At 59.2% G+C, this 222,710-nt stretch carries 248 protein-coding genes, 2 tRNA genes, 2 pseudogenes and 1 riboswitch (1 of these 253 running past the window's edge); of the genes and pseudogenes, 102 read left to right on the top strand and 150 right to left on the bottom strand.

Annotated features, from left to right (window positions below):
- From LC094_RS12590 to LC094_RS12520, 15 genes are all read right to left on the bottom strand, one after another.
- Positions 1-54: the start of a DUF5333 family protein gene (locus LC094_RS12590; protein ID WP_226553146.1), read on the bottom strand. 342 nt of this gene lie to the left of the window's left edge; 54 of the gene's 396 nt are visible here — the first part of the coding sequence; the start codon lies at positions 52-54; its stop codon lies beyond the left edge, outside the window.
- Positions 51-473: a DUF5333 domain-containing protein gene (locus LC094_RS12585; RefSeq protein WP_226553145.1), complete on the bottom strand. Its 423-nt coding sequence runs from the start codon at positions 471-473 to the stop codon at positions 51-53. The genes LC094_RS12590 and LC094_RS12585 overlap by 4 nt, the downstream gene beginning before the upstream one ends.
- Before the next feature lie 4 nt (positions 474-477).
- Positions 478-978 (bottom strand): DUF3291 domain-containing protein, encoded by a 501-nt coding sequence (locus LC094_RS12580; RefSeq protein WP_226553144.1) that lies wholly within the window; start codon positions 976-978, stop codon positions 478-480.
- Between the two features lie 3 nt (positions 979-981).
- Entirely contained in the window at positions 982-1,203 is a 222-nt protein-coding gene (locus tag LC094_RS12575) for a hypothetical protein (protein ID WP_226553143.1), read from the bottom strand.
- Positions 1,204-1,207: 4 nt separating this feature from the next.
- Positions 1,208-2,506, bottom strand: coding sequence for an NADH-quinone oxidoreductase subunit NuoF (gene nuoF / locus LC094_RS12570; RefSeq protein ID WP_226553142.1), 1,299 nt, complete (start codon positions 2,504-2,506; stop codon positions 1,208-1,210).
- 13 nt (positions 2,507-2,519) lie between these two features.
- Positions 2,520-2,741: a DUF5337 domain-containing protein gene (locus LC094_RS12565; RefSeq protein ID WP_226553141.1), complete on the bottom strand. Its 222-nt coding sequence runs from the start codon at positions 2,739-2,741 to the stop codon at positions 2,520-2,522.
- Between the two features lie 11 nt (positions 2,742-2,752).
- Positions 2,753-3,454 (bottom strand): helix-hairpin-helix domain-containing protein, encoded by a 702-nt coding sequence (locus LC094_RS12560; protein ID WP_226553140.1) that lies wholly within the window; start codon positions 3,452-3,454, stop codon positions 2,753-2,755.
- Between the two features lie 72 nt (positions 3,455-3,526).
- A complete protein-coding gene (locus tag LC094_RS12555) occupies positions 3,527-4,666 on the bottom strand; it encodes an NADH-quinone oxidoreductase subunit E (RefSeq protein WP_226553139.1) in 1,140 nt (379 codons plus the stop codon).
- Positions 4,666-5,910 carry an NADH-quinone oxidoreductase subunit D gene (locus LC094_RS12550; protein ID WP_219785202.1) on the bottom strand — a complete coding sequence of 415 codons (1,245 nt, stop codon included), beginning with the start codon at positions 5,908-5,910 and terminating at the stop codon, positions 4,666-4,668. The genes LC094_RS12555 and LC094_RS12550 overlap by 1 nt, the downstream gene beginning before the upstream one ends.
- Positions 5,911-6,807, bottom strand: coding sequence for a sulfotransferase (locus LC094_RS12545; RefSeq protein WP_226553138.1), 897 nt, complete (start codon positions 6,805-6,807; stop codon positions 5,911-5,913).
- Position 6,808: 1 nt separating this feature from the next.
- A complete protein-coding gene (locus tag LC094_RS12540) occupies positions 6,809-7,408 on the bottom strand; it encodes an NADH-quinone oxidoreductase subunit C (protein WP_226553137.1) in 600 nt (199 codons plus the stop codon).
- 12 nt (positions 7,409-7,420) lie between these two features.
- The gene (locus LC094_RS12535; RefSeq protein WP_167602075.1) at positions 7,421-7,954 is read right to left on the bottom strand and encodes a NuoB/complex I 20 kDa subunit family protein; all 534 of its coding nucleotides are present in this window, start codon (positions 7,952-7,954) and stop codon (positions 7,421-7,423) included.
- Positions 7,945-8,310, bottom strand: coding sequence for an NADH-quinone oxidoreductase subunit A (locus LC094_RS12530; RefSeq protein WP_226553136.1), 366 nt, complete (start codon positions 8,308-8,310; stop codon positions 7,945-7,947). The genes LC094_RS12535 and LC094_RS12530 overlap by 10 nt, the downstream gene beginning before the upstream one ends.
- Before the next feature lie 270 nt (positions 8,311-8,580).
- Positions 8,581-9,774 (bottom strand): DegT/DnrJ/EryC1/StrS family aminotransferase, encoded by a 1,194-nt coding sequence (locus LC094_RS12525; RefSeq protein ID WP_226553135.1) that lies wholly within the window; start codon positions 9,772-9,774, stop codon positions 8,581-8,583.
- Entirely contained in the window at positions 9,771-10,436 is a 666-nt protein-coding gene (locus LC094_RS12520; protein WP_226553134.1) for an HAD-IA family hydrolase, read from the bottom strand. Before LC094_RS12520 ends, LC094_RS12525 begins: the two co-directional genes overlap by 4 nt.
- 172 nt (positions 10,437-10,608) lie before the next feature.
- Here LC094_RS12520 and glmU point away from each other — a divergent pair, with 172 nt between their 5' ends.
- Positions 10,609-11,961: a bifunctional UDP-N-acetylglucosamine diphosphorylase/glucosamine-1-phosphate N-acetyltransferase GlmU gene (gene glmU / locus LC094_RS12515; RefSeq protein WP_226553133.1), complete on the top strand. Its 1,353-nt coding sequence runs from the start codon at positions 10,609-10,611 to the stop codon at positions 11,959-11,961.
- 1 nt (position 11,962) lies between these two features.
- Positions 11,963-13,786, top strand: coding sequence for a glutamine--fructose-6-phosphate transaminase (isomerizing) (glmS, locus tag LC094_RS12510; RefSeq protein ID WP_226553132.1), 1,824 nt, complete (start codon positions 11,963-11,965; stop codon positions 13,784-13,786).
- A 67-nt stretch (positions 13,787-13,853) separates the two neighbouring features.
- Here glmS and LC094_RS21575 read toward each other — a convergent pair whose 3' ends face one another.
- Positions 13,854-14,651 (bottom strand): hypothetical protein, encoded by a 798-nt coding sequence (locus tag LC094_RS21575; RefSeq protein ID WP_264186478.1) that lies wholly within the window; start codon positions 14,649-14,651, stop codon positions 13,854-13,856.
- 63 nt (positions 14,652-14,714) lie between these two features.
- On the opposite strand from LC094_RS21575, the gene LC094_RS12500 reads away from it, so the two are divergent.
- The gene (locus LC094_RS12500) at positions 14,715-15,365 is read left to right on the top strand and encodes a DNA alkylation repair protein (protein WP_226553131.1); all 651 of its coding nucleotides are present in this window, start codon (positions 14,715-14,717) and stop codon (positions 15,363-15,365) included.
- Positions 15,366-15,406: 41 nt separating this feature from the next.
- A complete protein-coding gene (gene moaA / locus LC094_RS12495; protein WP_226553130.1) occupies positions 15,407-16,420 on the top strand; it encodes a GTP 3',8-cyclase MoaA in 1,014 nt (337 codons plus the stop codon).
- A gap of 185 nt (positions 16,421-16,605) precedes the next feature.
- Here the strand turns inward: moaA and LC094_RS12490 are convergent, their stop codons facing one another.
- Together LC094_RS12490 and LC094_RS12485 are read right to left on the bottom strand one after the other, a co-directional pair.
- Positions 16,606-17,769: a M20 aminoacylase family protein gene (locus LC094_RS12490; RefSeq protein ID WP_226553129.1), complete on the bottom strand. Its 1,164-nt coding sequence runs from the start codon at positions 17,767-17,769 to the stop codon at positions 16,606-16,608.
- A gap of 45 nt (positions 17,770-17,814) precedes the next feature.
- Positions 17,815-19,695, bottom strand: coding sequence for an ABC transporter ATP-binding protein (locus LC094_RS12485; RefSeq protein ID WP_226553128.1), 1,881 nt, complete (start codon positions 19,693-19,695; stop codon positions 17,815-17,817).
- Positions 19,696-20,153: 458 nt separating this feature from the next.
- On the opposite strand from LC094_RS12485, the gene LC094_RS12480 reads away from it, so the two are divergent.
- The 4 genes from LC094_RS12480 to LC094_RS12465 all read left to right on the top strand — a co-directional run bounded on the left by LC094_RS12480 (position 20,154) and on the right by LC094_RS12465 (position 25,153).
- Positions 20,154-21,869: a peptide ABC transporter substrate-binding protein gene (locus LC094_RS12480; protein WP_226553127.1), complete on the top strand. Its 1,716-nt coding sequence runs from the start codon at positions 20,154-20,156 to the stop codon at positions 21,867-21,869.
- A gap of 64 nt (positions 21,870-21,933) precedes the next feature.
- Positions 21,934-22,941, top strand: coding sequence for an ABC transporter permease (locus tag LC094_RS12475; protein ID WP_226553126.1), 1,008 nt, complete (start codon positions 21,934-21,936; stop codon positions 22,939-22,941).
- Between the two features lie 12 nt (positions 22,942-22,953).
- The gene (locus LC094_RS12470; protein ID WP_226553125.1) at positions 22,954-23,868 is read left to right on the top strand and encodes an ABC transporter permease; all 915 of its coding nucleotides are present in this window, start codon (positions 22,954-22,956) and stop codon (positions 23,866-23,868) included.
- A gap of 220 nt (positions 23,869-24,088) precedes the next feature.
- Positions 24,089-25,153 carry a YeeE/YedE family protein gene (locus LC094_RS12465; RefSeq protein WP_226553124.1) on the top strand — a complete coding sequence of 355 codons (1,065 nt, stop codon included), beginning with the start codon at positions 24,089-24,091 and terminating at the stop codon, positions 25,151-25,153.
- On the opposite strand, the gene LC094_RS12460 is transcribed toward LC094_RS12465, so the two are convergent.
- The 5 genes from LC094_RS12460 to LC094_RS12440 all read right to left on the bottom strand — a co-directional run bounded on the left by LC094_RS12460 (position 25,086) and on the right by LC094_RS12440 (position 31,415).
- Positions 25,086-26,372, bottom strand: coding sequence for a DUF3422 family protein (locus LC094_RS12460; RefSeq protein ID WP_226553123.1), 1,287 nt, complete (start codon positions 26,370-26,372; stop codon positions 25,086-25,088). The genes LC094_RS12465 and LC094_RS12460 overlap by 68 nt on opposite strands.
- 115 nt (positions 26,373-26,487) lie before the next feature.
- A complete protein-coding gene (locus LC094_RS12455; protein ID WP_226553122.1) occupies positions 26,488-27,681 on the bottom strand; it encodes an amidohydrolase in 1,194 nt (397 codons plus the stop codon).
- Between the two features lie 152 nt (positions 27,682-27,833).
- Positions 27,834-29,261 carry an NAD(P)(+) transhydrogenase (Re/Si-specific) subunit beta gene (locus tag LC094_RS12450; protein WP_226553121.1) on the bottom strand — a complete coding sequence of 476 codons (1,428 nt, stop codon included), beginning with the start codon at positions 29,259-29,261 and terminating at the stop codon, positions 27,834-27,836.
- A gap of 13 nt (positions 29,262-29,274) precedes the next feature.
- A complete protein-coding gene (locus LC094_RS12445; protein ID WP_226553120.1) occupies positions 29,275-30,846 on the bottom strand; it encodes a Re/Si-specific NAD(P)(+) transhydrogenase subunit alpha in 1,572 nt (523 codons plus the stop codon).
- 113 nt (positions 30,847-30,959) lie between these two features.
- Entirely contained in the window at positions 30,960-31,415 is a 456-nt protein-coding gene (locus LC094_RS12440) for a methyltransferase family protein (RefSeq protein WP_226553119.1), read from the bottom strand.
- 159 nt (positions 31,416-31,574) lie between these two features.
- On the opposite strand from LC094_RS12440, the gene LC094_RS12435 reads away from it, so the two are divergent.
- Positions 31,575-32,039: a GNAT family N-acetyltransferase gene (locus tag LC094_RS12435; RefSeq protein ID WP_226553118.1), complete on the top strand. Its 465-nt coding sequence runs from the start codon at positions 31,575-31,577 to the stop codon at positions 32,037-32,039.
- 34 nt (positions 32,040-32,073) lie between these two features.
- Here LC094_RS12435 and LC094_RS12430 read toward each other — a convergent pair whose 3' ends face one another.
- The 4 genes from LC094_RS12430 to LC094_RS12415 all read right to left on the bottom strand — a co-directional run bounded on the left by LC094_RS12430 (position 32,074) and on the right by LC094_RS12415 (position 36,537).
- Positions 32,074-32,853, bottom strand: a complete 780-nt coding sequence (locus LC094_RS12430) for an SDR family NAD(P)-dependent oxidoreductase (protein WP_226553117.1) — start codon at positions 32,851-32,853, stop codon at positions 32,074-32,076.
- A 174-nt stretch (positions 32,854-33,027) separates the two neighbouring features.
- Positions 33,028-33,804, bottom strand: coding sequence for a gamma-glutamyl-gamma-aminobutyrate hydrolase family protein (locus tag LC094_RS12425; RefSeq protein WP_226553116.1), 777 nt, complete (start codon positions 33,802-33,804; stop codon positions 33,028-33,030).
- Positions 33,805-33,954: 150 nt separating this feature from the next.
- Positions 33,955-34,380 carry a GlcG/HbpS family heme-binding protein gene (locus LC094_RS12420; RefSeq protein ID WP_226553115.1) on the bottom strand — a complete coding sequence of 142 codons (426 nt, stop codon included), beginning with the start codon at positions 34,378-34,380 and terminating at the stop codon, positions 33,955-33,957.
- Between the two features lie 3 nt (positions 34,381-34,383).
- Positions 34,384-36,537, bottom strand: coding sequence for a malate synthase G (locus tag LC094_RS12415; protein ID WP_226553114.1), 2,154 nt, complete (start codon positions 36,535-36,537; stop codon positions 34,384-34,386).
- A 189-nt stretch (positions 36,538-36,726) separates the two neighbouring features.
- Between LC094_RS12415 and pepN the strand changes: the two genes are divergently transcribed.
- The 3 genes from pepN (at position 36,727) to LC094_RS12400 (ending at position 40,584) form a co-directional block, all read left to right on the top strand.
- Positions 36,727-39,276: an aminopeptidase N gene (pepN, locus tag LC094_RS12410; protein ID WP_226553113.1), complete on the top strand. Its 2,550-nt coding sequence runs from the start codon at positions 36,727-36,729 to the stop codon at positions 39,274-39,276.
- Between the two features lie 223 nt (positions 39,277-39,499).
- Positions 39,500-39,970, top strand: a complete 471-nt coding sequence (locus tag LC094_RS12405; RefSeq protein WP_226553112.1) for a c-type cytochrome — start codon at positions 39,500-39,502, stop codon at positions 39,968-39,970.
- 17 nt (positions 39,971-39,987) lie between these two features.
- Positions 39,988-40,584 (top strand): cytochrome b/b6 domain-containing protein, encoded by a 597-nt coding sequence (locus tag LC094_RS12400; protein ID WP_226553111.1) that lies wholly within the window; start codon positions 39,988-39,990, stop codon positions 40,582-40,584.
- A gap of 49 nt (positions 40,585-40,633) precedes the next feature.
- Here LC094_RS12400 and LC094_RS12395 read toward each other — a convergent pair whose 3' ends face one another.
- From LC094_RS12395 to LC094_RS12380, 4 genes are all read right to left on the bottom strand, one after another.
- Positions 40,634-41,422: a dioxygenase family protein gene (locus LC094_RS12395; RefSeq protein ID WP_226553110.1), complete on the bottom strand. Its 789-nt coding sequence runs from the start codon at positions 41,420-41,422 to the stop codon at positions 40,634-40,636.
- 126 nt (positions 41,423-41,548) lie between these two features.
- Positions 41,549-42,004 (bottom strand): Lrp/AsnC family transcriptional regulator, encoded by a 456-nt coding sequence (locus LC094_RS12390; RefSeq protein ID WP_226553109.1) that lies wholly within the window; start codon positions 42,002-42,004, stop codon positions 41,549-41,551.
- Positions 42,005-42,013: 9 nt separating this feature from the next.
- Positions 42,014-42,949: a hypothetical protein gene (locus tag LC094_RS12385; RefSeq protein ID WP_226553108.1), complete on the bottom strand. Its 936-nt coding sequence runs from the start codon at positions 42,947-42,949 to the stop codon at positions 42,014-42,016.
- Positions 42,946-43,404: an Lrp/AsnC family transcriptional regulator gene (locus tag LC094_RS12380; protein WP_226553107.1), complete on the bottom strand. Its 459-nt coding sequence runs from the start codon at positions 43,402-43,404 to the stop codon at positions 42,946-42,948. The genes LC094_RS12385 and LC094_RS12380 overlap by 4 nt, the downstream gene beginning before the upstream one ends.
- A 162-nt stretch (positions 43,405-43,566) precedes the next feature.
- Between LC094_RS12380 and ilvC the strand changes: the two genes are divergently transcribed.
- The 6 genes from ilvC to LC094_RS12350 all read left to right on the top strand — a co-directional run bounded on the left by ilvC (position 43,567) and on the right by LC094_RS12350 (position 48,002).
- A complete protein-coding gene (gene ilvC / locus LC094_RS12375; protein ID WP_226553106.1) occupies positions 43,567-44,589 on the top strand; it encodes a ketol-acid reductoisomerase in 1,023 nt (340 codons plus the stop codon).
- A gap of 71 nt (positions 44,590-44,660) precedes the next feature.
- Positions 44,661-45,437: a Cthe_2314 family HEPN domain-containing protein gene (locus LC094_RS12370; protein ID WP_226553105.1), complete on the top strand. Its 777-nt coding sequence runs from the start codon at positions 44,661-44,663 to the stop codon at positions 45,435-45,437.
- Positions 45,434-46,354, top strand: coding sequence for a DMT family transporter (locus LC094_RS12365; RefSeq protein ID WP_226553104.1), 921 nt, complete (start codon positions 45,434-45,436; stop codon positions 46,352-46,354). The genes LC094_RS12370 and LC094_RS12365 overlap by 4 nt, the downstream gene beginning before the upstream one ends.
- Positions 46,355-46,444: 90 nt before the next feature.
- Entirely contained in the window at positions 46,445-46,978 is a 534-nt protein-coding gene (locus LC094_RS12360; RefSeq protein ID WP_226553103.1) for a hemerythrin domain-containing protein, read from the top strand.
- A gap of 71 nt (positions 46,979-47,049) precedes the next feature.
- Positions 47,050-47,463 carry a hypothetical protein gene (locus tag LC094_RS12355; protein WP_226553102.1) on the top strand — a complete coding sequence of 138 codons (414 nt, stop codon included), beginning with the start codon at positions 47,050-47,052 and terminating at the stop codon, positions 47,461-47,463.
- An 83-nt stretch (positions 47,464-47,546) separates the two neighbouring features.
- Positions 47,547-48,002 carry a hypothetical protein gene (locus LC094_RS12350; RefSeq protein WP_226553101.1) on the top strand — a complete coding sequence of 152 codons (456 nt, stop codon included), beginning with the start codon at positions 47,547-47,549 and terminating at the stop codon, positions 48,000-48,002.
- 80 nt (positions 48,003-48,082) lie between these two features.
- On the opposite strand, the gene glmM is transcribed toward LC094_RS12350, so the two are convergent.
- The 8 genes from glmM to LC094_RS12310 form a co-directional block, all read right to left on the bottom strand.
- Positions 48,083-49,429, bottom strand: coding sequence for a phosphoglucosamine mutase (gene glmM / locus LC094_RS12345; protein ID WP_226553100.1), 1,347 nt, complete (start codon positions 49,427-49,429; stop codon positions 48,083-48,085).
- A complete protein-coding gene (folP, locus tag LC094_RS12340) occupies positions 49,419-50,450 on the bottom strand; it encodes a dihydropteroate synthase (protein WP_226553099.1) in 1,032 nt (343 codons plus the stop codon). Before folP ends, glmM begins: the two co-directional genes overlap by 11 nt.
- 1 nt (position 50,451) lies before the next feature.
- Entirely contained in the window at positions 50,452-51,357 is a 906-nt protein-coding gene (locus tag LC094_RS12335; RefSeq protein WP_226553098.1) for a dihydroneopterin aldolase, read from the bottom strand.
- A 150-nt stretch (positions 51,358-51,507) separates the two neighbouring features.
- A complete protein-coding gene (locus LC094_RS12330; RefSeq protein ID WP_226553097.1) occupies positions 51,508-52,188 on the bottom strand; it encodes a cell wall hydrolase in 681 nt (226 codons plus the stop codon).
- A gap of 207 nt (positions 52,189-52,395) precedes the next feature.
- Complete coding sequence (locus LC094_RS12325) at positions 52,396-54,951, bottom strand: putative PEP-binding protein (protein ID WP_226553096.1); 2,556 nt, start codon at positions 54,949-54,951, stop codon at positions 52,396-52,398.
- 124 nt (positions 54,952-55,075) lie between these two features.
- Entirely contained in the window at positions 55,076-57,304 is a 2,229-nt protein-coding gene (gene glyS, locus LC094_RS12320; protein ID WP_226553095.1) for a glycine--tRNA ligase subunit beta, read from the bottom strand.
- 2 nt (positions 57,305-57,306) lie between these two features.
- On the bottom strand, positions 57,307-57,834 hold the full coding sequence (locus LC094_RS12315) for a DUF6446 family protein (protein WP_226553094.1): 528 nt from the start codon (positions 57,832-57,834) through the stop codon (positions 57,307-57,309).
- Positions 57,831-58,775 carry a glycine--tRNA ligase subunit alpha gene (locus LC094_RS12310; protein WP_226553093.1) on the bottom strand — a complete coding sequence of 315 codons (945 nt, stop codon included), beginning with the start codon at positions 58,773-58,775 and terminating at the stop codon, positions 57,831-57,833. The genes LC094_RS12315 and LC094_RS12310 overlap by 4 nt, the downstream gene beginning before the upstream one ends.
- A 325-nt stretch (positions 58,776-59,100) precedes the next feature.
- Between LC094_RS12310 and LC094_RS12305 the strand changes: the two genes are divergently transcribed.
- Positions 59,101-60,870 carry a serine protease gene (locus LC094_RS12305; RefSeq protein WP_226553092.1) on the top strand — a complete coding sequence of 590 codons (1,770 nt, stop codon included), beginning with the start codon at positions 59,101-59,103 and terminating at the stop codon, positions 60,868-60,870.
- A 60-nt stretch (positions 60,871-60,930) separates the two neighbouring features.
- Here the strand turns inward: LC094_RS12305 and LC094_RS12300 are convergent, their stop codons facing one another.
- The 4 genes from LC094_RS12300 to metZ all read right to left on the bottom strand — a co-directional run bounded on the left by LC094_RS12300 (position 60,931) and on the right by metZ (position 65,555).
- Complete coding sequence (locus LC094_RS12300; protein ID WP_226553091.1) at positions 60,931-61,653, bottom strand: DUF998 domain-containing protein; 723 nt, start codon at positions 61,651-61,653, stop codon at positions 60,931-60,933.
- Between the two features lie 3 nt (positions 61,654-61,656).
- A complete protein-coding gene (locus tag LC094_RS12295; protein ID WP_226553090.1) occupies positions 61,657-63,105 on the bottom strand; it encodes a TrkH family potassium uptake protein in 1,449 nt (482 codons plus the stop codon).
- Between the two features lie 69 nt (positions 63,106-63,174).
- Entirely contained in the window at positions 63,175-64,278 is a 1,104-nt protein-coding gene (gene folE2 / locus LC094_RS12290) for a GTP cyclohydrolase FolE2 (RefSeq protein WP_226553089.1), read from the bottom strand.
- 77 nt (positions 64,279-64,355) lie between these two features.
- On the bottom strand, positions 64,356-65,555 hold the full coding sequence (gene metZ / locus LC094_RS12285) for an O-succinylhomoserine sulfhydrylase (protein ID WP_226553088.1): 1,200 nt from the start codon (positions 65,553-65,555) through the stop codon (positions 64,356-64,358).
- Positions 65,556-65,620: 65 nt separating this feature from the next.
- A riboswitch (SAM riboswitch) is annotated at positions 65,621-65,699 on the bottom strand.
- A gap of 157 nt (positions 65,700-65,856) precedes the next feature.
- Here metZ and LC094_RS12280 point away from each other — a divergent pair.
- The 3 genes from LC094_RS12280 (at position 65,857) to LC094_RS12270 (ending at position 68,661) form a co-directional block, all read left to right on the top strand.
- Positions 65,857-66,780, top strand: coding sequence for an alpha/beta fold hydrolase (locus tag LC094_RS12280; RefSeq protein WP_226553087.1), 924 nt, complete (start codon positions 65,857-65,859; stop codon positions 66,778-66,780).
- Between the two features lie 52 nt (positions 66,781-66,832).
- Complete coding sequence (locus LC094_RS12275; protein WP_226553086.1) at positions 66,833-67,552, top strand: glutathione S-transferase family protein; 720 nt, start codon at positions 66,833-66,835, stop codon at positions 67,550-67,552.
- 68 nt (positions 67,553-67,620) lie between these two features.
- Positions 67,621-68,661 (top strand): alpha/beta hydrolase, encoded by a 1,041-nt coding sequence (locus LC094_RS12270; RefSeq protein WP_226553302.1) that lies wholly within the window; start codon positions 67,621-67,623, stop codon positions 68,659-68,661.
- Between the two features lie 4 nt (positions 68,662-68,665).
- Here the strand turns inward: LC094_RS12270 and LC094_RS12265 are convergent, their stop codons facing one another.
- The 5 genes from LC094_RS12265 to LC094_RS12245 all read right to left on the bottom strand — a co-directional run bounded on the left by LC094_RS12265 (position 68,666) and on the right by LC094_RS12245 (position 72,740).
- The gene (locus LC094_RS12265; protein WP_226553085.1) at positions 68,666-69,295 is read right to left on the bottom strand and encodes an inner membrane-spanning protein YciB; all 630 of its coding nucleotides are present in this window, start codon (positions 69,293-69,295) and stop codon (positions 68,666-68,668) included.
- A gap of 9 nt (positions 69,296-69,304) precedes the next feature.
- Complete coding sequence (locus LC094_RS12260; RefSeq protein WP_226553084.1) at positions 69,305-70,207, bottom strand: DMT family transporter; 903 nt, start codon at positions 70,205-70,207, stop codon at positions 69,305-69,307.
- A 69-nt stretch (positions 70,208-70,276) separates the two neighbouring features.
- A complete protein-coding gene (locus LC094_RS12255; RefSeq protein ID WP_226553083.1) occupies positions 70,277-70,705 on the bottom strand; it encodes a GNAT family N-acetyltransferase in 429 nt (142 codons plus the stop codon).
- Complete coding sequence (gene ftsY / locus LC094_RS12250; protein ID WP_226553082.1) at positions 70,705-72,063, bottom strand: signal recognition particle-docking protein FtsY; 1,359 nt, start codon at positions 72,061-72,063, stop codon at positions 70,705-70,707. Before ftsY ends, LC094_RS12255 begins: the two co-directional genes overlap by 1 nt.
- A gap of 41 nt (positions 72,064-72,104) precedes the next feature.
- Entirely contained in the window at positions 72,105-72,740 is a 636-nt protein-coding gene (locus tag LC094_RS12245; protein WP_226553081.1) for a lysoplasmalogenase, read from the bottom strand.
- A gap of 91 nt (positions 72,741-72,831) precedes the next feature.
- Between LC094_RS12245 and LC094_RS12240 the strand changes: the two genes are divergently transcribed.
- Entirely contained in the window at positions 72,832-73,920 is a 1,089-nt protein-coding gene (locus LC094_RS12240) for an alkane 1-monooxygenase (protein ID WP_226553080.1), read from the top strand.
- A gap of 75 nt (positions 73,921-73,995) precedes the next feature.
- The gene (locus LC094_RS12235) at positions 73,996-74,355 is read left to right on the top strand and encodes a hypothetical protein (protein ID WP_404815002.1); all 360 of its coding nucleotides are present in this window, start codon (positions 73,996-73,998) and stop codon (positions 74,353-74,355) included.
- Positions 74,356-74,556: 201 nt separating this feature from the next.
- Here the strand turns inward: LC094_RS12235 and xseA are convergent, their stop codons facing one another.
- Positions 74,557-76,152, bottom strand: a complete 1,596-nt coding sequence (gene xseA, locus LC094_RS12230) for an exodeoxyribonuclease VII large subunit (protein ID WP_226553079.1) — start codon at positions 76,150-76,152, stop codon at positions 74,557-74,559.
- 87 nt (positions 76,153-76,239) lie between these two features.
- On the opposite strand from xseA, the gene purD reads away from it, so the two are divergent.
- On the top strand, positions 76,240-77,505 hold the full coding sequence (purD, locus tag LC094_RS12225; protein ID WP_226553078.1) for a phosphoribosylamine--glycine ligase: 1,266 nt from the start codon (positions 76,240-76,242) through the stop codon (positions 77,503-77,505).
- A gap of 968 nt (positions 77,506-78,473) precedes the next feature.
- Here purD and LC094_RS12220 read toward each other — a convergent pair.
- Complete coding sequence (locus tag LC094_RS12220; RefSeq protein WP_226553077.1) at positions 78,474-79,199, bottom strand: FG-GAP repeat domain-containing protein; 726 nt, start codon at positions 79,197-79,199, stop codon at positions 78,474-78,476.
- Complete coding sequence (locus LC094_RS12215) at positions 79,199-79,522, bottom strand: 2Fe-2S iron-sulfur cluster-binding protein (protein ID WP_226553076.1); 324 nt, start codon at positions 79,520-79,522, stop codon at positions 79,199-79,201. The genes LC094_RS12220 and LC094_RS12215 overlap by 1 nt, the downstream gene beginning before the upstream one ends.
- A 313-nt stretch (positions 79,523-79,835) precedes the next feature.
- Here LC094_RS12215 and LC094_RS12210 point away from each other — a divergent pair, with 313 nt between their 5' ends.
- Both LC094_RS12210 and LC094_RS12205 read left to right on the top strand, forming a co-directional pair.
- Positions 79,836-80,363: a peptidoglycan-binding domain-containing protein gene (locus LC094_RS12210; protein ID WP_226553075.1), complete on the top strand. Its 528-nt coding sequence runs from the start codon at positions 79,836-79,838 to the stop codon at positions 80,361-80,363.
- A 14-nt stretch (positions 80,364-80,377) separates the two neighbouring features.
- Positions 80,378-80,971: an AAA family ATPase gene (locus LC094_RS12205; protein WP_226553074.1), complete on the top strand. Its 594-nt coding sequence runs from the start codon at positions 80,378-80,380 to the stop codon at positions 80,969-80,971.
- Between the two features lie 66 nt (positions 80,972-81,037).
- Here the strand turns inward: LC094_RS12205 and LC094_RS12200 are convergent, their stop codons facing one another.
- The 5 genes from LC094_RS12200 to rpiA form a co-directional block, all read right to left on the bottom strand.
- Complete coding sequence (locus tag LC094_RS12200; protein WP_226553300.1) at positions 81,038-82,462, bottom strand: Do family serine endopeptidase; 1,425 nt, start codon at positions 82,460-82,462, stop codon at positions 81,038-81,040.
- Between the two features lie 466 nt (positions 82,463-82,928).
- On the bottom strand, positions 82,929-83,804 hold the full coding sequence (gene hflC, locus LC094_RS12195) for a protease modulator HflC (protein ID WP_226553073.1): 876 nt from the start codon (positions 83,802-83,804) through the stop codon (positions 82,929-82,931).
- Complete coding sequence (gene hflK / locus LC094_RS12190) at positions 83,804-84,970, bottom strand: FtsH protease activity modulator HflK (RefSeq protein ID WP_226553072.1); 1,167 nt, start codon at positions 84,968-84,970, stop codon at positions 83,804-83,806. The genes hflC and hflK overlap by 1 nt, the downstream gene beginning before the upstream one ends.
- A 140-nt stretch (positions 84,971-85,110) precedes the next feature.
- Entirely contained in the window at positions 85,111-86,472 is a 1,362-nt protein-coding gene (gene gor / locus LC094_RS12185; RefSeq protein WP_226553071.1) for a glutathione-disulfide reductase, read from the bottom strand.
- A gap of 129 nt (positions 86,473-86,601) precedes the next feature.
- Positions 86,602-87,387 (bottom strand): ribose-5-phosphate isomerase RpiA, encoded by a 786-nt coding sequence (gene rpiA / locus LC094_RS12180; RefSeq protein WP_226553070.1) that lies wholly within the window; start codon positions 87,385-87,387, stop codon positions 86,602-86,604.
- A gap of 207 nt (positions 87,388-87,594) precedes the next feature.
- Here rpiA and LC094_RS12175 point away from each other — a divergent pair, with 207 nt between their 5' ends.
- Entirely contained in the window at positions 87,595-87,963 is a 369-nt protein-coding gene (locus LC094_RS12175) for a YbaN family protein (protein WP_226553069.1), read from the top strand.
- An 84-nt stretch (positions 87,964-88,047) separates the two neighbouring features.
- Positions 88,048-88,983 carry a DMT family transporter gene (locus LC094_RS12170; RefSeq protein WP_226553068.1) on the top strand — a complete coding sequence of 312 codons (936 nt, stop codon included), beginning with the start codon at positions 88,048-88,050 and terminating at the stop codon, positions 88,981-88,983.
- Here the strand turns inward: LC094_RS12170 and LC094_RS12165 are convergent.
- A complete protein-coding gene (locus tag LC094_RS12165; protein ID WP_226553067.1) occupies positions 88,980-89,669 on the bottom strand; it encodes a thiamine diphosphokinase in 690 nt (229 codons plus the stop codon). The two genes, LC094_RS12170 and LC094_RS12165, sit on opposite strands and share 4 nt — an antisense overlap.
- Before the next feature lie 132 nt (positions 89,670-89,801).
- On the opposite strand from LC094_RS12165, the gene LC094_RS12160 reads away from it, so the two are divergent.
- Positions 89,802-91,934 carry a hypothetical protein gene (locus tag LC094_RS12160; protein ID WP_226553066.1) on the top strand — a complete coding sequence of 711 codons (2,133 nt, stop codon included), beginning with the start codon at positions 89,802-89,804 and terminating at the stop codon, positions 91,932-91,934.
- Positions 91,935-91,995: 61 nt separating this feature from the next.
- Here the strand turns inward: LC094_RS12160 and LC094_RS12155 are convergent, their stop codons facing one another.
- Together LC094_RS12155 and LC094_RS12150 are read right to left on the bottom strand one after the other, a co-directional pair.
- Positions 91,996-92,235: a DUF2842 domain-containing protein gene (locus LC094_RS12155; protein WP_226553065.1), complete on the bottom strand. Its 240-nt coding sequence runs from the start codon at positions 92,233-92,235 to the stop codon at positions 91,996-91,998.
- 4 nt (positions 92,236-92,239) lie between these two features.
- The gene (locus tag LC094_RS12150; protein ID WP_226553064.1) at positions 92,240-93,535 is read right to left on the bottom strand and encodes an adenylosuccinate synthase; all 1,296 of its coding nucleotides are present in this window, start codon (positions 93,533-93,535) and stop codon (positions 92,240-92,242) included.
- Between the two features lie 163 nt (positions 93,536-93,698).
- Between LC094_RS12150 and LC094_RS12145 the strand changes: the two genes are divergently transcribed.
- The gene (locus tag LC094_RS12145; RefSeq protein ID WP_226553063.1) at positions 93,699-94,796 is read left to right on the top strand and encodes a bifunctional transcriptional activator/DNA repair enzyme AdaA; all 1,098 of its coding nucleotides are present in this window, start codon (positions 93,699-93,701) and stop codon (positions 94,794-94,796) included.
- Here the strand turns inward: LC094_RS12145 and LC094_RS12140 are convergent.
- On the bottom strand, positions 94,757-95,290 hold the full coding sequence (locus LC094_RS12140; RefSeq protein ID WP_226553062.1) for a GNAT family N-acetyltransferase: 534 nt from the start codon (positions 95,288-95,290) through the stop codon (positions 94,757-94,759). The genes LC094_RS12145 and LC094_RS12140 overlap by 40 nt on opposite strands.
- Positions 95,291-95,415: 125 nt before the next feature.
- On the opposite strand from LC094_RS12140, the gene secG reads away from it, so the two are divergent.
- Both secG and LC094_RS12130 read left to right on the top strand, forming a co-directional pair.
- Entirely contained in the window at positions 95,416-95,778 is a 363-nt protein-coding gene (secG, locus tag LC094_RS12135; protein WP_226553061.1) for a preprotein translocase subunit SecG, read from the top strand.
- Between the two features lie 250 nt (positions 95,779-96,028).
- Positions 96,029-97,672 carry a CTP synthase gene (locus LC094_RS12130; RefSeq protein WP_226553060.1) on the top strand — a complete coding sequence of 548 codons (1,644 nt, stop codon included), beginning with the start codon at positions 96,029-96,031 and terminating at the stop codon, positions 97,670-97,672.
- 57 nt (positions 97,673-97,729) lie between these two features.
- Here the strand turns inward: LC094_RS12130 and LC094_RS12125 are convergent, their stop codons facing one another.
- The 3 genes from LC094_RS12125 to LC094_RS12115 form a co-directional block, all read right to left on the bottom strand.
- Entirely contained in the window at positions 97,730-97,963 is a 234-nt protein-coding gene (locus tag LC094_RS12125; protein WP_226553059.1) for a hypothetical protein, read from the bottom strand.
- A 135-nt stretch (positions 97,964-98,098) separates the two neighbouring features.
- On the bottom strand, positions 98,099-98,737 hold the full coding sequence (locus LC094_RS12120; protein ID WP_226553058.1) for an FMN-binding negative transcriptional regulator: 639 nt from the start codon (positions 98,735-98,737) through the stop codon (positions 98,099-98,101).
- Positions 98,738-98,811: 74 nt separating this feature from the next.
- Entirely contained in the window at positions 98,812-99,255 is a 444-nt protein-coding gene (locus LC094_RS12115; protein ID WP_226553057.1) for an Lrp/AsnC family transcriptional regulator, read from the bottom strand.
- Positions 99,256-99,338: 83 nt separating this feature from the next.
- Between LC094_RS12115 and LC094_RS12110 the strand changes: the two genes are divergently transcribed.
- The 11 genes from LC094_RS12110 to LC094_RS12060 all read left to right on the top strand — a co-directional run bounded on the left by LC094_RS12110 (position 99,339) and on the right by LC094_RS12060 (position 109,886).
- Entirely contained in the window at positions 99,339-99,932 is a 594-nt protein-coding gene (locus LC094_RS12110; protein WP_226553056.1) for a LysE family translocator, read from the top strand.
- A gap of 84 nt (positions 99,933-100,016) precedes the next feature.
- A complete protein-coding gene (gene ppk2, locus LC094_RS12105; protein ID WP_226553055.1) occupies positions 100,017-100,928 on the top strand; it encodes a polyphosphate kinase 2 in 912 nt (303 codons plus the stop codon).
- A gap of 108 nt (positions 100,929-101,036) precedes the next feature.
- Positions 101,037-101,477, top strand: a complete 441-nt coding sequence (locus LC094_RS12100; protein ID WP_226553054.1) for a tellurite resistance TerB family protein — start codon at positions 101,037-101,039, stop codon at positions 101,475-101,477.
- Positions 101,478-101,688: 211 nt separating this feature from the next.
- On the top strand, positions 101,689-102,480 hold the full coding sequence (locus LC094_RS12095) for an ABC transporter ATP-binding protein (RefSeq protein WP_226553053.1): 792 nt from the start codon (positions 101,689-101,691) through the stop codon (positions 102,478-102,480).
- A 28-nt stretch (positions 102,481-102,508) separates the two neighbouring features.
- Positions 102,509-103,228, top strand: coding sequence for a transporter substrate-binding domain-containing protein (locus LC094_RS12090; protein ID WP_226553052.1), 720 nt, complete (start codon positions 102,509-102,511; stop codon positions 103,226-103,228).
- Between the two features lie 76 nt (positions 103,229-103,304).
- The gene (locus tag LC094_RS12085; RefSeq protein ID WP_219785365.1) at positions 103,305-104,195 is read left to right on the top strand and encodes an ABC transporter permease; all 891 of its coding nucleotides are present in this window, start codon (positions 103,305-103,307) and stop codon (positions 104,193-104,195) included.
- Positions 104,192-104,998, top strand: a complete 807-nt coding sequence (locus tag LC094_RS12080) for an ABC transporter permease (RefSeq protein WP_226553051.1) — start codon at positions 104,192-104,194, stop codon at positions 104,996-104,998. The genes LC094_RS12085 and LC094_RS12080 overlap by 4 nt, the downstream gene beginning before the upstream one ends.
- 9 nt (positions 104,999-105,007) lie before the next feature.
- Positions 105,008-106,354: a glutamine synthetase family protein gene (locus LC094_RS12075; protein WP_226553050.1), complete on the top strand. Its 1,347-nt coding sequence runs from the start codon at positions 105,008-105,010 to the stop codon at positions 106,352-106,354.
- A gap of 107 nt (positions 106,355-106,461) precedes the next feature.
- Positions 106,462-107,157 carry a type 1 glutamine amidotransferase gene (locus tag LC094_RS12070; protein WP_226553049.1) on the top strand — a complete coding sequence of 232 codons (696 nt, stop codon included), beginning with the start codon at positions 106,462-106,464 and terminating at the stop codon, positions 107,155-107,157.
- Entirely contained in the window at positions 107,157-108,509 is a 1,353-nt protein-coding gene (locus LC094_RS12065; protein WP_404814999.1) for a glutamine synthetase family protein, read from the top strand. The genes LC094_RS12070 and LC094_RS12065 overlap by 1 nt, the downstream gene beginning before the upstream one ends.
- 174 nt (positions 108,510-108,683) lie before the next feature.
- Positions 108,684-109,886, top strand: a complete 1,203-nt coding sequence (locus LC094_RS12060; RefSeq protein ID WP_226553048.1) for a DegT/DnrJ/EryC1/StrS family aminotransferase — start codon at positions 108,684-108,686, stop codon at positions 109,884-109,886.
- A gap of 51 nt (positions 109,887-109,937) precedes the next feature.
- Here LC094_RS12060 and LC094_RS12055 read toward each other — a convergent pair whose 3' ends face one another.
- The 4 genes from LC094_RS12055 to LC094_RS12040 form a co-directional block, all read right to left on the bottom strand.
- Positions 109,938-110,882, bottom strand: coding sequence for a LysR family transcriptional regulator (locus LC094_RS12055; RefSeq protein ID WP_226553047.1), 945 nt, complete (start codon positions 110,880-110,882; stop codon positions 109,938-109,940).
- 111 nt (positions 110,883-110,993) lie between these two features.
- On the bottom strand, positions 110,994-111,554 hold the full coding sequence (gene phaR, locus LC094_RS12050; RefSeq protein WP_226553046.1) for a polyhydroxyalkanoate synthesis repressor PhaR: 561 nt from the start codon (positions 111,552-111,554) through the stop codon (positions 110,994-110,996).
- A 220-nt stretch (positions 111,555-111,774) separates the two neighbouring features.
- The gene (locus LC094_RS12045; RefSeq protein ID WP_226553045.1) at positions 111,775-112,218 is read right to left on the bottom strand and encodes a phasin family protein; all 444 of its coding nucleotides are present in this window, start codon (positions 112,216-112,218) and stop codon (positions 111,775-111,777) included.
- A gap of 216 nt (positions 112,219-112,434) precedes the next feature.
- Complete coding sequence (locus tag LC094_RS12040) at positions 112,435-114,240, bottom strand: PHA/PHB synthase family protein (RefSeq protein WP_226553044.1); 1,806 nt, start codon at positions 114,238-114,240, stop codon at positions 112,435-112,437.
- 158 nt (positions 114,241-114,398) lie between these two features.
- On the opposite strand from LC094_RS12040, the gene phaZ reads away from it, so the two are divergent.
- Positions 114,399-115,673 (top strand): polyhydroxyalkanoate depolymerase, encoded by a 1,275-nt coding sequence (phaZ, locus tag LC094_RS12035; protein WP_226553043.1) that lies wholly within the window; start codon positions 114,399-114,401, stop codon positions 115,671-115,673.
- A 52-nt stretch (positions 115,674-115,725) separates the two neighbouring features.
- Here the strand turns inward: phaZ and LC094_RS12030 are convergent, their stop codons facing one another.
- The 3 genes from LC094_RS12030 to LC094_RS12020 all read right to left on the bottom strand — a co-directional run bounded on the left by LC094_RS12030 (position 115,726) and on the right by LC094_RS12020 (position 118,024).
- Positions 115,726-116,439: an alpha/beta fold hydrolase gene (locus LC094_RS12030; RefSeq protein WP_226553042.1), complete on the bottom strand. Its 714-nt coding sequence runs from the start codon at positions 116,437-116,439 to the stop codon at positions 115,726-115,728.
- An 83-nt stretch (positions 116,440-116,522) separates the two neighbouring features.
- Entirely contained in the window at positions 116,523-117,266 is a 744-nt protein-coding gene (locus tag LC094_RS12025; RefSeq protein WP_226553041.1) for an alpha/beta hydrolase, read from the bottom strand.
- A gap of 86 nt (positions 117,267-117,352) precedes the next feature.
- On the bottom strand, positions 117,353-118,024 hold the full coding sequence (locus tag LC094_RS12020) for a DNA-3-methyladenine glycosylase I (protein WP_226553040.1): 672 nt from the start codon (positions 118,022-118,024) through the stop codon (positions 117,353-117,355).
- A 189-nt stretch (positions 118,025-118,213) separates the two neighbouring features.
- Here LC094_RS12020 and thrS point away from each other — a divergent pair, with 189 nt between their 5' ends.
- From thrS to LC094_RS11995, 5 genes are all read left to right on the top strand, one after another.
- Complete coding sequence (gene thrS / locus LC094_RS12015; RefSeq protein WP_226553039.1) at positions 118,214-120,160, top strand: threonine--tRNA ligase; 1,947 nt, start codon at positions 118,214-118,216, stop codon at positions 120,158-120,160.
- Between the two features lie 351 nt (positions 120,161-120,511).
- Positions 120,512-120,829 (top strand): BufA1 family periplasmic bufferin-type metallophore, encoded by a 318-nt coding sequence (locus LC094_RS12010; RefSeq protein WP_226553038.1) that lies wholly within the window; start codon positions 120,512-120,514, stop codon positions 120,827-120,829.
- A gap of 69 nt (positions 120,830-120,898) precedes the next feature.
- Positions 120,899-121,771, top strand: a complete 873-nt coding sequence (gene bufB / locus LC094_RS12005) for an MNIO family bufferin maturase (RefSeq protein WP_226553037.1) — start codon at positions 120,899-120,901, stop codon at positions 121,769-121,771.
- On the top strand, positions 121,768-122,502 hold the full coding sequence (locus tag LC094_RS12000) for an HvfC/BufC N-terminal domain-containing protein (protein ID WP_226553036.1): 735 nt from the start codon (positions 121,768-121,770) through the stop codon (positions 122,500-122,502). Before bufB ends, LC094_RS12000 begins: the two co-directional genes overlap by 4 nt.
- Positions 122,495-123,031 carry a DoxX family membrane protein gene (locus LC094_RS11995; protein ID WP_226553035.1) on the top strand — a complete coding sequence of 179 codons (537 nt, stop codon included), beginning with the start codon at positions 122,495-122,497 and terminating at the stop codon, positions 123,029-123,031. The genes LC094_RS12000 and LC094_RS11995 overlap by 8 nt, the downstream gene beginning before the upstream one ends.
- Here the strand turns inward: LC094_RS11995 and LC094_RS11990 are convergent.
- Positions 123,028-123,396, bottom strand: coding sequence for a hypothetical protein (locus tag LC094_RS11990; protein WP_226553034.1), 369 nt, complete (start codon positions 123,394-123,396; stop codon positions 123,028-123,030). The two genes, LC094_RS11995 and LC094_RS11990, sit on opposite strands and share 4 nt — an antisense overlap.
- A gap of 50 nt (positions 123,397-123,446) precedes the next feature.
- The gene (locus LC094_RS11985; protein ID WP_226553033.1) at positions 123,447-123,758 is read right to left on the bottom strand and encodes an arsenate reductase family protein; all 312 of its coding nucleotides are present in this window, start codon (positions 123,756-123,758) and stop codon (positions 123,447-123,449) included.
- A gap of 229 nt (positions 123,759-123,987) precedes the next feature.
- On the opposite strand from LC094_RS11985, the gene LC094_RS11980 reads away from it, so the two are divergent.
- Both LC094_RS11980 and LC094_RS11975 read left to right on the top strand, forming a co-directional pair.
- Positions 123,988-124,194 (top strand): cold-shock protein, encoded by a 207-nt coding sequence (locus tag LC094_RS11980; protein ID WP_167601962.1) that lies wholly within the window; start codon positions 123,988-123,990, stop codon positions 124,192-124,194.
- Between the two features lie 70 nt (positions 124,195-124,264).
- Entirely contained in the window at positions 124,265-124,903 is a 639-nt protein-coding gene (locus LC094_RS11975; RefSeq protein ID WP_226553032.1) for a GDSL-type esterase/lipase family protein, read from the top strand.
- Between the two features lie 3 nt (positions 124,904-124,906).
- On the opposite strand, the gene LC094_RS11970 is transcribed toward LC094_RS11975, so the two are convergent.
- The 4 genes from LC094_RS11970 to LC094_RS11955 form a co-directional block, all read right to left on the bottom strand.
- Positions 124,907-125,233, bottom strand: coding sequence for a hypothetical protein (locus LC094_RS11970; protein ID WP_226553031.1), 327 nt, complete (start codon positions 125,231-125,233; stop codon positions 124,907-124,909).
- A gap of 64 nt (positions 125,234-125,297) precedes the next feature.
- Complete coding sequence (locus tag LC094_RS11965; protein WP_226553030.1) at positions 125,298-125,603, bottom strand: hypothetical protein; 306 nt, start codon at positions 125,601-125,603, stop codon at positions 125,298-125,300.
- A 125-nt stretch (positions 125,604-125,728) separates the two neighbouring features.
- Positions 125,729-126,202, bottom strand: a complete 474-nt coding sequence (locus tag LC094_RS11960; protein ID WP_226553029.1) for a dihydrofolate reductase — start codon at positions 126,200-126,202, stop codon at positions 125,729-125,731.
- A 12-nt stretch (positions 126,203-126,214) separates the two neighbouring features.
- Complete coding sequence (locus LC094_RS11955; protein WP_226553028.1) at positions 126,215-127,009, bottom strand: thymidylate synthase; 795 nt, start codon at positions 127,007-127,009, stop codon at positions 126,215-126,217.
- A 140-nt stretch (positions 127,010-127,149) separates the two neighbouring features.
- Between LC094_RS11955 and LC094_RS11950 the strand changes: the two genes are divergently transcribed.
- Complete coding sequence (locus tag LC094_RS11950; protein WP_226553027.1) at positions 127,150-127,572, top strand: VOC family protein; 423 nt, start codon at positions 127,150-127,152, stop codon at positions 127,570-127,572.
- A 69-nt stretch (positions 127,573-127,641) separates the two neighbouring features.
- On the opposite strand, the gene LC094_RS11945 is transcribed toward LC094_RS11950, so the two are convergent.
- Together LC094_RS11945 and LC094_RS11940 are read right to left on the bottom strand one after the other, a co-directional pair.
- The gene (locus tag LC094_RS11945; RefSeq protein ID WP_226553026.1) at positions 127,642-128,139 is read right to left on the bottom strand and encodes a MarR family winged helix-turn-helix transcriptional regulator; all 498 of its coding nucleotides are present in this window, start codon (positions 128,137-128,139) and stop codon (positions 127,642-127,644) included.
- Between the two features lie 157 nt (positions 128,140-128,296).
- Positions 128,297-128,575, bottom strand: a complete 279-nt coding sequence (locus LC094_RS11940) for a succinate dehydrogenase assembly factor 2 (RefSeq protein ID WP_226553025.1) — start codon at positions 128,573-128,575, stop codon at positions 128,297-128,299.
- 122 nt (positions 128,576-128,697) lie between these two features.
- Between LC094_RS11940 and LC094_RS11935 the strand changes: the two genes are divergently transcribed.
- The 3 genes from LC094_RS11935 to LC094_RS11925 are packed head-to-tail and all read left to right on the top strand — an operon-like array spanning position 128,698 to position 130,672.
- Entirely contained in the window at positions 128,698-129,900 is a 1,203-nt protein-coding gene (locus LC094_RS11935) for a pyridoxal phosphate-dependent aminotransferase (protein ID WP_226553024.1), read from the top strand.
- On the top strand, positions 129,897-130,271 hold the full coding sequence (locus LC094_RS11930; RefSeq protein ID WP_226553023.1) for a bleomycin resistance protein: 375 nt from the start codon (positions 129,897-129,899) through the stop codon (positions 130,269-130,271). The genes LC094_RS11935 and LC094_RS11930 overlap by 4 nt, the downstream gene beginning before the upstream one ends.
- Complete coding sequence (locus tag LC094_RS11925; RefSeq protein WP_226553022.1) at positions 130,268-130,672, top strand: hypothetical protein; 405 nt, start codon at positions 130,268-130,270, stop codon at positions 130,670-130,672. Before LC094_RS11930 ends, LC094_RS11925 begins: the two co-directional genes overlap by 4 nt.
- A 3-nt stretch (positions 130,673-130,675) precedes the next feature.
- Here LC094_RS11925 and LC094_RS11920 read toward each other — a convergent pair whose 3' ends face one another.
- The 4 genes from LC094_RS11920 to LC094_RS11905 all read right to left on the bottom strand — a co-directional run bounded on the left by LC094_RS11920 (position 130,676) and on the right by LC094_RS11905 (position 134,045).
- On the bottom strand, positions 130,676-132,034 hold the full coding sequence (locus tag LC094_RS11920) for an MATE family efflux transporter (protein ID WP_226553021.1): 1,359 nt from the start codon (positions 132,032-132,034) through the stop codon (positions 130,676-130,678).
- Between the two features lie 113 nt (positions 132,035-132,147).
- Positions 132,148-132,648: a lipocalin family protein gene (locus tag LC094_RS11915; RefSeq protein WP_226553020.1), complete on the bottom strand. Its 501-nt coding sequence runs from the start codon at positions 132,646-132,648 to the stop codon at positions 132,148-132,150.
- Positions 132,636-132,989 (bottom strand): hypothetical protein, encoded by a 354-nt coding sequence (locus LC094_RS11910; RefSeq protein WP_226553019.1) that lies wholly within the window; start codon positions 132,987-132,989, stop codon positions 132,636-132,638. The genes LC094_RS11915 and LC094_RS11910 overlap by 13 nt, the downstream gene beginning before the upstream one ends.
- A gap of 12 nt (positions 132,990-133,001) precedes the next feature.
- Positions 133,002-134,045 carry an aldo/keto reductase gene (locus LC094_RS11905; RefSeq protein ID WP_226553018.1) on the bottom strand — a complete coding sequence of 348 codons (1,044 nt, stop codon included), beginning with the start codon at positions 134,043-134,045 and terminating at the stop codon, positions 133,002-133,004.
- Between the two features lie 193 nt (positions 134,046-134,238).
- On the opposite strand from LC094_RS11905, the gene metG reads away from it, so the two are divergent.
- Positions 134,239-135,957 carry a methionine--tRNA ligase gene (gene metG / locus LC094_RS11900; protein WP_226553017.1) on the top strand — a complete coding sequence of 573 codons (1,719 nt, stop codon included), beginning with the start codon at positions 134,239-134,241 and terminating at the stop codon, positions 135,955-135,957.
- A 77-nt stretch (positions 135,958-136,034) separates the two neighbouring features.
- On the opposite strand, the gene LC094_RS11895 is transcribed toward metG, so the two are convergent.
- The 3 genes from LC094_RS11895 to LC094_RS11885 form a co-directional block, all read right to left on the bottom strand.
- Positions 136,035-136,859 carry a glycosyltransferase gene (locus LC094_RS11895; protein WP_226553016.1) on the bottom strand — a complete coding sequence of 275 codons (825 nt, stop codon included), beginning with the start codon at positions 136,857-136,859 and terminating at the stop codon, positions 136,035-136,037.
- A 33-nt stretch (positions 136,860-136,892) separates the two neighbouring features.
- Positions 136,893-136,980 (bottom strand) — tRNA-Leu (locus tag LC094_RS11890).
- A 119-nt stretch (positions 136,981-137,099) separates the two neighbouring features.
- Positions 137,100-137,909 carry a glycosyl hydrolase gene (locus tag LC094_RS11885; protein WP_226553015.1) on the bottom strand — a complete coding sequence of 270 codons (810 nt, stop codon included), beginning with the start codon at positions 137,907-137,909 and terminating at the stop codon, positions 137,100-137,102.
- A 255-nt stretch (positions 137,910-138,164) separates the two neighbouring features.
- On the opposite strand from LC094_RS11885, the gene LC094_RS11880 reads away from it, so the two are divergent.
- On the top strand, positions 138,165-138,908 hold the full coding sequence (locus tag LC094_RS11880) for a rhomboid family intramembrane serine protease (protein ID WP_226553014.1): 744 nt from the start codon (positions 138,165-138,167) through the stop codon (positions 138,906-138,908).
- A 29-nt stretch (positions 138,909-138,937) separates the two neighbouring features.
- Here the strand turns inward: LC094_RS11880 and LC094_RS11875 are convergent, their stop codons facing one another.
- Together LC094_RS11875 and LC094_RS11870 are read right to left on the bottom strand one after the other, a co-directional pair.
- Positions 138,938-139,075, bottom strand: a complete 138-nt coding sequence (locus tag LC094_RS11875) for a hypothetical protein (RefSeq protein ID WP_226553013.1) — start codon at positions 139,073-139,075, stop codon at positions 138,938-138,940.
- A gap of 150 nt (positions 139,076-139,225) precedes the next feature.
- Positions 139,226-140,014, bottom strand: a complete 789-nt coding sequence (locus tag LC094_RS11870; RefSeq protein WP_226553012.1) for an inositol monophosphatase family protein — start codon at positions 140,012-140,014, stop codon at positions 139,226-139,228.
- Positions 140,015-140,240: 226 nt separating this feature from the next.
- On the opposite strand from LC094_RS11870, the gene LC094_RS11865 reads away from it, so the two are divergent.
- Positions 140,241-140,594, top strand: coding sequence for a DUF1428 domain-containing protein (locus LC094_RS11865; protein WP_226553011.1), 354 nt, complete (start codon positions 140,241-140,243; stop codon positions 140,592-140,594).
- Here the strand turns inward: LC094_RS11865 and LC094_RS11860 are convergent, their stop codons facing one another.
- Positions 140,595-141,500 (bottom strand): LysR family transcriptional regulator, encoded by a 906-nt coding sequence (locus LC094_RS11860; RefSeq protein ID WP_226553010.1) that lies wholly within the window; start codon positions 141,498-141,500, stop codon positions 140,595-140,597.
- A 92-nt stretch (positions 141,501-141,592) separates the two neighbouring features.
- Here LC094_RS11860 and metF point away from each other — a divergent pair, with 92 nt between their 5' ends.
- Complete coding sequence (metF, locus tag LC094_RS11855; protein WP_226553009.1) at positions 141,593-142,426, top strand: methylenetetrahydrofolate reductase [NAD(P)H]; 834 nt, start codon at positions 141,593-141,595, stop codon at positions 142,424-142,426.
- On the opposite strand, the gene LC094_RS11850 is transcribed toward metF, so the two are convergent.
- Together LC094_RS11850 and LC094_RS11845 are read right to left on the bottom strand one after the other, a co-directional pair.
- A complete protein-coding gene (locus LC094_RS11850) occupies positions 142,423-143,484 on the bottom strand; it encodes a DUF2235 domain-containing protein (protein WP_226553008.1) in 1,062 nt (353 codons plus the stop codon). The two genes, metF and LC094_RS11850, sit on opposite strands and share 4 nt — an antisense overlap.
- Before the next feature lie 101 nt (positions 143,485-143,585).
- On the bottom strand, positions 143,586-144,728 hold the full coding sequence (locus LC094_RS11845; protein ID WP_226553007.1) for a type III PLP-dependent enzyme: 1,143 nt from the start codon (positions 144,726-144,728) through the stop codon (positions 143,586-143,588).
- A gap of 298 nt (positions 144,729-145,026) precedes the next feature.
- On the opposite strand from LC094_RS11845, the gene LC094_RS11840 reads away from it, so the two are divergent.
- Positions 145,027-145,458 (top strand): Lrp/AsnC family transcriptional regulator, encoded by a 432-nt coding sequence (locus LC094_RS11840; protein ID WP_226553006.1) that lies wholly within the window; start codon positions 145,027-145,029, stop codon positions 145,456-145,458.
- An 18-nt stretch (positions 145,459-145,476) separates the two neighbouring features.
- On the opposite strand, the gene LC094_RS11835 is transcribed toward LC094_RS11840, so the two are convergent.
- Positions 145,477-146,628 (bottom strand): serine hydrolase domain-containing protein, encoded by a 1,152-nt coding sequence (locus LC094_RS11835; protein WP_226553005.1) that lies wholly within the window; start codon positions 146,626-146,628, stop codon positions 145,477-145,479.
- Positions 146,629-146,817: 189 nt separating this feature from the next.
- Here LC094_RS11835 and LC094_RS11830 point away from each other — a divergent pair, with 189 nt between their 5' ends.
- On the top strand, positions 146,818-149,955 hold the full coding sequence (locus tag LC094_RS11830; RefSeq protein ID WP_226553004.1) for a valine--tRNA ligase: 3,138 nt from the start codon (positions 146,818-146,820) through the stop codon (positions 149,953-149,955).
- Between the two features lie 86 nt (positions 149,956-150,041).
- Here the strand turns inward: LC094_RS11830 and LC094_RS11825 are convergent, their stop codons facing one another.
- Entirely contained in the window at positions 150,042-150,824 is a 783-nt protein-coding gene (locus tag LC094_RS11825; RefSeq protein ID WP_226553003.1) for a crotonase/enoyl-CoA hydratase family protein, read from the bottom strand.
- A gap of 99 nt (positions 150,825-150,923) precedes the next feature.
- Between LC094_RS11825 and LC094_RS11820 the strand changes: the two genes are divergently transcribed.
- The gene (locus tag LC094_RS11820; protein WP_226553002.1) at positions 150,924-152,027 is read left to right on the top strand and encodes a pyridoxal phosphate-dependent aminotransferase; all 1,104 of its coding nucleotides are present in this window, start codon (positions 150,924-150,926) and stop codon (positions 152,025-152,027) included.
- A gap of 163 nt (positions 152,028-152,190) precedes the next feature.
- Here the strand turns inward: LC094_RS11820 and LC094_RS11815 are convergent, their stop codons facing one another.
- Positions 152,191-153,390 (bottom strand): pyridoxal-phosphate-dependent aminotransferase family protein, encoded by a 1,200-nt coding sequence (locus LC094_RS11815; RefSeq protein ID WP_226553001.1) that lies wholly within the window; start codon positions 153,388-153,390, stop codon positions 152,191-152,193.
- Positions 153,391-153,543: 153 nt separating this feature from the next.
- Here LC094_RS11815 and LC094_RS11810 point away from each other — a divergent pair, with 153 nt between their 5' ends.
- Together LC094_RS11810 and LC094_RS11805 are read left to right on the top strand one after the other, a co-directional pair.
- Positions 153,544-154,248 (top strand): phosphatase domain-containing protein, encoded by a 705-nt coding sequence (locus tag LC094_RS11810; RefSeq protein WP_226553000.1) that lies wholly within the window; start codon positions 153,544-153,546, stop codon positions 154,246-154,248.
- The gene (locus tag LC094_RS11805) at positions 154,245-156,221 is read left to right on the top strand and encodes an ABC transporter ATP-binding protein (RefSeq protein WP_404814998.1); all 1,977 of its coding nucleotides are present in this window, start codon (positions 154,245-154,247) and stop codon (positions 156,219-156,221) included. The genes LC094_RS11810 and LC094_RS11805 overlap by 4 nt, the downstream gene beginning before the upstream one ends.
- On the opposite strand, the pseudogene LC094_RS11800 reads toward LC094_RS11805, so the two are convergent.
- A pseudogene (locus LC094_RS11800) lies at positions 156,148-156,765 on the bottom strand (glycosyltransferase); the annotation flags it as partial. The gene LC094_RS11805 and the pseudogene LC094_RS11800 overlap by 74 nt on opposite strands.
- Before the next feature lie 79 nt (positions 156,766-156,844).
- On the opposite strand from LC094_RS11800, the gene ygfZ reads away from it, so the two are divergent.
- Positions 156,845-157,579: a CAF17-like 4Fe-4S cluster assembly/insertion protein YgfZ gene (gene ygfZ, locus LC094_RS11795; protein ID WP_226552998.1), complete on the top strand. Its 735-nt coding sequence runs from the start codon at positions 156,845-156,847 to the stop codon at positions 157,577-157,579.
- 114 nt (positions 157,580-157,693) lie between these two features.
- Positions 157,694-158,539: a BKACE family enzyme gene (locus LC094_RS11790; protein WP_226552997.1), complete on the top strand. Its 846-nt coding sequence runs from the start codon at positions 157,694-157,696 to the stop codon at positions 158,537-158,539.
- A gap of 102 nt (positions 158,540-158,641) precedes the next feature.
- Here the strand turns inward: LC094_RS11790 and efp are convergent, their stop codons facing one another.
- Positions 158,642-159,205, bottom strand: a complete 564-nt coding sequence (gene efp / locus LC094_RS11785) for an elongation factor P (RefSeq protein ID WP_226552996.1) — start codon at positions 159,203-159,205, stop codon at positions 158,642-158,644.
- 271 nt (positions 159,206-159,476) lie between these two features.
- Between efp and LC094_RS11780 the strand changes: the two genes are divergently transcribed.
- The 3 genes from LC094_RS11780 (at position 159,477) to LC094_RS11770 (ending at position 161,896) form a co-directional block, all read left to right on the top strand.
- The gene (locus LC094_RS11780; RefSeq protein ID WP_043868949.1) at positions 159,477-159,797 is read left to right on the top strand and encodes a DUF6280 family protein; all 321 of its coding nucleotides are present in this window, start codon (positions 159,477-159,479) and stop codon (positions 159,795-159,797) included.
- Positions 159,798-159,888: 91 nt separating this feature from the next.
- Positions 159,889-160,380, top strand: a complete 492-nt coding sequence (locus LC094_RS11775) for a cupin domain-containing protein (RefSeq protein WP_226552995.1) — start codon at positions 159,889-159,891, stop codon at positions 160,378-160,380.
- 55 nt (positions 160,381-160,435) lie between these two features.
- Positions 160,436-161,896, top strand: a complete 1,461-nt coding sequence (locus tag LC094_RS11770) for a cobyric acid synthase (RefSeq protein ID WP_226552994.1) — start codon at positions 160,436-160,438, stop codon at positions 161,894-161,896.
- A gap of 48 nt (positions 161,897-161,944) precedes the next feature.
- Here the strand turns inward: LC094_RS11770 and LC094_RS11765 are convergent, their stop codons facing one another.
- The 11 genes from LC094_RS11765 to LC094_RS11715 all read right to left on the bottom strand — a co-directional run bounded on the left by LC094_RS11765 (position 161,945) and on the right by LC094_RS11715 (position 170,945).
- Positions 161,945-163,123, bottom strand: coding sequence for a hypothetical protein (locus LC094_RS11765; protein WP_226552993.1), 1,179 nt, complete (start codon positions 163,121-163,123; stop codon positions 161,945-161,947).
- A 200-nt stretch (positions 163,124-163,323) separates the two neighbouring features.
- Positions 163,324-164,715 (bottom strand): TolC family outer membrane protein, encoded by a 1,392-nt coding sequence (locus LC094_RS11760; protein ID WP_226552992.1) that lies wholly within the window; start codon positions 164,713-164,715, stop codon positions 163,324-163,326.
- A gap of 64 nt (positions 164,716-164,779) precedes the next feature.
- A complete protein-coding gene (locus tag LC094_RS11755; protein ID WP_226552991.1) occupies positions 164,780-165,433 on the bottom strand; it encodes a protein-L-isoaspartate O-methyltransferase family protein in 654 nt (217 codons plus the stop codon).
- A gap of 641 nt (positions 165,434-166,074) precedes the next feature.
- Positions 166,075-166,299, bottom strand: coding sequence for a hypothetical protein (locus tag LC094_RS11750; protein ID WP_226552990.1), 225 nt, complete (start codon positions 166,297-166,299; stop codon positions 166,075-166,077).
- A 62-nt stretch (positions 166,300-166,361) separates the two neighbouring features.
- A complete protein-coding gene (locus tag LC094_RS11745) occupies positions 166,362-167,153 on the bottom strand; it encodes a lysozyme (RefSeq protein ID WP_226552989.1) in 792 nt (263 codons plus the stop codon).
- Between the two features lie 5 nt (positions 167,154-167,158).
- The gene (locus LC094_RS11740; RefSeq protein ID WP_226552988.1) at positions 167,159-167,833 is read right to left on the bottom strand and encodes a hypothetical protein; all 675 of its coding nucleotides are present in this window, start codon (positions 167,831-167,833) and stop codon (positions 167,159-167,161) included.
- Entirely contained in the window at positions 167,830-168,156 is a 327-nt protein-coding gene (locus LC094_RS11735; RefSeq protein WP_226552987.1) for a hypothetical protein, read from the bottom strand. The genes LC094_RS11740 and LC094_RS11735 overlap by 4 nt, the downstream gene beginning before the upstream one ends.
- Entirely contained in the window at positions 168,153-169,265 is a 1,113-nt protein-coding gene (locus LC094_RS11730; RefSeq protein ID WP_226552986.1) for a phage head spike fiber domain-containing protein, read from the bottom strand. Before LC094_RS11730 ends, LC094_RS11735 begins: the two co-directional genes overlap by 4 nt.
- A complete protein-coding gene (locus LC094_RS11725) occupies positions 169,265-169,717 on the bottom strand; it encodes a hypothetical protein (protein WP_226552985.1) in 453 nt (150 codons plus the stop codon). The genes LC094_RS11730 and LC094_RS11725 overlap by 1 nt, the downstream gene beginning before the upstream one ends.
- 1 nt (position 169,718) lies before the next feature.
- Positions 169,719-170,639, bottom strand: coding sequence for a pyocin knob domain-containing protein (locus tag LC094_RS11720; protein WP_226552984.1), 921 nt, complete (start codon positions 170,637-170,639; stop codon positions 169,719-169,721).
- Positions 170,640-170,651: 12 nt separating this feature from the next.
- The gene (locus LC094_RS11715) at positions 170,652-170,945 is read right to left on the bottom strand and encodes a hypothetical protein (protein ID WP_226552983.1); all 294 of its coding nucleotides are present in this window, start codon (positions 170,943-170,945) and stop codon (positions 170,652-170,654) included.
- Positions 170,946-171,068: 123 nt separating this feature from the next.
- Here LC094_RS11715 and LC094_RS11710 point away from each other — a divergent pair, with 123 nt between their 5' ends.
- The gene (locus LC094_RS11710) at positions 171,069-171,404 is read left to right on the top strand and encodes a hypothetical protein (RefSeq protein WP_226552982.1); all 336 of its coding nucleotides are present in this window, start codon (positions 171,069-171,071) and stop codon (positions 171,402-171,404) included.
- A gap of 224 nt (positions 171,405-171,628) precedes the next feature.
- On the opposite strand, the gene LC094_RS11705 is transcribed toward LC094_RS11710, so the two are convergent.
- The 29 genes from LC094_RS11705 to LC094_RS11565 all read right to left on the bottom strand — a co-directional run bounded on the left by LC094_RS11705 (position 171,629) and on the right by LC094_RS11565 (position 191,629).
- Entirely contained in the window at positions 171,629-173,701 is a 2,073-nt protein-coding gene (locus LC094_RS11705; RefSeq protein WP_226552981.1) for a hypothetical protein, read from the bottom strand.
- Complete coding sequence (locus tag LC094_RS11700) at positions 173,698-175,476, bottom strand: cell wall hydrolase (protein WP_226552980.1); 1,779 nt, start codon at positions 175,474-175,476, stop codon at positions 173,698-173,700. The genes LC094_RS11705 and LC094_RS11700 overlap by 4 nt, the downstream gene beginning before the upstream one ends.
- Positions 175,476-176,477: a tail fiber domain-containing protein gene (locus LC094_RS11695; protein WP_226552979.1), complete on the bottom strand. Its 1,002-nt coding sequence runs from the start codon at positions 176,475-176,477 to the stop codon at positions 175,476-175,478. Before LC094_RS11695 ends, LC094_RS11700 begins: the two co-directional genes overlap by 1 nt.
- A gap of 60 nt (positions 176,478-176,537) precedes the next feature.
- Positions 176,538-176,996: a GNAT family N-acetyltransferase gene (locus LC094_RS11690; protein ID WP_226552978.1), complete on the bottom strand. Its 459-nt coding sequence runs from the start codon at positions 176,994-176,996 to the stop codon at positions 176,538-176,540.
- Complete coding sequence (locus LC094_RS11685) at positions 176,993-178,510, bottom strand: hypothetical protein (protein WP_226552977.1); 1,518 nt, start codon at positions 178,508-178,510, stop codon at positions 176,993-176,995. Before LC094_RS11685 ends, LC094_RS11690 begins: the two co-directional genes overlap by 4 nt.
- The gene (locus LC094_RS11680; protein WP_226552976.1) at positions 178,510-179,232 is read right to left on the bottom strand and encodes a phage adaptor protein; all 723 of its coding nucleotides are present in this window, start codon (positions 179,230-179,232) and stop codon (positions 178,510-178,512) included. The genes LC094_RS11685 and LC094_RS11680 overlap by 1 nt, the downstream gene beginning before the upstream one ends.
- Positions 179,229-179,843: a hypothetical protein gene (locus tag LC094_RS11675; protein WP_226552975.1), complete on the bottom strand. Its 615-nt coding sequence runs from the start codon at positions 179,841-179,843 to the stop codon at positions 179,229-179,231. The genes LC094_RS11680 and LC094_RS11675 overlap by 4 nt, the downstream gene beginning before the upstream one ends.
- Positions 179,844-179,896: 53 nt before the next feature.
- Positions 179,897-180,364, bottom strand: a complete 468-nt coding sequence (locus LC094_RS11670; RefSeq protein WP_226552974.1) for a hypothetical protein — start codon at positions 180,362-180,364, stop codon at positions 179,897-179,899.
- A 12-nt stretch (positions 180,365-180,376) separates the two neighbouring features.
- The gene (locus tag LC094_RS11665; protein ID WP_226552973.1) at positions 180,377-181,345 is read right to left on the bottom strand and encodes a phage major capsid protein; all 969 of its coding nucleotides are present in this window, start codon (positions 181,343-181,345) and stop codon (positions 180,377-180,379) included.
- Positions 181,346-181,363: 18 nt separating this feature from the next.
- Entirely contained in the window at positions 181,364-182,401 is a 1,038-nt protein-coding gene (locus LC094_RS11660; protein WP_226552972.1) for a hypothetical protein, read from the bottom strand.
- A complete protein-coding gene (locus LC094_RS11655; RefSeq protein WP_226552971.1) occupies positions 182,394-182,723 on the bottom strand; it encodes a hypothetical protein in 330 nt (109 codons plus the stop codon). Before LC094_RS11655 ends, LC094_RS11660 begins: the two co-directional genes overlap by 8 nt.
- The gene (locus tag LC094_RS11650) at positions 182,723-184,564 is read right to left on the bottom strand and encodes a hypothetical protein (RefSeq protein ID WP_226552970.1); all 1,842 of its coding nucleotides are present in this window, start codon (positions 184,562-184,564) and stop codon (positions 182,723-182,725) included. The genes LC094_RS11655 and LC094_RS11650 overlap by 1 nt, the downstream gene beginning before the upstream one ends.
- Before the next feature lie 53 nt (positions 184,565-184,617).
- Positions 184,618-186,021: a hypothetical protein gene (locus LC094_RS11645; protein ID WP_226552969.1), complete on the bottom strand. Its 1,404-nt coding sequence runs from the start codon at positions 186,019-186,021 to the stop codon at positions 184,618-184,620.
- Positions 186,018-186,350, bottom strand: coding sequence for a hypothetical protein (locus tag LC094_RS11640; RefSeq protein WP_226552968.1), 333 nt, complete (start codon positions 186,348-186,350; stop codon positions 186,018-186,020). The genes LC094_RS11645 and LC094_RS11640 overlap by 4 nt, the downstream gene beginning before the upstream one ends.
- Positions 186,351-186,385: 35 nt before the next feature.
- Positions 186,386-186,646, bottom strand: coding sequence for a hypothetical protein (locus LC094_RS11635; protein ID WP_226552967.1), 261 nt, complete (start codon positions 186,644-186,646; stop codon positions 186,386-186,388).
- Between the two features lie 43 nt (positions 186,647-186,689).
- Positions 186,690-187,004 carry a hypothetical protein gene (locus LC094_RS11630; protein ID WP_226552966.1) on the bottom strand — a complete coding sequence of 105 codons (315 nt, stop codon included), beginning with the start codon at positions 187,002-187,004 and terminating at the stop codon, positions 186,690-186,692.
- Positions 187,001-187,330: a hypothetical protein gene (locus LC094_RS11625; RefSeq protein WP_226552965.1), complete on the bottom strand. Its 330-nt coding sequence runs from the start codon at positions 187,328-187,330 to the stop codon at positions 187,001-187,003. The genes LC094_RS11630 and LC094_RS11625 overlap by 4 nt, the downstream gene beginning before the upstream one ends.
- Positions 187,327-187,542 carry a hypothetical protein gene (locus tag LC094_RS11620; RefSeq protein WP_226552964.1) on the bottom strand — a complete coding sequence of 72 codons (216 nt, stop codon included), beginning with the start codon at positions 187,540-187,542 and terminating at the stop codon, positions 187,327-187,329. Before LC094_RS11620 ends, LC094_RS11625 begins: the two co-directional genes overlap by 4 nt.
- The gene (locus tag LC094_RS11615; protein WP_226552963.1) at positions 187,539-187,832 is read right to left on the bottom strand and encodes a helix-turn-helix domain-containing protein; all 294 of its coding nucleotides are present in this window, start codon (positions 187,830-187,832) and stop codon (positions 187,539-187,541) included. Before LC094_RS11615 ends, LC094_RS11620 begins: the two co-directional genes overlap by 4 nt.
- Entirely contained in the window at positions 187,829-188,185 is a 357-nt protein-coding gene (locus LC094_RS11610; protein WP_226552962.1) for a hypothetical protein, read from the bottom strand. Before LC094_RS11610 ends, LC094_RS11615 begins: the two co-directional genes overlap by 4 nt.
- Complete coding sequence (locus LC094_RS11605) at positions 188,182-188,628, bottom strand: hypothetical protein (RefSeq protein WP_226552961.1); 447 nt, start codon at positions 188,626-188,628, stop codon at positions 188,182-188,184. Before LC094_RS11605 ends, LC094_RS11610 begins: the two co-directional genes overlap by 4 nt.
- Before the next feature lies 1 nt (position 188,629).
- Positions 188,630-189,403 (bottom strand): DUF1376 domain-containing protein, encoded by a 774-nt coding sequence (locus LC094_RS11600; protein WP_226552960.1) that lies wholly within the window; start codon positions 189,401-189,403, stop codon positions 188,630-188,632.
- Positions 189,400-189,576, bottom strand: coding sequence for a hypothetical protein (locus LC094_RS11595; protein ID WP_226552959.1), 177 nt, complete (start codon positions 189,574-189,576; stop codon positions 189,400-189,402). The genes LC094_RS11600 and LC094_RS11595 overlap by 4 nt, the downstream gene beginning before the upstream one ends.
- 188 nt (positions 189,577-189,764) lie before the next feature.
- The gene (locus LC094_RS11590) at positions 189,765-190,415 is read right to left on the bottom strand and encodes a hypothetical protein (RefSeq protein ID WP_226552958.1); all 651 of its coding nucleotides are present in this window, start codon (positions 190,413-190,415) and stop codon (positions 189,765-189,767) included.
- On the bottom strand, positions 190,415-190,621 hold the full coding sequence (locus tag LC094_RS11585; protein ID WP_226552957.1) for a hypothetical protein: 207 nt from the start codon (positions 190,619-190,621) through the stop codon (positions 190,415-190,417). Before LC094_RS11585 ends, LC094_RS11590 begins: the two co-directional genes overlap by 1 nt.
- An 8-nt stretch (positions 190,622-190,629) precedes the next feature.
- Positions 190,630-191,130 (bottom strand): single-stranded DNA-binding protein, encoded by a 501-nt coding sequence (ssb, locus tag LC094_RS11580; RefSeq protein ID WP_226552956.1) that lies wholly within the window; start codon positions 191,128-191,130, stop codon positions 190,630-190,632.
- 3 nt (positions 191,131-191,133) lie between these two features.
- Positions 191,134-191,295: a hypothetical protein gene (locus LC094_RS11575; protein ID WP_226552955.1), complete on the bottom strand. Its 162-nt coding sequence runs from the start codon at positions 191,293-191,295 to the stop codon at positions 191,134-191,136.
- Positions 191,295-191,492, bottom strand: a complete 198-nt coding sequence (locus LC094_RS11570) for a hypothetical protein (protein WP_226552954.1) — start codon at positions 191,490-191,492, stop codon at positions 191,295-191,297. Before LC094_RS11570 ends, LC094_RS11575 begins: the two co-directional genes overlap by 1 nt.
- Positions 191,492-191,629 (bottom strand): hypothetical protein, encoded by a 138-nt coding sequence (locus LC094_RS11565; protein ID WP_226552953.1) that lies wholly within the window; start codon positions 191,627-191,629, stop codon positions 191,492-191,494. The genes LC094_RS11570 and LC094_RS11565 overlap by 1 nt, the downstream gene beginning before the upstream one ends.
- Positions 191,630-191,698: 69 nt before the next feature.
- Between LC094_RS11565 and LC094_RS21745 the strand changes: the two genes are divergently transcribed.
- The 28 genes from LC094_RS21745 (at position 191,699) to LC094_RS11425 (ending at position 204,365) form a co-directional block, all read left to right on the top strand.
- On the top strand, positions 191,699-192,442 hold the full coding sequence (locus LC094_RS21745) for a hypothetical protein (protein ID WP_226552952.1): 744 nt from the start codon (positions 191,699-191,701) through the stop codon (positions 192,440-192,442).
- 120 nt (positions 192,443-192,562) lie between these two features.
- A complete protein-coding gene (locus LC094_RS11555; RefSeq protein WP_226552951.1) occupies positions 192,563-192,808 on the top strand; it encodes a hypothetical protein in 246 nt (81 codons plus the stop codon).
- Complete coding sequence (locus LC094_RS11550; protein ID WP_226552950.1) at positions 192,805-193,140, top strand: hypothetical protein; 336 nt, start codon at positions 192,805-192,807, stop codon at positions 193,138-193,140. The genes LC094_RS11555 and LC094_RS11550 overlap by 4 nt, the downstream gene beginning before the upstream one ends.
- A gap of 220 nt (positions 193,141-193,360) precedes the next feature.
- Positions 193,361-193,651, top strand: coding sequence for a hypothetical protein (locus LC094_RS11545; RefSeq protein ID WP_226552949.1), 291 nt, complete (start codon positions 193,361-193,363; stop codon positions 193,649-193,651).
- 4 nt (positions 193,652-193,655) lie between these two features.
- Positions 193,656-193,973, top strand: coding sequence for a hypothetical protein (locus LC094_RS11540; protein WP_226552948.1), 318 nt, complete (start codon positions 193,656-193,658; stop codon positions 193,971-193,973).
- Positions 193,970-194,290 carry a hypothetical protein gene (locus LC094_RS11535; protein WP_226552947.1) on the top strand — a complete coding sequence of 107 codons (321 nt, stop codon included), beginning with the start codon at positions 193,970-193,972 and terminating at the stop codon, positions 194,288-194,290. The genes LC094_RS11540 and LC094_RS11535 overlap by 4 nt, the downstream gene beginning before the upstream one ends.
- Positions 194,287-194,472, top strand: coding sequence for a hypothetical protein (locus tag LC094_RS11530; RefSeq protein ID WP_226552946.1), 186 nt, complete (start codon positions 194,287-194,289; stop codon positions 194,470-194,472). The genes LC094_RS11535 and LC094_RS11530 overlap by 4 nt, the downstream gene beginning before the upstream one ends.
- Entirely contained in the window at positions 194,469-194,636 is a 168-nt protein-coding gene (locus LC094_RS11525; RefSeq protein WP_226552945.1) for a hypothetical protein, read from the top strand. Before LC094_RS11530 ends, LC094_RS11525 begins: the two co-directional genes overlap by 4 nt.
- Positions 194,633-195,454 (top strand): ERF family protein, encoded by an 822-nt coding sequence (locus tag LC094_RS11520; protein ID WP_226552944.1) that lies wholly within the window; start codon positions 194,633-194,635, stop codon positions 195,452-195,454. Before LC094_RS11525 ends, LC094_RS11520 begins: the two co-directional genes overlap by 4 nt.
- Before the next feature lie 10 nt (positions 195,455-195,464).
- On the top strand, positions 195,465-196,442 hold the full coding sequence (locus tag LC094_RS11515) for a hypothetical protein (protein WP_226552943.1): 978 nt from the start codon (positions 195,465-195,467) through the stop codon (positions 196,440-196,442).
- 11 nt (positions 196,443-196,453) lie between these two features.
- A complete protein-coding gene (locus LC094_RS11510) occupies positions 196,454-197,146 on the top strand; it encodes a hypothetical protein (protein WP_226552942.1) in 693 nt (230 codons plus the stop codon).
- Positions 197,146-197,337, top strand: a complete 192-nt coding sequence (locus LC094_RS11505; RefSeq protein WP_226552941.1) for a hypothetical protein — start codon at positions 197,146-197,148, stop codon at positions 197,335-197,337. Before LC094_RS11510 ends, LC094_RS11505 begins: the two co-directional genes overlap by 1 nt.
- Before the next feature lies 1 nt (position 197,338).
- The gene (locus LC094_RS11500) at positions 197,339-197,548 is read left to right on the top strand and encodes a hypothetical protein (protein ID WP_226552940.1); all 210 of its coding nucleotides are present in this window, start codon (positions 197,339-197,341) and stop codon (positions 197,546-197,548) included.
- 1 nt (position 197,549) lies between these two features.
- The gene (locus tag LC094_RS11495; RefSeq protein WP_226552939.1) at positions 197,550-197,933 is read left to right on the top strand and encodes a recombination protein NinB; all 384 of its coding nucleotides are present in this window, start codon (positions 197,550-197,552) and stop codon (positions 197,931-197,933) included.
- On the top strand, positions 197,930-198,346 hold the full coding sequence (locus tag LC094_RS11490) for a hypothetical protein (RefSeq protein ID WP_226552938.1): 417 nt from the start codon (positions 197,930-197,932) through the stop codon (positions 198,344-198,346). Before LC094_RS11495 ends, LC094_RS11490 begins: the two co-directional genes overlap by 4 nt.
- 91 nt (positions 198,347-198,437) lie before the next feature.
- Positions 198,438-198,755 (top strand): DUF2829 domain-containing protein, encoded by a 318-nt coding sequence (locus tag LC094_RS11485; protein ID WP_226552937.1) that lies wholly within the window; start codon positions 198,438-198,440, stop codon positions 198,753-198,755.
- Between the two features lie 65 nt (positions 198,756-198,820).
- Complete coding sequence (locus tag LC094_RS11480; protein ID WP_226552936.1) at positions 198,821-199,009, top strand: hypothetical protein; 189 nt, start codon at positions 198,821-198,823, stop codon at positions 199,007-199,009.
- A complete protein-coding gene (locus LC094_RS11475; RefSeq protein WP_226552935.1) occupies positions 199,006-199,242 on the top strand; it encodes a hypothetical protein in 237 nt (78 codons plus the stop codon). The genes LC094_RS11480 and LC094_RS11475 overlap by 4 nt, the downstream gene beginning before the upstream one ends.
- Positions 199,243-199,314: 72 nt before the next feature.
- Positions 199,315-200,148, top strand: coding sequence for a phosphoadenosine phosphosulfate reductase domain-containing protein (locus tag LC094_RS11470; RefSeq protein WP_226552934.1), 834 nt, complete (start codon positions 199,315-199,317; stop codon positions 200,146-200,148).
- A complete protein-coding gene (locus LC094_RS11465; RefSeq protein WP_226552933.1) occupies positions 200,145-200,492 on the top strand; it encodes a hypothetical protein in 348 nt (115 codons plus the stop codon). The genes LC094_RS11470 and LC094_RS11465 overlap by 4 nt, the downstream gene beginning before the upstream one ends.
- Positions 200,489-200,665 carry a hypothetical protein gene (locus tag LC094_RS11460; protein ID WP_226552932.1) on the top strand — a complete coding sequence of 59 codons (177 nt, stop codon included), beginning with the start codon at positions 200,489-200,491 and terminating at the stop codon, positions 200,663-200,665. Before LC094_RS11465 ends, LC094_RS11460 begins: the two co-directional genes overlap by 4 nt.
- Positions 200,655-201,140 carry a hypothetical protein gene (locus LC094_RS11455; protein ID WP_226552931.1) on the top strand — a complete coding sequence of 162 codons (486 nt, stop codon included), beginning with the start codon at positions 200,655-200,657 and terminating at the stop codon, positions 201,138-201,140. The genes LC094_RS11460 and LC094_RS11455 overlap by 11 nt, the downstream gene beginning before the upstream one ends.
- Complete coding sequence (locus LC094_RS11450; RefSeq protein ID WP_226552930.1) at positions 201,133-201,450, top strand: hypothetical protein; 318 nt, start codon at positions 201,133-201,135, stop codon at positions 201,448-201,450. The genes LC094_RS11455 and LC094_RS11450 overlap by 8 nt, the downstream gene beginning before the upstream one ends.
- Before the next feature lie 11 nt (positions 201,451-201,461).
- Positions 201,462-201,644 carry a hypothetical protein gene (locus tag LC094_RS11445; protein WP_226552929.1) on the top strand — a complete coding sequence of 61 codons (183 nt, stop codon included), beginning with the start codon at positions 201,462-201,464 and terminating at the stop codon, positions 201,642-201,644.
- A complete protein-coding gene (locus LC094_RS11440; RefSeq protein WP_226552928.1) occupies positions 201,641-202,678 on the top strand; it encodes a tyrosine-type recombinase/integrase in 1,038 nt (345 codons plus the stop codon). The genes LC094_RS11445 and LC094_RS11440 overlap by 4 nt, the downstream gene beginning before the upstream one ends.
- A gap of 8 nt (positions 202,679-202,686) precedes the next feature.
- Entirely contained in the window at positions 202,687-202,878 is a 192-nt protein-coding gene (locus LC094_RS11435; protein WP_096805617.1) for a hypothetical protein, read from the top strand.
- A gap of 100 nt (positions 202,879-202,978) precedes the next feature.
- Positions 202,979-203,052, top strand: a tRNA-Cys gene (locus LC094_RS11430).
- Positions 203,019-204,365: a hypothetical protein gene (locus LC094_RS11425; protein WP_226552927.1), complete on the top strand. Its 1,347-nt coding sequence runs from the start codon at positions 203,019-203,021 to the stop codon at positions 204,363-204,365. Before LC094_RS11430 ends, LC094_RS11425 begins: the two co-directional genes overlap by 34 nt.
- Positions 204,366-204,585: 220 nt before the next feature.
- On the opposite strand, the gene LC094_RS11420 is transcribed toward LC094_RS11425, so the two are convergent.
- Positions 204,586-205,419, bottom strand: a complete 834-nt coding sequence (locus tag LC094_RS11420; RefSeq protein WP_226552926.1) for an SIR2 family protein — start codon at positions 205,417-205,419, stop codon at positions 204,586-204,588.
- Positions 205,420-205,442: 23 nt separating this feature from the next.
- Positions 205,443-206,468, bottom strand: a complete 1,026-nt coding sequence (locus LC094_RS11415; RefSeq protein ID WP_226552925.1) for a ParA family protein — start codon at positions 206,466-206,468, stop codon at positions 205,443-205,445.
- 655 nt (positions 206,469-207,123) lie between these two features.
- On the opposite strand from LC094_RS11415, the gene LC094_RS11410 reads away from it, so the two are divergent.
- On the top strand, positions 207,124-208,113 hold the full coding sequence (locus LC094_RS11410; protein WP_226552924.1) for a DUF2971 domain-containing protein: 990 nt from the start codon (positions 207,124-207,126) through the stop codon (positions 208,111-208,113).
- A 378-nt stretch (positions 208,114-208,491) separates the two neighbouring features.
- On the opposite strand, the gene LC094_RS11405 is transcribed toward LC094_RS11410, so the two are convergent.
- Positions 208,492-209,124 (bottom strand): recombinase family protein, encoded by a 633-nt coding sequence (locus tag LC094_RS11405; protein ID WP_226552923.1) that lies wholly within the window; start codon positions 209,122-209,124, stop codon positions 208,492-208,494.
- Between the two features lie 384 nt (positions 209,125-209,508).
- Here LC094_RS11405 and LC094_RS11400 point away from each other — a divergent pair, with 384 nt between their 5' ends.
- On the top strand, positions 209,509-210,306 hold the full coding sequence (locus tag LC094_RS11400) for a hypothetical protein (protein WP_226552922.1): 798 nt from the start codon (positions 209,509-209,511) through the stop codon (positions 210,304-210,306).
- 264 nt (positions 210,307-210,570) lie between these two features.
- Here the strand turns inward: LC094_RS11400 and LC094_RS11395 are convergent, their stop codons facing one another.
- Genes LC094_RS11395 through LC094_RS11375 form a run of 5 tightly spaced genes read right to left on the bottom strand, consistent with a single transcriptional unit; the run spans position 210,571 to position 215,198 of the window.
- Positions 210,571-211,773, bottom strand: coding sequence for an FAD-dependent monooxygenase (locus LC094_RS11395; protein WP_226552921.1), 1,203 nt, complete (start codon positions 211,771-211,773; stop codon positions 210,571-210,573).
- 34 nt (positions 211,774-211,807) lie between these two features.
- Positions 211,808-212,611, bottom strand: coding sequence for an ABC transporter permease (locus LC094_RS11390; protein ID WP_226552920.1), 804 nt, complete (start codon positions 212,609-212,611; stop codon positions 211,808-211,810).
- Positions 212,604-213,401, bottom strand: a complete 798-nt coding sequence (locus LC094_RS11385; RefSeq protein WP_226552919.1) for an ABC transporter ATP-binding protein — start codon at positions 213,399-213,401, stop codon at positions 212,604-212,606. Before LC094_RS11385 ends, LC094_RS11390 begins: the two co-directional genes overlap by 8 nt.
- A 37-nt stretch (positions 213,402-213,438) precedes the next feature.
- Positions 213,439-214,182: an ABC transporter permease gene (locus LC094_RS11380; RefSeq protein WP_226552918.1), complete on the bottom strand. Its 744-nt coding sequence runs from the start codon at positions 214,180-214,182 to the stop codon at positions 213,439-213,441.
- A 14-nt stretch (positions 214,183-214,196) separates the two neighbouring features.
- Positions 214,197-215,198 (bottom strand): ABC transporter substrate-binding protein, encoded by a 1,002-nt coding sequence (locus LC094_RS11375; protein ID WP_226552917.1) that lies wholly within the window; start codon positions 215,196-215,198, stop codon positions 214,197-214,199.
- 232 nt (positions 215,199-215,430) lie between these two features.
- Between LC094_RS11375 and LC094_RS11370 the strand changes: the two genes are divergently transcribed.
- Entirely contained in the window at positions 215,431-216,072 is a 642-nt protein-coding gene (locus LC094_RS11370) for a TetR/AcrR family transcriptional regulator (protein ID WP_226552916.1), read from the top strand.
- Between the two features lie 6 nt (positions 216,073-216,078).
- Here LC094_RS11370 and LC094_RS11365 read toward each other — a convergent pair whose 3' ends face one another.
- The 7 genes and pseudogenes from LC094_RS11365 to LC094_RS11335 all read right to left on the bottom strand — a co-directional run.
- On the bottom strand, positions 216,079-216,687 hold the full coding sequence (locus tag LC094_RS11365; RefSeq protein WP_226552915.1) for a flavin reductase family protein: 609 nt from the start codon (positions 216,685-216,687) through the stop codon (positions 216,079-216,081).
- Positions 216,688-216,754: 67 nt separating this feature from the next.
- Entirely contained in the window at positions 216,755-217,375 is a 621-nt protein-coding gene (locus tag LC094_RS11360) for an isochorismatase family protein (RefSeq protein WP_226552914.1), read from the bottom strand.
- Positions 217,376-217,460: 85 nt separating this feature from the next.
- Positions 217,461-218,492, bottom strand: a complete 1,032-nt coding sequence (locus LC094_RS11355) for a M29 family metallopeptidase (RefSeq protein WP_226552913.1) — start codon at positions 218,490-218,492, stop codon at positions 217,461-217,463.
- Between the two features lie 47 nt (positions 218,493-218,539).
- Entirely contained in the window at positions 218,540-219,316 is a 777-nt protein-coding gene (locus tag LC094_RS11350; protein ID WP_226552912.1) for an alpha/beta fold hydrolase, read from the bottom strand.
- Between the two features lie 11 nt (positions 219,317-219,327).
- Positions 219,328-220,077, bottom strand: coding sequence for a maleate cis-trans isomerase family protein (locus tag LC094_RS11345; protein WP_449727669.1), 750 nt, complete (start codon positions 220,075-220,077; stop codon positions 219,328-219,330).
- Positions 220,078-220,187: 110 nt separating this feature from the next.
- A complete protein-coding gene (locus LC094_RS11340) occupies positions 220,188-220,853 on the bottom strand; it encodes a TetR/AcrR family transcriptional regulator (protein ID WP_226552911.1) in 666 nt (221 codons plus the stop codon).
- A 1,187-nt stretch (positions 220,854-222,040) separates the two neighbouring features.
- Positions 222,041-222,531: pseudogene (locus LC094_RS11335) on the bottom strand (IS3 family transposase); the annotation flags it as partial.
- Positions 222,532-222,710 lie beyond the last annotated feature (179 nt).

The raw sequence follows: 222,710 nt of genomic DNA, 5'->3' as shown, positions 1-222,710 counted from the left end.
TACCGGCGTGGCGATCAGGGCAATCAGCGCGGCATATGTCGTGGTGCGGATCATTTCGTGCTCCTCAGGAAAGAGCCGATGATCGACCCGCGGTTGATTTCCGCTTCGCCAAAGGCACAGAGACCTTCGGGCGTTTTCGGATCGAAACCGGCACGACGCACATAGGCCTCGCCCAGACGGCGAATGCGGGCTTCTTCCTTATCACTTTCGACATAGGCGCGGATCTGTTCATCCGTGTAGCCCAACGCGGAGGCCTTGTTTTTCAGGCCCCAGAGGAAGGAAACGCCTTTGAGCTTGCGCACGTCGATCGTCGGGCATTCGTCGGACACTTCGACGGCGAGCCCCGCCCAGAGCATGTTCTGGTCGATCTCTTTCACCTCGCGCAGGGGCGGCAGCTCCGCCGCAGCGGCAGCCCCGGCGATCAAGGCAAGAGCGAGGGCAATGGGGGGGGCGATATGTTTGGTCAATGTCATGGGACTACTCCGCAGCAATGGGCCGACAGCTTTTCTCACGGAAAAGCCGGGCCTCTTTGATGTACGACCAGCCAAAGGCCTGATCGCTGTCCCCATGTTTTTCTTTGGTGGCGAGACGTTCGAGCGCCTCGTCCAAGGTGGGCTTGTGCCCGGGTTCCACGTACCACATCACGAAATGCTGGTCGGCCATCAGCTCGAACCACTCCGCGCGGCGGTCGTAGAATTTCTTGTGCACCGTGTTGAAAACGAAATGCTCAAGGCTTTCAACGTCTTCCCACACGGTGAGATTGGCGACGAATTTCGGATCGTCACCGATGTTGTTTTCGGTATTGCCAGTTCCCGGCTCGCCCGAGCCCTCGGCCATCCAGACAAACCCCGGCATGCGTTTGCCCATGCCGTTGATCCGATCCAAGGCGCCCATGAACTCGGCCACGCGCGGGTCACCGGGTTCGGCCACAAGCCGCCCGATGTTGAGCTCCGCGATATGTTTGCGAGTTAGGGTCATCGCTCAGAGTTCTTCCTCAGCTTGATCGACGTTACGCTCATTCGGCCAATCCAAGGCCCACCAAATCAGGGCGATGAAGGTGGACAAGAAAAACGTCGCAGCTCCAAGAGCAACAGATGCCCCAACTCCAAACCCCATCCGGCGAGAAACGCGGAAACCGGCATAGCCAAAGACCACGAAAACCGCGAGGATCAGGATTTGAAAAAAGCTATACGCCGAAAACACTCTATCACTCCGCCGCAAACGCCGCCGACACGCGGCCGGTTTTCTTGATCTTGATGCGCTCTTCGATGTCATCGCGGAAGTGACGGATCAGGCCCTGGATCGGCCAGGCCGCCGCGTCACCCAAAGCACAGATGGTGTGGCCTTCGACCTGTTTGGTCACGTCCAAGAGCATGTCGATCTCTTCGATCTCCGCGTCGCCCGTCACCAGACGGTCCATCACGCGCATCATCCAGCCGGTGCCTTCACGGCACGGCGTACATTGACCACAGCTCTCGTGTTTGAAGAACGCCGACAGACGCCACACGGCTTTGACCACATCGACGGAGTTGTCCATCACGATCATACAGCCGGTGCCAAAGGAGGACTTGTTCTCCCGCATCCAGTCGAAGTCGAAAATCGCGTCTTCCAACGCCTCTTTCGGCAGCACCGGACAAGACGCGCCCCCCGGAATGATGGCCTTGAGGTTGTCCCAGCCGCCGCGAATGCCGCCACCGTGTTTCTCGATGATCTCGCGCACGGACATCGACATTTCTTCCTCGAACACGCAGGGCGTGTTGACGTGGCCGGTGAGCGCCATGAGTTTGGTGCCCGCGTTGTTCGGACGCCCAAAAGAGGCAAACCACTCCGCGCCGCGCCGCAGGATCGTCGGCACGACAGCGATAGATTCGACGTTGTTCACCGTGGTCGGGCAACCGTAAAGACCCGCACCTGCCGGGAAGGGCGGCTTCATCCGGGGCATGCCCTTTTTGCCTTCGAGAGACTCGATGAGCGCGGTTTCCTCGCCACAGATATAGGCCCCTGCCCCGTGGTGCAGGTAGATGTCGAAATCATAACCGGATTTGCAGGCGTTGCGGCCAATGAGACCGGCGTCATAAGCCTCATCGATCGCGGCCTGAAGCGCCTCTTTTTCGCGGATATATTCGCCGCGAATGTAGATATAAGCAGCGACAGCGTTCATCGCGAACCCGGCGATCAACGCCCCTTCGACCAGCGTGTGCGGGTCGTGGCGCATGATTTCGCGGTCCTTACAGGTCGCGGGCTCGGATTCGTCGGCGTTGATCACCAGATAGGCCGGGCGACCGTCGCTTTCTTTCGGCATGAAGGACCATTTGAGACCCGTCGGGAAGCCCGCGCCGCCACGACCACGCAGACCGGAGGCCTTCATCTGGTCGATGATCCAGTCACGTCCATTGGCGAGAATGCCCGCCGTGCCATCCCAATGCCCGCGCTTTTTGGCGCCCGCAAGGCTACGGTCATGCATGCCGTAGAGGTTGGTAAAGATCCGATCCTGATCCTTGAGCATCGCTCTTGTCCCTTCAGTCTTTCCGGCGCGTGTCACGCCAAATCTGATACATCACCACAAACGACCAGACGAACCCGGCCAAAGCGGCAAGATCGAGGAGAAACGCGTAGCGCGTCGGCACTCCGAGTTTCCCACCCAACCATTGAGCCCCCAACCAGACCAACATCGTCACGGCGATCACGACGGCGACCATGCGCGCCTTTTTCGCCAAATGCTGGTCCTTGTCAGGCACCATTTCCTTACTCCTCAATAAACGTCGCCATCCTTGACGCGTTTCGAGAATTCCGTGTCCCCGCCCGTGGCGAGGATTTTGGCCTGTTCGGCCCATTTCGTCAGCTGCGCCGCCGAGGTGCCTTTGAGGGCGGCCCCCAAGGCTTCGATCTCATCTGCGCTCAGCGCGGCCACCTGTGCGAAGGTGGTGATCCCCCGCTCGTGCAGCTGCACTTCGATTTTCGGCCCCACGCCTTTGATCGACTTCAGATCATCGGGCTCAGCCACAACGGCAGCTTCTGGAACGTCCGCGAAGGCAACCGGGGCTGCCTCCGTTTTTTCTTCGACCTCTGCGACCGGTTCCGCGACCGGATCGGCCTCCGGCGTTGCCGCCGCAGCTGCCGAACGCACCTCGCGGGTATCCGCTGCGTGCGGCTCCACCGCGATCTCATCCGCCGCCGACACCGGCTCATCGCCGATGCCCGAGGTTGCCATCAGGCCAGAGGCGCTGACATCGGCTTCCGGGTGACCGACGCTGGCCTCAGGAGCCTCCGTCGTCTCTTCGTACCAACCGATCCACAGCAGGATCGCGACCAAAAACGCCACGAGGACGCCGACGATCACCGAAGCGCCCGTCGAGTAGCCCGCGATCAACATCAGAGCCAAAAAGGCGATCACACCGCAAATCGCGGCGATCAATCCGATTTTAGGCGTTTTGCCCTGCTGTGCGTCCGTCATGTGGTACTCCTGAACTGTCCCTGTTGGTCACTCATTCGGGCCGTTTTTTTGGGGCCTCTCGAGTTTTAAGTCTCAGTATTTCGCACGTTTAGAGAATTCGGTCTCGCCGCCTTCGGCAAGGGTTTTAGCTTGGTCGATCCAGCCATCGCGTTCGATCCGGCCTTTGAACTTCAAGCGGCTGTCGACCCAAGCGATCTCTTCCGCCGTCCATTTTGCCACCTGATCGTAGTGCCAGAAGCCCAACTCATTGAGCGTCTGCTCAAGCTTCGGCCCAACACCTTTGAGCTTTTTCAGATCGTCGGCGCCCGCTTTGCGCGGCGCTTTCATGGTGCGCGGTTTCTTCTCCGCGACCTCGCCCGCAACCGGAGCGGCCTCGGCTTTCGGAGCCGCAGGTTTCGCCTCTGCCTTTGCCGCTGCTTTCTTTTCCGCCGCCTGTTGCACAGCGGATTTCGGCGTCGGCACCGGTTTCGGCACGGATTTGCCCGCGCCACCATGCCCCGCGCCTTTGGAAATCCAAGGCGTCAACAGCGGCACTTCGGTGCCGTCGATGCGTTTCAAACCGTCGCCAATGTCGACCGCGCGCTGCACAGAGCCGTTATACTGCGCGCCCGTGCCTTTGTACTCGGCCAGAACCACCGGACCACCGGCGGGCTCAGAGGAATAGCGCCCCTGTTGCGACCCCGGCACCGGCACATTGCCTGCGGCCATATCGTCCAGAAGTTTCGAGAAATTCTCGGCGGTCAGGTCTTCGTAATAGTCCTTGCCGATCTGGGCCATCGGTGCGTTGGCGCAGGCGCCAAGGCATTCGACCTCTTCCCAAGAGAACTTGCCATCCGCCGACAGCATATGCGGCTTCGGCGCGATTTTCTCTTTGCAGACCGAAATGATGTCGCCCGAGCCGCAGATCATGCAGGTCGTGGTGCCGCAGACCTGAATATGGGCCACGGAGCCAACCGGTTGCAGTTGGAACATAAAGTAGAAGGTCGCGACTTCGAGCACGCGAATATCGGCCATGCCCAGCATGCCCGCGACATATTCGATGGCAGGTTTGGTGAGCCAACCCTCTTGCTCTTGCGCGCGCCACAACAACGGGATCACTGCCGATTGCTGACGCCCTTCGGGATATTTCGCGATCTGCCCCTCCGCCCAGGCGAGGTTCGCCGGCGTAAATTCGAAAGAGGCGGGTTGTTCAGAATAAAGACGGCGCAGCATTAGCGGTCGACCTCCCCGAAAACGATGTCCATGGTGGCGATGAGGGCGGAGACGTCGGCCAGCTGGTGACCTTTCGCCATGTGATCCATCGCCTGCAAGTGAAGGAAGCCCGGCGCGCGCAACTTGGCGCGGTAGGGTTTGTTCGAGCCGTCCGAGTTGAGGTAGACGCCGAATTCGCCTTTCGGCGCTTCGACTGCGGCGTAGACCTCGCCCTCGGGCAGTTTGAACCCTTCGGTGTAGAGTTTGAAGTGGTGGATAAGCGCCTCCATCGAGGTCTTCATATCCTTACGCTTCGGCGGCGTGAGTTTGCCACGGGCCAGAACGTCGCCCTGATTTTCCGGCTCACGCAGCTTGGCCACACATTGTTTGATGATCTTCGTCGCCTCGGTCATCTCCTGCATCCGCACCATATAGCGGTCGTAGCAGTCGCCATTGGTGCCGACGGGGATCTGGAAGTCGAACTCGTCGTAGCACTCGTAGGGCTGGCTGCGACGCAGGTCCCAAGCCATGCCGGAGCCCCGCACCATCACGCCGGAGAAGCCCCAGTCGAGCGCTTCCTGTTCGGTGATCAGGCCGATGTCGACGGTCCGCTGTTTGAAGATGCGGTTGTCGGAGATCAGGTAATGAATGTCGTCCAAGACCTTCGGGAAGGCATCGGCCCAAGCCTCGATGTCGTCGATCAGCTCCGGCGGCAGGTCCTGATGGACGCCACCCGGACGGAAATAAGCGGAGTGAAGACGGGCACCGCAGGCGCGCTCGTAGAAGATCATGAGCTTTTCACGCTCTTCAAAGCCCCAAAGCGGCGGCGTCAAAGCGCCCACGTCCATCGCGCCGGTGGTGACGTTCAGGAGGTGGTTCAGCACACGGCCGATCTCGGAATAGAGCACGCGGATCAGGGACGCGCGACGCGGAATCTCGACACCGGCCAGACGTTCGATCGCCAGACACCAGGCATGTTCCTGGTTCATCGGCGCCACGTAGTCGAGACGGTCGAGATACGGCAGGTTTTGCAGGTAGGTGCGGTTTTCCATCAGCTTTTCGGTGCCGCGGTGCAACAGCCCGATGTGCGGGTCGGCCCGTTCCACGATCTCGCCATCGAGCTCCAGAACCATCCGCAACACACCGTGGGCCGCAGGGTGCTGGGGCCCGAAGTTGATGTTGAAATTCCGGATCTTCTGTTCGCCGCTGCCCGCGTCCTGAGACCCATCGTCATAGGTGTTTTGCCGGATGTCGCCGTCCATCATTCAGATCCTCGCCATATTCGCTTGCCACCGCGCGGGCAGCTCGCCAAAGGTCTTTTCCACATAGGCATATTGCGGGGCCAGAAAGCGCGCCGCCTCATGCCGTTGTTTGTCACTCAGTTGCAGTTTCACGCCCTCATGAGCGTGCGGTTCTCGGTCCACGGGTTTTTCCGCGATCCCTAGAAAGGCGCAGAGCGTCTTGAGCCCCTCGCCCGTCAAAAGATCCTCGGTGAAGCCCACCAAAAGCTTGTCTTCGGGCACCGCGCGTTTGAGCTTTTCCACGATGCCTTCGTAGTCGCCACGCGGCGCAATGTGTTTTTCCAGCTCGCGGTTGACCACGCGGTTCATGATCCGCTTGGCCTTGACCGCAACCTCTTCGCCGGGGCGGCGCTGGCGCGTGGCCTGCATCCGCACATGCGACCAAAGCCGGTCCACCGGATCGCGCATCATGAAAACGAACCGCACGTCCGGCGCCATATGGGCCATGTCGCGCAGCCGCTCCTCAGAGAGCAATCCGTAGCCCGGCGTGATGTCACCCGCGAGTTTGCGCGTGCCGATCCCGTCCAGAAGGTAGAAGAGATAGTCAGAGACCCCCTCCTCGCCCAGTTCCAGAATGCGCACCATCTCATCGACATCGTCGATCTGGCGTTGCAGGTTCTCGGTCTTCCACTTGTTCGCGTTCTTCTTTGCGATGTCCTGCCGCTGGATCAAATCCGCGCGCAGCCGCGAGAAGACGTCGAATTGAAACTCGTAATCGTTGTTTTCAACGGTGTCGAAATAGTGGATTTCCTTGATCGAGCGCAGGTGGCAATCCGGGTGATCGTGCAAATAGCGGTAAAGCGAGCTGGTGCCCGCTTTGGTCGCGCCAACGCAGATCATGATGGCCGGATCGCCGCTCACATCAGGCCCCCTTCTCGTCGCCGGGAAGGATGTATTTCGCGCCTTCCCACGGGGAGAGGTTGTCGAACTGGCGGTATTCCTGAACGAGGCTCACCGGCTCATAGACGACGCGCTTCAGCTCTTCGTCATAGCGCACTTCGGTGTAGCCCGTCGCCGGGAAGTCCTTGCGCAGCGGGTAGCCACGGAAACCATAATCCGTCAGCAGGCGACGCAGGTCCGGGTGACCGGAGAAGATGATCCCGAACATGTCGAACACTTCACGTTCGAACCAGCCCGCAGAGGGGTGGACCGCGATGATCGACGGGATGGTTTCCTCTTCGCGCACAGGGGCGACGACCCGGATGCGTTGGTTTTGGTACATCGACAGGAAGTGGTAGACCACATCGAACCGCTGATCGCGGCTCGGGTGATCGACCGCCGTGATGTCCACCAGCGAGGAGAATTTACAGGTGCTGTCGGTCTTCAGAAACTCGATGAAATCGACGATGCCTGCGGAGGTGACCGTGACGGTCAGCTCGCCAAAAGCGACCTCGGTTTTCAGCACATCATTCGGACGCTTGATCTCGATATGCGCAGCAAGTTCTTGGAGGGCTTCGCTCATCTCATGCTCTCCTTAGCGGGCAATCGTGCCGGTGCGGCGGATTTTGCGTTGCAGTTGCAGGATGCCATACATCAGCGCCTCTGCGGTCGGCGGGCAGCCGGGGACATAGACGTCCACGGGCACGATGCGGTCACAGCCGCGCACCACCGAATAGCTGTAGTGATAATAGCCGCCACCGTTGGCGCAGGACCCCATGGAGATCACGTAGCGCGGCTCCGGCATCTGGTCGTAAACCTTGCGCAGCGCCGGGGCCATTTTGTTCGTGAGCGTGCCCGCGACGATCATCAGGTCGGACTGACGCGGAGACGCGCGCGGGGCGGTGCCGTACCGCTCAAGGTCATAGCGCGGCATGGAGGTGTGCATCATCTCGACGGCGCAGCAGGCGAGACCAAAGGTCATCCAGTGCAAAGAGCCGGTGCGCGCCCAGTTGATGATGTCTTCCGTGGACGTCAGCAAAAAGCCCTTGTCCTGCAGTTCCTTGTTGAGAACCTGCGTGGAATGTTCCTTGTCCACACCTGCGGTGTTGGCTCCGGTCGTCACGCCCATTCCAGCGCCCCTTTCTTCCATTCATAGGCAAAGCCCACGGTCAGCACAGCGAGGAACACCATCATCGACCAAAAGCCCACGATCCCGATGTCCTTGAACGCCACGGCCCAAGGGAAGAGGAAAGCGATTTCGAGATCGAAAATGATGAACAGGATCGACACGAGGTAGAACCGCACGTCGAATTTCATCCGCGCGTCGTCGAATGCGTTGAACCCGCACTCATAGGCCGACACTTTTTCAGGGTCGGGATTGCGAACGGCGAGGATGAGAGCTGCGAAGATGAACACAAGACCCAGCGCGATGGCAAGGCCGAGGAAAATGACGATGGGGAGATATTCCCGAAGCAAGTCTTCCACGAGCGGCTCCTTGATAGGCGCGCTTCTTCGCGGGACGGGTGTCAGGCGATCACAGGCGCGCTGCTTTGCTAGCTTGTCGTGGTTTAGCCCTCTGCGACACTATGGTCAACCAACGCCAGCGTGAGAAAGCCCCATGTTTCAAGGGGGCTGCGAAGTTTTTTCACCCGTGACGCCTGTTTTCTCAGCCGCAGCGCGGCAAATATTTCCATGCCGCGATTCGAAAGCCTATTCCGACAAAAAAACTAGGAGAATGGCGACTTCCCGACGGGATCAGTGCGCCAAACGCGTCACCTCATCGCGAATGATCCGCGCCAACATCGCGCAATCTTCAAGGCTAAAGGTCAGCGGCAAGCGCATATCCATGATCGCGCGCAAAACCCGGTCGCTGTCGGGCAGACTCTGCGGCTCGGCATAGCGCCAGCTCTCGTAACGCGAGGTAAAGGCCGTGGGCTCCTTTGCCCCGAACCATTTCAGCTCGACCCCGCGTTTGAGACAGGCCGCGACCAGCGCTTCGATCTTGGCATCCGGCCAATCCATCAGCAGGAACTGAAACGAAGAGCCGACGTAATGTTCCTGCTGCGGTCGGTCGACGAGCGTGACACCGGGCGTGTCCCGCAGCCCCTCCTCGACCACACGATAGCGCGCGTTCCAATTTTCGACCTGTGTGTCGAGACTCCGCAGCTGTACCCGCAGGATCGCGGCCCGCAAATGGTCCATCCGACCGGAGACATTCGGCGTGGTATATTTGACCTTTTCGAACACATCTGGGGCCGGACCGGCGAGGTGCTTGCCATATAACATGTACGATCCCGACAACATGATCGCCCGCGCCGCGATCTCTTCATCATCGGTGATCAGAAAGCCGCCCTCGCCCGAATTGATATGTTTGTAGGTCTGCGTCGAGTAGCAGCCGATGACGCCATGCCGCCCGGACGGCACCCCGTCCCAATGCGCGCCCATGGTATGCGCGCAATCCTCAATGACCGCCACGCCCGCGCCGTTACAGATATACATCAGCGCATCCATATCGACGATATGACCGCGCATATGCGACAGCATCAGAACCTTGGCGCCCGTCTCCGCGATCTTCACCTGAAGATCATCGAGATCAATCACCAGCCCTTCGGTCACGCCGACGAACACCGGCTTGGCACCGACACTCGCAATCGCGCCGGGCACGGGCGCGAGCGTGAAGGCGTTGGTCAGAACCGGCGCACCGGGCTGAACCTCCAGCGCCCGCAGGGCGCAGCCCAGAGCATAGCCCCCCGAGGCCACCGCCAAGCAATATTTCGCGCCCGTGTAGGCGGCGAATTCCTGTTCAAGCAGGGCCACCTCCCCCGCCTCATTCGGCGCGGTGTTATAGCGGTGCAACCGCCCGGAGCGCATCACCGCAACAGCGGCCTCGATGGCCTCTTCCGGGATCGGTTCCTGTTGGGTGAAATTGCCTTTAAAGACCTCGCTCATCCGATCAGCTCCCGTGTCAGACGACCCAAGTCATTGTAATGCGTCAGCAACGCCTCCGGCTCCAACCGTTTCACCCCATCGCCATCGGGTCCGAAAGTCACCAAGACACAGGGCACGCCCGCCGCCTTCGCGGTGGACCGATCCGTTTCGGTATCGCCCACGAGGAAAGACTGCGAAACCACCCCGCCAGCCTCTTCAACCGCCGCCAGATAAGGTTTCGGATCGGGCTTTGAGACACCCACGGTCTTCGCGCCAATCATCGATCCGAACAGATCGCGCACCCCCAGCCGCGTGAGCAGCCGGTCCGCCAGATCCTCGGGCTTGTTGGTGCAGACGCCCACCGCATAGCCGCCGCTGCGCAGCGCCTCAATGGCCTCCACTGCGCCCTCGTAGAGCCGCGTGTGGGTGTCGATGTCTTCGGCGTAGGCCTCCAGCAACACCGGATATTGCGCCATCACATCGTCGTCGGAGAACCCCGGTTTCACACGAGAAAACCCAAGCGTCAGCATCGCCCGCCCGCCGCGAAAGGCCGTATGCGCATCGGCTTGCGCGTCCAACACATCGCCGTAGCCCAAGCCCCGAAAACAGGCATTGGCCGCCGCGATCAAATCGGCGGAGGTGTCCGCAAGCGTGCCATCGAGATCGAAAATCACTGTGCGCATGTACTGGTCCTTTTTCGACAACGACGGGTCTGTTTTGGGCAAACTCCCGCTGAACGATGTAATCTGACGTCAGAATAAGTGAAGCCCCCCGGCCCTGTCGGACCTTGCGGTGCTGCGTGTCATGGGTAAAACGGCAAACAGATAAAGAAAAGAGCAGATCGGGACGAACACCATGGCAACAGCCCTCATTCTTTTGGCCGCCGGCCAAGGCACACGGATGAATTCCGACCTGCCCAAGGTCCTGCACCCGATCGGCAACGCGCCGATGTTTGCCCATGCGCTGGCCTCGGGCGCGGCCTTGGAACCTGAGCGCACGGTTCTGGTCGTGGGTCACGGTGGCGATCAGGTGGCGGCAGAGGCCGCGAAGATCGACAAAGAGATCGTCATCGCCCGTCAGGAAGAGCAACTCGGCACGGCACATGCGGTGTTGCAGGCGAAAGCGGCACTTGAGGGCTTCGAAGGCGACGCCATCGTGCTTTATGGCGACACGCCATTCATTTCCGAAGACACAATCCTGCGCATGGCAGAGGCGCGCAAGTCCGCCGACGTGGTCGTGCTTGGCTTTGAGGCCAAAGACCCGGCGCGGTATGGACGTCTGGTGATGGAGGGTGACAAGCTCACCCGCATCGTGGAATTCAAGGACGCGACCGAGACCGAGCGCGCGATCACCTTTTGCAACTCAGGCCTAGTGGCCGCCGACGCTGCCGTGCTCTTCGATTTGCTTGAACAGGTCGGAAATGACAATGCGGCGGGGGAATATTACCTGCCGGACATCGTTGAAATTGCTTGGAAAACCGGCAAGACGGCGACCGCTGTTGCCTGTGACGAATCTGAGACGCTTGGCGTCAACACCCGTGCGGAGCTGGCCCGTGCCGAGGGCATTTTTCAAACGGCCAAACGCGCAGAAGCGCTTGAGAACGGCGTCACCCTCATGGCCCCCGAGACCGTGTTCTTCTCGCTCGACACCTATATCGGCCGCGACACGGTGGTGGAGCCCAACGTGATCTTTGGCCCCGGTGTGACCGTGGAGTCCCTGACCCGCATCCGTGCGTTCAGCCACTTCGAGGGCTGCCATGTGTCGATGGGATCGACCGTCGGTCCCTTTGCCCGCCTGCGCCCCGGTGCAGAGCTGGCGAACAACGCGCATATCGGCAATTTCGTCGAGGTGAAAAACGCCCAGATCGGCGAAGGCACCAAGGTGAACCACCTGAGTTACATCGGCGATGCCGACATCGGCGACGGCACGAATGTGGGCGCGGGCACGATCACCTGTAACTACGACGGCGTCTTCAAACATCGCACCATCGTGGGCCGCAATGCTTTCATCGGGTCGAACACCATGCTGGTCGCGCCGGTGACGGTGGGGGACGAAGCCATGACCGCCAGCGGTTCTGTGATCACCTCCGACATCGAGCCGGGGGCTTTGGCGATTGCGCGGGCGAAACAGGTGAACAAACCGATGCTCGCGGTGCGAATGTTCGAAAAGTTAAAGTCTTTGAAGGCTAAAAAGCAAAAAGGGCAGTAAAATGTGCGGTATTGTAGGGGTTTTGGGAAATCACGAAGCGGCGCCGATCCTCGTTGAGGCGCTCAAACGGCTGGAATATCGCGGCTATGACAGCGCCGGGATCGCCACTGTGTCGAACGGCAAGCTGGACCGGCGTCGTGCGGTCGGCAAGTTGGTGAACCTGTCCGATTTGTTGGTGCATGAGCCGCTCGCGGGCAAATCCGGCATCGGTCACACCCGCTGGGCCACGCACGGCGCCCCCTCCGTGGTCAACGCCCACCCGCACAAGGCCGGTCCTGTGGCCGTGGTCCACAACGGCATCATCGAAAATTTCCGCGAGCTGCGCGAAGAGCTTGGCCAAAAGGGCTATGACTTTGTGACCCAGACGGACACGGAAACTGTCGTGCTTTTGTGCCAAAGCTTCATGGATGCGGGCAAGGCCCCGGTGGAGGCCGCCATGGCGACCATCGATACGCTCGAAGGCGCCTTTGCGCTCTGTTTCCTGTTCGACGGCGAGGAGGACCTTTTGGTCGCCGCGCGCAAGGGCTCGCCACTGGCCATCGGGCACGGCAAGGGCGAGATGTTCGTGGGCTCCGACGCCATCGCGCTTGCCCCCATGACCGATCAGGTCACCTATCTCGACGAAGGTGACCGCGCGGTGATCACCCGCGACAGCCTCGAGATTTTCGACGAGACCGGCGCGCAGGTGCAACGCGCCCGCCGCACCATCGCCTTGAACGCCGCCCGCATTGAAAAAGCCGGGCACAAACATTTCATGGCGAAAGAAATCGCCGAACAGCCGACGGTGATTTCCGAGGCTTTGGCCTATTATCTCAACGCCGATGACACCGGCATCGTGTTGCCCGATCCAGGGATAGATTTCACCGCCTTTGACCGGATCATCATGGTCGCCTGCGGCACGGCCTATTACGCCTGTTACACGGCGAAATACTGGCTCGAACAGGTGGCGCGCATTCCGGTCGAAATCGACGTGGCCTCCGAGTTCCGCTACCGCGAACCGCCGGTCGCCCCCCGAACGCTGGCGATTTTCGTGAGCCAATCGGGCGAGACTGCCGACACTTTGGCAGCGCTGCGATACATGTCCGGCAAGGCCGACAAGATCGTCTCCGTCGTCAACGTCGCAGAAAGCTCCATCGCGCGCGAAAGCGACATCGCCCTGCCGATCCTGGCAGGTGTCGAGGTCGGCGTGGCCTCGACCAAGGCCTTCTCCTGCCAGCTGACGGTGCTCGCCCTTTTGGCTTTGGAGGCCGCGCATCAACGCGGTCAGATTGACGATGCGACACTGGCTCAGCGCCTCGCTGAGCTGCGCACGCTGCCGGGGCTTTTAACCCGCGCGCTCGATCTCGACGAACATCTCAACGCTGTCTCCAACGAGCTGTCCGAAGCCACCGATGTGCTTTTCCTGGGCCGTGGCCCGATGTATCCACTGGCTCTTGAGGGTGCATTAAAGCTAAAGGAAATCAGCTACATCCACGCCGAAGGTTACGCATCCGGCGAGTTGAAACACGGCCCCATCGCTCTGATCGACAGCCACACGCCCGTGATCGTCTTCGCGCCGCATGACGCGCTGTTCGACAAGACCGTGTCGAATATGCAAGAGGTCATGGCACGCGGCGGCAAGGTGCTTTTGGTGTCGGACAAAAAGGGCCTCGACGTGGCCTCCGACGGGGTTTGGCAAGCGGTTCAAATGCCCGAGGTGCCGGATTTCTTCGCGCCCCTGCTCTACGCTATCCCCGCGCAGCTCATCGCCTATCACACGGCGGTCGCAAAAGGCACGGATGTGGACCAGCCGCGCAATCTGGCGAAATCGGTGACGGTCGAATAACGCTTAAAAAGAAACCGCCCCAAATGCGGGGCGGCTTCGACGTGGATTTCTGGCCCGGGGAAAAGCCTCAGACCCCGAGTTTGGATTTCGCGTAATCCAGCATCTCCGGCGTCACATCATCCGCAGTGATCGGCGCATTGCCGGTGGCATTCTGAGCCGCCACAATCGCGTCGACCAGCGCCTCATCTGAAATCGCGCCTTCTGCATCAGCCACATCTTGCGCCGCCGCATCGAGAACGGCTTTGTCCGCCAAAGCCTGTTCATAATCCGCCTGCGCCTGCTCTACGGCGGCCAGTTGATCGAGATAATCCTGATAGCCGGGCTCGCCTTCCGCAACAGGATTTGCAGCAAGATCGGCACTCATTTGTTCAATCTCAGAGCCCCAGCTCGCCGGATCGGACGACAGACCAAGCGCTGCCGCGGCGGCCGCGAGATCGGCATAGCTGTCCCCATAGGCCGAATTGGCCGCATTCAGAGCATCCTCGGCGTTCTCATACTCGGCCACGGCGCTGAGATACTCCTTGATCGGCGCCATTTTCGGGTCCGAGGAATTCAGGATGCCATTCGGGTTGCGTCCCAATGAATTCAGAGACTTGAGTGCGGAGGCCAACGGTTTGCCACCCGGGTTCCCCGCATTCCCGGCATTCCCATGGCTGCCGCCCGTCGACTGTCCCCGGTTGCCGGAATTGCCAGAATTGCCGCGCTCTCCCGAATTTCCATGCCCTCCGGAGTTCCCGGAATTGCCGCCATTCGCATTCTCACTGCGCGCCTCTGCGGTATTCAGGCCCGCGAAATCGGCCGTCACAATCGGCATCGCATAGGCAAAAGCGGAGGCGGTCAACAACAGTTTGATAAGGTTTTTCATTGTCCCTTTGGCTCTCTTGTGGTTTTGGCTGATCAAGCGATACCTCATCAAAAGGGCAAAAAGATGTCGATCACTCCCGAAACGGTCCTGGAAACCCTGCGGCGCTCCGCCGACCCGGAAAAGGCGTCTGCGCTCAGTGACCGCGCTGGCCGTTCGGAGGCTCTGGGGGTTCCGCCTCAAGTGCTGGAGAATTTTGCGCGCGAATGGCGTCAGGAGGTTGGGTTTCCCGATCGTCTCGATCTGGCACGCGCGCTTTGGGCCGAGCCGGTGTTCGAAGCCAGCCTCATGGCCGCGAAACTCCTGACACAGGCCCGCATTTCTGACGACACCGCCGTGTGGGACCAGATTTGCACCTGGATTTCCGAGGCCGAAACCTGGGCCGAATTGGATGTGCTTGCGGGCGCCGGTGCGCGTCGCATTGCTGTCGATCTGTCGCGCATGGCTGTGGTGCATGATCTCGCCAAATCCGAACGCGCGCTGGACCGTCGTGCGGCTTTGGGCCTGTCCCTGCCCTTGGCGAAACTCGCACATCCGACCGAGGATGAGGTGAGCGCCATCGACGATGTGCTCTACTGGCTGACCTATGCGTTGCAAGACCCGGACAAGGACGTCTCGCGGATGGCCGACAGCTGGCTCAAGAGCCTCGGCAAACATGATCGCAAACGCGCCAGCATGGTGCGACGCGTGGTCCAATCGCGCACAAATGACCGCTGAATCGCTTGGCAGTCCGACCCTGACGCCCTAAATTACTGGTCATGTCCAACGCACCCCGCCTCATCGACCCTTTCGCCCGTCCGATCACCTACCTGCGTGTGTCGGTGACGGATCGCTGCGATTTCCGCTGTGTCTATTGCATGGCGGAGAACATGACGTTCCTGCCGAAAAAGGAATTGCTGACGCTCGAAGAGTTGGACCGTATGTGTTCGACCTTCATCGGGCTCGGCGTCGAGAAACTGCGGATCACCGGCGGCGAACCCTTGGTGCGGCGCGGGATTATGACCTTCTTCGACGCCATGTCGCGCCATCTCGACAGCGGCGCTTTGCGCGAACTGACGCTGACGACAAACGGCTCGCAATTGGAGCGCTTTGCCAGCGACCTCTATGCGACGGGCGTGCGCCGGATCAACGTCTCGCTCGATACGCTGGATGCGGCAAAATTCCAACGCGTGACCCGGTGGGGTCGCCTCGATCAGGTGCTGCGTGGCATCGAGGCCGCGCGCAACGCAGGGCTTCGGGTCAAGATCAACACGGTCGCGCTCAAGGGGTTCAACGAAGACGAATTGTTCACGCTGATCGACTGGTGCGCACGCGAGGATATGGATCAAACCTTTATCGAGGTCATGCCGATGGGCGACATCGGCAACGAGGACCGCGTCGGGCAATATTGGTCGCTTAAGGATATGCGCAGCACCCTGGCGGAGCGCTTTACCCTCACCGACCTGCCCGAGAGCACGGGCGGCCCCGCGCGCTATGTCCGTCTTGAAGAAACCGGGCAAAAGATCGGCTTTATCACGCCGCTCTCACATGAATTCTGCGAAAGCTGCAACCGCGTGCGGATGACCTGTACGGGCGAGCTGTTCATGTGTTTGGGGCAAGAAGACAACGCCTCGCTCCGCGACGTCCTGCGCGCGTCTCCCGACGACAATGCGCCTCTGATCCATGCCATCGAAGCGGCCATTCTGCGCAAACCCAAAGGCCATGATTTCGACTATTCGCGGCAAAAGCCGGACGGTCAGGTGTCTCGACACATGAGCCACACTGGGGGGTGAGGCGCGCCCGGACAACAGTCCAGTGGACTGTTGTCAGAGCCGAACGCCCGAATACGCCTGTTCGGGCCGGATAGAAGGGGCTCTGCCCCCTCGCCTGCGGCTCACCCCCGGGATACTTAAAGGACAAAAGAAAAGCGCCCCCAACCGGGAGCGCCCTCTCTTCATTGCAGTCCAAATACTCAGGCTCACGCCGCCGGCAGACGGCTTTCCACCATTTCGGCGTACCACGAACAGCCCGCAGGCAGCGCCTCGTCGTTGAACATGTATTTCGGGTGGTGCACCGGCGCGCCGGGGCCGTTGCCGACGATGATATAGGCGCCGGGACGTTCCTCGAGCATATAGGCGAAATCTTCACCGCCCATGACGAGCGGGTATTCTTCGCATCCGCCCGCCACCTTCGTGGCCGCCTCGATGGCGTATTCGGTTTCCTGATCGTGGTTCACCATGACCGGGTAGCCGAGGTGATAATCCACAACGATTTCCGCGCCATAGGTGGCGCCGACGCCCGCGCAAATTTCTTTCAGGCGCTCTTCGGCCTGTTTGCGCACCTCGGCATCCAGCGTCCGCACCGTGCCCTTCAACAGAACCTGCGCGGGCAACACGTTATGCGCCTTGGACGAAGATTCTACCGTACAGACCGAGACCACCACCTGTTTCGTCGGGTCCACATTGCGCGAGGCGATGGTCTGAAGCGCCAGGATCAAATGCGCCGCCGTCACGGTGCTGTCGACCGTTTCATGCGGCTTCGCGGCGTGGCCGCCCTTGCCTTTCACGTAGATCTCGAACTCGTCGGCGGCGGCAAAGAACGGACCCGGACGGATCGCGAAGGTTCCCGTCGGCAGGTTCGGCCAATTGTGCATGCCGTAGACCTCGTCGATGCCAAAGCGCTCCATCAGCCCCTCTTCGCACATCACACGACCGCCGCCGCCGCCCTCTTCGGCGGGTTGGAAAATCACCACGGCGGTGCCGTCGAAATTGCGGGTCTCGCAGAGGTATTTCGCGGCACCCAAGAGCATCGCGGTGTGACCATCATGGCCGCAGGCATGCATCACACCCGGATTTTTCGAGGCAAATTCCGAACCGGTTTCCTCCAGGATCGGCAGCGCATCCATATCGGCGCGAAGCCCGATGGTGCGGCCTTTGCTATCCGATTTGCCCTTGATCACGCCCACGACGCCGGTCTTGGCCATGCCTTCGACCACCTCGTCACAGCCAAACTCGCGCAGCAGGTCGGCGACCTTTTTCGAGGTGCGCGGCAGCTCGAACATCAGTTCGGGGTTTTCGTGAATGTCGCGTCGCCATGCGGTGATTTCCGGCAACAATTCGGCAAGGCGGTTCTTGATGGGCATTTCAGTCTCTTTTCTGGTCAAGTCCGAACGCAGGCAAAGCTGCGTTCAATATGCAAAGCCTTCGATGGGCTCCAAAACGAAGTGGTCTTTCGCCACCTCGCGGTAGGTGGATTTGGCGGGCGTGTGATCCGCCGGGAAGATCGGGGACGGGATCGGTTTGAACGAGAGATTCGAACTGATCTTTTTGTTGCGCGGATCGGCGATCGGCACAGCGGACATCAGCGATTTGGTGTAGTCGTGCTGCGGATTCTCGAAGACGGCCTGACGCGGACCGATCTCGACGATCCGGCCCAGATACATCACAGCCGTGTGGTGGCTGACACGTTCGACCACGGCCATGTCGTGGCTGATAAAGAGCATCGCGATGCCAAGCTCTGCCTGAAGCTCCATCAAGAGGTTCACCACCTGCGCCTGCACCGACACATCGAGGGCGGAAACCGCCTCGTCCGCGATCACAAGTTTCGGGTTGATCGAGAGCGCCCGCGCAATGGCGATCCGTTGACGTTGGCCGCCCGAAAGCTCATGCGGGTAGCGTTTCATGAAGGAGCGCGGCAGTTCGACCCGGTCGAAGAGATTGGCGACGCGGTCGGTGATCTCTGAGCCATGGGCCAAACCATAGTTGCGCAGCGGTTCGGCGACCTGATCCACGAGGCGCACCTGCGGGTTCAAGGACGCGAAAGGGTCCTGAAAGATCATCTGCATGTCTTGACGCAAGCGACGCAAATCGCCCGGGCTTTGGTCGAGCACCTCTTTGCCCTCCAACAGCACGGAGCCAGATTGCGGTTCGACCAGTCGCAACACGGAGCGCCCGCAGGTCGATTTGCCACATCCACTTTCGCCCACGAGAGACAGGGTTTCGCCGGGTTTGATCGCGAAAGACACATCCTCGACGGCATGCACATTGGCAACCGTCTTGCGCAGCAGCCCCGCCTTGACCGGGAAGCGCGTGACGAGGTTCTTGACCTCCAACACCGGCTTCGCGTCTTCGGGCGCATAGGGCACAGGTTTGATTTCACCCTGCGGCACACCGATCAGGCGCATCGGTTCGGGCGCGGGCTTGCCGGTCATCTCGCCAAGTTTCGGCACGGCGGCCAAAAGCGCCTTGGTGTATTCCTCTTTCGGTGCCTCGAAAATCTCTTCGACTGTGCCCTCTTCGACGATATCGCCGCGGAACATCACCAAAACGCGGTCGGCCATTTGCGCCACCACCGCCATGTCGTGGGTGATGAACAAAACGGCCGTGCCATGTTCGCGTTTCAGCCGGTCGATGAGCGCCAGAATTTCGGCCTGAATCGTCACATCGAGCGCCGTGGTGGGTTCGTCGCAGATCAAGAGTTTCGGCTCGCAGGCCATCGCCATGGCGATCATCACACGTTGCCGCATGCCGCCGGACAGCTCGTGCGGGTACTGGCTCAAACGGCGCTCCGGCTCAGGGATTCGCACATCTTTCATCAGCTCAATGGCGCGCGCACGGGCCTGATCCTTGGTCATGCCCTTGTGCAGCCGCAGACCCTCGCAAAGCTGGCGTTCGATGGTGAACACCGGGTTCAGCGAGGTCATCGGCTCCTGAAAGATCATGCCGATTTCATTGCCTCTGAGCGCCCGCATCTTTTCCGGGTTCATCGCCGTCAGGTCGATGATCTGGTCCTCTTTGCGCAGCTTGATGTCGCCCTCGGCGATCTTGCCGCCGCCGAATTCGATGAGCCGCATGATCGCCAGAGAGGACACGGATTTGCCCGACCCCGATTCTCCGACCACGCAGAGCGTCTCCCCCGGCGCGATGGTGAAGGACACATCCTTGACGCCGACAACCGTTCCGCCCCGGGTCGGAAATTCGACCCTGAGATGCGAAACGTCGATCAGGGCACGGGTTTCGGGCGTGTCTCTCGGCGTTTCTGGCGGCGTATCGGGAGTGGTATCGAGCATGGATCGCCTTTCGGGTCTTGGTGGATTGAGATCGGTCCTCGCGCGGCTCAAAGCGACAAGAGCCGGTCTCATGGAGCTGTCATGAGGACCTTTCCCTCGACGCTATGCCTGCCGCGCTGGCACTGTCAAATCGGTTTGTCTGAAATACGAGCATTCGCTGAAACCGCATGCAAGGATAACGTAACGATATGGGCGGTCTGCCGATTTTCTCAGAGAAACCGCCTTGCTTCGCCTAAGTTTTTATCATTCGATAAATTTATAGCCGCGCAACCCGGCGAGTCGTCTTGCCCTCAGCAAGACCACCCGCACAGGTTGCGTCAGGTTCGATAAAGAGGAATGAGTTACAACACGTCCGGCGGGAAATCTTAAAATGTGCGGTTCACGCACTGGTCCAAGCTCTGAAACAATGAAGTTCAGGCAGAGGCCCGATGCCGGTTCAACAAGGAGAGGTTGTTATAATGAAACTCAAGACTGCCCTGATGGGCACAGTTCTGGGCACAGTTGCCACATTGTCGATGGCGCCCGCCGCTTTCGCGGAACGCGGCGCCGACGGCCATGTGAACATCATCTATTATCAGGCCCCGTCGACGATGAACCCCTATCTGTCGGGCGGCACCAAAGAGCTTGAATCCGCGTCTCTCGTGCTGGAACCGCTCGCGCGCTACGACGAAACCGGCGCGATTGTGCCGTTTCTGGCCGAATCCGTGCCCACCGTTGAAAACGGTGGCGTGAGCGAAGATCTGACCACGATCACGTGGAAACTCAAAGAAGGCCTCAAGTGGTCCGACGGCTCCGATCTGACGTCCGAAGATGTGAAATTCACCTGGGAATATTGTACCTCCGAGGGCGGCGGCTGTTCCCAGTCCGAGAAATACAATGACGTTGTCTCCGTCGAGACCCCGGATGCCTTGACGGTTATTGTCACCTTCGGCGTGCCGAAACCCTTCCCCTACGGTCCCTTCGTGGGCGCGCAGGCCCCGATCGTGCAAAAAGCCCAATTCGCAAATTGCACCGGCGAAGCCATGGCCTCCTGTACCGATCAGAACTTTGCCCCCATCGGCACCGGCCCGTTTGTCGTGGATGAGTTCAAGACCAACGACGTGGTCTCCCTCTCCGCCAACCCGAACTACCGCGATCCGGCCAAACCGGCCTTTGCCACCGCCACGTTGAAAGGCGGCGGTGATGCGCAATCTGCGGCCCGTTCTGTGCTTGAGACCGGCGAATTCGATTACGCCTGGAACACCCAGGTGGCGCCTGACCTGCTCGAAGCCATGCTCGCCAAGGGCCAAGGCCAGCTTGTCAGCGCCTATGGCACGCTCGTCGAGCGGATCATGGTCAACCTGACCGACCCGAACCCCGCTTTGGGCGACGAACGCGCCACCGCCGCGCATCCGCACCCCTTCCTCTCCGACATCGCGGTGCGCAAAGCGCTTTCCATGGCCATCGACCGCGCACTTTTGACCGAGATTGGCTATGGCGATGCGGGTCGTCCGACCTGTAACGTGTTGCCGGCACCGGAAATTTACAAATCCACCGCCAACGACGCCTGTCTGACGCAGGACATCGAAGGCGCGAAAGCCGTGCTCGAAGAGGCCGGTTGGGTCGACAGCGATGGCGATGGCATCCGCGAAAAAGACGGCGTGAAGCTGTCTTTGTTGTTCCAATCCTCGACCAACGCGATCCGTCAGGATTTCCAGGCCATCATCAAACAGTGGTGGGAAGAAATCGGTGTTGAAACCGAGTTGCGCAACATCGACGCCTCGGTGTTCTTTGGCGGTGACGCGGGGTCGCCCGACACGTTCCAAAAGTTCTACGCGGACGTGGAAATGTACGCCAACAACTTCGACGGCACCGACCCCGAAGCCTATATGGCCAACTGGGAATGCGTTCAGGCGCCACGCCCGGAAACCCAATGGCAGGGCAACAACATGCCGCGTTTCTGCGCCGAAGAGTATGACGCGCTTGTGGCCGAAATGGCCGAAACCGGTGACATCAACGAGCGTGCGGAATTGGCGAAATCCATGAACGACATGCTGATGCAGGAATATGTCATCATCCCGCTCGTCGACCGTGGCCGCCTGTCGGCACACGCCAATTCGCTGGGCGGTGTCATCCTGAACACCTGGGATTCCGAGCTCTGGAATGCGGCCGATTGGTATCGCATTACAGAGTGATCTCTTGTGGGGCGTCCCGAAAGGGGCGCCCGCTTCAATGACATAAGACCGCAAGGCAGCCTTCATGCTTCATTTCACGATCCGTCGTCTGGTTCTCGCCGTGCCGACGCTGTTGTTCATCTCATTGGTGATCTTTTTGCTGCTCGATCTGGCCCCGGGCGATCCGATGGCCTCGATCCCGCTCACCGTGCCGCCCGAGGTGAAAGAGAAAATGCGCGAGGCTCTGGGCCTTGGCGAACCCGTGCACATCCGGTTTCTGAACTGGCTTTACCAGTTCTTCGTCGTCGAACCTCAGGTTGCCTTTGACCATATCTTCGGCACCAATTTTGCCGAGGGAAAGCAACGGATTATCTCTTTCCAATCCCGTTCCCCGGTGATGTCCGTCGTCGCCGAACGCATGCCGCAGACGCTCTGGGTCGTGGGTCTGTCCTACATTTTCGCGACGCTGATCGCCGTCCCCATCGGCATCATCTCCGCCTATCGTCAGTATAGCTGGTTCGACCAGCTCGGCACGTTCATTTCCATGGTCGGCTTCTCGATCCCAACGTTCTTCTCCGGCGTGCTGTTGATTGTCGTCTTCTCCGTGACCTTGGGCTGGTTCCCGTCGATCTACGACACCACGCATAGGATCACCGATTGGCCGTCGTTCTGGTTCCAGGTGCGTCAGATGGCGATGCCGGTGTTTGTTTTGACGCTCTATAACGCGGCCCAAGTCAGCCGCTTCATGCGCGCCTCCATGCTCGACAATCTCAATCAGGATTACGTCCGCACCGCGCGGGCCAAGGGCCTGTCCGAGCGTGTCGTCGTCCTCATGCATGTGCTGCGCAACTCGATGATCCCGGTGGTGACCGTCATCGCGCTTGGCGTGCCGAACATCTTTGGCGGCGCCATCATCACCGAGCAGGTGTTCCAGGTGAACGGTCTCGGCCAGATGCTGATCACCGCGATCTACGCCTCCGACGCGCCGATGGTGCAGACGCTGACCTTTATCTTCGCGGTGCTCATCGTGCTTTTCAACCTCATTGCGGACATCATCTACGGCATGCTCGATCCGCGCATTCGCTACGATTAAGGGAGGCAGAGAATGACCGATACAACGACCCTCCCCCTCCACGAGGAAAAGCCCCGCAACCAATGGTGGGACGTCTGGGACCAGTTCAAGACCCACAAAGGCGCCATGGCCGGGCTGGTTTTCTTTGTCTTCATCGTGCTGGCCGTCTATCTCGGCCCGTTCATTTGGACCATCGACCCGACCCATATCGACATCCGCGCCCGCAATCAGGGGCCCTCGCTGGCGCATCCCTTCGGCGCCGACCAGCTGGGCCGCGACATCCTTGCCCGGATGCTGCAAGGCGGTCAGGTCTCGATCTCCGTCGGCCTCACCGCCATGTTCCTATCCTTGGTTTTGGGCACCTTCGTGGGCGTCCTCGCGGGCTATTGGAAGAAACTCGACGGCGTCTTGATGCGTCTCACCGATCTGTTTCTGGCCCTGCCGCTTTTACCGCTCTTGCTGGTGATCATCATGCTGTTCCGCGATCCTTTGCGGTCGGTCTTTGGCCTTGAGAGCGGGATTTTCATCCTGATCGTTTTCGTCATCGGCATCACCAGCTGGATGCAGACCGCCCGCATCGTGCGCGGGGATGTTCTGGCTCTGAAAGAGCGCGAATATGTGCTGGCCGCCCGCTCCATCGGCACGCCCTCGGACCGGATCGTCACGCGGCATATCCTGCCGAACATCATGTCGCCGATCATGGTCTCGGCCACTTTGGGCATCGCCAATGCGATCATCACGGAGTCCGCGCTCTCGTTTCTGGGCCTCGGCTTTCCGCCGGATTACCCGACCTGGGGGCGCCTGCTCTACGATTCGAAGGATTTCATTCAGCAGTACCCCGAACGCGTGATCTGGCCCGGTCTGGCGATCTCCTTGACCGTTTTGGCCGTGAACTACATCGGCGACGGGCTGCGCGATGCGCTCGATCCCCGTATTCGCGGGCGGTGAGCCGGAACAGCCAAATAAAAACAAAAAGCGCGCCGCTCCCCCGGCGCGTTTTTCTTTAATTCCGTGGCGCGGCACAGGCTCCGAACGCGCGTTTCGCGCAGATGTGTGGATCGGAACATTTTCCCAAACCCACGGGCATGGTCGCGCCCTCACAAGATTGCATCGCATCTATTTTTCTGCATATGAGGGATAAAATTCCACCTTCACGGAAGGACGCGACATGTATGAATCTCTCGGACTGGACCTTGCGCCCCGACAAGCGGCGGTGATCCTTGGCCTTGTGATCGGTGTGCTGTTCGGCGCGTTGGCCGAAGTGTCGCGCTTTTGTTTCCGTCGCTCCGTCGCCGGTCCAAAGGGCGAGCGCGGCGCCGCGGCGGGTGTCTGGCTTGCGGGCCTCACCACCGCCGTCCTCGGCACGCAGCTCGCCGTCGCGCAGGGTCTGATCTCCTTTGCCGACCACCGTTTCCTGACACCCGATCTGCCGTGGCTTGCCATTGTGATCGGCGGGGTGATGTTCGGCGTCGGCATGGTCTTGACCCGTGGCTGCGTCTCGCGTCTCACCGTTCTGTCCGGCTCCGGCAACCTGCGTGCGGCCCTCGTGCTCGTGGTCTTCGCCGTCGTGGCCCATGCCACACTCAAAGGCGTGCTCGCCCCCATCCGCACCACATTGGGCGGCGTCACGCTGTCGCTGGACAATGCCGCCCTGCCCGGCTCTGCGCTGATCTGGACCGCTCTGATTGCCGGTGCAGCGGGCATCGCAGCGTGGCGTCTCGCCACCTCCAAACGCGATCTCGCCCTCGGCGCCTTGATCGGCCTTTTGGTGCCCGCCGCATGGATCGGCACGGGTTTTGTTCTTTTCGACGAATTCGACCCGATCGCGATGGAAAGCCTATCCTTCACCTCGCCCTCCGCCGAGACCATGTTCTGGTCCATCGCGGCGTCTTCTATCCCTGCGGGATTTGGCACCGGCCTTATCGGTGGTGTCATTTTGGGGGCTCTCGCCTCGTCCCTGTTGTCTGACCGCTTCCGGTGGCAGAGTTTCGAGAGCCCCCGTCAAACCGGGCGTTACATGGCCGGTGCAGCCCTGATGGGTCTGGGCGGTGTGTTGGCCGGTGGCTGCACCGTGGGCGCGGGTCTCGCGGGCGTGCCGAGCCTCTCGCTCGCTGCCATCCTTGCCCTTGTCTCGATTGCTCTGGGGGGCGTTCTCGCCGCCCGGATCATCCGAGATGGTGCTTCTTTATCCGCCGCAGGCCAAGCCAGACCGCAAGCACAACCAGCGGAGTGATCAGCGCCAGCGCCAGCCCTTTCGACAGGTGCAACGGTTCGAGGACTGGGTAGACCAGATAGCCCACGAGGCTCACGGCATAATAGCTGATCGCCACCACCGACAGCCCCTCGACCGTCTCCTGCAAGCGCAGTTGCAGATCGGCACGTTTGTTCATGCTCTCCAACAGAGATTGGTTCTGCGCCTGACGCCCGACATCGACCTTGGTGCGCAACAGGTTCGCCGCCCGCGCGGTCCGTTCGGCAAGACTTTCAAGCTGCGACTTGGCCGCCTGCACCGTGCGCATCGCCGGGTCGTAGCGCCGCATCATGAACTCGCCAAAGAGCTGACGCGCCATGAACCGGCTTTCGCGCAGCACTTCGATCCTTTGATTGACGATGGCCTCATAGGCCCCGGTCGCGCCAAAGCGGAAATTCGTGCGCGTCACAATGCCCTCGATCCGGGTCGAGAGGCCCAGAATATCCTCCAATAGCGCCTCAGTGGGAACGTCCTGTTTCGAGGTCAGCGTCGCCATCAGCTCCGCCAATTCCTGTTCAATATCCGCGAGTTCCCGCACCACTTTGCGCGCCTGCACGAGGCCCAGCATCGACATCGCCTTATAGGTCTCGATCTCGCAGAGACGCTGCAACACGCGCCCGATCCGGCGGCGGCCACAATCGGGTTCCGGGAAAATCGCAAAGCGCATATGCCCGGCCTCATCGATCCGAAAATCTCCCGCCACCGTCAGAGCCCCATCGAGGACATGAGCCACGGCGAGGCTTTCGCGCTCGAACCAGCTGTCGATCCGCTCGACGATTTGGGCCTCCGTTTCCACGGTTTCCACACGGATGAGCGCAGAAGTGATCCGCTGCCCCGGCGCGTCATTCAGCCACTCTTCCGGGAAGAGATCGAAGGTGCCTTTGTCAAATGCCCGATCCGCCACGCCATCGGCGAAAATCGTATAGGTCACGAATTCCGTGTGGCTTTCCCATTTGAGACGGTACTTGCCCAAAGGCCCGATGTAATGCGTCGCCCCCGGCGCCGGATGGGCGGCCCCATAGCGGTCCAAAAGCGCCAAAAGATGTGCCCGGTCCAACTCGCGGTCCCGGCGCGCCGCATCGCCTGCCGCCCGGATCGCCAGATAGGCGGCGCGCGCATTGGTGCTCACCTCCGGGAAAGGGCGGGCGTGCAGTTCATTGGCCAGCTCATAGCGGCGCGGGTGGTCTTGCAAAGGGGCCATATGCGTCTCTTATTCAGCGTTGTTTTACGCCTATAGCCTGCGCGCGCCCTTCAAAGCAAATAATATTTTCATTCCATTTCAAAGACTTATCGGAATGCCATGGTATACTTTCGTCTCATGTCGCCCCCAACTCCTCAGCCACGACATTCATCCAATAGGCCACCCCGATCGGGATCAGCGCATCGTTGAAATCGAATTTCGGCGTGTGGACAAAGGCCGCTCCCGGCCCGTCGCCATTGCCGATGGAAACGTAAGCCCCTGGAATCTTTTCCAGATAATAGGCGAAATCCTCACTGGCTCCGATGGCCGGGGCCTCCGTCATCGTCAATGCTTCGCCCACCGAGGCCATATGCGCACGCCCCGTCACGGCGACCTCATCACTGGTGTTCACCAGCGGCGGATAGCCCCGCGCATAGTCCACATGCGCCGCCACCCCACAAGCCATGGCACAGCCCTCGGCCAGCCGCGTGATCTCGCGTTCCAACGTGTCACGCACCTCGGGCGCATAGCTGCGCGCCGTCCCTGCGACCATGACTTTGGCCGGGATGATATTGGCGCTTTCACGCTCGCCGCCTGCGACATGGCCAATGGACACCACCGCCCAATCGGTCAGCGCCACATGGCGGGAGACGACATTGCCGAGCGTCGCCATGAATTGCCCCGCGGCCACTGTCGGATCGGTGGATTTTTCCGGGGCCGCACCGTGCCCGCCGGTGCCTTCGAACACGATCTCCCAATCGTCAGAGGCGGAGGTGTAGGGCCCCACACGCGTGGTCAAAAGCCCCAGAGGATCCATCGGCCCATTGTGCACGCCGTAAATCGCATCCGTCGGAAACAGCTCGAACAAACCGTCCTTGATCATCGCATCGGCCCCACCGCCGCCTTCTTCGGCGGGTTGGAACACGAAATGTACGGTGCCCGCAAAATCCGGGTTGGCGGCCAGTTTTTCTGCCGCGCCCAAAAGCATCGTGGTGTGGCCGTCATGTCCGCAGGCATGCATCTTGCCCGGCACCGTTGAGCTATAGGGCACGCCCGTCTCCTCGGTGATATGAAGCGCATCCATATCGGCGCGCAGCGCGATGGTTTTCTGCCCCGGACGCGTGCCTTTCAGCGTCCCCACCACGCCGGTCTTGCCAAGCCCGCGATGCACCGCAATCCCTAAGCCTTCGAGATAGGCCGCAACGATGGCGGAAGTCCGCACCTCTTCATAAGCTGTTTCGGGGTGGGCGTGGATGTCGTGACGCATGGCGGTCATTTTTTCGATGAAAGCCAGATCGGTCTGAATGTCTTCGGGGCGGGTGTGCTGCATGGGGATCTCCTGTGACGTCAGCATGCCGCTCATAAGATCAAATGGAAAGCAGTCTCGGCGCATCCCGCCTGTGCATCTTCATGGCAGCCGAAAAGACACAAAAAGGGCGGCCCGAAGACCGCCCTTCCTGAGTAGTGATCCTGCAATGAAGATCACTCAATCTTCGGCAAAAGCGCATTCATGGACGCTTTCGCATCACCATAGAACATCCGCGTGTTTTCTTTGTAGAACAGCGGGTTCTCGATGCCCGAGTAGCCCGTGCCCTGACCGCGTTTCGACACGAACACTTGTTTCGCCTTCCACACCTCGAGAACCGGCATGCCCGCGATGGGGGAGTTCGGGTCTTCTTGCGCGGCGGGGTTCACGATGTCGTTCGAGCCGATCACGATCACCACGTCGGTGTCCGGGAAGTCCTCGTTGATCTCGTCCATTTCCAGCACGATGTCGTAGGGCACCTTGGCTTCGGCCAGGAGCACGTTCATGTGCCCCGGCAGGCGGCCTGCGACCGGGTGGATCGCGAAGCGGACGTTCTTGCCCTTGGCGCGCAGCTTGTTGGTCAGCTCGGACACAGCCCCCTGCGCCTGCGCCACCGCCATGCCGTAGCCCGGAACGATGATCACGGAGTCAGCCTCGTTCAAAGCCGTGGCCACGCCGTCGGCGTCGATCGCGACTTGTTCGCCCTCGACCTCCATCGCCGGACCTGCCGTGCCGCCGAAGCCGCCCAAGATCACGGAGACAAAGCTGCGGTTCATCGCCTTACACATGATGTAGGAGAGGATCGCACCAGAGGAGCCGACCAGCGCGCCGACCACGATCAGCAGGTCGTTCGACAGCGAGAAACCAATCGCAGCAGCCGCCCAGCCCGAGTAGGAGTTGAGCATGGAGACCACGACCGGCATGTCGGCGCCGCCGATGCCCATGATCAGGTGGTAGCCGATGAACAGAGCCGCCAGCGTCATCAGGATGACCGGGAACAGCCCGCCGGTGTTGAAGTACCAGATCAGACAGATCAGCGAGAGCGCAGCTGCACCCGCGTTCAGCATATGCCCACCCGGAAGCTTTTTCGCCGCCGAAGACACTTTGCCCGCAAGCTTGCCGTAGGCGATCACGGAGCCGGTGAAGGTCACCGCCCCGATGAAGATGCCCAAGAACAGCTCGACCTTGAGAATGTTCAGCTCAACCGGCGACTTATGCGCCACAAGTGCTGCGAAAGTGCCAAGCTCTTCACCACCATGATACCCCGCCACATGATGCATCACGAAATGCGCGTTGAAGCCAACGAAGACTGCCGCCAGACCAACGAGCGAGTGCATCGCCGCGACCAGCTGCGGCATCTCGGTCATCTCGACCTTGTTCGCCACATACCAGCCGATGATGCCCCCTGCCGCGATCAGGATGAGCGACAGGAGCCAAAGCCCCGCGCCCGGCCCGATCAGCGTTGCGAACACCGCCAAAGCCATGCCGGCAATGCCGTACCACACCGCGCGTTTGGCGCTTTCCTGCCCAGACAAACCGCCCAGGGAGAGGATGAAGAGAACCGCCGCGACCACATAGGCCGCCGTCGTAAATCCGAAATCCATTGCCTCTGCTCCTTTACGATTTCTGGAACATGGCGAGCATGCGCCGTGTCACGAGGAAGCCGCCGAAAATGTTGATCCCCGCCATAAAGACAGAGAGCGCGGCCAAGAGGATCACCAACCAGTTGCCCGAGCCGATTTGCAGCAAGGCGCCCAGGATGATGATGGAGGAGATCGCGTTGGTCACGGCCATCAAGGGCGTGTGCAGCGAATGCGACACGTTCCAGATCACCTGGAAGCCGATGAACACCGAGAGGACGAAAACGATGAAGTGCTGCATGAAAGATGCAGGCGCGACAAGGCCCACGCCCAGCAAAAGCACGGCCCCCACGGCGATCAGCGTCACCTGTTGCTTGGTCTGCGCCTTGAAGGCGGCGACCTCTTCGGCGCGTTTCTCTTCGGGGGTCTTTTCCTTGACCTTTTCCTTGGGCTTCGCGGCAATCGCAGCCACTTTCGGCGGCGGCGGCGGGAAGGTGATCTCGCCCTCATAGGCCACGGTCGCGCCACGGATCACGTCGTCTTCCATGTTGTGGTTGATCTGACCATCTTTTTCAGGGGTCAGGTCGGTCATCATGTGACGGATGTTGGTGGCGTAGAGCGTCGAGGCCTGTGTGGCCATGCGGGACGGGAAATCGGTGTAGCCAATGATGGTTACGCCATTCTCGGTGACGATTTTCTCGTCCTTGACGGTCAGCTTACAGTTGCCGCCTTTTTCCGCCGCCAGATCGACGATCACCGAGCCCGGCTTCATCGCCTCGACCATATCCTTGGTCCAAAGCTCCGGCGCTTCGCGGTTCGGGATGAGCGCCGTGGTGATCACGATGTCCATCTCAGGCGCCAATTCACGGAACTTCGCCAGCTGCGCGTCGCGGAACTCAGGGGAGGACACAGAGGCGTACCCGCCCGTGGCTGCACCGTCCTGTTGCTCTTCTTCGAAGTCGAGATAGACGAATTCGGCACCCATGGACTCGACCTGCTCGGCCACTTCGGGCCGCACGTCGAAGGCGTAGGTCACAGCGCCCAAAGAGGTCGAGGTGCCGATGGCGGCAAGACCGGCCACACCGGCGCCCACGACCAGAACCTTCGCCGGGGGCACTTTCCCCGCAGCGGTGATCTGACCGGTGAAGAAACGGCCGAAGTTGTTGCCCGCTTCAATGACCGCGCGGTAGCCCGCGATGTTGGCCATCGACGACAGCGCGTCCATCTTCTGCGCCCGCGAAATCCGCGGCACCATTTCCATGGCGATGACATTGGCACCCTTGGCCTTCGCCGCCTCCATCCCCTCGGCATTGCCGCCAGGGTTGAAGAAGGAAATCAGCGTCTGGCCCTTTTTGAGACGTTTCATTTCCGTCTCGTTGGGCTGGCGGACCTTGGCGACGATGTCGCAATCCTTCCACAAAGCAGGCGCGGTCTTGACGATCTCGACGCCGGCCTCTTCATAATCCTTGTCCGAGAACCCGGCGAGCGCACCCGCTCCGGTCTCGATGGCACAGTCATACCCAAGCTTTTGTAATTGCTTGGCGCTTTCAGGCGTCAGCGCGACACGCGCTTCCCCCTCAAAGACTTCCTTAGGAACACCGAATTTCACGTGTTGATCCTCTTTTCCCCAGTCATAGTCCTTCGTTGACCTCTTCCTTACCTAATTGCAGCAGTGCAGCGCAACATTATTGCGCAAACATCGCCAAAAAGTAGGACGTAAAGTCAGAGCCAACGCCGCGTTTGTTCTGCCCAGGTTTGAAATTCCGCCGGAAATTTCGTCCTGAGCCAGGATTCTTCCTCGACAATGAAACGTCTTTGGATCACCGCCATAAAAACGGGGACCAAAAGCATGCCTGCCGAATTGGCGAACAGTAGAGAAAAGCCCACAAGTGTAAAGGCGTCGCCCAGATAAATCGGGTTTCTTGTCAATCTGTAAACGCCGTCCGTCACAAGAACAGAAGGCACCCGATGCGGCACCACAGTGGTGCGATGCCGCAACATGCCAAAAACCGCCAGCGCCATGAGCAAAAACCCCACGGCGATCAGTCCCCCGCCCAGAATCTTGAGCGCGTCAGGCACTTCAAAGCCAAGCCCGGCTTTGGTCAAAGGCCAGTTGAGCGCCCAAGCGAGCCCCATAAACCCCAAAAGCCAGATCGGTGGATAATCGAGTCTTTTCATGGCTTCAGCCTAGCCCCCGTTTGCGACAGTCGCTAAAGCGTTTCGCATAAAATCTGAATCACAGATTTAATGTGAAGCGCTCGCAACGCTCATACGTTGCACTGCGTTTTTCTTTTTTCCTGTTTCAGATAAAAAGAAAAACGCTTTAGAAGCGCCTCCATGAAACTTCGCCCTTTGACCCCAAAAGATGCAGATGCCTGCTATGCGCTCTTTCACCGCACCGTCCATGGCGGCACGGGCGGCTTTTATGGGCCGGAACAGCGCGCCGCTTGGGCGCCCGCACGCGACCATGCCCCCGACAGCTGGCCAGACCGTCTGACCAGCGGCTTTGCGATCTGCGCCACGCGCTGGGGCAAAATCCGGGGCTTTTTCACCATGGGGCACGACGGCCACATCGATTTTGCCTATGTCGCGCTGGAAGAGATGGGCAAAGGCACCGCTGCCCGACTTTATGACGCCTGCGAAACGGAAGCGCGCCGTCTCGGCCTCACCCAGATGGACACAGAAGCCAGCCACCTTGCGCGTCGTTTCTTTGAAAAACGCGGCTGGCAGATGGTGGCCCGGCAAAGCGTGATCCGCGACAGCGTCGCGATCGAGAATTTTCGAATGCAGAAACAGCTTTAAGGGCGCGACATGGCGCACGCCGCGCCCTTAAGTTTTAAGAGATGCTTTCGACAATCCCGCCTTCGACCTTGAGCGCCGCCCCCGTCGTGGCGCTGGCCTGAGGCGAGGCGGCATAGACGCACATGGCGGCCACCTCTTCGGGCGCCGCGAACCGGCCCAAAAGGCCAGAGGGGCGTTTTTCCTGCAAGAACAGCGCTTCCATTTCCTCAGGCGTCACCCCGCGATCGTCGGCCATGCCCTTGATCATCGAGACCGCACCCTCGGTGCGCGTCGGCCCCGGCAGGATGGTGTTGACGGTCACCCCCGTCCCGGCCAGCACTTTGGCGAGGCCGCGCGACACACCCTGAAGTGCCGATTTCGACACGCCGTACTGCACCATATCCGCCGGAATGTTCAGAGCGGATTCGCTGGAGATAAATTGAATCCGACCCCAACCGCGATCCCGCATGCCTTGGGCATAATGCCGCGACAGGCGCACGCCGCTCATGATGTTGATCTGAAAATAGCGCTCCCATTCGTCATCCGAAATGTCGAAGTAATCCTGACGGCCGTAGACGCCCAGATTGTTGACGAGAATATCCGCCTCTTGCTCCGCCGCGATCAAGGCCGCACAGCCCTCCGCCATGCCGAGATCGGCCACGACGCCGCGCGCGGCGCCTGTGATCGTAGACAGGGCTGCATCGACATTTTCCTGCGACCGCCCGGTGATAACAACTTCGGCCCCTGCCTCCGCCAGCCCTTGGGCAATGGCAAGCCCGATACCACCGGTCGAGCCGGTCACGATGGCGGTTTTTCCAGAAAGGTCGATCTTCATGTCTGTCTCCAAGTTTTTGGGCTGCGCCAACTCTGTCCTCAGGCACAAAAGCGGCAGTCATATAGAGAGATAGGTCACCGGCACGTAAACGCCATACCTTTGACGGAGAAAGACTTTCTCCGCATCGCTCCGAATAAACGATTTTTCAGACAGGCGTCACATAGGGCCTGCGCCTCACGCGTCCTCGGTCACCTTGCCGCGTCGCGCTTCGGCGAATTTATAGACCGCCTGACCGAAGGCCTCGAACAGCGGCCGGGACACCGGGTCTTCGCCCGCGCGATACTCCGGATGCCATTGCACCGACAAGGTGAACCCCGGCGCATCCTTCACATAGATCGCCTCGGGCGTGCCATCGGGCGCATAGCCGTCGATCACGATGCGGGCACCGGGTTTCTTGATCCCCTGCCCGTGCAACGTATTGGTCATCACCTCATCGGCGCCCAGAAGCTTGTGGAACACGCCCTCTTCCGACAGGCGCACCGGGTGACGCAGCGCGAATTTTTCCTCCAACGTCCCATCCGGCGGCATGCGGTGATTCATCCGCCCCGGCAGATCGCGAATTTCCGGGTAAAGCGTACCGCCCATGGCGACGTTGACCTCCTGAAATCCGCGGCAAATGCCCAGAATCGGCTGGCCCACCTCGACACAGGCGCGAATGAGCGGCAGAGCCACAGCATCGCGACAGCGGTCGAAATCGCCATGTGCTTCGGTCTCCTGTTCGCCGTATTCCTCGGGGTGCACATTCGGACGCCCGCCGGTGAAGAGAAAGCCGTCACAGGCCTCCATCAACTCCGCGACAGAGACGAAATTCGGATGCGGCGGGATCAAAAGCGGCATGCAGTTCGACACTTCCGCCACGGCTTCGGCATTCATCCGCCCGCCCGTATAGGCCGGGTAGCTCCCGTTCAGCAGGTCCGTGTTGCCGATGATGCCGACGACTGGTCGTGTCATATTCTACTCCCCTTTTGACATTACAATAGGCGCTTTGAGAGGAGAAAAAAGGGGGGAGCGGCCCGGAGTACCGTTGGCGAAAGCACAACGGTTGTGCGCGGGGTGTGCGCAAGGCTGATCCGCCCGTTTTTTGATCAAACACGAAATCACTTAGGGACGCGCTGCGAGACCCGCCGCCTTGATGCCCGCGCGCGCCGCCTCGGCGTCATGTTCGGGCGTGTCGCCCGCGACGCCCACGGCGCCGATCACAATACCTGCCTCGGACAGGACCAACACGCTTCCCGGCAGCGCCACAAGTTGACCAAAGGCCGACTGCACGCCCGAAATCAACTGAGGCATCCGCTCCGCACGATCCGCCAATTCAGCGCCATTGAGCCCCATGAGCACCGCGCCTTTGGCCTTAGCATAGGCCAGATCGAACCGCCCCGGCGGCGCGGTGTCGGCGCGGGCGAAGGCCTGAACATGCCCGCCCGCATCCACCACCACGACGCTCAAAGGGTTCCAGCCCTGTGCTTGGCCCAAGGCCATCGCCGTCGCAATGATGCACTGGGCTTGCTCCAGCGAGATCGGCGCCATGGTTCACCCCTGCGCCTTAAGTTCCAGCCGCCGCGCGTGCAGCACCGGCTCGGTATAGCCCGAGGGCTGCACACGCCCCTTGAACACGAGATCACAGGCCGCTTTGAAGGCGATGCCGTCAAACCCCGGCGCCATCGGTTTATAGAGCGGATCATGCGCGTTCTGACGATCCACGACGGCGGCCATTTTCTTCATGGCCTCCATGACGTGCGCCTCGGAGACAACGCCGTGATGCAGCCAGTTGGCGAGGCCCTGCGAAGAAATCCGGCAGGTGGCGCGGTCTTCCATCAGACCGACGTCATGGATGTCCGGCACCTTCGAACAGCCGACGCCTTGGTCGATCCAGCGCACCACATATCCAAGGATGCCTTGGGCATTGTTTTCAATCTCAGCGGTGATTTCATCGTCGGACCAGTTGACGCCTTTCGCCACCGGAATGGTCAAAAGGTCGTCGAGCGTGCCGCGCGCCCCGCCTTTGGCGATCTCATCCTGAACGGCGAAGACATCGACCTTGTGATAATGCGTCGCGTGCAGCGTGGCCGCAGTGGGCGACGGCACCCAGGCACAGGTCGCGCCCGCTTTTGGATGGCCGATTTTCGTCTCCAGCATCGCATGCATCAGGTCCGGCATGGCCCACATGCCCTTGCCGATCTGCGCGCGTCCTTTGAGACCACAGGCAAGGCCAATATCGACGTTGCGCTCCTCATAAGATTTGATCCACGGCTGATCCTTCATCTCGCCTTTGCGGATCATCGGCCCGGCTTCCATCGAGGTGTGAATCTCGTCGCCGGTGCGGTCCAGAAAGCCGGTGTTGATAAAGGCGACGCGGTGTTTGGCGGCGCGGATACACTCTTTGAGGTTCACCGAGGTGCGGCGTTCTTCGTCCATGATGCCGAGTTTGACGGTGTTGGGCTCGAGGCCCAATATCTCTTCGACACGGGTGAAAATCTCATCCGCGAAAGCCACCTCTTCCGGCCCGTGCATCTTCGGTTTCACGACATAGACGGAGCCTTCGCGCGAGTTGCGCGGGCCTGTGGTTTTTTGCAGGTCGTGCATGGCGATCATCGCGGTCACAAGCGCGTCCATGATGCCCTCGCCGATCTCCAACCCTTCCGCGTAGAGGATCGCCGGGTTGGTCATCAGATGGCCCACATTGCGCACCAACATCATGGCACGGCCTTGCAGGGTGACCTCCGATCCGTCCGGCGCCGTGAACAGACGATCACCATGAAGCGCACGGGTGAACGTCTTGCCGCCTTTCGCGACCTCTTCGGTCAGATCACCCTTCATCAGGCCAAGCCAGTTGCGGTAGGCGCCAACTTTTTCCTCGGCATCCACGGCCGCGACAGAATCCTCGCAATCCATGATCGCGGAGACGGCGGCCTCAAGCAGAATGTCGGAAATCCCGGCCTTATCCTGCGCCCCCACGGGCGTCGAAGGATCAATCACGATGTCGATGTAGAGGCCGTTTTGCTCAAGAAGCACATGGCCCTCAGAGGCGCCCGCAAATTGCGCCGGATCGGCCAGACCGGTCTCGCCCATCGTGCCATCGACCAGCAACATCCCGTTGGTCACGGTGAGCTTGGTCACATCGGCCCAGGAGCCCCCCGCGAGCGGCGTGACCGCGTCCAGATGCGCCTTGGCCCAGGCAATCACCCGCGCGCCACGCTCGGCGTCATAGCCCTTGCCACCCCCATTTTGGCCGGGCAGATCGCCCAGCGCGTCCGTGCCGTAAAGCGCATCGTAAAGCGAACCCCAGCGGGCATTCGCGGCGTTCAACGCGTAGCGCGCATTGGTGATCGGCACGACAAGCTGCGGCCCCGGCTTGGTGGCGAATTCCGGGTCGATTTTGCTGGTTTCGATCTGAAAATCAGGACCTTCCGGGACGAGATAGCCGATCTCTTTCAGAAACGCCGTATAGTCTGCGGCATCAAAATCCTGCCCTTTGCGGACCAGATGCCAGTCGTCGATCTGGGTCTGAATCTCTTCGCGTTTGTTCAGCAGCGCGCGGTTCTTCGGCCCCAGATCGCGCACCATCCCCGCCAGACCGTCCCAAAACGCCTCCGCCGTCACACCCGTGCCCGGCAGGGCCTCTGTTTCGATGAATTGGGCAAGCTCTTGGGCGACCTTGAGGCCGGATTTGTCGACGTGCGTCATTATGGGAATCACCTGATTTTGTCGGATTTCACCGCGCAGACTACCCGGCTGCCCCCGGGACACAAGCCAAAGGCCGCGATCCCGCTGTACCGACATGTCCGAGACTGGCCGCAATTTCCCGTGTCTGCCGTTGCAGCCCCGCGTGCTCAGGCCTACCTTTCGAAGATCACAGTTAGAAAGAGTCGCCCGATGAAAGACACCGCCCCGCAGACCATTTACCTCAAGGACTACACCCCCTTCGGCTATCGGATCGATGGTGTCGAACTGACCTTTAAACTTCATCCGACGGCGACGCGCGTGCTCTCGAAGATCACTTTCGCACCGAATCCTGAGGCAAGAGAAAAGCGATTTTTCCTGCATGGTGAGGAGCTTATCCTGATCTCTGCGACCGTTGACGGCGCCCCTGTCACACCCCGCGAGGTCGCGGGCGGCATCGAGGTGGACGTGCCCGACGCGCCCTTTGTGTGGGAGGCCGAGGTGGAGATTTCGCCCGAGACCAACACCGCGCTCGAAGGCCTTTACATGTCAAACGGCATGTATTGCACCCAATGTGAGGCCGAAGGCTTTCGCAAGATCACCTATTACCCCGACCGCCCCGATGTGATGGCGACTTTTACCGTGCGGGTCGAGGGCGATCTGCCGGTGCTTTTGTCGAACGGCAACCCGGTCGAGCATGGCGAGGGCTTTGCCGTCTGGCACGATCCCTGGCCTAAACCATCCTATCTCTTTGCTTTGGTCGCGGGCGATTTGGTCAATCACCCCGGCGCCTTCACCACGAAATCCGGCAAAGAGGTCGAGCTGAACATCTGGGTCCGTCCCGGCGACGAGGGCAAATGTGCCTTCGGGATGCAGGCGCTCAAGGATTCGATGAAGTGGGACGAGGACACCTACGGGCGCGAATACGACTTGGACATTTTCAACATTGTGGCCGTGGACGATTTCAACATGGGTGCGATGGAGAACAAGGGGCTGAACATCTTCAACTCCTCTTGTGTGCTGGCCTCGAAAGAGACCTCGACGGATGCCAATTTCGAGCGGATCGAAGGCATCATCGCGCATGAGTATTTCCACAACTGGACCGGCAACCGCATCACCTGCCGCGACTGGTTCCAGCTGTGCCTGAAAGAGGGTCTGACGGTTTACCGCGACCAGATGTTCTCCGGCGACATGCGGAGCCATGCCGTGAAAAGGATTGAAGAAGTTCTCACTCTGCGCGCCCGACAGTTCCGCGAAGACAACGGCCCTCTGGCCCACCCTGTGCGGCCCGAAAGCTTTGTCGAGATCAACAATTTCTACACCGCCACCGTCTATGAGAAAGGCGCCGAGATCATCGGCATGCTGCGCCGTCTGATTGGCGATGAGGCTTACCGCAAAGGCTGCGATCTCTATTTCGACCGCCACGACGGCGAGGCTGTGACCATCGAGGATTGGCTGGCCTCTTTCGAGGAGGTCACGGGGCGTAATCTTGCACAATTCAAGCAATGGTACGCCCAAGCGGGCACGCCGCGCCTGAAGATGGAGGAGCATTGGGAGGACGGCACCTTGACGCTGACCTTCACCCAGACCACGCCTCCTACCCCCGGTCAAAGCGAGAAAAACCCGCAAGTCATCCCCATCGCCACCGGCCTCATCGGCCCGAACGGTGATGAGGTGGTTCCAACCACCGTTTTGGAGATGACCGAAGTCACGCAGAGCTTTACCTTCGAGGGTCTCGGCGCGCGGCCGGTGGCCTCCGTACTGCGCGATTTCTCCGCGCCTGTGATTTTGGAGCGCGAGATCGACAACGACACCCGCGCCTTCCTTTTGGCGCATGACACCGACCCGTTCCAGAAATGGGAAATGGGCCGGGCGCTGGCCAAGGACACGCTGCTGTCGATGATCGTCAACGGCACGGAACCAAGCTTTGCCTATCTCGACGCGATCAAATCGGTGCTCATCGATGACGGCCTCGATCCGGCCTTCCGCGCCCTGTCTCTGGGCCTGCCGTCGCAGGACGATCTGGCGCAGACCTTGGTCGATGCCGGTGTCGTCCCCGATCCACAGCGCATCTATGAGGCCCGCGAAAAGCTACGTCATATCTTGGCCGATCACCTGCACGACCTGTTGCCCGCCCTGTATAAGGAAAACGAAACAGGCGGTTTCGTCCCGGATGCCGAAGGCTCGGGCAAACGCAGCCTGCGGCTTGCCGTGCTGGGGCTTTTGAGCCTGCAAGACAGCGGCGTGACGGCCAAGGCCCTGTTTAAACGTGCAGACAATATGACCGAACAGGCGGGCAGCCTTCAGGCCCTGCTCTCCGCAGGCCTTGGCGCGGACGAGCTGCAAGCCTTTGAAGCACAATGGAAAGATGACCGCCTCGTGATGGACAAATGGTTCATGATGCAGGTGGCCTTCGCCGCTCCCGAAAACGCCGCCGACGTGGCCGCCGCACTCAGCCAACATCCGGCGTTTACCAACAAGAACCCGAACCGTTTCCGCGCAGTCTTTGGCGCCCTGACGGCCAACCATGCAGGGTTCCACCACGCCAGCGGCGCGGCCTACCGGCTCTTGGCGGATCAACTGGTCGCGCTCGATGCGCTCAACCCGCAAACCACCGCGCGGATGAGCGGGGCCTTCGAGACATGGAAACGCTATGACGCCGACCGTCAGGCCATGATCCGCACCGAATTGGAGCGCATTCTCGCGACGCCGAACCTGTCGCGGGACACCACGGAAATGGTCACACGGATTCTGTCGGCCTGACACCGCTCTGCCCCTGTTTCCCGCAAAAGATGTTTGCGCAAACACCTTTCGTTTGCGCAAACATCACAAGCGCCATAACAAAAAATTGAACCGTTTCCGCAGCTTGCGGCAGCGCAACGTTAGATTGTCACATTCAATTTCATGAGACTTGTGCCATTATCGTTTTTACCGCGCGAGCGACACGCCTTTTTATTTCAGTAAACAGACAGGGAATCCCTATCCAATGCGTAAACTCATCCTCTCCACCGTGATCGCGGCCACTGCGGCCACCACGGTTGCCACCGGCGCCTTTGCTCAATCCCCCTCCGACGTCGCCAAGGCCCGTCGCGCATTCTTCACGCTCGTCGGCTTTGAAATGTCCACCTTGGGCGGCATCGCGCAGGGCAAAATCGACTATGATGCCGATCTTGCCAGCCAATCCGCCGGCGATCTTCTGTCGCTCGCCAGCCTCCACACCGCCGATTACTTCGCGCCGGGCACCTCGAACGAGGACCTGCCGGGCGAAACCCGCGCCAAGGCCAATATCTGGGACGACATGGAAGGTCTTCAGGAAACCAGCATGGCCTTTTACCAAGCCGTCGCCGAACTGAACGACGTCGCGGGCACCGGTCTGGACGCGCTGCGTCCGGCGGTCGGCAAAGTGGGCGGCACCTGCAAAGCCTGCCACGACGACTACCGCGCCGCTGATTTCTGATCGAGGCTCGGCGAAACATGACGGAACAGCTTGAAAAGACCTATCTCTGGGACCCGGTGGTGCGTGTGCTGCACTGGGCGCTGGTGATCGCCTTCTTCACCGCCTTCGGGCTTGGCAAATTCGGCCCCGACCAGATGACGCTGCATTTCTACGCGGGCTATGCCGTGGCCGTAATCGTCGTGCTGCGGGTGATCTGGGGCTTTGTCGGCTTTACCACCGCACGTTTCGCCACGTTCGTCAAAGGTCCGGGCAAGGTTTTCGCTTATGCCCGGACGCTGCCGTCCTCCAAGCCGTCGCGCTCCTATGGGCACAACCCGGTGGGGGCAATTTTCGTCGTCGGCGTGCTGATCGTCTTGGCGATGCAGGTGACGAGCGGGCTTTTGGCCGACCCGGAAGATTACGTCAACGTCGGCCCTCTGGCGCAATATGTATCGAGCGATGTGACACGTAAGGCGCTGTCCTATCACGAACCGCTGTCGTTTCTGCTCCTGCTGATGGTGATCGGCCATATCGGCGCGATTTTCTGGTACAAAAAACGCAAGGGCGAAAACCTCGTGACACCGATGGTGACGGGGTATGCCCAGTTGCCGCCGCGCGAAACCCCGGCGGAATGACATAACAAAAGGGCGCCAAAGCGGCGCCCTTTTTTATTTTCTTAGGGACTCACAACGCAATCGGAATCGTTGCACGCCCAGTGAGGACACCCGTCCCGGAAGCCACCTCCACAGTCTGTTGCGCCAGTTCCGCTGCGCTGTTGTCGCGAAAAATGCTGTCGCGCGACAACGGGATGCCCGCGAGATTGCGGATCGAGTGCGCGTAACGCCCTTGGTCCGATTGGTAGATGTCGCCGATCTGCCCTTCGGGAAAGGCCAATTGCGAGATCAGCACCGGGCGCGCACCGGAGACGGCGGCCTCGGCACTCTCGAAGACTTCGAAGTGAATATGCGGCCAGCGGCGCGGGTAACAGCCGGGCACCACAGTGTCAAAAGCCACCTTGCCCGAGGCATCCGCCACAGCAAGGCCGCGCAGCCAGTTGGCCTCCGGCACGTTGTACATCGAATAGGCCCCGCCCGCATCGCAGTGCCAGATGTAAATCGCATAGCCCTCCAGCGGCGTGCAGCCTGCGTGGTCTTGCAGGGTCAGTTCCAAAGAGATCGGCACACCTTCGGCCTGTCCTTTGGCCTCGCCAAAAGACGATGTGATATCACGGCGCAGCACGCCGTTTTGTGTCAAAACATCGACAATCTGACCCGCTCGCCGATTGGTGCCATCCGCCGGAAACGGCCCCGCGGTTTCGCGTGGAATGGCAACGCAATCGAGCGCGGCGGCGGGAAGCCCCGCAGAGGCCGAGAGCCCCAGCCCGCTCAAGACAGTCAAAAAGCGGCGGCGGCCCAGAAGATGGGGGAAATCGTGGCGGAATCCGTGGTCGGCGTGGTCGTCCTGATGTGGCATCGGCGTGTCTCCGTCGTTGAACATGTTAATATATAACGCACGCACAGGCGGTTTTCGTCGCCCAACCGATAACATTGGCATAACATGCCCGTGACCTCCTACAGCGGGCTGGCTACAGTGGGCCGGCTACAAGGGCCCGGGACGGCGCTCCTCGGACAAGACCACATTGGCCTCGACATTGCCCACCCCCGGCAGCGTCATGATCCGTCGCCGCAGCACGCGTTCGAAATCCGGCAAATCCTGCGCCACGACGCGGAGACGATAGTCGAAGAGCCCCAAAACGTGCTGCACCGTCTGCACCTCCGGGATCGCCCGCACCGCGCGTTCGAAATCCTCGAGGCTGACACGGCCTTTCGTGGCGAGTTTGACCCCCAAGAACACGGTGACGCCAAAACCCAGCGCCTCAAGGTTCAAATCCACGCGACGCGGCCCGAAGATGCCCGATTCACGCAGACGCTTGATCCGCCGCCATGTCGCCGGTTGACTGAGGCCAAGCGCGCGCCCCAAAGCCCCCGCCGATTGCGTCGCATCCTCGCAAAGCGCGCGGATGAGGTGCCGGTCGATGTCATCGAGTTCAATCATGATTAACCCTCAGCAATCATAGGCGACATTGTTTGAGTTGGTTTCAAAGGCGATCCCGAGACGACGTGCCAACGCCGCTCCTGCCGCATCATATTGTGAAACATCATGATCTTGCGGAGGCCGTCGCGCCAACAGTGTGAACCGGTACGGCGTGTCGTTCTCAAGCGAAATTTCGCAAAATCCTCCGCCCTTTGCCGGCCACATATAAGTGCACTTCACACGGAGAAATTCTGACGCGCGCGCGATATGCACATAGTCGCCACGCTTGGGCACCAAGATCATAAATGTTCCGTCACGGCTCAGCCAGGTGCCGACAGGTGGCATATTTTGATGGGGCTGACAGGCGTAGCGCGGAACCCCAAGCCCCAAGGCCTCCAGGTCCTCTCCCCCGAACAAAGGTTCCGGATCGCGAAAACATGTCACAAGCGTCTCGGGAACAGGGCGCCGCCAACGCGGACAGATCATCGCAATCACGTGACCATTTTGCACAAGGATTTCCAACGACGCATTGCCGAAAGACCAAACTGATCTGGACCCAAATTTTGCAGGCGGACCAAAACAGGCGTGCCAAATCTCTTCGATCTCCTTGAGCGCGACCTCCACGCCCCGAGGTGGCCCCCAAGGCCCCGCGCTCTCAGAAGAGACATTGGCCAACAGGGTGATGTCCGCCCAATCCTCCCGTGCCCCGTCTCCACTGACGTGCCCGCGATACCACGACTGACTGAAGCGAAAATTCCAAAGCCCGACACCGGCGAACGAGAGAGCGGGAATGTCGAGACCGCAAGAGATCGTCACATAGTCATTGGTTTCAGGCCGATGGGCCGCGCTGGACAGGCGGGCGAGATTTTGAAGATCTTCGCGATACGGCAATCCAGCCTCTGCACAGGCACGCCAAAGCGGAGCTTGCGGCGCGATGGGGCTGTCTTTTTCCCAATCTTCACTCATAGCGGCACCGACTGGCTGTCTTTGATCGTCGCCACCTGCATCAACGCCTCGATGTCGGTCATATGCGGCAGGGTCAGGATTTTCTCGCGGTACACCCGCTGATACTCCGCCATATCCCGCGCGATGACCAAAAGCCGCGCATCCACGCGGCCCAGAAAGGTCCCGATGGAAATCACCTCCGGCACCTCGCGCGCGGCTTGGATGAATTCGTCAAAGGCGCGCGGTTCGGTCTTGTCGAGCGTGATCCGCAGGCTGACTTCGACGCCATAGCCCATGGCGCGCCAGTCAACCTCTTCGCGGATGGATTTCACCACGCCGCCCTCACGCATCCGCTCCAACCGGCGCGCGAATGTGGCAGGCGTCACGCCCGCACGTTCGGCCAGATCGGCGGCCTGCGCCTCAGGTTCGGCCTGAATTTGACGCAGGATTCTGCGGTCCGTGTCATCGACTTGCATGAAATTTTCGTATTTTTGAATTATGACGAATGATTTCATTTCACAAAATGCAAAATAGGTCAAACTTTGTCACGAAAAAGCATGTTCTATGCGCGATAACCGCCCCAGACATTAGGGCAAAATGCCCGTGCCTGAAGACAAGACAACAAAGGAGCGCCCAACATGCGCGTTTATTACGATCGCGATTGCGATGTGAACATCATCAAAGAAGCCAAAGTTGCCATTCTGGGCTACGGCTCGCAAGGTCACGCCCACGCGCTGAACCTGCGTGACTCCGGCGCGAAAAACGTGGTCGTGGCTCTGCGCGAAGGCTCCCCGTCCGCCAAAAAAGCCGAAGCCGAAGGCCTCAAAGTCATGGGCATCGCAGAAGCTGCCGCTTGGTGTGACGTGATCATGTTCACCATGCCCGACGAGCTTCAGGCCGAAACCTACAAGAAATACGTCCACGACAACCTCAAGCCGGGCGCAGCGATTGCCTTCGCTCACGGTCTGAACGTCCACTTCGGCCTCATCGAGCCGAAAGAAGGCGTCGACGTGATCATGATGGCGCCGAAAGGCCCGGGTCACACCGTACGCGGCGAATACACCAAAGGCGGCGGCGTGCCCTGCCTCGTGGCTGTGGACACCGATGCGACCGGCAAAGCGCTTGAAATCGGTCTGTCCTATTGCTCCGCCATCGGTGGCGGCCGCTCCGGCATCATCGAGACCAACTTCCGCGAAGAGTGCGAAACCGACCTCTTCGGCGAGCAGGCCGTGCTCTGCGGCGGTCTCGTCGAGCTGATCCGTTGTGGTTTCGAAACCCTGGTCGAAGCCGGTTACGCGCCGGAAATGGCCTATTTCGAATGTCTGCACGAAGTGAAACTCATCGTGGACCTGATCTACGAAGGCGGCATCGCGAACATGGATTACTCCATCTCCAACACCGCTGAGTACGGCCAGTACGTCACCGGCCCGCGCATCCTGCCCTACGAGCAGACCAAGAAAGCCATGAAAGAAGTCCTCGCCGACATCCAACAGGGCAAATTCGTGCGTGACTTCATGCTCGAAAATGCCGTTGGTCAGCCGACGCTCAAAGCCTCCCGTCGTGCCAACGATGAGCACCTCATCGAAGAAACCGGCAACAAACTGCGCGGCATGATGCCGTGGATCACCGCCGGTAAAATGGTGGACAAATCGCGCAACTAAGCGTTCTTTGATCCAAGACGATTGGCCCCGGCGTTCCTGCGTCGGGGCTTTTTTGTAGCAGGATTTCAAAAATGCCGGAATCTCTCGAACTACAAATAGATAAAATTTGCGAACATCCGTTTGTAATTCGCGTCAGCGAACTTGCCATCGTTGGAATGAATTTTTCTAGCGAACAGGATTTCGATCGTTACCCAGATGCGAAATATATCCTTTGGACGCACTATCGCACACAGAGCTTGATTAGACGCCTGCGCGGCATCCAACGTTTGCTAAGAATATCAGAGACAACTCAAAGTATTCAGGCGCTTAACTTCAACCTCCAAGGCCTAATAGACGCTCTAGATGATTCTGCGGTGATGCGAGCAATCTCGATTGGAGATATTTGTTTACTACTTACAAACGAAGTCTTTGAGTTGGGACTTGGAGAGAAAAATTGTTCATTTTTTGAAATTTCGAAAAAGCTGAGTCAGAAAAACCTACTGGCCCCATTAGGCAAATTAACGGCCCCAGAACATCAAAGAAAAACTGAAAGAAACATCAGGTTTCACGGGGGGATCGAAAGGAGCTTCGACGAGCACGATCAGGGCTTCGAAATTGCGAGTTTATGGCGAGAACAGGGTCATGAAATCCGTGTCATGAGGTCTGAAAATGAGGAAGTTTCTTTACAGGAACTTTTCAACTCGCGCCTGAATGCTCTAAACCAAAAAGTGCGCCAGGACTGCGAGTGGATCTTCCCTCTAACTGAAGAAGTGCTTTCTTTGATCGAGCAAACCTTTGATGAACGATCACACCAAAAAATGCGCGCTCCAGAAAGCTTTTGGACATTAGAGAAAAATTCGGTCAAATGACACCGCTTCCAAACATCACCCCCGCCTCCTGGATCATGGTCGGCATTCTGGGCTTTGTCTGGGGCTCGACCTTCATGCTGATCGAGGTCGCTTTGCGCGGCGTGACGCCTTTTTGGCTCGCAACCTTTCGGCTCACCATCGCCGCCATCGTCATGGCCGCCTTTTGGGGCCGCGACGGGTTCAAGATGGGCAGCGATCCCGACAACAAACCGCATCTTCTCGCGTTGATCTGGGCCGGTGCGGTCTCCTCCGCCATTCCATTCCTGTTGCTGAACTGGGGCCAGCAATATGTCACCTCCGGTTTTGCCGGCACCTCCATGGCCGCCGTGCCCCTGGTCGTTTTGCCCATGGCGCATTTCATGGTGGCAGGCGAGCGGCTGTCCTTGCGCGCCCTCATCGGTGTCACCCTTGGCTTCATTGGGGTTTTCCTTCTGGTCGGCCAAGACGCGCTGCACAGCTCCGGCGCAGATCTCGAGCTTTGGGGCCGCCTCGCCTGCCTCACCGTGGCCTTCTGTTACGCGCTCAATTCGATCACGATCCGCCGCATTCCACCAATCAATCCGACCGCTCTGACCACGATCATGATGGCCACGGGCGCGCTGATCACCCTGCCGTTTTCCGTCCTCGCGGAAGGTGCGCCGACCGTACCTCCGCTCAAAGCCTTTATCGCCGTGATCTTCCTCGGCGTCGTCTCCACCGCAGCGATGAACCAGCTGCGCGTGCTGGTGATCCGCTCCGCCGGGCCGACATTCATGACGCTGGTGAATTATCAGGTGCCGGTCTGGTCGGTGGTGTTGGGCGCTTGGGTGCTGCGAGAGCCTTTGCCGCCCGCTCTGATCCTTGCACTGGCGCTGATCCTGGGCGGTGTCGCCATCTCGCAATGGCCTGTGATCAAGCGGCTCTTTGTGCGCAGATAGATGACCGCCCCTGCGAGAATGTTCCATTGTAACACCTCCCGCCCTCCCCATATCCCCGCCATGACTTACCCTGCACACGAAAGACAGGGGTTGCCCGAAGAGATGCAGCTCCTGCTTCGGGAGTATCCGCGCGTGACCTGGCCGGATCACCCGAACTTCGCCCGCTCTGTCCAGAAATGGATGGGCGCTCATGACACATTCCGGGCCTTGTCCTCCTATATCCGGGAGGACAGCGAGGCCTTTCTGGACAAAAAGATGGAGGACCAAATTTATGCGCAAAAGCTCGCGAAATACGGGCACATCCTGCTCCAGAGCCTGCACGGGCATCATACGTGGGAAGACCGTCGGTTCTTTCCCGAGCTTGGAGCGGCGGAAAGCCGTCTGATCACCGGGCTCGATATGTTGGAGACGGATCACGAGGAGCTGGATGGCACGCTGGACGATTTCAAACGTGTCTCCAATCGGGTTGTGCAACTTGCGCAGCTCTCCCCGCCCGACATGTATGACGAGACCGGCACGGTGCTGCGTCACGCCGAGGACATCGGCGCGATCCTCAATCGACATCTGACGGATGAGGAAGATCTGGTGGTGCCGATCATCTTGCACCACAAATTGCGCGGTTGACGGACTGCGATGAAAGGGCGCCTTGCGGGGCGCCCTTTTTCATGCGCAGGATGCGCGCAAAGGAGTGCCCCATGACCAACCCCGAGCATGACGACCACATCCCCGCCGATCTGACACCAGAGAACGAACACGAAGTCCTCGATGAGCGCGCGCGGATGTTCACCCTTGGCTTCTGGAAAAGCCTCTTGGCCGGGCGCGAAGGGCTGGGCGACACGTTTTGGGCCGGGAATTACCTCGCTGCGCTGTTTTTCTTGCCCCTGATGGTGCTCCTCTTCACCATTGCCTCTTTTCTTCCGTCTCTCTCCTTCCTGTTATCAACGTCTTTCGTGGCCTTGGGGGTCTATTTCCTGTTCGTCGCCCGCGCCGTTTGGCTCGCCAAGCCCAAAGGTGACACAGGTCTCGGGTGGAGGATCGTGGGCGTCATCTGGACCCTGATGAACGCCGGCATGTCCTTGGCCTACGCGCCATTCACCGGCGGTGCATGATCTCGCAATTGCCCTGACAGGGCCTTAATTCGGAGCCGTTTTTTGTTCAAAACGCCGAGAGACACGCCAAATCCATGAGACCAATGCAGATCAAAGCCCTTCTTGCCGCCCTTCTCCTGACCGCCACGCCTGTTTTCGCGGACGGTCTGGCCCCCGATTACGCCGTTCTCCCGCTGGCGTCGCATCATTATGGCGACTGGGGCGAGGACAACGGCGATGATTTCAACGAATTCAATCCGGGGCTGATGTTCACCTGGGCGGAGCGTGCCTATGGGCTGAATTATACCGTCGGCGCCTATCGCGACAGCCGTTCGGACACGTCCCTGCATGTATCGGCGGCGAAAATGTGGAACATTGGCGAGCATGCACAGGCCGGGATTGTCGGCGCCTATATCCACTCCTTTGGCGAGGGTTACACCGGCTTTGCGCCCTCAGTGCAACTGAATTACAAATCCCTCTTCCTCAACGCCGCGACAGGCTATGACGACGATATCTATGGCGTCATCTCGACCGGTTTCATCATTCCGCTGGGTCGCTAAACGCGTAGAATCCTTGTCACGAAGCACAAAAGGCGGCCCTAAAAGCCGCCTTTCTTGTCTCTTTCGAACATTTTCAGGGTTTACTGCGTTGCGGCCTTCACTGCCGCCACGACATCCGCGACCGCCGTATTCAAAACGCTCTCGCTCACGCTTTCGGCCATCACCCGGATCAGAGGTTCTGTGCCGGACTTGCGGATCAGCAACCGCCCGTTGCCGTTGAGCTTGGCTTCCGCCGCCGCAATCGCCGCTTTGACGCCCGCATCATCCAAGGGCTTTTGCCCCGTGCCATACCGCACGTTCTGCAAAAGCTGCGGCACCGGCTCGAAGACCTGCGTCAGCTCGGAGGCTTTTTTGCCGGTCTCCACCATGGCCGCTAGGAACTGAAGCCCCGCCAGCAAACCATCGCCCGTGGTCGCGTAATCACTCATCACGATATGACCGGATTGTTCGCCGCCAAGGTTAAAGCCCCCTGCCCGCATCCGCTCCACCACATAGCGGTCGCCCACGGCGGTGCGCTCCAACCGCAGGCCTTCCGCCTCCAGAAACCGTTCCAGCCCGAGGTTCGACATCACAGTCGCGACCAAGGCCCCGCCAGACAGACGCCCCTGATCGGCCCAGGCCTTGGCCATCAAGCCCATAAGCTGATCGCCATCGGCCACACGGCCCGTCTCATCCAAGATCATCACCCGATCCGCATCGCCATCGAGACAGATGCCGACATCCGCACCATGGGCCACCACCGCCTCGGCGGCGGTCTGGACATAGGTCGAGCCGCAATGATCGTTGATATTCTTGCCGTTGGGCGCCGTGCCCACCGGGATCACCTCTGCGCCCAGCTCCCAAAGCACCTCGGGCGCGGTGCGATAGGCCGCGCCATTGGCACAGTCGATCACCACTTTCAGCCCTTGGAAATTCATCCCCCGCGGCAGGGTCGATTTCACCCGCTCATTGTAGCGGAAGCGTCCGTCGTCGATGCGTTTCGCCCGACCGATATTTTGCGCCTGCGCGGGTTCGACACCCTCTTCCATCAGCCGCTCGATCTCGCTTTCCGCCTCATCCGACAGTTTGAAGCCGTCGGGGCCGAAAAACTTGATGCCATTGTCCTCGGCTGGGTTGTGCGAGGCGGAAATCATCACCCCCACATCCGCGCGCATGGAGGTCGTGAGCATGCCCACGGCCGGCGTTGGCACAGGCCCCAAAAGAAACACATTCATGCCCGTCGAGGTGAAACCCGCCGTCATCGCAGTTTCGAACATATAGCCCGACAGCCGCGTGTCCTTGCCGATCACCACACGGTGCTCGCGCGAGCCGTCGCGCCGAAAATAGCGTCCGGCAGCGGCCCCGAGTTTCAACGCCATTTCAGCGGTCATCGGATGGCTGTTGGCGCGCCCGCGCACCCCATCCGTGCCAAAGAATTTACGCGTCATGACTGTCTCTCCTCAAACCCATTACCGCCTGCCACAGAGCAAGCGCCTGTTTTGCCTCTTTAAAATCATGCACCCGGTGGATTTGCACACCCTGCCCAAGCGCCGCCATGGTCACCGCCAAAGTGCCCGGCGCGCGGTCTTGGGCCACGGGGGCCTTGCCGATTTTGCCGATAAAGCCTTTGCGCGACACGCCCAACAGGATGCCGCAGCCCAGAGCATGGAACAGCGAAATCCGCACCAAAAGCTCCAGATTATGCTCGACCGTTTTGCCAAAACCGATGCCGGGATCGACGAGGATCTGCGCACGCGAAATGCCCGCCGCCTCGGCCAGTTTGATACGCTCTTCGAGGAAATCATACACATCGAGCAACACGTTGTCGTAGCGCGGCTCAAGCTGCATCACCTCGGGATCGCCCTGCGCATGCATCAGACAGACCGGCGCGCCCGCTTCCGCGCTCACACGCGCCAGATCGGGGTCATGGGTAAAGGCGTAAACGTCATTCACGAGACTTGCGCCCGCTTTGAGCGCGGCTTCGGCCACCGGGGCTTTCCGTGTGTCGATGGAGATCGGCACAGCGCTGATCTCACGGATCGCCGCAATCACCGGCGCGGTGCGGGTGATCTCTTCGTCGATGGCAATGTAATCCGCGCCCGGACGGGTGCTTTCGCCGCCGATGTCGATGATCTCGACCCCCGCCGCGATCATCTCTTTGATTTCGGCCAGCGCGGCCTCGGGGCGGTCGAATTTGCCGCCATCGGAGAAACTGTCCGGCGTGACGTTGAGAATGCTCATCACCGAAGGCGTGTGGAGATCGAGCCCCGCCATCGGGGCGCGGGTGGAGGTCAACCGCGTGCGGGTCTCATCGGACAGCGCAGAAACAGGCAAAATCTCCGGCGGCGCGTCGCGACGCAGGCGTTCGACATGGGTGAACCAGCACCAGCCGCCCGCCAGCGTCAACGCGCCCTCGGGCCGCGCCAGATCGCAGCTCGGGATCGGACGGTCATAGAAGGGCTGCACCATCTCAGGACAGCTCCACTGCCGTATGCGCGTCGCGGCACTCGGCGCCTTTGATTTCCACCGCACCGAGACTTAGAATCTTTGTCGCGGAGAGCTCTTGCGCCAGCCAAGCCACCATTTCGGCGATGTCGCCTTTCGGGCCATGCACCGCGTCGAGCACCATTTTCGACGGCGCCCAGACGGAGATCTGATCGTGTTTCATCGCCCAATCCAACTCGGTCCGGGTCGCACGCACGACACAGCGGGGGTCACGCCCGGCCAGAACCCAGGCGTTTTGCTCAATCGCCAAAAGATCGATCCGCCGCTGCGCTGCCTTATGCCCCGCCTCGGGCCAGTCGCCAGAGGGCAAGCCAACGGTCAGAATGACAGGCCGCGGATCGGCCTCAAGCGCGTCGATCCAGGCGGTGAGCTGCGCGCTCGCCAAAGCCTCCGGCCCCAGATGCACGATCAGCGGATGCGGCACGGGGGCCTCCATCGTCTCAGCATGTCCGATCTGATCCGCGCTGCGCACGATCTCGACACCAAGCGCGCCGGGTCCCCGGTCGAGCTTTTCGACCCGCACAAAGACCCGGAAAGCACGTGGCTCAGCCAGAATGCGTTCAGCAATGCGCTCAGCAAGGGTTTCCAGCAGGTTGAGCCGCTCGGCCTCCAACTCGATATGGATCGCCTCGGTCAGCCGGTCATAGGACAGGATGCGGTCGACATCGTCATCAATCGGGCCGGTCACCGGGGTCAATTCCACAACGATGTTGAAAGACACGCGCTGGCGCACGCCGCGCTCGGCCTGAAAAGCGCCGATTTCGACATCGACCACATGGTCGCGCAATGAAATCCGGTCGAGCGGCATGGCATCCGAGGTCGCAAGCGCGCGCGCTTCGGGGTGCTCAAAGGCCTGTCTGATCTCGGACATTGACGGTCCCTTCTTGAAACTTTGGCCTTTGCTACAGCTTTGGCGACGATGGGCCAAGACCCAATCGCCCGGCGCACAGGCCCACCGCTGAAATGGCAAAACCCCGCCGTTTTCCCGGCGGGGCCTGAAACAATTCCGTGATCTGAGGCGTTAGGCCTGCGGCATCCGGTAGAACATGTGAACGCCGATCTGCGCGGTTTTCGCGAAAGCGCGCGCCCAACGCGGGTTTACGGCGCGGGTGTGATAATGGGTTGCCCCCTGCGTCAGCGTGCGCGGTGCGCCGTCGATCATCAGCTTGGCCACTTTGGCGACCTGATCCCATGCGCCCTTTTCGCGCACGACATCGGCATAGCCATCGCAGGTATAGGTGAACTGACACTGATATTTGCGGCCCGTGCCCTGATGCACCACACCGCAGACCGTGTTCGGGAAGGCGGGAGAAGAGACGCGGTTGAGGATCACCTCGGCCACGGCAAACTGGCCTTTGACGCTTTCGCCGCGCGCTTCGAAATAGAGCGCTTCTGCGAGGCACTGCCATTGCTCACCGCCTTCGGCGGCGGGTTGGCTGGCGAGGAAGTCCTGCGTGTAGGAGATCGTCGGCGTGTTGGATTTCGGCTTGAAGCTGGCCAAGAGACGCTCGATCGCATCTGCATCGACGTTTTCAAGACCGTCGCGCTCCTGGTTCAACAGCGCGTTCAACTCGAGCCCAAGCACCGGGTTCGGATCGTTCGAGTGGCTCACCGTCACCTCTGCACGGGACTGGCCCGGAAGTGTCGATACGCCGAGCGTAACCACAAGCGCGAGCGCCTTGAGCTTAGCTGGGATTTGCATAGGGTTGCCCCTCCATTGCGCCCCAGATTGCGGGGCCTCACGGGTGTTTTCGGAGCGGGGGGATAGGTCAAATGTCCCAAAAGGTCCAGCCCAGGGCCCCAAGCCCCCTTTCTGGACAGTCAAGAGATAAGCAGCAAAGCGCCGGAAAACACCTGCAAACAGGCCATCATCCGCCTTTATTTTCAGCGCCTTGTCATAAGAATGTGACTATTTTGCACCGTAGGCGACAAGCTGCGCAGCGGCGAGGCGCGCCACGGGCACACGGAAGGGCGAACAGGACACGTAATCGAACCCAGCGGCCCGACAAAAGGCGATAGATTCGGGGTTACCGCCGTGTTCACCACAAACCGCAACCGTCAGTTCAGGCCGCGCCTTGCGCCCCCGCTCAGCGCCGATTTTCAACAACTCCCCTACGCCTTCGAAATCGAGCATGTGGAAGGGGTCTTCGGGGAAAACGCCCTGTTGCACATAAGAGTTCATGAACCGCCCCGCGTCGTCGCGCGACAGGCCATAGGCCATCTGGGTCAGGTCGTTCGTGCCAAAGGACAGGAAAGCCGCGCTTTGCGCGATGTCGCCCGCGCGCAAGGCCGCGCGCGGCGTTTCCACCATCACGCCCAGACGATAGGTGAAATCCGCCCCCGTCTGGTTGCGCACCGCCGCCGCCACGCCGTCGATCTGGGTTTTGACCAGTTCGACCTCCCGTTTGGCCGAGACCAGCGGGATCATGATCTCCGGCACCACCGGCGCACCGTGTTTCGAGGCCTCAATGGTGGCTTCGAAAATCGCGCGGGCCTGCATCTCGTAAATCTCAGGGAAGGTGATGCCCAGCCGCACGCCGCGCATCCCCAGCATCGGGTTGAATTCCGACAGCCATTCGATCCGACGGGTCACATCGGAGAGCGGCAGATCAAGCGCCTCGGCCAGTTCCTTCGCACCTTCACGGTCCGAGGGCAGGAATTCGTGAAGCGGCGGATCGAACAGGCGGATACAGACCGGAAGACCTTCCATAATGCGGAAAAGCTCAATAAAGTCAGATCTTTGCATCGGCAAAAGCCGCGCGATTGCCTCGGCCCGATCTTCGTGGCGCGAGGCGAAAATCATCTCGCGCATCACCGTTAGCCGGTCACCCTCAAAGAACATATGTTCGGTGCGGCACAGACCGATCCCTTGCGCCTTGAAGTCCCGCGCCATGGCGGCATCTGCGGGCGTGTCGGCATTGGCGCGCACCCCGATGTCACGGATCGCATCGGCCCATTCCATCAGTTGCAGATACCAGTGATCCTTCACCGGCGGCAGCATTTTGACCGCGCCCATAAGCGCCTCGCCAGCAGAGCCGTCGAGCGTCAGAATATCGCCCTCTTCGAGCGTGCGCCCATCAGACAGCGTCAGCGTGCGTTCGCGCGCGTTGATCCGCATCGAGGCCCCGACCACACAGGGCACCCCCATGCCACGCGCGATCACCGCCGCATGCGAAGTGACCCCGCCGCGTTCGGTCAGAATACCGACGGAAGAATGCATGCCGCGAATGTCCTCGGGCGTGGTCTCTCGCCGCACGAGGATACAGGGCTCGCCACGCGATTCATAGCTCTGCGCCACGCTGGAATTGAACACGATCCGACCCACGGCACCGCCCGGCGAGGCAGCGATGCCTTTCGCCACGACGTCACGTTTTCCTTTAGGATCAACCTGTTGGTGCAACAATTCGGTCAGAGAGCGGGCGGGCACGCGGGTGATCGCCTCTTCGCGCGGGATGATGCCATCCTCGGCCAATTGCACCGCGATGCGGAGGGCCGCACGCGAACTGCGTTGCACCCGCACGGCGTCCAGCACCGAAAGCCTGCCGTTTTCGATGGTGAACTCGACCTGCATCTCTTCGCGCAGGCGCACGCGGCAGAGTTTCGACATCTCGACGAGCGCCTCAAACAGCTCTGGCTGCGCCTCCTCAAGGGAAGGCCCGCGTTTGTCACGGGTCAGATAGAGCGCTTCATCTGCGTCAAACTCACCAGTGTTGACCGCCTCGCGGCCTTGCGACTGGCGTTTGTAACGGCCTTTGATCAGCGACGCGCCGGTGTTCGAATCCACCAACTGCATCACCCCTGCCCCGCTTTCGCCCGGCCCCAGCCCCAAGGACATGGCCTGCACGATCAGCCCAAGCCCGGCGTCCGCAGGCGCGCCTTTGGCCTGACGCAACAGCCGCGCCGTTGTGCCCTCCCAAGCCCGCGCCATGGAGCGCAGGACCTGACCCAGCTGATCTGCGGGATCTTGCGGAAACGGCTCGCCGGTCTCGTCCTCATGGGCATCGAGCGCCGCTTTCAGCGCCTCCGCCACGGGCATAGACGTGTCAAATTCGAACAATTCCGGGTCAAGACGTTCGACATGCACCGCGAAAGATTGCACAAATCGCAAGTACAGCGTGTCTGCCGCCTCAGAGCCATGGCTCTGCGTCAACGCCGCGTGACGCTCATCGTTCATGCCGATGTTGAGAATGGCGCCCGGTCCGCCCCAATCGGGGTCCTCGGACGAGGGCCGAACAGTGAGCAAAGGCGCATCGCCAAACACACGCAACAGCGCCTTTTTGTCGAAGCGATACCCCTCGGCGAGGCGATGCACGGCGTCAAAAGACAGGGCAACGGTTTCCGGCACAGGCAGATCAAGACGGATCAGGCGCTGCAGGCATTTCGCCCGCCCGCCATGGGTATCTACCGCGATCGGAGCGACGCGGCGGATGCGGGTGAACCCAAGGATATCACTCTCTTGCTGCACTGCGGCACCTCCCTGTTGCGGCACGCTACGCCTCTAGGCCGCGTGAGCGCAACCGTTAACCGTAACGGCGCGGAGATTTCGTCCGAAACCGTTGCCGCTAAGGTAACACAGCAACGGTCTCAGGTCAGCTTTCGATCCGGGTCAGGTCCGCGACCGAGAGACAGATGTCGCGAATACGGCCCAAGAGGTTCAAACGATTGCGACGCACGATGTCGTTGTCGGCATTGACCTGAACCGCCTCGAAAAACGCATCGACTTCCGGGCGCATCGCGGCCATGGCAGACATGGCGGAGGTGAAATCCTCGGCTTTCATCGCCGGTTTGATCGCCTCTTCCGCCGCATCGAGAGCGGCAAAAAGTGCTTTCTCTTCCGCGACTTCGGCAAATTTCAAATCGGGTCCGAAGCTATATTCGACACAGTCTTTTTCCTCGGCTTGGCTGAGGATGTTGTTGGCGCGTTTGAACCCTTGGATCAGGTTGGTGCCATCTTCGGTGTCGAGCATCGCCTGCAAGGCGCGGGCACGTTTGACCAGCAAAGTGATGTCGTCATTGCCCTCCATCGCGAGACAGGCGTCGATCACGTCGTGACGGATGCCTTCGTCTTTGAGGAAGACTTTCAGACGGTCGTGGAAGAAGGACAAAAGGTCCTCGGAGGTGTCAGGAACATTGCCAGCCGCCTGTTTCACCGCGTCTTTTTGCGCGTCGGAAAGCTTGTCGGCAATCGCATCGAAAGCGGCGCCGAAGACCCCGTGTTCAGCAATCTCGTCGAGGATTTCTTTCAGCGTATCGATGATCCCGTCATTCTCATCGGCCTCTGCGATCTTGTGCAGCACGAGCTGGCTGTCGATGAACCGGTCGAGGTGCAGACGCACATCATTGGTGATCAACAGGCGGATCACACCGAGGGCCGCACGACGCAGAGCAAAGGGGTCTTTCGAGCCAGTGGGCTTCTCGTCGATGGCCCAAAAGCCGGTCAAAGTGTCGAGTTTGTCGGCCAGAGCGACCGCGACAGAAACCGCTTCGGTCGGCACATCGTCGGAGGGGCCAAGCGGAGAATAGTGATCACGGCAGGCGTCGGCCACGGCGTCGGACAACCCGGCTTTTTGGGCGTAATAGCGGCCCATGATGCCTTGCAACTCCGGGAATTCGTAGACCATTTCAGAGCTGAGATCGGCCTTGGCGACTTTCGCAGCCACCCCGGCCTCAGCGGAGTCTGCCCCCACGATGGGCGCAATCTCTTCGGCGAGCGTCGCGATACGGGCGATGCGGGCGGCCTGAGAGCCGAGTTTGTTGTGGAAGGTGACGTTGGCAAGGGGCGCGGACATCGCCTCCATGCCGTCGCGTTCCACCGTGCGCACGTCGTTTTCCCAGAAGAATTTCGCATCCGACAGACGCGCAGACAGAACCTTTTGGTTGCCCGCGAGGATGGTCGCGCCGTTGTCCTTGGTCTCGCGGTTGGCGACGGTGACGAATTTCTCGATGCGGCCCGTTTTGGGATTGCGCACGGAGAAGAATTTTTGATGTTCCTTCATCGAGGTCTGCAACACCTCGGGCGGCAGGTCGAGGAAATCGGCACCGATCTCGCCCAAAAGCACAACCGGCCATTCGACCAGCCCCGCAACCTCGGCCAAAAGACCTTTGTCCTCAACGACTTCGAGACCCTGCGCAAAGGCCTGATTGGTGGCGTCGTGCCAGATGTGATCGGCGCGCTCGGCACCGTCAAGGACGACGAAATTCTGTTTCAGCTTGGTCGCGTAATCATCAAAAGACGTCACTTTGAAGCTGCCGGAGGACATGAAACGATGCCCCCAGACCGTGTTGCCGGAGGTGATGCCGTCGATGTCGAGGGGCACAACTTCGGCGCCATCTTCACGCGTCATCAGGCAAACGATGGAGTGCAGCGGACGCACCCATTTGAGGCTCCCCGCGCCCCAGCGCATGGATTTCGGCCAGGGGAAATTGCGCACGGTGGCCTCAAGCACCTCGGCCACGATCTCGGCGGCCGGACGGCCCGGCTTGGTGATCTTGGCGAAATAGATCTGACCCTTTTTCTCGTCGCGGATTTCCAACTCGTCTTTCGTGACACCGGCCCCCCGCAGGAACCCTTCGAGCGCTTTTTCCGGCGCATCGACGCGCGGGCCTTTGCGCTCTTCGACGGTGGTCGGCGAAGCGTCCAGAAGACCCTCGATGGACAGCGCCAGACGACGCGGCGTCGCGAAGGCGCCCGCGGAGGCATAGGTCAAACCGGCCTCGACCAGACCGTTCGTCACCAGAGATTTCAGATCCTCGGCGGCACGTTTCTGCATGCGCGCGGGGATTTCTTCGGAGAAGAGCTCGATCAGCAAGTCAGCCATAGTCAGTTTCCTTCAGCAGCGGGCGGACAGCCCACGGGTGTGGGATCGCCGTCGAACACGGCATCGCCACAGCGGTTGATCTGGTTCCAGGCAAAGCCGCGGCCATCGGGGTAGATGGCGACCACACGGTCGATGCCATAGGGAGAATTCTCTGCGCCCAAGAAGGCGACGGCCCGGCCCGCCTCAAGATCGGCGCCAATCACGCCTGCGTCGAAACAGTCGAACCATTTCTGCGCCACCAGAGGAGCCGCGTCCTCATAGGGCTGAAAGGTTTCCGTCATCATAGACAGGGACAGGGGCGTGGTGAAACAGGCGCGGAATTTGATCGGCGAGGTGTCGGCGTCGATGCCTGTGAAATTCTCGGCCAAGATGTCCTCAGACAGGCCTTCAAAGGTGGTCACCGTGACGGACGCCGCCGGCGCATTGGCCGGGATCGGTTTGTAATAGGCGTAGACCTGCGAATAATAGAGGCCAGCGCCGAACACGAGTGCGGAGATCACGATACCACCTGCGACCAGTTTGCCATTCATGCGGACTCAGTCTCTGCTTTCCAGCCGCCCGCCTCGGTCAAAACGAAGGCATCGGCACAGGCTTTGGCCAGCGCGCGCACACGGCCGATATAGGCCTGACGCTCGGTGACGGAGATCACGCCGCGCGCGTCCAACAGGTTGAAGATATGCGAGGCCTTGATGCATTGATCATAGGCCGGATGCGCCATGACAATGCGTTTGCCGGTCTTGGGATCAATATGCTCTTGGTCGAGAATGGCGTGGCATTCTTTTTCGGCATTTAAGAAATCCGACAGAAGTTTCTCGGTGTTGGCCACGTCGAAATTGTGCCGGGAATATTCTTCCTCGGTCTGTTTGAACACATCGCCATAGGTCAGCGCGATCGGCGCCTGCGGATCGTTGTAGGGCATGTTCATGACGTGATCGACGCCCAGAACATACATCGCCAGACGCTCGAGCCCGTAGGTCAGCTCGCCAGACACGGGATGGCAATCGTGGCCACCGACCTGTTGGAAATAGGTGAACTGAGACACTTCCATCCCGTCGCACCAGACCTCCCAACCGAGGCCCCAAGCGCCCAGCGTGGGGCTTTCCCAGTCGTCTTCGACGAAACGAATGTCGTGCAGCTCGGTGTCGATACCGATGGCTTTGAGAGAGCCGAGATACAAATCCTGCAAATCCGGCGGCGACGGTTTGATCAGCACCTGATACTGGTAGTAATGCTGCAACCGGTTCGGGTTCTCACCATAGCGCCCGTCGGTCGGACGGCGCGAGGGCTGAACATAGGCCGCGGCCCAAGAGTTCGATCCCAAAGAACGCAGCGTCGTCGCCGGGTGAAAGGTCCCCGCGCCCACTTCCATGTCATAGGGCTGCAACACGGCACAGCCTTTCGCGGCCCAATAGGCCTGAAGCCTCAGGATGATTTCCTGAAAGGAACGCGGTTTATCTACAGTCTCGGACATGGGACGTCTTTCGCCAGAAGTTTCGCCAAAAGTGATGGCCGTGTTTTCACGCATCGAATGCGGCTCTTCAATAGGCAAGCCCGGCGGGGGCGTCAATGTCACCCATGGGTCAATCATCGGTCAATCATGGGTCAATCCCGGCCCTTCGCGGCGGAACGCCCGAAATCCGGCCCAATTCGATCACATATCCTCCATTTCTGCCCCTCACGGAGCGCCCGGATATTGACCTCGGCCCCAAACCTGTTTTCTTAGCGCCCGAAGAAAAGACGACGAACAAGGGCGACAGGTCCCCCTATGGCCCGTTCGACAAAAAGTAAGGGTTTTCATGACTAGGTTTTTCGCAGTCGCGCCTCTGGGCGTTGCCGCTTCGCTGTTCCTCACCACAGCACTCTCGGCGGAACAATGGATTCAGATCGAGGCACAGCCCTCTCTGACACAGGCCACCGAAGCCGCCCAAGGCTATGCCAATGGTCTGCCCAATGTCGTGGGCTTCAACCTGCCGGGCCGCTGGCACGCCATCGCGCTTGGACCCTACGCCACCGAGGCCGAGGCCGAAGCCGCCCGTCTGGCGCTCCGTGCCCAGGGCCGCATTCCCGGCGACAGCTATCTGACCGACGGCACCCGCTTTCAGGACGCGTTTTGGCCGGTCGGCGTGAATGTCTCCACGCTGGCACCGATTGAGACCCCGCAAGCCACGGAATCCCCGGCAACGGATGCCGTCGCCGAAGAGGTGATCGAGACCGCGATGGAGCCGGTCGATCTGGACGAAACCCCGGCTGAAGCTCGTGCCTCTGAGCGCGCATTGGACCGCCCGGCACGCGAGGCGCTGCAAACCGCGCTGCATTTCGCGGGCGTGTACAATTCCGGCATCGACGGCGCCTTTGGCCCCGGCACCCGCAACGCCATGGCCGAATGGCAGGCGCTTCAGGGCTATGAGACCACCGGCGTTCTGACCACCCGTCAACGCGCCGAAGTGCTGGCCGCTTACCAAAACGTGGTGAACAGCCTTGGCCTGCGCCCGGTTGTGGATGACGTTGCGGGCATCGCGATCACCCTGCCGACAGGCGTTGTGGAGTTCTCCGAATACACGCCGCCTTTCGCGAAGTATGCCGCCAAGGATGGCTCCGACGCACAGGTCCTCTTGATCTCGCAAACTGGCGATACGGCCACTTTGGGCGGTCTCTATGAGATCATGCAGACGCTCGAGATTGTGCCGATGGACGGCCCCCGGTCGCGCGATCAGAACAGCTTTAGCCTCACCGGCACCAATGCCCAGATCACGTCCCACACCGAAGCCAAACTGGTGAATGGCGTGGTCAAAGGCTGGACTCTGATCTGGCCGACGCCCGGCAACACCTCTGACGAAAAACGTCACCAGATGGCTTTGGAAGCGATGCAGGCGTCTTTCGCGCCCACCGACGGCGTCTTGCCCGACGCCTATGGCGAAGGTGCCGCGCAGGACATCGACCTGATGGCCGGTCTCGACATTCGCCGCCCGGAAAAGGCCGGCAGCGGGTTTTATGTCGACGAAAAAGGCACCGTTCTGACCGAGGCCGCTCTGGTCGCAAGCTGCGCCAAGATTACCCTCGACGAGACCTATGACGCGACCATCACCGCGACGGCTGACGGCATGGCGCTTTTGACCCCGGCACAGTCTCTGGCGCCGCTCGAAATCGCCCAATTCGACAGCCAATTGCCGCGTCTGCAATCCGAGGTCTCTGTGTCGGGCTTTGCCTATGAGGGCCGCCTCGGCGCGCCGACGCTGAACTACGGTCTGATGGCCGAGCACAAAGGCCTGTCCGGCGAAGACGACATCCTGCGCCTCGCAATGACCACGCTCCCGGGCGAAGCGGGTGGTCCGCTTTTGTCCAGCACAGGCGCCGTGATCGGCATGCTGGCCTCCTCTGCCGCGATGACGCAGGGGCGTGACCTGCCCGAAGATGTGGCCTTTGCCTATGACATGGAAAAGATTGCCGGTTTCCTGTCCGAAAACGGCGTGACCATGTCCGCCTCTGAGGCCGCCGCGGGGGCTTCGGACAGCGATCTGGTCACCATCGGGCGTGACATGACGGTTCTGGTCAGCTGCTGGAACTGATCTGATTTTTCAGTGCAAAAAACATAAAAAACCCCGCTCTGGCGGGGTTTTTCTTTGGCCTCAGGCCCGGAACAACGCCAGCGCCGCCTGATCCGCCTTGCCCTTGGTCAACCAGGCCAGCGCGAAGATCCAGATGCCCATGGCCTCCCCCCAAAACACGAGATTATGGCGAGCGACAAACGCCTGCCCTCCGCCCCAGCGCGCGTAGACGAAAGACCCGGCGATCATCGCCAGCGCCACGAGGATGCCGTAGCCGCAGGCCTTGTAGATATAGGGGCGCACGCGGCTTTGGGTTTTCGGGAATTGCACGAGGCAGAACACCACGAGGCAGAGGAAAAACACCACCGCCGAGAGGTTATGGACCCAAGCGGACAAATCGACGCCAACAAGTTTTTGCGTCACGGTGATCTCGGGCAAAATGCAGCTGTCGCTCTCATTCGCCTTCACCACCACGCAATCGTCCAAAGACGGAAACACCGCCACCAAAAGCGCGGAGACGCCCGCCACGCTGGACAGAACCTGATCCGAAAAGGTCTCGCCCCGACGGCGCGGGTAGCCTTTGTAGGAAATCAGGAACACGCCGATGGCGAAAAGCGACCCAACAAAGGCCTCTCTGAGCGGCGAAAAGAAATAGTTCGACACGGAGTCGCGCAGGTGATCGTCGAGGGGCAAGCCGCCGCCGATCAACAGAAACGGCAGGATGAGCGCCACGAGCCCCAGCGCCTGACGCACGCGGTAAAAGCTCAGGACGTGCTCATTCTCTTCCGCCATCTCTTCTGCCAAGCATCACCCCCGCCAGAACCGGATAGTGAAAAGCGCGAAAACCGACATGACCTCGAGCCGTCCAATCAGCATGGCGATGGCCAGAATCCATTTCGCCGGATCGTTGAGCGTCTCGAAATTCCCCGCAGGCCCGATGATGTCGCCCAAGCCCGGACCGACACAGGCCAAAGCGGTCGCGGCACCGGAAATAGCGGTGATGAAATCAAGCCCCGTGGCGGCCAACAACACCGCCGTGACACCCAAAGTGACGATGAAAAACGAGAAAAACGCCATCACCGAGGAGAGCACGTCCTCGGTCACCGGGTGGCCTTGGTAGCGGGGCGTGAAAACGCCGTTGGGGCTATGGATTTTGCGGATTTGTGCCCGCATCGAGGCCCACAAAAGCTGATAGCGAAAGACTTTCACGGAACAGGCCGTCGAACCGGCGCAGCCGCCAATGAGGCCGATGAAGAAAAACGCCACCGCCGGGAAAGCGCCCCAAAGCTGGTAATCTGTCGAGGCATAGCCGGTGCCGGAAATGATCGAGGTGACGTTGAACAGGCCCTCGCGGAAGGAATGTTCGAAATGATCGGCGTTGACCACGAGACGGTAGACCGCAAAGGCGATGGTCAGGCCGAAAATGATGATCAGATAGGCGTGGATTTGCGTGTCGCGCCAGAGCGGCTTTGCGGTGCCCGCGATGAGCTGAACAAAGCGGACAAAGGGCAGCGAGGCGAGGATCATGAAGAAGGACGAAACATATTCCGCCGGGCCCTGAAAGGCGCCGAAAGAGGCGTCGCGGGTGGAAAACCCACCGGTTGATAGCGTTGTGAGCGCATGGTTCAGAGCGTCAAAAACCGACATGCCGACAAGGACATAGCCCAGAAAACACAGGAAGGTCAGCGCCACGTAGATCACCGAGATGCGCGAGGCAATCTCACCGGCGCGCGGCAGGACTTTGCCATCCGTCTCAAAGGCTTCGGAGCGAAACACCTGCATGCCGCCCACTTTGAGCTCAGGCAGAAAGACCATGGCCACGACGATGATCCCGACGCCGCCAAACCATTGCAACATGGAGCGCCACAAGAGGATGCCTTCGGGCAAATCATCAAGGCCAGAGAAGACCGTCGAACCGGTGGTGGTCATGCCCGACATCGCCTCGAAAAACGCGTCGGTCAGATCGGCCTCGGTCGCGCCGAGGATGAAGGGGATGCCACCGAACAGCGGCAGGATGAGCCAAATGAGCGTCGTCAAAAGGAACATCTGTTGGATCGTGAGACCTTGTTGCTGGCCATTTTGGGTCGACAACAACAAGGCCGCGCCGATCACGAAGGTGATCACCCCCGCTCGAAAGAACACATGCCATTCGCCCGACCCCATAAGCAGGTCCACCGCCATGGGAATCGCCATCGTCAGCCCCAAAAGGGCGACAAGCGTGCCGATCACATATCCAACAGGTCTTAAATCCGTCATGAGGCCAAGGCTTGGCGGGGCTGCGCCCGCAAGTCAAGCACGCCTTTGCGGCAGAGGCATCACAGTCCCTTATCCGACGTGGAAAAGCGTCGAAAACAGTTTGGGATCGAGGCTTTGCGCGGCAAAGGTCTCCCCCTCGGTCAGGACCGAGACTGCGTCATGGGAGTGCAGGCTTTCCTGATGCGAAGCGACCACGCGGAAGTCCCCGATGCGCGGATCGTTTTCCAAGACTTCTGAGAACAAACGCGCCGCGTCCTCGACGAAAATCGGGTTGGCGGCGTTCAACTCGGCGAACGCCTGTTCATCTTCGCGTTTCACCATGACCTGCGTCTCGGTCGGCACGGCTTGGCGGCAAAGATCAATGAGATCTTCGAACCAAAGCGTGTCTTGCTGGTTCTTCACCTCGACCGAAATCCGCGCCACAGAACGTTGCGAATGCGGCGTGGCGAGTTGGTGCCGCGTACGGCGCGCATGTTCGGAAAGTTCAAGGGAACAGGGGCAAGTGGAGCTATAAACATAGTCCAAATGCATGATTTCTGTCATTTTACCGGCAATCTCCACCAGCTCCAGCGCGATGTCGTAATACTGATACCCCTCGAGGCCCGAGCGCAGAGACGGGCGTTTCACCGGAAAGGAAAACCGCATCTGGATGCGGGCATCGAAACTGTCGAGGTCGCTTTGATAATCCCGTAGAGCGGCCTGGATCACATCGAAGGAAAAGCTGCGCTCAGCGTGTTTGTAGAACGACCGCATGATGCGGGACATGTTGATGCCCTTTTTCTCCGCCTCCAAAGACACAGTGCCGGTGACGGAGGTCTCGAGCGTCAAGTCACCATCATCGCGGGTCTTGAACCGGATCGGCAGGCGGAAGTTCGAGATGCCGACATGCTGGATTTGCCGCTTAGCGCCTTTGATCAGGCTTTCCGGCCCGTTTTGCAGATCGGGCAGCCCCTCTTTATAGGCCTCGTCCACCTCGAAATCTTCCGGGTAGGCGCGGCGCAACGCCGGGTAGTTGGCGAAATCATTGGCCTCGGGCAAAAGCCGCGCGATGGCTGGATCAAGCTCGGCCACTTCGGTCGGCGTGGCCTTGGAAGCCCAGTCCCGCAGGGTCGCAAGAGCGGCCTCGGCGGCCGCCCGGTCCTTCTTCTCAAGATCGCTCGGATGCATGTTCATCGAAAATCCCTTCAACGCTGCGCCTCATATAAGAGGTTTCACAGATATTACCACTACGAAGGGGATTTGCGTTTGGATCAAACCGCTTCGAGCGCGCCCAAAATATCCGCGATGATGTCCTCACCGTCCTCAAGCCCCATCGACAGCCGCACGAGACCGTCGGTCAGGCCCAATTCCGGGCGCTTTTCCACCGGCACGTTCTTGTGAGTCGTGGTGCAGGGATGCGTCGCGATGGATTTCGCATCGGCGAAATTGTTCGACAAGGTAAAGACTTCAAGCGCGTTGAGGAATTTGAACGCCGCCTCCTTGCCGCCCTTGAGATCGACGGTGATCACCGTGCCGGCGGCCTCAGATTGCGTTTTGGCCAGCTCATATTGCGGGTGCGATTTGTAGGACGGGTAGCGCACGGAGTTGAGCGCCGGATGACCATCCAAAGCTTCGCAAAGCTTCATCGCCGTCTCCGCCTGACGCCGCACGCGCAGGTCGAGCGTGTCGAGGGATTTGAGTTGAATCCAGGCGTTGAACGGCGAAATCGCCCCGCCGGTGTGTTTGATATACATCTCGACCGGACCCCGGATCAGCTCACGGTCGCCCGCGATGATGCCGCCGAGACAGCGCCCCTGCCCGTCCACATGTTTGGTCGTGGAATAGATGATCAGATCGGCGCCGGCCTCTTTCGCGTAGGAGAAAATCGGCGTGCACATGGCGTTGTCGACCACGACCAGCGCACCGACGGCATGGGCCAGATCACAGACGGCTTTGAGGTCGATGACCTCCAGCGTCGGGTTGGAAATGGTTTCGCAGAACACGGCTTTGGTGTCGGGACGGATCGCGGCCTTCCACTCGTCCAAGTTGGTGCCATCGACCAAAGTGGTCTCGACGCCGAATTTCGGCAGCACCTCGGTGACAATGTAAAGACACGACCCAAAGAGCGCCTTCGAGGACACCAGATGATCGCCCGCTTTCAGCACTGACATCAAAGCGCCTGCGACGGCGGCCATGCCGGAGGCGGTCGCAAAAGCGTCTTCACAGCCCTCAATCGCGGCCATCCGATCCTCAAACATGCGAGTCGTCGGGTTGCCGTAGCGGGCGTAGATGAACTCGTCCTCGCCTTGGTTGACGAAGCGCGCCTCGGCGGCCTCGGCGGTGTCATAGACAAAGCCCTGCGTCAGGAACAAGGCTTCGGACACCTCGCCATATTGCGAGCGGCGTACGCCGTCGTGGATGAGTTTGGTTTGGGTTTTCCAGGCTTTCCCAGTCGAGTTCTTGTTGGTCATCGTGATCCCTTTCGCCATTATCCCCATTCGATCAAGGGCTGGGGCGCGGTGGGTTCTGACCAACCCGGCGTCTCGTCCTGACCTCTTTAGCGGTGTTTTTAGCGTGGCCCGCAATCCGGAGAACAAATCGCCACGTGGTCATCTCATAGGCGGGGTACAAATCCTGCGACATCCTGTCAAGCATATGACCGATGCGCCCGCTCTCGTTAACAAAGATTCACCGCCCTGTCGCAGCATCGTGACACTTCTCGCGCATATCACAGCCAGGGAAGACAATCGGGTGCAACAGAGGGTGGCGCAGATGCCCCTTTTGAAGATCAACACAGATGGGTCCTTTTTGCCCGCAGGCACGTCTCTGGTCCTGCGCGAGGCTCTGGCGAAGCTGCCCAAGGGCGCGCCGATTGTGATCTGTGTCCACGGCTACAAATTCTCGCCGCTTGTGCCAGAGCACGACCCGCATGATCATATCCTCTCGCTCGATCCCGGCCTGACCTGTCGCAAAGCGCTGAGTTGGCCGCGCGGGCTTGGTTTTGGCACCGGGCGCTCCGACGAGGGGCTTTGCATTGCGCTCGGCTGGCAGGCGCGTGGCTCGATCTGGCAGGCCTATTCCGAGGCCCGCGCCACCGGCGAGGCCTTGGCCCGGCTGATCTGGAAGCTCGACCGTCCTGTCCATGTGATGGGCCACTCTTTGGGCGCGCGCGTGATCCTCTCCGCCCTGCCGCATCTGCCCGAAGGCGCGGTGCGCCGCGCGATTCTCCTTTCTGCCGCAGAGTTCCGCTCGACCGCCGAACACACGCTCGACAGCGCCGCCGGGCGCACGGCGGAGGTGCTGAACGTGACCTCACGGGAAAATGATCTCTTCGATGCGCTCTTTGAGATGGCGCTGGTCCCCGATCATGCGCCATCCCGCTCGCTGGGCGCAGGCCTGGGACAATCGCATCGCAATTGGTGCGACATTCAGATCGACGACACCGCAACCCGCGCCGCACTTGCCCGTTTGGGCTATGACATACCCGCAGCCGACAAGAAAATCTGTCATTGGTCACCCTATCTGCGTGCGGGTGTGTTTGAATTCTACCGCACCGCTCTGCGTCATCCCGAACGCCTGCCGCTGGGATTGTTACAAGAGGCGCTTCCCGCCACCCATGCGCCCCGGTTTTCGCATCTTTGGCCTGCGTTTTCCTTCGCTTCGCCCTTGTCCTTTTCGCGCAAAGCGTCATCCTGAGGCAAATCCCACCGCCGACTGTGCGGGTGGGAGATGACAACGGATGAGACATATGATCGACACCCCCATCACGCTTTACTACTGGCCTACGCCGAACGGCTGGAAAATCTCCATCGCACTCGAGGAGATGGACCTGCCCTATGAGGTCAAACTGGTGAACATCGGCGCGGGCGAACAGTTTGCGCCCGAGTTTCTCAAGATCGCCCCGAACAACCGCATGCCCGCCATCGTCGACCCCGAAGGCCCCGGCGGGCGGCCCATTTCGATCTTTGAATCCGGCGCGATCCTGCAATATCTCGCGCGCAAATCCGGCAAATTCTACGGCGGTGGCGAACGCGATCAGGTCTCGGTCGATCAATGGCTGATGTGGCAGATGGGCGGGCTGGGTCCCATGGCCGGACAGGCGCATCACTTCCTGAGCTACGCGCCCAATATGGAGCCGCCGAACGACCTGCCCTATGCCAAGAACCGCTATCGCAATGAGGTGGCGCGTTTGTATGGCGTGCTTGACCGTCGGCTGGCCGAAGAGGAATTCGTCGCGGGCGATTTCTATTCCATCGCCGATATGGCGATCTGGCCCTGGGCGTCCTTGTGGGAAAAACAGGAACAGAGCCTCGACGACAAACCGCATCTGAAACGCTGGATCGCACGTATTGCTTCGCGCCCGGCCGTGCAGCGCGGACGGGCCTTGGCGGCTGAGAAACGCACGGAAACGGCGCATGACAAAGAGGCGCAAAAGATTCTCTTTGGGCAAGGCGGAGCACAGAAGTGATCCTCACCCGGCGGGAGATGCTCCTGGGCAGCAGTGCGTTGGCTTTAAGCGCCTGCTCCGTGCCCTTGATGAACACCCCGCCGGAGACGCAGGCCACGCAAACGCGCGACCTTCTGGTCGTCACAAACCGCGCCGTGTCGCAGGACCCGCAGCAGCTCTTTGAAGCAGCCCGGTCTGACATGCGGTTCTTTTGCGATTACCAGATCTCGGTGCCATCTGATCGCAATCCCGGCGAATTTTCCTTTCCCCGCACGCCTCTCGATCCGGAACGTCAGTTTTTCGTCGCAAATAGTCGGCGGTTCGACACGGAACCCGACTTTCGCCACGTCCTGAACCAACGCGTCCGCGCCCTGCCCAAAGGCGAACGCGGTGTCGTTTTGTTCGTCCACGGTTACAACGTCTCCTACCCCGGCGCCGTGTTCCGCGCGGCCCAGATCGCCACGGATTTCGAGATGGACCAGCCGATGGTGCTGTTTTCATGGCCCTCTGCCGGACGGCTGTCACGCTATGCCTATGACCGCGATTCCGTTTTGTTTGCCCGCAAGGCGCTGGCCCAGACCCTGCGCGAACTGGCCCAAAGTCAGGCCGAACAGATCACCATTCTGGCGCATTCCATGGGCGGGCTGTTGACGATGGAGGCGCTCAAACGTCTGGCGCTCGAGGGTGACCGAGAGACGTTGGACCGGCTTAACGGCGTGGTTCTGGTGCAGGCTGACATCGACATCGATCTGTTCCGCACGCAGATCACCGATCTGCGCCCCTATGACGTGGAACTCGCGGTCTTCGCCTCGCGCCGGGATCGGGCGTTGAAACTGTCCTCGGTGCTCACGGGCGGACATCCGCGCGTCGGAGAGGCGGAAAATATCGAAGAGTTGCAGCGGCTTGGCGTGTTGGTCGTCGACACCTCCATCGCGCCCCGCCCCGGCCCACTTGGGCATTCAAGCCTCATGAGTTCGCCGGAGCTTTTGTCGATGATCGCCTCGCGGAGCTTTGTCGACCGCATCGTCGGCGGCGCACCCGGGCAGGATATTCTGATCGAAGGGCTGAGCCTCACCGGCTCTGCCGCCCTCGCGATTGCCTATCTGCCCTACACGATCACCGGAACTTAGGCGGTTACTCCGCCGCGTCCTTATCCGCCTTTTTCGTATCGTCTTCGGTCGAATGCCGCGCCATCAGCCCGCTTTGCGCCATGAAAAACGCCAACATCGCGATTGGCAGGCCAAAGGTTTTGAACTTCACCCATGTGTCCGTCGTCAGGGTCCGCCAGATCACCTCATTGGCGACGGCCAGCCCGAAGAAAAACAGCATCATGCGAAACTCAAGCTTGCGCCAGCCTTCGGCATCCAAAGGCATCACCTCGCCCAGAACCAAGGAGAGGTAGCTTTTCGACCGCAAAAGCCCGACACCCAGAATGGCCCCGAACATGATGTAAATCATCGTCGGCTTCATCTTGAAAAACCGTTCGTCGTTGAGCCAGATCGTGAGCCCCCCGAAGACGACGACCAGCACCAGCGTCATGATCTGCATCGCCGACAGCTTGCCGGTCAGGCGCCACAGGATCAGCGTCGAGAGCGCCAAAAGCGGGATGAACGCCGCCGTCATCACGATAAACCCGGAATATTCCGTGCCGCCGATGGTGAACACATGGTCCCGCAGCGCGATATAGCCCACGAAAAACGCCAGAATCGGCCCCATTTCGAGAACCGGTTTCACCCAAGGCTTGATCTCTTTCTCTTCCGACATGCGCGCTCCTTATCCACCCATCTCAACTATGACCGCACCCAAGGCAATCAAGGCCATGAGGGACAATCTTCTCGGTCCCACCTTTTCGCCCAACACGATCCATCCGATCAGCGCGGCGAAAACGGTGGAGGTTTCCCGCAGCACAGCCGCCTCGCCCACGTTATCAAGACGGGTCGCCAACATGATACAGCCAAAGGAAAAATAGGCCACAATGCCGCCAAAGAATCCTTTGACCGCCAAGGGCCCGAGCGCCGGTTTCTCGACCATATTCCGATAGCGCAAAAACGCCACCACGGGCATCACCAAACCGTCGAGAAAAAAGAACCACGCCAAGAAGGTGAACGGATCGGCCGTCGAGCGGATGCCGTAGGCGTCATAGGTCGTGTAGAGCGCCACGAAAGCGCCGGTCAGCACCGCCAACATCAAGGCGGGCACCATGGTATCGCGCCCAACCGTGATGGTCCGCAGGTTGTAAAGCGCCAGCCCGAAAATGCCGGACACCAAAACCAAGACACCGAGCCACTGCACCAAAGTGAAGTGTTCGCCGAACACAAACCCCGCGCCGATGACCGCAAAGAGCGGCCCCGAGCCACGCACCACCGGGTAGACGACCGTATAGGCGCCCTTGGTGTAGGTGAATCCCTGCGCGGTTTTATAGCCCATGTGGATCACGAACATGCCGAGGAAAATCAACCACATATGCGGTTCTGGCCAGGGCACGACGAAAAGCGCGAAAGGCGCGGCCATGATGCAGTAAAAGAAATCCATCGCGCCGCGGGACAGCCACGGATCGTGTCGCCCTTTCTGAAGCGCGCCGAAAAGCGCATGCAGAAACGCCGCCATCAGCGCCAGGATCAGCGCCGCGTGGTGGCCCGTTTCCGTGCCCTCAAGGGAAAGGATAAAATCGCTCATGCGCCCCTGCTATCTCTCGCTCCGATAAAGGTCCAGAGCCTGAAAATGCACAGCGTCTGAGCGCAGACCTCAGGCGGCGCGCGGATCGGACCGCGTCAGCCCCGGCATGTCGGAATAAGGATTCGGCACCAGCATCCCGTCGGTCGCCTCGATGAACGGATAGGCCGGGTCCAGATATCCCGCCGTGATCAACGCTTCTTCCAGCGTGCGGATCACGAAATCCGTACGAAACTCCGGCAAAACCCCCATGCCCCAGATGCGGGCCGGGCGATCTTCGCGGTCGGGGTCCACCACCAACATGGCCGTCCCCACCAGACGCTCGCCCTTGACCACCACCATTTCGGCGTAAAGCTCGCGGTCCTCGGGCCAATCCTCCGCCGTGTCATCCGGGCAGACCGGATGATCGAAAAACAGCTCCTGCATGGCTTCGCGGCGCTCCAATGGATTACCGGCCGAGACCCAGGATTGCGGGCCAATGGCGTGCAGAATTTCGAGCATCAAACCTCCAGACCCGTCAGGGCCGCGGCAAATTCTTCGGGATCGAAGGGGGCGAGATCGTCAATCTGTTCGCCCACGCCAATCGCGTGGATCGGAAGGCCGAATTTATCGGCCAGACTGACCAGAACCCCACCCTTGGCGGTCCCATCGAGTTTCGTCATGACAAGGCCGGAGACATCCGCGATCTTCTGGAAAATCTCGACCTGAGAAACCGCGTTTTGCCCTGTCGTGGCGTCGAGCACAAGCAAAGTGTTGTGCGGCGCGGTTTCGTCCTTTTTGCGGATCACGCGGACGATCTTGGCCAGCTCTTCCATCAGGTCGGCGCGGTTTTGCAACCGGCCCGCGGTGTCGATCATCAACAGATCGGCGCCGATCTCCTGCGCCTTGGTCATCGCATCAAAGGCCAGGCTCGCCGGATCGGAACCCTCCGGCGCGGTCAGGACCGGCACACCGGCGCGTTCGCCCCAGACCTGCAATTGCTCAACGGCTGCGGCGCGGAAAGTATCCCCCGCCGCGATCACAACGGATTTGCCCGCCGCGCGGAACTGGCTCGCAAGTTTGCCGATGGTCGTCGTCTTGCCCGAGCCGTTCACACCGACAACCAGCACGACCTGCGGCGTCTTGGTGTAGATCGGCATCGGTTTCGCCACCGGCTCCATGATGCGCGCGACCTCTTGGGCCATCAGGCGTTTGATCTCTTCGACCGAAAGTTTCTTGCCATAACGCCCTTCGGCCATGGCGGCGGTCACCCGCATGGAGGTCTCGACGCCCATGTCGGCGGTGATCAACAGCTCTTCGAGCTGCTCCAGCATATCGTCGTCCAGCGCGCGGCGAACAACGGTTTTGGTTTCCTTGCGGCCCAAAAGGCGGCCCAGAAAGCCCGGCTTGACGGACACATCCGGGGTTTGGGCGGGTGTTTCGATCACCGTCTCGACCGGGATTTCAACAGGGATTTCAACTGGCATTTCGAGGGGAACTTCCACCGGTGTCTGCACGGGCATCTCAAGCGGCGCAACTTCGGAGGGCGGCGTGACCTCCGGCTCGGGCGCGCCCGGAAGATCGGCTGGCAATTCCTGCGGCACATCCGTCGGCAGCTCTTCCGGCAGAGGCGTGGGAGCGGGTTCAGGTGTCAGATCCGGGATCGGCTGCGGCTCGGGCTCTGGCGTCGGCAAAGGCTCGGGTGTTACATCCGGGGCAACGGGCGGCTCCGGCGCTTCCGGTTCTGCCGCGACCTCTTCGACATAGGCCTCCTCCGCGCTGCTTTCCTCACCACCGTCCTCGACAATGGCTTCCAACCCTTCGTCGAGCTTCGACGAGGTTTTCATCAGACGGGATTTGAGTTTCGAAAAAAGCGACATGGGGCCTCCGTTCCTGTCGTCACTTAATGGGTCTTTGCCCTTTATGAAAGCCCCCAAACGCGCGGCACAAAGGCCAAAAGGATCGCGCCCTGCCCGCAAATATAGAGGGTCCAGAGCAGATACCCCGCCCGTCGCGCCGCCCGTGTGCCGGGCGTCATGCGAAAGAGTTGGATCGCAAGGATGAGATCGGAGAGCAGGAACAAGACGGCACCGAGGCTCGCCAGGCGCCAGGTCTCGGGCAAGCTCAGCGCCAGCACCGTCATCACAGAGATGAGCAGGACATAGACACGCACCGGCGCGCGCAAGGCGCCTGTATGCGGCGCCAACCAAAATTCCGTCGACAATGCGACCCCGGCAAGAAGGACAATGCCGGGCCAAAAGAGGGTGTCGAGCTTGGCCCAAAACAGAAAGACATAACAGAGATGCGCCAGCGCAAAGCTGACGAGGCCGATCAGAAAGTGACGTTTGCCCTCACGCGACAACGCCAGATCGCCCAGCGCCGATAAAACCAGTCCGAATATTAACCAAGATGACCCGCCATGAAGGAACGCCAACAGCGCGAAGAGGCTCAAAGGAATGGTCTTGATCCCGCTGCGCCAAAGCGTCGGCGCGCGTCCGGTCATTGGCAGGTAAGCCAAGGCACTTGCCCCCGCCAAACCCCATAAAATGATGTTCAAAATCACCCCTCCCCGCCGTCTGAGCCACAGGTTTCGCTTTTGCAGGCCGCAAGCTCATGCCTATAGTCAGCACAGATTTAAAGGGACGTCCATGACACAGACGATGGCGCAGAAAACCACTCACATCATTCGCTTTTTCGCGGTCACGACGCTGGCGCCTGTGGCGCTTTTGGCCTTGGGCGCGTTGTTTGGCGGATTTTGGGCCGTGGCCGGATTTCTCTATATGACGGCGCTGGCTTATTCTCTCGATCAGCTCGTCATCCTTGCCCGCGCGCCCGAAAACCCGGAGGCTGAATTTCCGGACGCCAACGCCCTCTCGACGGGTCTGGCACTTTCGCATTTTGCACTTTTGCCGCTCGCGGTCTGGGCGCTCTCCAATGGGCAACTCGCATTTTGGGAAAGGCTCTTCGTATTTTTCGGTATGGGATTGTTCTTTGGACAGGTGTCGAACTCCAATGCGCATGAGCTGGTGCATCGCTCCGACCGAACGCTGCGCCGTCTGGGCACTTGGGTCTATATCACGCTGTTGTTCGGCCATCACGCCACCGCGCATGTCCGTGTGCATCACCGCTATGCGGCCACCGCCCGAGACCCGAATTCCGCCCCTCTCGGCATGAGCTATTTCCGGTTCCTGCCCCGCGCCTGGCTGGGGTCGTTCCGGGCCGGTCTACGTGAGGAAAACGCAATGCGAGCACGTGCCAAATCGACCGATCTGCACCCTTACGTGCTTTATGTCGGCGGCGCGATCGTCTGTCTCGCGCTGGCCTATCTCATTGGTGGTTTCACAGGCGTTTTCAAATACATGCTGCTCGCGGGCTATGCCTCTTCTCAGCTTATGCTGTCGGATTATGTGCAGCACTATGGGCTACGCCGTCGAGAGGTTGCGCCCGGCAAATTCGAACCCGTGAGCGCAGGTCATAGCTGGAACAGCCCGCAATGGTTCACGTCTTTTCTGATGCTCAACGCCCCTCGGCATTCGGATCACCACGCCCATCCGATGAAGCCCTATCCCGCGCTGGCAGTGACAGAGGAGATGCCGCAACTGCCGCGCTCGCTTCCCGCTATGGCGACGCTCGCCTTGATCCCGCCCCTGTGGCGCAAAGTGATGGACCCGCGCGTCGCGCGCCTTCATGCCGCCACAGGGACACAAGGTTCAGTTAACCACCTGTTAAGAAAGTGAGTGGAGCGACTCGTCGCCTTGTGTCATGGTTGCCAAATGATGAAGACTTGCCTCCTCCCCCTCGCTAGCGCGCTCTTGAGCGCCACTGTGGCCTTTGCCGATCCTCTCACTGGCGAAGAATTCGACGCCTACGCGACAGGGAAAACCCTGACCTTCGCAGAAGACGGACAACCCTACGGCGCGGAGGAATATCTGCCGGGAAATCGCGTGCGATGGGCCTTTGATCAGGACACTTGCAAAGAGGGCATTTGGTACGAGCGCGAGCAAGACATTTGCTTCGTCTACGAAGACGGCCTTGCGCCGCAATGCTGGCAATTCTTCGTCGAAAGCGACAAGCTCAAGGCCGTATTCCAAGGCGACAGTGGCACGGAGCTTTATGAGGCTTGGGCCTCTGATGGGCCGTTGGCCTGCATGGGGCCTCAGGTCGGGGTTTAAGCCCGCGCCCGATCCCATAGAACAGGCGTCGACATCCGCCTTTTCGCCTCGGCGGGACTCTCGTCACATCCCTTCCGCATTCACCTTAACCGGTATTAAGGTTAATCAGGTTAAGGTGAACTCCTGAGGGGAAAGATGCGCGACCAATGCGCGGAGCCACAGATTGCGCCGGGACCGCAGCGCGAGGCACGGCGCCAGACCTTAGAACAAACTGCCCTGAGCAGGCCCGCCACCTGACCCCGGCTCTTTCTTGGCTTTGGGCGTGGCGGCAGGTTTCGCGGAGGGCTTGGTTGGCTTCGAGACCACGCTCCCACCGATCCGCACACGCCCATCGGCAAATTGCACCTCATGCATCCGGGCCGCGTCCTTCGACGAGGTGATAACCCCACCCTCGACATCGCGCACCACGGCATAGCCGCGCTTCAACGTCTCTTGATAAGACAAAGCCGACAACATCCCCGCGCGCTGATCCAAGGCTGCGCGCCAGCGATGAGTCTGGCCTTGAGCGGCGCGTTCGAACCGGTCGGTGAGCTGCGTCAGATCGCGACGTGCCTGAGCCGTCGTGCGCGACACCGTCGCGGGCGACAGCCGTGCCGCCAAGCGATCAAGATCACGCCGATGTTGTCCCGCGCCGCGCGCCAAAGCGGGCGCAAGCCGCAGGGACAAAGTGGACAATCGGTCCTTTTGGGCCGCCATCCGCCCTTGCAGCATCGAGGGCCGCAGCACGGTCGCCGCCTCGGACAGCGCCAGCCTCCGGTTGCGCACGCCGTTGATCAGGGCCTGCGTCAGACGCAGGTCGATCTGATCGACACGCTGACGCGGCCCATCGAGCAGGCGGTCTTTCTGCGGTAATGCCCGGCTCAGATCGCGCAACCGCTGACGGCGCAGCTCGACACCGCCGTTCAAAGCCCGCTCCATCCGCGCGCGCAATTCCTGAATGGTGACCCACAATTCGCGCCGCACCGGCACGGCCAGCTCTGCGGCGGCGGTCGGTGTCGGCGCGCGTTTGTCGGAGGCGAAATCGATCAGCGTCGTGTCGGTCTCGTGTCCGACGGCAGAGATCAGCGGGATCACGGAATCCGCCGCGGCGCGCACCACGATTTCTTCGTTAAAACCCCAAAGGTCCTCGACCGAGCCCCCGCCCCGCGCCACGATAATAAGGTCAGGCCGTGGGATCGCGCCGCCTTCGGGCAAGGCATTAAACCCGCGAATGCCCGCCGCAACTTCTGCGGCTGATTTCTGTCCCTGAACCGCCACCGGCCAGATCAACACATGACGCGGGAATCGGTCGCTCAGCCGGTGCAGAATATCGCGGATCACCGCGCCCGAGGGCGAGGTCACCACGCCGATCACCTCCGGCAACCACGGAAGCGGCTTTTTACGCGAGGCGTCGAACAGCCCTTCGGCGGCCAGCGCTTTTTTGCGTTTTTCCAGCATCGCCATGAGCGCGCCCGCGCCCGCCGGTTCGACATTGTCGACGATGATCTGATAGCGCGAACCGCCGGGGAAAGTCGTCATCCGGCCCGTGGCGATGACCTCCATCCCCTCTTCGGGCTGCACCTCCATCCGCGCGACCTGGCCCTTCCAACTCACCGCATTGATCACCGCTTTTTCGTCTTTGAGATCGAAATACAAATGCCCTGAACGCGGTCGCGACACGCGGCCCACCTCGGCGCGCACCCGCACATAGCCGAATTCGCCCTCGATCATCGCCTTCACCGCGCCGGACAGCTCCGAGACGGAAAATTCCGGTGCGTTAGAGGTTTTGGGGCTTTCGTCCTCGAAAAGATCGGACATGTTTGGCCTCCGGGGGCTGCTCGTGCTTGTGTCAAACTCTCGGGGACCTTAGAACGCGCGCAAGCAAAGGTGAAGCGGAGAGCGTTGATGAACATTCTGATCCTCGGCAGCGGCGGGCGCGAACATGCGTTGGCCTGGGCGGTGATGCAAAACCCGAAATGTGACAAGCTGATCGTGGCGCCGGGCAATGCAGGCATCGCGAAGATCGCGGAATGCGCGTCTTTTGATATCAACGACGGCCCGGCTGTGGTGTCTTTTGTCGAGGAAAACGCGATTGATTTCGTCGTGATCGGCCCGGAAGCGCCCTTGGCCGCCGGTGTCGCGGACGATCTGCGCGCAGCCGGTGTGTTGACCTTTGGGCCCTCGAAACTGGCCGCGCAATTGGAGGCCTCGAAAGGCTTCACCAAAGAGATTTGTGACGCCTCGGGTGCACCGACCGCAGGGTACGCGCGCTTTGATGATGCGGAGAAAGCCAAGGCCTATATCCGCACTCAAGGCGCCCCCATCGTGGTTAAGGCCGACGGTCTGGCGGCTGGCAAAGGCGTGATCGTGGCGATGGACGAGGCGACCGCTCTGGACGCGATCGACGACATGTTCGGCGGCGAATTTGGCGCGGCGGGTGCTGAGGTCGTGATCGAGGAATTCATGGAGGGCGAAGAGGCCTCTTGGTTTATTCTCTGCGACGGCGAGAACGTTCTGCCCATCGGCACGGCGCAGGATCACAAGCGCGTTGGTGATGGCGATACGGGGCTGAACACCGGCGGCATGGGGGCCTATTCCCCCGCGCCTGTGATGACCGACAGCGTCATTCAAAAGGCCATGGACGAGATCGTCAAACCGACCGTCAAGGAGATGGCGAAACGCGGCATGCCCTATCAGGGCGTGCTCTATGCAGGCTTCATGATCAAAGACGGCCAGCCGCGCCTTGTCGAATACAACTGCCGCTTTGGCGACCCGGAATGTCAGGTGCTGATGATGCGTCTGGGCGCGCAGGCTTTGGATCTGATGCTCGCGGCTGCCGAAGGCACGCTTGATGAGGCCAAGGTGAACTGGGCCGACGATCATGCGATGACGGTTGTGATGGCGGCGACGGGCTATCCCGGCGGCTATGAGAAAGGCACTGTGATCAAGGGCTTGGACGCGCTTCCCGAGGACAGCATGAACATGGTGTTCCACGCGGGCACGGCCGAGAAAGACGGCCAGATTGTCGCGACCGGCGGGCGGGTTCTGAACGTGACGGCACGGGGCGACAGCCTGCAAGACGCGCGCGACCGCGCCTATGCGATGATCGATCAGATTGATTGGCCCGAGGGCTTCAACCGGTCCGACATTGGCTGGCGTGCGCTGAAATAGGATGTCCTTAGCGCGCCCAGCCTCGCTCATCTACGTGGTCAGCCTAGCCGTCATCAGTGTCAATGCGTTGCTTTGGCCCATCGATGGAAGCGGATTTGTCTCGGGAAGCAAGGTGGGCGGTGAGGGGCCCCTTTTTTATTGCCGCGACCTCATGAGTTCGGGCGGTGATGATGACGCGATGGTTTTCGCGCTGATCATATTTGCGCTTCCTTTGATCCTCAGAATCGCCCGTCTACAAAAGCCGCCAAGCCGTATAGAGATTTGGCTATATGGTGCCTGCTGGCTGTGTGCGCTGCTCGTTTTCTACCTCACGACATTGGACTGTGCGAGCTTGGCTGCGACAGTCCTTCGCGACCATGATCTCCAACTGACCACAATTTTGGTTGCGATGGCAGTCAACCTTTCGAGTTCATTCTCAGTTTTTCGATGGGTCGGTTAAGCCCGTGTTAACCTTACCTGTGGCATAACCACGTTGCGAAAGGCACCAACGGCTCGAATGGCCATCTGGTTTAAACCCCTCACGGTTCGAAACTTCGGTGTAAAAGCCCGATTGCGGCGGTCGCGACAGAATAGAGGCGCGCTCGAACGGCGCGCCTTTTCTTTTGCCTTTTTTTCATTTGCTTGTTTCTCTTGCGGCAGCGCACATGTGGGGCCAGTCCCCATTCACAGCTTCTGCGGGGACCAGCCCCCGCACGCTCTATTTGTGGGGGCCAGCCCCCACGCCCCCGGGATATTTCCAGACAAAAGAAGCGCCATTCACCAGCAATTAACCTTAACGCGCCATGCTGTAAGCACGGTACAGGCGGGGACGCCGATGACCGTGACGGAAGAAGCCCTCTGTCCTCATGAGACATCTCAAGGGACAGAGGGATACGCCAAGGCCTCTGATCGGATGAGGGCGCGTGCTTCTTTTGTCTCCAAGTATCCCAGGGTGAATGGCCTAGAAGGCCAGAGGGGCAGCGCCCCTTTTACGGACAGGTCAGGAACGGCGCGAAAGACGCAGGGTCTTCATAAGGCCCAACGGGCGTTGACACCAATTCCCCGGCTTGCCAGCGCGTCTCGACAATTTCTGTCCAATCTGCATCCGCTGTGAGGATCACAGGTGCCTCATCAGGACACCCGCGCACGCCGCCTTCAATCTCCGCCGCGCCGAGATGATGGTTGGTCAGACCAGAAAGCCGCGCCGAGGCCACCAACATCCCTTCTCGCGCCAGATCGACCGGCAGGAGCACAAGCTCTTTCATGAGGTGTGGACGGTCGATGTATGCGATTTCATCCACCCCATCGCCATCGAAATCGGCAATGCCTGCAATGGCGAGCCAGCGGTGGCGCTGCCCGATGGGGGCGCTGGCCTTGGCCGGGATCAGGCGGTCTTGATCATCGAGAAACCAGACCTGCACCCAGGCGCCGGTGACAAATCCGCTGACGACCGTCACCACCTCCGGCGCGCCGTCGCCGTTGAAATCATGAAGCCGGGGCGCCGTGTCTTCGAACACGCTTTTCTTAAACGAGGCCTCGCGCGTGGTGCCGTCGTCCAGCGTGACAATAAGACGGGCATATTCTCCCTGCGCGACGGCTCCGTGGCCATAGACCTCCGTCGGCTCCGCATAATGCGCGCCGCTGATCGTGGCGGCGGCATGAGGGGCAGCAAAGAGATTGGCCGCCAAGGCAAAGAAAGCGGCCAGTCTCAGCATCAGATTTGCTTTTCGGGCATATTGACCAAGAGGCCTTCGAGCGCCTCGGTCACTTTGATCTGACAGGTCAGACGCGAGCGCTGGGGATCGGGCTCGAAGGCGAAATCGAGCATATCTTCTTCCATGTCATCGCGCTCGGGGAGTTTTTCGACCCATTCAGGCGCCACATAGACATGGCAGGTGGAACAGGCGCAGGCCCCGCCACAATCGGCGTCGATGCCCGGAATGCCATTGTCGCGTGCGCCTTCCATCACGGTGCGTCCCACGGGGACATCCACGACATGCTCGGTGCCGCCGAATTCGACATAGGTGATTTTGACCATGGGCTTATTCCTTTCCGCTGCTCTCGCCTGAGGCTGAAAGCCTGTTCTCGTCCGACGTGCCCTAAGAGGCCCTATACGACCAAGGGGACGTTTTTTTCGACACCTGCTTTATCGCGACGGGGGACGCGAGAAAAGGGCCATTACGTCGCGACCATCAGTCTGGCCTTTGTCTCAGGCTCATCCTCGGATACTGTCCAGTTTTTAGGCAAACCCCGTGCCCGCGCCTGCATCTTATTCGACCTTTGGAAAATCATAAGATCAGGGTAGCATGGGAGAAACTTTCCCGAATGGGTCAAAACAAACAGGCGAGCAGATGTCAGGATATTCTTCACGCGGGCCGATCGCGTTCTTATTGGCCGCTGCCGTTCTGGCCGCCTGCCAGATGGATACATCCGAATCCGAAATCCTGCGCGCCGCTGAAACCCCCGGCGCGCCTCCCGGGGCCGATCCCAATGCCTGTTACGCCCGCCATGTGACGCCCGCGATCATCGAAACCGTCACCGAACAGGTGCTGGTGCAACCGCCGCAGATTGACGCCTCGGGCGCTGTGATCTACCCCGCCGTGTATCGCACAGAGACCCGTCAGGAGATCGTCCGCGAGCGCAAGGAATTGTGGTTCGAAACGCTCTGCCGCGAGGATTGGACGCCCGAATTCATCGCCTCCGTGCAGCGTGCCTTGGCCGCGCGTGGCTATTATCAGGGGCAGGCCCATGGCCGTATGGACCACGCCACCCGGCGCGCGATCCGGGCCTTTCAAGTGGAACAGAGCGTGGACAGCGAGGTGCTGTCCTTGGCCGCCGCGCGGCAGTTGGGGCTTAAGGAAGTCGCCCGCGAGGAGTGATCTCAGGAGCGGTCATGCAGAACCAAGGCTCACATCAGCATGTGATTTTATCGGGATGTTCCGGCGGTGGGAAATCGACACTTTTGACCGCATTGGCCCAAAGAGGCTTTCGCACCGTCGAGGAACCCGGCCGCAGGATCGTCGCGGAGGAGTTGCGTTCCGACGGCAAGGCTTTGCCATGGGTCAATCTCGAAGCCTTTGCCAGACGCGCGATGTATGTGGCGGAACAGGACAGAGCTGCGCTCGGGGCGCACATCGACGAGGCACACATCGAGGGGGATCACGCGGACTGGGATCACGCAGACTGGGTCTTTTTCGATCGCGGCTTGATCGACGCTGCGGTGGCCTTGGAGACCGCAACGGGGATCCCCGCCGCAACGTCTCTCACCTCCTCACCTCGGTTTCAGACGCAGGTGTTTTTGACGCCACCTTGGCCAGAGATTTATCGCGCGGACGCTGAACGGCAACACAGCCTGACAGAGGCGCGAGAGGAATATCATCGTTTGCTCAAGGCCTACCGCACGCTTGGATACACGCCGGTCATTTTGCCCAAAACCGATGTCGAAACCCGCGCCGATTTTGTTCTAGAACAGCTGTCGGACGCCTGACACAGAAGCCCCAAACGAAAAAGGCGGCCCCGAGGAGCCGCCTTTCGCATGTCTTGATGGGAGGCGTTACTCGCCAACGCCCAAGGCCACAAAGCGCGGCTCGCCAGCGCGGCGCACCAGAAGCAGGACGGTTTTGCGACCGGCCTCTTGCGCCTCGGTGACACGGGCCTCGAGATCGGAGAGGCTTGCGAGTTTTTGCTGACCGGCTTCGGTGATCACGTCGCCCGCCCGCAGACCTTTGGTGAAGGCCTCGGAAGCCTCATCCACCTCGACCACGGCCAGACCGGTGGTGCCGGCAGAAACGCCCAACTCTTCGCGCAGCATGTCATCCAAAGGCTGAAGCGTCAGGCCCAGCATCTGAACCGTTTCCGGCGCTTGCGGGGTCATGCCTTCGCCATCGACCGGGAAGGCCACGTTTTCGGCCTCTTCGCGACGGCCCAAAGTGACCATCAGCGTCTTGGTCTTGCCATCGCGGAACACCACGACGCGCACGGCCTTGCCGACCTCGGTCTCACCCACGGTGCGCACGAGGGCGCGGTCGTCGGCGACATCTTTGCCGTCAAAGGACAGGATCACGTCGCCGCTCTCGATGCCTGCATCTTTCGAGGGACCGTCCGGCACATCGGTGACCAGAGCGCCTTTGACCTCTTCGAGCCCCATGGCCTCGGCCACGTCATCGGTCACGCGTTGAATGCGGACACCCAACCAACCGCGACGGGTTTCGCCGTATTCCTTGAGCTGATCGACCACTTTGGACACCACATTCGACGCCATCGAGAAGCCGATGCCGATGGAGCCACCGTTGGGCGACAAGATCGCGGTGTTCACGCCGATCACCTGACCGTCCATGTTAAAGAGCGGCCCGCCCGAGTTGCCACGGTTGATGGCGGCGTCGGTCTGGATGTAATCGTCATAAGCCCCCGACAGAGCCCGGCCACGTTGCGACACGATACCGGCGGAGACGGAAAAGCCCTGACCCAGCGGGTTGCCCATGGCCATCACCCAATCGCCGACGCGGGCGACATCGCTGTCCCCGAAAGGCACGTAAGCCAAGGGCTTGTCGCTTTCGACTTTCAACACGGCGATGTCGGTTTTCGGATCGGTGCCCACGAGTTTCGCGGGCAAGGTGAAGCCTTCGAAGAACTCGATCTCGATCTCGTCGGCGCCTTCGATCACGTGGTTGTTGGTCACGATATAGCCGTCTTCAGAGATGACGAAACCGGAGCCCAGAGCCTGCGACCGGCGCGGCGCCTGACCGCCGGGACCATTGCGGTCCATGAAATCGCGGAAGAAATCCTCGAAAGGCGAGCCTTCGGGCACGATGGGCTGTTGATTGGTGGAGGCCTCAACCACGGTGGTCGTGGTGATATTGACCACGGCGGGGCTGACCTTTTCCGCCAGATCGGCAAAAGTTTCCGGCGCGCCCCGCGCCTCTGCCGCGATGGTTTGGAACATGATCGCAAGGGCGCCCATCAGCGCCAGAACCATCATGCGCAAACCAACGCGCGTGTCCTGAGGGGTGAAAGTGACGGCGCGAGCCGGTGTCACGGCCTGTGTCATAGGTTTAATATCCTCCGTATGATGCGCGGTTAGAGAGCATCTCGCTTCTCTTGTGCAGCGCGGGCGACTGTCCTCAGGGGTACAAATAGGGGTTGAGCAACACAACTCAATGTCGGTCGCGTTCAGTCAACAGCATGTGAGCGGGGTGTGACAAGGAGAAAGGCGGCAATTTCGGGGGGAATTCGGGCGCAGCGCTGTCATCTCACGCGATCTTGTAGCCCCCCCTGTCGACCAAGGCCCTGTGGAGCCCCCGTCTCACGGCTCCCTCTGTGGCATTCAGGTTAATCCGATGAAGGTTAATGCGAGGGAAAGACCCCCATAAACCGGACGAGACAAGCGAGAGAAAAGAAAAAGGGGCCCGAAACAGGCCCCTTTTCAATGGCTTGCCACGCGAGACTTAGCGCCCGGCGTCGGACTTCAGATAATCGAAGAACTCGCTGTCGGGCGACAGCACCATCGTCGTATTGGAGCCTTTCAGACCCGCGCGATAGGCGTCGAGAGAGCGATAGAATTCAAAGAATTCCGGGTCGGCCCCGTAAGCATCGGCATAGATTTTGTTCTTCGCCGCATCTGCTTCACCGCGGGTGATCTCGGCCTGACGACGCGCATCGGATTCAAGCTCGACCACGGTCCGGTCAGCCTGCGCCCGCACACGTTGCGCCGCCTCTTCCCCCCGCGCCCGCTCGTCGGCGGCCTCGCGTTCACGCTCGGCCCGCATCCGGGCAAAGGTGGCTTCAAGGTTTTGATCCGGCAGGAAGGTCTGTTTCAGACGCACATCCACGATATCGACACCCAGAGAGGCCGCTTCTGCACGGGCCTGATCACGAATGCGAAGCGCCAGAGCGCCACGGTCGGCAGAGATCACGGTGTTGGAGGTGACAGAATCCGCACCCAAGACTTCGCGAAGCTGGGCGTTCAGAATGCCTTTGAGGCGATCTTCGGCCAGACGCACACCACCGGTGGAGACGGCCTGACGGAAGCGCACAACATCCGTGATGCGGTAACGCGCGAAGGCATCGACCAAAAGGCGACGGTCATCCGAGGGCGTGACCTCGATCTCCGGGGTTTCAAGCGACAGAATACGGTCGTCGTAATAGACCACTTCCTGAATGAACGGGATTTTGAAGGCGAGACCCGGGTCTTCCTTCACGGATTTGATCTGACCGAATTGCAGCACGAGTGCTTTCTGGCGTTCGTCCACGATAAAGAGCGAGGACATCACCAGAACGATGGCAACAAAGATCAGGCCGAAAATAATGGGAAGTTTTTTCATCAGTTCGACCCCTCATTCGTGGTGCTGCGGCGCAGCTCATTGAGCGGAAGATAGGGCACAACGCCTTGCCCGCCTCCGGCGGCATCATCCAGGATGATTTTATCCATGCCGCCGTAAACCTCTTCGATCGCTTCGAGATAGAGCCGTTTGCGCGTCACATCAGGTGCGTTCTTATATTCCTCAAGCACAGCGCTGAAGCGGCTGGCCTCACCCTCGGCGGCGTTGACCACCTGAGCGCGATAGCCCTCGGCCTCTTCCACGATCTGTGCGGCCGTACCACGCGCGCCGGCAAGGACGCGGTTGGCGTAGGCATCAGCCTGTCGTTCGAGACGGTCACGTTCCTGCTCGGCGGCCTGCACATCGCGGAAAGCGTCGATCACCTCGGTGGGCGGATCCGCTTTGTCGAGGTTGACGCGGATCACGGTGATGCCGCTGTCGTAGCTGTCGAGCGTCGACTGGATCAGGGTCATCGCATTGTCGGCGATCAGCCCCCGGTCACGGTTGAGAATCGGCGCCAGAGTCGACGCCGCGATGATTTCGCGCATCGAGGCTTCGGACACGGCTTGCACCGTTTGACGCGGATCGCTCAGATTAAAGAGGTATTTCGCCGGGTCGTTGATGTTCCAAACCACCTGGAAATCAATATCGACGATATTGGCGTCGGTCGTCAGCATCATGCCCGTGCTGCCTTGACCGGCGGCGCCGACATTTTCGGTACGTTCGCCAGTGACGATGACTTTTTCGTAGCTGACCAGCGGCCAGGGCGCAAAGTTCAGACCCGGTTGACCGATTTTGTAAAACTCGCCGAGGAACAGCTCAACGGACTGTTCTTCGGGCTTCACGGTGTAGAAAGAGGAAAAGGCCCAAAGACCGATGGCGCCCAGCACAGTAAGGCCGATCATGCCCTTGGACAGATGCGGACCTTCGCCACCACCAGAGCCGCCGGAGCGACCATTGCCGCCACCTTTGCCGCCCATCAGCACCTTCAGGTATTCGTTGCCCTTGTTGAGCATTTCATCAATCTCGGGGATCTGCGGCTGTTCGCCCGGACGGCGATTGCCATTGTTGCCGCGGTTGTCACCGCCGCGCCCGTTTCCACGGTCATCTCCTCCGGTCGGGCGATTTCCACCGCCGCCGCCCCAAGGTCCGCCATTGTTGCTGGCCATTAAGGTCAAGTCCTCTCTCGTATGGGTCTGGCCCGGCAGAAAAATCCTGTCGGGCCAAGGCTCCTGTGTAACCTGTTCGTTCTGGGGCCGGGTTTCAAGGGGGCGACGGTGTCGCAGCCCGTTTAAATCCCGGCAAATGTTCACTTATGGACGCGGATCGGCTCTTTCATGAGGACAATCTCTTCGGCCATGGTCGGGTGCACCGCCACGGTGGCGTCGAAATCCTCTTTCGTGGCGCCCATTTTCACCGCCACACCCGCGAGTTGGATCATCTCGCCCGCCTGCGGTGCGATGATGTGACAGCCAAGCACTTTGCGGGTGTCCGCGCAGACGATCAGTTTGAACATCACCCGGTGGTTTTTCTCGATAAAGCTGTTCTGCATCGGGCGGAAGGCGGCGGAATAGACCTCAACGGGCCCCTCTTCGCGGGCCTGCTCCTCGGTCAGCCCCACCGTGCCATATTCCGGCTGGGTGAAGATCGCGGAGGGCACGTTGCTGTGGTCCGGCTTCATGGGATTGCCTTTGAACACCGTCTCGTGGAAGGCCACCGCCTCGCGGATCGCCACCGGCGTCAATTGTATGCGGTCGGTCACATCGCCCACGGCAAAGATCGAGGGGATGTTGGTCTGGGAATAGTCATCCACCTTGACCTCACCATAGCGACCCATTTCGACGCCCGCCTCTTCGAGACCAAGCCCCGCCGTCGCGGGCTTGCGGCCCGTCGCATAAAGCACCACGTCAAAAGTGCCTTCGCGGCCGTCCGTGGCCTTGACCCAAATGCCATCGTCGCGCTGCTCCAACCGCTCGACATCGGTGCCGACATGCAGGTTGATGCCCTGCTCGTCGATCAACTCCGCAATATGACCGCGCGCCTCATCATCAAAGCCGCGCAGGATTTGCGCGCCACGGTAATATTGCGTCACCTCGGAGCCGAGGCCATTGAAAATACAGGCGAACTCACAGGCGATATAGCCGCCGCCAACGATCAGGATGCGTTTTGGCAGCTCGGGAATGTCGAAAATCTCATTCGACGTGATCGCCAGTTCGATCCCCGGCACGTTGTCCGGCACAAAGGGCGTGCCGCCGACAGCGATCAGGATATGCTTCGCGGTCTTCTCCGTCCCATCGGCCAGCACGACCGTGTGCGGGTCTTTGACGGTGGCGCGCTGATGCAGAATCTCGACGCCCGCGTTGCCAGCGTTCTTGGTGTAGATGCCTTCGAGACGCGACAGCTCGGCTTTCAACTTGCCCTGAAAATGCGGCCAATCGAATTGGCCGATACGAATGTCCCAACCGTATTTCTTGCCGTCCTCGGCATGACCGGAATATTGCGAGGCGAAAACCATGAGTTTCTTCGGCACACAGCCACGAATGACACAGGTGCCGCCCATGCGGAATTCCTCCGCCATCGCCACCTTATGGCCGTCCGCCGCCGTCAACCGCGCCGCGCGCACGCCGCCAGAGCCACCGCCGATCACAAAGAGATCATAGTCGAAATCCATCAGTCCCGCCTTTTGAACAATTCTAAAGTTGAGACAGATGTAGGGGGTTTGCCCGCAAAGGAAAACCCCGCGCAGACTGCACGGGGTCCTTGCAAAATCACAGGAACAGGCAGGCCTACAATAAGGGGCTCAGTCGATATCCGCGAAAATGTTTTCGCTCTCTTCGAACTCGACGTGATCCTCGCTCTCCTCACCGGAGATGATGTCCCGCGTCGTCACCCGACCGTCGCCATGGCCGATGATCACCTTGTCGCAAATGTCGATGAACAGGCCGTTTTCCACCACGCCGGGGATTTGGTTGAGCACCAAAGCCAATTGCCGCGTGTTGCCGATACGTTGCAGGTGCAAATCGATGATATGATTGCCCTCATCGGTCACATAGGCCGCCTCGCCATTCATCCTCAATGTCGACTGATGGCCCAGCACATCCATCGAGACCAGTGCCTCCTCGACCAGCGCCTTCGTCGTCTGCCAGCCAAAGGGGATCACCTCGACAGGCAGCGGGAAGGCCCCCAGCATATCGACCTGTTTCGAGACATCCGAGATGACGATCATCTGATCGGACGCCGTCGCGACGATCTTTTCCTGCAACAACGCGCCACCGCCGCCCTTGATCAGGTTCAACTCGGTGTCGAATTCATCCGCGCCGTCAATCGTCAGATCGAGCCATTTCGCCTCATCGAGCGAGATCACCTTGATCCCCTGTTGCCGCGCCAGTTCCGCCGTGCGCGACGACGTGGGAACGCCGACGATATTGAGCCCCTCTTCACGCACCAACTCGCCCAGACAGCGCACCATCCAGGCGGCGGTCGATCCGGTGCCCAGCCCGATCTTCATGCCGTCCTCGACATAATCCACCGCCTTTTTCGCGGCGACGAATTTGGCGGTATCGATGGGCGACAGCGTGTCGGACATGGTGCGGCTCCGGTTGAGGTCTCTCACTGAGGGTGTGGCGGTATCTTGCCGCTTACAGGTCCCCGTTACAGGCCCCAGTTATAGTCCTCTGCGGGCTGTTTTGACAGATAAAATCAAGGTCTGGCGCGCCCAATTCCGGATGAAAACTGGACAGCCGCGACATCTGGCGTAGATGATTTCGAAAGACACCTATGTCAGGCTCTCCCCATGACGGACCGGATCGTGAAATACATACATCTGACACTCGGCGCGCTTTGCGTGGTGCTGGGCTTTATCGGTGTGTTCTTGCCCGTGATGCCGACCACGATTTTCCTGATCCTGGCCGCATTCTTTTTCACCAAAGGCTCGCCGCGTTTGCGGGCGTGGTTGTTGAATCACGGCCATTTTGGCCCCAGCATACGCGCCTGGGAGGAAACCGGCGCCATCCCCCGCCGGATCAAGGTGCTGTCGATCACCATGATGCTCTCAAGCTTTATCCCCACCCTGATCCTGCGCATCCCGCCGATATATCTCGGGCTTCAGGCCGTTTTGATCGGCATTGGCGCGCTCTACATCCTGACCCGACCTGACGCGTGAGATGCGCGTTCCCTCTCACCGCAAAACCAGCGACGCACAGCCACAAAGCTTGCATCCCCAACAGCGCGCATAGCAAATGGGCGCATGACACAGAGCGCCTCCCCAAAACAAGACCGCCCGCTTCTGGGCATGGCGATGATGCTGATCTACTGCGCCGTCGCGCCGGTGATCGACGTCTTTGCCAAGCTCGCCGCCGCCGAACATGCGGTCGGCCAGATCACCGCCGCGCGGTTTCTGGTGCAAGGCGCTTTGTTGTTGCCCATCGCCTTGGTGATGCGCTTGCCGATGCTGCACTCGGCCCGCGATGCGGCACTGATTTTTCTGCGTGGGCTTTTCACGCTGGCGGCGACTTTCGCCTTTGTTTGGGCCGTCTCGATCATGCCCTTGGCCGATGCGCTGGCGATCACCTTTGTCGAGCCTTTCATCATCCTCCTCCTCGGCTGGATGCTCTTTGGCGAAGAGGTCGGCCCGCGCCGTATCCTTGCCGCGCTGGTTGGCTTTGTCGGCGTGTTGATCGTGGTGCGCCCCGGCCTGTTGAACTTCGGCTCCGCCGCACTTTTGCCGCTCGCCGCCGGGTTCTTTTTCTCTTGTTACATGCTGGTGACCCGCGCCCTGCGCCATTACCACCCGGTCGCGCTGCAAAGCACCACGGCGCTCGCCGCCTTGGTCGTCGCCCTGCCTTTGCTGGTCATCTTCGACGGCTCCGGTGGCCCGCTCGATGCGGCGATGCCTAAGGGCATTTTCTGGCTCTGGCTCATCGGCGTCGGCATTGCCGCCACCCTCTCGCATCAGGGGTTGACGCTGGCGCTCACCCTCGCGCCCTCCGCCACCATCGCGCCTCTGGCCTATCTGGAACTGGCGTTTTCAACCCTTGCGGGGCTGTTGATCTTTGGCGATTTCCCCTCGCCCGTGGTCTGGCTCGGCATCGCGGTGATTGTCGCCGCCGGGCTTTACCTGATCCATCGCGAGCGCGTGAACCTGCAAAAACCCGCTGTCCCCGGCGATCCGACCGCGTTCTAAAGCGGCCATTTGGGCGCCGCGATCAGCCGCGCCACCAGTTCCGCATCGCAGCTTTCACGTGGCAGAATCACCATCATCCCCGGCTGATCAAATTCAAGCCGCACCTCTGTCGCCACCGCCGCATTCGAGGTGCCGATCCGGCGATCCGGCGCGAAATCCAGTCCTTCGATGGGCCAACGCAGCCCTTCCGAGCGCCCCGCCACCGTCGCCATCGGGAAAAGCGACACGCGCTGCCCCGGCTCTGTCGGCAACATCAGTTCAGGCGGCGCCATGAAACACAGGTCTTCCGTCCCCAAGATGATACAGCGCCGGTTCGGGAAACGGGTCAGTGTCGCATAGACCGCCAACTCATGATCGATCCGCGCGCCAGTGAAACCCACGCCAAAGATCATGGGCGCCTCCACCCGCGTCAGGCATTTCTCGAAATCCGTGCTGTCCTGTTCCGGCACATGGATCAGGCATTCTTCGGGAAGCGCCGCGCGCATGTCCTCCGTCAGGCTGTCGAAATCGCCGATGACTCGGTCAGGACGATACCCCAGCGCAAGCGCCTGCCCCGCCGCACCATCCGCCGCCACAAGACACGGCGCGTGAGAAAGTGTCTTTTTCAGCAAAGTACCACAAATTATGCCGCCCCCTAGAAAAGTGACGTTTTTCTCAGTAATTAGAATGGGTTCGTTGATTTTCATAAGAAACGGTTAACCTCTTTGCCACATTTTGGACAGGAAAAGATCACGACCATTTCCTTGTTCTGTTCCGATTTTGGAACCAATTCATGGTAAACAAGGAGCTGCTGAGCAAGTCAGAAAGCGAGTTTAGGCATGGTAAGTGACAGTAAAATTCTGACCGTATCCTATGGGACATTCTCCTGTACGCTGGAGGGATTCGACGATCCCTTCAACACGATGCGGTCCATCGCGGAGTATTTCCGCGATCTTGCAGCCGACGACCGGTATTTCGGAGCCGAGCCTCCGACGCCGGACCCGCAGATGTTGAGTTCTATTGCGGAAAAGGAAATCCAGCGCCGGGTTGAGGCCCGTGTGCAGGAGGGCGGCCTTGTGCTGCGCCAGATGGGTGAAACCCAAGATGCGGTGAACGCCGCTCCTGCCCCCTTGGCACCTCGAGCCGCGCCCAAAGCCCCAGTGAGCGCAGAGGTTGCACAGAAAACCGTCGAGAAAACTGCCGAGCCCCCTGTCGAGGAAGCCCCCAAAGAAGATGTGAAAGCGGTCGCTGCTCAGCCTGTCACCCGCCCCGCCGCCACGCCTTCTGCCGCGCCTGCGCTGGCTGCGGGCAGCTCGATTGCCGACAAACTCGAACGCATCCGCGCCGCCGTCGCTCAGCGCAATCAGGCCGATTTCGTCGAGGATCAGAACGACGCCATGAATTTCAGCGCGCCGCTGGCTCAGGAGCCGGAGGAAGACAGCGTCGAAGAGGCCGAAGAGCTGATCGAAAGCATCGTTGAAGACGACATCATCGCAGAGGCGCCCGTCGAGGTGACCCTTGATGAAATCTCTGTTGAGACGATTGAGGACGAAGTCCTTGAGATCACGGAAGCCCCCGTGATCGAGGAGACGGTCGAAGAGATCGAAGCCGAAGAACTGTCCAGCATAGCTGCACCGTTCCAAGAGGCTGCGGCCATCCTTGCCGAAATGAACGCCGAGATCGCGGCGGAAGATCAGGGGGAAACCGCTGAGGTCGAACCCCTCGAAGTTGAAGCCGCCGAAGCCGAAACCATCGCGCTCGAAGAGATCGAGGACGACGCGGATGAGGCTGTCGCCGATGAGGACGAAACCCTTGGCAATGTGCTGTCCTCCCTGACCGAAGAAACCGCAGAGGAAGAGGCGCCCGTTCTGGACGCCGACACCGAGCTGCATGAGATGGACCCGAATCTGGCCGCCGATATTGCCGAGGCCACCCGCCCCGAAGAGGACGCCGCAGAAGAGGAAGAGGCCGCCAACGATCCGCTGCGCCGCGTGCGCGCCCGCGTCGTGAAAATGCGCCGTGCCGATTTCGAAGCACAAGCCGACGCGGACAGCGAAGACACCGCCGAAACAGATGACGATTTCGCCGCCAAACTGCGCCGCGAGCTGGGCTCTTCCACCCTCGACGCCGAGGACGAAGACGATCTGATGCGCGAGCTGGCCGAAGTCGCCGCCATCGGTGCGGAAACGGACGAGACCGAAGAGGCCGAGGTCGAGGAAGACACGGCGCTCTTCTCCGACAGCGACGATGAGGATGACGGCGCCGATGCCGCCAATGTGTTCGACGCCTCCGACGCTTCCATGTCGCGTCTGATGGACGAAACCGATCGCGAAATGGCCAAGGGCGAAAACACCCGCCGCCGCAACGCGATTCAGCACCTCAAGGCCGCCGTCGGCGCCATTCGCGCTGAAAAAGCTGGCAAAGGCGAGACCATCGAGGAAGACGAAGCCCAGGATTACAAAGAAGATCTGGCCCGCGTCGTCCGCCCGAGCCGCCCGGAAGGCACGCATCAGATCCGTCGGCAACTGCCGCCGCTGATGCTGGTCTCCGAACAGCGCATCGACACGCCGACCGAGGTTCCCGGTGGCGCCAACATCACGCCCGTGCGTCCGCGCCGGGTGTCGCGCACCGCTTTGGCCGTGCAGGAAACGGAAAGCTTTGACGAGGCCGATGCCATCGCGTCTGAGGCGCCCGAGACCGGCACGAGCTTTGCCGAATTCGCCGAAACTCTGGGCGCCGAAAGCCTGCCGGAACTGTTGGAAGCCGCCACGGCGTTTTCCAATTTCGTGCAAGGCCGCGAAACTGTGACGCGCCCACAGATCATGCATCTGGCCCAAGAGGCGATGCCCGAGGGCATGCCGGTTGAGGAGCGCCTGCGCTCCTTCGGTCAGCTGCTGCGTCAGGGCAAGATTCGCAAACTGAGCCGGGGCCAATTCGCGGTCGCTGAAAGCACCCGGTTCAAACCGCATTGAGCGTAAGACAGAGCAAAGAAAAAGGCCGTCCCTCGGGGCGGCCTTTTTGCATTACTTTGCTTTAATCGGTGTGATCGTCGCTTGGCGGCGCGTCCGGGTCGGCCTGGCCGATGCCTTTGAAAACCGCCTTGAGCGGAAAGGCCCAGAGCACGCCAAGCCCGACATAGATGCCGAACTCGACCCAGATCGAAGGGCGCTCAAAGAGGTTCACGAGCGAGACCGCCAGCACGATATAGGCCGGCAGCCCCAGCACCAGAACCAAAAGCGCCAGACGGCGCCGGGCCTTGTAGCTCAGCGCCATCGGATCAATCCACGAAGGGATCGGTCACGAGGATCGTGTCGTCGCGCTCGGGGCTGGTGGACAGCAAAGCCACCGGGCATTCGATCAGCTCTTCGACGCGGCGGACGTATTTCACCGCATTGGCCGGCAGATCGTTCCAGGAGCGCGCGCCTTCGGTCGACTCGGACCAGCCCGGCATTTCCTCGTAGATCGGCGTGCAGCGCGCCTGTTCTTCGGCGGCAGTCGGCAGATAATCGAGCGTTTTGCCGTCCAGCTCATAGCCCACGCAGATTTTCAGCGTCTCAAAGCCGTCGAGAACGTCGAGCTTCGTGAACGAAATCCCGGTCACGCCCGAGGTCGCACAGGTCTGGCGCACCAGAGCGGCGTCGAACCAGCCACAGCGGCGCTGACGGCCGGTGACAGTGCCGAACTCATGCCCACGTTCGCCCAGACGCTGCCCATCCGCATCTTTCAGCTCGGTCGGGAACGGGCCTTCGCCCACGCGGGTGGTGTAGGCTTTGACGATGCCCAGAACATAGTTGATCGCATTCGGGCCAAGACCCACGCCCGTCGCCGCCTGACCGGCAATAACGTTCGACGAGGTCACAAAGGGATAGGTGCCGAAATCGATGTCCAAAAGCGCGCCTTGAGCGCCTTCGAACAGAATGCGTTTGCCCTCTTTGCGCTTGTCGTTGAGCACTTTCCAAACGGGCGCCGCGTAGGGCAGGATTTCCTTGGCGATCTCTTTGAGATCATTGATCAAACGCTCGCGGTCCACCGGCTCGATGCCAAGGCCTTTGCGCAGCGGATCATGGTGCTGAAGCGCACGATCGACGCGGGCGATCAGCGTCTCTTCGTCGGCCAGATCGGCCACGCGCACGGAGCGACGCCCCACTTTGTCCTCATAGGCCGGGCCGATGCCGCGGCCAGTGGTGCCAATTTTAGTCCCTTTGGAGGCGGCCTCTTCACGCGCGCGGTCCAGCTCGCCGTGGATCGGCAGGATGAGCGGCGTGTTTTCCGCAATCATCAAGGTCTCCGGCGTGATCTCAACACCCTGCTCACGGATCGCGGCGATCTCTTTCACGAGATGCCAGGGATCGAGCACGACCCCGTTGCCGATGACCGACAGCTTGCCGCCGCGCACCACGCCAGACGGCAGCGCGTTCAGCTTGTAGACCTTGCCGTCGATGACGAGCGTGTGGCCCGCGTTATGACCGCCCTGAAAGCGCGCGATCACATCTGCGCGCTCGGAGAGCCAGTCCACGATCTTGCCTTTTCCCTCGTCACCCCATTGGGCGCCGACAACGACGACGTTAGCCATAGTGAGTCCTTATGATCGGATGAAAACCCGTCGCTGTATAGCGACCCATACGGGCCGATGAAACCATTAAATCGAACGCCGGGTCGTCCCCTGTCGCTGAGGCGAAAAATAGACGCCGCTTTCCCGGCGGACAGGGGGGATTTGATGCGCTAGGTTATGCTCCATGACGCTCTTCGACCTTCCCGATTTCAAACTGCCCGATGCCGACACCTTATATAAGGCGCTTTTGGCGCGCGACCCGCGCTTTGAAGGCCGCGCCTGGGTGGGCGTCACCTCCACCGGCGTGTTTTGCCGTCTCACCTGCCCGGCGCGCAAACCAAAGCCGGAAAATTGCCGTTGGTTCGACAGTCTCGGCGCCTGTATCGAGGCGGGGTTTCGCCCCTGCAAACGCTGTCAGCCCCTGAAGGCCGCCACAGATGCCGAGCCGGTGATTGAAGAGCTGCTCACTGCGCTGAACGCCCGCCCGGATCACCGCTGGCGCGAGGCGGATTTGACCGAGAGGGGATATGACCGGGGCACGGTGCGCCGCGCGTTCAAACGGCATTTCGGCATGAGCTTTCTGGAGATGGCACGGCTGGAACGGCTCCGGCGCGGGTTCGAAGTGATCGGCGATGGCGGCACGGTGTTGGAAGCGGGACTTGAGGCTGGGTTTTCCTCCCCCTCGGCCTTTCGCGCCCGCGTCGGCGCGCTTTTGAGCATCGCACCCGGTTCCTTAAGTGCTGATCCGCTCTTGTCCATCGACTGGATCGACACGGCCCTCGGACCGATGATCGCGGCGGCGGATACGCGCACTCTGCATCTTCTCGAATTCATGGACCGCAAGGCACTGCCGACCGAACTGCGTAAATTGGCCGAGGGTGCGAAGGGGCGGCTTGGGTTCGGGCGCACGCCTGTGCATGACCAACTGGCGCAGGAGTTGACCGAGTTCTTCGACGGCACGCGCTCCGCGTTCACCGTGCCGCTCACCTATCACGGCAGCGACTTTTACGCCCAAGTCTGGGACGCCCTGCGCGCCATCCCCGCTGGAGAGACCCGCAGTTATGGCCAACTGGCACAAGACATCGCCCGTCCCACGGCCTCGCGCGCGGTCGCCCGCGCAAATGGCGCCAACCAGATCGCGATTCTCATTCCTTGCCATCGGGTGATCGGCGCGGATGGGGCTTTGACCGGCTATGGCGGCGGGCTTTGGCGCAAACAGAGGCTGTTGGAGATCGAGGCGGGTTATGCCCGCGCCAACTCCGACAGGCTTGCCCAGCCATAAGCCACCTCACTCATGCCGTCCTCGGCCAAACGTTCCGCCACCTGCGCCCCCTGCAAGCTCTCATAAAAAGCGCGCGCCACTGCATTTTCGGAGAGCACCCAAAGTGCGGCGGCCTCATGCCCCATGTCCAAAAGAGCCCGTGCGCCAGCGGCCATCAAGCCCGTGCCGATCCCCTGACGCGACGCCTCGACGTAAATTGCAGAAATCTCGCCTGAAAACCGACCCAAAAGCGCATCGTCGCGCTGATCTCCACAGGACAGAAACCCCACGACCTTGCCCTCTTGCTCGGCAACGAACACCGCACCGCACCCGGAGGCCTCATAGGCCTCAAGGATGCGCTGCCAGCCCTTTTCACGATCCGGCACGGTCATACGATCCATCAGCGCCCCCGGCAGAATGTCGCGATAGGCGGTATGCCAGACGGCAACCTGCGTTTTGGCAATCGACAGGGCATCTTCAAAGGTGGCGGGGCGGATCGAAAAAGGGGCGCTCATGCGCTCAAAATGTCATGGATCGCGGGAAAGACAAGCCCAGGCGGCTTTGCCCCCTCCATTCGGGGTTGCGCGATGGCATGAGACCCCTTAAGTAGCCCCATCGAACGACCCCAAAGGCCTGATCCATGGAAAATGTCATCCTCGTCATCCACCTGATCCTCGCGCTCTGCCTCATTGGCATTGTGCTTTTGCAGCGATCCGAAGGTGGCGGCCTTGGCATGGGCGGTGGCGGCGACGTCATGACCGGCCGTGCGGCAGCGACGGCCTTGGCCAAACTGACATGGATTTTCGCCATCGGTTTTATCGCCACCTCAATCACGCTCACGGTTCTGGCCCGGCAGGAAGCCGCAAGCTCTTCGGTGATGGATGGGGTTGTGCTCGACGGTGAAGACCCCGCTGCCACGGATGCACCGGCTCTGCCGTCTGGCGCTGATCTCTTGCCGCCGTCCGCCTCGGACGCGCCGCAGAGCGCACCGCGCGCCGACTAATCCGCAGACGAAACGCTCGCGCTGCGCGCGGCCTAATCTTCAAAGATTAACAAGACCTTGAGAGTTGAGGGGAAATTCCCCTCAACATGTTGCGGTTTGGTTGCGCGGGATGGCCGAATCTGTTACTTCTTAAATCCCGTGAACACCGTTGTTTTGAGCAGAGGCCAGCCGGTCGAGAGATCGGCGCAAATGGTCATTGGAGCAACGTTCAGACCAAAAATTCGGACTATCACGGGAGCATCTCCAGCCCATGGCACGCTACGTATTCATCACCGGCGGTGTGGTTTCTTCTCTTGGCAAAGGCCTCGCCTCTGCCGCTTTGGGCGCTTTGTTGCAGGCCCGTGGCTATTCGGTGCGGTTGCGTAAGCTGGACCCCTATCTGAACGTCGACCCCGGCACGATGAGCCCGTTTGAGCATGGCGAGGTGTTCGTCACCGACGATGGCGCGGAAACCGATCTGGACCTCGGCCACTACGAGCGGTTCACCGGTGTTTCGGCGCGCATGACCGATTCCGTGTCCTCCGGCCGCATCTACACCAATGTGTTGGAAAAAGAGCGTCGCGGCGATTACCTCGGCAAGACGATTCAGGTGATTCCGCATGTCACCAACGAGATCAAAGACTTCCTCGCCGTGGGCGATGATGAGGTCGATTTCATGCTCTGCGAGATCGGCGGCACCGTGGGTGACATCGAGGGCCTGCCCTTCTTCGAAGCCATCCGCCAATTCGCCCAAGACCGCCCGCGTGGCCAGTGTATCTTCATGCACCTGACGCTCCTGCCCTACATCGCGGCCTCCGGCGAACTGAAAACCAAACCGACGCAGCACTCCGTCAAAGAGTTGCGCACCATCGGGTTGCAGCCGAACGTTCTGGTCTGCCGCTCCGAACATCCGATTCCGGAGAAAGAGCGCGAAAAAATCGCGCTGTTCTGTAACGTCCGCAAAGAGGACGTGATCGCCGCGCCCGATCTGAAATCCATCTATGAGGCGCCGCTCGCATACCACCGCGAAGGTCTCGATCAGGCGGTGCTCGACGCGTTCAACATCGCGCCCGCGCCGAAGCCCGATCTCTCGACGTGGCACGACGTCGCAGACCGGATTTTCAACCCCGAGGGCGAGGTCAAAGTCGCCATCGTCGGCAAATACGTCCAGCTCGAAGACGCCTATAAATCCATCGCAGAGGCGCTCACCCATGGCGGCATGGCCAACCGGGTGAAGGTCAATGTCGAATGGGTCGATGCGGAAACCTTCGAGCATGAAGACGCCGCCCCCCATCTCGAAGGCTTTGACGCCATCCTCGTGCCCGGCGGTTTTGGCGAGCGCGGCACGGAAGGCAAGATCAAAGCGGCGCAATTCGCCCGCGAACGCAAGGTGCCCTACCTCGGCATCTGTCTCGGCATGCAAATGGCGGTGATCGAAGCAGCGCGGAACCTCGCGGGCATCCCCACGGCCGGCTCCGAGGAATTCGACCATGAAGCCGGGAAAAAGCGTTTCGAGCCGGTGGTTTACCACCTCAAAGAATGGGTGCAGGGCAACCACACCGTGCAGCGCAAGGCCGATGACGACAAGGGCGGCACCATGCGTCTGGGCGCCTATACCGCCTCGCTCAAAGAGGGCTCGAAAGTCGCCGAGATTTACGGATCGACCAAGATCGAGGAACGCCACCGTCACCGCTATGAGGTGGACACGAAATACCGTGAACAGCTTGAGAAATGCGGCCTGATCTTCTCTGGCATGTCGCCGGACGGGCGCCTGCCGGAGATTGTCGAAGCCACGGATCACCCTTGGTACATTGGGGTGCAATATCATCCGGAGCTCAAATCGAAGCCCTTCGCGCCCGCGCCGCTGTTCCGCGACTTCATCCGCGCGGCGAAAGAGAATTCGCGTTTGGTGTAAGCCTCAAACGCAATGGAAAAGAGACTAAGGCGTCCTTCGGGGCGCCTTTTTTCGTCTTTAATGCAGGCTCAGAAGCACCTCAATGTCGCGCAAGGACAGGCGCTGCATCAGATGGCGCTCCTCACCGTTGAGGCTTTTGCCCTCCTCGATCATCCCCATCACCAGCCCCGCAATCTCTGCTGTCGGTTGGTAATAGAGTTCAGGATGCTCCTCGCTGAGCACCTTCACCAGACGGCTCAGAATTTTCTTTTGCTTCTCCGAGTCGAGATCGGATTTTTTATCCTGAAGCATGACCTGCACCTTTCGCTTTGACGTGACGACGTGATCCACCTTAGCCGGGGATGATTGCGATAAAATTGATTTCTCGCCGATGTCGCGACAAAAATCGAAGGGCGCACCAGATCACGCGCCAGATTACGCACCAGATCACTCAGGGGCAGTCCCCGCCGAAAAGCTCGCCAAAGCCTGCGCCAGATCGACCCCCTGCTCGCCCGCTTGCATCAGCCCCTGATAGGTGCCCTGCCGATCTTCGGCGCTCCTATGCTGGTTGACCTTCCATTTGCCCTCAAGCCGCTCTGGCCGGAACCGCAACCCCACGATGCCACGTTTCAACGCCGCCACATAGGGCACTGGCGCGTCCGACACGGTCCAGGGCTCCGCACGGCCCGCCTCATGCCGGTGGGTCAGCGCCTCAAGATGGGCCCCCAACCCTTCCGTGTCATTGAACGCCTCAAACGCCCCATGGGCATGGACCACGATATAGGCCCATGTCGGCACGACTTTGCCATCCACCCGTTTCGATGGATAAAACGACGGCGAGACGTAGGCCTGCGGACCTTGAAAAATCAGCACAGATCGCGCACCCGCCAGTTTCCAATGCGCATTGGCCCGCGCCAGATGAGTCTCGATCACGGTCTCGCCGTCGGCCTCATAGACCACCACCGGCACATGCGAAATCTCGATGCCTTCGTCATGTGGCGTGACAAGCGCGGCAAAGCCGATCTCCGCCATCACATGGCGCAGCATCGCGGGATCGTCGATGGCGGAATTGTTCGGTCGGTACATGGCGCGGCCTCCTGTTGCTCCGGCCCTATCACGCCTGTCCCTTCATAGCAGCAAGAAAGACTCAAAAAAACGGATCACCCGCGCAGGTCTTTCGGACTTTCCATCACGATATAAGAGGTGATTGCGGCGACATTCGGCACTGTGCCCAAAACCTCGGTATGAAATCGTTTATAGGCATTCAAATCCGCCGCTTCGACGCGCAGCAGGTATTCGAACGCCCCCGCGATATTGTGACATTCCTTGACCTCGAAAGCGGTCTCCATCGCCGCCTCAAAGCCTTTTTGCGAGGCCTTGTTGTGCACAGACAGACCCACGGTGATATAGGCCAGAAACCCCTGCCCGACCTGATCGCGATCAATCACCGCCCGGTAGCCCCGGATCACGCCCAGACGCTCCAACTCGCTCACCCGGCGCGAGGTGGCGGAGGGCGACAGACCGATACGGTCTGCCAGATCGAGATTGCTCAATCGCCCTTCCCGCGCCAGTTCACGCAATATCTTTTCGTCGATTTGATCCATAGCCGTGATGTCTTGCAAAAAACCTCTATTCGCACAGGATATTTGCACGCCCATTGCACAAGAGAAAGATTAATCTCGCCGCCATGGACATGACACTCTTCCTCGCCCTTCTGGCCTTCGCCTTCGTCACCTCGGTCACGCCGGGGCCGAACAACCTGATGCTCCTGGCCTCGGGCGCCAACTTTGGCCTGAAACGGTCGTTGCCGCATATGGCCGGGATCACGCTCGGGTTCACCTCGATGGTGTTCATCGTCGGGCTGGGGCTGGCCGAAGCCTTTGAAACCTTTCCGCTGTTGCGTCAGGTCATGCTGATCGTCGCGGTGCTCTATATGCTGTGGCTGGCGTGGAAAATCGCCCATGCCTCCGCGCCCAAGGAGGGCGAAGCGGACGGTAAACCGATGACCCTGTTGCAAGCCGCCGCCTTTCAATGGGTCAATCCAAAAGCCTGGATCATGGCCATCGGCGCGCAGACCAATTACGCGCAGGACACCACATGGATCGCGGCGGGGATCGTCGCCATCGGGTTTATGTTCATGAACGTGCCAGCGATCACCATCTGGGCCCGGCTCGGTCAGGAAATGCGTCGCATTTTGACCAATCCGCGCCGTTTGGTGGCGTTTAACTGGACAATGGCCGCTCTTTTGGTCGCCTCTCTGCTGCCGATCCTTTTCCATTAAGAAACCGTCATATATGAGTGGTTAAAGCGGCAAAGAATTTGTGCCGCGCCACGCGGTTTTAGACATGGGAGACAGGAGCGCATCATGAGCTTTGACAAAGAAGCCCAGGACTGGTTGGAAGCGGAACTCGCGGACACGCTGGACGAGGAATGGGAGATTGAGCTTGAAGACTCCATCCTGTCGCGTGAAATCAAGAAGATTTACCAGAAAGAGCATCCCGACATGCTCGAACGCTCGGTCTATTTTCGCGAACTGCTGCGGCTTCAGGCGGAATTGATCAAGCTGCACGATTGGGTGGAAGAGACCGGTCAGAAGGTCGTCGTGCTGTTCGAAGGCCGCGACTCAGCGGGCAAAGGTGGCGTGATCAAACGCATCACCCAGCGCCTCAATCCGCGTGTTGTGCGCGTCGTGGCGCTCCCCGCGCCGTCTGATCGGGAAAAATCGCAATGGTATTTCCAACGCTACGTGCCGCACCTGCCGGCGGCAGGCGAAATGGTGCTGTTTGACCGCTCATGGTACAACCGTTCGGGCGTCGAGCGCGTCATGGGCTTTGCCGATGAGGATCAGGTCGAACAATTTTTCCAAGACGTTCCCGAATTCGAACGCATGTTGGTGCGCTCCGGGATCAAGGTGATCAAATACTGGTTCTCGATCACCGACGAGGAACAGCAGATGCGATTCCTCATGCGCATTCACGACCCGATGAAACAGTGGAAACTCTCGCCGATGGACCTGCAATCGCGCATCCGGTGGGAAGATTACACCAAGGCGAAGGAAGACACCTTCTTCCGCACCAACATCCCCGAGGCGCCGTGGTATATCGTCGAAGGCAACGACAAGAAACGCGCGCGGCTGAATTGCATCGACCATTTGCTGTCGCTCTTCGATTACGACGAGATACCGCATGAGGACGTGCATCTGCCAGAGCGGATTTACAAGAAAGATTACGAGCGCGCCGTGTTGCCGCCGGAGCTTTACGTGCCGCGGAAATACTGAGCCTTATGATCGAACGCCCGCAGCCTCGCGGGCGTTTCTTTTGACGCGCGAGAACGTGATGCCCGCAGAGGCTTCCCCAAGCCCGCGCCCTGCCCTATATCCTCTCTTATGTTTGGCGATTTTCTCAAAACCCTGCTGCAACCGGCGCCTCAGCCACTCAAAGACAGTGATGCGCGCCGCGCGATGGCCGCGCTTTTGGTGCGCGTGGCCCGCTCTGACGGCGTCTATGCCCCCGAAGAGGCGCAGCGGATCGAAAAGCTCTTGATGACCCGCTATCAGCTTGGTCCATTTGAGGCCGCGAGCCTACGTGCCGAAGCCGAACAATTGGAAGCCGAAGCGCCCGACACCGTGCGCTTTACCCGCGCGCTGAAAGAGGCCGTGCCCTATGAGGAGCGCATCCATGTGATCGAGGGGCTGTGGTCCGTCGTTCTGGCCGATGGGGTGCGCGATCAGGATGAGGATGCTTTGCTGCGTCTGGTTGCGAACCTCTTGGGCGTCAAGGATCAAGACAGCGCTTTGGCGCGGCAACGGGTTGAGGCCAGCCTTTAAGCCAGCTTTTAAAGACGTCCCCAGCGGGAATCGTCTTCCTCTGCGACCGGAAACTCCAAACAACCTGCACGCGATCACCTCGCTGAATCGCCCCCAACCCCGCCTAAGCCCTAGGCGAGAGCCCTAGATTTGATCAAAAACCCGGCGGGACGCTGCGGCATTCTGCTGATGATTGTTGCATCTGCCGAAAGATTAGCCCTAACTCTTGGCAATGCTGACCAAAGATTCAAATTCCGAAACGCCCGTCATCGAAATCCGTGATTTGCACAAATCCTACGGAGACCTCGAAGTGTTGAAAGGCGCCTCCATGACCGCGCCCCGCGGCCATGTGACCTCGCTCATCGGCTCGTCGGGGTCGGGGAAATCCACGCTTTTGCGCTGTGCCAACCTGTTGGAGGACAGCCAGAAGGGCGAGATTCTGTTCAATGGCGAACCCATCAGTTGGAAGGGCGAAGGCCTGCACCGTCGCCCGGCGGATCGCAAACAGGTCACCCGCATCCGCACCAACCTGTCGATGGTGTTCCAGCAGTTCAACCTCTGGGCCCATATGACCATCCTGCAAAACGTCATGGAAGCACCGATCACGGTGATGGGCCGTGACCGCAAGGAGGTCGAGGAAAAGGCCCGGATGTATCTCGACAAGGTCGGCATCGGCGACAAATGCGATGTTTACCCGGCGCAGATGTCAGGCGGCCAGCAACAGCGGGCGGCGATTGCCCGCGCGCTCTGCATGGAACCGCAGGCATTGTTGTTCGACGAACCCACCTCCGCGCTCGATCCCGAGCTCGAACAAGAGGTGATCAAGGTGATCAAGGCGCTGGCCGAAGAGGGCCGCACGATGATCATCGTGACCCATGACATGCGCATGGCCGCGGATATTTCCGACCATGTCGTGTTCCTCCACAAAGGGCTGATCGAGGAGGAGGGCAAGCCGTCCGACCTCTTTGGCGCGCCCAAATCCGAACGGCTCAAACAGTTCCTCAGCGCGACTGTTCCGGCCTAATCATAAGCGCTATTTACGGGAGACATTCATGAAGAACATCCTTCTTTCCGCCGCCGCCCTCGCCCTTTTGGCAGGCGCTGCCTCCGCCGAGACCATCCGTCTGGGCACCGAGGGCGCCTACCCTCCGTACAACTACATCGACGACAACGGCGAAGTGGCCGGTTTCGAACGCGTGCTGGGCGACGAGCTTTGCGCCCGCGCCGAGCTGGAATGCGAATGGGTGACCAACGACTGGGATTCGATCATCCCGAACCTCCTGTCCGGCAACTACGATGCCATCATCGCCGGCATGTCGATCACCGACGCCCGCAAGGAGAAGATCGACTTTTCCGAAAACTACACCCCGCCGTCCTATTCCTCCTATGCCGCCATGTCTGAAGGCGTGGACCTCGAAGGTGGCGTGATCGCGGCACAGGCCTCGACGATCCAGTCTCAACACGTTGTCGACACCGGCGCCACCCTTTTGGAATTCCCGTCCTTCGAGGACAGCCTCGCCGCCATGCTCGCAGGCGAAGCGGATGCGGTCTTTGCCGACAAAGACACGCTCGTGCCCGTGGTCGAAGAAGGCACCGCCATGTGGGTGGGGGAAGACGTCGCCCTGTCCATCGGCATCGGCATGGGGTTCCGCAAATCCGACCCGGAACTGCGCGCCAAATTCGACACGGCCATCGCCTCCATGAAGGAAGACGGCACGCTCAACGAGATGATCCTCGAATATCTGGGTGATGACAGCCCGATCTTCGAATAATCCCATCTCGTAACATTTCGGGCGGGGCGCGAACGCGCGGCCTGCCCTTTCCCGATCCCCGCCAAACAGGTGTCCCATCTTTTCCTATTGCGCCGATCCTGACACGCTTGACCGCCTTGCCTGGCTCAGCTGTTACCTGACGACCGGAAAGCACATGTCTTTCTACGCCTCCTTCGGGACGGTGCTTTTGCTTTTGGCGGTCACCGCCCCTCTGGCGCTTGGGTTTGGATTTGGCGCCGCGGCCGGATCGCGCTCGCATCTTGTTCCCGTGAAATGGCTCTCGAACCTCTATATGGCCATCGTGCGCGGCGTGCCGGACATCGCGTTTTTCCTGTTTTTCGTCATCGCACTCGACCAAGGTCTTGAGTGGATGCGCCATCAGGTTCTCTGTTCTGACTGGGATCAGCCGATCCGTCAGGGCAATGATTTCGTCGTCTGCGCCGCAGCCAAGCTGCCGCAGAACTCCGCCCCCGAGGTCTATCACCAGATTTACGGCTTTGCCCTTGCGGTGCTGACCTTTGCCATCGTCTTTGGTGCCTTCGCGGGCAATGTGATTGCGGGCGCTTTCAAAGCCGTGCCCCATGGCCAGATCGAGACCGCCGAGGCTTATGGCATGACCAAGCGCCAGACATTCTGGCGCATCATGGTGCCGCAGATGTGGACCTATGCCCTGCCCGGTCTGTCGAACCTCTGGATGGTTCTGATCAAGGCAACGCCTTTGCTGTTCCTCTTGGGTGTCGAGGATGTGGTCTATTGGGCCAAGGAGCTGGGCGGCACCAAGACCGCGCGCTTCACCGACTACCCGCATGGCGACTGGCGAATGTATTATTTCTTTGGGCTTCTGGTGTTCTACCTGCTGTTCACCAAAGTCTCCGAAGTGGTCCTGAGCCGCATCACCCGCAAGCTGTCTCACGGCCAAGCCACCGCCGCAGGCGAAGCCATGCGCAAGGCGGGAGCGGGCGCATGAGCTGTTCAGAGACCATCGCAAGCTACGCCTTCCGGTCTTTGGGTTTTGGCGAACGCCGCTTGCCGACTACCGACATCACGCTTTGCGATCAGGTCACGCTGATCGGCTCGGGCATGTTGTGGAATATCTATTTTGGCCTCTTGGCGATCCTTTTGGGCTTTTTCTCCGCCCAAGCGATTGCCTTGGCGAAAGCTTCCTCGAACAAGGCCGTCCGCAAACCCGCCGAATGGTTCATCTTCGTGTTCCGCGGCTCGCCTTTGTTCATCCAGTTCTTCTTTGGCTACTTCCTCTTCCTGAGCCTCAAACAGGCCTTTCCGCAGTTCGACAACCTGACGGACGCCTGGCTTGGTGCCGCGATTGTTCTTTGGCTCAACACCACCGCCTATTCCGCCGAGATCTTCTTTGGCGCGCTCATGGCCGTGCCGAAAGGCGATCTGGAAAGCGCCGATGCCTATGGGTTTTCCGGTTGGCCGCGCTTTCGTCGCATCGTCTGGCCGACCATGCTGCGGCTTGCCTGGCCCGCCTATACCAATGAGGCGATCTTTATCTTTCACTCGACCACGCTGGTGTTCTTCTCCGGCTTCCCGGCCTTGCAGCAAAAAGGCGACGCGCTCTATTACGCCTCCTATTTTGCCGACAAGACCTTTAACCCCTTCATCCCCTATCCGATTTTGGCGGGCTATTTCGTGCTGGTGACGCTGTGCATCATCACCGTCTTTGGCCTGATCGGAAAACGGCTGAACCGTCACCTGCCGCAGGGCCGCACAAAACGCCCCCGGCTTATGTCGCAAATCTTCAGATAGTGTGCTTTCATGATCTCCCCCCACGGCTGGCTTGCCCAGAACCCCCATGTCAAAACCATTCGCGTCGCAGCCGCCGACCTCAACGGTCAGGCCCGAGGCAAACGCATGTCGGCGCGCTATGCCGATAAGGTCGAGACCGAAGGCACGCGGTTCCCGCTGTCGGTTCTGAACCTCGACATCTGGGGCGAGGACATTGAGGACAGCCCTCTCGTGTTCGAGAGCGGCGATCAGGACGGGGTGCTTTTGCCGACCGAACGCGGCTTTCTGCCCCTGCCGTGGCTTCAGGGCGCGCCGACCGCGCTTTTGCCTATGTGGATGTTCCGCGAAGATGGCAGCCCCTTTGACGGCGACCCGCGCCAAGCACTGGCGCGCGTGCTGGAGCGCTACAAGGCCAGGGGCCTGACCCCCGTGGTCGCGACCGAGCTTGAGTTCTACCTGATCGACGACAGTTCGCGTCAGCTGCGCATCCCGCGCTCGCCGCGCTCCGGCAAACGCCGCCCCGGTGCGGAAACGCTGGCGCTGCGTGCACTCGACGCCTTCGACATCTTTTTCTCAGAGCTCTTTGAAGCCTGCGAAGCGATGGACATCCCGGCGGATACCGCGATCTCCGAGGCGGGCCTTGGCCAGTTCGAGATCAACCTCGCCCATTCCCCCGACGCGTTGAAAGCCGCCGATGACGCCTGGCTCTTCAAACTGATGGTCAAGGGTCTGGCTCGCAAACACGGGTTTGCCGCCTCTTTCATGGCGAAACCCTATGACGAATACGCCGGCAACGGCATGCACACCCATTTCTCGATGCTCGATGAGAACGGCGACAATATCTTTGACGATGGCTCGACGGCGGGCACCGATATGATGCGTCACGCCATCGCCGGGTGTCTTTCTGCGATCCCGGATTCGACCATTCTGTTCGCGCCCCATGGCAATTCTTACGACCGTCTCGTGCCGGGTGCGCACGCGCCGACGCGGATTTGTTGGGGCTATGACAACCGCACGGCCGCCGTGCGTGTGCCGGGTGGCTCGCACAAGGCCCGCCGGATCGAACATCGTGTCTCGGGCGGTGACGTGAACCCGCATCTGATGATCGCCGCCATTCTGGGCGCCGCGCTCATCGGCATGGAAGACGAAATGACAGCGCCCCCTGCGATCACCGGCAACGCCTATGCCCAGGGTCTGCCGGAGATGCCCGGCGACTGGGGCACCGCGATCGACACCTTTGCGGCCTCGCCCGTGATGAAGCGCATCTTCCCCGAAGAGCTGGTGCGTAACCTGACCCTGACCAAACGTCAGGAGCTTCGCGACTGGGCCGAGCTGACGCCCGAGGAGCAGGTCGAGCTGTATCTGGACACGGTTTAAGCGGGCTTCCCGATATTTGATCAAATCCTTGCGTTTCACTGCATGCCCCCTTGTCGGGCCTGCGGCGAAGCGCTAGCGTCGGGGCATTCCAACGCTTTTGGTGACTTATGAAACTCGGCATTCTGCAATGCGGACACGCGCCTGACCCCGTCGCGCAAATTCACGGGGATTTCACTTTGATGTTCAAACGCCTGTTTGATCGCCCGGATTTTTCCTACGAATATTGGGACGTCGAGCATATGGACTTCCCGAAAGGCCCCGAGGACGCCGACGCCTGGCTGTTGACCGGCTCGAAACACGGCGCTTATGAGGACCACCCTTTCATCAAACCGCTCGAAGCACTGATCCGCGACATCCATGCCTCTGGCCGTCGGATGTTGGGCATCTGCTTCGGCCATCAGATCATCGCCAAGGCTCTGGGCGGCACGGTCGAGAAATACGCGGGCGGTTGGGCCGTCGGACGGCAAGCTTATGACATCCCGCCTTTGGGGCATATTCACCTGAACGCCTGGCATCAGGATCAGGTGACTCGCCTGCCCGAAGGCGCCGAAGTACTGGGCGGCAATGATTTTTGCACCAACGCGGCGCTGGTCTATGATGACAGCATCCTGACCATCCAACCGCACCCGGAGCTTGGCCCCGCGATCATCGCCGACTACCTCAAGGCGCGCGCGAATGACCCCGCCTACCCCGCCGATCTCATCGCGCGGGCGAAAGATGAAAACGACAAACCGACCGATGACAAACGCTTCGCGGATCTCATGGCCGCGTTTCTCGAACAAGGGCGGGAGGCCCTGATCTGATGGAGTTTCTCGACCAACTGCCCGAAGCCGCTTTGGAGTATCTCGACGGGCGCAGGCTCGATGAGGTGGAATGCATCGTCGCCGATCTGTCCGGCATCGCCCGTGGCAAGGCCATGCCCGCCGCGAAATTCGCCAAACAGACGCATTTCTACCTGCCGAACTCGATTTTCCTTCAGGCCATCAACGGCGATTGGGTCGATGACGCCGATGCGCCCTTTACCGAACCCGACATGGTTCTGGTCCCGGATTTCGAAACCGCGACAGCCGCACCCTGGACTGGGGATTTGACGCTTCAGGTCATCCATGATGTGCTGGATCAAAAAGGCGAAATGGTGCCCACGGCCCCGCGCAACGTGTTGAAACGTGTGGTTCAGCTCTACCATGATCAGGGCTGGGACCCGATTGTGGCGCCGGAGATGGAATTCTTCCTCGTCGCCCGCAATACCGACCCGAACCAACCGATCGAGCCCCCCATCGGGCGCACCGGGCGTCGTGCGGCCCAGCGTCAGGCCTATTCCATGTCGGCGGTGGACGAATACGGGCCCATTATCGACGACATCTATGACTTTGCCGAAGCGCAGGGCCTCGAGATCGACGGCATCCTTCAGGAAGGCGGCGCCGGTCAGATCGAGATGAACCTGCGGCACGGCGATCCCGTGAAGCTTGCCGATGAGATGTTCTATTTCAAACGGCTGATCCGCGAAGCCGCCCTGCGCCACGATTGTTTCGCGACCTTCATGGCGAAACCCATTCAGGACGAGCCGGGGTCCGCGATGCACATCCACCACTCGGTGGTGGACATCAACACCGGCGAGAATATTTTCTCCAACCCGGACGGCTCCGAGTCCGAGGCCTTCATGCATTTCATCGCGGGGCTGCAAAATCACACGCCCTCCGCCATCGCCATGCATGCGCCCTATGTGAACAGCTATCGCCGCTACGTCCGCGATTTCGCCGCCCCGATTAACCTCGAATGGGGCCGTGACAACCGCACCACGGGGCTTCGCGTGCCGATCTCGGGCCCCGAGGCGCGCCGGATCGAGAACCGTCTGCCGGGCATGGATGTGAACCCCTATCTGTCGATCGCGGCCTCTCTGGCCTGTGGCTATCTCGGCCTCATTGAGCGCCGCGAACCGCGCGCGGAATATATCGGGGACGCCTACGCCTCCGCCGATGGCATCCCGGACACGCTGTCCCGCGCGCTCGATCTTTTGGAAAACTCCACGCAGATGCAGGATGTCTTGGGCCCGGATTTCGTCCGCGTCTACCTTCAGGTCAAACGCGCCGAAAACGATGCCTATCTTCAGGTCATCAGCCCCTGGGAGCGCGAGCATCTTTTGCTCAATGTCTGAGGGTATCGCGTTCAAAATCAGGGGCCTTCGGGCCCCTTTTTCATGGCCATTCGCACCGCACCGCAGCATGTGAAATTTTTGCGAAATTCCGCCGCCCCAGACGCGCAGCACTAGATTTTTCACCACCGAACACTTACAGTAAATCCGAAAGAAGAATTCCAAAAAGGTGAAAATATGAGTCTCGGGCCCAATGTCTACGACGCCGAACCGATCCCGGAAGAGGCACGCGCCATCGTCGAACAACTGCTGAAATCCGGCGATCTGTTCCGCTACACGGCTGCGAAAGACGCCCCCGTGACGCTTTTGGAACAGGAATTCGCCGAGATGCTGGGCGCGAAATATGCCCTCGCCGTGGCCTCTTGCTCCGCCGCTCTGTTCCTGTCCTTGAAGGCCCTGAACCTGCCGCGCGACGCCAAGGTCTTGATCCCCGCCTTCACCTTTGCCGCTGTGCCCTCCTCCATCGTGCACGCCGATTGCAAACCGGTTCTCGTGGAATGCGGTGACAACTACCGCATTGATCTCGATGACTTTTATGCCAAGATCGAAGACGCCGACGCCGTGATGATCTCCCACATGCGCGGTCACACGTCGGACATGGATGCGATCAAAGCCGCCTGTGACGCGAAGAACATCCCGCTGATCGAGGATGCCGCGCATTCGCTGGGCACCGTTTGGGACGGGCAGAACATCGGCACCATCGGCAAGATCGGCTGTTTCTCCTTCCAGTCCTACAAGCTGTTGAACGCGGGCGAAGGTGGCATCATGATCACCGATGATCCCGAAGTCATGGCCCGCGCCGTCATCATGTCCGGCGCCTATGAGCACAATTGGGGCAAGCACAATCCGCAGCGCGACAATGCGCTGGCCGAGGCCTTTGCCAAATGGCAGAACCAGCTGCCGCTCTACAACACGCGCCTGTCGAACATGTCCGCGACCCTCGTGCGCCCGCAGTTGGGTGAGGTTGCGCGTCGTGTGGCCGATGGTCGCCGCAACCACGATTACACCGCCGCCCGTCTGGAAAGCTCGCCGTTTTTGACCGTGCCCGCCAAGCTCGACAAAGAGGTCCGCGCGCCCGACAGCCTGCAATTCAACCTCGTTGATTTCAGCCGCGAAGAGGCCATTGCGTTTCAGAATGCCGCGAAAGCCCGCGGTGTGTCGGTGCAGGTCTTTGGCCTCTCGACCGACAACGCACGTGCGTTTTGGAACTGGCAATTCCTGGGCGAGACGCCCGAGCTGCCGAAAACCCGCGAGATGCTATCCAAGGCCTGCGACACCCGCCTGCCTGCGCGGTTGACCGAAGAGGATTGCGATTTCATCGCCGACGCGCTGATCTCTGCGGCGGCCGAAGTCAAAGCGGTGAAAGTCGCCGCCGAGTAAACCGGCCCCACATGACTTCGAAACGCCTCCCCTCGCGGGAGGCGTTTTGCGTTACAACAGCTTGAGATAACCGCCCAGCCACGGATATTGCGCCACCACCGGATCGACGACCTGGTCCTGCAACAAAGGCTCCAACTGCTTGGCAATTTCGGTGGCCATTTCCGACATCCCGTCGCGCCGCACGGTGAGCGAAATTTTCCGCGACAAAGGCGCGACCGGCAAGGGAATGGCCTCGATCTCATCGGCATAGCGCCCGGCGTTCAACACGCCCAGAGACGACAGCACGGTCCAGCCCGAGCCGCCCGCCACCATCGCCAAAATCGCGCGGTAACTGTCCAACTCGAAGCGATGTGTCAGCGTCATCCCCTCGCTGCTCAAATGGTCCGCCAACATCCGCCCCATCACATGGCGGCGCGTGTATTGGATCAGCGGCAGTTTTCCCGGCGCGTCATGTTGGCCCTTCGGCACCACCGCCACAAAGGGGTCCTGCAACAAAGGGTGCCGCTCGAACCACTCGGCACTCTCGCCCAGCTCCGCCGCCACGATCACATCGAGCGCGCGGTTTTCCAACCGATCCAGCAGGCGGTGCGACGGCCCGGTCTCCAATTCGAACCGCGTTTCGGTCAGCCGCCCCGCCATCTGCGTTATCATCATCGGGGTCACGGAAGCCTCGAAATCCTCGACCATCCCCAGGCGCAACTGGCCCAAATGGCTCAGATCCAGCCCGGCAATCTCTGAGCGCGCGCGGGCCGCTTCCAACAGGATGCTCTGCGCCCGACGCCGCAACACGCGCCCCGCAGGCGTCAGGCTCATCGGGCGTTCGCGCCGGTTGATCAACTCGGTGCCCAGCGCGGTTTCCAGGTTCGAGATTTGCTGCGACACGGCGGATGGCGAGGCCCCAAGACGTTTCGCGGCGGCGGAGACCGACCCTTCTTCGGCCACAGCAAGAAACACCTCGACGCCCCAGAGGGTCAACCGCCCAACCTTGTCACTCATCCCAACGACCTCCCGTTTCCTTTGCTGCCCTAAATACTCAAAAAAGCTCACAGAAAAAAGAAAACCCTGATCCTCGGGATCAGGGTTTGCATGAGTGTCAAAGCGGGCCGCTTATTTCATCTTCGACAGCTTGTCCTGAAGATCGGCGAGCTGTTTCTTGATCTCGCTCAGGTCTTCCTTGGTCTCTTCCGGCTCAGCGCTCGGCCCCGACCAGTTTTGGCCCATACCGCTTGCCATACCGCCGGTCATCGCCTTGATGAACGCCTCCTGCTGGGCCTGAAGCGCCTCGAAGCCCGGGATTTGCGTACCGAAATTCTGCATCATCTGCTCCTGGCCCTGACGCAGCATGTCGAAACTTTGCGCCAGAAATTGCGGCACGACGGATTGAATGTCGGTCGTGTAGCTGCGCACCAGATCGGTCAGAACGCCCAAAGGCAGCACGTTTTCGCCACGGCTTTCGTGTTCCGCGATGATTTGCAAAAGATATTGACGGGTCAGGTCATCGCCGGATTTCAGATCGACGATCTGCACGTCACGCCCCTCACGGATAAATCCCGCGATGTCTTCGAGCGTCACGTAATCCGAGGTTTCCGTATTATAAAGCCGCCGCGACGCATAGCGTTTGATCAGCAGCGGCCCGGAGGTATCCGCAGTTTTTTTATCTGTGGCCATATTGGGCTCCCCTCCCTTTATTGGCAATGAAGCGAGCCTAAGCGAGCAATGCTGCAAAAGCAAAAGAAATCCGGCCAGAAATGTTAACGCAACCAGGACGTGCATATGCCCTGCAAACCATAAAAAAACGGGCCCCCGAGGAGAGAGGCCCGTTTCGCGATCCACATTTTCAGGGAGGAGGAAAAAATGCGGAGAGGTTACTCGTACTGACGTCTAACGCTTACTTCGCCGTCGCTTTTTTCGCGGCTTTGGTCATTTCATCCGTCGCTTTTTTGGCAGCGGCGGTCATGTCTTCGCCCATGTCTTTGCCAGCGGCCAGCATCAGTTCGACGGTTTCCATCTGAACTTTCTTGGCCACCTCAGCGAAAGCAGCCATGTTTTCGGCGGCCATTTCAGCTTGGGCGGAGGCGAAATCGGTCATCGCCTTGGTGTAATCGGTCGGCTCTTCTTTCACGGCGGTGATTTCGGAGACTTTGCTCAGCGTGTCTTTGGTCCACTTCGAGGAAATCTCGGTGGATTTCTCGGCGGCTTCGATCGCCACTTTGGACATTTTCTCTGCGAGGGAGGCTTGGGTTTTGAAGCTCTCCTGCATCGCAGACATATCAATCGGGAAAGAGCCCATCATGTCTTTCATCATCTTCGAAAAATCGTCGGTCTTGGCCATATCACGTAGTCCTTCTGGCATTTTGCGAAATCGGCCCTTACCGGTCTGGCATGGGTTTTCGCTTTGGTCTGCGCTTCTGAACGCCTGTTCAGCTCGCGTCTGCACAAACAATATGCATGCCGCAGCGCAGAAAATCAAGTGATTTATGCTGCACTGCGGCAAAATACAGGAAATATCGAGATTTCAGTCACTTGCTGTGACGCAAGCCCAGAAACGTCAGGGCGTCGCTTGGGATTTGACGTAATTCCCGGGCGCCGGACCAAGGATCTCCGCCCCCGAATCGCCGGGAATACGCGCAGGGATCATCTTGCCCGACCGCGCATGCAGCCATTTCTCCCACCGTGGCCACCAGGAGCCTTGATGGAACTGCGCCCCGGCTTTCCACTCTTGCGGCGGCAGGCTCAGGTCCGTGTTTGTGTAATGGCCGTATTTCTTTTTCGACGGCGGATTGACGATCCCCGCGATGTGGCCGCTCTCGGACAGGATAAAGGTCTTATTCTTCGACCCCATCTGGCGAATGCCGTTGTAGGAACTGTCCCAAGCCGCGATGTGATCGGTCTCGCAACCGATGGCGCAAAGCGGCACGGTGACGTCCGACAACTGCACCCTCGTGCCGCAAATCGGGAACCCCGTGGTAGCCAGCTCATCGCGCTGACACAGGCCGCGCAGATACTGCACCGCCATCTTGCCCGGAAGATTGGTCGCGTCGCCGTTCCAATACAACAGATCAAAGGCCGGCGGCGCTTCGCCCATCATATAGCTGCGAATGGCGGGCTGATAGATCAGGTCGTTGGAGCGCAGATAGGAAAACGTCCGGTTCATGTAGAGCGATTTCATCAAGCCGGTGCGCTTGGCCTCCGCCTCAATCCCATCGACGAAATCGTCATCGAGGAAAACACCCACCTCGCCCTGATCGGAGAAATCCGTGAGCGTCGTAAAGAAGGTCGCAGATTTCACCGAGGTGTCGCCGCGCTGTTTCATCAGCCCCAGCGTGATCGACAGCGTCGTCCCCGCGATGCAATAGCCGATCACGTTGATCTTTGGCTCAGCCGTGATCTTTTTGACCTGTTCGATGGCGGTCAGAAAGCCCTCCTCGACATAGTCATCCATGCCCACATCGGCATAGCCCTCATTCGGGTTGATCCAGGAGACGATGAAAACCGTGTAGCCCTGTTCCGTGATCCATTTGATCAGCGAGTTCTGTTCGCGCAGATCGAGGATGTAGAATTTGTTGATCCAGGGCGGAAAGATCAAAAGCGGCGTCTTATGCACCTCTTCGGTCAGGGGCGCATATTGGATCAGCTCGAACATCCGGTTGCGAAACACCACCGACCCTTTCGAGGTGCCGATGTTCCGACCGACCTCAAACGCATCCTTGTCGGCGAGGTTCACGATCATCTCGCCATGGTGATCCTCCAAATCGCGCACGAGGTTCTCAAGGCCCTTCACAAGGCTCTCGCCATCGGTCTCCAGCGCATGCTGCAAGGCGTCCGGGTTGGTCGCCAGAAAATTCGTCGGCGACATCATGTCGATGATCTGCCGGGTGAAATAATCCACCCGCCTGCGATCCCGCGCATCCAACCCCTCGAGATCGGTGACGGCGTTTTCCATCGCCTCGGCGTTCATCATGTATTGCTGTTTGAGGAAGTTGAAATAGGGGTTGCTCTGCCACAGCGGATTCTGAAACCGGCGATCTTTCGGCGTCTCGTCGGACGGCGGCGTCAGATCGCCATGGCTGAGCCTCTGTTGCGCCTCGACGTAATGCTTGAGCGTCTTGCCCCAATGGCTCACCTGATGCTCGATCACCCGGGCCGGGTTGTTCATCATTTCGGCCATATAGGCGCTTGCGGCCTTGAGAAAAAGCTCCTGACTGGGGCCCTGTAACGCGGGAGGAATCGGCTTTTTCTGCGCCAGCGCAGCAACAAGTCGCGCGGAAAGCTCTTCGATTTTGACAATATTCTCGTTGAGCTTGTCCAAATCCTGTTGTTTTTCCTGCGTTTTGACCTCTCCATCCCGAGCCATTGCGCAACCTCCCCAATTTTTTGCACTTGCAGCATCTTAAAATACTGTAAGACTATATCAGTTACGATAGCGACAGACTTGTCCTGTGGGAAGACGAAGCCGCAGATTGCGACGCGCACCCCCAGAGGTCAGGCCTGTACCACACACAGGAGGCCCACATGCGCTACATGGCAACCTACGATCTGATGGAAACGATCCGCAACACCAACCAATGGCTGGGCGCCACGGCTCAGGCCTTTGGCTCTTATCCGGCGGTGGCGATGATGCCCAATCCCGGCATTCAATGGCTCGCCGCCTGGGGCAAGGTGACGGAGCGCGCATTTTCGCGCATGGTCACCAAACCCGACTGGGGCATCGGCTCAGTGGTCGGCGAGGACGGGCGCGATCATCTGGTCGACATCAATGTCGAGGTGGCCCGCGCCTTTGGCGATCTGATCCATTTCAACGTGCAGGGCCGTCAGGAAATGAAACGCCGCGTGCTTTTGGTCGCGCCGATGTCGGGCCACTACGCCACGCTGTTGCGTTCGACCGTCGTGTCGCTTTTGCCCGATTGCGAGGTCTATGTCACCGATTGGCACAACGCCCGTGACATCCCCGTGTCCGAGGGCAAATTCGATGTCGAGGATTACACCCTCTACCTCGTCGATTTCATGAAACATCTGGGCCCGAACACCCATGTGATCGCCGTCTGCCAACCGGCGCCTCTGACGCTCGCCGCCACGGCCTATCTCGCGGAAGAAGACCCGAAGGCGCAGCCGCGGTCCCTGACACTGATCGGCGGCCCGATCGACCCGGACGCGACACCGACCGAAGTGACGGATTTCGGCAACCGCGTCACCATGGGCCAGCTCGAAAACTCGATGATCCAGCGAGTCGGCTACAAATACAAAGGTGTGGGCCGCAAGGTCTATCCGGGCCTTTTGCAGCTCAGCTCTTTCATCGCGATGAACATGGACAACCATTCGCAGGCCTTCGCCGATCAGATCGCGCGCGTCGCCAAAGGCGAGGCAAGCGAACATGACCGCCACAACAAATTCTACGACGAATATCTCGCCGTCATGGACATGACCGCCGAGTTTTACCTCTCGACCGTCGAACGCATCTTCAAGGGTCTCGAGATCGCCAAGAACGAATTCGTGGTCGCGGGCAAACAGGTCGATATCGGCAAGATCACCGATGTGGCGGTGAAAACCGTCGAAGGCGAGAATGACGACATCTCCGCGCCGGGCCAATGTGTGGCGGCGCTCGATCTCTGCACAGGCCTGCCGGACAGCAAGAAGGCCGCGCATCTCGAACCGGGCGCCGGGCATTACGGGATTTTCGCAGGCAAAAGCTGGCGCAACAACATCCGGCCGCTGGTGCTCGATTTCATCGACGCCAACTCAGGCCCACGGGTTGTGGCCGGGAAAGATACCCAAGCGAAAGCGGGATAAAAAGCGGCGCCTTAGGGCGCCGTTTCTTTGAGTATTTCTCCAGCAAAGGAATTCAGCGCAGCACGAAGGGCGCCTCGGCCTCCAGCCAGGTTTTGAGCGCGCGCGACACGCTCTGCGGGGCTTCCAGCATCGGCAGGTGTCCGGCCTTCTCGATCAGCACAAGCTCCGCACGCGGCATAAGCTGGGCGATGAAATCCTGACGTCTAGGCGGGCAGATCGTGTCAGCAGAACCGCCGATCACCAGCGCCGGAATGCGGGCGCGACGCAGGACGTTTTGGTGATCCGGGCGACGTTGCATAATGCGCGATTGGCGCAAATAGGTCTCAAGCCCCGCCTCCATCGCCATATCGAGCCAATGGTCACGAATGGCGTTGCGATGGGGGGTCTCGAACAGCGCAGTCGTGGGCAACTCTTCCCACAGCACTTCGCCAAACCGCCCCGTCTTGGCCTTGATCATCCGCGGCTCGCGGGCGGCGGCGGCATTGGGCGGCTCGGCCTGAGCTGAACCGGAGATCAGCGCGATGCGGCTCACCCGTCCGGGCGCCCGGCGCAGAATTTCTGTCGCGACAGAGGCGCCCAGATCATGGCCCGCCACCGCGAATTTCGGCGGGGCCACGGCCAGCACCGCATCGGCCATCTCGGTGAGACTCTCGCCCAACAAAGGCGCGACCATCACCGCATGGTGGCGACTCAGATCGATGATCTGATCGGCGAACACACGGCCATCGGCCAAAAATCCGGGCAGCAGAACGAGGCTCTCGGTCATAGATCAATCCACAGGAAAACTTATACTTTTTTGTCACATACCGCAGGACGAGCGGTCAAGCGGAGGGCTGATCAACTCTGCGTTCAAATCCGGGCCAGCACATCAAAGATCGCGGCTTCGATCACCTTCAGACACTCGACGGTGGAGAAAGAATGATCCGCGCCTTTGACCAGCGTGAAGCGAAGATCGTCGCCCGCCGCATGATCGAAGAGCTGCATCGCGGTCTCGACCGACACCGATGTGTCCGCCGTGCCTTGCAAAAAGCGCACCGGGAAGGGCAACGCCAGCGGGCTGCGCAGGACCAATTGGTCGCGCCCGTCCTCGATGAGGCGGCGGGTGATCGGATAGGGCTCGGCATAGTCGGAGGGCACCATGACAACGCCTTCGTCGATAAGTGCCTTGCGCTGTGTGTCATCGAACCCGGCCCAGAACCCGTCTTCGGTAAAATCGGGAGCTGCCGCGATGGTGACGAGGCCGCCGACACGCGCGGGGATGCGTTGGCACATCAACAGCGAAATCCAGCCGCCCATGGAGGAGCCAACGAGGATTTGTGGGCCTTCCGTGAGCGTCTCAATGACCGCCTGCGCATCCTCGGCCCAATCGCCGATGCAGCCGTCACGGAACGCGCCGGCGCTTTCGCCATGACCCGAGTAATCGAACCGCAAGAAAGGCCGGCCCTGCGCCGCCGCCCATTGTTCGAGTGCGACGGCTTTCGTGCCCGCCATATCCGACATGAACCCGCCGAGGAACACGACGCCCGTGCCCTCGCCCTCAAGACGATTGTAGGCGATGCGGCGGCCGGAGGGGGTGTCGAGATAATCGGTCATGCTGGGCTCCTGCAAAGATTTCGCCTAACATAAGGCGCGAGGCCGCAATGCCAACCCCCGGCCTGTCCTGCACCCACATGCGGCCCTCAGGCGTCAATGCTTTGCGCCAGAACGCTTGAGATCCTGTTGAACGTCTCGCCGGATTGCGCGCGCCATGTGTTGAACGCCTCCTGCACCGCACGCCGCGCCGCTTTTGATGTCGGCGCCTTGTCGATCACCCCCTCGGCGATCAACCGCGCCACGACATCATGGGTCAACATGAAGCCATCCCGCCCCATCATCCGCAACATATACGCCCCCGTATTGCCGCCCAGACGCGCGCCGTCTTTTTTCAACCAATCCAGCAAATCCATATAGGTTTCCGCAGGCCATGTGGCGATCACATGGGCAAAACCGCCGCGCTCATTATGCACGCGCAGGATAAATTCGGCGTTCTCTTGGATGGCGCGCACCTTGGCGCCCGAACGAATGATCCGCGTGTCTTTCAGCAGATCATCGAACCAGTCCTCAGACATATGCGCGATACGAGCCACGTCAAAGCCGTGAAACGCCTCCTCGATCCCCGGCCATTTCTTATCGACCGTGCCCCAAGACAGCCCGGTCTGGAAAATATGTCGCGCCATCTCCGACAGCCAGCGATCCTCGGGAATGGTCTCAAGCTCTTCGGGCGATTTCGGTCTGTGCACATGGCTCAGGGTCGCCTCGACACCGCCTTTGCGCTCTGCCGCAATCGCCAGGATTTCATCGTAATGCCGCATCCCACGCGCCCTCCTCATTTTACCCGAGCTTCCCCGATGACGGACCGGCATTCAAGCTCGTTTGAATAGCAATCTGAGGGCACAGCCCCTTTGCAATTGACAAGACGCGTCCTCCGCGCAAGAAACGGCGCACTGATATACCCGCAACCGGGCGCTTGGTAGGCGCCAAACCGACGAGGAGAGCCGAACATGGCACCGATTTCTCTCACATTCCCCGATGGCAATTCGCGCGAGTTTAACGCTGGCGTGACCCCTGCCGATGTGGCCGCAAGCATTTCGAACAGCCTTGCGAAGAAAGCGATCTCCGCGTCCGTCAACGGTCAACACTGGGACCTCCAGTGGCCGATCAACGCGGACGCCCAGATCGCCATCCACACCATGCAGGACGATGCGCCTGCGCTTGAACTGATCCGGCACGATTTGGCGCACATCATGGCGCGCGCGGTGCAAGAGCTTTGGCCCGATGTCAAAGTCACCATTGGCCCGGTGCGTGACAACGGCTGGTTCTATGACTTCGACCGCGCAGAGCCGTTTACGCCCGAAGATTTGGGTGCGATCGAGGCGAAGATGAAGGACATCATCAACGCCCGCGAGCCGGTGAAGACCGAAGTGTGGGGCCGCGATGAGGCGATTGACTATTACAATGCCAAGGGTGAGCCGTTCAAAATCGAGCTGGTAAACCGCATTCCCGAAGGCGAGGACCTTCGAATGTATTGGCATGGCGATTGGCAGGATCTCTGCCGGGGTCCGCATCTTCAGCACACCGGCCAAGTGCCTGCGGATGCGTTCAAACTGACCCATGTGGCGGGGGCCTATTGGCTGGGCGACAGCTCGCGTCCGATGTTGCAGCGCATCTATGGTGTGGCCTTTAAGAACCGCAAGGATCTGAAGGCCTGGGAATTGATGATGGAAGAGGCCGCCAAGCGCGATCACCGCAAGCTGGGCAAAGAAATGGACCTGTTCCACATGCAGGAAGAGGCGCCGGGGCAGATTTTCTGGCATCCGAACGGCTGGAAAATCTACACCACATTGCAGGACTACATGCGCCGTCAACAGGATCGCGACGGCTACGTCGAGGTGAACACGCCGCAGGTGGTAAACCGCAAGCTCTGGGAAGCCTCGGGGCACTGGGACAACTATCAGGAAAACATGTTCATCGTCGAAGTGGACGAGGAACATGCGCGCGAGAAAACCGTCAACGCGCTGAAACCGATGAACTGCCCGTGCCACGTGCAGGTGTTCAATCAAGGTCTCAAAAGCTACCGCGACCTGCCGCTGCGCATGGCCGAGTTCGGCTCGTGCAACCGCTATGAACCCTCGGGCGCGCTGCACGGCATCATGCGGGTGCGCGGATTCACGCAGGACGATGCGCATATCTTCTGCGAAGAGAAGCACATCGAAGCGGAAACCAAGAAATTCATCGAGTTCCTCGCGAAAATCTACGCCGATCTCGGGTTCAACGACTGGTCGATCAAGCTCTCCACCCGTCCCGAAAAACGCATCGGCTCGGAAGAAAGCTGGGATCACTCCGAGGAGTCCCTCGGCAACGCCTGTAAGGCCGCCGGTTACGACTATGAGATTCAAGAAGGCGAAGGCGCGTTTTACGGGCCGAAGCTTGAATTCGTACTGACCGACGCCATCGGCCGCGAATGGCAATGTGGCACGCTGCAAGTGGACCCGAACCTGCCAGAACGTCTGGACGCCAGCTACATCGGTCAGGACGGGGCGAAACACCGCCCGATCATGCTGCACCGCGCGGTTGTCGGCTCCTTCGAGCGTTTCATCGGCATCCTGATCGAAGAGCACGCGGGCAAACTGCCTTTCTGGCTCGCACCGCGTCAGGTCGTCGTCACCACCATCGTCTCCGAGGCGGATGACTACGCCACCGAGGTCGTGGCCGCCCTCAAAGCCGCCGGTGTGCGGGCCGAGGCCGACATTCGCAACGAGAAGATCAACTATAAGGTCCGCGAACACAGCCTTGCCAAAGTGCCGGTGATTCTGGCCGTCGGGGCCCGCGAGGTCGAAGACAAGACGGTCTCCGTACGCCGTTTGGGCGAAAAACAGACCGCGATGATGTCACTTGCGGACATCGTGGCTGAGCTGAAAGACGCCGCGCTCGCGCCGGACTTGAAATAATTCAGACCTATCTGAAACGAAAAGGCCCCCGCTTCGGGGGCCTTTTGCATTGCGGCACACGCGACATGGCGTTTTGCGTGAGAATTGTTACAGGTGCAGATCGGCGGATTTTGGCCGATAAATAATTGAGTATACGCTCAAAATAGATGCCCCATAAAAATTCCAGAGTGTGAATGCGGGCGTCGCGGACCAGTTTCCCCACCGGATCAAATCACAATCCCGTTTGTTTCAGCCCCTGACACACGCGTCAGGTGACGTCCCCGTGAATGGCCTGTGACCACCTTGCTCGGCCAATCTGTGCTCACCGCCACTGACGGCGGAAACGCATGAACCTAACGGGAGACACACCCAATGAGCACTCAATCCAAAACCCATTCCAAAACTCTGGCACTTCTTGGCGCCATGACCGCAGCCCTCTCCATCGCAGGCGCCGCCTCCGCGGAAGAACAGGAAAAATGCTTCGGCGTGGCGTTGGCCGGTGAGAACGGCTGCGCGGCAGGTCCGGGCACGACCTGTGCCGGCACCTCGAAAGTCGACTACCAAGGCAACGCCTGGACACTGGTGCCCGCTGGCACCTGCGCCGACATCGAGCTTCCGGCCATGATGGACGGCACCGCGCGCATGGGCTCGCTCGAAGCGCTCGAACGCGACCTGCCGATGGACAGCTAACCGGTTTGGCCCGGCGCGTGACGGACCACATGCGCCGGGTCAATTTTCGCAAACCTGCAGGAGGCTTCGATGTTGGACCAGACAAAACAGCTGCCGATGGGCGTCGGCGTGGGATATAAATCCAAGCACTTTTCGAACATTTCCGAGGGGGAACACCCGGTGAAATGGCTCGAAATCCATGCAGAAAACTACATGGGCGAAAAAGGCGCCGCGGGCGGTCGCCCGATGGCGCAGCTGCGCGCGCTCTCGGATCGGTTTCCGATTTCCGTGCATGGTGTGGGGCTTTCCATTGGCGGCGAGGGGCGACTTGACCCGGATCACCTCGCCCGGCTGAAACATCTCATCGACGAGATCAGCCCCGCCTCTTTCTCCGAACATCTCGCCTGGTCAACGCATGACACCGGGCCACATAGTGGCTATTTCAACGACCTTCTGCCCCTGCCCTATACCGCCAAAACCCTCGCCCGCGTCTGCGATCATATCGATGAGGTGCAAAGCACTCTCGGACGACAGATGCTCTTGGAAAACCCCGCCTCCTATCTGGCTTTCGCGGAAAGCACTTACGGCGAGGTCGAATTCCTCCGGGCCGTTGTGAAACGCACCGGCTGCGGGCTCTTGCTCGATGTGAACAATGTTTTCGTCTCCGCCAACAACCTGCGGATCGACGCCTATGACTATATCGACGCTTTCCCGCATGAGGCCGTGGGGGAAATTCATCTTGGCGGTCATGACGAGGATCAGGACGAAGACGGCGCGCCGCTACTGATCGACAGCCACGGTCGCGAGGTCGCCGATCCGGTTTGGCATCTTTACACCTATGCGCTGGCCACAGCCGGGCCGAAGCCGACGCTCATTGAATGGGACACGGATGTGCCCGAGTGGGAGGTTCTGGCCTCTGAGGCCGCCCGTGCCGCGCTCCGCCTCGAACAGGTGCTGGTATGAGACAGCAGGACTTCATCCAAGCCGCACTTGCGCCCGAGGCTCCCGTTCCGACGGGTCTCATCACCCCCTCGGGCGCCCCCGCCACGCGGCGCTTTGACGTCTATCGCAACAACATCATTGTCGGATTGAAAGAGGCCATCGCCGCCTCCTACCCCGCAGTCAAATCCCTCGTCGGAGACGCATTTTTCGAGGCGATGACCGGAGACTATGTCCGCGCGCATCCCCCCAAAACGCCGATCCTGCCGCTTTACGGTGCTGATTTTGCGGAGTTTATCGACGGCTTTGCCCCGGCCTCTCGCCTGCCCTATCTCGCCGATGTGGCGCGTCTCGAATATGCGCTGCGCCAAAGTTATCACGCCGAGGACACATGCCCGGTGCCTGCGGCAGAGTTCTCCGATCCCTTGTTGTTCACCCGCCAAGTCGTGCTCGCACCCACTCTGATCTGGCTCGCAAGCGCCTATCCCGTCACCAAATTGCGCCGCTTTGCCCTCGACGGCGACCGGCCCTCAGGCGGGGCGGAAGATGTGCTGATCACGCGTCCGGGCTATGACCCAATCGCCACGGCCTTCCCTCCCGGCACCATCGCGGTGCTCGACGCTTTGCGGGATGGCATGGCGCTGGCGAATGCCGCAGAGCTGGCGCCCTCGGACCTCGATCTTTCGCAGTTTCTCGGCACGCTTTTGAAAGGCGGCGCCATCATCGACATTCTGGAGGGGGATCACGATGATTAACGATATGTTCGCAACCAAGCTGGACCGGATCAACGCGGGTGCCATAAACGCCCTGCCCCTGCTGGCACGTTTCACCTTTGCCGCCGTGTTGTTGCGCTATTTCTGGGCCTCGGCGCTGACCAAACTGGAGGGGCCTCTGACCCCGTCCTTCAACGCCTATGCCCAGATTTTCCCACGCAGAATGGAGGCTGCAGGCTATGACATCTCGGGCTTTGGCGCCTTTGAGTGGCTGGTGATCATGGCGGGAACCTACGCCGAATTTCTCCTGCCTCTGCTCATCGTTTTAGGGCTCGCGACCCGGCTTGCGGCCCTTGGCATGATCGGATTTATCCTTGTGCAAAGCCTCACCGATGTGATCGGGCATGGTCTCGACATGGCGAGTATTGGCGCGCTGTTCGATCGGCATTCCGATGCGCTGATCTTTGACCAACGCGCGCTTTGGGGGATGGTCTTGCTCACGCTTGTGGGCCTTGGCGGAGGTTGGGCCTCAGTGGATCGGCTGATCTTCAACCGCCTGAACCGGAGTTAAAAATGCGCCTTTGCCTCGTCCGGTTTGCCCGCCGCCAGTGCCAACAAACCGCCCAACACGCAAAAGCCCAAGGGGAACATGGTAAAGACGTTGAAGCCAAAGCCGACATAGATCAGCCCCGCCGCGGCCCACATCAACACCCCGCCCCAAAGGGCACGGGCGTGGGCCATGGCGCCGCCTGCGATGGCAAGGATCGGAGCCAGAAAACTCGCCGCCCGGATCAGATCGACATTCGCCACCTGTTCGAACAGCCCTTCGACCTCGCCCCAGCGATCAATCGCCTCGGTGTAGCCAAAGCTGAAAAACCCCACGAACATGGCGAGCACGCCGCCCAAAATTCCAAGCACCAGCGCCGCGTTGCGCATCTCCGCTCTCCTTCTCTTGTCGCTGTCACATAGGTGCTACTGAAGACAGATTAAAGAAGCGCCGCCTGCACATCCTTGCCCCAGCCGAGATAAAGCTGGCCGTCTTTCTCGATCACCGGACGTTTCATCAGCGTCGGGTGATCCGCCAAAAGATCGAGCGGCGCGCGGGTGCGTTCGCCCTCGGACAAGCCGCGCCATGTGGTCGATCGGGTGTTGACCAATGCCTCACCAAACTGGGCATAGAATCGCTCAAGTTGCTCATTGGACAGTGGTTCTGCACGAATATCCGTCAGCTCAACCCCCAGTGATTTCCCCGCTTTTCGGCAGGTGTCACAGGTCTTGATCCCGTAAATCAGTGTCATTTCGCTCTCCTCATTGGCGGTTTTGGTGGCATTTTGCCCAAATTTCGGCCCTTGGCCATCTGTTACGATTTTGTCGCTTGCCTTTATACGGATGTGTTGCACACTCGAAAGCGTGACTGCTGACTTTCGAACGACCGCTCCTTACGGGGCAGCAGGAAGACTTGGAAGACCTGGCTGCACCGGCCCGTCGCACGTTGCGGCGGATGAAACGATAAGGAGATACGGGGATATGCCCACTGGCACCGTGAAATGGTTCAACACCACCAAAGGCTACGGCTTTATTGCACCTGACGACGGCGGCAAGGATGTGTTCGTGCACATTTCTGCGGTCGAACGCGCTGGCATGACCGGCCTCGCAGACAACATGAAGATCGGCTACGAACTTCGTGAAGGCCGCGACGGACGCGCATCCGCCTCTGAACTTGTTGCGCTTTAACGCTTTTCGATCTTGAAAGTCGGCGGTTCCGGGCGCAGTCTCGGGGCCGCTTTTCTTTTGGGAGACCCCGATGCCTTTGATCCTGACCTTCGGCGACAGCAACACCCACGGCGTTCAGCCGATGCGCACCCGCCCCACCGATCTTCCGCGCCTCACACGCCGCTGGCCTGTGGTGATGGCCGACGTGTTGGGCTGGGATGTGGTCGAAGAGGGTCTGCCGGGGCGCACATTCGCCTTTCCCGACCCTGAAATGGGGCCGCATATGGATGGGCGGATCGGGTTGTTCACCGCACTTGAAAGCCACGGGCCGATTGACGCGTTGACAATCATGCTGGGCACCAACGATCTCAAGGCGCATTTCGAGGCCACGCCCGAAGACATCGCCGCCGCCTGTGGCTTTCACCTCGACGTCGCGCTCTCCGAGGAAATGCAGGCCCGTCACGGCGGTTTCGAACCCTTCCTCATCCTGCCGCCCCGCCCCCATGCGGCGGGCTGTCTGGCCGAGACCTATATCGGTGCGGCAGAGAAAGCGCAGGCGGTTCAGGACGCCATGCGCGCCGAGGCCGAGGCCCGCGATATCGCCGTTTTCGACGCCAATGAGGTGATTTCCGTCTCCGATCTGGACGGCGTGCATTTCGATGCTGCGGCCCATGAGGCCTTGGGCCAAGCCGTGGCCCGGTTTATCCTATCGGAAATTGCTGAGGACTGAAGCTCAGCCTGCGGTCTCCGGCGTCTCTGTCGGGTTGAGATTTTCCCAATATTCGCCCATGGCGACAATGCAGCTGTTGCCTTCGACATAGGTCTGCACAAGCGTCCAGTCGCCGGATTTTGGGTTGGTCCAAATTTCCATCACCGCCTCGGGCCCACGCAGGCCCGCGCCGGTTTTGACCGCGCCAAACTGACGCGTCAGCTTGGCGTGAATCTCCGCTTTGGGACCGCAGAGAACCTCACCGATAAGGCTTTGCGCTTTGGCGCTCGGACCAACCGCCGCCAAAATCGCACTCACGCCGCTGAAAAGGACTGTGTGTCGGATGCTCATGCACCCATTGTAACACAGGGATGACATTCACCCTACGAAAACTCTGCCCAGATGCAGTGCCGGTTTAGCTCCCGGACATGGAGATCGTGTCGGGCTGATAGTTCGGAGATTTCGGGTCGGTCGTGTTTGCCACGGTCGGTTTGGAACTGCGCCGCACCACAGGCGCATCGCCGTAGCCGGTTGCATTGGGCGTGCCGCAACTGATCCCACCGTTGTAACGGATCGGTTCGGTGCCCGCGGGGCAGAAGTTATCCACCTGTTTTTCATAGGCAAAAATCTTGACCAATGGGTCATAGGGTTGCGTGTCCGCCGCCAAAACCGGGCTCGCGCCCAGGGTCACGATGAGGGCTGTGATGGCGGTCTTCAACATGGCTTAAACTCCTGAAAAACTTGGTTCACCAAAGTTAACCCGGGGGCCGAAGCGCGGCAAGGACTGCGTGGTGCCCGTCGACTATTGCTCACAGATTGCAAACAATCACACCCGATTTGAGGTATTTACCGCACCCACTCCACAACCTCGCAGCGCGGTGCCTCTGCCCGCAAGACCATGCGAGAGACCTCGCGCCAGTCTTTGGGGGCAAACTCAGGGAACCATGTGTCCGCACCTTCGACCTCTGTATCGACCTCGGTGATCACAAGCCGGTCGGCCAGCGGCAGCATCGCTTTGTAAATTCCAAAGCCGCCCATAGCATAGATGCGCGCGCGGCCCTCAGCTTGGGCAAAAGCAATCGCCTCCTCCACCGTCGCAAAGACATGCTCGTGATCGACGCCTTGGCTCGACACCACGATATTGAGGCGATTTTTCAAAGGCTTGAACGGCAGACTATCCCAGGTGTGCCGCCCCATGATCACCGCGCCGCCCATGGTTTCGCGCATGAAGAATTTCAAATCCTCCGGCGCCTCCCAAGGGATGGTATTGTCCTTGCCAATGGCCCCGTTGTGGTCGCGGGCGGCGATAAGCGTGATCATCTGCGGCGCTCCTTACACGGCCACCGGCGCTTTGATCGCCGGGTCGGGGTCGTAATCGAGGATTTCGATGTCCTCATATTTGAAGTCGAACAGGCTCTTTACATCGGGGTTCAGCCGCAGCGTCGGCAGCGCTTTCGGCGTGCGCGACAGTTGCAGATCCACCTGCTCCATGTGGTTGGTGTAAATATGCGCATCACCGATGGAATGCACGAAAGTGCCCGGCTCATACCCCGTGACCTGCGCCAGCATGGCAAGCAAAAGCGCGTAGGACGCGATGTTGAAGGGCACGCCGAGGAACATATCGGCAGAGCGTTGATAGAGCTGGAGATGCAGCTTGCCGCCGAGGATTTTCACCTGCCACAGCGTGTGGCACGGCGGCAGTGCCATATTATCGACCTCCGCCGGATTCCAGGCGGAAACAATGAGGCGACGGGAATCGGGGGATTTCTGAATCGCACTCAGTAGGTTCTCGATCTGATCAATCGGCCCGCGTTCATGCCCCGGCCATTTGCGCCATTGCGCACCGTAAACCGGCCCGAGATCGCCGTTCTCATCCGCCCATTCGTCCCAGATCGACACGCCGTTGTCTTTCAGGTAGCGAATATTGGTGTCGCCGGAGAGAAACCACAGCAGTTCATGGATGATCGAGCGCAGATGCAGCTTTTTCGTGGTCACCATCGGAAAGCCATCGGCCAAATCGTAACGCGCCTGAAGCCCGAAGTAGGACCGGGTGCCCGTGCCGGTGCGGTCGGTGGTGTCGACCCCATGGGCCAGAATGGTTTTAAGCTGGTCGTGGTATTGCTGCACGGTTCTATCCCCAAGATATGGTGGTTCCCTCTCTTATAATGAGAGCCGCGGGGGATTCGCAAAGAGACATGTCTGTCTGAGGTGGATTTCATGCTGCAAAGGGCTAGAGTTCAGGCGAGAAACAGACAGGAGGTAGCCGCATGCGCTATTTACACACGATGGTCCGCGTGAAGGATCTAGAAAAAACCATGGCGTTTTTCGAGCTTTTGGGGCTCAAGGAAACCAAACGCATCGACCATGAAGGCGGGCGGTTTTCGCTGATTTTCATGGCACCGGAGGGTCAGCCGGAATGCCCGGTCGAACTGACGTATAATTGGGATGGCGACGAGGGGCTGCCCTCTGACAGCCGTCATTTCGGGCATCTGGCCTATGAGGTCGAGGATATCTACGCGCTCTGCCAAAAGCTGATGGACGCGGGCGTGGTGATCAACCGACCGCCGCGCGACGGACATATGGCCTTTGTGCGGTCGCCGGACAATGTCTCGATTGAGTTGTTGCAAAAGGGCGAAAGCCTTGCCCCCGCTGAACCCTGGGCCTCGATGGAAAACACCGGTCACTGGTGAGGCCGACACCGGAGCCAAACGCCTCCCGCATCGGGGAGGCGTTTTTCATCGCGAAGCCAGATAAATATCTTAATAAATATAGCGAATCTGATCGGCCCAATAGCGTTCTACCCGGCGCAGCGCGGTGTTGATGTCCTCGATCCCCTCGGAGGAAATCACACCTTTGCCCTGAAGCCCCTCGGCATGACGGGAGAAAAGATCGGCGACGGTCACGCGCACATGGTTCCCCTTGTCGGTCAGCTTGACGCGCACGGAGCGACGGTCGATCTCACAGCGTTGATGGTGCATATAGCCCATATCGACCAGTTTCTTGAGGTTATACGACACGTTCGAGCCCTGATAATAGCCGCGCGTCTTCAATTCACCGGCGGTCACCTCATTCTCGCCCACGTTAAAGAGCAAAAGCGCCTGTACCGCGTTGATTTCAAGAATGCCGACCCGTTCGAATTCATCCTTGATCACATCGAGAAGCAGGCGATGAAGCCGCTCCACGAGGGACAATGCCTCAAGATATTGAGACATAAAGGGGGTCTCGACCGGTTTTACGAATGCTGAATGCATGCTCATCTGTTACTCCGCCAATGGCTTTTTCACAGAGGAGATTGACCGCAATTTCCCAAAATTCAGTTAAACAGCTGAGATTTTTGCAATCGATGCAAATTGATCGAAAAATTGCCTTACTCGAGCGCATGGTCTGGCAAGGGTTTGGTAACCTTTAGAGGCCTCAGCCCTTCACACCCCAGGACGCGTGATCCGCATCGGCGATCACCTTGTCGAGCATCGATTTCAAATGCTCCGGCACGGGTTTCAGCCCGGTTGCATAGGACAAGAGATCCTGATCGTGCTCGTCCATCAGTTGCTCGAACTCATCGAGCTGCGCCTCATCCATCACCGCCAGATGCGCATCCGCATAGCCGCCGATCAACAGGTCCATCTCTTTGATCCCACGTCGCCAAGCACGGATTTTCAGACGCTTGCGGCGAATGTCGATGGTCTCGGTCATGGCAAACTCCCTTTGATCACGCGCTTTTTGCACCGGGGACAGGATTATCGCAAGGGACGTCTTGGCGCGGGGCGGTTTTTGACGTTATCACTACGGCGATCTAACGCAAATGGACTCATGCCATGCCCTTTCTTTCCGAGACCCTCTCCCGTGTGAAACCCTCCCCCACCATCGCCGTCACCAATAAGGCGCGCGAGTTGAAAGACGCGGGCAAGGATGTGATCGGGCTGGGCGCAGGCGAGCCGGATTTCGACACGCCCGCCAACATCAAAGCCGCAGGCATCCGCGCCATCGAAGAGGGCAAGACGAAATACACCGCCGTCGACGGGTTGCCGGAGCTGAAAGCCGCGATCTGCGAGAAGTTCAAACGCGACAACAGCCTCGATTACACGCCCGCGCAGGTCTCCGTCTCTGGCGGCGGCAAGCAGGTGCTGTTCAACGCGCTGGTGGCGACGCTGAACCCCGGCGATGAAGTGATCATCCCGGCGCCCTATTGGGTGTCCTACCCGGATATGGTTTTGCTCGCGGGCGGCACGCCGGTCGCGATCGAAGGCAAGCTCGAGAACGCCTTTAAAATCACCGCAGAACAACTCGACGCCACGATCACGCCGAAGACCAAATGGTTCATCTTCAACTCGCCATCCAACCCAACGGGCGCTGGCTATTCGAAGGCCGAGCTTAAGGCGCTGACCGACGTCTTGATGAAGCACCCGCATGTCTGGGTGATGTCAGACGATATGTATGAACACCTCGCTTTTGACGGCTTCGAATTCTGCACCCCTGCCGAGATCGAGCCGGGTCTCTATGAGCGCACGCTCACGGTCAACGGCGTGTCCAAAGCCTATGCGATGACCGGCTGGCGGATCGGCTATGCGGCGGGTCCGGTTGAACTGATCGCCGCGATGCGCAAGGTGCAGTCGCAATCGACCTCGAACCCCTGTTCGATCTCGCAATATGCCGCCATCGAAGCGCTCAATGGCCCGCAAGAGTTCATCGCCGAGAACAACGAGGCCTTTGTGCGTCGTCGCAATCTGGTGGTCGAGATGCTGAACGCCGCCGAGGGCATCACCTGCCCGACGCCCGAAGGCGCCTTCTACGTCTATCCGGACATCTCCGGCTGTCTGGGCAAGACCTCCGCAGGCGGTGCGAAGATCACCAATGACGAAGAGTTCGCGACCGCGCTTTTGGAAGAAAACGGTGTCGCCGTGGTCTTTGGCGCAGCCTTTGGCCTGTCGCCGAACTTCCGCGTGTCTTACGCCACCTCGGACGAGGCCCTCAAAGAAGCCTGCACCCGCATTCAGGCCTTTTGCAAAGGGCTGAAATGACCGAGGTGATCACGGCCAACCTGCCTGCGCGCGATTTCGACAAGACCGAGGCGTTCTACACGCGCCTCGGGTTCGAGACGCGCTTCAAAAATGAAGGCTGGATGATCATGGGCTTTGGCGAGACGCAGGTGGAATTCTTTCCGCACCCGGAACTGGACCCGAAAGCCAGCTGGTTCTCCGCCTGTCTGCGCTCAGACACAATCGAAACGCTGCACGCGCGGTTTGCCGAGGCAGGCCTGCCGAAGGATCCGCACGCCACACCCCGCCTCACAGAGATTTTCAAACTCGACAACGCCCCGCGCATGTTCGCCCTCGTCGATGAGGATGGCTCGCTTTGGCGCGTCCTTGACGAAACGGACCTTACCGCATGAGCGTCGATCTCCCCGAATATTACTTCCGCGTGCGTGAGAACGGCGCTTTTGTGTTCCGCGTGGACACGGAGAACCGTCAGCGCCGGATCGAGATGGATCAGATCGCGGTGGTGAACGTCAAAAACGGAGAGATCAAACCGCATGGCGGGCGCGAATTGACGCCCGATGATTTGAAAGTCATCGAAGACTGGCTGGCCGAACGCGTCGCACTTTTGGCGCAACGCGACATCGACGACATCCACCGCGCCGTCGATTACCTGAACCTGACGGCGCATTGGGCGCAGACGCGCGCCACGGACGATCAGTTGGAAAACGTCACCGACGCGCTTTTGCTGGCGATGCACGACTTGCGCACCGTTTTGGTGCGCAAGAAAGCCGACCGTTTGCTCAACAAAGACTGAGACTTACGCGGCCTGCGACAGCCGTGCTTTTTGCGCCCAAAAACGATAGCTCATCATCACCCAAGCCGCAGTCAGACCGAACAAAAAGCCCATCCAGACGCCCTCTGCGCCCCACCCCAGCACGAAGCCAAAGATGTAGCCCGCAGGCATGCCGAGCAGCCAATAGCTGATGGCGGCAAGCCACATCGGCACAGCCGTGTCATGCAGACCACGGAGCAAGGAAAGCGCCACGACCTGACCACCGTCAGAGAATTGCATCGCCGCCGCAAAGAAGATCAGCACGCCGCCAATGGCCAGAACCTCGTCGCGCGCGGGCTCATCCGGGGCGATGAACAACCCGATCAGAAGATCCGGCAGCAACAGAAACAGCGCCGCAGACAGCGCCGCCATGATCAGCGACAGCACGACGACGACCAAAGCACCCTTGCGCATATCGGCCTCGTCGCCGCGCCCCATGGCGTTGCCCACGCGGATCGTCCCGGCCTGCGACAGGCCGATCTGGGTCATAAAGGCAATCGCGGTGAGTTGCAGCACGATCCCATGGGCCGCAAGTGTCGCGGTGCCGATCCAGCCCATCATCAGGGCTGCGGCATTGAAGAGGCCAACCTCAGACAGGGAGGTGATGCCAATCGGCACGCCCATCTTGAACACAGTGGCAAACATCGCCCAATCGGGCTTGAACGGGTTGCGGAACAGATCGTTCTCCGGCGTCGCCTTGGCGGCATAGATCGCCAGCACCACGAGCATCGCGAAGTTGACGATCAAGGAGGCAATGGCCGAGCCCATAACGCCCAATTCCGGCGCGCCCAGATTGCCGAAAATGAACATGTAGTTCAGACCAGCATTCAGGATCACCGCGCCGATCACCGCGAACAACACCACACGGGTGCGTTCGAGCGCAGAGAAATAGCTGCGGAAGACCGCGACGATCAGCGCGGGGATCATCTCGATCCCGGCGATGGCCAGATAGGGGCGGGCTTGGGCCGCGATATGCGGCTGTTGGCCCAACGCCATGAGAATATCGTCGGAAAACCCAAAGATCGGATAGATCAACACGGCGGCCAGGACCGACAGCCAGATCGCCATCCGGGTCGCGCGGCGCACCGTGGTGCTGTCGCCCTGCCCCGAGGCAGTGGCGACCAGAGGCATCACCGCAAAGGCAAAGCCCGCCAATAGAATAAAGAGGATGAACCAAGACCCCGAGGCCAGAACAAGCGCGGCCAGCTCATCGAGACCGTACCACCCCATCATGATCACATCGGTCATATGGACCGCAAATTGCGCGATTTGACTGCCCGCCAAAGGCAGCCCCAACACCAAAATCTTTTTGGCGTGCTCAAGATATGTGCGTTCCATTTTCATGGCACGGCCTATAGGCGGGATTTTTCAAACCGCCTAGTCAAAAATTTTGCATCCCCCCATCACCATCTGTGAAGGGGGGATTTCCGCTCATATCTTAGGGGCTTACCCGGCGTTTAGCGACGCCGCGCCGGACGCAACTGCCCGACATCATAGCCATTCCATTCAAGAATGCCCTCGACCGCCTGTTTGCGATCTGGCGGCAGGCTCAGATCCCGCGACAGCACATGCGCGGGGCCCGATGGGTAGCCGATCACCGCAGTGTGGTATTCCGCATCGACCCAGAGCACCCAGATCTCATCGCCTTTGAACGCATAGCGCCCCGGTCCCACCTTGCGTGCCAGCCCGCTCTTGGGCCGACCATCGGCACAGGGGCCTTCGGTCACCATCAGATCACCGGACTTCTGCGCCGTGAATGTCACCGCCCCGATGACACAAGATTTGCCCTCCGGCACGAAGGCCGCAACCTCATACCAACGCCCGGAAAACCGCACCGGATCGAGCGCGGCGATGGAGGACATCGAGGCGTCAGAATTGCGCGTGACAGGCCCCGAGGCCTGCGGTGCCAGACAGCCTGACAGAACGACAAGAGACAAAGCCGCGATCAATCCACGCACAGGCTCACCCTGCGCCCTTCGGCGTCCAGCATCTCGTTACAGCCGAAGAGCGGCGTGATCGGCGCGCAGCTTTGCGACCGCGCGAGACAGTTGCCCGTCGAGCAATCCGTCGACTTTGTGCAGCGCTGGCCCGCATCCTTCGGCGTCACGAAACAGGTCATGAAGCCGCCAAGCCCGCCGGGCTGAAACTTGCCCCCGCGCGCCTCACAGGCCGTCTTCTGGGTCTCGACCGCATGGGGATCAAACCCCGCAAGCCCGTACCCCGGCGAGGTTTCGGTCTCCTCGCCCTGACAGGCCGCAAGGCTCACACTGACCAACAGGCCCAACAAAATTCGACGCATCACGCAAGGTCCTCAGAACGGCATCGCATGCAGTTTGTGCAGCTTTTCGATCTCTTTCAACAGCTCTTCTGACAAAGTCACATCACGGGCGTCGAGAGATTTCTCAAGCTGATCGACAGAGGTCGCGCCGATGATCGGCATACAGTCGAAGGGCCGCGTCAGCGTCCAAGCCACCGCCAGCGTCGCCGGATCGAACCCATGCTCTGCCGCCAGCGCCACATAGGCGCGCTCCGCCGGCCAGACCCGCTCGCTTTTGATCCGCCCTCCGAGATCGCCGATGATATCCATCCGCGAGCCTTTCGGCACCACCGTGCCGCCCTCGTATTTGCCGGTCAAAAGCCCGGCGGCAAGCGGCGAATAGGCCAAAAGCGTGACATCCTCATGCACCGCCAGCTCCGCCAGATCGGTGTCATAGAGACGGCACATCAGAGAATATTCGTTCTGGATCGACTGCATCCGCGGCGCGCCCATCTCATCGGCCAGTTTGAGCCACATCGCCATGCCCCAAGCACTTTCATTCGAGGTGCCGAATTCACGCACTTTGCCCTTTTTCTGCAGCGCCCCCATGACTTCGAGAACGCCGCGCATATTGTCCTCGATCTCGGCCTTCGAGGGCTGTTTCTCCGGGTTGAAATGCCAGTTCTGGCGAAAGGCATAAGAGCCGCGGTTGGGCCAGTGGAACTGATAGAGATCGACATAATCGGTTTTCAGCCGCTTGAGGCTCTCGTCCAGTCGCGCCTCAAGGTTCGAGGCCTGAATGCCCTCTTCGTTGATGCTCCCCGGCCCGGCGATTTTCGACGCAATCACCCAGTCCTCGCGCCCGCCACGCGCGGCAAAATACTGCCCGATGATCTCTTCGGTATCGCCAGCGGTCTCTTTGCGTACGGGGTTCACCGGGTACATTTCGGCGGTGTCGATGAAATTGACGCCGACCTCTTTGGCACGATCGATTTGGGCGTGACCTTCGGCTTCGGTGTTCTGGCTGCCCCACGTCATGGAGCCGAGGCAAATCTCAGACACCAAGAGGTCACTGCGACCGATTTTGCGCATTTTCATGAAAGGATCCTGTCTCTTTGTGAGTTGCGCCTACACTAGCTTTGCCGCGCCGCAGAGCAACCCCGAGAGCACAGGTTTTTCCGCACAGCCAGGGCCTCACTTGGTCAGGAAACCCTATGCCCTCTGGCCCTTTGCGCATAAGCGCGATAGGAAAGCCTCAAGACATATGTAAACCGACCGGACCACTCTCCTCATGGCACGCACCCTCATCACCTCCGCCCTGCCCTATATCAACGGCATCAAGCACCTCGGCAATCTCGTCGGCTCTCAGTTGCCCGCAGATCTCTATGCCCGCTACCGTCGGGCGCGCGGCGATGAGGTTCTGTTTCTCTGCGCCACGGATGAACATGGCACCCCCGCCGAGATCGCGGCACAAAAGGCCGGCAAGCCGGTGGCGGAATATTGCACCGAACTGCATGACATTCAGGCCGAGATTGCCGCCGGGTTCCGGCTGTCCTTTGACCATTTCGGGCGCTCTTCGTCGCAACCTAACCACGCGCTGACCCAGCACCTCGCGACCAAGCTTTATGAGGCAGGTCTGATCGAAGTCGTTGAAGAAACGCAGATTTATTCGGAGACCGACGGGCGGTTCCTGCCGGATCGCTATATCGAGGGCACCTGCCCGAACTGCGGTTACGATTCCGCGCGCGGCGATCAGTGCGACAATTGCACGAAACAGCTCGACCCCACCGATCTCATCGAGCCGCATTCGACGATTTCGGGTGCAACCGATCTGGAACAGCGCGTCACCAAGCACCTCTACCTGAAACAATCGGGCATGCGCGATGCGCTCAATGAGTGGATCGACAGCAAGGCGGATTGGCCGGTGCTCACCACCTCGATTGCCAAGAAATGGCTGAACGACGGCGACGGGTTGCAAGACCGCGGCATCACCCGCGACCTGAGCTGGGGCGTGCCGGTGCAATTCGACGGCGCGCCTTGGGAGGGCATGGACGGCAAGGTGTTCTACGTCTGGTTCGACGCTCCCATCGAATACATCGCCTGTGGCGCCGAATGGGCCGCGAAACAGGGGCTGGACGATGAGGCTTGGGAACGCTGGTGGCGCACGGACAAAGGTGCGGACGATGTTCGATATGTGCAATTCATGGGCAAGGACAACGTGCCCTTCCACACGCTGTCCTTCCCGGTCACCATGCTGGGCGCGGGCGAACCGTGGAAGATGGTCGATTACATCAAAAGCTTCAACTATCTGAACTATGACGGCGGGCAATTCTCCACCTCGCGCGGGCGTGGCGTGTTCATGGACCAAGCACTTTCGATCCTGCCGGCGGACTACTGGCGCTGGTGGCTGTTGAGCCATGCCCCCGAAAGCTCGGACTCGGAATTCACCTGGGAAAATTTCCAGCAATCCGTGAACAAAGACCTTGCCGACGTGCTCGGCAACTTCGTCTCTCGCATCACCAAATTCTGCCGTTCGAAATTCTCCGAGGCCGTCCCCGAAGGGGGTGAGTACGGAGAACAAGAAGTCGCATTGATTGCCGATCTGACCGCAAAAGTTTCGGAATATCAGAGCCATATGGACGCTATCGACGTGCGCAAAGGCGCCAACGCATTGCGGGCCATCTGGGTCGCGGGCAACGAATACCTGCAATCCGCAGCGCCTTGGTCGACCTTCAAAGAAGACCCGGAGAAAGCAGCGGCGCAGGTGCGTCTGGGCCTCAACCTGATCGGCCTCTACGCACGTCTTTCCGCCCCCTTCATTCCGGACACGGCAGGCAAGCTGCAAACCGCTCTGGCGCTGCCGGATCTCGATTGGCCGGAAGACGTGGCGGGTGCCTTGGATACCCTCAAACCGGGCCATAGCTTTGTCGTGCCAGACAATCTTTTCGCCAAGATCGACGATGAACAGCGCGAGGACTGGCAGGAAAAATTCGCCGGCACCCGAAGCTGAGGCGCATCGGCCTGAATGTTCGAATAAGACAATAAAAGCCCTCCCCTGCGCGGAGGGCTTTTTACTGGCCGAATGCTCTATTCGGGCGCCAATTCCGCAATTCCGTTCCGCGCGCGCGTCTCGCCGGATTTGCGCAGGGCCAGAATGTAATCGCGGTTCTCGCGTTTGACCTTCGGATCTGCATAGGAGCGCCCGTGATCGAGGTGATAAGCGGGTGCCGTATAGCGGACGTGCCGCCCATGAATGCCCGCATTGCGCAGGCGCACGCCAATCTCCTTGTCGAGCCCGCCATAGGACATATTGCCCTCGAACCCGTTGACCCGCACCACATCCTCGCGCCAAACCGAGGCGCAGGCGCCCTGGAAATTCGGCGACACCGGCGAGAGCCGGTCAAACAGCGCCATGACAGACGGAGGGAACGGCATGGATTTCAGCCATTGAGAGCGCCCTTTCGGGGTCCACCCGGCCAAACGCCCCCCCGCCCATTCGTAGCTCTGCGCCTGCAAAAGCCGCCCGGTCAGATCGGCATCGAGGCGGATCAGCGATCCGGTGAGGTATCGCCCCCGCGCCGCGCAGGCCAGATGCCGCCGCAGCGCACCCGGATGCAGGATCACGTCATCATCGAGAAACACCAGATAGTCGCAGGTTGAGCTGGCAATCGCCCGGTTGAGTGCGATGGATTTGCGAAAACCTTGATCTTCATGCCACGAACGCCGCAGCACCAGATCGGGATAAGCGTCACGAAACCCCTCGATCACAGGCGCGATCCGGGCATCGGACCCGTCATCCGCAAGACAAATCGCGCTCGGACGCTGGCTTTGCTCTGCAAGGCTCTTGAGACACAGGCGCAGATAATCCGGCTTGTTATAGGTCGCGATGATGACTTCGGATGTGAACTCCACGGGGCATCCTTTTTGCTCAAACGCCGTCAAAGGTGGTACCCGCGGCCGGACTCGAACCGGCACGGCCAGTTACGGCCTAAGGATTTTAAGTCCTCTGTGTCTACCATTCCACCACGCGGGCCTGTTTCTGATCAGCTGCGCCACGGTCGCACCAGGACGCACCAAGAAACATGTCAGGGCAGACAGTTACAGGATGTACCGGCGGTTACAAGTCGATTTCCGACCAGATTGCAGGCAAGTTCACTCGCTGTTCGACGCCACGCGACGTGCCCCGATGCGGCTGAGCGTCCGGTCGAACGCCACGCCCACAGGGGTGGGTTGCAGAGTGTTGGAGACCAGATTGATCTGCGGCTTGGCACCGCCATAGGGGTAAGGATTGGCCGCAAACCAAGCGTGGCGCTCGACAAAGGGCAAGCGCTCCATCATCAGGATCGCGGCTTCGGCAAAGGCGGCGTTTTGGGCGTAGCTCACGCCACGCACGTTTTGCCAATCGATAAAGGCGAATTCCGTGACCCAGATCGGGCGCTTGTATTCGGCATGCACTTTACGGAGCCACGTCTCAAAGGCTTTCACATTGCCGTTGGTCGAATAGTAATGCACCGCCATGAAATCGACGCGCAGGCCTTTGGCCTCGGCCTGGGCCATAAACCGCCCCTGCCACGAGGATGCGCCGAGCGTCTGGCCTTGGGTCACCGCCGGGCTACCGAGGCGCAGGCCCCGCGCTTCGAGTTTCGGCCAGAGCGCGACAGCCTGCTCGACGGAGAGATTGCTGCCTTCGCTTTTGCGCGAATCCGGCTCATTAAAGGCCAAGAGCGCCCGCACCGGCAGGTCGGAGACGATTTTCTTGTTCACGTCAGAGGCGTCGCGGATCATCGGCACGAATTCGACCGAGCGCCGCGACCGATTTTGCGACCACATCTGCGTCGGGCGCCAAGTGTAATACCAGTCGAGCGCGGGCGCCTCTTCGATCCAGCGCAGCATGGAATTGCTGGAGTTTTCCCAAGCACCAACACCGGCCTTATCCGCGAAAACACCAGTGGGCATGAGCATAAGGGCCGCCAATATGAAGAGATTGCGCATCGAAGCCTCGTCGTTTTTTGCGAGGCTATAAAGGGCCAGCGTCCTCAGTGGGGCGAGAATGTGGCAATGCGCGGACATTTGGCGCGATCTTGCCTTGATCTGTGTGCGACACGCGGGCGATTGCCGAGACCCGCCTGGGATCGCAAAACATCACCTTGCCGTGCTTGTGCAGATGCGGCATAGGGTTTCGCTTGACCTCTCGCCGCAGACGCCCACATTGGCGATATGTTCCCGATCCGCGACCATAATCCGTCCCGCCGCCCCGCCTTTGTCACCTATGCGTTGATCGCGGTGAACATCGCGGTGTTCATGGCCATGCTGCCCAGCTACGGCAACGAGCGTGCGCTGTTGCAGATCTATTCGGACTGGGCGCTTTTGCCCGCGCGGATCAGCCATGGCGACGGCTATTACACGTTTTTCACCTCCATGTTCATGCATGGCGGCATCCTGCATATCGCAGGCAACATGTTGTTTTTGTGGGTCTTTGGCGACAATCTCGAAGATGAGATGGGGCATCTGCGCTATCTCGGGTTTTATCTGATCTGCGGCATCGCGGCGGGTCTCGCGCAATATCTGGCCGACCCCGGCTCGCGCGTGCCTATGGTGGGCGCCTCGGGCGCGATCGCGGGCGTCATGGGCGGCTATCTTTTGCTGTTCCCCAAGGCGCGCGTCGATGTCCTGTTCATTTTCATCATCTTTTTCAAAGTCTTCCCCATGCCCGCCTGGATCATGCTGGGGCTTTGGTTCGGCCTACAGGTTTTCGCAGAAATGGGATCGACCGGCGCAGGTGGCGTCGCGCATTTGGCGCATATCGGCGGCTTTATCGCAGGGGTAATCGTAACCTACCCGATGTGGAAGCGTCTGGGGGGCACAGCATTCTGGTCACGCACGCGTGGCCATCCAACTCATGCCGAAGCCCGCTACCGGTTCGCACAAAGCACAATACCGACCGTCCGCAGACGTCGGTGAGACTGGGCTATTTGAGAGACAATCGGCTCTTACGCGCCGCCCCAGACCACATTGACCAATGCGATACAAAGACCCACGGCGGCAGAAGTGAGCACGCCCCAATCCACTGTGACAGCCCCGTCGTCATTGCTGCGAAATTTCCGCCCAGAGATTTTCATCGCGTCCATCACATTCATCCCTCCGATACCAGGTTCATCTATCCGCCCCACAAGTGCCGAAACTGAGGCGAAATGCGTACAAATGAAAGGTGGGGACAGAAAACGCCGCCCGAAGGCGGCGCGTCACATGTGATGTTTGATCAGCCAGTCAGAGGCGTCTCAGGCGGAACGGATCACCGCTGCGAAACGCTCGAACAGCGCCTCGTTGCCACAAATCACTTCACCGCTGTCGACCGGATTGTCCTCCGGGTGGAGCGCCTCGACGAAACCGCCGGCCTCTTTCACCAAAAGCACGCCTGCAGCCATATCCCAAGCATTGAGGCGACGTTCCCAGAACCCATCGTAACGCCCCGCCGCCACATAGGCGAGATCGAGCGCGGCAGAACCCCAACGACGCACACCGGCGGTGGCGGGCAAAAGCCGGGCCAGATCGCGCAGGGTTTCCGGCAGATCGGCACGACCGCCAAACGGCAGGCCGGTGGCAAAGATCGACTCGATCATCTTGGTGCGACCGGACACACGGATGCGCATGTCGTTCATCCAGGCGCCATTGCCTTTTTCCGCCCAGAACAGCTCGCCCTTGGCCGGGTCGAAGACAACACCGGAGACGATCTCGCCTTTGTGCTCCAGCGCGATGGACACCGCCCAATGCGGCAGACCGTGCAGAAAGTTCGTCGTGCCATCGAGGGGATCGACGATCCAACGACGCGTCGGGTCCTTGCCCTCGACGGATTTGCTTTCTTCGCCGGTCCAACCGTAGTTCGGACGCGCCTCCATCAGCATGTCGCGGATGATCTCTTCGGCGCGGATGTCGGCCTTGGACACAAAATCGCCCGCGCCTTTCGAAGACACCTGAAGGTTCTCGACCTCGCGGAAGTCTTTCACCAGCGAACGACCTGCGGCGCGCGCAGCTTTGATCATGACGTTGAGATTGGCACTGCCTTGCATGGGTCCGGGCTCCGGGGCGTAGATGTGTAAGATGTTCAGACCGGGCGTATACGCCGCCAAACCCAGTCTGCCAAGGGTTTGCGGGCAAAGAAATGTGCTGATGCGGTTTTGCGACGCCCCTATTTTCCGCCGATCCCATTCGAGACGCCAGAAAACGGTCGAATTTCAGCACAGCCGTGGTACCGTTCAGCGGTAACACTAACGAGTACTCAAGCTGAGGTTCACCATGTCCTATTTCCAGATCGCCGTCATCCCCGTGCCCACGGCCCACCGTGATCAGTATAAAACCGTGGCCGAAACCATGGCGCCGCTCTTTATGGAATACGGTGCGCTGCAATTGTTCGAAGGCTGGGGCAGCATGGTGCCGCCGGGCGAGGTGACCTCCCTGCCCATGGCGGTTCAACTGAAGGAGGATGAGACCGTGGTGGTGTCCTTCATCGAATGGCCCGATGCGGAGAAAGCCATGGCCTGTATGGAAGCGATGGAAACCGACCCGCGCTTTGCCGAGATGGGGGCAGACATGCCGTTCGATGGGAAACGCATGATTTTCGGCACCTTTGAGACGATGCTGAAACGCTGATCACAGGCCTCTGAGCTTCGCCGCCTCGGCTTTCGCGATGCGCAGCACATCGGTCATATAGGGTTTCTCCAGATCGGTGTCGCGCACGGCGGCATACATCGTGCGCTTGACGCCTTTGGCGGTCAGCGGGCGCACGGCGTAATCCGGCATGTTGCGAATGTCGCGCATCACCCAATCGGGCAGCACCGCCACGCCGCGTCCGGCGGCGACCAGCATCAGGATCACATCCGTCAACTCGACCTTACGCTGTTGCAACGGCTCAACCCCCGCCGGGATCAGCAAGTTTTTGAACACATCGAGCCGCGTGCGGTCCATCGGATAGGTGATCAACGTCTGATCGCGGAAATCCTCCGCCTCGACATAGGCCTTTTGCGTCAGCGGCGATTTCGACGACATCGCGCACATGGGCGCGTAATCAAACAGCGGCACAAAGGTGATGCCGTGGATGTTTTCGGGGTCGGACGAGATGACGAAATCCACCTCCTCGCGCTCCAGCGCCGGAAGTGCGCCGAAGGCCAGGCGTTGGCGAATGTCGATGTCGACCTCGGGCCAGGCCTCGCGGAACTGATGCAGCACCGGAAAGAGCCAGTCGAAACAGGCGTGGCACTCCATCGCGATGTGAAGCCGCCCCAAGGTGCCCGCCTCGATGCCGCGAAACTCGTCTTCGAGCGCTTCGACCTTGGGCAGCACATCTTCGGCCAAGGCCAAGAGCCGCATCCCCGCCGCCGAGAGCTTGAGCGGTTTCGAGCGCCGCACGAAGAGCTCCACCCCCGCCTGATCCTCCAGCCCCTTGACCTGGTGGCTGAGCGCGGATTGCGTAATGTTCAAACGCTCGGCCGCACGCGCCAAACCGCCCTCCTGATAGATGGCCTTGATCGTCCGCAGGTGGCGAAATTCGAGATGCATCTTGAGTAGCGCTCATGTTGTTCTTGAGAATTATGAATTTGTCTCACATGGCGAGGCATGACACAAGACGGCAAAAGACCAAGGATAAGATCATGACCAAAGCGCCCAATATCTCTTTCGAATTCTTCCCGCCGAAGAATATCCAGGCCTGTTTCAGCCTGTTCGAAACCGTCGAGGCGTTTCAGGGCATGGACCCGACATTTGTCTCCGTGACCTATGGCGCAGGTGGCACCACGCGGGAGTTGACCCATGATGCGGTCTCTCTGCTCAACAAGGAATACGGCTGGAACGTCGCCGCCCACCTGACCTGCGTGAACGCCACCAAGGAAGAAACCCTTGCGATTGCAAAGAGTTACAAAGAGGTTGGCGTGAATGAAATCGTCGCACTTCGGGGCGATCCGCCGAAAGGTGCGGGCAAGTTCACCCCCGCTGAGGGCGGCTTTGCCAACTCTGTCGAGCTGATCACAGCCCTGAAAGAGACCGGTGATTTCAAAATCCGCGTCGGCGCCTACCCGGACCCGCACCCGGAGGCCGCAGATGAGAATGCCGATGTCTCCTGGCTGAAACAGAAATTCGAGGCGGGGGCCGATTCCGCCATCACGCAGTTCTTCTTTGAGCCGGAAAACTTTTTCCGCTTCCGCGACCGGTGTGATCGCGCGGGCATCACCGGGCAATTGATCCCCGGCATCCTGCCGATCACCGGCTGGAAAGGCATCCAGAGATTCGCCGCCTCCTGCGGCACGCCGATCCCGATCAGCTATGAGGCGGCCTTTGAACACTCATCGGACCACCATCAGCTCTCCATCGATCTCTGCACCAAGCTTTGCGAAAAGCTTTTGGCCGAGGGCATCGAGGATTTGCATTTCTATACACTGAACCGCCCGACCCTGACCAAAGCGGTCTGCGCCAATCTGGGCGTGATTTAAGGCGCGATCTCTGACTTCAAAGCCGGGTGCAGGATCTCTGACGGGTCCTGCCCCACCACACGCCTGTCACGCAGCCAAAAGAACTTGCCCCAGCCGCGATTGAGACCGATCGACGGCCCATGCGGGTCCGCCAGATAGCGCATCCGCCAGCCGTCCGGCAGCTCAAGCCCCGCCTGCTCAGCCTTGTCGAGCATCCAGACCAGCGCCGCGTTCGAAAGCCGCCGCTCCGGGTTATAGCCCGACAATTGTCCGCCGACATCGCCATGGGTGCCGGGGAACCACATCTGCTGCAACACCTGTTTGCGCCCATTGAACACAGGCGGAGCATCGGGGCTGTCGAACAGCACCGGCGCATAGGCGCGGCGGCGTTCGTGATAGGCTAGCGCGTGATAGACCGCTTTGACACAGCGCGCGGGTTCTTGGTTGTGAAACTCGTGAAATACCGAAGAATAGCGCCAAACCAAGGGCATATGCAGGCCCAGCGCCGCAACCGTGTCCCAGACGCCTAAGAATTCGATCTCGACCTTGTCGTGGCAATGGGTCTCTTTAAACGCCTGCGCCGCGCGGGCGTGGGGCGCCATTTGATAGTGCCGGTAGGCGTCGCGGATGTTGCGCTCGGTCGCCTCTTCGGCGCGCAAAAGCCCGATCATATCGATGAATCCCGACAGCGAGCGCACCGCATAGGCGCCGCGCGAATAGCCGAAGAGGTAAATCTTGTCGCCGGGGCGGTAACGTGACGCGAGCGCGCCGTAGACACGCCGGATTTGCTGATTGATGCCGCGCCCCTCGATCACATCGCGCGTGTCGCGCCAATCGACCCACTGGATGCCGGCCTCATAACGCACCAGCATATTGGCCCCCTGCGCCGCCTCGGAACAGAGCTTATAGGCCAGCCCCGCGTTGGTCTCCAACCCCGGCTGCAAGGACGACAAAGTGCCATCCATCAAGATCACATGGCTCAGCGGCCCACGCGAATGATGCCCGCCGGAGGTGCGGACGCGTTTGCGGAATTTGAACAAAGGGCCAAGACGGCCAATCAGGCTTTTTCTCTCTTCCATTCCGGAGAGTTACCATAGAATCGCTAAAAATCCCCTCCCCGGTTTTCGAGGAGGGGTTTCGCATGAGGAACGACTCTCAGGCGTATCTCAGAAAGACCCGATCACAAATGACGGTGCACGGTTTCCACGGTGATCTGACCGAAGCCGTTGAACTTCGTCGCGGTCGCCAAGGAGTAGGCGCCGAGGCCGTAGAAAATCACGTGATCTTCCTCTTCCATCGTCACCGGGAAAGCCAGCTCGGACGGCAGTTTGTCGAGGCTGTCGCAGGTCGGGCCAAACACCGTGCGGTTCACGGTCTCGCCCTCGCGTTTGACGCCTTGCGGGCCGAACACGCCGATGCGGTCGATCACACCGACGAGGTGCAGCTCGGACAGACCGCCGTAGACGCCATCGTTCAGGAACACATGGGCATCGTCACGGATCGCTTTAACGCGGGTCACGAGGCTATAGCTTTCGGCCACAAGACCACGGCCCGGCTCACAGACCAGCGCCGGCATGTCGTCGCCAAAGGCCTCACGCGCCACACGACCGATGAGGTCGAAGGTCGGCTCGAGTTGCGGCACGACTTCGTTCAAACGGTGAGACGGGAAACCGCCGCCCACGTTCAGACGCGCGATTTTGACATCGGCCATGCGAGCGATCTCGGCGGCGGCACGGATGTATTTGTCCCATGCGTGCGGATCGGTGCATTGCGTGCCCGGGTGGAAGGTCAAGGACGGCGTGAAGCCGAGCTGAGAGGCAAGCGTCAGAAGCTCGGCGGCCAGCTCAACGGTCGCACCGAATTTGGCGCCAAAGTTGTAGGCCGCGCCTTCGACCGGCAGTTTGAAGCGCACGGAAATCTCGACACCGTCCGCAGGCACCAATTCGCCAAGCTTCACCAGCTCGGAGTGGCTGTCCACGGAGTAGGATTTCACGCCCATTTTGACGGCGTGCAGGATCTCGGTGCGCGACCGGACCGGGTTGTTGTAATGCATGGCGGCACCCGGCGCGATGCGGGCAATGGTGTCCATCTCGACGGGCGAGGCCACGTCGAACCCTTTGACGCCAGCGGCGACGAGGTTGGCGAGCACGCCTTCATCCGGGTTGGATTTGACCGCATAGGTCACAAGCCCGGGAAATCCTTTGAGAAAACGACGCGCGGTCGCTTGCAGGATCGAGGGAGAGAAGAACAGCACCGGATGCTCGGGAGCATGAGTGCGCAGGAATTCGCTGGGCGTTGCCCAGATGGTTTTAGAGAGCCCCATTGGTGTCGTCCTTTACCAACAGAGCGCAGCCACATCTTGCCCGGGAAAAGTCCGGTTGGGATTGCGCTTACGCGGTGAATCCGAACCAGGCCAGGTGCAGGTCGTCCGGGGTCTCCCGGGGGTCTCGACCGCCCTTTGATCCTGTAAATCAATGATCGCTATATGCGTGTTGATTTTGCCGTTCGAAAGGGTAAAATCATGCGGAATGCCGGTCATTCTGACGAAATGATCGGTCAAATTGACATGGCGCAGATTTGACGGGCTGTCCGGCCCGCCTCCTGCGCCTTGGGAGACGATTATGGACGATCTCGACAACAAGATTCTGATGGCACTGGCCGCCGATTCCTCGACCTCCGTGTCGCGACTCGCGCGCCGGTTCAAAGTGGCGCGTTCGACCGTGCAGGCGCGCCTTGAGCGGTTGGAGACCACGGGCATCATCGCGGGCTATACGATCAAACTTGGCGATGTGGCGCTGGCACGGCGGATCAAGGCGACGGTGCTCATCCAGGTCGAACCCCGCACCTCGGCCTCGGTGGTGACGAAACTCAAGGCATTGCCGGAGGTGGAGATGGTCGCGACCTCGACCGGGCGTGTCGATCTGATCGCGCAAATCTCCTGCGAGACAACAGAAGAGATCGACCAGACCCTCGATCAGATCAATGGCATCACCGGCGTGCAGGACATCGAAAGCCTCATCCATCTCTCGGTGAAATTCGACCGCTCCATTTGATCGCACTTTGAACGTCGATCAGTGGCGCGGTGCGGCAGGCGTGTTTTGCATGGGATGCAGGCGCGCGTCACGCATCTGTTGCGACCGGATACGCCCCGCCACCTCTTCGACGCCACGCATGGCAAACACCAACCCGCGCGCCGGATCATTGAGTTGATTGACCGTCCCCGCCACATAGACCCCCTCATCGGGCGCATAGAAACAGACCGAGCCCCGACCGATATGCCCGATCAGACGTGGCGGCGCACGGAACAGGTCCATGAGGCAATAGCGCAACCGATAGGGCACGGTCATCCACCAGGGCAACTGCATATGCATCAGCCCCGCGCCATATTCCGCCGAAAACACGATGGGCCGCCAGCTATAAAGCCGCGGCAAGACCCGTTTGTCGAAGAGATAGCCCTCGAAAAAGCCACGCGCGAAGACCATGGACTCGCGCGAGGTCGTCACGATGCCGCCATCGGCCTGAAACGACGCCAGAGTGCGCGGCACATGGATTTCGCGGCTCCGCGACATCGGGTCTACGGGCCGATGATCGGAGGGATCGCAATAGACATAAGTGGCCCGAAGCCCGAGCCGGTCCGCAATGCGGGTTTGCACGGCGCGGGCAAAGCTCATGCCCTCGATCTCTTCGATCACACGCCCGAGGATGTGAAAATTCGTGTCGGTGTAACTGGCCCGCGTGCCCTCTCCCGGTGCGAAAACAGCGCCGTGCGAGCGGGCACGCAGCAACACATCCTCGAACCCCCAGGAGCTATCGACCCCCTCGGCGACCTGATGCTTGAGCGCACGCGCCTGATATTTCAGAAGAAAATAATCGCCAAATCCGGAGGTGTGCGACATCAGATGCTTGATCGTGACCTGATCGGTACGATCCACGCCCTCTTTCACGTGCAAATCCAGAAACGGCGTCCGATCCCCGATGTAACGCAGAAAAGGCGCATCGAGGTCGATTTTCTCCTCTTCGCAGAGCTGCAAGAGGATCGCCGTCACAAAGAGTTTGGTCACCCCCGTCGCAAAATAGGGCGTGCGTTTGTCCAACGCGCCGCCGCCGACATGGGTTTCCCGCCCGGTTTCGCGATCATAAAGCGACAAGGCCACGCCATTATGCCAGGCACTGCGGCTCATCCGGTCGGCCAGTCTCTCTAGACGCGATGGCGTCCCGCTCATGGGGCTCTCCTCTCTTCTTCCGAGGAGCTGTTTGCACGACAGCCGTTAACATCAGGTCAAATTTCGCCCGCCTGCGACGCTTTCTCGCCGCCGCCCCTCCGGTCTTTCGCCCTTTTCCTTCATCCGCGCACAGGCTAAACATCCCGGGACGAAAAGAACCGAACGAAATCCGACTGAGCGAGACATAAAATGGCGATGGAAAAGACATTCGACGCACATGAGGCGGAAGCCCGCATCTATGCGGAATGGGAAAAGGCGGGCGCCTTCAAGGCCGGGGCCAACAAGAGCCGCGACGAGACCTTTACCATCATGATCCCGCCGCCCAACGTCACGGGCGCTTTGCACGTCGGACACGCGTTCAACAACACCATTCAGGATATTTTGGTGCGCTGGCACCGGATGCGCGGCTTTGACACACTCTGGCAGCCGGGTCAGGACCATGCGGGCATCGCCACGCAGTTGATGGTTGAAAAAGAGCTTGCCAAAACCGGCCAGCCGTCGCGTGCCGAATTGGGCCGCGACGCCTTCATCGAGAAGGTTTGGGAGTGGAAGGGCAAATACGGCGCCACGATCATCAACCAGCTCAAACGTCTTGGGTCGTCGTGCGACTGGTCGCGCAACGCTTTCACCATGGCCGGCGCGCCGGGTGATCCGCGCATCGGCCATGAAAACAGCCCGAATTTCCATGACGCCGTGATCAAGGTCTTTGTCGACATGTACGACAAGGGCTTGATTTATCGCGGCAAACGGCTTGTGAACTGGGACCCGCATTTCGAAACAGCGATCTCCGATCTCGAAGTCGAGAACATCGAAGTTGCGGGCCATATGTGGCACTTCAAATACCCGCTCGCGGGTGGTGAGACCTACACCTATGTGGAGAAGGACGAGGACGGCAATGTCATCGTCGAAGAGGAGCGCGACTACATTTCCATCGCCACGACGCGCCCCGAAACCATGCTGGGCGACGGTGCCGTCGCAGTGCACCCGGATGATGAACGCTATGCGCCCATCGTCGGCAAGCTCTGCGAAATCCCGGTCGGCCCGAAAGAGCATCGCCGCCTGATCCCGATCATCACCGACGACTACCCGGATATGAATTTCGGCTCCGGTGCAGTGAAAATCACCGGTGCGCATGATTTCAACGACTATCAGGTCGCGAAACGTGGCAACTTGCCGATGTACCGCCTGATGGACACCAAAGGCGCGATGCGCGCCGACGGGTTGTCCTATGAGGACAGCGCCCTTCTGGCCGCGGAAATCCTCGCGGGCAAACCGTTTACCGAGGCCGAAGTCGACACGATCAACCTTGTGCCGGATCACCTGCGTGGTCTCGACCGCTTCGAGGCGCGCAAGGCCGTTGTGTCCGAGATCAACGGTGAAGGCCTCGCCGTGATGACCACGGTGACCAAGAAGGTCAAAGACGAGGACGGCAATGAGTCCGAGGTGACCGAGACCGTCCCCTATGTCGAAGACAAACCGATCATGCAGCCTTTCGGCGACCGCTCCAAAGTCGTGATCGAGCCGATGCTGACCGATCAATGGTATGTGGACGCCGAGAAAGTTGTCGGCCCCGCGCTGGACGCTGTGCGCTCTGGCCGCACAAAAATCATGCCGGAAAGCGGCGAGAAGACCTACTACCACTGGCTCGAGAACATCGAACCCTGGTGTATTTCGCGTCAGCTCTGGTGGGGGCATCAGATCCCTGTCTGGTACGGCCTCGATCTCTCCGCGCCGAACTTCAAAGACGACGAGGGCGATGGCGCTTTGGATGAGGTCGAACTCATGCGACTTCTGACGGAGGGCGGCATGTTGCACGCCGGTTCCGTCCACCACTGCGCGTCGGACTTCGACGCCGTGCATGCGAAATTCTTCGCTGATATGGACAACCTGCCGACGCCGCTGAACCACTGCCGCGTCATTGAGGTCGCAGATCGCCAAGCAGGCATCGAAGCCTTCGCCGAAGGCCTCGCGCAATATAACGTCACCCAGGACCCGACCAAACTGGTCTACCCGGTGTGGCGTGACCCGGACGTTCTCGACACCTGGTTCTCTTCCGGCCTCTGGCCGATCGGCACGCTGGGCTGGCCGAATTGGGACGAGAGCACGTCGAAATATTTCCCGACCGATGTCTTGGTCACGGGCTTTGACATCCTGTTCTTCTGGGTCGCCCGGATGATGATGATGCAACTTGCCGTGGTGGACGAAATCCCGTTCCACACCATCTATTTGCACCAGCTCGTCCGCGACGAGAAGGGCAAGAAGATGTCGAAAACCACCGGCAACGTCATCGACCCGCTGGAGATCATCGACGAATACGGCGCCGATGCGCTGCGCTTTACCAATGCCTCCATGGCCTCCATCGGTGGTGTGCTCAAACTCTCCGTCGACCGCATCAAAGGCTACCGGAACTTCACCACAAAGATCTGGAACGCCGCGCGCTTTGCCGAGATGAACGAGGTGTTTGAGGCCTATGAGCCGGGTGTCATCCCGACGCCCAGCGCGACCGTCAACAAATGGATCATCGGCGAAACCGCCAAGGTGCTCTCTGAGGTCAACACCGCCTTCGAGGAATACCGGTTTAACGATGCAGCCAATGCGCTCTATGCCTTTGTCTGGGGCAAGCTCTGTGACTGGTATGTCGAACTGTCGAAGCCGCTGTTTTACGATGGCGATGAGGCGACCAAGGCCGAGACCCGTCAGACCATGGGCTGGGTCCTCGATCAGGCACTCGTCATGCTGCACCCGATCATGCCCTTCATCACCGAAGAGCTTTGGGGCACGATCAAACCGGGTCGTGGCATGCTTGCGCTCACCGATTGGCCGGAGCTGTCCTCCGATCTGATTGACGCGGAGGCCGATGCGGAAATGAACTGGGTGATCGACCTGATCGAGAGCATCCGGTCCTCGCGCGCCGAGGTCCACGTCCCTGCGGGTCTCAAAATCCCGATGGTGCAGGTCGAGCTGAACGAGGCGGGCAAAACCGCCTGGGCCAACAACGAAGCGATGATCATGAAACTCGCCCGCCTCGACAGCCTCTCCGAAGGTGCAATGCCGAAAGGCGCGATCACCATTTCTGTGGCGGGCGGCACCTTCGCCCTACCCCTCGAAGGCGTGATCGACATCGCCGAGGAAAAGGCGCGTCTGGAAAAAGCTTTGGGCAAATTGGCCAAAGAGCTGGGCGGTCTGCGCGGTCGGCTGAACAACCCGAAATTCGTGGACAGCGCGCCCGAAGAGGTCGTCGCCGAGGCGCAGGAAAACCTCGCCGCCCGCGAAGAGGAAGAGGGCAAACTCAAGGCCGCACTCGCGCGCCTCTCCGAGATCGCCTGATCTTTTTCTTGGTCAAAATACTCATGAAAGGCTCGCCACACCGGCGGGCCTTTTGAGTATTTAGAGCAGCAAAGGAAACACGGGGCTCAGTCGTATTTGGCCGCGCGGCCCTGCATCTGTGCCATGACGCTTTCCATCTGATCTTTCGTGCCGATCAACGCCCGCTGTGCGCGGCTTTCCTCCATGAGGACATGCGCACGATCCTGCGAGGTTTCCGCCGTGTCGATCAACCGCTTGGCGGCGCGCATAGCAGAGGGGCTTTTGCTGGCGATGGTGGTGGCGATCTCCAAGGCGCGCCTGTGCGCGTCTTCGGCCACTTCGGTGACGAGGCCCAGTTCTGCCGCGCGGTCGGCAGGGACGATGTCATTGGTATAGGTCAGCAGCCGCAGCACATCTGATCTCAGCACGCGCGGGAAAAGTATCATCCCGCCCATGTCCGGGATCAGCCCCCATTTCATCTCCATGATCGACAGGTGAGCTTCGGGGGACGCGACACGCATGTCGGCGGCAATGGCCAACTGCATGCCCGCGCCGAAACAGGGACCGTTGATCGCGGCAATCACCGGGATCGGCAGATCGTAGAGTGCGAGAGAGAAGGCCTGAAACGCGTTCGCGTCGCCATGGGTGCGCTCCATCACGAGTTGATCCAGATCTTCGGCCAGGAAGCGTTGGAAATTCGAAGTATCAAGCCCGGCGCAAAAGGCCTTGCCCGCGCCCGAAAGCAAAACGACACGAGCGTTTGAGGAGGCAATCGCCGCCACATGCGCCAGAAGATCAACAATCATGCCTTCGGTCACCGCGTTCATCTTGTCGGGGCGATTGAGGGTCAGATGGGCGATGTGGTCTTTGATCTCGAGCATGACGGTCATGGCGGGTCCTCCTGCGCCCACATTATCAACACGCGCAAATCCGTCATGTCTGACGTTGCGGCGCTTGCGCGCCCCCGCGCTTTGGGGCAGGAAGCCGGTATGACAGACACACGCCAAACCCCGCTCGCCCAATCCCTGCCCGCCACCGTGCCTTTCGTCGCGCCAGAGCGCATGGAAGAGCTGCGTGGCACGGCTTTCGACGCCCGTCTGGGCGCCAATGAGCTGTCCTTTGGCCCCTCTCCGAAGGCCTTGGAGGCGATGGCCGACAGTCTGAGCGGTGTCTGGAAATATGGCGAACCGGAAAATCGCAATTTGCGACTGGCTTTGGCCGCGCACCATGGCATTGACGCAGATGAGATCACCGTCGGCGAAGGCATCGACGGCCTTCTGGGCAACCTTGTCCGGCTCTATGTCGGTCCGGGCGATGCGGTGGTCACCTCGGCGGGCTCTTATCCGACGTTCAACTACCATGTCGCGGGCTTTGGCGGCGTGCTGCACACCGTGCCATATAAGGGCGACTTTGAGGACCCCGAGGCGCTGATTGCCAAGGCAAAAGAGGTCGGCGCCAAGCTGGTTTACTTGTCCAATCCGAACAATCCGATGGGATCTGTGCATCGGGCGGAAACCGTGCAGGCGATGATTGACGCCGTGCCAGAGGGCTGTCTGATGATCTTGGACGAGGCCTATACCGAGTTCGCACCGGAGAGCACCCGCCCAGCGCTCGACACTTCGAACGCCCGTGTGATCCGCTTTCGCACCTTTTCAAAGGCTTATGGCATGGCAGGCGCCCGTGTCGGCTATGGCATTGCGCATCGTGACATCGCCATGAGCTTTGACAAAATCCGCAACCATTTCGGCGTGAACCGGATGGCGCAGGCAGGGGCTTTGGCGGCGCTTGAGGATCAGGCCTATCTGGCTGAGACCAACGAAAAGGTGACACAGGGCCGCGAAAGACTTGCACAAATCGCACAATCGGCAGGTTTGACACCACTGCCGTCGGCGACGAATTTCGTCACGATGGATTGCGGCCGCGATGGCGAGTATGCGCGGGCGCTGGTCAAGGCACTCGATGCCCGTGGCGTCTTTGTCCGCATGCCCGGCGTGGCGCCCTTGGATCGCTGCATCCGCGTCTCTGTCGGGCTGCCCGAAGAGATCGAGATTTTCGCGGAGCGTCTGCCTCTGGCGCTTGCGGATTTGGACTAACGCCCCAGACTTTGCACCACGCCCCCTCGCCTCGCATTAAGGTTAATCTGATTAAGGTTAACGCATGGGAGAGAGGTCGAAGCCCTGCGCCTCACATGCTGGAAGGCCTGATCACAGCAGAAGAAAAAGGGGCCCGAAGGCCCCTCTAGATCACAAGTGAAGATCACACTCGGCTGGCCAAGAGCTTGGCCGCTGCAACAGAGCCGCCTTCGCCATGCGGAATATCGAGCGCCGTAAACCCTGTTTCCATCGCGCCAATGATGCCCAGCACCATATGCGCATTAATATGGCCCATGTGACCGATGCGGAAATAGCCGTCAGCCTCGGGCGAGCCGATGTCGCCAAAGCCCAAAGAAATCCCCAAGGTGATCCCGAGATGCTCGGTCAGCCATGAGCGCAACCGCGTGCCGTCGCCAGCGCCGAGGCTCAGCGTCGACACCGCATGCGAGCGGTAAGCCGGATCGGCGATGTTAAAGCGCAGCTCACCGCCCTGCCCCCAGGTCTCGATGGCGGCCCAATAGGCCCGCGCCAGCGTTTCATGCCGCGCCCAGACGTTTTCCAGACCTTCGTCCAAGATCATTGTGACGGCCTGACGCAGACCATACAGGTGATGCGTCGGCGGCGTGCCGTCGAAATATTCGTAGAGATGCACCGGCTTGGCCCGCGTTTCCCAGTCCCAATAGGGCGTGCGCAGATCATTGCCCATCCCCTCCTGACGGGCCTTCTCCGAGAACCAGACAAACCCCATGCCCGGAGGCGTCATCAGCCCCTTTTGCGACGCCGCGATCATCACATCGACGCCCCAGGCGTCCATTTTGAACCGGTCACAGCCAAGAGACGCAATGGAATCGACCCCAAAGACAGCAGGGTGCCCGGCGGCGTCGATGGCCTTGCGGATCGAGGCGATGTCGTTGCGCACGGAGGTCGCGGTGTCCACATGGGTGGCGAGCACCACCTTGATCTCATGTGCGGTATCGGCCTTCAAAGCCGCTTCGAGGCGGGCGGGATCGACCGGGGCCTGTTTGCCGAAGTCGAGAATTTCCACATTGGCGCCCAGACGCGCCGCGACATCGGCCCAGCCGTGGCCGAAATTGCCGGTCACACAGACCAGAACCTTGTCCCCGCGCGAAATCATATTGGTGAGAGAGGCTTCCCAAAGGCCATGACCATTGGTGATATAAAGCGCCACATGGCCAGAGGTCCCGGCGATGGTCTTGAGATCGGGGATCAGACCGTGGGTCAGCTCCACCAACTCGCCGGTGTAAATGTTCGGCGCCGGGCGATGCATGGCCTGCAACACGGGATCGGGGATCACGGAAGGTCCCGGAATGGCGAGATAATGACGGCCGTTGGCAAGAGACATGAGAAACCTCGAAAATCTGTGAAGCTCTTTCGACTAACGCCGGGCCACGCCTGCGTCAATTGCATCTGATGGCACATCGGTCTTGCAGGGATGACACCTGCCCCGCCTCGCTTGCTCCAATGTCCAAAGACGGCTAAAGAGACGCGATCTTTCATGGGAATGGACCGGATGTTCAAAACGCTGAAAAAAGGGTTCAAGAAACTTGAACGCGCAGAGGTCGGTCAGTTCGGCAATGACGTCACGACCCCGCGCACCCGGCGTCTGGCGATGTGGCATTTCCACTTGTTCGACCATGCGTTTCTGCGTGGGCTCTGGACAAATCTCTATGAATTTGCCCCCGGCGCATGGCGTTCGAACCAGCCCTCGCCGCGTCGGATCGCCCAATATGCCAAGATGGGGATCAAAACGGTGCTGTCGCTCAGAGGCGACAAGGATGTGTCTTATACCTTGCTCGAAAAGCAGGCTTGCGAAGCGCATGGTCTCAATCTTGTCATCACGCAAAAGGCGGGCGCCCGCAATGCGCTTAAAGGCGCGGATTATGTCGAACAGATCGACATTCTGGCCTCGCTCGAAAAACCCTTTGTGATCCATTGCAAATCCGGTGCTGACCGGGCTGGCATGGCGGCGGCGCTTTATCTCATGCATTGTGAAGGGGCCTCGATCGAAGAGGCAAAAAAAATGCTGTCCTGGCGTTTCATGCATCTCAAAAGCACGAAAACCGGCATTCTCGATTACATCCTGCGGCTTTATGAAAAAGACGTGGAAGAAAACGGGCCGATCCCGATCCGTGACTGGTTCCTGACCCGTTACGACCGAGAAAAAGCCCGCAGGTTCAAGACAATGCGATCCTTCCCATGACAGAGCCAAAGCACACGCCTCCCCCGTCCACCGCCCCCACCACGGACGCCACGAAACCGAAAGGGCGCGGGTTGCAACACATCCCGGAGACGCCGTCGAAAGTGCTGATCCGCTGGATGTGGCGGGACTATCTTAGCTCTCATATCGGTCTGGTGATCATCGCCCTCATCCTCATGTCGATCGAGGGCGCCATGTTGGGGGTCTTCGCCTCCCTGATCGAACCGATGTTCGACAAGGTGCTGGTGGCAGGCGAATCCAACGCCCTCTTTTGGGTCGCTTTCGCGGTCTTCGGCGTCTTTTCCTTGCGCGCTCTGGCCTCCTTTGGTCAGCGTGTGCTCATGTCGCGGGTCGGGCAAAAGGTCTCGGCCAAACTTCAGGGCAATCTGGTCGCGCATATGCTGACACTCGACGGGCGGTTCTTTCAGGACAACCCGCCGGGCACGCTGATCGAACGCACCCGCGGCGACAGCGGTGCGGCGGCGGGTGTATGGAGCACGGTGCTTTCCGCCGCCTTCCGCGATGTCATCATGCTGGTCTCGCTACTGGCTGTGGCGATCTCTGTCGATTGGCGCTGGACCCTGATCGCAGTGGCAGGCGCGCCGCTTTTGGCCGTTCCTGTCACTGTGCTGCAAAACCTCGTGCGCCGGACAACGCGCCGCGCCCGGGCCGCCTCTGCCCGCGTTTCGACCCGTTTGGATGAGATTTTCCACGGCGCAACGACGATCAAACTCTCCGGCACAGAACGCCGTGAGGCGGATCGGTTCGAGGATGAAATCTCCGATCTGGTGAGCGCGCAGATTCGCTCTGACGCCGGTCAGGCAGGCATTCCCGCGCTGATGGACTTGGTCGCAGGGCTCGGCTTTTTCGGGGTGCTTCTCTACGGCGGGCAACAGATCATCGACGGCACGAAGACCGTCGGCGAATTCATGTCGTTTTTCACCGCCATGGCCGTTGTCTTCGAACCCCTGCGCCGTCTCGGCAATGTCTCCGGCTCATGGCAGGCGGCGCGCGCCTCTTTGGAGCGCATCTACGCCATTTTCAACGAACGCCCGGACATCACCAGCCCCGCGAAGCCCGTTTCCCTGCCCGTGCCGGCCTCAAAGGCCGACATCCGGTTCGAGAATGTGGAATTCGCTTATGCCGACTCGCCCGTGTTGCGCGGCACGACCTTTACCGCCGAAGCGGGCAAGACCACCGCGCTTGTGGGCGCGTCTGGTGCCGGGAAATCGACGCTGTTCCATTTGATGACGCGCCTCGCGGATCCGATCAAAGGCCAGATCAACATTGGCGGTGTGCCGACCACGAAACTGGGCCTGACGGATTTGCGCGGGCTCTATTCCGTGGTCTCGCAAGATGCGCTTTTGTTCGACGAAAGCCTGCGGGACAACGTGCTCATGGGCACTGAAGTCGATGACGCACGCCTGAAAGCCGCGCTCAAAGCCGCCCATGTCGAGGATTTCGCCAGCCGTCTGGACCATGGTCTCGACACGCCCGTGGGACCGCGCGGATCGGGCCTCTCGGGCGGCCAGCGTCAGCGTGTCGCCATCGCCCGCGCCGTGTTGCGCAACCGGCCTGTGTTGCTCTTGGACGAAGCCACCTCGGCGCTCGATGCGCAATCCGAGAAAATCGTGCAGAACGCGCTCGAAGAGCTGTCGAAAGGCCGCACCACTTTGGTGATCGCCCACCGGCTCTCGACCATTCGTAACGCCGACAAGATCGTGGTGATGGACAAAGGCCGCGTGGTGGACGAAGGCACCCATGATGAATTGCTCGCGCGCGGCGGTCTCTATGCCGATCTCTATCGCCTGCAATATGCCGACGGGCGCACCGTTATGGACGGTAGCCCCGTGCGAGGCGCTCTGGGGCGGCCCCGCAACGATAGCGCAGAAGACGCCAAAGGTTCCGGCCTCCTTGCCGCCACCAGCCGGATGTTTGGTAACGTGATGGGTCTGTTTGGACGCGCAAAGGACTAAGCGCGATCCTGCCCTTGAGGCGGCGGGCGATATCGACGTCTTCCATCAAAGGCAGCTCGGCAAAGCCGCCGATCTCGTCGTAAAGCTCGCGCGAGATCAACAGCGCCTGATCGCCATAGGGCAGATCGAACAGCTTCGTGCGCAGATTGGCCCAGCCTGCGGTCATTTTCGGCCCCGCGCCTTGGGCGTCGCGAAACGACAGCCGGTAGACCAGCGCGCGGTCATAGGATTTCGCGAGATGCTGCACGGTCGCCTCGGCCCAGCCCTCCGGCATCCAGGTGTCGGCATGGAGAAACAGCAACCAATCGCCTTGGGCCGCCTCTGCGCCACGTTTGAGCTGCGCGCCGCGTCCGGGCGCACCGATCACCAACTCGGCACCCACGAAATCCGCCATCTTCTCCACCCCATCGGTGGAGCCGCCATCCGTCAGGATCAGCTCGCGCACCAGCCCGGCATCCAGCCCCTCCATCAGAGACAGCATCGTCTCCCGCAACTTTGGCGTCGCGTTCAGCGTCGGGATGATGACAGAAATTGGTGCGCGCATAGGCCCCCCGGCAGAGTTGCAGCTTCTCTTGGCTTCTCTCCTTCCTATATGAAGGGCAACAAAAGGGGAAAGGGTTCACATGACTGACCACGCGCGCAAAGTGATCGAAATCTCGGGTGAAGACCGGCTGCACTTCTTGCAAGGCATGATCACCAATGATGTCAAAGGCCTTGAGACCGGCGCGGTCTATGCCGCGCTTTTGACGCCGCAGGGCAAATTCCTCGTCGATTTCTTCCTCGTCCCCGAGGGCGACGTGGTGCTGATGGACATCCCGGCCTCTGAAGAAGAGAGCCTGATGAAGCGCCTCACCATGTATAAATTGCGCTCGAAAGTCACGCTGACCTCGACGGATCGCGTGGTGTCTCGGGGCTTGGGCACAGCTCCTGAGGGCGCCTTTCAAGATCCCCGCACGCCCGAGATGGGCTGGCGTGCCTATGACGGGCGGCCCTCGGAGAACGTCGATTGGGATGCGATCCGCGTGGCGCATTGCGTGCCGGAGTTTGGCGTGGAACTCACCCCGGACACGTTCATCTTGGAAGCAGGTTTCGCGCAGCTGCACGGCGTGAACTTCAAGAAAGGCTGTTATGTCGGCCAGGAAGTCACCGCCCGGATGCACCACAAGACCGAGCTGCGCAAAGGCTTGAAACAGGTCGAGATCACCGGCGCTGCCCCCGTCGGCACCGAGATTTTGACCGAGGATGGCAAGACCGCAGGCACGCTGTTCACCCAATCCGGCGGACGCGCCATCGCCTATCTGCGCTATGATCGGGCCAAGGGCACACTCAAGGCCGGTGAGGCTCTCATCACGCTTTAACAAAATCGCAAACTCTTTTCTGTTCAATTCGCGCAGGTGTCGCCATGATGGGCGCGCCTACGGGAGGCAATTTGTACGCCGTAACGGCAGTCCGATTGAAAGGAAAAGGCGACCATGAGCGATGTCGCGGGCAAACCCTGTATTATTTGTGTGGCGATCACCGGCTCCTTGCCGACCAAGGCCGACAACCCGGCTGTGCCGATCACCATTTCCGAACAGATCGAAAGCACCCATGAGGCCTATGAGGCGGGGGCTTCCATCGCGCATTGCCATGTCCGCGACGACGAGGGCAAACCGACCTCTGACCCCGAACGTTTCGGGCGGTTGATGGAGGGGATTCAGCTTCACTGTCCCGGCATGATCGTTCAGCTGTCGACTGGCGGTCGCTCCGGCGCGGGCAAGACGCGCGGTGGCATGTTGTCCCTGCGCCCGCCGATGGCCTCGCTGTCCGTGGGCTCGAACAATTTTCCGACCCGTGTCTATGAGAACCCGCCGGACCTTGTCGATTGGCTCGCCTCGGAAATGAAGACCTTTGGTGTCAAACCGGAGATCGAGGCCTTCGATCTGTCGCATATCTACAAAGCCCACGACATGATGGAACACGCCCAGATCGGCGCGCGGCCTTATGTGCAATTCGTCATGGGGGTGAAAAACGCCATGCCAGCGGTCAAACGAGTGTTCGATATTTATGTCGACACGGTGCATGATCTGTTCGGCGATGATATTCCGTGGTGTGCGGCGGGCATCGGGCGGCATCAGCTCGAGGTCAACGAATGGGCCGCAGCCGCAGGTGGTCACCTGCGCACAGGGCTTGAGGACAACATCCGCCTCGACAAAAACACCCTTGCGCCCTCGAATGCGGCTTTGGTGGAGCTCGCGGCTCTGGCCGCCCAGCGCCACAACCGCCCTATCGCGACCCCGTCGCAGGCCCGTAAAATCCTTGGCCTTCGGGCGGGGTAATCCTCGCCCCCCCTGGAAAAAAAAGCCGCCCGAAAGGAGCGGCTTTTTTAATTTCAGCGAAAGACCTTAGCGTCAGGCGCGCTCCGAGTATTCCGTCGTGCCTCAGGCACGCTCCGAGTACTCCATGGTCTCGGTGTTCACCACGATGTCCTCATCGGTGCCCACGAACGGCGGCACCATGACGCGCACGCCGTTGTCGAGCATAGCGGGTTTGAAGGAGTTCGCAGCCGTCTGGCCTTTGACGACCGGCTCGGTTTCGACGATTTTGCAGACGACTTTCTGCGGCAAGGTCGCGTTCAGCGCCTCTTCCTCATAGAATTCCACGACGATGGTCATGCCGTCCTGAAGGAACGGGCGGCGTTCGCCCAGAATGTCAGCGGGGATCGTGACCTGTTCATAGGTCTCGGTGTCCATGATGTTCAAAAGACCGTCGCTCTCATAAAGGAACTGCATGTCTTTCTGCTCAAGACGCACGCGCTCGACCTTGTCGGCGGAACGGAAGCGCTCGTTGAGCTTGCGCCCATCGCGGAGGTTTTTCATTTCGACCTGAGCAAAGGCGCCGCCCTTGCCGGGCTTCACGTGGTCGACTTTCACAGCGGCCCAAAGGCCCCCGTCATGTTCCAGCACATTGCCGGGGCGGATTTCGTTACCGTTGATTTTGGGCATGTCACTAAACCGTGGCGTTTGGTTGAAGATATCTCAGCGCACCCTATATCTGGCCAGTCGCAGGCTGACAAGGCTCACGACGTCTGCCCTTTTGGGCGCGCAAGTGTATGGAGTACCGCTTTGTCTCGTCGGGTCGGGGCAGGATGATGGCGCGAACAGATATGCAGCAAATGCAACTTAGATATGCATTTGCGTTGTATCCGAATCGTTACAAACCTGCCATAAGGGCCCGCACGCCAGAAAGACAAGAGCAATAATACAAGGATAACTCATGGCTGAGTTCGTGGATGGCACCGCATTCAATTACGAGCAAGGACAACGCGCACGCAAACTTTTTGCCGCTGTTGTTTTGGCTGCGCTCGATGATGCGATCGCCGATGACAAAAAATATGGCAATGGCCCGGAACAGATCGCCCGCTGGGCGCGGTCTCGTGATGGCCGTGAAGTTCTGTCCTGTGCCGGCATCGACCCGTGTGAACGTGTCGTCTCCGGTCTGATGGAATTCGTCTCTAAAGGCATTCGGACCTCCGTCGCGCTCTCGCGCGAGGAAAGCGAACGTCGTCACGCCCAAGAGGCTGCAGAGGCCGCGTAAATACGCAATTGCCGATGTTTTGAACAAGACGCGCCAAGCTGCTGGCGCGTCTTTTCTTTTGCGCGCATGCTATCTTTCAAAGGAGAGCCACATGAGCAAGAAAATCGACATAGCCGCTATCTCGCCCAAGATCGGCACCCTCTACCCGCCGCCGCACCACCTCGGCACTCGCGACCGCGTCAAACGCGCGCTTGGCGATCAGGCGGGGCTGACACAATTCGGCGTCAACCTGACCACTCTGCCGCCCGGCAGCAGTTCCGCCCTACCCCATTGGCACGAACAGGAAGACGAGTTTGTCTATATCGTCGCGGGTCACCCGACGCTGGTCTACGGCGAGACCGAAGAACACCTTTCGCCGGGAGATTGTGCAGGCTTCAAAGCCGGCGTTGAGGTCGGCCACGCCCTGCGCAACGACACCGACAGCGATGTGGTCGTGCTTGAAATCGGCTCGCGCAAAGCCGGCGAGCGGGTTTATTACCCCGGGCTCGATCTGATGGCGGACACCGACAAAGACAATTTCTATTTCCATCTCGACGGCACCCCCTATCCGGGCATCCGCCGCCGTGGCCCCGGCGAGGATTAACCCCTTCCCTCTTCATTGCAGCTCAAATACTCAGGAGCACAAAAGGGAGAGGTATATGGCCAAGGCGATCATGATCCAGGGCACGGGCTCTAACGTGGGCAAATCCATGTTGGTGGCGGGGCTGTGCCGGGCCTTCACCCGTCGCGGGCTCAAAGTCGCGCCTTTCAAGCCGCAAAACATGTCGAACAATGCCGCCGTGACCCAAGATGACGGCGAAATCGGCCGCGCGCAGGCGCTTCAGGCCCGGGCCTGCGGCCTCACTCCGCATTCCGACATGAACCCCGTGCTGTTAAAGCCTGAAAGCGAAAGCGGCGCGCAGGTCGTGGTGCAAGGCAAACGCATGGGCACGCTCAAGGCACGCGATTATGGTCAGGAAAAGCCCAACCTGATGCCCAAAGTGTTGGAAAGCTTCCACCGCCTTGCCGCCCCCGCCGATCTCGTGGTGATCGAAGGCGCCGGAAGCCCGGCGGAGACCAATCTGCGAAAAGGCGACATTGCCAATATGGGCTTTGCCGAGGCTGCCGATCTGCCCGTCATTTTGGTCGGCGACATCGACCGGGGCGGCGTGATCGCACAGCTGGTCGGCTCTCACACTGTGCTCTCGTCCGAAGATCGCGCGCGCATCCGGGGCTTTGCCGTCAACAAATTTCGGGGTGATCCAAAACTGTTCGAGGAAGGTTCGAAAGACATCGCCCAGCGCACCGGTTGGGCCGATCTTGGCACGCTGCCGTGGTTTCCCGAGGCGCATCGCCTGCCCGCAGAGGATGTGATGGAGATCAGCTCTCGCGGAGGTGGCAAGATCAAGATCGCCGTGCCAAAACTCTCGCGGATCGCGAATTTCGACGATCTCGACCCGCTCGCCGCAGAACCCGATGTGACGGTGCAGATTGTGGAACCGGGCCAGCCCCTGCCCGGCGAGGCCGATCTGGTGCTGCTCCCCGGCACGAAATCGACGCTCGGCGATCTGGCGTTTTTCCGGGCGCAGGGCTGGGACATCGACCTGCACGCTCATCTCCGGCGCGGCGGTCATGTTTTAGGGATTTGCGGCGGATATCAGATGCTTGGCCAGTGGATTGACGACCCGGACGGCATCGAAGGGCCAAAAGGACGTCATCCGGGCCTTGGATATTTGAACATCGAGACCACGATGGGCGGCGACAAAAGGTTGGCCGAGGTGGTGGCGACAGATCACGCCAGCGGGCATGAGCTGCGCGCCTATGAAATCCACATCGGGCGCACCGACGGTCCCGACATGGCCCGCGCTTGGCTCACCGTGGAGGGACGTCCCGAAGGCGCCGCGTCAGAGGACGGGCGCGTGATGGGATGCTATCTGCATGGATTGTTCACGGCGGATTTGTTTCGTGCGGCCTATTTGGCACGGTTTGGCGCGGAAACCACTGGGATGAATTTCGACGCCACGGTGGAGCAGACACTGGATGCGCTGGCCGACCATATCGAGGCCCATCTGGACCTCGACCAGATTTACGCGCTGGCCGAAGAGATCAAAGCGGTCTAACGCAGTCCTCCAAAAGAAGGTGTCAGATTATAAAGCGGAATGCTTTGATCACTCAAACTCGCGCAGGGTCAGCGCGCGTTGCACCTCGCGGCGCACCAAGCGGCGGACATTGCGGGTGATGCGCTGGCCCAGCTCGCCCTGCAATTCTTCACGAATCACCTGAGCGATCAGATCGCGCAAAGCTTCCTCGTCGAGGATGTCCTCATCGGCGTAGCCCGCCAGAGCAAGCTCCTCTTCAAGGCTCGGATCGGGATCGGGCGCAACGCCTTGCGCGGGCGTTTCATCCTCTGCGATCTCTGCGTCTTCGATGTCCGCCACATCCTCAACAGAGGCGTCCTCAACCGCGTCTTGCGCAGACTGAAACGCGGTTTCCTCGATCACCTCGGCATCGGCGATCTCATCCATCGCGTCACTTACGTATTCAGCATTGGCCTGCTCATCATTGGCCCGCACATCGTTTGCCTGATCTTCCGCCTGTGTCATCGCAGCTCCGTCAGCCTCATACGCGTCCTCCGCCTCGTCCTCAGACGGCGTTTCATCAGACTTCATTTCAAACGGCATGGGGGCTATCCCCCCGAAAGGAAGCACCCGTGCCCCCGGCTCTGTAAAGACGCGCGGCATCGCGCGCGGGATTTCCGCCTCCAGATCCTCGGACCCGTCCGGCTCCCATTCCATCCCCCAGGCTTTTCCTTGCGCTCCGACAGCGACTTCCAACTCGGCAATGCGCTGTTCGAGCGACAGGCGTGCGACATGGGCCGCGGCAACCTCGTCGGGTGTGTCGTCCAGCTCGGCGCTCCAATCCTCGGTCTCGCCTTCGGGCTCCGTGGGCTGCTGAGCGGCGGCCTGCACCTCATCTGAGACGAGGGTTTCGAGCTCGGCCTCCGGTGCCCGCTCCTCTTGCGGAACATGCACGGCCTGCTCCATCGACAGGACCAAAGGCGCGACAGGCTCGTGAGTGGTCGTGTTGGCCCGCGTCACGGCCGTTTTCTCCACCCGAAAATCGGGCGTCAAAACAAGGGCCGCCGGAGCGGGGCTTGTGTCTTTTGCTTTGGAAGGCGTCTCGCGTGGCGCATCTGCGGTCAGCGGCGACTGCGCGGGATTTGCCTGCGTCGCACCCTGCCCGGCCCCAAACCCATGGTTAGGGATATGGCTGTGGGTTTCCGCCACCAAACGGCGGATCGAAGCCAAGACTTCGTCCGCATCAAGATTTGTCATCGGATCAGACATCCCGACTCCCCTTACACTCCCACCAATGGTAGCCAGCTTCCACTTTACATACAATAAAGCGTTTTTCGTTTAATCTGTTTCAGATGGAGCGAAAAACGTTGCTACACTGAATTTATGGTGCTGCGTGTCTGAAACGCAAACCCCCGCACGTCGGTTTCCGACATGCGGGGGCGTTTTCACCTAACCGAAGGCTTCGGCTGTTATTTTTTCATCAAACCTTCCAACACGCGGTCCAGCTTTTCGCCTTGCGGGCTGACATAGCGGGTCGGCGCGTTTTTGACGGCATTGTAATAGGCTGCGGGGTCATAGACCGGGACGTTGAGCTTCAACTGCTCGACGGTCAGCATGCCCAGCGATTGCAGCACCGCGTAGGATTGGGTTTCGCGCGCGATACGGGCCTGAATGGCCGAGACCTGCGCATCGAGGAGATCCTGTTCCGCGTCCAGCACGTCGAGCGTGGTCGCAGCCCCCAGATCGGCCTCTTCGCGCACACCGTCATAGGCCACACGCTGGGCCTGAACATAGGCGTTCGACGCGCTTTCAGAGGCTGCGAACACAGAGAGCATGGCCCAGTTCGTGCGCACGCCCTGCTCCACTTCGCGAGAGGTTTGCAGCAATTCAGCCCGCGCCGCATCGCGGTTGGCAATCGCCCCCCGCACGCCGGAGGCCACGGCCCCACCGGAATAGATTGTGCCAGAAACACCGAGACCGATCGAGGTGGTGTCATCGTCGAAACTGTCGGAATAGCTCTGGGTCACAGAGCCGGACACGGTCGGGAACATATTGCGCTCGGCGATATCGACGGCGATGTCCTGGGCGGTGGCCTGGTGTTGCAGAGCAATGATGCCCGGATGGCGTTGGCGCGCGGTCGAGACCGCAGCCTCAAGCGTCGGCACCGGCAATGTGATATTGGGCGGGGTCGACAGCGACGTCGGGTAATGCCCCACGGCGACCTTATAGGTCTCACGCGCAGCAGAGAGCGTGCCCTGCGCGGAGGCCAAATCGGCGCGCACGGAGGCCAGCTGCGCCTCGAATTGTGCGACTTCGGTGCGGGTGATTTCACCGACTTCGAACCGGTCCTGCGCAGCGCGAAGGTTCTGTTGGTTCAAACGCACGGCATTCTGACGCAGATTGACCAGCGCCTGCGCCTCACGCACGCTCATATAGGCGTCGACCGCAGAGGCCAAAACGGCCTGTTCGACATTGACCAAAGAGGCCCGCGTCGCCAGCACGACCTCTTTTTGCAGATCAACCGAAAGCTTGTTGCGACCGAAGGTGTAGATGTCCATGGAGGCAATAAAGGACAGCGTGTCACTCCAGTCGGACCAGACATCGCCGGTTTGGAACCCACGTTCTTTGCCGACCTGATAGTTATACGACAGAGACGGGCGCAGATCGGACAGCGCAGAGGCTACCCCCTCATCCGCCGCACGCAACGTGGCGCGGTTCTGTTCCAGAAGTCCCGAATTCTTATATGCCGACGCCAGCGCATCCCCAAGCGTTTCCGCCCAAGATGCCACCGGCATCGCGCCCATGCCCAGTGATGCCACACCGGCATACAGTGCATTCCTGATTGTCTTGCTCTTGCTCATTGGCCTCATGCCCCTTTGTTATCTCGAACGCCGGGGCCTTCCCGGCCAATCCTACGTTCGCATCTTATAGCGCGAATTGCGCGTCTTTTACAAAACCCGGCAGTACCGGCGCGGTGGCATTAAACGCCATTCGCCATGTAATTGCACCGTCTATCTTGTACCCAATACGCACGATGCCAAGGGCTCCGTCGAGAAAAATAGCACAGATGCGCCCTTTTTCCTTCACCTGCGACAGAATTTCATCAGGCATTTCTTCAACACCGCCTTGCAAGATCACAACATCATAGGGTCCATGCTGTGCCGCGCCCTTCGCAATCGGCCCGGTTTCCAGGATGACATTGTCCGATCCGTTGGCGGTCAGAGCACTTGCGGCCTCTGTGGCCAGTGTCTCGTCTTCTTCGACGGCCACCACCGCCTGCGCCATGCGCGCGATGACGGCGGAGGAGTAGCCCATGGCACATCCCAGATCGAGCACCAGCTCGTCGTTTTCGATGTTCAGCACATCCAGCATCTTCGCCAGAACGCGCGGATCGAGCACCACACGGTTGTTGCCGAGATCGACATGTTCGCCGACATAGGCACCTGCACGTTTTGCGGTCGGCACGAAATTTTCGCGCGGCACGCTCAACATGGCTTCGATGATCGGGAATTTGGTCACATCGGAGGGGCGAACCTGCGTGTCGACCATAGTGGTGCGGAGCTGGGTGAAATCTGGCATGGGCTGAACTCTTTCGTTCATGGGCATCTCTTTGGTCGTTTTGCCATAAGCCTCCGGCAGGGGCAACATATCAATGCACCTGCGGAAACTGGCAAAAGGCGGCTTGCGTAGGTTTCAAGCATGGTATAGACAGCGGCACACCATTTCAGGCGAGTTGGCGGAGTGGTGACGCAGCGGATTGCAAATCCGAAGCAAGGCGCGAAGAAAGCGCAACGAAATCAATCAGAATCACTTAAAGCGTTTGAACTTTTCACCCGCAGAAACGGCGTGAACAAAGCAAGAATGTTCTAACAGCCTGAGCGCTTCAAAGTCTCCGCAGCAACATACCCGTGCCGCAGGTCATCCGGACGCTCCCCGCACTTCGAGCAGACGAAGCGGCGCAATATCTCTTCCCGAGTCCCCTCCTGTCGGTCGAGCGTGACGCTATGACCACAGGAACAATATATCCATGTAACGTTTCGGCCTGACATATTAAGACTGTCCGTTGTAAAACTTGGCGCGCAGGCTATGAAATCAAAGCCTGAATTTCAACGCTCAGCTATTCCACCACCCCGTTCGCCGCACCGCACTCAACCAGCGCCTGACGGTCGCGCGCCCAGAACCGGAACGCCTCGCCTTGGCCTATTGCACGGTCAGGAAGATCAACGGGCGGGCGGCACGGGGTGCTGGATGGCATCGAGCGCGCGCACCCGGCCATCATCAAAACCGCAAGCATCAGCATTGGGTAGCGCATTTGCTGTCTCCATGATCTCTTCGAATTCGCCGCGCAGGGCCGTGATGGTTGCGGCGGTATCGGTCAGGTCTTTGACCGCCCCCTCCGCCGTGACAGCCCGCTCAGTCGCCCATGCGAGCCTGACACGTTCCAAGCGCCACGTCTGGACGCCAGCGGCCACTACAGCGGCAAAGAGGGCTATGGCGAGCGCGCGATTCATGACAGGCCCGACAGATCGCCACGGCACACGGCCAGATCATCTTGGCGCCGATTTACAAGGCCCTGATACACCCGCCCCCCGGCTTTGTTGTACCAGGTGACCGCATAGCAGGCCCCATCGACATTGCCAGCCGCCAGCCGCTTTGCCGCCGTGCTGCGCGCCGCCGCGCCCCAGCCGACATTGTAGCTCAGATCGGTGAAGGCCGAATTGATGAACTCATCCATATACAGCCAAGCATCTTGCGGCATGAGACGGTTGAAGTTCACCATGTATTCGCGGACCTCTTCGGCAAGCATTGCCTCCGCCTTTGCCCGCGTGATGCACGGCGTGTTCATGGTGATGCCGCGTGTCGATCCAAAGCCAATCGTCGGCACATCGCCTTTCACCGGGATGTAGGGGCAGGAACGGAAGCCCTCCCACTTGGCGATGAGAGGCGTGGCAATCGGAATTGTGTCTGCCTGAATTTGCGCCTTCTGCGCGTCCGAGATCGTCCCGGCCTGTGCCGTCGCGATGCCAAGAAATACGCCGGCCAAAAGAAGCGCGAGCGCCATAGCGATGATCTTGATCCAGTTGCGGATCGTGCCGCCGGGTTGCTGGATGAACCGCAGAACAGCAATGGCCGCAAAGGTCATGGCCGTGACCACCCAGCGAATGAAAGGAGAGACGTCATAGCCGGTGGTCGCGAAATAAATCTCCGGGGCGACCAGCCAGACGAAACCGAAGATCGACAGCCAAAAGGTGTAGCTGAATTTCACGACACGCCCGGCGTCAGGGATAAGTTTAAACATGGTCTTTACTCCAAGATGCGAAAGGGAACTTCAGGACTGCGAAGGGGCGGCACGTTCGGGCATTTCTCCGGCCAATCGACCACGAGGAAGGCAGAGGCAAGATCGGCATCGCTCGTAGGCTGGACGCCCTCGTTGTCAGGGATGCGGGCCGAAAAGCTCACCCTCTGCCAGTCGCCATCGACCAGAAGAGGCGCGACATATCCTACCTCATCCGCGTTCGACTTGTCGCGGAACAGATGCGTTCGACCACCGCCATTGACGAAATAAGCGCGCGAGCGCGGAATGCCGCAGTCACGCTCTTTGCGGATCAGCCAGGACTGATAGACCACGCCGCCAATGCGGCCCGTCGAAACAGAGTTTCCCTTGGCCGAAAATTGCACCGGCGGAGCGGTGCGCTCGATCCGGTCATCCTGCATCTGCGCTACCTCTTCTGAGAGCTTGCGCGTTGTGCTTGTGAGGTTCACCAGCGTTTCACCCATCTCCGCGATAGACGCCTGCTGAGACTGGATGATTTCGGCGCTCACACCCACGCTATCGGCGAGCCACGCGCGCACCTCGACCTCAATGCGAGGGCCAAATGCCCACCACCCCAGCGTTATGACGAACCCGGTCGCCGTGAGCGTGGCCGCTACGTTGCGGATAAAACCGGCGGTCTGTGGACCTACGTTTGGTTTCTTCACGCCACACCCCCAGCCCACACGACAGCCGGTGTCGCGGGTTCAGGCAAATTCTCGGACGGTAGCGCCTCAAGAAAGGCTGTCACATCCGCGCGCCACGACCTGACGTTCAAGTGAAAACCTTCGATCATTTCGCGCTCGGGGTACTCGACGCCCTCCGCATCGGTGAGCATGTTTCCCGTTTCCACATAGATCGGGTCCACCTCTGCAACAGACGCCATATCCTGACGCCAGACTGTTTCGCCAGCGTCGTCCTGCGCAGTGATGATTGAGAGAGCAGCAAGGGCCTCTTCGCGGTCAGCGAATTTCAAGTAGAAGTCGGTCATGCCGCCACCTCCGACACGAGCAGCTTGGAGCATAGGAGGCGCGCCGGAATATTCACCCCGCCGAGTGAGTGTCCGAGGCGCGCAATCGTTGGGGCGGTATATGCGCCGCTTAATGCCGCGCTCACCGTATCACCATTGATCGTCCCGCTGATCGCATCCGGCGTGATGGTCAAGTCAACCTCAAGCGTCTCCCCGAGGGTCGATCCAGAGTAGCTCATGACGCCTTGGCTCGCCCCACCAGCAACCACAGACATCTGGAAGTTCCCCGCCGTTTTGTGACGGTAGAACAATATCCGGTTGTTGGTTGTCCCGTCATCAAGCGCGAATAGGCGGTCGAAATTTCCCGCAATAGCATCAAGGCGGAATGTCCCTCGCACCCGAACGCCGTTGGGATAATCCCCCGTCAGAGGCGCGGTTACGAGGTCTGCGGCGCGAGAGGCTGCGGCCCCATTAGTCGGGATGTAGGAGGTAGGAAGTGGACCTTCTTCGAGTTGAGCACCCCAAATCAAGAAAGAACCCCACCCTGAATTGTTGCGGTCTTGGACTACCAACCCCATACCGTTAGTCCCGTTCCCGGTCCAACTTCCCGAGTGTCTGGTCCACTCGTCAGTTACAGTAATCGGCGTAAGGTACACCAGACCAAGACCAGATCCCCGTATGTGCAGATTGTCATTGCCGCCAATCCATTTGCTCCAAATAGACCCTGTGTAAGTGACACCAGAGGCCGCAGCCGCAGAGATAATATCTAGGAGCTGTACCGCCCCATATTGAGCGAGTATTTCAACCAAAGCGGCAGTCATTGTCCCGTCCGGAGCTTCTGCATAGTTTGGGGTAATAGTTACTCTGGAGGGAGAGTCCTCTGACATACCAAAGCCACCAAAATCACCAGAGTAGGGCATGAGGTTCGTAGCCCCGGCTTCGACAAGAATAGCTTGCCGGCCGTCAAGACAGCCGTAACGGATTTCATTGGCCGCATACGCAAGCAGAGAGCCAGAGCAGTTAAGCGCATAGCCGCCGGTGCTGTTGACGTTGGAAAGGGACGGCATCAATGCGTCGGAGCCACCGAGGAGGGCTACGCTGCCAAGGTCAAATCCGAAGCCGAAGTTCATCAGATCACCGCCGTTTCTGCTTGAGCCCAAGCTGCCCGGATCGCGGCCTCGGACAGATCAACCTCTGGGGCCACTTGTGCCGCAAGCGGCGCAAAAAGCGTCACAGCGACCAGCGTGTCCGCAAGCGTGAAGAACCTGGATGCACGGCGCGCCACAAGTGCCGCATAGGTCGCCCGGTCGGTGTCCTTGGTCGCGGCCTCCATGGCCTCCCACACGTCGCCAAGGCCAGTGTATGCCAAGAGCCACGCAAAGCGAGCCGGTGACAGGTCAGCTGGTGCCGGTGGCGCCGGGACCACAAATACCCATTCGCCATCCTGCCAGTGATAATCCGCACCCGGCTTGAGCGGAACCTGAACCGTTCCCTCTGGATAAGTCGCTCGGACTTCTTCGCTCGGATTAGATGTCGCCTGCCAATACCCGCGATCGGGGTGATAGAATCCAATGTGTGCCATTTTACACGGTCCTCTTAACTTTCCAGCCCAACACGGCCCCCGCGTTGCTTGAGCTAAAATACCCAAGCGGCGGGACAGAGAATGAAATTGACTTGCCGTTATTGCCGCTGATATTGGCGAGCGACACCCAAGTGACACCATCGTGTGAAGCTCGGATGTCGGTGTTGCCAGACCCGGCATTCGTGTCGATCTGCACCACAAACTCAATCTCTCTCGGCTCTGTGTTTTGATACGCAATTCCGCTCGAATATTCGCTCGACGCATCTTCCCATCGTTGCCCCAATCCCGGCACTTCATCCGCCCGCGCCATGCGACCCCAATCACCCCACACGCCAGCTACCTTGCTTCGCGTGTAAACGTCGCCCGTCACTGCATCAGTCGCGGTCACGATGATATTGTCTGCGTCCTCACGCGCGACAGTTGCCGAGCAGTCATTTGCTGACGGGGCATTGGTCGCCCCTGCCGTCAGGATGTAAAATCCGCCAATGTCGATGTCGTCAGCGTCGGTCAGGTCAGACTTCGCCGATTGTGCAACCAAGCCAAGCCCAATTGCATCCCAAAGCTCGTCACCGTCAGCGGCTGGCAGGATATTCGTTCGAACGTGGTCGCTGAGGTCGGTCAGAGCAAGCGTATCTGCCGCCGTGGCATACAGCATCTTGCCTGCCTCAAGCGTGAGTCCTGACAGGCTCGCAAGGTTGGCGTTGTAGGCCTGAACGTTCGTGCCAATAGCAAGCCCGAGGTTTGCGCGAGCCGCGCTCTCTGACGACGCCCCGGTTCCCCCCGCAACAATAGGGCGCGCGGCGTTCGCATCGGACGCGAGGTCTTCGAGCGGTGTATTGTGCTGTGCTGCGGTGGCCGTTTCGTCCGTGACAGCCTCATAACCAACAGGGAGGGTGTAAACGCCGCTTCCATTGCGTGGCATGGTCAGACCTCCTTATGCGTGGCTGATGGAAACGTGACCATCAATGCCGCCGGACGGTCTCGCCCACAGTCGCGCCGCGCTGGAGACGCCGGGGAAAATTTCCGCAAGCGTCCATGTGCTGGGGAGAACTTCACCGGCCTTCAAGGTGATCGAACCGCCTGTGCTGGTCGGCGGTGTCGTGCCGGAAGTCGCTTGGATGTAGACCTCAAGCGCGCCAGCGTTTTGTACGCGAGCCGCCGTAATGTCCGCATCGGTGAGCTGCGTCCAAGTGTCTGCGCTGCATGTTTGGGTGATGTTCTGGGCCATCGTCACTTCTCTCTGTGAAAGTCAGAAAGGCAGTGCCGAATGAGCAGGCCTGTGTTCCCCTAAATTATAGCATGAAAGGTGTGATCTGGTTATGGTGGCGATATTTGATGCAGGGGAATCGTAATGAGATATGTGATTTTGGCGCTGGTGCTGGCTGGTTGTGTTTCCAAAGAGCCTGACGCCTGGACGGCAAGCCCGGAACGAATGAGCGTCTTCGCTAAGGTTTCCGCGCTCTGCGAAATGTATGCTGAAAACGGAACTCCGATGCCGATGATGCAGCATACCATGGCCCCGATCACCGTCACCAGCAACTACGGCGCGACATACACGGCAACTCAGAACCCAATGGGCGCAGGAATGTCCAACATGGGCGCGGCAATCGGCTATCGTGCAAAAATCGACAAGAATTATGAGCGCTGCATGATCATTAATGGCTACTCGAAGGACGAAGGTGATTGACGGCTAGACCATAAATCACCATCTTAAGCCGATGGACGGATTATTTTTCCTGCAAATTGCCTCCGCTGTTTTAGCGGCCAACGCCCTCACGTTATGGTGGGCATACTCTATGTGGCGCATCACAAAAATCGAGAGGGAAACGGGCGACCCGAAGAACGCTCCGTTCATTCACTTTATTGGAGCTATCGTGCCGCCCGCGGTCATGGGGATCGGCGCTTATTTCCTCACCTGACCGGCACCGCCTCGCGGCCAATAGATCGCATCAGAGCCTCGGCCACTCGCTTCTGCCCCTGAGACATGGCTTCCTCTCGCAGCGCCTTTTGCAGCGCCTGCTCAGGGTTTCCGCTCATGAGCATCTTGGCAATGAGAGACCGCGTTGCCTCATTCTGCCCGGTCGCGATGGGTCCGACAGCAGCGCCGACATTCTGAACCGCACTCCCCAATTCCAAGTTTCCGACATCCCGCAAGGCACGGAAGATATTTTGCATCGGACCAAGGTCGCGAATATCTTCGAGATTGTCAGCCGTGCGCGATCCGCCAAGGGCGCGGTTCTGCGTGTCCCACATAGCATTCTCGCGCGCGATCCGGTCGCGGAACAGGCGCGGGTCAACAGCCATGGCGTCAGCTTCCTGTGCCGCCTTCGTGCTTGTGAACGCCTTTGCGCGGTTTGCGGTCGGAGAGGTGCTGGCCTCGATCTTCGCCAATGCTCTATCACCATACCCAACGCGCGCCGCTGCCTGCTGGTCGGGCGTCATCGCTTGGAACTGCGGAATGGTGTCTGCCGCCCTTGCGCTTGGTCGCGACATAGCCGCGCCTTGGTCAACTGCGCCGATGGTCTGCGATGCCTGTCGGAAACTGTCATTTGCTGCGCGATAGCCGTCAGACGCGCTCTCAAGCGCTTGGTCGAGAGCCTGCGACAGCTTTGTAAGCTCGCGCGCCTCGTTGTTGCGCCCTGCACGGACGGCCACGCCGATTGCATCCTGCACGTCCTGCTTCACGCCAAGAACGCGGTCAAAGTCGGACAGTTCTCGCGCAATCTCACCATTCGGCGCAGGATCAGCGGCCAAGCGGCTGCGGAACTTCGCAAGCGCCCCGTCGATACCATCGCCGGTCACGTTGCTGCCACGCATTCCGCCGATACGGTCATCAATGACCGACAGAGCGCCACGCACATCAACCGGCCCCGAACCTTGACGCGCTGCATCATACGCCACATCCGCAGCCTGCCCGCGCGCTGCTGTTAGCGCGTCTTTTGCCTGCTGGGCCGTTTGTCGGCGTGTCAGGATTTCAGGGATGCTTCCGGGTTGAACCGGAAGGTTCTGCGGGTTGGTCGTTCCGGTAAATGCATCCTCCACGAACCCTGCAACGCGGTTCGGTTGATCAAGCTGCCTCTGCTGCAAGAATCGCGCAATGTCTTCTGCGCCATCGCCGCCGGATCGCGCAATGCCAGATGCCCGGCGCTGACCCGCCGTCCCGAGCGCATCCATCATGCGGAACTCGGGCTGGCCTTGCGCTATTGCGCGGGCTACATCATCTTGAACGTCCGCAACAGATCGCCCGCTTTTGCGCACGGTGTCGAGAACCACGCGCCCTGCCTTGCTCTGATTTGCCCGACCAAGAGCCGCATCAACACCGCCCGTCACAACATCGCGGCCAGCGCCAAGTGCTTTGGACGCGCCGTGGACTACAGGCGGGGCCATCCCGCCAATAGCGCCACCAGTCGCTGCCATCTTGGCTGCGTCCCCTACGCGATCTGCCGCACCCTCACCCTGCCCAAAGCCAAACAAACCGCCCTCGACAGCGCCCATGCCAGCGCCTCGCGCGGCGGTTCCCATGAGGTTCTTGCCCTGCATCGGTACACCTGCGGCCTTCCAGCCAGAGACAGACGAAGCCACCGCGCCCGGGATCATGCCGCTGTAATAGGCGACCGCGTTGTCATCCTGCGCCCGCCGGTCGGCCTCACGCATCACGGCAAGCTCGTAATCATAGTCATTGCCCATGAGTGCGCGGCCACCCGCCACAGCCTCGTCAAGCATTCCGAAGCCAAGACCCTGCCCTGCGCCGATCATTGCGGCGTTTGCCGTGCCTGTCGGAATGTTCGGGTTTGCAGGAGAGCGCATATCCTCCATTTGGCCGGTCTTCGGATTCATGACCATGCCCTCCGGCGGTGTGCCGTAGGTGCCATCTGCGTTACGCGTGTCTGGCGCACGATACTGCGAAAGCGCGGCCTCAATTTGCTCCATCGGCATATCGTCTGGAAACTCGACTACGCCGACACCGGGGATTTCGATATTCATTGAACTGCCTCGATTTTTCCGGTTTCAGGGTTGAAGCGGTGCGTTGCGGTAGCGCCTTGGCTCGGCCCGTCCTGTTGCGCTCCGCCGAAGCCGAATTGTGCCGCATTTGGATATGCGGACGCCTTCTCCATGATGCCAGAATAAACGTCCTTGAGTCGGTTAAGGTTGCGCTGCAACTGCTCCTTGCTTTGGCTCTGCTGAATGCTGCCAAGAACGGCCTGCAATTCCGTCAATTCGCGTTCAGACACGGCACCGAGAGCGCCCCCTGTCGGGCTTGCTTCGCGCATCTGTTGCAAACGGTCGAATCCGATATTCGCTTGGACCGTGCGAAGCGTGTTTTGTAGATCGTGCGCGTTGGTCCCGCCGAAGTTATCCATAAGGCCGCCAAAGAACCCTGTCGTTCCGGCTTGGTTCGATTGCTCAATTGCGCGATCAATGTCTTGGATAACGATGTTTGCCGCCCGCGCGGCCTGCTCGTCTCGCATCCCCCGTTGCTGTTCTGCCTGCTGCGCCTCAATCGCCGCTGGAGACCCCGGAACAGCCGCAGCCTGCGGAAGGCCGGTTGCAGGGTCAATGACTGGGTTTCCGTCTTGATCCATGACATAGCCATAGTCGGTAGACAGCTTCCCAAGGCCGGGGTTATTTCCGGGCATGTTGTTGTTGATCGTCGTCCCGCCGCCGCCGATCTGTGTCACGCGCCCGTCTGGACCGACATTGAACATCGCATCAGCCATATTACCGGTCATGCCAATATCAGCACCACGCACCTGACGATATTTCGGCGTCGGGTTCTGCATCTGCTGCAATTCAAGCTGCGCCCTCTGCATTTCGATCTGGCGCATCGGGTCCATGGCGTTCATCTGCTGGCCAATGAGGGCATTCAGAACGGCTTTCTGGCCCGGGCTGGCGTATGGGTTGGATGCAAGGTCTGCGAGGCTCTGTAGGTCCATGCCGCCGGATTGCGCAACCTGTGTTCCGCCCGCCGCTCGTGGTTGCGAAGGTGCGCCACCCCGGCCCGCATCCGCGAACCCAAAAACGTGATTTCCGATGCGCTGCCAGTCTCCGCCAGCCTTTTGGCCCCATGCGGGGTTAGCCGCCGCCGGGTTGTAGTAGTGGGTCGCGCCGCCGGTTGGGTCTTGGTATTGGCCGGACAGGATCGCATCGGCCACACGGTAGGCATCCTCTGACGGCTTCATGCGCGCCATATCAAGCCCGCCCTGCCCGTTCGCATACCCTGTCACGCCGTTCCACGCCGAGAACTGCCCCGGCTTCATGATAACGCCATCGAACCCGTCGCCATACCCGCCCGTCTTGCGGCGGTTGTCGATCACAGCGCCAGCGGCGAGCATGCCTTGAGCGCCTTCGCCACCGGCCTCTGCCATGAGCGTTTTCGCCAATAGGTCGCGGTCGCCGCTTGGCTGACCGATCGCTGCCATTGCGTCATCACCGATCCGCGACGGATCATTCAGCGCGCGCGTGTCCTCCATCGGCTCAATGGGCGCATACGGCTCACCAAATCCAGCCTCATATGGCTGAGAGCCTCCGGACCACAGATCGCCCCATGCGCTATCGAACTCGCCGCGCAATTCAGCGTCTCGCGCGTCGGCCTTTTTGCTGAGTGATCGATAAAGCAGAGCATCACCAATCGCGGCCAAGCCTTCGCCAACGTTGCGCGGTGTGCCCTTGCCAAATGCAAGCTGGTCCGCGATTTCGCGCTTGCGCTGCAATTCTTCATAGGTCCAAGGCGTGTCCCCTCCGAAAATGAAGTTCTGCATCACACCGCCTCCAGTTTCGAATAATCCACAGCGAAGAACTCACCGAACCGGCGCACGGCATGCGGGAACTTCTCAAGCACTTCCTGAGCCATGTATCCACGACGCAGCGGCGCGGTGTCAGGCTCCCAGATGTAGCGGTATTCGTAGACGTTCAGGTCACCGGATCGGACAAGGGAAATGTCTTTCTTCAACCTGCGGTCAGACGCCATGATTGCAGCTTTTCCAAGCCCAAACAGCCCGCCCATGATGCCGTTATATCCCGACATTTGGTTCTGATATGCCTGCATGTCTTGGTTGTAGGCGTTGTTGATTAGCCCCGCGTTGTCGGTCGTCGCGATCTGTGACGGCGTGTTCTGGCTGTAGGTCGGCGTTGCGACCTGCGTCCCGCTCATAAGGCCGATGATCTCATTCAGTGGCTGCGTCCGGTTCGTCAGCGCCGTGTTCATGCCGGTGTTGTAGCTGTCCAACATGAACTGGTCGCGCGATGTCTGCTGGCCGCTGTAGAGGTTCTTCATGGCCGCGTCATATGCCGCAGACCCCGGCACAACGCCCTGATTGGCGAGGCGCGTCTCAAGCTGGCTCTGCTGCTGCGCAAGATTGTCGCCGTTGATGCTGTCGTAAAGACCACCGGCCCACGCCTCATGCTCACCCACGCCGTAGGAGAACGGCTGAGACATGTAGTCTTGCAGGAAAGCGCTCTGGTCCGCCCCGAGGCTCGCGAGGTTCTGCTGCGTGATCTGGTTGGTGTCATAGATGCCCTGCGCCGCGTCAGACAGCGACGTGGTGGCCGTGAACGTCGGAATGTCGTAGGTCATCCCGGTGTAAGGGTCGGTGAAGCTGTATGTCCCAGTCTGATCGTAATTCAGCGTCGATCCGTCCGCGCCAATCTGATTGACGTTGCCCAGCATGGTGTTCGCAAGCGCTGTTGCAACGCTTGTGCCGGTTTGTGCGGCGGATGTTTCCTGCGGATCGGGGGCGTCTGGTGCGGATGGTTTTCCCATGGCTCACTCTCGGATTGATTATTTCCGGGCAGTGCCAATGAGCAGGCCGCGTTGGTTCCCCTAAATTATAGCACGTTTTTCGGCTCTCTTCGTGAGCGGATGGGAGCGCCAAACCTCTTCCGGCAGGGTGTAAATTACCTCGTCCTCGTTGCGACCTCTGAGGCGCGGAACTGTCACTCCTGAATAGCCGAACTTTTCAGCAGTTCTGCGCATCAGTGAATTATGCTCGGAGACCTGCAAGACGGACAGCTGAGCCCCGGCATCATCAAAGCAATAGCGGTGCATTTGGTAAATCGCATCGAGCGAGAGCCACCCACGACCACCTGCCGCAGACATGCAAATGACCTGCGCATCTGGATTCCAGTCGTGGAACACAACGCCGCCGGATAGCTTTCCGTCTCGAATGACAGCCATCGCGGCGCACTTCGCGCTGTCCCATCCAGAATTGCCAAGCTCGCGCGCCACGAAACCGCAAATCATGGCGCTTTCGTCTGATCCTGCCTTGGCAAAAACGATCACACCACGCGCCCCTCTTCAAGCATCAGGTCGAGCGCGATAAGCTCAAGATCTGGCTCGTTGTTCCGATTCACCGTGACCTTGAAGGCAGGAGCGATTGATGCCCCATTTCCTGAGACGAACTGCCACTCCGAGACGTGTGACTTGTATCCAGAACCGCCCCACGTCATCGTCCCCCAAAGGCCCGTCCCCCAAGCGCTGGATAAGTCCTCCGCGGTCGTTGACGCGACATTAATGCTTCCCACCTCGAAATCACCGAAACATGACAGCCCGATTTCATAGATGTCAGACGCCCTGCCGCGAAACCGCGCCATCTTCCCGAACTTTTGCCGCGCATTTCCGTCTTGGAACTTCGGCACCCAGAGCGCGGAATATTCCATGCCTAGATCATTCCCGCCGGTCTCGGCCTCAACCACCTTGCCGTCCGCCGTCCCGAAGAAAAAGCGGTCATTAAAAATCGTCGCGCACCGAACATCCCAGCCGGTAATTCGAGACCACGCGCCGGTCCGCGAATTTGCCACAAAAACCACATTCTTGCCGCCAACCAAATTTGGCGTCCCGACCATGAGAAGCGTTTGAGACGGCCACATTGTCACGCTGATCTGGTTGGTCGACGTTCTGTTTGCGATTGCCGCGTTCCATTCATCCTCAATGGCAAACGCCAGAGACGATGCTTGCAGCGCGGCCCGGTCCTTCTTTAGAGCCTCGGCGACGGATATGATGCCATCCTCGGTGGCAATCGCCAAATCACCACCGGCGCGGAAATGGGCATTTTTGCCGAGCGGCTTGCCGATCCGGTAGACGCCGGAAAGCGCGAAGTCAGATGACGGGTCTGTTCCGGTGTAGACCGCGATCTCGCCAAGGGTGGAGACGAAGACAATCACGTCGTCGATACCGTCCCCAGCGTCAATGGACCATGTTGCCCCGAACAGAAGTGATCCGCCTAGATTGAAAATCCCGCGCAGTGGAAACTCAGTCGCCGCGCCTGTGATCGCATTGGCTGAGAGATACCACGCGCTGGTCGTATTCTCCTCGATGAACCACAGGCGGTTCTTGAAGGACCAGACGTGCGACAGATCGGAACTTGCAACTCCGGTGATGCTTGGCGTGGTCCAGCTTGCCCCGTCAAACTGCCGCGCATCGTCCGCTCCGTTCACGATGGTGATGAAGTCGCCGCCAGCCGTGGAGAAATGCTGAGAGGACCAGTCGCCAGTGGCAAGGCCGGTCACGTCGGCGGTTGGCGCAACCTCTGGGTCTGCCGGGCTTGTCACGTCATAGATCGCGTCCGCCGTTGCGGCGAACATCGTCTCAACGCCACCAGATGCGTGAACAAAGGTGGAAACGACAGCATCACCAACCGTGGCGTGGAGTTTGGAGCCACCGCGAACGCGCGCGCCCTGCGCGGTCGGAATGCAGTTATCCAGAACTTCCGCTGCATCGCTTGGAGCATCCAAAATTCGCGTATTGCTGATCCAGCCACGACGAGGAGAGGAGAATGTAGCTGTCTTTGCGCGCATCACGAACTCGTAATGTAGTCAGGGACAGGGAGCCTCATCGGGTGGCGATCAGACTTCTCGCTAAAGCAGATCGCGCCGCGCGAACGAAGTCGCTTTTCCTCAGACAAAAGCCATGCCTCGAACTCCTGACCCTCCGGCCCCGGTTCAAGCCCCTTTTGCTCCCGAAAGCGCTTGATGGTCCCAAGCTCAATGAGGCGGCGCGGGAAAAGCAGAACGTCTGTCTCTGACGAGAATGTGCCGCCCGCCGTTCCTGCGGCGTTCGCCATCCAGAGCGTCGACACATAGTTGATCGTCACCTCTACGCCAGAGGCGAGAACGGGATAGAACTCAATCGAGAAATTACCGTCATAGCCCTTGATGCGGAAAAACCTGTTTCCTCCGCCTGTTCCTGTAGTGAGAAGGTGCGTCCATGCCCCATCGCTCGGGACATTCACCCCGAAGCGCCGTGTCGATGTTGTCTCATAAACAGCGGCATCGCCAAACTGTAGGCGGCGGAAATCTGCTGGCAGATCGTATTCAGCGGAACCGTCGCCAGTGATAGTTGTTGACGCCGACACCGGTGCGGGCCAGTCCACGCGCTTCGTGATCTCGTCAACTGCCTCGACAAGGAAGTCGTCGCGGATTTCGACATGCGTTTGCGTCGTCGCCGTCACCCACGATGACGGGGCGGCAACGCTGCACTTTCTGGCAATCCGGTTCAGGGCGTCAACAATGAGCGTCACGCGGCTTCATCCTTCTTCTGGGATGCGCGCGTCGGCTTTGGCTCGGTGTCTTGCTTTGGCTCGGGCTTGGTCAAATCTTCCTCCAGCTTCGCGAGGCGTTCGGCCATTTCTGCGAGCATGGCGTCTTTTTCGGCGTTGGACGCCTCAAGAGCGGCCATCTTCTCGCTGGCAGCGCCTGCGTTCAGCGCTTCAAGGAATTTACCGGCCTGCGTCCGAAGCTGGCGCATGTTCGGCAAAGCGACCTTGCCAAGACCGGCTTCGGAAAGGGTCGCAACATCCTCGACAGTGCGAATGCTGGCCCGCTTGAGTTCGAAAATCTCTGCCTCGCCAATTGCTGTCCATGCCTCCAAAGCCGTTCCGCTCTCGGGCAGCTCCTTGCCCTCTTTCCAAGCCTTGTAATGCGGCTCGATGAAGTGCCAAACGGCGCTCTGGTGAAAGCCGGATGTGCCGGGAATGTCGTTGTCGGTATTCTCGGGGTTCGGCGTCAGGTCTTTGATGCGGGCCACATTGGTCGCAGACTGGATGCTGTGACCGGCGGCATATTCGACCCAATCAACCGATTTTCCGGCGGCGTTGATCTTGGTGAAGAAGCGAAGAACGCGGATGTCCATTGCGGAGATTCCCTAATGTTGTGGAAAGGGGGCCGCTTGGCCCCCTAAGTTGTTCAGAGCGTTGCGTCGATGTGCGGATCACCCAAGAGGATGCCTGCGGCAACGTTGCTGGACTCTGCGCCGGTCGTGTAGAGGCCGTGAATGGTCTCCGCGCCTGCCGTTGCATCGTCATCCACGCGGCCAGCGGTCGCTGTGGTGTTCAGCTTGGTGTTGGCCGCTGCGCCGGTCGCCACGTTGATGGAGCAGGTGCCTTTGACTTGCACCCACCCGTAGTCATCATCCGAGAACGCCGCCGGAGCCACGCCCACACGGTCACCAAGAGCGCCGTCGGAGTTGGTCGTGTCGATCTGGTCCGCCTGATAGGCTTCGCTGATGATCACGACATCGTTGGCAGAAATTGCGCCATCGGCTTGCACGAAGATGTATTCGTCGCCGTTGGTTGCGCAATAGCGATCCCCGAGGCCGAAGCCCTTGCCCTCTTCGAGCGTGGAGACGGGATTGGAAAGGTTTGCACCGATCATTGTCTGTCCTCCTTATGCCGCGTCGATCAGCAGGCCTTGCAGCGAGCGGTTGGAGCACACGAGGTTGCCCATCCAGTACATCGGGATCACCACGGCGTCCTGATTGGTGGGTTTTTTCTCGTCGTCCATCGTCCATTGCGCTTCCTTGTGCTGGACCAGATAGAGATAGTCCGTGTTCAGGAAGTAGCCCTTCTCGGCGGTGGTTCCGAAATTGGAGTTGTCGTCAAAAATGACGTCTGCGTTCTTGTATTTCAGGGACACGAATCCCTCAGACGCAGAATCCTTGTCGGCGTAGCGCGCGCGATCCTCAATGCCAGCCTCGAATACCGAGTAAATGTCATGCGAGAAGACAATGAGGTCCGGCATGTCTTGGCCGCGAACGGTCTGGAGCCAGAGTTTGCCCATCTCGTTTTTGAGCGTGGCCGAGGTGTAAGCATCGGTGCCGGTCATCTCGCGCACCTTGTTCTGCCAGAAGCTGAACGTGGTGGAGTTGATGCCGCCGACGGTGCCGGTGCCTGCGGTTTGAATGATGTGCGACAGACCGCCGATCTGGTTGTCTGCGGAGCCATCCGAGTACAGGTCAACGGAGAGGTTGTTCGCCGCCGTTTTGAGCGCCACTTTCTTGCGGGCTTTCACGAGGTCGATCATCTTCTGCTTGGAACCCATGTTCATGCGGATTTCGCGCCCGGAGGCGGTCACATGAAGCGCGGCCTGCTGCCATTCGAACTTCGCAGTGGTCAGCACGTCCGACGCATCGGTGTTGAGCTGCTCATAGCCTGCGTAGCGCTGGTAGGTGCCGTTTTCCGCATATTCGAGCGGCAGCGCAATCTCGTAGCCGCCGCTTTCGGTCTTGATGTTGCCCTTCTTCTTCATGCGGTTAAGAAGCGCGTTGTGCTTGCTCACGTTGTCGGACAGTTTCGTGGACCAGTTGCGATCCGTGGTCGTGACCATTTCCGTGAACACAGATGAGGGAGTTGCCATCCTGTTTGTCCTTTTGGATTAGCCTTTCATGGCGCGATCCCAAGCTGCCGACATTTCTTCATCTTCTGACATCGGGGTTTGCTTGGAGCCACGAGAGGCGACGTTGACGGATTTGGCATCAAGGACGCGGCGGGTCTTTTGCGGAGCGGGCGGCGGAGGCGTTACCTCTGCTTGTGCGGTCCTCAAGCCCATGGCCTCGGTAGCCATGTTATAAGCCGCGTCCAGCAAGTCCGACGAGGAGGCTTGCGGCATGGTGCGCTGTGCTGCCTGAATGAAGGCGGGCAAATGCGGTTCGACTCTCTGGTAGTGCTCTTTTCCAGCAGACCATTGTTGAATCTCGCCAAGCACTCGCTGCTCATTCGAATACTGCTCAACACTTCCCCGAATTATATCAGGGTTTGAAATGTTTTTCACTTGCTGCTCAAGCTGCGCGATCTGGTTGCGCAGTTGGCGCTCAGTTTCTGCGCCCTGCGGAGCCTGCTGCCCGTTCAGCCGCGCGATAAGCCCCGGCATCGCCCCGGTCTGCTCAGCAACGGCCAAGAGCGTACCAACCGGATCTCGGGTGAGTTGCGCGCGGGTCTTGGCAAGTTCCATCGCATCGGCGGCGACCTGCTCTGGTGTCATGTTCGACAGTTCGGGAAAGTCCTTCGCTGCCTGTGCCATGGTGTTGCGGATCGGTTCAAGCACCTTAGCCATGCGCCCTGCCTGAGCCGCAGACGCGCTCATTTTCATGTAGGTGTCGGCCACGGCATTGCGGGCCGCGTCTGGCATTTGGTCCCATGCCTCGCGAAGCTCATGCGGCAGGCTGTCGAAATACTTCGGGCGCTCGACTTGCTCCGGATCTTCCTGCTGCTCTTCCTCGGATGCCTCTTCGGCCTTCTTGAACCGGCCTTTTTCATCGCGGCCAGACGGCTCTTGCGCTTCTTCGCCTTCTTCCTCGATGCCTTCAGACGTCAGGCGGTCAAATGCCGCGCCCATTTCGTCGTCTTCGGTGATCTCTGGAGTTTCTGCGGGCGTGAGTTCTTCCTGCGGAGAGAGTTCTGCGTTGTTATCCATCTGCTCTTGTCCTCGGCTTCCATGGCTGGTCTTTGTATTTTTCGGAGACGGTCAGGCCGTGCTTTTTCGCGAAGCGCTCGTTTCGGATCTCGCCGCCGGTCGGGCTTTTGAGTTCCGCCGCCTCGACACAATTGTGGCGCTTCAAGTTCTCATTGTGCTGTCCAAGGGTTCGGATTTCCTTGCCTGTGATCGGGCAGGAATACGGCTTGAACCCCATCACCATCGGGACGGCTGGAGTTCGGCCACGCTCTTCATCCGAGAGCATCGGCTCTCCGGTCTCTTTGTCGACCATGCGGCCATCGCGGTAGACGTATGAGGCCATCAATAGACCCCCAACGCCTTGTCGCGCTCACCTGACGCAAATTCGGCCTCTTTCAACTGCTGTTCGCGCTGGTCGATCTGAATGTCGGATTGCGTCTTGGCGATACCGGCCTGCTTCTCCTTGGCCTCAAGCTGCTTGAGCATCATTTCAAGCTGCTGCATGGCCTGCGCGAGTTGCTTCTTCTGATCGTCCTGCGGCTGGCTTGCGGCCTGCTCTGCGAGTTCAATAAGCTGATCCAGAGCATCCTCGCCCTGCGATCCGATGTTGAACATGCGGGCGAAAGACGAATAGAGCGCAATCATCGGCCCTGCGAGTTGTGGCCCGCCTTGCTGAACGACCGGGGCCATGGCTTGGAAGAACCCAGAGGACGATTGCAGGAATTGCCCCATTTCGCCTTTCTGGCGCGTCAGATCGCCCCGCACCGTGCTGTCGCTCTCAACGTCAACACGGCACTGTTTCAGGCCTTGAGCGAACAGAGCCTCAATCTCAGGCGTGACCTGCTCGCCGCTCAACTCTTGCAGGCGCTGCGCCGAGAATTGCGACATGATCAGTTCAGATGTCATCACGAAGAGGTCACGCACTTGGCGCTCAATCTGGCTCTGAGGCCGCTTGATGCGCAAGCTGCCCCACTGCGTCTTGATCTGCTGCGCCGTGGCTGTCTCGCTGGACTTTGACGCGCCGCGCACGATGTCGGAAATGCCGGTGATCTCGTAAATCGCCTGCTTGGTCTGGTCGCGGGCAACGTAAAGTTCACGCAGAACCGTGATTGCCTTGTCAATCGGCCACCACACGATGCCCTTCTCAAGCCCGCCGGTCGCAAGTAAGCTCTCTGCGTCTTCAATCGGAACAAGCGTGTTATCGTCGGCGTCGGCCAGCTTCTCAAGATCAGCGCCATTCCCAACAAATCCGCCCTTGACCTTGAGGCCTTTCGTAATCGCGTTGATCCGAACCGTGGTGCGGTCAAGCTCTTTGGCGAGTGATCGATAGGCCTCGTATGGTACGACAGGCGTACGCTTGCCTGTGACGCGGATCGGCTCGACGGGATGCGGGACAGGGAAGAAGCCGGAAAGACCGAGCGGATCTTCCTTCTCCATGACGATGACGCCATCGCTCTCACGCACGAAACAGACGGACTTACGCGACTTGTCCCAGATTTCCCAAATCGTGTGTTCGTCGCGCTGCTCGAAATTCGCTTCCTGCTGCGCCTTGATCATCTCGGCGTCGAAATCGTCCATATCCTCGTCTTGGACAGTGTGACGGAAGGCGACCCACGGCAGCTTGTCAAAGCGTGCGCCCGGGCCTTCGAGATAGTCAGCCCACGGCACAACTTCGTAAATCACGCGCTCGTTTTCGACCACGGTCTGGACCGCCTCGACAGGCTGGCCGAACTCGTCCGGCGCAATGGTCGTTTCCTCATAAACATCGGCGTCGAAGCGCACCCGAACAACGCCACGACCGGCGACGTATGCGTTTTGCACTGACGCCTCAATCTCCGTGTCCAGCACATCGTCGTCCACCATCGCCTCAAGGCTGCGCTCGAGGATTTTGGCGGCGGATGTCAGCGTACCATAAGCCGGGTTTTCCCTCTTGACGTTCTTGGCGCGGACGTCTGGAATGGCTGTGGAGTTGTAGAGCGACGGGACGATGGTCTCGACGTTCGAAAACAGGATGTTGAAATCCACGTCGTCCTTGCACTCGTAGATTTTTTCCGCGTCCGCAGCGGCTTTGCGCCACTCCTCGTCGCGCTTGAGCGCAGCGCGGATTTTCTCCATCCACTTGCTGCCGCGCTCTTTCAGTTCTGCCGCTTCGTGCTGTGGTGAATCGTCCTGCTCGTCGCTCACGCCGGGGTCGCCTTTTTTGGAACTTCCCCGAAATTATACCAGAGAAATCAGGCTCAATCCCGCGCGCGATTCCTGCGCTTCACCATGGCGTCAACTGCGTCTTTCACGCTCATGTTGCCTTGAACCGATCCATCCACGCTTGCCGTGTATACCAGTTCTTTCGGCCTATCATGCTCCTCGATCTCGCGCTTATCCTTCCAGACGAGGCCCAAGTATCTCCAAGCTGACCCGATATGCTCCGACCAGTCCTTAACCGGTGTGTCGCGGAACCGCTTCAACTCGTCATCCCATTCGCGGCGATATGACTTAAGGCCTTCGACGCCGTGCGCCACGCGCTGCCCGCGCTCGTCGTCGCCGGTGTGGAAAACTGCGGCGTTGATAGCCATGCGCCCCGCTTGCTGGCCGTCTGCCACTGAGACCATTGGAATGCGCACAGGCTTGCGGCCCTTATCGCGCAGCCGCTCGATGCGGGTCTTCTTCTGTCCCCACTCGGTGCGCAGAACGTCGTGAGGCACGTAATCGTTTCCGCGATAGCCCTTGTTGTCCAGCCAATCCAGCCACGTGTCCAAGTCGTCCTCTTCAGGCACGTAGAAGTCCACGATGCGAAGATCGCCGTTGACCACCTGAAAGCACCAGATCGGGTTGTTGACCGCCTTGCCCAAGTCCCAGACCGTGTGTACCGGGTAATCCCAATTGATCGGGACAAGCGTCATGCGGTCCTGTTGCTCGGCGCGGGACATCTCGGCCCCATAGATCGCGCCAACCGTCGCTCCTGCAAACGAGCAGAAATACTCCTGCTCGAACATCGCGCGGCCAAGGTCGATGCCGTATAGGTCTTGATACTCTGCCATGGCTTCGGCCAACTGATCAGCCGTCAGAGCGCCCGTCTGATCGGCCCGCAGAAGCTCGGAGAACCACGTATCGGGGCTGGCCTGCGCCGTGTCAAACATGGTCTTCGCGTGGTTGTTGCCGCGCGGCGTTGTGATGAATGCTGCAAGCCCGTTCGTCTCTCGGATCATCGGAGAGTGATATGCCCAAGCTGCCGGGTTGCAGAGCGCCCATTCTGAATAGGTGATCTGCACCGCGCCTGCGCCTACGTGGCTGTCGTAATTGTCGGACCCGAGAAGCTGCCACGTCGCGCCGTTCACGAACTCGATGAACATGTCGTCATCTTGCATCCGCTTGATGATCTGCTCAGGGAAGGCTTCGAATATGCGACGCTTGCCTGTGTGCGCGTTCACGCCATTCCAGAGTGCCTTGCGGGCCTGCTTGTATTGAGGCAGGCAGTGCCAGTATGTGCCAGGTCGCTTGAATACGTTCTCTCGCGTGGCGTTCAGGACAATCTCGTCTTTCCCTGCGCGCCGGTGCCAGATCGCGATTGCCCGCTTGACCTGCCCCTCTGTCATAGCGCGATAAAAACCGGCCTGATACCATCTGACGCGAAATTCGTGGATCACTTGGATTCGATCACGGTTTGAAAAATAATTTCGCCATTCGCGCCACTTCCACCATGCTTGATGGATTGCGGCGGCGTTCCGTGCGCGCGGTCCTCGCTGTCTTTGAACAGCTTGAGGGTGGCCGGACTGATCAGGAATTCGAGCATTTCATCACTGACTTCATCATCGCCTATCTTTTCCTGCAGGCAGGAAAGCGCTTTGAGGCGCAGCTTTGCGGAAATTGCCGCTGCCTCTTGCTCAGCAAGCAAGACCTCGGATGACTTTCCGGATGGGTTTCCAGACTTCCCCGGCTTGAACCTCGTGTCTGGTGATGGGTTTGGATTTGCCATGTGCTCTCGTGTCCTCTGCGGAGACGTTCCCCGAATTATACCATGCGCTTGCGGCGCTTCGCCAACCCGCTCTCGATGCCATATCGATAGCGCGTGTTGCTCACTGCCTTTTGCGAAACTCCGATGGCCTCCGCTATCTGCGCGTCATTCATGCAGGCCAGAGCCATGCGCCTGATTTTCGCGATGCGCGCCATGTTTCGGCGGCGTCCCGGGCCGTAGACCTTCGACACAACCTCGCCTGACTGGCCGGTCGGGACTTTCTCGACGCGACCCTGTGAAATCGCCTCTTCGATCATTCTACGCTCTTCTGGCGTGATGCTGCTCACTGTCCCTGCCCTCCTATGCGCCCACGACAGGCGTGAATTTCTCTTTGCGGAATTTGTGCCATGTCATGCCTGACGCTTCGAATTGCTCACGCCACCTGTGAGCGGCGGCCTTTGCGGATTGCGCACTGACCCCGACGAAGTGGCAGACAGCGCGGCAATCGCGACTGTCAAACCACGACAGGCTGTTGTTGATGAAGATCGCGTTTTCGGTCTTGCCTTGATCGCCGTATCGTATTGCGTCCTCCAGCGCAGTTTGGAGGACTGAGGCCCATAGGCTGCGCGTGGCAGCGTGGTCGTGCGGGTCGATCATGCGGGCTGGTGCTGTCATCTCGTGGCTTCCTCATGGTCAAATCTGGACCACCTCCATTTGTCGGCCCAAGACCTCACCGCCAGCCACTCATGAAGCGCATCGACGGACCTCAGAGGCTCCCTGCCGATGATGCCGCCAAGTGAGGCCACAGCCTCACCTGAGAATGCGATCTCCCCGCCCAAGGCGCGGAACTTCGATACAGCCTCGGCCTTGCGCGGACGCAGCCGATCCATGAACTGGACAATCCCCTCTCCGGCCCTCTGCTTTTCTGCGATGATTTCCGAGATTTCGCACTCAAGGGCGCCCATCTCTTCGGGGAATGTGATGCGGGTTTGTGCGGTCATCGCTTTACCCCGTCGATCTGGTCAATGACGCTCTGAGCTGCAACACGCGCCATAAGAAGATCGTTGTTATCCCATGTTCCTGTCTCAGGATGCCAAGCCTCCATCAGGACGCGGCAGACCTTCACAGCTTTGCTCTGAGCATCTTGCATTGCCTTGGTGCGCTCACGGTCCGCCTTGCGCTGCTCTGCGGTGGTGTGGTGGCGGTTTCTCATTGCGCGGCCCTCTTCTCTACGGCCCGAATGCCATGAATGACCGTTGTGTGGTCCCGGTTGAAAAATCGTCCGATCTGCGGGAGCGACATGTCTGGGCGCGCGGCGCGGATCGCGGCCATAGCCTCTTGGCGCGGGTGCGCGATGTTGCGGGTGCGCTCCGGCCCTCTCAGGTCGCCAAGTGTGATACCGTATTTTTCCGCAACTCGGGTGGCGATGGCTGACGCGGTGTTGATCGCTGTGCGCCGCTGCCATGCGCGATCCGCTTGTGTCGGCAGGAGGTGCAGGGTCATGCTGATTCCTCCTGTCCAATGAGTGCTTTAAGGATCGCGAGGAGCCATGCCCGGGACGCATTATCCTTTGTTGTTCCGATGAATCCCTGCTGTCGAAGGCCATACGCGTAGTCTGTCCATACCTGCACAGCTCCAGTGGCCAGTGTCTTGATCGACCAAGCCCACCCCGGCAACACTGCCTCGTGCAGAGCCTTGGCGGCGTCGAGTGAGCCGTTGTAGGCTTCATCAGCATCCATAAACGTGCATCGTCCATACGCGGTTTCAGGTGGGAACGCTGCGGCAGACAGTTCAAACGACCAATCACCAGCCTCGACCTTCGCCAGCAACGCTTTCAGTGCTTCGATACGGGTCATTGCGCGTCTCCCACTTTCGGAAAGCGCTTCACGACATGACCGAAGCCGCATTCAGTGAGGATGTTAGCCCGCGTCTCCGCGTCGATGTGGTTTCGCGGTCGGTCTTCATCTTGATCCTTGACGATCTTCGGCATGGGGCGGCTCTTGCGCACAATCGCCCAAATTGCACCCGCGTCAGGCTTGCGCAGAACGCCATTCTGGGTGCGCGGCCCGGTGCGCTGATACTCGGCCCACGCGCGGCGAATTTCGCCCTCAGAAGCGCTTTCAAGAACATCGGCCCACCCCTCAAGCTCGAGGACTTGCTCCGAGGCTGGCGTGGCGTAATCCCGCCAGAACTGGCGAAGGATCGCAGAAGCGCGAATGACAACTTTTTCGCGGTGAGCTTCTTTCTGCGCCGGGCTGAGAGCGTTGAAGCCGGTGATGGTTGAGATTTGATTGGTCACGTTACCACTCCTGCGATTTGTTGGTTGTTCCCGCCGCTGCGGATCGAATGATTGTTTGCTGATCGACCTCCGGCGGGGGGCGTCCTCCACCGCGAATGACCCGCATTTCAGTTGGTTCAAGGCGCTGCTTCTTGCGCCCGGCGTAATCCACCATGGGGCCGGAGAAGTATTTGAACGATGAAATCTGAGAGGTGGCTTTCCCGGTGACGTCACGGATCACGGCGCACTGCTCGTCCAGCGTCAGGCCTAGATCATCGCTCCACTTCGAGGCTTCGAGCATGTCGTTTTGATTGCCCATGATGCGACCGCCTGCGGTGCAATCCTGAGAGCCGTGCCCCATGGCTTCGAGAAGACGCTCACGATCCGTCATGGTCGCGCGCGTATCATCATCATCTATATCTGGTTCTGGTTCTGTATGGATTGACGGTCGTTTTTGTAAGTCTTTGTTTTTATTTGATCCGCGTCTATTTTCAGCGTTTTGTTCTTGAACTTTTCTCAAAGTTTCAAGCTCTTTATCGGCGCGATAATTCGACAAAAACTCGCCGATAATTTCTAGCTTGCCAGATGATAGCAATTTTTCACGGATCGAATTCCATTTTCTGACAGAGCATCCGAGAAGACCTGAGATGTATCTGGAGTCATCTGGTAGCCGACCTCCCTGCATGTAGATCAGGTCTATCACAAGGCGATATGCACCCTTCGTTTCGAAGTCCATTCCGATGGTGCCTTCGATGAAATCGCGCGGGTATGCCTTGTAATACGGTAGTCCATTCACGACACGTCACCCCGCATTTCTTGCACCTCGACAATCACAGCTCCGTCCTTGCATCGGTCTCCGATCAGGTGAGTGATGCTTCCGTTAAGGTCGCGGTCATTGACGCCGAGAGCGTCGGCAAGACCATCTTGCCCGGCTTTGAATGATGCCACGGCGTTGTCGAGGTCTGGCACAGGTCCCCTCCCTTTCGGGCAGAAGATCACACGCACGGATAGCGGACCTGTGAGGCCCTGTGCGCCAGCCTCAAGGGCAAGCGCCCAGACAGTGCGCCGATACGCCTTTTTCGCCCGTGCCAGAGCCATGTGGTGCGGTCTGGCGTTCGGGGAAAGGTCTTTGTGGGGCCATGGGGCTACAATACGCATTATGCGACTCCATTGATGATAGGAGGATCGGCCTCGATGCAGTCACGCGCTCGTAGCGCCGCGCAGACCTCTTCGGTGATCTCGCGCCAGTTCATGTTCCACTTGATCACGTCGATAAGCTCCGGGATCGTCAGGCGAGACGTTGCAGTGTGAAGCTTTCGCCGCGACGCTATTTCGCGAAGTTCTTGTCGCCAAAGCATGTCAATCGCGCCATCAGGCGGACAGACCATTGGCTTGTCCCATCGGCTTGAAAGCTCATGTTCTCGATACTGATCCGCGCCGTGCGCATCAGGCAAATCAAAGCCCCAAACCTGACAGGCCCGCGCCTCTTTCGGTGCGCTTATCCAAGTCCCTGCATTCGGCGTGTCTTTGACACTGAAAAACTTCGAATGCAGCGCAGCAATGACGTGGTGAGCGCATCCGTTCATGGATGAAATCTGTTTGGGAAGTCGATCCAGCTTATCCTTCGAACTTTTGATTTCCACCGCTGCAATCCTGTTGCGCGTCACGGCAAGAACGTCGATGCGGTTCGGCCCCCATGTCGCGCACTGAATTTCGTGAATAATGCGAGCAGATGGCATAAGTTCGCGAAGGCGAGCGACTACAGGCTCACGAATAGCGGCTTCGGCTTCTGATCTATATGCAGGCATCACGCACCACCTTTCGCAGCGGCACGAGACAGGTTCTCAAACCGCAGCAGGCAGGTTGTCGCCGCCATGAGCTCATCATGCGCCTTGCTGATGCCCTGCGTGTCCTTGCGGCGCACGGCGGCGTCATATGCTTCCTGTGCGGCCTGACGGTCGATCTGTAGCGCGGCGTGGCGCTGCTCTCTGGTGAGGATGAAGGGCATGGTCATGGCGGGCCTCAGAACGGGATTTCGTCATCATCGAGGCCGGGCCGCGATCCGCCTTGGTCGCCGCCATAGCCTCCGCCCTGATCATATCCGCCGCCATCCGGCCCCGGAGGAAGCTGTCCACCGCCGTAGCTGTCGTCCTGCCCACGCGCCGCACCGCCGCTGTCCGGCCAGTCGATAGGATCAATGCTCGATCCGAAGCCGGAGAGGACGATTTCCGTGCTCCAGCGGTCCTGCCCGTTCTGGTCTTGCCATTTGCGGGTGCGGATCGCGCCCTCCACACAGACGCGAGCGCCCTTGCGGAGATACTTCTCGGCAAATTCAGCCAGCCGACCGAAGGCCACGACGCGGTGCCACTCGGTGCGCTCCCGCTTCTCGCCCGTATTCTTGTCGGCCCACTGCTCGCCCGTGGCGATGCTGAAATTAGCGATTTTCTCGCCTGTCTGCGTGGTGCGGATTTCGGGGTCTTGCCCGATGCGGCCACGGAGGGATGCGCGGTTCAGGTCTGCCATCTGTCAGGCTCCATTCTTTGAGATTTCAGCTTTGCGGATCGCCAGCGCCCGCAATGTTTCGGGCGTCATGCGTCCGTCGCGCGACATCTGGTCCGAGAACCCGGCCAGCTCGCGCAGGGATGTGAGAGAGGCGATCTTGTCTAGGGTGCGCTGGGGGAGGGTCATCAGCACACCTCAGAGACCGGCAGGCCGTTGCGGTCCTTCTCGACCTTCACGCCATCCACATAGACCGCGTACCGATCACCGGCGAAGTGCGAGGCATACCAAGCCATGACTGGCTGAATTGAAGGCGCTCCAACATGCACGATTTGCGTTTTTGGCCGCGCATCAGAATTGACGAATTTGAGTTCATGCATTTCCATCACATCCACCCCACAAACCGGGCGAAGACGACAGCGCCGCCGATGAAAATGGCCCAGAAGGCGAGACCCAAGGCAGGGCCGAAGACGAAGATGCCCGCGCCGCGGATGGGTTCTTTCTCTTGGAAGTGGTCACGCATGACGGGCCTCCTGCGAAAAAATGCAGGGCAGCACTTGAACTTGGCCGATGCGGTGCAAACGTTTTTGATATGAACGCACAGACATTAGGAGACGTCTCCACCGCAGGCCACAGGAAGGAAGTCATCGCCGGTCAACTCGATGCCCATCTCTTTTGCTGCGGATATGATTTTCGGGATGTGCCGCTGGGGGATGATCCCGCCAGTCCCGCCATCCTCTTGGGCGCGCATCCATTTATAAACGCGCGTCCGGTGAACACCGGCGATAGCCGCAACCTTGGCGGCACCACCCAATTTGCTGATGATTTTCGATGCAGGTTTCATGGCACATTAGTAGCGCCTATCGCTACTAAATGCAAACCAAATAGTAGCGATATAAGCAACAGAAATGCGTTGCGAAAATCGCTACACTACGGCATGGCCCGCAAAAAGACATTCAGCTCACCGGCAGCATCCCCTATGAACCAATGGGTTCGTGAGGCTTTTATCCATGCCGATGATACAAGCGCCGGACTTTCATATGATGAAGTGGCCGACGCGATGACTGCCGCCAAGATTGGCGGTGTCTATGATAAATCCAAGGTTCAAAAAATGACCGTCAGCAGGAAGGTCAGTCTTGCTGAAGCCCAGATTATTTCGAAGTTGTCGGGCTATGCTCTGCCCGAGGCGTCCCAGGCATCTTTGAGCCTTGATGATCGTCTTTCTCAGCTCTCAGACGCCCGGCGCCAGCGGCTCCTCGACACACTGTCTGACCTTGAGGCAGCAGAAGCAGTTGATCAACTAGCTGCATCATCGCGGCGCGATTTGGCGGGGTGAGAGCCATTACTCGCTCACCAAACGATTCACCCTTGCGTCCTTCCATCTATCCCTCCGCACCAATGAGAACAAAATGAGAACATTTTACCAACGAGTCAACCGTTAGGATTTTAAAAACCAATGGCGCGTAAAACTGACAGCGAGAAAATCGAAGAACTTGAGCTCTTGGTTGGAAAATTGGCAGATGCCATTTTTAAATCGGGTGAAAACGCATCCGAACTGTTGAGCATCACCCTATCCCTTGGGAACGGTGAATACGACGCAGCAAGAGCGGACATGAAGGTTTTCCATGAACGTCAAATGAAGTTAATGAGGACCTGTGTAGATGTCCTAACCAAGCTGAGTATGGATGTGGATGTAGAATGACAGACGCTCCTATCCCGATCCACAACGAAGCCAGCTTGGCTCAAGCCCTAAACCGGATGAGGCAGATCGAGGAAAAAAACTTGATCAGTCGCATGAAGGGGCCAGATAATGGTGGGGAACCACCCGGAGGAGATATGCTCGAAGCTCGTGTTCTACGCCTTGAGGATGATGTGAAGGAAATCCGAACGGACATGAAGGATGTTCGGGATCGACTTTCGCGCATCGAAGGTAAAATTGGAATGCTCCCCGGATGGGGAGGACTTCTTGCTGTTGCTGGGTTTATCGTTACGGCTGTAGGCTTAATGATCCGATTTATGCCTCCAGCCGGATAAGCAACGCCAGCACAAACATTCCAAACAACCCCGCCTTGTGCGGGGTTTTCTTTTGCTTGGGCGGCATGGCGATTCAGTGAGGGCGAAAATTAGTATCGATAGTCGCTACTTTTTCTCTTGCTCTTTGTAGCGATAAGCGCTACAACTTTCCCTATCACCGCAGAAGACGCCGACCGGCTGACGCCAACGGGCAGATCGCGGACTTCGAAAGGGAAACACAATGTCTTACCGCTACTGCGATACGCACAAACAGCCCATGATCCTTGAGAACGATGATTTCTGCATCGAGGACGCGAATGCTGACTTTGATGTCGAATGGGACGGCCGCGACGACATCCGCGCCGAGGTTCTGAATGTGACGCTCGGCGGCTTGCGCCTCACCCGCGATCAGGTCGAGCAAATGATTGGCCGCGACGAGCTGGACCGCCAAGAGCGACTGACCGCAGACGCGATCCTATCCAGCCTCCGCACCGATCCGCCCTATGGCGCGTATCCCGTGGCGGCGGAGTGATCCAATGACCTACCACACCAATTCCCCCGCGCTCACTGCCTCGAAAGCCGGACACGTCCACAACGTGAACCTAGGGCGCGGCACCTACCCCGGTGGGATTTCCTCCACGCCCGCCGGGGGCCTTTCTTCGCACTTCTCGGACTTGGCCGTTGAATGGGCCGAAGAGGTTCTGAGCACATGGAAAGACCCGGCACATACAGACCGCGACATCGTGGACGCCGTTGTGGTGGCGCTGAACTCTGTCGTGACGCTGGAGACCTACCGCCGCGCCGCTTGGCTGCGTGACGTGATGCGCCCTGTCGTAGCTGGAGGTATGCAATGAGTGATACGAAATTTACACCGGGGCCGTGGCGTGTCGGTTCTGATTTGGAGAAAATATGTCTCAACGGCGACGATAAGTTTACCACAAATGGATGGGCTAAGTGCGTAGCAAAAGTTACCAGCCCAGAGTGGATGGGCGGGACACAGGCGTTTCACAACGCCAACCTCATCGCCGCCGCGCCTGATCTGTATGAGGCTCTGTCTGTTGTTCTCGATGCAGCAGATGACCGACTGACTGACGGTCTTGGTCATGAGCTTCCGCCTATGGTTCGCGGAAAGATTGAGGCCGCACTGGCCAAAGCGCGAGGTGAGAAATGACCTTCACCACCCCACAGACACACATCAACACCACAGACGCAGAACTGCGCCGCGAGCATGCAATCGACGTCCTGCGCGGATGTCTCGTCGCTGTCGCCTGCATTGGAGCACTTATCGCGACCCAGAGCCTTGAGAGCGCATGGACCGAACACAACGCCCAGAGATTGGAGCAAGAGCAATGACCGAACTTCACGCGGCCCTCAAGGCCCTGAACGACGCCGCATATTCCGCGATCAAGGCTGCGCGTAATGACAACGATTTCGGTGACAAAGTGGCTCTTTTGAATGTCGCGCGCGAAACAGATCGACTCGTCGATGACAACGCAAAGGCGGAGGCCACACAATGACCGAACTCGCGAAAATCGAACAGACAGACGCCGTGCAGCACCTTCCTGCCGATCCTATGGTGAGTATGATCGAGCGCGTTGTGCTGAACCCTGACGCCGACCTTGACAAGCTGGAACGCATGTTGGTGATGAAAGAGCGCATGGACAGTCAGAACGCCCGCGTTGCATTTTCCGCCGCCCTCTCCGCCGCGCGCGCCGAAATCCCGCCGATCATCAAGGATGCGACCGTTGACTTCACGTCGCAGAAGGGGCGCACCCATTACAAGCACGAAACGCTCGCGGGCATCGCCAAGCAAATCGACCCGATCTTGTCCGCACACGGCTTGTCCTATCGGTTCCGCACAGATCAAGGAAACGGCGGCGTTCGCGTGACCTGCATCATCGAACACGCGCAAGGCCACAGCGAAGAAACGTCCTTGAGCGGATCGCCCGACACGTCAGGCAGCAAAAACGGGTTTCAGGCAGTTGGTTCTGCGGTGACGTATTTGCAACGCTACACGCTCAAAGCGGCTCTTGGCCTGTCTGCCGAGGTTGACGACGACGCCCAAGGCGCAGCACCGCGACCGGATCAACGCCCTGCATTCAACGCGCGCGCAGCCGCAGGTCGCATCATGGGCAAGCTGCGCGGCACGCAAAGCCTTTCCGACCTGCAAGACGCATGGGGATCAGAGGCCAGTGTTATCAAGGAAATCAAGGCCGCTGACGATCAAGCATATTCCGAACTTTGCCAAGAGAAGGACGCTCGCAAGGCGACATTTGAAGCCATGGCAAAGCCCGCCGCATCGACGCTGATCGACGGCGACCAGATTCCGTATTGAGGAGAGAAACATGGAAAATCACGGCGACCGCCATGGCCTGAAATCCAAGACCATCAAAAGCGTTTTGCGCAACAAGGTCAACGCATGGATCGAAACCATCAAAGACGAAGAGCTTCGCGAGACATGCGCCAAGGAGGCTATCGTCACGGGCGGTTCTATCGCGTCCATGCTCTTGGGCGAAGACGTGAACGATTTCGACATCTACTTTCGCACGAAACGAACGGTGAAGGCCGTGGCGGATTACTATGTCAAGGAGTTCGAGGCGCATCGGCTAGCACAAGGCGGCGTGCCAGTCTCGGTGTACGTCGAAGAACTCAAGGACACGGAAGGCAAAGACCGCGTGAGGATTGTTGTCAAGTCCGCTGGCGTTATTGGGGAAGGTCAGGAACGAGACTACCAGTATTTTGAAGGTGTCCAGAACGACCACGACGCAGGAGAATATGTTGGGGAGGCATTCGACCCGTTGAGCAGCGTTAAGGATATTGCTGACGCTGCAAAACCCGACATGGAGGGCGAAGGGGAGAAATATTCACCCGCGTTCCTGAGTAGCAACGCAATCAGCCTACGCGGGAAAATCCAGCTAATTCTCAGGTTCTACGGAGACCCTGACGAAATCCATCAATCCTACGATTTTATTCACTGCATGAACTATTGGGAAAGCGGCACAGGCGCGCTGACACTCAATCCCGAGGCGCTTGAGGCACTCCTAAGCCGAACTCTTGTCTACGCGGGGTCAAAGTATCCACTTTGCAGCGTCATTCGCACCAGAAAGTTCATCAAACGAGGGTGGCGCATAAATGCGGGACAGTACCTCAAGATGGCTATGCAAATCGCCGAACTGAACATGACAAATCATGTCACTCTTGAGGAACAATTGACCGGCGTGGATGTGGCCTACTTTGCGGAGGTCATCGAGAAGATCAAAGCAAAAGACCCTGAGAAGGTCGACGCCGCTTACCTCACAGAAATCATTGACCGCATGTTCTAAGGGAGAGACCGATGAACGACATGACGCCGCAGCAAGGCCACAATTGCCCGCCTGACCCGCTTGATGATGCTCTCGCCCCATATGGAGACTTTATCAGCGAGGCCGAAAACTGGCTTGATGGTGAGCCGGTATCCAACGAAGCGCAGATGAAAGAGGTGGACAGCCTCTTGAAGCAAATCAAAGCCGCCAAGAAGGACGTGACGGACGCTCAGAAAAGCGAAAGCGCCCCGCTGCATGACGCTTGGAAAGCTGCGCTGGCCCGCTACAAGCCTACGATTGACGACCTTGATCGCATGACGAAGGGCCTCGCCTCTCTGGTGAGTGACTTCAAGCGCAAGCTGGCCGAGCAAAAGGCGGAGGCAGAGCGCATCGCGGCGCAAGAAGCCGCCCGCAAGCGCCGAGAGGCGGAGGAAGCCGCTCGCAAGGCTGACACTGGAAACATCGAAGCACAACGCGCCGCACAGGCCGCAGCCGACGAAGCGAAAGCCGCAGAGGAAGCGCGCCTTGCGGCCAAGAAAGACACCGTTAAGGGGCTTCGCACTGTAACCAAATACGAGATCACCGACCACCGCGCCGCGCTACACTGGATTGCCCAGAACGACCGCGATGCAATGACCGCCTTCATCGAAGAGTACGTGCGCCGCAACCACAAGACCGCGACCATCGATGGTGTGAACGTCTGGCAAGAGAAAGAGGCGTTCTAATGACCACTGACGCCGAAATCGCCGCATTCATCGCACAGGAAGAGGCCAAGCTGATCAAGGGCGGCATAACGCCTTACACCGAGGAATTCCACGAGGCCGTGCGCCATTACGTGCATCAGAACCACGGCGTTGATCATGAAACAACGCGCCGGGTTCAGATCGAACGTCTCGTGACTGTGATGGGAGGGTGACATGCAGAAGATGACGCAAACGCCGCGCGGGTTTGAGCCTATGGTCGAAGGTATGACTTTGCGCGACTGGTTCGCGGGTCAATGCATGCGCGACACGTTCGCATCACTTGCCGCATCAGGTCAAGCGAACCTCAATGAGTTTCAATTAGAGCGGTGCGCGAGAATGTCTTATGTCGCCGCCGACGCCATGCTGAAAGCGCGGGGTGAGTGACATGGCCGGACAAACCATCATCCTGCGCGGTCGATCGCAGCGACAATTCGCCCACACACTTCTGGACAAGGCCCCGGCGGACGCAATCGTGAACATCCGCAAGGCAACGCGCACTGTGGATCAGAATGCGAAAATGTGGGCAATGCTGTCGGACGTTTCACGCGCCAGACCGGAAGGCCGCATTTGCACACCTGAGACGTGGAAATGCCTCTTCATGCACGCTCTTGGACATGAGACGCGCTTTGAGCTTGGCTTGAATGGTGAACCGTTCCCGGTCGGCTTCCGGTCCTCTAGCCTGAACAAAGAGCAAATGAGCGACCTCATTGAGTTCATCTACGCATGGGGAAGCGAGCGCGGCGTTGTTTGGACGGAGGACGCGGCATGAACCTCATGAACAAGCCGCCTATGGGACAGAAGCAGCCCCGCGTTAAGAGATACAGCGCCGAAGAGCGCAAATACTTCCGCTGGCTCCATAGCTTCGGCATGTGCTGCCTGTCCGGTCGGCCTGACATCGAGATCGCGCACACGGGCGGGCTTGCCGAAGGGAAGGGGACGGGCCTCAAGGCTTTGGTCCAGACCTCCCTCCCGCTGGCCCGCGCGCTGCACCACTTCGAAGAGCGCAACCGCGCCGACTTTTGGGAGCGCGCAGGCTTCCCGGATCACATCGCATGGGCGCAACGCTTGTTCGACATCTGGGAGAAGGGTGGCGACCGATACGAAGCCGAGGCGCTTCTGAGAGACATGCAGGACCGCGCAAGCCGTGCGTTTCTGGCTGAAATTTTGAGCAAGGAAAGCTGAAACCCACCACCCATGCCCCGGTCCCAGACCGCAAGAAAGCCGGAGCCTCACGCCTTGGGCAAGCGTGGGGCAAACAACCAAGGAGAGATCAATGAATTTTGGACAAGCAATTGAAGCAATGAAGGAAGGTAAGCGCGTTGCGCGATCCGGGTGGAATGGCAAAGGAATGTGGATCGCCCTCACGCCCGGCTCTTTGTTCGAGGCGAAACACGCCAAGGACGGACATGCTGCGAAACATCGCGCCAACGAGGTCGATGCCGAGAACGAGAAAAACCCTGACGGATTGAAGCAAATTCGCCTGCTTCCCCATATCGACATGCGCGCCGCCGACGGATCGATGGTGATTGGTTGGCTCGCATCTCAAACCGACATGCTTTCCGAAGATTGGCATGTGGTCGAAACCACCTGACCCACCGGTGCGGGCCGACAGAGTGCGGCCCCATCCCGTGTGACAGACAACAGACCGGAGGAATCATGACATACGAAAAAGCTAAAACGATTTGCCATGTTCGATCAGCAATTTACCGCATGTCGAACCCGTCAGTGAAATACAACAAGAACCACCCAACGCCGTTCGATCAGCGCGTACCTGAAAACGACAAATCTGCGACCGATTGGGCTGAGTACGACCCGCGCGACGCAGCATATGAGGCCATGGCATGAAACAGCCATCCCGAGACAGCCAACTTGCTATTGAGGCCGCGAAACTGATCCTAGACGGGCGTGACCCGGTGAAGGATCGAGCGCAGGTTTTGATCACGCTCGACCACACCATCGCAACCTTGCTTTTGATCGCAATGGACCGCGACCCAAAGAAGGCGGTGCAAATGTTCAACGAGGGCACCGTCCCGCACGTTGAAGAGCGCATCATGCTCTTCGCGAACAAGTCCACCTAACCCGGAGACACCAATGGACGGCACTCTTGTCCGCGCCAACTGCGCACATCTTATGGAATCGGAGAACGTGGCATGACCCCATACCTCTTACCCGAAGGCAACGTTCAGATCGCATTCAGCGGCGGGCGCACAAGCGCATTCATGTTACACCACATCCTAGAGGCCAATGGAGACTTGCCGGATCGCGTCGAGGTAACTTTCCAGAACACCGGGCGAGAAATGCCTCAGACACTCGACTTCGTGGCAGAGGTCGGTCAACGATGGGGCGTCATGGTGACATGGCTCGAATATCGCGCTGAGAAACCGTTTTTCGAGATTGTCGGGCACCAAGGCGCAAGCAGAAAAGGTGAGCCGTTCGAAGCACTGATCCGCAAGCGAAAGTATCTTCCGAACCAGCAAAGCCGCTTCTGCACCGTCGAAATGAAAGTCCGCACAGCCAAGCGATATCTGCGCTCCTTGGGATGGGATTACTGGACCAACTGCGTCGGGATAAGGGCAGATGAAGCGCACAGATCGACAAATCCGCCGAAGGACCGCTGGACAGTCTGGCGACCACTCGTAGATGCCGGAGTGTCAAAGCGTGACGTGTCCGAGTTCTGGGAGCGTCAGGCGTTTGATCTCGATCTTCCTAACGTCAATGGAAACTGCTGGCTTGGCAACTGCGATGGTTGCTTCCTCAAGAGTGAAGCGAACATCGCCGCCTTTATGCGCGAATATCCTGATCGCGCCGCGTGGTGGGAAGATATGGAAGACCTCGCGAGCACTCTCACCAGCGGCTCTGCCGCCACCTTCTCGAAGCGATACAGCCGCCCGGAAATGCGCAAGACAATCGAGAAACAAGGCGACTGGATTTTTGATGCAGAGGATTTCTTCTGCCAGACCGATGGCGGGGAGTGCATGGCATGACCCGCAAAGCATCCCCCAATTGCCCCGTCTGCCACGGATGCGGCGTCGAAGACCCGATGGGCTTTGCCATGATCCCATGCCCGCGCTGCTTTCCTGAAACTGACGAAGATTTCAAACCAACCGCGAAGGACGCGATGATGCCGATGCATGATCAAGATACAGACTATCCCTGCCCGAGCACGAACCCGTGGCAACTATGGCGCGCGGACAATGGCAGTGAGGACTATGCGAACATCATCTGCGAAGCGGTCGACGTCATCGTCGCGGTGAATGTTGCTCTGCATTCCGCTCGCGAAATTGTCGCATGCCACAACGGAGAGACCAACCGGAAGGACACCCAATGATCGCCGGAATTATCCTCATAGCGCTCGCCATGGGCGCTCTGGTCGCGGCCTGCACCTATGCGCTGACCCATTCCGCCCTATTGGCCCTTGGCGCTTACGCCATCGCGGGCGGCGTCATGATCATGGTGCTGGCCGGTGCGATCTACTTTGGAGTGTTCTCGCATGAAAATTGAAACCGCAATCGGATGGATCGAGCGCCTGACCCTGATCCGCATGTCCGAACTAGGCGCCGATTTTGGCGCGACAGACACCTATTACTCTCTCGCGATGATCACGCCCCCGAGCATGGAGCGCGAACTAACTCGCGCGATCCTGCGCCAGCTGACAGACAAGGGCCTGTGCAAGTTCAAAAACGGATTGTTCCGAGAAGATGGATACACCGGCGGATCCGGCTACTCTTTGACGGATGCCGGTCTGCGCATCGCACAAGAGCGCTTTGTACTGATTAAGGGAGGGTATTTTTACCGGCCCGGCGCGAAAGGATACACCGCCAGCACAGCAGAAGCCGGACTTTTCACAAAGGCCGACGCCACCGCTCACGTAGAAGCCTCCCACGGCGCCGTCACGATCAAGCACATCGACGAATGCGAAGAGATTTCGCCGCTGCATCTTGATCCATTTTACCGCAACGAGGTGACCAATGGCTGATCAGACAAATACTGAACTGACCACAGATGCGCGCATCATGTTCTTTGCGATGGGGAATGGCCTGATTGCAGCCTCAGGAACCAGACTGACGAAACGCGCTATGCGCGCGCTGAAAGAGTTGAGTGATGCGGACCTTGTCCATCTCGGAGATATAGGCGGAGGATTCGAAATCTCAGTCTCTGAACTTGGCCGGAATTATCCGCGATCAAAACTTATTCCAGCGGGCGCTGATCCATTCGTGTGGATGCAAGAATTTGGCTCATGGAGCATGATCGAGGCAGGACAAGCAGCGCCCAGCGCGGCGATGTGACGGAGGGAAAAATGGGTAAAATTCAAACATCACCGGAGACCAAAGCCGCGCGCCAGCTTTCAGTCTACTTGAGCGCCGGGGTGAACATCCGAACGCGCATCTTGCCGGATGGAGAAATCATCCTTGAACCCATTGGGTCAACTGCCATTCTGGACGAATCCGAAACCCTAGACATGACGGACTTCAAGCGTTGAAAAAAGAACTGCCGAAATACGTCTACCGCATGGGACGCGGAAATCATCCGCACTTTCGCTGGCCACGCACGTCGCGCCCGATCCGCATAAAGTCGGAGCCTGGAACGGTGGAGTTTCAGAAGGAGTACACGCTCCTACTTGCAGATGCGAAGCGCGGCATCGCTCAGGTGAGCGCAAAGTACACCATGTATGGCCTAATCGAAAGCTACCGACAAAGCGAGCGCTGGAATGGCCTCTCAGATCGGACGCAGAAAGATTACCAGAAGGTCTTAGATTTCTGGGGTGAAAAGACCGGATCCCGCGACGTGCGTAAATTCGAGCGCAAGCACATCATCGCAGCGATGGACGCCAACAAGGACGCAGTGCGTTTTGCCAACTATGTGATGCAAGTGGCCCGGGTTCTGTTCGAACATTCAATTGATCTTGGGTGGCGCAAGGACAACCCGGCGCAGGGCGTCAAAAGCCTGAAAATGCCCAAGTCTAAGAGGCTGGACCGTGAGCCGTGGCCCGCTGAGAAGATCAAAGCTTTCCGTGCGCGCTATGCTTTCGAGACACGGGAACGACTTTTGTTCGAGCTATGCCTTGGGTCCGGCCAACGCATCGGGGATGTGCTGGAAATGAGATGGGGCGACATTGAGGGCGATGCGATCCGCGTCGTGCAGAACAAAACCGGCAAGGGGCTGTTGGTCCCGCTCACATCTGACCTCAGAAGCGCCCTCGTATCTCACAGGTCGATCAACGCCGCATCTCGTCGGCAGAGCGTGTTCGTTCTGACCAACGCGCGCCGCTCCGGGCCTTGGAGCTATCGCGGGGCATCGCAGGCCATACGGAACGCCAGAGAGGCCGTGGGCGCCCTGAAATGGGACATTCACAGCCTTCGACATGCCGCAGCCACAGAGCTCTATGAGGTCGGATGCGACGTTCCGATGATTATGGCCGTGACCGGTATGTCTGAGAAGATGGTGCGGCACTACACAGCGCGCGCAAACCAGTTCACACTGGCGTCAAAAGCGCAGTTGAAGCGGGAGAAATAGGAGCGCCAATGAGCCGCATATTTCTCGTCATTGCATTCATGTTTTTCGGTCTTTCGACGGAGATTGTTCAAGCGTGGATCGTGGCCTTAACCGGTATAAATTATGAGCCATCACGCGACACTGGCGCCGCAACTAGCGCCGTCTTTTTCGTAGGACTGGCTATCTATTCAAAAATAGAAACCAATCAGAAAAATAGCTGAACAAAGGAACGGAACAAAAACAGAATGTTCAAACATCGCCTCTTGCACTGTTCAAACGCTTTCATTAGAAGCTCGGAAAGCCACACGAAATAAGGCTCTTGGCGAGTTGGCGGAGTGGTGACGCAGCGGATTGCAAATCCGTGTACACCGGTTCGATTCCGGTACTCGCCTCCAAATTTCCCTATAAAATACAACAATATGCCCGCCGGCTTGCGAAAGCCCGCTCGCCGTATAAACTGTTACACACTGTTATACACACCGCGAGCATTCATAAGCCGATGAGCGACAGCCCAAACCGAATTTTAAAACAAAGCCAGATTCGAAGCGGCGTCTACATCTACCAGACACCCCGATCCCCCTACTGGCAGGCAAAAGTCTGGGTTCCTCGGCAGAAACGCTACATCACCAAATCCACGAAAGAGACTGTCCGCCTTGATGCGATCGACGCCGCGATTTCATTTGCCGATAGGACCCTCTCGACCATCGGCACCGTCGACCCAAACCCCAAGGCCACGCGGTTCGAAACCTACGCGGACAAGTACGACCGGCACCTGAAAGCCGTCGAAGGCGCAGCCTCTCGAAAGTACAAGGACTACCACAGCTCACTGTATCGCAAAGATGCTGGCATCGTTCACTACTTTGGCGGCATGCAGCTCTCCAAGATCACAACCGGCACGATGCGTGACTTCCTCGTGGAGCTAGACATTCAGCGCGAAGAGCCTCTCGCGGGCAGTTCAAAAAAGAAGCTGATCATGACAGCACGCGCGGTGATGCGCATGGCCCTCGAAGATGGGGTCATTGATCGCCTGCCGGACGCTCCAAAAATCGCTGCGAGAGACAACCCGCGCGTCGCCTTTACCAACAGCGAGTACATGGACTTTATGAGGGCCGCTCGACGCTGCATAGAACGCGGAGACGTGGTCAGCGGCATAAAGCTGAGCCAGCATCACATCCACATCTTCCGCTTCATCGTTCATGCCTTTGTCCGGCCGACGACTAATGAACTGTTTTACCTCAAGCACCGCGATATTCAGATCAAGACTGATCCCGCTCACCTCTGGATGGTCATCCGGAAGGGCAAGACCGGATTACGCGAAAGCTTCACCATGCCCTTTGCGGTCTCGATCTATAAGCACATCTGCTCTCGCCCCGGCGACCTACGCGGCGTTGCCTTTCGGGAAGCAAACATGGACGAGTACGTCTTCATGCCGGAGTACCGCAAACGCTCCTACGCGCGAACAGCGCTGCCGCGCATATTTCTTCACATCATCCGAGAAGCGGGCCTTGAACGGGACGAAGACCGTCTGGTGATGTATTCCCTGCGCCACTACGCGCTTCAAAAGCGGGTGCGAGACTCCAAAGGGAACGTTTCCCTGAACCAACTAGCGAAGAACGCCGGGACCAGCGTCGACATGCTGGAGCGCTTCTACCTCAAGCGAATGGCGCCCTCATCGGAGATTATTGCCGAGTTCCAGCGGAATGGGTAGCAGGCTAAGAAATCCGCCGTCAGTAACTCTGGGCGGATTGCGGTCGTTCGCTGCTTGGTGGACGAATGGCAGCTGTGCGCAGATTGCAGACAATCGCGAATTACCGTTCACATATCTAGGGCCTCAAAAAAAAGGTCTAAACGCAAAGCTTTTTAGGCAGTACGCGACTGCCATCGCGCGATTAACAGTAGCAAACTCGTGATCACATTTCGAGATAGAGTCATACTCGGGATCCAGATGACGCTCTTGTTGCCACAACCGCTTCGGAAAGTTCTTTAAGCGCTTTCGGAACAAGGTCATGTCGCCCGCTAGGGTATTCAATAAACTCAACGTTATAAGTGTGCTGATTGGCTTCGCGCAAAGACGGATGCTCAAACTTTGGCACAAGTGCAAAATGGCGATGATCCGATTTTGCCTTGGCATTGATATCCTCTAGAATGAGTTGAATATCGGGATCGCCCATTGAGTAACCCAAGAATAACACTGTATTTACAGTGCAAAGTGCCTTTACCGCTTCATAGACCCCAGGGTTCTGACTCTTGGCATTAAAGTAAGACTTCTTGTCCAGCACAATGTTTGATGGCTCTGTTATGCAGCCATGGATTTTTAGAATTATCCTAGCCGGCGAGCGAAGGTCGGAAATTAATCCATCAAAATTATACAATCTGACCTGATGAGAAGACATGCCGCCACTGAAGCGTTCGAAGTTTTTCTCAATGAATTGATCATAATTCGTGGTAATGCAAACCTTCGGGTCCAATTCTAGAATATGAGAATACAGCGCAGCCTCTGGGACTGGCGCGAGTTTGAACTTTTCCTCGAGAAGAGCCCTGCGATCCGCGGGAATTACTTGGCTATTAATTAGTTCCGCTGCATCAAGAAGGCGCTCGTACCTAATAAGCCGCTTAACTAACTCCCTATCCTTCTTCTTGGGAAGCTTCGCGCCCATCTCCTCTAAAAGACTAGGCCAAGAGGGCATGTCGTTATGAGCGGCCTTAGATATCCCTGCACCAACAAAAATGACTACACGGCGTTCCGCAACTTCGGTGACCAAGGCGGGGGGCCAAGTAACCAAGGTCAAATCCTCTCAGATATTGCATTAGCGAGAGATCCAATAATCTCTTTATACGTTCGGGCCTGGCTATATTGATTACCCACCAATCCATCCCCGGACCCTAGTGCTACGATTGGCGCATTCACGCTCTGAGCGAGCGGGATTAGGCTGTAGAGATTGGGAACGTCTCCCAAATGAGGGGCGGTGTTCGTTGGGGCGTTAAAGGATTGTAGGTATTGAGCTATCTCGTTCGGTATATCTTGGATGATCCGCTCATACGCTTTTGTTGGCCTCTTCACCCCTGCCTTGGCTTTCGCGATATATTGCTGCAAGGTGTATCCTAGAAAGCCTTTTTTAATCACCAGATCTGTTCGTATGTCATAGTTGGAAAGTCCAGATGGATTGAGACGCTCTGATTGCTCGAGACCCACTTCATAATACTCGATCCAACCCTGCATCCAGCGAGAAATGTTGCGAATACCAAGAACGCTAAAGGCATCTGCGCCTAGCGGCGTGATGAAATAGTCCGAGGAGAGTAACACTGATCGATTTAATGCGCCAAGTGAGGGGCTGACGTCGACAAAAACAAGATCGTACTGATCCTCAATGCTTTTAAGATAAGAATAAAGCCAATTTGTGCGCCGAAATCCGCCAGCTTTTCCGGTAGGAAGCTCAGCCCACGCAGACGAAAGCTCATCTTCAAAAGTTGAGAAGCGGGGATGCCCAGGTAGCAAGTCAACATTGAACCTATTAGCACTTGATCTCAGTGGCTTTATTTTAGCGTTTATCTCTGCATCGCCACTGATAATTGGGTCGACAAGGTCCAGTATTGTTTTAGATCTCGTTTCTTCTTTGGAGCCATTGACTGGCCAATATAGATCGATAGTTTTTGTATCGCCCAATATAAATTGAGTGATGTTGCACTGCGGATCGCAGTCGATAACTAGAACCCTTTTTTTCGCTTCTAGGGAAAGATATGCTGCAATATTACCAGTGAGCGTAGTCTTTCCCACGCCGCCCTTGTTGTTGAAGAAGGAGATAGTTTTCATTTTGTGTTCTTTCACCAAAACGGACGTCGCAGAGTTGCCTTTAGTCAAGGTAGCGCGATAGCTCCTTGAATGCATGAACTTCCGTGAACCTGCGCGAAAAGTCACAGATGTTCAAGATCATCGTGTGGTGTTGACCGCCGCATTGCAAGCGGTCGGAGCGCAGTGGTGTCCACCGACTACAATCCAGGCACCGCTTGAGCGTAATATGGGGTGCGTGGCAACGCCGAGCGGCGCGCGCCGAAAACAGCCATGCATGATTCACGCTTTGTCGAGCACTTACGGCTGCGCCGAAGGACGCTCGAACATTGCCGTTGACAAGGCGCTATGGCCCACCTGCCCAAGGCTTAGCAATAGTCTTCGTCACGAACTTTGATTGGCGGGAAATTTCTGGATGTAAGGCACACCAAGCTTGGCATAATCGACAGCTATTGAGCTATAAACTGCCCACTCTTGCGTTTGGAACGAATGTCCGGAAAGGGCCGTTTGCGCCTTTAATCAATTTGGGCGGATAGCGGTCTTTCGCTGCAAGCACGAACCTTCGCTACGTCTTCGACGAGTGGCGGCAATGCGCAGAGGTCGATCCAGCGGTGACAGAGATCAAACCTCAAGATACAGTGGCGGAACACAATTGGCGTGATGGCGGAAGGTGAAACAATTGAACTTCAATGATCCGAACATTCAAAAGATCGTTCGAGAGACGTTTTTTCCTTTTGCAACGCGAAAAATGGAGGATTTGCGGAAGAATAATACTCGATTCGTTCATTACACAAGTGCAGAAAATGCCCTGAACATCATTGACGGCAAACAGGTCTGGTTGAGAAATACCAACCTCATGAATGACTATCGTGAAGTGCAGCATGGCGATCGATGCCTGATCGACTCATGGAATGATGACGCCGTGGGAGGTAAGCTGCGGAGCGCATTGAACCAAATCTCGGAAGGTCTGTCAGAACGTGTGTTGCAACGTTATATTGACGGAGAAAGAGCTCGTTCTCTCGAAACCTACATGATTGCCGTTTCAGAACATGGGAACGAAAGCAGCCGAGAAGACTTGTATGGTCGCCTCTCAATGTGGAGAGCTTATGGGGGGAATACGAACGTAGCGTTCGTTTTCAAGAATGATCCGTTCATTTCGGAAAGTGATGCCCTGAACGCTTATACAAGTCCCGTTCTTTATGCGGACTCAGTTTCGTTTAAGCCGCACTTCCTACAAGTCGCCGAAATGGTCGAGCGAAACATCGGCGTGCTTCGCATTGCTGGGGAGGATATAGCATCTCATTTGATGCTTTCAGCAATGCACTTTGCATCCCTTTCAACCAAACATCCGGGGTTCGCAGAAGAGAGGGAATGGCGCGTCATTTACTCGCCCAAGTTTTCATTGACAGGGTCGCGCTCTTCTCGCTTGGAAAGCAAAATAACTTCTTTGGGTGGTGTTCCACAAAGAATATTCGCTTTGAAACTGGAGAACATTCCAGAAGAAGGTTTTTTGGGAGCAACTCTTCCGGAGCTTTTGGTTGAAGTCATCATTGGCCCAACTCAATTTCCATGGCCAATATATGATGCTCTTGTGGATAAGTTGCGCAATTCTGGTATTGCAGACGCGGAGGATCGAGTACGGGTATCTAACATCCCGTTGCGCAGATAGGCTTTTCGGTAGCACAAAGCACCAGCGTCAGTTCTGTGTCAATCGACCGTTTCAACACAGATGATCGCCTTGCCTTTGCAAAGCCTGCTAACTGCGATTAGCTGACACATGGCTCTTTGCAAATTGCGCACTCAACGAACGGCAACGTCCCGCTCAGCAGACCTTAAAACCTGACCAGAGTTCGCAAGCATGACGAACGGCAGCTTTCACAGACTGAGCTGCAGCATTCTGCTCCAAGGCTGAAGGTCGGCTAAGGGCCGTGATCGGCTAGATACAAAGCAATCACCACCACAGCTACAACGAGACTCCTCGTTGCGCACAGGCAGAAATCAGAAAACAGCTTCCCGACCACTCGTGACGGGAAACTTCTTGAGAACCTTACGCCCACCGAGCGACGCGCGAATAAGCCGCTGGCACATCAGCCTTAATCCGCGAAACCGTGAACTTTGTCAGGCCAATTTGCCGGCCGATCTCGTTGACACCGGTTCCTGCCTTGAGCAATTCAACCACGCGATCAATCTGCTCCTTGGAATATGAGGGCTTTCGACCCTTATATGCCTCGGGATCAACCCGCTTTCGGTGAGCATGCCCCGCTTTCGCAGCGAGTTTCGTGGCTTCGGCCTGCGCTTGGGCAGATGCCGCCATGAACGAGATCATCGCGTCCCGAATTGCCTTCTGCATCGGGTCGTTTGTCTGGCCGTCGAAGGTCATATTGTTGATAACCGTCCGGATCGTGACACCCATCGCCACGAATTGCCGAATATTGGACGTGACATCCTCGTAATTGCGGCCCAATCGGTCGACCCAGCGGACAACCAACGTGTCTCCCGCCCACAATTTGTCGAATAGCCGCCTACCACCCGGTCTTTCCTTGAGAGGAACCGACAATCCCGAGACCCGATTGTCTTCGACCACGTCATCAATCTGGAAACCCGCCGCCAGTGCCTGATCTTTCTGGTGATCTACCGTCTGATCTACAGTCGAGACCCGCGCATACAAGATAATCGCCATCTTTCGTCTCCCCAAGTGTCGCATTAGCTTATGTAGCGATAATAATGTCGCGTATGGGGCTGAACAATCCTTTCGCTACGGGCCTTGGCAGGCAGATTTATGTTGCAAAAGGGTATGTCCTTGTGCTATAATATATTGAAATTGCTTAGACTTCGGGATTCCGGAAATTCGCCAGAGCATAAATAGTTATGTCGACCGGCAATCGACGCTGACTTCAGATTTGAAGTCGTACAGCACATCTAATCCAGACGACCTACGCAGCCTCTAGCTTGAGAAGCATTGGCTGTGCGGTTTTTCGTGCGTTCCGCATCGAGCACAACGCTCAAATTTGTAACTGCGCTGCCCCACGGCAGACGCAAGTTTTAAAAATGCAAAAACGGAGAAATGGTTTTGCTCAACAATCAAAAACTAAAGAAAACGGAAATCGACCGAATTCACGCACAACAGGTTTTGGCGTCGGCAGTGGCACACTGGCCAAGTGACGAACTTCATGGCCTTGATAATCGAGTGATCTTCTTGACGGTTCACGTCGCGACACGAGATGAAATCCAGACGGCGATACATGGGATTTACCCAAAAATTCGTAAGGCGTTTGGCTTCAAGGACAGGCCAATCAACCAACGGATATCCTTTATCGCCGCAGGCGATTTTCGCGGGACGCGAAACAATGCGGTTGGTTGCTTTGACTTCGAAGCACCGCACGTCCACGGCATCATCATCCTGCCAAAAGCACTTGCACCCGAAGACGACGACGATTGGGAAGCCGTCTTGGAAGAGCTGCGCAGGGTGATCGCCGAGCTTGAAGAGGTATTCAACATGATGCGCCTTGGACGCGAAGAGGTCGTTGTTGACCTCAGAAAAGCCGCGTTCGACAAATACGATTTACAGCACCTCATTCTGTACGCGACCAAGGCTGATCGAAAATACTTCGATGTTTTTGGCGATCTGACGAAGTGCAGGATTTTCCCGCTTGAGGATATTCGCACCGGCTATCGCCCCGAACACGCCAAGGTTGAAATTGAGTACCGCACGCGCTTGCACCTAGAACGGGACAAGCTTTACGCTCAGTCAGCCAATCATCGCTTTGACCGTTTTGAGACGGAACATCTGTCGACAATGAGCGCGAAAGACGACGCGACGCGCCAAAAGGCACAAGCCCGCTTCAAGTATTACATCCACTAAAGGCTCCGACGGGTTAGTCCTCATGAGATTAGGTCTAACCCGTACCTCGAACGGCACAGTTTCCTCTGGTGACGACGGCCCTTGTGACGCTACAACCTTGAGCAAAGAAAAATATTCGCGCGAGGCATTGGTCCTCTCCCACCATTCAAAAACCGAACGATGCGCTTTGGAGCATTTCAGCTGCCGCCGATAAAATATGAAAACGCCCAGAAATATTCTGGGCATTTCCTAATTCTCACTATGCCACTTTGAGGCTTTACGCACTCACTCGGCGGGTTCACGCATTCGGACGGAAAAGTCACGCGGATCGTAATCATAGACCCAATCCGTGTTGATCCCCGTTGTACGGGGATCTTCCTTGGCGCGGCGGGCATATTCTGCATCTCGTGCCGCCATTTCCTCCTCTGTAGGCAAGTGATAGGTCCGGCCACGCTCGCGAGCTTCAAGTTGAACCTTTGAGGTCCGCGGTCGGCGCTCAGCCTCATAGGCGGCAAGTGCCTCTGTCAGATTATCGGGATAAAGCCCCAGAGCCTCCCCCAGAACATAGCCATCCTCAATGGCCATCGCAGCGCCTTGCGACAGGAACGGCAGCATTGGGTGGCACGCATCGCCCAACAAAGTCACAGCCCCTTTCGTCCAGCTGTCCATTGGATCGCGGTCGAACAGGCCCCAGTTATAAACATCCTCCACATTCGCAAAAAGTTCGGCAAGATCAGGGTGCCATCCCGCGAAATCGGAGAGCATGTCTTCGCGAGATGCTCGTGTGCTCCAGCTTTCGTCGACCCATTCTGAAGCCTCTGTCACGGCCACGATGTTCACCATCTCGCCACCCTTGACATAATAAGTCACCACATGTGCGTTCGGCCCCATCCAGAAAGTGCTATCGGGATTGACGTAATCCACCACGCCGCCGGTCGGCACCAAGGCGCGATAGCATTGATGGCCGGTCCAGCGCAGATCGCCCGTACCAAACAGCGCGCCGCGCACAACAGAACGCACCCCATCGGCACCAATGATCAAGTCGGCCTCAAACGTACTGCCGTCATCGAACATGGCGCGCGCGCCGCTTTCGGTCAGCTCCACCCCTGTGCATTTTACGCCAAAGCGACAGCGCTCAGGCGGCAATTTCTTTGCAAAGAGATCGAGCAAATCCGCGCGGTGAATGTGGATATAAGGCGCATCGTAATGGGCCTGAAATTCCGCCCCAAGGTCGATGCGGAAATTTTCGCGGGCGGTTTCCCAGTTGCGCCCAACAATGGCCTTCGGAAAAAAGCCGCTTTCAAGGAAAGTCTCATAGAGCCCAAGCCCTTTGATCGCCTTCACTGCATTGGGGGTCATCTGGACCCCGGCCCCCACTTCACCAAATGCGGGCGCCTGTTCGAAAATGGTGACGTCGTGGCCTTTCGACAGCAAAGCATAAGCCGCTGCGGTGCCACCAATGCCACCGCCAATAATACCGATCTTCATGGTTTCTCCTTTTCTTATCGTAGTGTGCGGGCGCTCAGTCACGCCAGCGCAAGAGTTTCTTTTCCACCCGACCCAAGACGCCGCGCTCCAAAAGCTGCATCGCGATGATGAAGATGATCGCCACGGCGGCCACTTCGCGCATCCGCAACAGGCGGAAGCTGTTAAAAATCGACGCGCCAATGCCGTCGGGCTGGCCGATGGCTTCGACCACAACGACGAGTTTCCATGACAAGGCGAAGGAAAAACGCATCGCGGTCAAAAGTGCGGGCATGAGTTGCGGGATCAGAACTGATCGCAGCCGGACACTGCGCGGCAGATGATAGATTTGCGCCATCTCATCGAGGCTCTTGTCACGGGCATGCACATTCGAGCGCACGATATTGGTGACAAAGGGTGCCACCGCGATCGTCAAGGCGAGGAACCCGGCCATTTCCCCTGTGCCCACTGCCAGAATGGAAAAGATGATGTAAACCGGATCCGGCACAGCCAGAGCCAAGGCCAAAAGCGGCTGGAAAAACGCTTCGGCTTTTTCATTCAGCCCGATGATCAGACCGAGCACGGCTCCGACAATCGAAGCGGCGGCGAATGAGGCCAGAACGCGCCCAAGTGTCAGAAAGAAATCATCCCAGAAACTATGGTTCTGCAACGCACGCCCCATGGCCATAAGCGTGGCATCGATCGTCGGAACCCAGGGCCGAAAAGCAATCGACATGATATGCCAGATCAGCAGAATGGAGATCAATGCGATGGCGCCGCTGAGCACCCGCGCGGGCACCACCGCGATCCAGTCGCGTTTGCGCACGAACCCGATAGGATTGGAAAGAGGCAGATCAGGCAACGGAACTCTCCTCTCGCATAGCAAGGCCCCAAGGCGCCTGAACCCGACGGATGATGTCGGCCTCAACCTCTGCGATGCGGGCATCGTCATAGTCGCGTGGTCGCTCCAGGGGGACTTTGTAATCCTCGAAAATCCGTGCCGGACCTTTGGTCAGGATCAGGATGCGATCCGCAAGATACACCGCCTCGCGAATAGAATGCGTCACAAAGACGACGGTGGCATTGGTGCGCTGACAAATGCCGGTCAACTCCTGACGCAGCGAGCGCGCCGTCACCTCATCCAACGTGGAAAGCGGCTCATCCATCAGTATGTAGGACGGGTCAATCAGCAGGGCGCGAGCAATGGAGACCCGCTGACGCTGCCCCCCAGACAGGCGCATCGGCCACGCGTCCTTGAATTGAGAAATGTGCAGGATCGAGAGGATTTCGTCGATCCGGGCTTCCCATGTGCCACGCGGCACCTGAGAGGCGGCCAGCGCGATCTCGAGGTTCTGGCGAACAGTGCGCCAAGGCAACAGCCGATGAGATTGGAACACATAGCCTAGGCGTGGCGGTTTTGATTGAGCGGTGAAGAGCTCTTCGTCTTCCACCAGCACGCGGCCTTTCGAGGGCGCGCGCAGGCCAGAGATGACATTGAGCATGGAAGATTTGCCACAGCCGGACGGGCCGAGAATGGCAACGAATTCACCGCGCTTGATATCGAAATCTAGCTGGGCGACGGCCTCGCTTTGGCCATAGGTCACGCCGAGATTGACGGCCTTAAGCACCGAGGGACGGGTTTCTTGGGTCATGGTCTTTCCTTAGAAGTCTTGGTCACACAGGCGCCGATCAGCGCCAGCGGAAGACATATTTTTCAGCGGTGCGGATCAGGCCGTATTCAGCGAACAACACGATGGCCATGAAAACGAGCAGCCACAGATGGACCTCGATCATGATCATGTAGCTCCAGGCATGTTCGAATTTTGCACCAAAGCCCGTCTTGGCGGCCCCGAATATCTCAGCAACCACAATCACCTTCCACGCCAGCGCATGGGCATTGCGCAGAGCGGAGAAAATGTAAGGCGCCACGAAAGGGGCCCACACATGCTGGATTTTGGTCAAAAGCCCGAGGTGATACACCTGCGCCATTTCGTCGAGATCGTGATCGGCGCTGGCCAACCCGTCCCGCAGGCCGACAGCCATATAGGGAAAGGTGATGAACGCCACAACAAGCACATAGCCCGCCTCGGATCCTTTGAAGATGGCCAGTGCCAGAATGGCGGCAATGGCACTTGGCGTGCGCAGCGCGGCGGTCACGTAGTAGCTCAGCACATCGCCTAAAAGCCGCGAACGGGTCATCGCAAAAGCGGCGACAAACCCGGCCGCAACCCCCATAAGTAAGCCGAAAACGACACGTGCAAGCGTGATGCCGATATTCGTCCAGGTCGCAGGGTCGGACAGGAAATGCGGCAGTGCCTTAGCCACCGTCACTGGGTTTTCAATAAATGTGGTGTTCTGATGCGCCAGAAACCATGCCGGAATGAGGAGCAGGAGGGCCAGATAGGCCCAAACCTGCTTTTGAAGAGAAGTCATGTCGCGCATCCAGATTACGGCCGAGGCCCGACATAGTCTTCAAGCGAGACCATCATGCCATCAGGCACATTGGTCAGCACGTCACCGTCCTCGGCCAACTTGCCCAGAAACTCCATCGCGGCCGCGCGTTTGTCCTCGGACCAATCGGTGGTAAAGTAGTTGTGGGAGGCACCGTTCTCGATCAGCACGTCAAGCACGGCATCGCTGGTGATCCCGAGTTTTTCGCGAATATAGGGTTTGCGCAGAATCTCGTAATTGGTCTCTTCGAGCAGAGCGACGGCTTCGTCATAGGCATCGCGGACACCGTAGGCCAGGTCCGGGTTGTCTTTCAGCCAATCCCCATGCGCCACCATATTGGTGATCCATGGCGCAAATCCACCATTGAAATCGGCGTAATCGGAATAGGCCTGAAGCAGGTAACGCCCATCGGTGGCTACAATCGCCTCGGAGACGAAACTTTCGAAGTCGAAAATTGCGTCAACCTCGCCTTCCTTGAGCAGCGACACAAGCGCCGCCGGCCCGACTTGGGACAGGTCATATTCTTCGAGCACGTCAAAGCCGTACATTTCTTCGACAATCAGGCGGATGAACATGGTGGTGCCACTGTCCGCGCCGAAATGGCCAACCTTTTTGCCTTTCAAATCCTCGGGCGTCTGTGCCGCGGACCCGCCCGGCACAACGATACCGAGATAGAGGTTTCCGACCGGATAAAAGGAGGTGATGTCAAACCCTTCCTCGCGGGCGAAGGCCACCCCGAGCAGGTCGTTGTCCATCGACACATCGGCATTGCCGATCAGGAAGTTTTGAAAAATGCCTTCGTGGGGCAGATATTCGAACGTACCGTCAAAGCCGTGCTTTTCATCGAGGCCCTCGCCTTCGATGATCATCATCGGCACACCGCCGAGACTTCCCGCGACAGCCTGAAGGGTGACTTCGGGCATATCTTGGGCAACGACCTGCGCAGAGAGGCAGGCCAAGGCGGTCGCAGTCAGACCGCCAAGAATAGAGCGTTTCATTGGGCGTTTCCCTGTTGTTTGTGCTTATGCGATGACCATAAGATCGCTGCAATTAATTAATCAAGTAATTAATTTTCATCATGCTCATTTTTATGGAAAAACCAAACCCATCATTATAAATGAGATACATTATAAAGCATTGGACGCGTTGATTTGATCAGTCTTTGAGCCGATTGAAAGAGACCTATCGCGCAGCATTGCCCAAATGGCACGAACGGGATAACGACTCTGCATGGCACACACGAAACAAAAGCGCGTCGGACGACCGGAAGGCCAGAGAAATCTGGCCGACAAAATCCTCGACAAGGCAGAGATTCTGTTCGCTGAACAGGGCTATTCCGGCACGACACTGCGTCAGGTCGCCGACGCCGCCGACGTCACCTCCGCGATGACGGCATATTATTTCAAAAACAAGGAGAACCTGTTTCGCGAAGTCTTCACACGTCGCGGCCTCGAAATTGCCGAGCAAAGGATGCAACAGCTGGACATGCTGCAAAAGGGCGACAACCTGTCCCTAGAAACGCTGGTTCGCTCCTTTCTCCAGCCCTCTTCCGATCTGCGTCACACCAATCAGGGACGTGCATTCTTACGACTGCATGGACGACTGCACATGGAGCCGGAGCCCCTGTCCTTTTCATTGCGCCGAGAGGTGTATGACGCCTCGACCCGCGCCTATGTAGAGGCGCTCGTGGCTTTGCTTCCGGAGCAACCGGAAAAACTGATCTACCAGAAAATGTCTCTGATGGTCGGCGCTTATCTCTATGCGTTCTCCGACACGAACCGTCTCAAGGAACTAGCCATGTCGGAGGATGCAACCGATGATCTTTTGGAAACGACGGTCGCCTTTTCGGTGGGTGGATTTCTGGCAACCTGATCCCGCTCAGAGCTTCGGACGCCGCATCTGGAACAACGTGCCGATGCTAGCAAAATCCTGATAGCCGAGCCGCGTAAGAGGCCTATAACGCAAGACATCGAACCGCCCCTTTTCACTCAGGCAGTCATTGCGCAAATGGATCGCCTCCACGCGAGCAAGGATCATCAAATTGCCTTCGCCTTCCAGATCAATCGTCTGTGTAATCCGACATTCCAACGCCGCCGGAGCCTCCGCCAGTCGCGGACAGTCGATCGTTTCGCACTCCGCCGCCTTCAGCCCCAGCGCCTCGAACTCGCTCTGATCCGCCGGATATCCGGCCGACGAGGCATTAAGCGCCTCGCGATCTTCAAATCCTGCAATATTGATACAAAACACGCCAGTCTCGACGATGTGGCTGTAACTGTCCTTGCCCTTTTCGCGATCCGGTTTGCCACCGATGGAGGAGACGATCACCTGCGGCGGAGTGTAGGCCACGGCGTTGAAAAACGAATACGGCGCGAGGTTCGTGGCGCCCGTCGCTCCTCGAGTCGAAATCCATGCGATTGGACGCGGCGACACAATTGCGGCGAATGGGTCTTGTGGCAGACCGGACCTGTCTTTCGTCAGGTAAAACATCGCTTTCTCCTATGCAAAAAGGGAAGACCATCGCCTTCCCCATTCATTTCGCAGCTCCGAAGTGAGATCAAAGACTTTTGAGCCAACTCAGAATATCAGCCGCGTCTGTGACATCCGCGTATTTCTGATCCATGTCGTAGAGGTTCGCCGTATGCGGAGCCTCCGCCCGGTCGGCGCAGCAATCACGAGGCACCAAGACGTTGTACCCCGATTGAACGGCGTCGACGACGGTTGCCCGAACGCAGCCAGACGTCGTCGCACCGGTCACGACAACCGTATCAACTCCGGCACCGGTCAGAAGCGCATTCAACGTCGACCCAAAGAAGGATGATGCCCCCTTTTTCGTGACAATCGCGTCCTCGGGTTGAATACCCGTCGCGGCGTCAATTTCGACAAGCCGCGTGCCCTCGATCAGTGCCCGCATGCCGGTGGCTTTTTTGAGCCAGGGCAGTTTGTCCAACTCACCGGGGTGATAGGCGATTGTGGTGAAGATCACCGGAAACCCTTTGGCGCGGGCCACATCGCAAATCTCTTTGGTCTTTGCCATCTGCGCAACAGCATCAGAGGCCGTGGGGTATAGCAGATCGGTGAACCCGTATGAGAAATCCACGACCACAATGCCGGGACGCGCGCCACGCGGCACGGAGACGCCAAAGCCCGCGGCCTTATAGGTGTCTGACTGAGACATGCTGTGCTCCTTTGAAATAAAAATGGGGCGACCACAAAGAGGTAAGGAACAGGCCGCCCCGGATGCGCTTGAGACCGGGGAAGCCTCAGCCGCGCTCCATCTGAATCTCTTTCACCACGATATCGCCGTCGATCACGATGGCTTCGTCATCAAGGAAGAGCGAACAATTACGCATCGGGATGTCGAGGTGACAGGCGGTATCGTTCGGGCCGCCCAATTCATTGTTCGGCCCCGTGGAGAACATCACGTTGCCATAGAAGCTACGCGGTTCCATGCCCATGCCGCCCGGGAAAGCACCCGGCACCATGTTGTGCCATCTGGCGTTCGGGTTCATGCCCCAGCCAACATGGCTCATGCCGAGCCCGCGCGGATCGTTGAAGGCATCCATGTAGGATTTCACCAGTTCCGTATCGAGACCGCCGCGCATATCGGTGATCCAGCCCTTCTCGATCGTGTAGGTGATCGGGGTGTTCACATAGGTGTTCTGCGGCAAAAGCACATCGCCCGGAGCGACCACAATCTGACCATCAACGCCGTCGTCGTCGCCACCCGTAAAGACAAAGCCCGACGGCCAGTGATCCCAGCGCCCCGGCTCATCAGTGCAGGCATATTCTGTCACCGTCGGGTAGGTGTTGAGCTTATAGGTCACATCAGTGCCGTGGGGCGAGGTGATGCGCATGACCTTAGCCTTGCTGAGCATCTCGCCCGCGATGGTCACCTTTTCCTTGATCTCCTGCGTCGGCAGCAGCCGTGCCAGAAGTTCGGGCGGCTCAACGGCAGTGAGGATACGCGTGCCGGCGGCCTGAATCGCGAATTGCTCCGGCGAGAACAGAAGAAAAATACAGTCGATCAGCATGTCGCAGTTTTTCAGCGCTTCGACCGCATCCGGCATCGCCGCGAGACCGGTCTGACCCACAGCCCACTCGCCAATGACGGCAGGCGCAGGCAGGCGCATGTGATACATGTTCGCACCGAGCATCCGACCTGCGGCCATAAACGCATCGGCATAATCGAGGCGTTCATTGCCTTGCGTGAGAACGATGAGGCGTTCGTCTTTTTGCACACCTGACATTTTCAGCTGATGCAGACAGATTTCCGTGAAACTTGCATGATCCATATCTGTATTCCCTGTTGATTTATGCTTGTTTGGCCTCAGCCGTAATTTCAGGCGGAGAAATCCATGACGGCGCAGAGGAAGCCCTCGAGGTCATCCCATGGGATCATGTGCCCTGCGCCGTCGACGGTGCGGACTTCCATGGATGGCAAAAGCTCTTTGAGTTCAGCCTCATCTTCCGCCTGGATGACAGGTGCGCCGCCCGCAATCACGAGACGCGTCGGTACTGTGATTTTGGGAACGTCTGCGTGGATGTCATCGGTGTGAAAGCCGTCATAGGCGGCGCGGATCGCGCCCCAGTGACAGGTGTGAAGCCATTCGGCGCGAAGGGCGCGTTGTTCCTCAGTCCAGGTCGGGCAGTAGGCTTTCATGTCCTCTGCCGAACAACCTTTCACAGCCATCTTGATCGAGTCGCCGTACCATGGCCATGCCGAAGGGTATGCACGACGGTTCGGGCCGGAGACCGGCGGATCGACCAGAATGGCACCCTTGAACATCTCTGGCTTGGTCGTCACGGCACGGATCGCCGTGCGTGCCCCCATGGAGTGACCGAGGACGATAGGCTGATCCATTTGCTCCGCAATCGCCACGGCGTCGGCGGCCATGGCATCCAGCGTGTAATCCAGATCCCCCGTCTCACTGAGACCGCGTCCGCGCACGTCAAGAACGTGGACGTCGAACGCTTTGGCGAGTCGTTCGGCGACAAAGCCCCATGTGATCGCCGGAGACGTGATGCCGGGAATCAGGAGCATCTGAGGGCCCTTGCCCTCATAGCGGATCAGATGATTGCGAATGCCGTTGGCGTGAATGTTGTATCCGAAGGCCATCAACTTTCTCCTTAATATGCGCCGGACAAGAGCGTGCCGCCACCCGGAACACGGGTGTCGAGATCAAGCTCTTTGAGCATCTGCCACGTCGTTGCGATTGCCGCCGTCAGGACGGGCTTACCTGTGACCGCCTCCGCCATCGGCACAGCCGGAAGCGAAGGCATCTGTACGCAGGCAGAAAGAACCACGGCATCGACATCGTCGGTTTTCAGACCCTTGACGATTTCCGGTAGATTCATCGGATCGTGTGCAGCCACGTCGAGGTTGTCTTGAATTTCGAGGGCAATGTAGTCGCTCACCTCGATGCCTTCGTTACGGATGTACTCCACAACCATTTCGGTCAGCGGTTTCATGTAGGGGGCGACGAGGGCGATTTTTTTGGCGCCGAGCGCGCGAATGCCCTCGATCAGAGCTCCAGCAGAGGTCACCACCGGAGCGGGCCCACCGTTGTCGGCAGCCACACCCGCAAGACGCGGCCCGGACACACAGTGATACCCCTTGCCCATGGACATGATCGCCACGAGACAGGCGTAGCCCATCACATCGACCTTGGCGTCCGAAAGCTCCAATGCGCAACGATCGCTGTCGGCGTCCATCTTCTCAAGCTCTTCCTTCGTCACATGCTTCATCCGCATGCGGGCCGAGTGAAAGGTGAAACGTTCCGGCGCGACGGCTTCGCGTGCCTTCAGGAGCGCGGGGATTTCCGTTTCCATGGTGACATTGGAGCTGGGAACAATTTGCCCGATCCGAAATTTTTTCATGATTCTCGTCCTTGAGAGTGCGTTTTCTCAAGGGGTAATTCTAATTCTGTATAATTACAAGTCTGAATAATTACTCCCGCACGCGGAACAGACTTTAATTCCGGAGCCGCTTAGGGAAGCGGCGCCCGCAGACCCGCGGACAGGAAAACCGTCAGATGATCGAGCATATCCCCCTGCTCCACCTCGCCGATCTGATCATCGGTCAAGTCATTGAGCCGCCCGAGATCATTGAGCATGAACATGTAGGTGCCAACGAGAAAAGCCATGCGGAGCGAGATGACGTTTTTCGGGATCTCTGGCAGCGCATCGCAGAGCGCGGCGATATAGCGTTTAACGGAGGCGTCGTAGACCTCACTGCGGAGATGGAGTGCGTGTTCATCCAACTCGGAATGCAACCGGGCCTGAAGACGAACAAACGCAGCGCCATTCGGGCCGGAATATTTCATATCCCATTGTGGTTTAAGATAACTTCTGACAATCACTTCAACAGTAGGCGCACCCTGAGCGGCCAGAAGTTGATCCAAAAGCACATGGCGAGCACCAGAAATGGCGGAACCGCGGCGGCGCACGACCTCGTCAAACAGGTCTTGTTTGGAGCCAAAATAATAGCGCACCAGCGCCTGATTAACGCCAGCTTGTGAGGCAATGTCCCGCACCTTGGCACCGTTGAATCCGGCCTCTGAAAAAATCAGCTCCGCATTATCGAGAATGACATCCCGCAACTCGGCTCCCTCTTTCGGGCGTCCCGGCCTGCGGCGCGTTTTCAATTCTGACATCTCAGACACATCTCAACCTTTGTTTCTTAAACTATGTCAGACGGTCGCATCGACATCAAATGCAATTATTATACTAAAAATTAATTAATTCACCAACATCAGAGCACACCTTACTCAAACCAAATCATCATCAAGTTAGCTCCCACACTCCTACGGACAGGATTTAGCTATCCGCCGCGCAAACCACGCAATCAGCCCCATCAGGCCCGCACTCGATGCTGGCTCTTGGGTAGTCACGCGCCCGCACCTAGAACTGGACATGCTTTACACACAGGCAGAAAATCGACGCTTTGACCGCTTCGAGACGGAGCATCTATCGGCAATGAACGCGAAAGACGGCGCGGCGCGCCAAAAGGCACAAACCAGCTTCAATTATTACATCCACTGTACGCTCCGAGGGACGCGAGTTTACTCAACACCCCCGAAGATACCTTGAAGTGGTCCCATGAAATCGGACAGTGAGCTAAGGTGTATCCCGAGCCTTTGAAGGGGTACGAGAATGGCAAAGCGCCGGAATTTTACAGATCAGTTTAAGGCCAAGGTGGCGCTGGAAGCGCTGCGCGGTGACAAGTCGACCTAGGAGATCGCGTCGAAGCATCAGCTTCAACCACGGCAAAGCTACCACACAGTGCTTTACGGCACGGCGACAACAATCGGTGGCGTCGTTTGCACATTCGAACGCCCTGCCCCACTCTATGAAGTCAATGAATTAGAGACGGAAGGTCCGAGTAGCCACTACCTCCGAAGACGCCGGGCGCCGCCCAATTCACACTCCGGAACACCTATGCGATCAAATGGGAGAACAACGTTTCACCATGGCGCAGGTTGCTCCAGATGGTTCCCCCGGCCTAGAAGGCCTGCGGTCGTCGCACAGGCTAAAAATGTCAAAATTGGCTCCCAGAAAGTTACACAAAAATTTACACAAAAAAATTTAAAACGTTGATAATATTTATTTAAAACTAATTGTAAATCCGTGTACACCGGTTCGTTTCCGGTACTCGCCTCCATTTACTTTCAAGCACTTGTGTCATCATGGCCTCCTTGAAAGTACGACCGTTTGCAGGTCGGCTTACAGTTCTTTTCCATTTTGCCGTCGACACAGCTTCCAGCGCCTGATTCACGCGGTTCGGTTCCGTCCGCGGAAACCACCGCGCAATGTTCCATTGAGGTGAGGTGCCCCTAGTTTCCTAGACACCTGCCTTTTCCAGTTTGAGCTGTCTTTCTTCGAAGTCAACGAGCGACAGCATGCCGTTGTTCGTGTGCTTGCGCTTCGAGTTGTAGAATATCTCAATGTACTCAAAGACATTGCGCCGCGCGCCTTCGCGGGTTCGGTAGGTCCGCCGCCTGATTTTTTCCCGTTTCAGCAGCTGAAAGAAGCTCTCGGCCACAGCGTTGTCGTGGCAGTTTCCGCGACGGCTCATCGAGTGTTCTAATCCGTGAGCCCTTAGGAACGCAGCCCATTCGCGGCTTGTGAACTGAGCGCCTTGATCTGAATGCACCAGCAAGCCCGGAGCCGGTTTGCGCCGCCAGATCGCCATAAGAAGAGCCTGCACAGCAAGCTCAGACGTTTGGCGGGAGTGAACTGTCCACCCGACACGCGCCGCGAAAACAGATCGATGACCACAGCGAGATAGGCGAAACCTTCGTGCGTCCTGATGTAGGTAATATCACTCGACCATTGTTCTTGAACCAATGGCGAACAATGTCTCGTCCCATGCCCGATCAGGTGCCGCCACGTCGGCCTGCCACTATGTATGCGATTTTGATTTTGGCTGTGTGCGTTTCGGCAATTTGAAACGACAAAATTCTCCCGGGGGAGGCGCTTAACTATCTGTTACTTATCGGTATTTATTGGTT

The sequence above is a fragment of the Celeribacter naphthalenivorans genome, from assembly GCF_020524585.1.
GTDB classification, from domain to species: Bacteria; Pseudomonadota; Alphaproteobacteria; order Rhodobacterales; family Rhodobacteraceae; genus Celeribacter; species Celeribacter naphthalenivorans.
The sequence above is the reverse complement of the archived record's forward strand: the minus strand, read 5'-3'. Positions and strand labels throughout refer to the sequence as shown.

Bases quoted from the DNA above. Each gene is read 5' to 3' on its own strand.
- LC094_RS12585 (WP_226553145.1), bottom strand. From the start codon at position 473: ATGACATTGACCAAACATATCGCCCCCCCCATTGCCCTCGCTCTTGCC.
- LC094_RS12580 (WP_226553144.1), bottom strand. From the start codon at position 978: ATGACCCTAACTCGCAAACATATCGCGGAGCTCAACATCGGGCGGCTT.
- nuoF (WP_226553142.1), bottom strand. From the start codon at position 2,506: ATGCTCAAGGATCAGGATCGGATCTTTACCAACCTCTACGGCATGCAT.
- LC094_RS12565 (WP_226553141.1), bottom strand. From the start codon at position 2,741: ATGGTGCCTGACAAGGACCAGCATTTGGCGAAAAAGGCGCGCATGGTC.
- LC094_RS12560 (WP_226553140.1), bottom strand. From the start codon at position 3,454: ATGACGGACGCACAGCAGGGCAAAACGCCTAAAATCGGATTGATCGCC.
- LC094_RS12555 (WP_226553139.1), bottom strand. From the start codon at position 4,666: ATGCTGCGCCGTCTTTATTCTGAACAACCCGCCTCTTTCGAATTTACG.
- LC094_RS12550 (WP_219785202.1), bottom strand. From the start codon at position 5,910: ATGATGGACGGCGACATCCGGCAAAACACCTATGACGATGGGTCTCAG.
- LC094_RS12540 (WP_226553137.1), bottom strand. From the start codon at position 7,408: ATGAGCGAAGCCCTCCAAGAACTTGCTGCGCATATCGAGATCAAGCGT.
- LC094_RS12535 (WP_167602075.1), bottom strand. From the start codon at position 7,954: ATGGGCGTGACGACCGGAGCCAACACCGCAGGTGTGGACAAGGAACAT.
- LC094_RS12525 (WP_226553135.1), bottom strand. From the start codon at position 9,774: ATGAGCGAGGTCTTTAAAGGCAATTTCACCCAACAGGAACCGATCCCG.
- LC094_RS12520 (WP_226553134.1), bottom strand. From the start codon at position 10,436: ATGCGCACAGTGATTTTCGATCTCGATGGCACGCTTGCGGACACCTCC.
- glmU (WP_226553133.1), top strand. From the start codon at position 10,609: ATGGCAACAGCCCTCATTCTTTTGGCCGCCGGCCAAGGCACACGGATG.
- glmS (WP_226553132.1), top strand. From the start codon at position 11,963: ATGTGCGGTATTGTAGGGGTTTTGGGAAATCACGAAGCGGCGCCGATC.
- LC094_RS21575 (WP_264186478.1), bottom strand. From the start codon at position 14,651: ATGAAAAACCTTATCAAACTGTTGTTGACCGCCTCCGCTTTTGCCTAT.
- LC094_RS12500 (WP_226553131.1), top strand. From the start codon at position 14,715: ATGTCGATCACTCCCGAAACGGTCCTGGAAACCCTGCGGCGCTCCGCC.
- moaA (WP_226553130.1), top strand. From the start codon at position 15,407: ATGTCCAACGCACCCCGCCTCATCGACCCTTTCGCCCGTCCGATCACC.
- LC094_RS12490 (WP_226553129.1), bottom strand. From the start codon at position 17,769: ATGCCCATCAAGAACCGCCTTGCCGAATTGTTGCCGGAAATCACCGCA.
- LC094_RS12485 (WP_226553128.1), bottom strand. From the start codon at position 19,695: ATGCTCGATACCACTCCCGATACGCCGCCAGAAACGCCGAGAGACACG.
- LC094_RS12480 (WP_226553127.1), top strand. From the start codon at position 20,154: ATGAAACTCAAGACTGCCCTGATGGGCACAGTTCTGGGCACAGTTGCC.
- LC094_RS12475 (WP_226553126.1), top strand. From the start codon at position 21,934: ATGCTTCATTTCACGATCCGTCGTCTGGTTCTCGCCGTGCCGACGCTG.
- LC094_RS12470 (WP_226553125.1), top strand. From the start codon at position 22,954: ATGACCGATACAACGACCCTCCCCCTCCACGAGGAAAAGCCCCGCAAC.
- LC094_RS12465 (WP_226553124.1), top strand. From the start codon at position 24,089: ATGTATGAATCTCTCGGACTGGACCTTGCGCCCCGACAAGCGGCGGTG.
- LC094_RS12460 (WP_226553123.1), bottom strand. From the start codon at position 26,372: ATGGCCCCTTTGCAAGACCACCCGCGCCGCTATGAGCTGGCCAATGAA.
- LC094_RS12455 (WP_226553122.1), bottom strand. From the start codon at position 27,681: ATGCAGCACACCCGCCCCGAAGACATTCAGACCGATCTGGCTTTCATC.
- LC094_RS12450 (WP_226553121.1), bottom strand. From the start codon at position 29,261: ATGGATTTCGGATTTACGACGGCGGCCTATGTGGTCGCGGCGGTTCTC.
- LC094_RS12440 (WP_226553119.1), bottom strand. From the start codon at position 31,415: ATGAAAAGACTCGATTATCCACCGATCTGGCTTTTGGGGTTTATGGGG.
- LC094_RS12435 (WP_226553118.1), top strand. From the start codon at position 31,575: ATGAAACTTCGCCCTTTGACCCCAAAAGATGCAGATGCCTGCTATGCG.
- LC094_RS12430 (WP_226553117.1), bottom strand. From the start codon at position 32,853: ATGAAGATCGACCTTTCTGGAAAAACCGCCATCGTGACCGGCTCGACC.
- LC094_RS12425 (WP_226553116.1), bottom strand. From the start codon at position 33,804: ATGACACGACCAGTCGTCGGCATCATCGGCAACACGGACCTGCTGAAC.
- LC094_RS12420 (WP_226553115.1), bottom strand. From the start codon at position 34,380: ATGGCGCCGATCTCGCTGGAGCAAGCCCAGTGCATCATTGCGACGGCG.
- LC094_RS12415 (WP_226553114.1), bottom strand. From the start codon at position 36,537: ATGACGCACGTCGACAAATCCGGCCTCAAGGTCGCCCAAGAGCTTGCC.
- pepN (WP_226553113.1), top strand. From the start codon at position 36,727: ATGAAAGACACCGCCCCGCAGACCATTTACCTCAAGGACTACACCCCC.
- LC094_RS12405 (WP_226553112.1), top strand. From the start codon at position 39,500: ATGCGTAAACTCATCCTCTCCACCGTGATCGCGGCCACTGCGGCCACC.
- LC094_RS12400 (WP_226553111.1), top strand. From the start codon at position 39,988: ATGACGGAACAGCTTGAAAAGACCTATCTCTGGGACCCGGTGGTGCGT.
- LC094_RS12395 (WP_226553110.1), bottom strand. From the start codon at position 41,422: ATGCCACATCAGGACGACCACGCCGACCACGGATTCCGCCACGATTTC.
- LC094_RS12390 (WP_226553109.1), bottom strand. From the start codon at position 42,004: ATGATTGAACTCGATGACATCGACCGGCACCTCATCCGCGCGCTTTGC.
- LC094_RS12385 (WP_226553108.1), bottom strand. From the start codon at position 42,949: ATGAGTGAAGATTGGGAAAAAGACAGCCCCATCGCGCCGCAAGCTCCG.
- LC094_RS12380 (WP_226553107.1), bottom strand. From the start codon at position 43,404: ATGCAAGTCGATGACACGGACCGCAGAATCCTGCGTCAAATTCAGGCC.
- ilvC (WP_226553106.1), top strand. From the start codon at position 43,567: ATGCGCGTTTATTACGATCGCGATTGCGATGTGAACATCATCAAAGAA.
- LC094_RS12370 (WP_226553105.1), top strand. From the start codon at position 44,661: ATGCCGGAATCTCTCGAACTACAAATAGATAAAATTTGCGAACATCCG.
- LC094_RS12365 (WP_226553104.1), top strand. From the start codon at position 45,434: ATGACACCGCTTCCAAACATCACCCCCGCCTCCTGGATCATGGTCGGC.
- LC094_RS12355 (WP_226553102.1), top strand. From the start codon at position 47,050: ATGACCAACCCCGAGCATGACGACCACATCCCCGCCGATCTGACACCA.
- LC094_RS12350 (WP_226553101.1), top strand. From the start codon at position 47,547: ATGCAGATCAAAGCCCTTCTTGCCGCCCTTCTCCTGACCGCCACGCCT.
- glmM (WP_226553100.1), bottom strand. From the start codon at position 49,429: ATGACGCGTAAATTCTTTGGCACGGATGGGGTGCGCGGGCGCGCCAAC.
- folP (WP_226553099.1), bottom strand. From the start codon at position 50,450: ATGGTGCAGCCCTTCTATGACCGTCCGATCCCGAGCTGCGATCTGGCG.
- LC094_RS12335 (WP_226553098.1), bottom strand. From the start codon at position 51,357: ATGTCCGAGATCAGACAGGCCTTTGAGCACCCCGAAGCGCGCGCGCTT.
- LC094_RS12330 (WP_226553097.1), bottom strand. From the start codon at position 52,188: ATGCAAATCCCAGCTAAGCTCAAGGCGCTCGCGCTTGTGGTTACGCTC.
- glyS (WP_226553095.1), bottom strand. From the start codon at position 57,304: ATGGCTGACTTGCTGATCGAGCTCTTCTCCGAAGAAATCCCCGCGCGC.
- LC094_RS12315 (WP_226553094.1), bottom strand. From the start codon at position 57,834: ATGAATGGCAAACTGGTCGCAGGTGGTATCGTGATCTCCGCACTCGTG.
- LC094_RS12310 (WP_226553093.1), bottom strand. From the start codon at position 58,775: ATGTCCGAGACTGTAGATAAACCGCGTTCCTTTCAGGAAATCATCCTG.
- LC094_RS12305 (WP_226553092.1), top strand. From the start codon at position 59,101: ATGACTAGGTTTTTCGCAGTCGCGCCTCTGGGCGTTGCCGCTTCGCTG.
- LC094_RS12295 (WP_226553090.1), bottom strand. From the start codon at position 63,105: ATGACGGATTTAAGACCTGTTGGATATGTGATCGGCACGCTTGTCGCC.
- folE2 (WP_226553089.1), bottom strand. From the start codon at position 64,278: ATGAACATGCATCCGAGCGATCTTGAGAAGAAGGACCGGGCGGCCGCC.
- metZ (WP_226553088.1), bottom strand. From the start codon at position 65,555: ATGACCAACAAGAACTCGACTGGGAAAGCCTGGAAAACCCAAACCAAA.
- LC094_RS12280 (WP_226553087.1), top strand. From the start codon at position 65,857: ATGCCCCTTTTGAAGATCAACACAGATGGGTCCTTTTTGCCCGCAGGC.
- LC094_RS12275 (WP_226553086.1), top strand. From the start codon at position 66,833: ATGATCGACACCCCCATCACGCTTTACTACTGGCCTACGCCGAACGGC.
- LC094_RS12270 (WP_226553302.1), top strand. From the start codon at position 67,621: ATGAACACCCCGCCGGAGACGCAGGCCACGCAAACGCGCGACCTTCTG.
- LC094_RS12265 (WP_226553085.1), bottom strand. From the start codon at position 69,295: ATGTCGGAAGAGAAAGAGATCAAGCCTTGGGTGAAACCGGTTCTCGAA.
- LC094_RS12260 (WP_226553084.1), bottom strand. From the start codon at position 70,207: ATGAGCGATTTTATCCTTTCCCTTGAGGGCACGGAAACGGGCCACCAC.
- LC094_RS12255 (WP_226553083.1), bottom strand. From the start codon at position 70,705: ATGCTCGAAATTCTGCACGCCATTGGCCCGCAATCCTGGGTCTCGGCC.
- ftsY (WP_226553082.1), bottom strand. From the start codon at position 72,063: ATGTCGCTTTTTTCGAAACTCAAATCCCGTCTGATGAAAACCTCGTCG.
- LC094_RS12240 (WP_226553080.1), top strand. From the start codon at position 72,832: ATGACACAGACGATGGCGCAGAAAACCACTCACATCATTCGCTTTTTC.
- xseA (WP_226553079.1), bottom strand. From the start codon at position 76,152: ATGTCCGATCTTTTCGAGGACGAAAGCCCCAAAACCTCTAACGCACCG.
- purD (WP_226553078.1), top strand. From the start codon at position 76,240: ATGAACATTCTGATCCTCGGCAGCGGCGGGCGCGAACATGCGTTGGCC.
- LC094_RS12220 (WP_226553077.1), bottom strand. From the start codon at position 79,199: ATGCTGAGACTGGCCGCTTTCTTTGCCTTGGCGGCCAATCTCTTTGCT.
- LC094_RS12215 (WP_226553076.1), bottom strand. From the start codon at position 79,522: ATGGTCAAAATCACCTATGTCGAATTCGGCGGCACCGAGCATGTCGTG.
- LC094_RS12210 (WP_226553075.1), top strand. From the start codon at position 79,836: ATGTCAGGATATTCTTCACGCGGGCCGATCGCGTTCTTATTGGCCGCT.
- LC094_RS12205 (WP_226553074.1), top strand. From the start codon at position 80,378: ATGCAGAACCAAGGCTCACATCAGCATGTGATTTTATCGGGATGTTCC.
- LC094_RS12200 (WP_226553300.1), bottom strand. From the start codon at position 82,462: ATGATGGTTCTGGCGCTGATGGGCGCCCTTGCGATCATGTTCCAAACC.
- hflC (WP_226553073.1), bottom strand. From the start codon at position 83,804: ATGAAAAAACTTCCCATTATTTTCGGCCTGATCTTTGTTGCCATCGTT.
- hflK (WP_226553072.1), bottom strand. From the start codon at position 84,970: ATGGCCAGCAACAATGGCGGACCTTGGGGCGGCGGCGGTGGAAATCGC.
- gor (WP_226553071.1), bottom strand. From the start codon at position 86,472: ATGGATTTCGACTATGATCTCTTTGTGATCGGCGGTGGCTCTGGCGGC.
- rpiA (WP_226553070.1), bottom strand. From the start codon at position 87,387: ATGTCCGACACGCTGTCGCCCATCGATACCGCCAAATTCGTCGCCGCG.
- LC094_RS12175 (WP_226553069.1), top strand. From the start codon at position 87,595: ATGACGGACCGGATCGTGAAATACATACATCTGACACTCGGCGCGCTT.
- LC094_RS12170 (WP_226553068.1), top strand. From the start codon at position 88,048: ATGACACAGAGCGCCTCCCCAAAACAAGACCGCCCGCTTCTGGGCATG.
- LC094_RS12165 (WP_226553067.1), bottom strand. From the start codon at position 89,669: ATGAAAATCAACGAACCCATTCTAATTACTGAGAAAAACGTCACTTTT.
- LC094_RS12160 (WP_226553066.1), top strand. From the start codon at position 89,802: ATGGTAAGTGACAGTAAAATTCTGACCGTATCCTATGGGACATTCTCC.
- LC094_RS12155 (WP_226553065.1), bottom strand. From the start codon at position 92,235: ATGGCGCTGAGCTACAAGGCCCGGCGCCGTCTGGCGCTTTTGGTTCTG.
- LC094_RS12150 (WP_226553064.1), bottom strand. From the start codon at position 93,535: ATGGCTAACGTCGTCGTTGTCGGCGCCCAATGGGGTGACGAGGGAAAA.
- LC094_RS12145 (WP_226553063.1), top strand. From the start codon at position 93,699: ATGACGCTCTTCGACCTTCCCGATTTCAAACTGCCCGATGCCGACACC.
- LC094_RS12140 (WP_226553062.1), bottom strand. From the start codon at position 95,290: ATGAGCGCCCCTTTTTCGATCCGCCCCGCCACCTTTGAAGATGCCCTG.
- secG (WP_226553061.1), top strand. From the start codon at position 95,416: ATGGAAAATGTCATCCTCGTCATCCACCTGATCCTCGCGCTCTGCCTC.
- LC094_RS12130 (WP_226553060.1), top strand. From the start codon at position 96,029: ATGGCACGCTACGTATTCATCACCGGCGGTGTGGTTTCTTCTCTTGGC.
- LC094_RS12125 (WP_226553059.1), bottom strand. From the start codon at position 97,963: ATGCTTCAGGATAAAAAATCCGATCTCGACTCGGAGAAGCAAAAGAAA.
- LC094_RS12120 (WP_226553058.1), bottom strand. From the start codon at position 98,737: ATGTACCGACCGAACAATTCCGCCATCGACGATCCCGCGATGCTGCGC.
- LC094_RS12115 (WP_226553057.1), bottom strand. From the start codon at position 99,255: ATGGATCAAATCGACGAAAAGATATTGCGTGAACTGGCGCGGGAAGGG.
- LC094_RS12110 (WP_226553056.1), top strand. From the start codon at position 99,339: ATGGACATGACACTCTTCCTCGCCCTTCTGGCCTTCGCCTTCGTCACC.
- ppk2 (WP_226553055.1), top strand. From the start codon at position 100,017: ATGAGCTTTGACAAAGAAGCCCAGGACTGGTTGGAAGCGGAACTCGCG.
- LC094_RS12100 (WP_226553054.1), top strand. From the start codon at position 101,037: ATGTTTGGCGATTTTCTCAAAACCCTGCTGCAACCGGCGCCTCAGCCA.
- LC094_RS12095 (WP_226553053.1), top strand. From the start codon at position 101,689: ATGCTGACCAAAGATTCAAATTCCGAAACGCCCGTCATCGAAATCCGT.
- LC094_RS12090 (WP_226553052.1), top strand. From the start codon at position 102,509: ATGAAGAACATCCTTCTTTCCGCCGCCGCCCTCGCCCTTTTGGCAGGC.
- LC094_RS12080 (WP_226553051.1), top strand. From the start codon at position 104,192: ATGAGCTGTTCAGAGACCATCGCAAGCTACGCCTTCCGGTCTTTGGGT.
- LC094_RS12075 (WP_226553050.1), top strand. From the start codon at position 105,008: ATGATCTCCCCCCACGGCTGGCTTGCCCAGAACCCCCATGTCAAAACC.
- LC094_RS12070 (WP_226553049.1), top strand. From the start codon at position 106,462: ATGAAACTCGGCATTCTGCAATGCGGACACGCGCCTGACCCCGTCGCG.
- LC094_RS12065 (WP_404814999.1), top strand. From the start codon at position 107,157: ATGGAGTTTCTCGACCAACTGCCCGAAGCCGCTTTGGAGTATCTCGAC.
- LC094_RS12060 (WP_226553048.1), top strand. From the start codon at position 108,684: ATGAGTCTCGGGCCCAATGTCTACGACGCCGAACCGATCCCGGAAGAG.
- LC094_RS12055 (WP_226553047.1), bottom strand. From the start codon at position 110,882: ATGAGTGACAAGGTTGGGCGGTTGACCCTCTGGGGCGTCGAGGTGTTT.
- phaR (WP_226553046.1), bottom strand. From the start codon at position 111,554: ATGGCCACAGATAAAAAAACTGCGGATACCTCCGGGCCGCTGCTGATC.
- LC094_RS12045 (WP_226553045.1), bottom strand. From the start codon at position 112,218: ATGGCCAAGACCGACGATTTTTCGAAGATGATGAAAGACATGATGGGC.
- LC094_RS12040 (WP_226553044.1), bottom strand. From the start codon at position 114,240: ATGGCTCGGGATGGAGAGGTCAAAACGCAGGAAAAACAACAGGATTTG.
- phaZ (WP_226553043.1), top strand. From the start codon at position 114,399: ATGCGCTACATGGCAACCTACGATCTGATGGAAACGATCCGCAACACC.
- LC094_RS12030 (WP_226553042.1), bottom strand. From the start codon at position 116,439: ATGACCGAGAGCCTCGTTCTGCTGCCCGGATTTTTGGCCGATGGCCGT.
- LC094_RS12025 (WP_226553041.1), bottom strand. From the start codon at position 117,266: ATGACCGATTATCTCGACACCCCCTCCGGCCGCCGCATCGCCTACAAT.
- LC094_RS12020 (WP_226553040.1), bottom strand. From the start codon at position 118,024: ATGCGGCATTACGATGAAATCCTGGCGATTGCGGCAGAGCGCAAAGGC.
- thrS (WP_226553039.1), top strand. From the start codon at position 118,214: ATGGCACCGATTTCTCTCACATTCCCCGATGGCAATTCGCGCGAGTTT.
- LC094_RS12010 (WP_226553038.1), top strand. From the start codon at position 120,512: ATGAGCACTCAATCCAAAACCCATTCCAAAACTCTGGCACTTCTTGGC.
- bufB (WP_226553037.1), top strand. From the start codon at position 120,899: ATGTTGGACCAGACAAAACAGCTGCCGATGGGCGTCGGCGTGGGATAT.
- LC094_RS12000 (WP_226553036.1), top strand. From the start codon at position 121,768: ATGAGACAGCAGGACTTCATCCAAGCCGCACTTGCGCCCGAGGCTCCC.
- LC094_RS11995 (WP_226553035.1), top strand. From the start codon at position 122,495: ATGATTAACGATATGTTCGCAACCAAGCTGGACCGGATCAACGCGGGT.
- LC094_RS11990 (WP_226553034.1), bottom strand. From the start codon at position 123,396: ATGCGCAACGCGGCGCTGGTGCTTGGAATTTTGGGCGGCGTGCTCGCC.
- LC094_RS11985 (WP_226553033.1), bottom strand. From the start codon at position 123,758: ATGACACTGATTTACGGGATCAAGACCTGTGACACCTGCCGAAAAGCG.
- LC094_RS11980 (WP_167601962.1), top strand. From the start codon at position 123,988: ATGCCCACTGGCACCGTGAAATGGTTCAACACCACCAAAGGCTACGGC.
- LC094_RS11975 (WP_226553032.1), top strand. From the start codon at position 124,265: ATGCCTTTGATCCTGACCTTCGGCGACAGCAACACCCACGGCGTTCAG.
- LC094_RS11970 (WP_226553031.1), bottom strand. From the start codon at position 125,233: ATGAGCATCCGACACACAGTCCTTTTCAGCGGCGTGAGTGCGATTTTG.
- LC094_RS11965 (WP_226553030.1), bottom strand. From the start codon at position 125,603: ATGTTGAAGACCGCCATCACAGCCCTCATCGTGACCCTGGGCGCGAGC.
- LC094_RS11960 (WP_226553029.1), bottom strand. From the start codon at position 126,202: ATGATCACGCTTATCGCCGCCCGCGACCACAACGGGGCCATTGGCAAG.
- LC094_RS11950 (WP_226553027.1), top strand. From the start codon at position 127,150: ATGCGCTATTTACACACGATGGTCCGCGTGAAGGATCTAGAAAAAACC.
- LC094_RS11945 (WP_226553026.1), bottom strand. From the start codon at position 128,139: ATGAGCATGCATTCAGCATTCGTAAAACCGGTCGAGACCCCCTTTATG.
- LC094_RS11940 (WP_226553025.1), bottom strand. From the start codon at position 128,575: ATGACCGAGACCATCGACATTCGCCGCAAGCGTCTGAAAATCCGTGCT.
- LC094_RS11935 (WP_226553024.1), top strand. From the start codon at position 128,698: ATGCCCTTTCTTTCCGAGACCCTCTCCCGTGTGAAACCCTCCCCCACC.
- LC094_RS11930 (WP_226553023.1), top strand. From the start codon at position 129,897: ATGACCGAGGTGATCACGGCCAACCTGCCTGCGCGCGATTTCGACAAG.
- LC094_RS11925 (WP_226553022.1), top strand. From the start codon at position 130,268: ATGAGCGTCGATCTCCCCGAATATTACTTCCGCGTGCGTGAGAACGGC.
- LC094_RS11920 (WP_226553021.1), bottom strand. From the start codon at position 132,034: ATGAAAATGGAACGCACATATCTTGAGCACGCCAAAAAGATTTTGGTG.
- LC094_RS11910 (WP_226553019.1), bottom strand. From the start codon at position 132,989: ATGCGTCGAATTTTGTTGGGCCTGTTGGTCAGTGTGAGCCTTGCGGCC.
- LC094_RS11905 (WP_226553018.1), bottom strand. From the start codon at position 134,045: ATGAAAATGCGCAAAATCGGTCGCAGTGACCTCTTGGTGTCTGAGATT.
- metG (WP_226553017.1), top strand. From the start codon at position 134,239: ATGGCACGCACCCTCATCACCTCCGCCCTGCCCTATATCAACGGCATC.
- LC094_RS11885 (WP_226553015.1), bottom strand. From the start codon at position 137,909: ATGCTCATGCCCACTGGTGTTTTCGCGGATAAGGCCGGTGTTGGTGCT.
- LC094_RS11880 (WP_226553014.1), top strand. From the start codon at position 138,165: ATGTTCCCGATCCGCGACCATAATCCGTCCCGCCGCCCCGCCTTTGTC.
- LC094_RS11875 (WP_226553013.1), bottom strand. From the start codon at position 139,075: ATGGACGCGATGAAAATCTCTGGGCGGAAATTTCGCAGCAATGACGAC.
- LC094_RS11870 (WP_226553012.1), bottom strand. From the start codon at position 140,014: ATGCAAGGCAGTGCCAATCTCAACGTCATGATCAAAGCTGCGCGCGCC.
- LC094_RS11865 (WP_226553011.1), top strand. From the start codon at position 140,241: ATGTCCTATTTCCAGATCGCCGTCATCCCCGTGCCCACGGCCCACCGT.
- LC094_RS11860 (WP_226553010.1), bottom strand. From the start codon at position 141,500: ATGCATCTCGAATTTCGCCACCTGCGGACGATCAAGGCCATCTATCAG.
- metF (WP_226553009.1), top strand. From the start codon at position 141,593: ATGACCAAAGCGCCCAATATCTCTTTCGAATTCTTCCCGCCGAAGAAT.
- LC094_RS11850 (WP_226553008.1), bottom strand. From the start codon at position 143,484: ATGGAAGAGAGAAAAAGCCTGATTGGCCGTCTTGGCCCTTTGTTCAAA.
- LC094_RS11845 (WP_226553007.1), bottom strand. From the start codon at position 144,728: ATGGGGCTCTCTAAAACCATCTGGGCAACGCCCAGCGAATTCCTGCGC.
- LC094_RS11840 (WP_226553006.1), top strand. From the start codon at position 145,027: ATGGACGATCTCGACAACAAGATTCTGATGGCACTGGCCGCCGATTCC.
- LC094_RS11835 (WP_226553005.1), bottom strand. From the start codon at position 146,628: ATGAGCGGGACGCCATCGCGTCTAGAGAGACTGGCCGACCGGATGAGC.
- LC094_RS11830 (WP_226553004.1), top strand. From the start codon at position 146,818: ATGGCGATGGAAAAGACATTCGACGCACATGAGGCGGAAGCCCGCATC.
- LC094_RS11825 (WP_226553003.1), bottom strand. From the start codon at position 150,824: ATGACCGTCATGCTCGAGATCAAAGACCACATCGCCCATCTGACCCTC.
- LC094_RS11820 (WP_226553002.1), top strand. From the start codon at position 150,924: ATGACAGACACACGCCAAACCCCGCTCGCCCAATCCCTGCCCGCCACC.
- LC094_RS11815 (WP_226553001.1), bottom strand. From the start codon at position 153,390: ATGTCTCTTGCCAACGGCCGTCATTATCTCGCCATTCCGGGACCTTCC.
- LC094_RS11810 (WP_226553000.1), top strand. From the start codon at position 153,544: ATGGGAATGGACCGGATGTTCAAAACGCTGAAAAAAGGGTTCAAGAAA.
- LC094_RS11805 (WP_404814998.1), top strand. From the start codon at position 154,245: ATGACAGAGCCAAAGCACACGCCTCCCCCGTCCACCGCCCCCACCACG.
- ygfZ (WP_226552998.1), top strand. From the start codon at position 156,845: ATGACTGACCACGCGCGCAAAGTGATCGAAATCTCGGGTGAAGACCGG.
- LC094_RS11790 (WP_226552997.1), top strand. From the start codon at position 157,694: ATGAGCGATGTCGCGGGCAAACCCTGTATTATTTGTGTGGCGATCACC.
- efp (WP_226552996.1), bottom strand. From the start codon at position 159,205: ATGCCCAAAATCAACGGTAACGAAATCCGCCCCGGCAATGTGCTGGAA.
- LC094_RS11780 (WP_043868949.1), top strand. From the start codon at position 159,477: ATGGCTGAGTTCGTGGATGGCACCGCATTCAATTACGAGCAAGGACAA.
- LC094_RS11775 (WP_226552995.1), top strand. From the start codon at position 159,889: ATGAGCAAGAAAATCGACATAGCCGCTATCTCGCCCAAGATCGGCACC.
- LC094_RS11770 (WP_226552994.1), top strand. From the start codon at position 160,436: ATGGCCAAGGCGATCATGATCCAGGGCACGGGCTCTAACGTGGGCAAA.
- LC094_RS11765 (WP_226552993.1), bottom strand. From the start codon at position 163,123: ATGTCTGATCCGATGACAAATCTTGATGCGGACGAAGTCTTGGCTTCG.
- LC094_RS11760 (WP_226552992.1), bottom strand. From the start codon at position 164,715: ATGAGCAAGAGCAAGACAATCAGGAATGCACTGTATGCCGGTGTGGCA.
- LC094_RS11755 (WP_226552991.1), bottom strand. From the start codon at position 165,433: ATGCCAGATTTCACCCAGCTCCGCACCACTATGGTCGACACGCAGGTT.
- LC094_RS11745 (WP_226552989.1), bottom strand. From the start codon at position 167,153: ATGTTTAAACTTATCCCTGACGCCGGGCGTGTCGTGAAATTCAGCTAC.
- LC094_RS11735 (WP_226552987.1), bottom strand. From the start codon at position 168,156: ATGACCGACTTCTACTTGAAATTCGCTGACCGCGAAGAGGCCCTTGCT.
- LC094_RS11730 (WP_226552986.1), bottom strand. From the start codon at position 169,265: ATGAACTTCGGCTTCGGATTTGACCTTGGCAGCGTAGCCCTCCTCGGT.
- LC094_RS11725 (WP_226552985.1), bottom strand. From the start codon at position 169,717: ATGGCACACATTGGATTCTATCACCCCGATCGCGGGTATTGGCAGGCG.
- LC094_RS11720 (WP_226552984.1), bottom strand. From the start codon at position 170,639: ATGCCACGCAATGGAAGCGGCGTTTACACCCTCCCTGTTGGTTATGAG.
- LC094_RS11715 (WP_226552983.1), bottom strand. From the start codon at position 170,945: ATGGCCCAGAACATCACCCAAACATGCAGCGCAGACACTTGGACGCAG.
- LC094_RS11710 (WP_226552982.1), top strand. From the start codon at position 171,069: ATGAGATATGTGATTTTGGCGCTGGTGCTGGCTGGTTGTGTTTCCAAA.
- LC094_RS11705 (WP_226552981.1), bottom strand. From the start codon at position 173,701: ATGAATATCGAAATCCCCGGTGTCGGCGTAGTCGAGTTTCCAGACGAT.
- LC094_RS11700 (WP_226552980.1), bottom strand. From the start codon at position 175,476: ATGCAGAACTTCATTTTCGGAGGGGACACGCCTTGGACCTATGAAGAA.
- LC094_RS11695 (WP_226552979.1), bottom strand. From the start codon at position 176,477: ATGGGAAAACCATCCGCACCAGACGCCCCCGATCCGCAGGAAACATCC.
- LC094_RS11685 (WP_226552977.1), bottom strand. From the start codon at position 178,510: ATGCGCGCAAAGACAGCTACATTCTCCTCTCCTCGTCGTGGCTGGATC.
- LC094_RS11675 (WP_226552975.1), bottom strand. From the start codon at position 179,843: ATGGACATCCGCGTTCTTCGCTTCTTCACCAAGATCAACGCCGCCGGA.
- LC094_RS11670 (WP_226552974.1), bottom strand. From the start codon at position 180,364: ATGATCGGTGCAAACCTTTCCAATCCCGTCTCCACGCTCGAAGAGGGC.
- LC094_RS11665 (WP_226552973.1), bottom strand. From the start codon at position 181,345: ATGGCAACTCCCTCATCTGTGTTCACGGAAATGGTCACGACCACGGAT.
- LC094_RS11660 (WP_226552972.1), bottom strand. From the start codon at position 182,401: ATGGATAACAACGCAGAACTCTCTCCGCAGGAAGAACTCACGCCCGCA.
- LC094_RS11655 (WP_226552971.1), bottom strand. From the start codon at position 182,723: ATGGCCTCATACGTCTACCGCGATGGCCGCATGGTCGACAAAGAGACC.
- LC094_RS11640 (WP_226552968.1), bottom strand. From the start codon at position 186,350: ATGGCAAATCCAAACCCATCACCAGACACGAGGTTCAAGCCGGGGAAG.
- LC094_RS11635 (WP_226552967.1), bottom strand. From the start codon at position 186,646: ATGATCGAAGAGGCGATTTCACAGGGTCGCGTCGAGAAAGTCCCGACC.
- LC094_RS11630 (WP_226552966.1), bottom strand. From the start codon at position 187,004: ATGACAGCACCAGCCCGCATGATCGACCCGCACGACCACGCTGCCACG.
- LC094_RS11625 (WP_226552965.1), bottom strand. From the start codon at position 187,330: ATGACCGCACAAACCCGCATCACATTCCCCGAAGAGATGGGCGCCCTT.
- LC094_RS11620 (WP_226552964.1), bottom strand. From the start codon at position 187,542: ATGAGAAACCGCCACCACACCACCGCAGAGCAGCGCAAGGCGGACCGT.
- LC094_RS11615 (WP_226552963.1), bottom strand. From the start codon at position 187,832: ATGACCCTGCACCTCCTGCCGACACAAGCGGATCGCGCATGGCAGCGG.
- LC094_RS11610 (WP_226552962.1), bottom strand. From the start codon at position 188,185: ATGACCCGTATCGAAGCACTGAAAGCGTTGCTGGCGAAGGTCGAGGCT.
- LC094_RS11590 (WP_226552958.1), bottom strand. From the start codon at position 190,415: ATGCCTGCATATAGATCAGAAGCCGAAGCCGCTATTCGTGAGCCTGTA.
- LC094_RS11585 (WP_226552957.1), bottom strand. From the start codon at position 190,621: ATGACCATGCCCTTCATCCTCACCAGAGAGCAGCGCCACGCCGCGCTA.
- ssb (WP_226552956.1), bottom strand. From the start codon at position 191,130: ATGGCAGACCTGAACCGCGCATCCCTCCGTGGCCGCATCGGGCAAGAC.
- LC094_RS11575 (WP_226552955.1), bottom strand. From the start codon at position 191,295: ATGACCCTCCCCCAGCGCACCCTAGACAAGATCGCCTCTCTCACATCC.
- LC094_RS11570 (WP_226552954.1), bottom strand. From the start codon at position 191,492: ATGGAAATGCATGAACTCAAATTCGTCAATTCTGATGCGCGGCCAAAA.
- LC094_RS11565 (WP_226552953.1), bottom strand. From the start codon at position 191,629: ATGCGTGACCACTTCCAAGAGAAAGAACCCATCCGCGGCGCGGGCATC.
- LC094_RS21745 (WP_226552952.1), top strand. From the start codon at position 191,699: ATGAACGCACAGACATTAGGAGACGTCTCCACCGCAGGCCACAGGAAG.
- LC094_RS11555 (WP_226552951.1), top strand. From the start codon at position 192,563: ATGGCGCGTAAAACTGACAGCGAGAAAATCGAAGAACTTGAGCTCTTG.
- LC094_RS11550 (WP_226552950.1), top strand. From the start codon at position 192,805: ATGACAGACGCTCCTATCCCGATCCACAACGAAGCCAGCTTGGCTCAA.
- LC094_RS11545 (WP_226552949.1), top strand. From the start codon at position 193,361: ATGTCTTACCGCTACTGCGATACGCACAAACAGCCCATGATCCTTGAG.
- LC094_RS11540 (WP_226552948.1), top strand. From the start codon at position 193,656: ATGACCTACCACACCAATTCCCCCGCGCTCACTGCCTCGAAAGCCGGA.
- LC094_RS11535 (WP_226552947.1), top strand. From the start codon at position 193,970: ATGAGTGATACGAAATTTACACCGGGGCCGTGGCGTGTCGGTTCTGAT.
- LC094_RS11530 (WP_226552946.1), top strand. From the start codon at position 194,287: ATGACCTTCACCACCCCACAGACACACATCAACACCACAGACGCAGAA.
- LC094_RS11525 (WP_226552945.1), top strand. From the start codon at position 194,469: ATGACCGAACTTCACGCGGCCCTCAAGGCCCTGAACGACGCCGCATAT.
- LC094_RS11520 (WP_226552944.1), top strand. From the start codon at position 194,633: ATGACCGAACTCGCGAAAATCGAACAGACAGACGCCGTGCAGCACCTT.
- LC094_RS11515 (WP_226552943.1), top strand. From the start codon at position 195,465: ATGGAAAATCACGGCGACCGCCATGGCCTGAAATCCAAGACCATCAAA.
- LC094_RS11510 (WP_226552942.1), top strand. From the start codon at position 196,454: ATGAACGACATGACGCCGCAGCAAGGCCACAATTGCCCGCCTGACCCG.
- LC094_RS11505 (WP_226552941.1), top strand. From the start codon at position 197,146: ATGACCACTGACGCCGAAATCGCCGCATTCATCGCACAGGAAGAGGCC.
- LC094_RS11500 (WP_226552940.1), top strand. From the start codon at position 197,339: ATGCAGAAGATGACGCAAACGCCGCGCGGGTTTGAGCCTATGGTCGAA.
- LC094_RS11495 (WP_226552939.1), top strand. From the start codon at position 197,550: ATGGCCGGACAAACCATCATCCTGCGCGGTCGATCGCAGCGACAATTC.
- LC094_RS11490 (WP_226552938.1), top strand. From the start codon at position 197,930: ATGAACCTCATGAACAAGCCGCCTATGGGACAGAAGCAGCCCCGCGTT.
- LC094_RS11485 (WP_226552937.1), top strand. From the start codon at position 198,438: ATGAATTTTGGACAAGCAATTGAAGCAATGAAGGAAGGTAAGCGCGTT.
- LC094_RS11480 (WP_226552936.1), top strand. From the start codon at position 198,821: ATGACATACGAAAAAGCTAAAACGATTTGCCATGTTCGATCAGCAATT.
- LC094_RS11475 (WP_226552935.1), top strand. From the start codon at position 199,006: ATGAAACAGCCATCCCGAGACAGCCAACTTGCTATTGAGGCCGCGAAA.
- LC094_RS11470 (WP_226552934.1), top strand. From the start codon at position 199,315: ATGACCCCATACCTCTTACCCGAAGGCAACGTTCAGATCGCATTCAGC.
- LC094_RS11465 (WP_226552933.1), top strand. From the start codon at position 200,145: ATGACCCGCAAAGCATCCCCCAATTGCCCCGTCTGCCACGGATGCGGC.
- LC094_RS11460 (WP_226552932.1), top strand. From the start codon at position 200,489: ATGATCGCCGGAATTATCCTCATAGCGCTCGCCATGGGCGCTCTGGTC.
- LC094_RS11455 (WP_226552931.1), top strand. From the start codon at position 200,655: ATGAAAATTGAAACCGCAATCGGATGGATCGAGCGCCTGACCCTGATC.
- LC094_RS11450 (WP_226552930.1), top strand. From the start codon at position 201,133: ATGGCTGATCAGACAAATACTGAACTGACCACAGATGCGCGCATCATG.
- LC094_RS11445 (WP_226552929.1), top strand. From the start codon at position 201,462: ATGGGTAAAATTCAAACATCACCGGAGACCAAAGCCGCGCGCCAGCTT.
- LC094_RS11435 (WP_096805617.1), top strand. From the start codon at position 202,687: ATGAGCCGCATATTTCTCGTCATTGCATTCATGTTTTTCGGTCTTTCG.
- LC094_RS11415 (WP_226552925.1), bottom strand. From the start codon at position 206,468: ATGAAAACTATCTCCTTCTTCAACAACAAGGGCGGCGTGGGAAAGACT.
- LC094_RS11405 (WP_226552923.1), bottom strand. From the start codon at position 209,124: ATGGCGATTATCTTGTATGCGCGGGTCTCGACTGTAGATCAGACGGTA.
- LC094_RS11400 (WP_226552922.1), top strand. From the start codon at position 209,509: ATGGTTTTGCTCAACAATCAAAAACTAAAGAAAACGGAAATCGACCGA.
- LC094_RS11395 (WP_226552921.1), bottom strand. From the start codon at position 211,773: ATGAAGATCGGTATTATTGGCGGTGGCATTGGTGGCACCGCAGCGGCT.
- LC094_RS11385 (WP_226552919.1), bottom strand. From the start codon at position 213,401: ATGACCCAAGAAACCCGTCCCTCGGTGCTTAAGGCCGTCAATCTCGGC.
- LC094_RS11380 (WP_226552918.1), bottom strand. From the start codon at position 214,182: ATGACTTCTCTTCAAAAGCAGGTTTGGGCCTATCTGGCCCTCCTGCTC.
- LC094_RS11375 (WP_226552917.1), bottom strand. From the start codon at position 215,198: ATGAAACGCTCTATTCTTGGCGGTCTGACTGCGACCGCCTTGGCCTGC.
- LC094_RS11370 (WP_226552916.1), top strand. From the start codon at position 215,431: ATGGCACACACGAAACAAAAGCGCGTCGGACGACCGGAAGGCCAGAGA.
- LC094_RS11365 (WP_226552915.1), bottom strand. From the start codon at position 216,687: ATGTTTTACCTGACGAAAGACAGGTCCGGTCTGCCACAAGACCCATTC.
- LC094_RS11360 (WP_226552914.1), bottom strand. From the start codon at position 217,375: ATGTCTCAGTCAGACACCTATAAGGCCGCGGGCTTTGGCGTCTCCGTG.
- LC094_RS11355 (WP_226552913.1), bottom strand. From the start codon at position 218,492: ATGGATCATGCAAGTTTCACGGAAATCTGTCTGCATCAGCTGAAAATG.
- LC094_RS11350 (WP_226552912.1), bottom strand. From the start codon at position 219,316: ATGGCCTTCGGATACAACATTCACGCCAACGGCATTCGCAATCATCTG.
- LC094_RS11345 (WP_449727669.1), bottom strand. From the start codon at position 220,077: ATGAAAAAATTTCGGATCGGGCAAATTGTTCCCAGCTCCAATGTCACC.
- LC094_RS11340 (WP_226552911.1), bottom strand. From the start codon at position 220,853: ATGTCAGAATTGAAAACGCGCCGCAGGCCGGGACGCCCGAAAGAGGGA.